The 230,686-nt window shown below is 63.1% G+C and carries 210 protein-coding genes, 1 tRNA gene and 3 pseudogenes (1 of these 214 cut by a window edge); 99 read left to right on the top strand and 115 right to left on the bottom strand.

Annotated elements, in window-relative coordinates:
* The 5 genes from P9217_RS13870 to P9217_RS13850 all read left to right on the top strand — a co-directional run.
* Positions 1-848, top strand: partial view of an ABC transporter permease gene (locus P9217_RS13870; RefSeq protein ID WP_278087075.1) — the 3' portion only. 103 nt of this gene lie to the left of the window's left edge; 848 of the gene's 951 nt are visible here — the last part of the coding sequence; its start codon lies off the left edge, out of view; its stop codon occupies positions 846-848.
* A gap of 170 nt (positions 849-1,018) precedes the next feature.
* Positions 1,019-1,903 carry an AraC family transcriptional regulator gene (locus tag P9217_RS13865; RefSeq protein WP_278087074.1) on the top strand — a complete coding sequence of 295 codons (885 nt, stop codon included), beginning with the start codon at positions 1,019-1,021 and terminating at the stop codon, positions 1,901-1,903.
* Positions 1,904-2,100: 197 nt separating this feature from the next.
* The gene (locus P9217_RS13860; RefSeq protein ID WP_278087073.1) at positions 2,101-3,708 is read left to right on the top strand and encodes an FGGY-family carbohydrate kinase; all 1,608 of its coding nucleotides are present in this window, start codon (positions 2,101-2,103) and stop codon (positions 3,706-3,708) included.
* Between the two features lie 111 nt (positions 3,709-3,819).
* On the top strand, positions 3,820-4,215 hold the full coding sequence (locus P9217_RS13855) for a hypothetical protein (RefSeq protein ID WP_127247019.1): 396 nt from the start codon (positions 3,820-3,822) through the stop codon (positions 4,213-4,215).
* Positions 4,216-4,285: 70 nt separating this feature from the next.
* The gene (locus tag P9217_RS13850) at positions 4,286-5,476 is read left to right on the top strand and encodes an NADH-quinone oxidoreductase subunit D (protein WP_278087072.1); all 1,191 of its coding nucleotides are present in this window, start codon (positions 4,286-4,288) and stop codon (positions 5,474-5,476) included.
* 225 nt (positions 5,477-5,701) lie between these two features.
* On the opposite strand, the gene P9217_RS13845 is transcribed toward P9217_RS13850, so the two are convergent.
* Together P9217_RS13845 and P9217_RS13840 are read right to left on the bottom strand one after the other, a co-directional pair.
* On the bottom strand, positions 5,702-6,136 hold the full coding sequence (locus tag P9217_RS13845; RefSeq protein WP_067003930.1) for a hypothetical protein: 435 nt from the start codon (positions 6,134-6,136) through the stop codon (positions 5,702-5,704).
* A gap of 627 nt (positions 6,137-6,763) precedes the next feature.
* Positions 6,764-7,948 carry a Gfo/Idh/MocA family oxidoreductase gene (locus tag P9217_RS13840; protein ID WP_278087071.1) on the bottom strand — a complete coding sequence of 395 codons (1,185 nt, stop codon included), beginning with the start codon at positions 7,946-7,948 and terminating at the stop codon, positions 6,764-6,766.
* Between the two features lie 305 nt (positions 7,949-8,253).
* Here P9217_RS13840 and P9217_RS13835 point away from each other — a divergent pair, with 305 nt between their 5' ends.
* The 8 genes from P9217_RS13835 (at position 8,254) to P9217_RS13800 (ending at position 17,231) form a co-directional block, all read left to right on the top strand.
* The gene (locus P9217_RS13835; protein ID WP_095830807.1) at positions 8,254-9,141 is read left to right on the top strand and encodes a MurR/RpiR family transcriptional regulator; all 888 of its coding nucleotides are present in this window, start codon (positions 8,254-8,256) and stop codon (positions 9,139-9,141) included.
* Positions 9,142-9,212: 71 nt separating this feature from the next.
* Complete coding sequence (locus P9217_RS13830) at positions 9,213-9,995, top strand: SDR family oxidoreductase (RefSeq protein WP_278087070.1); 783 nt, start codon at positions 9,213-9,215, stop codon at positions 9,993-9,995.
* Positions 9,992-11,527 carry a mannitol dehydrogenase family protein gene (locus P9217_RS13825; protein ID WP_278087069.1) on the top strand — a complete coding sequence of 512 codons (1,536 nt, stop codon included), beginning with the start codon at positions 9,992-9,994 and terminating at the stop codon, positions 11,525-11,527. The genes P9217_RS13830 and P9217_RS13825 overlap by 4 nt, the downstream gene beginning before the upstream one ends.
* 18 nt (positions 11,528-11,545) lie before the next feature.
* The gene (locus P9217_RS13820; RefSeq protein ID WP_095826764.1) at positions 11,546-12,460 is read left to right on the top strand and encodes a sugar phosphate isomerase/epimerase; all 915 of its coding nucleotides are present in this window, start codon (positions 11,546-11,548) and stop codon (positions 12,458-12,460) included.
* A gap of 69 nt (positions 12,461-12,529) precedes the next feature.
* A complete protein-coding gene (locus P9217_RS13815) occupies positions 12,530-13,564 on the top strand; it encodes an ABC transporter substrate-binding protein (RefSeq protein ID WP_067003942.1) in 1,035 nt (344 codons plus the stop codon).
* A gap of 153 nt (positions 13,565-13,717) precedes the next feature.
* Positions 13,718-15,265 carry a sugar ABC transporter ATP-binding protein gene (locus P9217_RS13810; protein WP_127239548.1) on the top strand — a complete coding sequence of 516 codons (1,548 nt, stop codon included), beginning with the start codon at positions 13,718-13,720 and terminating at the stop codon, positions 15,263-15,265.
* Positions 15,262-16,248: an ABC transporter permease gene (locus tag P9217_RS13805; protein ID WP_067003944.1), complete on the top strand. Its 987-nt coding sequence runs from the start codon at positions 15,262-15,264 to the stop codon at positions 16,246-16,248. Before P9217_RS13810 ends, P9217_RS13805 begins: the two co-directional genes overlap by 4 nt.
* Complete coding sequence (locus tag P9217_RS13800; protein WP_067003946.1) at positions 16,245-17,231, top strand: ABC transporter permease; 987 nt, start codon at positions 16,245-16,247, stop codon at positions 17,229-17,231. Before P9217_RS13805 ends, P9217_RS13800 begins: the two co-directional genes overlap by 4 nt.
* Before the next feature lie 9 nt (positions 17,232-17,240).
* Here the strand turns inward: P9217_RS13800 and P9217_RS13795 are convergent, their stop codons facing one another.
* The 3 genes and pseudogenes from P9217_RS13795 to P9217_RS13785 form a co-directional block, all read right to left on the bottom strand.
* Positions 17,241-19,310, bottom strand: a complete 2,070-nt coding sequence (locus P9217_RS13795; protein WP_278087068.1) for a response regulator — start codon at positions 19,308-19,310, stop codon at positions 17,241-17,243.
* A gap of 23 nt (positions 19,311-19,333) precedes the next feature.
* Positions 19,334-25,053 (bottom strand): annotated as a pseudogene (locus P9217_RS13790) (HAMP domain-containing protein).
* A gap of 140 nt (positions 25,054-25,193) precedes the next feature.
* On the bottom strand, positions 25,194-26,693 hold the full coding sequence (locus tag P9217_RS13785; protein WP_278087067.1) for an ATP-binding protein: 1,500 nt from the start codon (positions 26,691-26,693) through the stop codon (positions 25,194-25,196).
* 312 nt (positions 26,694-27,005) lie between these two features.
* Between P9217_RS13785 and P9217_RS13780 the strand changes: the two genes are divergently transcribed.
* The gene (locus P9217_RS13780) at positions 27,006-27,155 is read left to right on the top strand and encodes a hypothetical protein (RefSeq protein ID WP_278087066.1); all 150 of its coding nucleotides are present in this window, start codon (positions 27,006-27,008) and stop codon (positions 27,153-27,155) included.
* 96 nt (positions 27,156-27,251) lie between these two features.
* Here P9217_RS13780 and P9217_RS13775 read toward each other — a convergent pair whose 3' ends face one another.
* Positions 27,252-27,737, bottom strand: coding sequence for a hypothetical protein (locus tag P9217_RS13775; RefSeq protein ID WP_278087065.1), 486 nt, complete (start codon positions 27,735-27,737; stop codon positions 27,252-27,254).
* Positions 27,738-27,938: 201 nt separating this feature from the next.
* Here P9217_RS13775 and P9217_RS13770 point away from each other — a divergent pair, with 201 nt between their 5' ends.
* Entirely contained in the window at positions 27,939-28,304 is a 366-nt protein-coding gene (locus P9217_RS13770; RefSeq protein ID WP_067318812.1) for a RidA family protein, read from the top strand.
* A 29-nt stretch (positions 28,305-28,333) separates the two neighbouring features.
* The gene (locus tag P9217_RS13765) at positions 28,334-29,557 is read left to right on the top strand and encodes an amidohydrolase/deacetylase family metallohydrolase (protein ID WP_127239552.1); all 1,224 of its coding nucleotides are present in this window, start codon (positions 28,334-28,336) and stop codon (positions 29,555-29,557) included.
* Positions 29,558-29,562: 5 nt separating this feature from the next.
* Here P9217_RS13765 and P9217_RS13760 read toward each other — a convergent pair whose 3' ends face one another.
* Positions 29,563-31,353 carry an NAD(P)/FAD-dependent oxidoreductase gene (locus P9217_RS13760; protein ID WP_278087064.1) on the bottom strand — a complete coding sequence of 597 codons (1,791 nt, stop codon included), beginning with the start codon at positions 31,351-31,353 and terminating at the stop codon, positions 29,563-29,565.
* 50 nt (positions 31,354-31,403) lie between these two features.
* Complete coding sequence (locus tag P9217_RS13755) at positions 31,404-32,351, bottom strand: MurR/RpiR family transcriptional regulator (RefSeq protein WP_067318818.1); 948 nt, start codon at positions 32,349-32,351, stop codon at positions 31,404-31,406.
* A 271-nt stretch (positions 32,352-32,622) separates the two neighbouring features.
* On the opposite strand from P9217_RS13755, the gene P9217_RS13750 reads away from it, so the two are divergent.
* The 11 genes from P9217_RS13750 (at position 32,623) to P9217_RS13700 (ending at position 45,408) form a co-directional block, all read left to right on the top strand.
* A complete protein-coding gene (locus P9217_RS13750) occupies positions 32,623-33,456 on the top strand; it encodes an ABC transporter ATP-binding protein (RefSeq protein ID WP_067318820.1) in 834 nt (277 codons plus the stop codon).
* Positions 33,453-34,301 (top strand): ABC transporter permease, encoded by an 849-nt coding sequence (locus tag P9217_RS13745; protein WP_067318822.1) that lies wholly within the window; start codon positions 33,453-33,455, stop codon positions 34,299-34,301. Before P9217_RS13750 ends, P9217_RS13745 begins: the two co-directional genes overlap by 4 nt.
* 83 nt (positions 34,302-34,384) lie before the next feature.
* Positions 34,385-35,557 (top strand): ABC transporter substrate-binding protein, encoded by a 1,173-nt coding sequence (locus tag P9217_RS13740; protein WP_067318823.1) that lies wholly within the window; start codon positions 34,385-34,387, stop codon positions 35,555-35,557.
* A gap of 74 nt (positions 35,558-35,631) precedes the next feature.
* Complete coding sequence (locus tag P9217_RS13735) at positions 35,632-36,723, top strand: Gfo/Idh/MocA family oxidoreductase (RefSeq protein WP_127239554.1); 1,092 nt, start codon at positions 35,632-35,634, stop codon at positions 36,721-36,723.
* Positions 36,724-37,216: 493 nt separating this feature from the next.
* Positions 37,217-37,306 carry a K(+)-transporting ATPase subunit F gene (gene kdpF, locus P9217_RS13730; protein WP_067318826.1) on the top strand — a complete coding sequence of 30 codons (90 nt, stop codon included), beginning with the start codon at positions 37,217-37,219 and terminating at the stop codon, positions 37,304-37,306.
* Positions 37,307-37,328: 22 nt separating this feature from the next.
* On the top strand, positions 37,329-39,032 hold the full coding sequence (gene kdpA, locus P9217_RS13725) for a potassium-transporting ATPase subunit KdpA (RefSeq protein ID WP_127239555.1): 1,704 nt from the start codon (positions 37,329-37,331) through the stop codon (positions 39,030-39,032).
* A 1-nt stretch (position 39,033) separates the two neighbouring features.
* Entirely contained in the window at positions 39,034-39,270 is a 237-nt protein-coding gene (locus tag P9217_RS13720) for a hypothetical protein (protein WP_245307341.1), read from the top strand.
* On the top strand, positions 39,267-41,363 hold the full coding sequence (gene kdpB / locus P9217_RS13715; protein WP_278087063.1) for a potassium-transporting ATPase subunit KdpB: 2,097 nt from the start codon (positions 39,267-39,269) through the stop codon (positions 41,361-41,363). The genes P9217_RS13720 and kdpB overlap by 4 nt, the downstream gene beginning before the upstream one ends.
* A gap of 12 nt (positions 41,364-41,375) precedes the next feature.
* Complete coding sequence (gene kdpC / locus P9217_RS13710) at positions 41,376-41,939, top strand: potassium-transporting ATPase subunit KdpC (protein ID WP_095800548.1); 564 nt, start codon at positions 41,376-41,378, stop codon at positions 41,937-41,939.
* Positions 41,940-41,995: 56 nt separating this feature from the next.
* A complete protein-coding gene (locus tag P9217_RS13705; RefSeq protein WP_278053130.1) occupies positions 41,996-44,719 on the top strand; it encodes a sensor histidine kinase KdpD in 2,724 nt (907 codons plus the stop codon).
* Positions 44,716-45,408, top strand: a complete 693-nt coding sequence (locus tag P9217_RS13700) for a response regulator transcription factor (protein ID WP_127239711.1) — start codon at positions 44,716-44,718, stop codon at positions 45,406-45,408. The genes P9217_RS13705 and P9217_RS13700 overlap by 4 nt, the downstream gene beginning before the upstream one ends.
* Before the next feature lie 202 nt (positions 45,409-45,610).
* On the opposite strand, the gene P9217_RS13695 is transcribed toward P9217_RS13700, so the two are convergent.
* Positions 45,611-45,847, bottom strand: a complete 237-nt coding sequence (locus P9217_RS13695; RefSeq protein ID WP_164746662.1) for a hypothetical protein — start codon at positions 45,845-45,847, stop codon at positions 45,611-45,613.
* A 139-nt stretch (positions 45,848-45,986) separates the two neighbouring features.
* Here P9217_RS13695 and P9217_RS13690 point away from each other — a divergent pair, with 139 nt between their 5' ends.
* Positions 45,987-46,454 carry an NUDIX hydrolase gene (locus tag P9217_RS13690; protein WP_067318836.1) on the top strand — a complete coding sequence of 156 codons (468 nt, stop codon included), beginning with the start codon at positions 45,987-45,989 and terminating at the stop codon, positions 46,452-46,454.
* A 112-nt stretch (positions 46,455-46,566) separates the two neighbouring features.
* On the opposite strand, the gene P9217_RS13685 is transcribed toward P9217_RS13690, so the two are convergent.
* From P9217_RS13685 to P9217_RS13665, 5 genes are all read right to left on the bottom strand, one after another.
* The gene (locus P9217_RS13685; protein ID WP_095800552.1) at positions 46,567-47,406 is read right to left on the bottom strand and encodes a citryl-CoA lyase; all 840 of its coding nucleotides are present in this window, start codon (positions 47,404-47,406) and stop codon (positions 46,567-46,569) included.
* Entirely contained in the window at positions 47,403-48,587 is a 1,185-nt protein-coding gene (locus P9217_RS13680) for a CoA transferase (protein WP_067318839.1), read from the bottom strand. The genes P9217_RS13685 and P9217_RS13680 overlap by 4 nt, the downstream gene beginning before the upstream one ends.
* A 15-nt stretch (positions 48,588-48,602) precedes the next feature.
* On the bottom strand, positions 48,603-50,126 hold the full coding sequence (locus P9217_RS13675; protein WP_067318840.1) for a tripartite tricarboxylate transporter permease: 1,524 nt from the start codon (positions 50,124-50,126) through the stop codon (positions 48,603-48,605).
* 5 nt (positions 50,127-50,131) lie between these two features.
* Positions 50,132-50,668, bottom strand: a complete 537-nt coding sequence (locus P9217_RS13670; RefSeq protein ID WP_095826777.1) for a tripartite tricarboxylate transporter TctB family protein — start codon at positions 50,666-50,668, stop codon at positions 50,132-50,134.
* A gap of 120 nt (positions 50,669-50,788) precedes the next feature.
* On the bottom strand, positions 50,789-51,754 hold the full coding sequence (locus P9217_RS13665) for a tripartite tricarboxylate transporter substrate-binding protein (RefSeq protein WP_067318842.1): 966 nt from the start codon (positions 51,752-51,754) through the stop codon (positions 50,789-50,791).
* Positions 51,755-51,956: 202 nt separating this feature from the next.
* Here P9217_RS13665 and P9217_RS13660 point away from each other — a divergent pair, with 202 nt between their 5' ends.
* The 7 genes from P9217_RS13660 (at position 51,957) to P9217_RS13630 (ending at position 55,476) form a co-directional block, all read left to right on the top strand.
* On the top strand, positions 51,957-52,808 hold the full coding sequence (locus tag P9217_RS13660; protein WP_082980771.1) for an IclR family transcriptional regulator: 852 nt from the start codon (positions 51,957-51,959) through the stop codon (positions 52,806-52,808).
* 82 nt (positions 52,809-52,890) lie between these two features.
* Positions 52,891-53,361 carry a nucleoside deaminase gene (locus P9217_RS13655; protein WP_067318844.1) on the top strand — a complete coding sequence of 157 codons (471 nt, stop codon included), beginning with the start codon at positions 52,891-52,893 and terminating at the stop codon, positions 53,359-53,361.
* Positions 53,362-53,502: 141 nt separating this feature from the next.
* Positions 53,503-53,826: a metalloregulator ArsR/SmtB family transcription factor gene (locus P9217_RS13650; RefSeq protein ID WP_067003998.1), complete on the top strand. Its 324-nt coding sequence runs from the start codon at positions 53,503-53,505 to the stop codon at positions 53,824-53,826.
* Complete coding sequence (locus P9217_RS13645; protein WP_127247036.1) at positions 53,823-54,233, top strand: SRPBCC domain-containing protein; 411 nt, start codon at positions 53,823-53,825, stop codon at positions 54,231-54,233. Before P9217_RS13650 ends, P9217_RS13645 begins: the two co-directional genes overlap by 4 nt.
* An 83-nt stretch (positions 54,234-54,316) precedes the next feature.
* Entirely contained in the window at positions 54,317-54,550 is a 234-nt protein-coding gene (locus P9217_RS13640; protein ID WP_095800556.1) for a hypothetical protein, read from the top strand.
* Entirely contained in the window at positions 54,550-54,999 is a 450-nt protein-coding gene (locus P9217_RS13635) for a DUF1801 domain-containing protein (RefSeq protein ID WP_278087062.1), read from the top strand. Before P9217_RS13640 ends, P9217_RS13635 begins: the two co-directional genes overlap by 1 nt.
* 78 nt (positions 55,000-55,077) lie before the next feature.
* Positions 55,078-55,476 (top strand): DUF1801 domain-containing protein, encoded by a 399-nt coding sequence (locus tag P9217_RS13630; protein WP_127214050.1) that lies wholly within the window; start codon positions 55,078-55,080, stop codon positions 55,474-55,476.
* Between the two features lie 48 nt (positions 55,477-55,524).
* Here P9217_RS13630 and P9217_RS13625 read toward each other — a convergent pair whose 3' ends face one another.
* Entirely contained in the window at positions 55,525-56,079 is a 555-nt protein-coding gene (locus tag P9217_RS13625; RefSeq protein WP_278087061.1) for a GNAT family N-acetyltransferase, read from the bottom strand.
* Positions 56,080-56,293: 214 nt separating this feature from the next.
* Between P9217_RS13625 and P9217_RS13620 the strand changes: the two genes are divergently transcribed.
* The 4 genes from P9217_RS13620 (at position 56,294) to P9217_RS13605 (ending at position 60,062) form a co-directional block, all read left to right on the top strand.
* Positions 56,294-56,749 (top strand): DUF2214 family protein, encoded by a 456-nt coding sequence (locus tag P9217_RS13620; protein ID WP_067318854.1) that lies wholly within the window; start codon positions 56,294-56,296, stop codon positions 56,747-56,749.
* A 260-nt stretch (positions 56,750-57,009) separates the two neighbouring features.
* Positions 57,010-57,987 carry a tripartite tricarboxylate transporter substrate-binding protein gene (locus tag P9217_RS13615; RefSeq protein WP_127247040.1) on the top strand — a complete coding sequence of 326 codons (978 nt, stop codon included), beginning with the start codon at positions 57,010-57,012 and terminating at the stop codon, positions 57,985-57,987.
* Between the two features lie 94 nt (positions 57,988-58,081).
* Positions 58,082-58,543: a tripartite tricarboxylate transporter TctB family protein gene (locus P9217_RS13610; protein ID WP_278087060.1), complete on the top strand. Its 462-nt coding sequence runs from the start codon at positions 58,082-58,084 to the stop codon at positions 58,541-58,543.
* A 10-nt stretch (positions 58,544-58,553) separates the two neighbouring features.
* Complete coding sequence (locus P9217_RS13605) at positions 58,554-60,062, top strand: tripartite tricarboxylate transporter permease (protein ID WP_278087059.1); 1,509 nt, start codon at positions 58,554-58,556, stop codon at positions 60,060-60,062.
* 52 nt (positions 60,063-60,114) lie between these two features.
* On the opposite strand, the gene nth is transcribed toward P9217_RS13605, so the two are convergent.
* Positions 60,115-60,930: an endonuclease III gene (gene nth / locus P9217_RS13600; protein ID WP_127239703.1), complete on the bottom strand. Its 816-nt coding sequence runs from the start codon at positions 60,928-60,930 to the stop codon at positions 60,115-60,117.
* 22 nt (positions 60,931-60,952) lie between these two features.
* Between nth and P9217_RS13595 the strand changes: the two genes are divergently transcribed.
* The 8 genes from P9217_RS13595 to P9217_RS13560 all read left to right on the top strand — a co-directional run bounded on the left by P9217_RS13595 (position 60,953) and on the right by P9217_RS13560 (position 67,382).
* Positions 60,953-61,447: a DUF2244 domain-containing protein gene (locus tag P9217_RS13595; RefSeq protein ID WP_095800560.1), complete on the top strand. Its 495-nt coding sequence runs from the start codon at positions 60,953-60,955 to the stop codon at positions 61,445-61,447.
* Between the two features lie 213 nt (positions 61,448-61,660).
* On the top strand, positions 61,661-62,566 hold the full coding sequence (locus tag P9217_RS13590; RefSeq protein ID WP_164746661.1) for a methylated-DNA--[protein]-cysteine S-methyltransferase: 906 nt from the start codon (positions 61,661-61,663) through the stop codon (positions 62,564-62,566).
* A gap of 264 nt (positions 62,567-62,830) precedes the next feature.
* Complete coding sequence (locus P9217_RS13585; RefSeq protein WP_278087058.1) at positions 62,831-63,256, top strand: hypothetical protein; 426 nt, start codon at positions 62,831-62,833, stop codon at positions 63,254-63,256.
* On the top strand, positions 63,231-63,716 hold the full coding sequence (locus P9217_RS13580) for a hypothetical protein (protein WP_278087057.1): 486 nt from the start codon (positions 63,231-63,233) through the stop codon (positions 63,714-63,716). The genes P9217_RS13585 and P9217_RS13580 overlap by 26 nt, the downstream gene beginning before the upstream one ends.
* A gap of 149 nt (positions 63,717-63,865) precedes the next feature.
* The gene (locus P9217_RS13575; RefSeq protein ID WP_278087056.1) at positions 63,866-64,768 is read left to right on the top strand and encodes a ribokinase; all 903 of its coding nucleotides are present in this window, start codon (positions 63,866-63,868) and stop codon (positions 64,766-64,768) included.
* A 5-nt stretch (positions 64,769-64,773) separates the two neighbouring features.
* The gene (locus P9217_RS13570; RefSeq protein WP_278087055.1) at positions 64,774-66,225 is read left to right on the top strand and encodes an amidase; all 1,452 of its coding nucleotides are present in this window, start codon (positions 64,774-64,776) and stop codon (positions 66,223-66,225) included.
* A gap of 93 nt (positions 66,226-66,318) precedes the next feature.
* On the top strand, positions 66,319-66,933 hold the full coding sequence (locus P9217_RS13565) for a LysE family translocator (protein WP_278087054.1): 615 nt from the start codon (positions 66,319-66,321) through the stop codon (positions 66,931-66,933).
* Between the two features lie 170 nt (positions 66,934-67,103).
* Complete coding sequence (locus tag P9217_RS13560; RefSeq protein ID WP_278087053.1) at positions 67,104-67,382, top strand: hypothetical protein; 279 nt, start codon at positions 67,104-67,106, stop codon at positions 67,380-67,382.
* 30 nt (positions 67,383-67,412) lie between these two features.
* On the opposite strand, the gene P9217_RS13555 is transcribed toward P9217_RS13560, so the two are convergent.
* On the bottom strand, positions 67,413-68,357 hold the full coding sequence (locus P9217_RS13555) for a nucleoside hydrolase (protein WP_278087052.1): 945 nt from the start codon (positions 68,355-68,357) through the stop codon (positions 67,413-67,415).
* A 140-nt stretch (positions 68,358-68,497) separates the two neighbouring features.
* Between P9217_RS13555 and P9217_RS13550 the strand changes: the two genes are divergently transcribed.
* Positions 68,498-68,923, top strand: coding sequence for an Hsp20 family protein (locus P9217_RS13550; RefSeq protein ID WP_278087051.1), 426 nt, complete (start codon positions 68,498-68,500; stop codon positions 68,921-68,923).
* A 64-nt stretch (positions 68,924-68,987) separates the two neighbouring features.
* Complete coding sequence (locus P9217_RS13545; protein ID WP_067318876.1) at positions 68,988-69,245, top strand: DUF1150 family protein; 258 nt, start codon at positions 68,988-68,990, stop codon at positions 69,243-69,245.
* Positions 69,246-69,363: 118 nt separating this feature from the next.
* Here P9217_RS13545 and ptsN read toward each other — a convergent pair whose 3' ends face one another.
* The 6 genes from ptsN to lptC all read right to left on the bottom strand — a co-directional run bounded on the left by ptsN (position 69,364) and on the right by lptC (position 74,639).
* Positions 69,364-69,828 (bottom strand): PTS IIA-like nitrogen regulatory protein PtsN, encoded by a 465-nt coding sequence (ptsN, locus tag P9217_RS13540; RefSeq protein ID WP_067004043.1) that lies wholly within the window; start codon positions 69,826-69,828, stop codon positions 69,364-69,366.
* Positions 69,829-69,887: 59 nt separating this feature from the next.
* A complete protein-coding gene (raiA, locus tag P9217_RS13535) occupies positions 69,888-70,472 on the bottom strand; it encodes a ribosome-associated translation inhibitor RaiA (protein WP_067004045.1) in 585 nt (194 codons plus the stop codon).
* A 313-nt stretch (positions 70,473-70,785) separates the two neighbouring features.
* Complete coding sequence (gene rpoN, locus P9217_RS13530) at positions 70,786-72,315, bottom strand: RNA polymerase factor sigma-54 (RefSeq protein ID WP_127404360.1); 1,530 nt, start codon at positions 72,313-72,315, stop codon at positions 70,786-70,788.
* 188 nt (positions 72,316-72,503) lie between these two features.
* Entirely contained in the window at positions 72,504-73,322 is an 819-nt protein-coding gene (gene lptB / locus P9217_RS13525; RefSeq protein ID WP_067318880.1) for an LPS export ABC transporter ATP-binding protein, read from the bottom strand.
* Positions 73,322-73,939, bottom strand: a complete 618-nt coding sequence (locus P9217_RS13520; RefSeq protein ID WP_067318882.1) for an LptA/OstA family protein — start codon at positions 73,937-73,939, stop codon at positions 73,322-73,324. The genes lptB and P9217_RS13520 overlap by 1 nt, the downstream gene beginning before the upstream one ends.
* Positions 73,926-74,639, bottom strand: coding sequence for an LPS export ABC transporter periplasmic protein LptC (gene lptC, locus P9217_RS13515; protein ID WP_278087050.1), 714 nt, complete (start codon positions 74,637-74,639; stop codon positions 73,926-73,928). The genes P9217_RS13520 and lptC overlap by 14 nt, the downstream gene beginning before the upstream one ends.
* Before the next feature lie 306 nt (positions 74,640-74,945).
* On the opposite strand from lptC, the gene sppA reads away from it, so the two are divergent.
* From sppA to P9217_RS13495, 4 genes are all read left to right on the top strand, one after another.
* Positions 74,946-75,899: a signal peptide peptidase SppA gene (gene sppA, locus P9217_RS13510; protein ID WP_278087049.1), complete on the top strand. Its 954-nt coding sequence runs from the start codon at positions 74,946-74,948 to the stop codon at positions 75,897-75,899.
* Positions 75,900-75,974: 75 nt separating this feature from the next.
* Complete coding sequence (locus P9217_RS13505; protein WP_027165368.1) at positions 75,975-76,259, top strand: integration host factor subunit beta; 285 nt, start codon at positions 75,975-75,977, stop codon at positions 76,257-76,259.
* Between the two features lie 60 nt (positions 76,260-76,319).
* A complete protein-coding gene (locus P9217_RS13500) occupies positions 76,320-76,652 on the top strand; it encodes a DUF1049 domain-containing protein (protein WP_067004057.1) in 333 nt (110 codons plus the stop codon).
* A 22-nt stretch (positions 76,653-76,674) separates the two neighbouring features.
* On the top strand, positions 76,675-77,646 hold the full coding sequence (locus P9217_RS13495; protein ID WP_278087048.1) for an ornithine cyclodeaminase family protein: 972 nt from the start codon (positions 76,675-76,677) through the stop codon (positions 77,644-77,646).
* Positions 77,647-77,691: 45 nt separating this feature from the next.
* On the opposite strand, the pseudogene P9217_RS13490 reads toward P9217_RS13495, so the two are convergent.
* Positions 77,692-78,070, bottom strand: a pseudogene (locus tag P9217_RS13490) (VOC family protein).
* Between the two features lie 69 nt (positions 78,071-78,139).
* Entirely contained in the window at positions 78,140-78,850 is a 711-nt protein-coding gene (locus P9217_RS13485; RefSeq protein WP_278087047.1) for a YafY family protein, read from the bottom strand.
* A 124-nt stretch (positions 78,851-78,974) separates the two neighbouring features.
* On the opposite strand from P9217_RS13485, the gene P9217_RS13480 reads away from it, so the two are divergent.
* The 6 genes from P9217_RS13480 (at position 78,975) to P9217_RS13455 (ending at position 85,932) form a co-directional block, all read left to right on the top strand.
* Entirely contained in the window at positions 78,975-80,033 is a 1,059-nt protein-coding gene (locus tag P9217_RS13480) for a class I SAM-dependent rRNA methyltransferase (RefSeq protein ID WP_067318889.1), read from the top strand.
* The gene (locus P9217_RS13475; RefSeq protein WP_278087046.1) at positions 80,034-80,894 is read left to right on the top strand and encodes an RNA methyltransferase; all 861 of its coding nucleotides are present in this window, start codon (positions 80,034-80,036) and stop codon (positions 80,892-80,894) included.
* A gap of 13 nt (positions 80,895-80,907) precedes the next feature.
* On the top strand, positions 80,908-81,396 hold the full coding sequence (gene lspA / locus P9217_RS13470; protein ID WP_067318893.1) for a signal peptidase II: 489 nt from the start codon (positions 80,908-80,910) through the stop codon (positions 81,394-81,396).
* Between the two features lie 52 nt (positions 81,397-81,448).
* Entirely contained in the window at positions 81,449-82,438 is a 990-nt protein-coding gene (locus P9217_RS13465; protein ID WP_095823598.1) for an MDR family oxidoreductase, read from the top strand.
* A gap of 143 nt (positions 82,439-82,581) precedes the next feature.
* Positions 82,582-84,861 (top strand): PAS domain-containing hybrid sensor histidine kinase/response regulator, encoded by a 2,280-nt coding sequence (locus tag P9217_RS13460; RefSeq protein WP_278087045.1) that lies wholly within the window; start codon positions 82,582-82,584, stop codon positions 84,859-84,861.
* A 186-nt stretch (positions 84,862-85,047) separates the two neighbouring features.
* Positions 85,048-85,932, top strand: coding sequence for a GNAT family N-acetyltransferase (locus P9217_RS13455; protein WP_082953625.1), 885 nt, complete (start codon positions 85,048-85,050; stop codon positions 85,930-85,932).
* A 109-nt stretch (positions 85,933-86,041) separates the two neighbouring features.
* Here the strand turns inward: P9217_RS13455 and P9217_RS13450 are convergent, their stop codons facing one another.
* Positions 86,042-86,674, bottom strand: a complete 633-nt coding sequence (locus tag P9217_RS13450) for a trimeric intracellular cation channel family protein (protein WP_067318898.1) — start codon at positions 86,672-86,674, stop codon at positions 86,042-86,044.
* 111 nt (positions 86,675-86,785) lie between these two features.
* The gene (grpE, locus tag P9217_RS13445) at positions 86,786-87,436 is read right to left on the bottom strand and encodes a nucleotide exchange factor GrpE (RefSeq protein ID WP_278087044.1); all 651 of its coding nucleotides are present in this window, start codon (positions 87,434-87,436) and stop codon (positions 86,786-86,788) included.
* A gap of 217 nt (positions 87,437-87,653) precedes the next feature.
* On the opposite strand from grpE, the gene P9217_RS13440 reads away from it, so the two are divergent.
* Positions 87,654-87,854 (top strand): hypothetical protein, encoded by a 201-nt coding sequence (locus tag P9217_RS13440; RefSeq protein WP_067318902.1) that lies wholly within the window; start codon positions 87,654-87,656, stop codon positions 87,852-87,854.
* Positions 87,855-87,894: 40 nt separating this feature from the next.
* On the opposite strand, the gene P9217_RS13435 is transcribed toward P9217_RS13440, so the two are convergent.
* The 6 genes from P9217_RS13435 to cysG form a co-directional block, all read right to left on the bottom strand.
* Entirely contained in the window at positions 87,895-88,515 is a 621-nt protein-coding gene (locus tag P9217_RS13435) for a DJ-1/PfpI family protein (protein ID WP_067318906.1), read from the bottom strand.
* A 242-nt stretch (positions 88,516-88,757) separates the two neighbouring features.
* Positions 88,758-89,291, bottom strand: a complete 534-nt coding sequence (locus P9217_RS13430) for a DUF934 domain-containing protein (RefSeq protein WP_067318908.1) — start codon at positions 89,289-89,291, stop codon at positions 88,758-88,760.
* A 186-nt stretch (positions 89,292-89,477) separates the two neighbouring features.
* Complete coding sequence (locus P9217_RS13425; RefSeq protein WP_067004081.1) at positions 89,478-90,242, bottom strand: phosphoadenylyl-sulfate reductase; 765 nt, start codon at positions 90,240-90,242, stop codon at positions 89,478-89,480.
* A complete protein-coding gene (locus tag P9217_RS13420) occupies positions 90,217-91,887 on the bottom strand; it encodes a nitrite/sulfite reductase (RefSeq protein ID WP_127247052.1) in 1,671 nt (556 codons plus the stop codon). Before P9217_RS13420 ends, P9217_RS13425 begins: the two co-directional genes overlap by 26 nt.
* A gap of 40 nt (positions 91,888-91,927) precedes the next feature.
* The gene (locus P9217_RS13415) at positions 91,928-92,233 is read right to left on the bottom strand and encodes a DUF2849 domain-containing protein (protein ID WP_127242316.1); all 306 of its coding nucleotides are present in this window, start codon (positions 92,231-92,233) and stop codon (positions 91,928-91,930) included.
* Positions 92,230-93,678 carry a siroheme synthase CysG gene (cysG, locus tag P9217_RS13410; RefSeq protein ID WP_278087043.1) on the bottom strand — a complete coding sequence of 483 codons (1,449 nt, stop codon included), beginning with the start codon at positions 93,676-93,678 and terminating at the stop codon, positions 92,230-92,232. The genes P9217_RS13415 and cysG overlap by 4 nt, the downstream gene beginning before the upstream one ends.
* A gap of 419 nt (positions 93,679-94,097) precedes the next feature.
* On the opposite strand from cysG, the gene P9217_RS13405 reads away from it, so the two are divergent.
* Both P9217_RS13405 and ybaL read left to right on the top strand, forming a co-directional pair.
* Positions 94,098-94,538, top strand: coding sequence for a host attachment family protein (locus P9217_RS13405; RefSeq protein ID WP_164747059.1), 441 nt, complete (start codon positions 94,098-94,100; stop codon positions 94,536-94,538).
* A 213-nt stretch (positions 94,539-94,751) separates the two neighbouring features.
* Positions 94,752-96,554: a YbaL family putative K(+) efflux transporter gene (gene ybaL / locus P9217_RS13400; RefSeq protein ID WP_278087042.1), complete on the top strand. Its 1,803-nt coding sequence runs from the start codon at positions 94,752-94,754 to the stop codon at positions 96,552-96,554.
* Positions 96,555-96,620: 66 nt separating this feature from the next.
* Here the strand turns inward: ybaL and P9217_RS13395 are convergent, their stop codons facing one another.
* From P9217_RS13395 to P9217_RS13360, 8 genes are all read right to left on the bottom strand, one after another.
* Positions 96,621-97,370, bottom strand: coding sequence for an SDR family oxidoreductase (locus P9217_RS13395; protein WP_067004093.1), 750 nt, complete (start codon positions 97,368-97,370; stop codon positions 96,621-96,623).
* A 63-nt stretch (positions 97,371-97,433) separates the two neighbouring features.
* Complete coding sequence (locus P9217_RS13390; RefSeq protein WP_095800582.1) at positions 97,434-99,680, bottom strand: transglycosylase domain-containing protein; 2,247 nt, start codon at positions 99,678-99,680, stop codon at positions 97,434-97,436.
* Between the two features lie 198 nt (positions 99,681-99,878).
* Entirely contained in the window at positions 99,879-100,262 is a 384-nt protein-coding gene (locus P9217_RS13385) for a hypothetical protein (RefSeq protein WP_067004095.1), read from the bottom strand.
* A 189-nt stretch (positions 100,263-100,451) separates the two neighbouring features.
* Positions 100,452-101,432, bottom strand: a complete 981-nt coding sequence (locus tag P9217_RS13380; RefSeq protein WP_278053173.1) for a beta-propeller fold lactonase family protein — start codon at positions 101,430-101,432, stop codon at positions 100,452-100,454.
* A 117-nt stretch (positions 101,433-101,549) separates the two neighbouring features.
* Entirely contained in the window at positions 101,550-101,696 is a 147-nt protein-coding gene (locus P9217_RS13375; protein ID WP_082980768.1) for a hypothetical protein, read from the bottom strand.
* A 57-nt stretch (positions 101,697-101,753) separates the two neighbouring features.
* Entirely contained in the window at positions 101,754-101,960 is a 207-nt protein-coding gene (locus P9217_RS13370) for a hypothetical protein (protein ID WP_095778715.1), read from the bottom strand.
* A gap of 64 nt (positions 101,961-102,024) precedes the next feature.
* A complete protein-coding gene (locus P9217_RS13365; RefSeq protein WP_095783543.1) occupies positions 102,025-102,645 on the bottom strand; it encodes a ribonuclease D in 621 nt (206 codons plus the stop codon).
* 141 nt (positions 102,646-102,786) lie between these two features.
* Positions 102,787-104,172: a M20/M25/M40 family metallo-hydrolase gene (locus tag P9217_RS13360; protein WP_278087041.1), complete on the bottom strand. Its 1,386-nt coding sequence runs from the start codon at positions 104,170-104,172 to the stop codon at positions 102,787-102,789.
* Between the two features lie 435 nt (positions 104,173-104,607).
* On the opposite strand from P9217_RS13360, the gene polA reads away from it, so the two are divergent.
* Complete coding sequence (polA, locus tag P9217_RS13355) at positions 104,608-107,571, top strand: DNA polymerase I (protein WP_067318925.1); 2,964 nt, start codon at positions 104,608-104,610, stop codon at positions 107,569-107,571.
* Positions 107,572-107,618: 47 nt separating this feature from the next.
* On the opposite strand, the gene P9217_RS13350 is transcribed toward polA, so the two are convergent.
* The 8 genes from P9217_RS13350 to P9217_RS13315 all read right to left on the bottom strand — a co-directional run bounded on the left by P9217_RS13350 (position 107,619) and on the right by P9217_RS13315 (position 115,513).
* Positions 107,619-108,023 (bottom strand): Fur family transcriptional regulator, encoded by a 405-nt coding sequence (locus P9217_RS13350; RefSeq protein ID WP_059184736.1) that lies wholly within the window; start codon positions 108,021-108,023, stop codon positions 107,619-107,621.
* Positions 108,024-108,147: 124 nt separating this feature from the next.
* Positions 108,148-109,194: an L-glyceraldehyde 3-phosphate reductase gene (mgrA, locus tag P9217_RS13345; RefSeq protein ID WP_127216731.1), complete on the bottom strand. Its 1,047-nt coding sequence runs from the start codon at positions 109,192-109,194 to the stop codon at positions 108,148-108,150.
* Between the two features lie 106 nt (positions 109,195-109,300).
* Positions 109,301-110,443: a Gfo/Idh/MocA family oxidoreductase gene (locus P9217_RS13340; RefSeq protein ID WP_278087040.1), complete on the bottom strand. Its 1,143-nt coding sequence runs from the start codon at positions 110,441-110,443 to the stop codon at positions 109,301-109,303.
* Between the two features lie 11 nt (positions 110,444-110,454).
* Entirely contained in the window at positions 110,455-111,201 is a 747-nt protein-coding gene (locus P9217_RS13335; RefSeq protein ID WP_067318931.1) for a sugar phosphate isomerase/epimerase, read from the bottom strand.
* A 48-nt stretch (positions 111,202-111,249) separates the two neighbouring features.
* Positions 111,250-112,359: an ABC transporter ATP-binding protein gene (locus P9217_RS13330; RefSeq protein ID WP_278087391.1), complete on the bottom strand. Its 1,110-nt coding sequence runs from the start codon at positions 112,357-112,359 to the stop codon at positions 111,250-111,252.
* Complete coding sequence (locus P9217_RS13325; RefSeq protein ID WP_278087039.1) at positions 112,359-113,303, bottom strand: carbohydrate ABC transporter permease; 945 nt, start codon at positions 113,301-113,303, stop codon at positions 112,359-112,361. The genes P9217_RS13330 and P9217_RS13325 overlap by 1 nt, the downstream gene beginning before the upstream one ends.
* Positions 113,296-114,189: a sugar ABC transporter permease gene (locus P9217_RS13320; protein ID WP_278087038.1), complete on the bottom strand. Its 894-nt coding sequence runs from the start codon at positions 114,187-114,189 to the stop codon at positions 113,296-113,298. The genes P9217_RS13325 and P9217_RS13320 overlap by 8 nt, the downstream gene beginning before the upstream one ends.
* Before the next feature lie 85 nt (positions 114,190-114,274).
* Positions 114,275-115,513 carry an ABC transporter substrate-binding protein gene (locus P9217_RS13315; RefSeq protein WP_278087037.1) on the bottom strand — a complete coding sequence of 413 codons (1,239 nt, stop codon included), beginning with the start codon at positions 115,511-115,513 and terminating at the stop codon, positions 114,275-114,277.
* A gap of 384 nt (positions 115,514-115,897) precedes the next feature.
* Between P9217_RS13315 and P9217_RS13310 the strand changes: the two genes are divergently transcribed.
* Positions 115,898-116,941 carry a LacI family transcriptional regulator gene (locus tag P9217_RS13310; RefSeq protein WP_278087036.1) on the top strand — a complete coding sequence of 348 codons (1,044 nt, stop codon included), beginning with the start codon at positions 115,898-115,900 and terminating at the stop codon, positions 116,939-116,941.
* 116 nt (positions 116,942-117,057) lie between these two features.
* Here P9217_RS13310 and gndA read toward each other — a convergent pair whose 3' ends face one another.
* From gndA to P9217_RS13280, 6 genes are all read right to left on the bottom strand, one after another.
* On the bottom strand, positions 117,058-118,482 hold the full coding sequence (gndA, locus tag P9217_RS13305) for an NADP-dependent phosphogluconate dehydrogenase (protein ID WP_278087035.1): 1,425 nt from the start codon (positions 118,480-118,482) through the stop codon (positions 117,058-117,060).
* Between the two features lie 108 nt (positions 118,483-118,590).
* Positions 118,591-120,228: a copper resistance CopC/CopD family protein gene (locus P9217_RS13300; RefSeq protein WP_278087034.1), complete on the bottom strand. Its 1,638-nt coding sequence runs from the start codon at positions 120,226-120,228 to the stop codon at positions 118,591-118,593.
* A gap of 52 nt (positions 120,229-120,280) precedes the next feature.
* Positions 120,281-120,799 (bottom strand): YcnI family protein, encoded by a 519-nt coding sequence (locus P9217_RS13295; RefSeq protein ID WP_067318938.1) that lies wholly within the window; start codon positions 120,797-120,799, stop codon positions 120,281-120,283.
* A gap of 26 nt (positions 120,800-120,825) precedes the next feature.
* A complete protein-coding gene (locus P9217_RS13290) occupies positions 120,826-121,353 on the bottom strand; it encodes a copper chaperone PCu(A)C (RefSeq protein WP_127240079.1) in 528 nt (175 codons plus the stop codon).
* Between the two features lie 93 nt (positions 121,354-121,446).
* Entirely contained in the window at positions 121,447-121,794 is a 348-nt protein-coding gene (locus tag P9217_RS13285; RefSeq protein WP_127247064.1) for a DUF2946 family protein, read from the bottom strand.
* Positions 121,795-121,922: 128 nt separating this feature from the next.
* Positions 121,923-122,825, bottom strand: a complete 903-nt coding sequence (locus P9217_RS13280) for a GntR family transcriptional regulator (protein ID WP_278087033.1) — start codon at positions 122,823-122,825, stop codon at positions 121,923-121,925.
* A 247-nt stretch (positions 122,826-123,072) separates the two neighbouring features.
* On the opposite strand from P9217_RS13280, the gene P9217_RS13275 reads away from it, so the two are divergent.
* The 6 genes from P9217_RS13275 to P9217_RS13250 all read left to right on the top strand — a co-directional run bounded on the left by P9217_RS13275 (position 123,073) and on the right by P9217_RS13250 (position 130,562).
* A complete protein-coding gene (locus P9217_RS13275) occupies positions 123,073-124,578 on the top strand; it encodes an altronate dehydratase family protein (RefSeq protein ID WP_067004128.1) in 1,506 nt (501 codons plus the stop codon).
* A 43-nt stretch (positions 124,579-124,621) separates the two neighbouring features.
* The gene (locus P9217_RS13270) at positions 124,622-125,620 is read left to right on the top strand and encodes an aldo/keto reductase (protein ID WP_095800595.1); all 999 of its coding nucleotides are present in this window, start codon (positions 124,622-124,624) and stop codon (positions 125,618-125,620) included.
* 191 nt (positions 125,621-125,811) lie between these two features.
* On the top strand, positions 125,812-126,807 hold the full coding sequence (locus P9217_RS13265; RefSeq protein WP_067004132.1) for an ABC transporter substrate-binding protein: 996 nt from the start codon (positions 125,812-125,814) through the stop codon (positions 126,805-126,807).
* Between the two features lie 154 nt (positions 126,808-126,961).
* Positions 126,962-128,515 (top strand): sugar ABC transporter ATP-binding protein, encoded by a 1,554-nt coding sequence (locus P9217_RS13260; RefSeq protein ID WP_278087032.1) that lies wholly within the window; start codon positions 126,962-126,964, stop codon positions 128,513-128,515.
* Positions 128,512-129,477: an ABC transporter permease gene (locus tag P9217_RS13255; protein ID WP_127215389.1), complete on the top strand. Its 966-nt coding sequence runs from the start codon at positions 128,512-128,514 to the stop codon at positions 129,475-129,477. Before P9217_RS13260 ends, P9217_RS13255 begins: the two co-directional genes overlap by 4 nt.
* Positions 129,478-129,545: 68 nt before the next feature.
* A complete protein-coding gene (locus tag P9217_RS13250) occupies positions 129,546-130,562 on the top strand; it encodes a zinc-binding alcohol dehydrogenase family protein (protein ID WP_095823528.1) in 1,017 nt (338 codons plus the stop codon).
* Between the two features lie 471 nt (positions 130,563-131,033).
* On the opposite strand, the gene P9217_RS13245 is transcribed toward P9217_RS13250, so the two are convergent.
* From P9217_RS13245 to P9217_RS13235, 3 genes are all read right to left on the bottom strand, one after another.
* Positions 131,034-131,885: a sugar phosphate isomerase/epimerase gene (locus P9217_RS13245; RefSeq protein ID WP_278087031.1), complete on the bottom strand. Its 852-nt coding sequence runs from the start codon at positions 131,883-131,885 to the stop codon at positions 131,034-131,036.
* An 84-nt stretch (positions 131,886-131,969) separates the two neighbouring features.
* Entirely contained in the window at positions 131,970-133,157 is a 1,188-nt protein-coding gene (locus tag P9217_RS13240) for a Gfo/Idh/MocA family oxidoreductase (RefSeq protein ID WP_127215391.1), read from the bottom strand.
* A 152-nt stretch (positions 133,158-133,309) separates the two neighbouring features.
* The gene (locus tag P9217_RS13235; protein WP_127247067.1) at positions 133,310-134,365 is read right to left on the bottom strand and encodes a sugar phosphate isomerase/epimerase; all 1,056 of its coding nucleotides are present in this window, start codon (positions 134,363-134,365) and stop codon (positions 133,310-133,312) included.
* Between the two features lie 400 nt (positions 134,366-134,765).
* Here P9217_RS13235 and P9217_RS13230 point away from each other — a divergent pair, with 400 nt between their 5' ends.
* The 4 genes from P9217_RS13230 to P9217_RS13215 are packed head-to-tail and all read left to right on the top strand — an operon-like array spanning position 134,766 to position 138,584.
* Positions 134,766-135,653, top strand: a complete 888-nt coding sequence (locus P9217_RS13230; protein WP_278087030.1) for a sugar phosphate isomerase/epimerase — start codon at positions 134,766-134,768, stop codon at positions 135,651-135,653.
* Between the two features lie 59 nt (positions 135,654-135,712).
* Positions 135,713-136,882 carry a mandelate racemase/muconate lactonizing enzyme family protein gene (locus tag P9217_RS13225; RefSeq protein ID WP_095800600.1) on the top strand — a complete coding sequence of 390 codons (1,170 nt, stop codon included), beginning with the start codon at positions 135,713-135,715 and terminating at the stop codon, positions 136,880-136,882.
* 2 nt (positions 136,883-136,884) lie between these two features.
* Positions 136,885-137,601: a FadR/GntR family transcriptional regulator gene (locus tag P9217_RS13220; RefSeq protein WP_067318961.1), complete on the top strand. Its 717-nt coding sequence runs from the start codon at positions 136,885-136,887 to the stop codon at positions 137,599-137,601.
* Between the two features lie 5 nt (positions 137,602-137,606).
* Positions 137,607-138,584, top strand: coding sequence for a hydroxyacid dehydrogenase (locus P9217_RS13215; protein WP_278054021.1), 978 nt, complete (start codon positions 137,607-137,609; stop codon positions 138,582-138,584).
* Positions 138,585-138,602: 18 nt separating this feature from the next.
* Here the strand turns inward: P9217_RS13215 and P9217_RS13210 are convergent, their stop codons facing one another.
* The gene (locus tag P9217_RS13210; RefSeq protein WP_127247071.1) at positions 138,603-139,898 is read right to left on the bottom strand and encodes an amidase; all 1,296 of its coding nucleotides are present in this window, start codon (positions 139,896-139,898) and stop codon (positions 138,603-138,605) included.
* A gap of 112 nt (positions 139,899-140,010) precedes the next feature.
* Here P9217_RS13210 and P9217_RS13205 point away from each other — a divergent pair, with 112 nt between their 5' ends.
* On the top strand, positions 140,011-140,358 hold the full coding sequence (locus tag P9217_RS13205; protein ID WP_095823532.1) for a GFA family protein: 348 nt from the start codon (positions 140,011-140,013) through the stop codon (positions 140,356-140,358).
* A 61-nt stretch (positions 140,359-140,419) separates the two neighbouring features.
* Here the strand turns inward: P9217_RS13205 and P9217_RS13200 are convergent, their stop codons facing one another.
* Positions 140,420-141,634, bottom strand: coding sequence for an MFS transporter (locus P9217_RS13200; protein WP_095823533.1), 1,215 nt, complete (start codon positions 141,632-141,634; stop codon positions 140,420-140,422).
* Positions 141,635-141,771: 137 nt separating this feature from the next.
* Here P9217_RS13200 and P9217_RS13195 point away from each other — a divergent pair, with 137 nt between their 5' ends.
* Positions 141,772-142,737: an AraC family transcriptional regulator gene (locus P9217_RS13195; RefSeq protein WP_278087029.1), complete on the top strand. Its 966-nt coding sequence runs from the start codon at positions 141,772-141,774 to the stop codon at positions 142,735-142,737.
* 110 nt (positions 142,738-142,847) lie between these two features.
* Positions 142,848-143,279, top strand: a complete 432-nt coding sequence (locus P9217_RS13190) for a DUF4437 domain-containing protein (protein WP_067318979.1) — start codon at positions 142,848-142,850, stop codon at positions 143,277-143,279.
* 33 nt (positions 143,280-143,312) lie between these two features.
* Here P9217_RS13190 and P9217_RS13185 read toward each other — a convergent pair whose 3' ends face one another.
* The 7 genes from P9217_RS13185 to P9217_RS13155 all read right to left on the bottom strand — a co-directional run bounded on the left by P9217_RS13185 (position 143,313) and on the right by P9217_RS13155 (position 150,014).
* Positions 143,313-144,407, bottom strand: a complete 1,095-nt coding sequence (locus tag P9217_RS13185; protein ID WP_278087028.1) for an ABC transporter ATP-binding protein — start codon at positions 144,405-144,407, stop codon at positions 143,313-143,315.
* Complete coding sequence (locus P9217_RS13180) at positions 144,407-145,510, bottom strand: ABC transporter ATP-binding protein (protein WP_278087027.1); 1,104 nt, start codon at positions 145,508-145,510, stop codon at positions 144,407-144,409. The genes P9217_RS13185 and P9217_RS13180 overlap by 1 nt, the downstream gene beginning before the upstream one ends.
* A complete protein-coding gene (locus tag P9217_RS13175) occupies positions 145,507-145,728 on the bottom strand; it encodes a hypothetical protein (RefSeq protein WP_066989971.1) in 222 nt (73 codons plus the stop codon). Before P9217_RS13175 ends, P9217_RS13180 begins: the two co-directional genes overlap by 4 nt.
* On the bottom strand, positions 145,725-146,681 hold the full coding sequence (locus P9217_RS13170) for a carbohydrate ABC transporter permease (RefSeq protein WP_066989974.1): 957 nt from the start codon (positions 146,679-146,681) through the stop codon (positions 145,725-145,727). Before P9217_RS13170 ends, P9217_RS13175 begins: the two co-directional genes overlap by 4 nt.
* A 1-nt stretch (position 146,682) precedes the next feature.
* Positions 146,683-147,588 (bottom strand): sugar ABC transporter permease, encoded by a 906-nt coding sequence (locus P9217_RS13165; protein WP_095780122.1) that lies wholly within the window; start codon positions 147,586-147,588, stop codon positions 146,683-146,685.
* Positions 147,589-147,654: 66 nt separating this feature from the next.
* The gene (locus tag P9217_RS13160) at positions 147,655-148,971 is read right to left on the bottom strand and encodes an extracellular solute-binding protein (protein WP_066989980.1); all 1,317 of its coding nucleotides are present in this window, start codon (positions 148,969-148,971) and stop codon (positions 147,655-147,657) included.
* Positions 148,972-149,324: 353 nt separating this feature from the next.
* Positions 149,325-150,014, bottom strand: coding sequence for a TetR/AcrR family transcriptional regulator (locus P9217_RS13155; protein WP_067318987.1), 690 nt, complete (start codon positions 150,012-150,014; stop codon positions 149,325-149,327).
* 118 nt (positions 150,015-150,132) lie between these two features.
* Between P9217_RS13155 and P9217_RS13150 the strand changes: the two genes are divergently transcribed.
* From P9217_RS13150 to P9217_RS13140, 3 genes are read left to right on the top strand one after another with little or no spacing between them, the layout of a single operon-like run.
* Complete coding sequence (locus P9217_RS13150) at positions 150,133-151,329, top strand: Tm-1-like ATP-binding domain-containing protein (RefSeq protein ID WP_278087026.1); 1,197 nt, start codon at positions 150,133-150,135, stop codon at positions 151,327-151,329.
* Positions 151,330-151,341: 12 nt separating this feature from the next.
* The gene (locus P9217_RS13145; RefSeq protein ID WP_067318991.1) at positions 151,342-152,205 is read left to right on the top strand and encodes a phosphoenolpyruvate hydrolase family protein; all 864 of its coding nucleotides are present in this window, start codon (positions 151,342-151,344) and stop codon (positions 152,203-152,205) included.
* 4 nt (positions 152,206-152,209) lie between these two features.
* A complete protein-coding gene (locus P9217_RS13140; protein WP_067318993.1) occupies positions 152,210-152,632 on the top strand; it encodes a cupin domain-containing protein in 423 nt (140 codons plus the stop codon).
* Between the two features lie 142 nt (positions 152,633-152,774).
* On the opposite strand, the gene P9217_RS13135 is transcribed toward P9217_RS13140, so the two are convergent.
* On the bottom strand, positions 152,775-153,182 hold the full coding sequence (locus P9217_RS13135) for a nuclear transport factor 2 family protein (protein ID WP_278087025.1): 408 nt from the start codon (positions 153,180-153,182) through the stop codon (positions 152,775-152,777).
* Positions 153,183-153,365: 183 nt separating this feature from the next.
* Positions 153,366-154,556, bottom strand: coding sequence for a Xaa-Pro peptidase family protein (locus P9217_RS13130; protein WP_278087024.1), 1,191 nt, complete (start codon positions 154,554-154,556; stop codon positions 153,366-153,368).
* Positions 154,557-154,898: 342 nt separating this feature from the next.
* On the opposite strand from P9217_RS13130, the gene P9217_RS13125 reads away from it, so the two are divergent.
* The 6 genes from P9217_RS13125 to P9217_RS13100 all read left to right on the top strand — a co-directional run bounded on the left by P9217_RS13125 (position 154,899) and on the right by P9217_RS13100 (position 160,593).
* On the top strand, positions 154,899-156,509 hold the full coding sequence (locus P9217_RS13125) for an ABC transporter substrate-binding protein (RefSeq protein WP_278087023.1): 1,611 nt from the start codon (positions 154,899-154,901) through the stop codon (positions 156,507-156,509).
* Positions 156,510-156,625: 116 nt separating this feature from the next.
* Entirely contained in the window at positions 156,626-157,612 is a 987-nt protein-coding gene (locus P9217_RS13120) for an ABC transporter permease (protein ID WP_278087022.1), read from the top strand.
* A complete protein-coding gene (locus tag P9217_RS13115; RefSeq protein ID WP_278087021.1) occupies positions 157,609-158,439 on the top strand; it encodes an ABC transporter permease in 831 nt (276 codons plus the stop codon). Before P9217_RS13120 ends, P9217_RS13115 begins: the two co-directional genes overlap by 4 nt.
* Complete coding sequence (locus P9217_RS13110; RefSeq protein ID WP_127217526.1) at positions 158,436-159,314, top strand: ABC transporter ATP-binding protein; 879 nt, start codon at positions 158,436-158,438, stop codon at positions 159,312-159,314. The genes P9217_RS13115 and P9217_RS13110 overlap by 4 nt, the downstream gene beginning before the upstream one ends.
* A complete protein-coding gene (locus P9217_RS13105) occupies positions 159,311-160,090 on the top strand; it encodes an ATP-binding cassette domain-containing protein (RefSeq protein WP_278087020.1) in 780 nt (259 codons plus the stop codon). Before P9217_RS13110 ends, P9217_RS13105 begins: the two co-directional genes overlap by 4 nt.
* Positions 160,087-160,593, top strand: a complete 507-nt coding sequence (locus P9217_RS13100; RefSeq protein ID WP_127241440.1) for an L-2-amino-thiazoline-4-carboxylic acid hydrolase — start codon at positions 160,087-160,089, stop codon at positions 160,591-160,593. The genes P9217_RS13105 and P9217_RS13100 overlap by 4 nt, the downstream gene beginning before the upstream one ends.
* Positions 160,594-160,674: 81 nt before the next feature.
* Here P9217_RS13100 and P9217_RS13095 read toward each other — a convergent pair whose 3' ends face one another.
* A complete protein-coding gene (locus P9217_RS13095; protein ID WP_164746883.1) occupies positions 160,675-161,967 on the bottom strand; it encodes an FAD-binding oxidoreductase in 1,293 nt (430 codons plus the stop codon).
* A 2-nt stretch (positions 161,968-161,969) separates the two neighbouring features.
* The gene (locus P9217_RS13090) at positions 161,970-163,337 is read right to left on the bottom strand and encodes a glutamine synthetase family protein (RefSeq protein ID WP_278087019.1); all 1,368 of its coding nucleotides are present in this window, start codon (positions 163,335-163,337) and stop codon (positions 161,970-161,972) included.
* A gap of 499 nt (positions 163,338-163,836) precedes the next feature.
* Here P9217_RS13090 and P9217_RS13085 point away from each other — a divergent pair, with 499 nt between their 5' ends.
* A complete protein-coding gene (locus tag P9217_RS13085) occupies positions 163,837-164,277 on the top strand; it encodes a GFA family protein (protein WP_095780081.1) in 441 nt (146 codons plus the stop codon).
* 19 nt (positions 164,278-164,296) lie between these two features.
* Here the strand turns inward: P9217_RS13085 and P9217_RS13080 are convergent, their stop codons facing one another.
* From P9217_RS13080 to P9217_RS13060, 5 genes are all read right to left on the bottom strand, one after another.
* The gene (locus tag P9217_RS13080; protein ID WP_278087018.1) at positions 164,297-165,058 is read right to left on the bottom strand and encodes a glucose 1-dehydrogenase; all 762 of its coding nucleotides are present in this window, start codon (positions 165,056-165,058) and stop codon (positions 164,297-164,299) included.
* 11 nt (positions 165,059-165,069) lie between these two features.
* The gene (locus tag P9217_RS13075) at positions 165,070-165,882 is read right to left on the bottom strand and encodes an ABC transporter permease (protein ID WP_127335397.1); all 813 of its coding nucleotides are present in this window, start codon (positions 165,880-165,882) and stop codon (positions 165,070-165,072) included.
* Positions 165,882-166,745 (bottom strand): ABC transporter permease, encoded by an 864-nt coding sequence (locus P9217_RS13070; protein WP_095823603.1) that lies wholly within the window; start codon positions 166,743-166,745, stop codon positions 165,882-165,884. Before P9217_RS13070 ends, P9217_RS13075 begins: the two co-directional genes overlap by 1 nt.
* A 74-nt stretch (positions 166,746-166,819) precedes the next feature.
* The gene (locus P9217_RS13065; protein WP_095800622.1) at positions 166,820-167,983 is read right to left on the bottom strand and encodes a spermidine/putrescine ABC transporter substrate-binding protein; all 1,164 of its coding nucleotides are present in this window, start codon (positions 167,981-167,983) and stop codon (positions 166,820-166,822) included.
* A complete protein-coding gene (locus P9217_RS13060) occupies positions 167,964-169,100 on the bottom strand; it encodes an ABC transporter ATP-binding protein (protein WP_127240028.1) in 1,137 nt (378 codons plus the stop codon). The genes P9217_RS13065 and P9217_RS13060 overlap by 20 nt, the downstream gene beginning before the upstream one ends.
* 119 nt (positions 169,101-169,219) lie before the next feature.
* Here P9217_RS13060 and P9217_RS13055 point away from each other — a divergent pair, with 119 nt between their 5' ends.
* The 3 genes from P9217_RS13055 (at position 169,220) to P9217_RS13045 (ending at position 172,574) form a co-directional block, all read left to right on the top strand.
* The gene (locus P9217_RS13055) at positions 169,220-170,029 is read left to right on the top strand and encodes a helix-turn-helix transcriptional regulator (RefSeq protein WP_095783587.1); all 810 of its coding nucleotides are present in this window, start codon (positions 169,220-169,222) and stop codon (positions 170,027-170,029) included.
* A gap of 201 nt (positions 170,030-170,230) precedes the next feature.
* Positions 170,231-170,929 (top strand): GntR family transcriptional regulator, encoded by a 699-nt coding sequence (locus P9217_RS13050; protein ID WP_095823551.1) that lies wholly within the window; start codon positions 170,231-170,233, stop codon positions 170,927-170,929.
* A 289-nt stretch (positions 170,930-171,218) separates the two neighbouring features.
* Positions 171,219-172,574, top strand: coding sequence for a glutamine synthetase family protein (locus P9217_RS13045; RefSeq protein ID WP_067319031.1), 1,356 nt, complete (start codon positions 171,219-171,221; stop codon positions 172,572-172,574).
* A gap of 12 nt (positions 172,575-172,586) precedes the next feature.
* Here the strand turns inward: P9217_RS13045 and P9217_RS13040 are convergent, their stop codons facing one another.
* The 13 genes from P9217_RS13040 to P9217_RS12980 form a co-directional block, all read right to left on the bottom strand.
* Entirely contained in the window at positions 172,587-173,576 is a 990-nt protein-coding gene (locus tag P9217_RS13040) for an ABC transporter permease (protein WP_127217235.1), read from the bottom strand.
* Positions 173,573-175,093: a sugar ABC transporter ATP-binding protein gene (locus tag P9217_RS13035; RefSeq protein WP_127240026.1), complete on the bottom strand. Its 1,521-nt coding sequence runs from the start codon at positions 175,091-175,093 to the stop codon at positions 173,573-173,575. Before P9217_RS13035 ends, P9217_RS13040 begins: the two co-directional genes overlap by 4 nt.
* Before the next feature lie 64 nt (positions 175,094-175,157).
* Complete coding sequence (locus tag P9217_RS13030; RefSeq protein WP_082953661.1) at positions 175,158-176,150, bottom strand: substrate-binding domain-containing protein; 993 nt, start codon at positions 176,148-176,150, stop codon at positions 175,158-175,160.
* Positions 176,151-176,235: 85 nt separating this feature from the next.
* On the bottom strand, positions 176,236-177,012 hold the full coding sequence (locus P9217_RS13025; protein ID WP_278087017.1) for an SDR family oxidoreductase: 777 nt from the start codon (positions 177,010-177,012) through the stop codon (positions 176,236-176,238).
* Positions 177,013-177,014: 2 nt separating this feature from the next.
* Positions 177,015-178,178: a galactonate dehydratase gene (dgoD, locus tag P9217_RS13020; protein ID WP_245299514.1), complete on the bottom strand. Its 1,164-nt coding sequence runs from the start codon at positions 178,176-178,178 to the stop codon at positions 177,015-177,017.
* A 90-nt stretch (positions 178,179-178,268) separates the two neighbouring features.
* A complete protein-coding gene (locus tag P9217_RS13015) occupies positions 178,269-179,012 on the bottom strand; it encodes a FadR/GntR family transcriptional regulator (RefSeq protein WP_278087016.1) in 744 nt (247 codons plus the stop codon).
* A 169-nt stretch (positions 179,013-179,181) separates the two neighbouring features.
* A complete protein-coding gene (locus P9217_RS13010; protein ID WP_278088291.1) occupies positions 179,182-179,823 on the bottom strand; it encodes a ThuA domain-containing protein in 642 nt (213 codons plus the stop codon).
* Between the two features lie 202 nt (positions 179,824-180,025).
* The gene (locus P9217_RS13005; RefSeq protein WP_278087014.1) at positions 180,026-181,201 is read right to left on the bottom strand and encodes an acetate/propionate family kinase; all 1,176 of its coding nucleotides are present in this window, start codon (positions 181,199-181,201) and stop codon (positions 180,026-180,028) included.
* A gap of 59 nt (positions 181,202-181,260) precedes the next feature.
* Positions 181,261-183,642 carry a phosphoketolase family protein gene (locus P9217_RS13000; protein ID WP_278053235.1) on the bottom strand — a complete coding sequence of 794 codons (2,382 nt, stop codon included), beginning with the start codon at positions 183,640-183,642 and terminating at the stop codon, positions 181,261-181,263.
* A 900-nt stretch (positions 183,643-184,542) separates the two neighbouring features.
* A complete protein-coding gene (locus tag P9217_RS12995; RefSeq protein ID WP_278087013.1) occupies positions 184,543-185,871 on the bottom strand; it encodes a hypothetical protein in 1,329 nt (442 codons plus the stop codon).
* A 716-nt stretch (positions 185,872-186,587) separates the two neighbouring features.
* Positions 186,588-188,180 (bottom strand): relaxase, encoded by a 1,593-nt coding sequence (locus P9217_RS12990; protein WP_278087012.1) that lies wholly within the window; start codon positions 188,178-188,180, stop codon positions 186,588-186,590.
* Positions 188,177-188,530: a hypothetical protein gene (locus P9217_RS12985; protein WP_278087011.1), complete on the bottom strand. Its 354-nt coding sequence runs from the start codon at positions 188,528-188,530 to the stop codon at positions 188,177-188,179. The genes P9217_RS12990 and P9217_RS12985 overlap by 4 nt, the downstream gene beginning before the upstream one ends.
* A 524-nt stretch (positions 188,531-189,054) precedes the next feature.
* Positions 189,055-189,804, bottom strand: coding sequence for a hypothetical protein (locus tag P9217_RS12980; protein WP_278087010.1), 750 nt, complete (start codon positions 189,802-189,804; stop codon positions 189,055-189,057).
* A gap of 115 nt (positions 189,805-189,919) precedes the next feature.
* Between P9217_RS12980 and P9217_RS12975 the strand changes: the two genes are divergently transcribed.
* The 6 genes from P9217_RS12975 to P9217_RS12950 all read left to right on the top strand — a co-directional run bounded on the left by P9217_RS12975 (position 189,920) and on the right by P9217_RS12950 (position 193,656).
* A complete protein-coding gene (locus P9217_RS12975) occupies positions 189,920-191,518 on the top strand; it encodes a type IV secretory system conjugative DNA transfer family protein (RefSeq protein WP_278087009.1) in 1,599 nt (532 codons plus the stop codon).
* Between the two features lie 3 nt (positions 191,519-191,521).
* Positions 191,522-192,046, top strand: a complete 525-nt coding sequence (locus P9217_RS12970) for a hypothetical protein (protein ID WP_278087008.1) — start codon at positions 191,522-191,524, stop codon at positions 192,044-192,046.
* 97 nt (positions 192,047-192,143) lie between these two features.
* Complete coding sequence (locus tag P9217_RS12965) at positions 192,144-192,836, top strand: hypothetical protein (RefSeq protein ID WP_278087007.1); 693 nt, start codon at positions 192,144-192,146, stop codon at positions 192,834-192,836.
* 29 nt (positions 192,837-192,865) lie between these two features.
* Entirely contained in the window at positions 192,866-193,159 is a 294-nt protein-coding gene (locus P9217_RS12960) for a hypothetical protein (protein ID WP_278087006.1), read from the top strand.
* A 21-nt stretch (positions 193,160-193,180) separates the two neighbouring features.
* Complete coding sequence (locus P9217_RS12955; protein ID WP_278087005.1) at positions 193,181-193,420, top strand: hypothetical protein; 240 nt, start codon at positions 193,181-193,183, stop codon at positions 193,418-193,420.
* 11 nt (positions 193,421-193,431) lie between these two features.
* Positions 193,432-193,656 carry a hypothetical protein gene (locus P9217_RS12950; protein ID WP_278087004.1) on the top strand — a complete coding sequence of 75 codons (225 nt, stop codon included), beginning with the start codon at positions 193,432-193,434 and terminating at the stop codon, positions 193,654-193,656.
* 14 nt (positions 193,657-193,670) lie between these two features.
* Here P9217_RS12950 and P9217_RS12945 read toward each other — a convergent pair whose 3' ends face one another.
* The 4 genes from P9217_RS12945 to P9217_RS12930 all read right to left on the bottom strand — a co-directional run bounded on the left by P9217_RS12945 (position 193,671) and on the right by P9217_RS12930 (position 197,314).
* Positions 193,671-193,922 (bottom strand): hypothetical protein, encoded by a 252-nt coding sequence (locus P9217_RS12945; protein ID WP_278087003.1) that lies wholly within the window; start codon positions 193,920-193,922, stop codon positions 193,671-193,673.
* A 540-nt stretch (positions 193,923-194,462) separates the two neighbouring features.
* A complete protein-coding gene (locus P9217_RS12940; protein ID WP_278087002.1) occupies positions 194,463-195,623 on the bottom strand; it encodes an HNH endonuclease in 1,161 nt (386 codons plus the stop codon).
* A 165-nt stretch (positions 195,624-195,788) separates the two neighbouring features.
* On the bottom strand, positions 195,789-196,718 hold the full coding sequence (locus P9217_RS12935; RefSeq protein ID WP_278087001.1) for a hypothetical protein: 930 nt from the start codon (positions 196,716-196,718) through the stop codon (positions 195,789-195,791).
* Positions 196,715-197,314, bottom strand: coding sequence for a hypothetical protein (locus P9217_RS12930; RefSeq protein WP_278087000.1), 600 nt, complete (start codon positions 197,312-197,314; stop codon positions 196,715-196,717). The genes P9217_RS12935 and P9217_RS12930 overlap by 4 nt, the downstream gene beginning before the upstream one ends.
* A gap of 303 nt (positions 197,315-197,617) precedes the next feature.
* Between P9217_RS12930 and P9217_RS12925 the strand changes: the two genes are divergently transcribed.
* A complete protein-coding gene (locus tag P9217_RS12925; RefSeq protein ID WP_278086999.1) occupies positions 197,618-197,887 on the top strand; it encodes a hypothetical protein in 270 nt (89 codons plus the stop codon).
* 53 nt (positions 197,888-197,940) lie between these two features.
* On the opposite strand, the gene P9217_RS12920 is transcribed toward P9217_RS12925, so the two are convergent.
* The 20 genes from P9217_RS12920 to P9217_RS12825 all read right to left on the bottom strand — a co-directional run bounded on the left by P9217_RS12920 (position 197,941) and on the right by P9217_RS12825 (position 228,536).
* The gene (locus P9217_RS12920) at positions 197,941-198,570 is read right to left on the bottom strand and encodes a hypothetical protein (protein WP_278086998.1); all 630 of its coding nucleotides are present in this window, start codon (positions 198,568-198,570) and stop codon (positions 197,941-197,943) included.
* Positions 198,567-199,463 (bottom strand): zincin-like metallopeptidase domain-containing protein, encoded by an 897-nt coding sequence (locus P9217_RS12915; RefSeq protein WP_278086997.1) that lies wholly within the window; start codon positions 199,461-199,463, stop codon positions 198,567-198,569. The genes P9217_RS12920 and P9217_RS12915 overlap by 4 nt, the downstream gene beginning before the upstream one ends.
* A gap of 684 nt (positions 199,464-200,147) precedes the next feature.
* Complete coding sequence (locus P9217_RS12910) at positions 200,148-200,744, bottom strand: mobile mystery protein B (RefSeq protein WP_278086996.1); 597 nt, start codon at positions 200,742-200,744, stop codon at positions 200,148-200,150.
* Complete coding sequence (locus P9217_RS12905) at positions 200,741-201,202, bottom strand: mobile mystery protein A (RefSeq protein ID WP_278086995.1); 462 nt, start codon at positions 201,200-201,202, stop codon at positions 200,741-200,743. The genes P9217_RS12910 and P9217_RS12905 overlap by 4 nt, the downstream gene beginning before the upstream one ends.
* 214 nt (positions 201,203-201,416) lie before the next feature.
* Positions 201,417-202,922: a hypothetical protein gene (locus P9217_RS12900; protein ID WP_278086994.1), complete on the bottom strand. Its 1,506-nt coding sequence runs from the start codon at positions 202,920-202,922 to the stop codon at positions 201,417-201,419.
* Positions 202,915-207,900: an AAA domain-containing protein gene (locus P9217_RS12895; protein WP_278086993.1), complete on the bottom strand. Its 4,986-nt coding sequence runs from the start codon at positions 207,898-207,900 to the stop codon at positions 202,915-202,917. The genes P9217_RS12900 and P9217_RS12895 overlap by 8 nt, the downstream gene beginning before the upstream one ends.
* A gap of 227 nt (positions 207,901-208,127) precedes the next feature.
* Positions 208,128-209,699 (bottom strand): hypothetical protein, encoded by a 1,572-nt coding sequence (locus tag P9217_RS12890; protein WP_278086992.1) that lies wholly within the window; start codon positions 209,697-209,699, stop codon positions 208,128-208,130.
* The gene (locus tag P9217_RS12885; RefSeq protein WP_278086991.1) at positions 209,696-212,176 is read right to left on the bottom strand and encodes a hypothetical protein; all 2,481 of its coding nucleotides are present in this window, start codon (positions 212,174-212,176) and stop codon (positions 209,696-209,698) included. Before P9217_RS12885 ends, P9217_RS12890 begins: the two co-directional genes overlap by 4 nt.
* 88 nt (positions 212,177-212,264) lie before the next feature.
* A complete protein-coding gene (brxL, locus tag P9217_RS12880; protein WP_278086990.1) occupies positions 212,265-214,364 on the bottom strand; it encodes a BREX system Lon protease-like protein BrxL in 2,100 nt (699 codons plus the stop codon).
* On the bottom strand, positions 214,354-216,885 hold the full coding sequence (locus P9217_RS12875; protein WP_278086989.1) for a PglZ domain-containing protein: 2,532 nt from the start codon (positions 216,883-216,885) through the stop codon (positions 214,354-214,356). The genes brxL and P9217_RS12875 overlap by 11 nt, the downstream gene beginning before the upstream one ends.
* Positions 216,882-218,807 (bottom strand): hypothetical protein, encoded by a 1,926-nt coding sequence (locus tag P9217_RS12870; protein WP_278086988.1) that lies wholly within the window; start codon positions 218,805-218,807, stop codon positions 216,882-216,884. Before P9217_RS12870 ends, P9217_RS12875 begins: the two co-directional genes overlap by 4 nt.
* Entirely contained in the window at positions 218,804-220,705 is a 1,902-nt protein-coding gene (locus P9217_RS12865; protein ID WP_278086987.1) for a hypothetical protein, read from the bottom strand. The genes P9217_RS12870 and P9217_RS12865 overlap by 4 nt, the downstream gene beginning before the upstream one ends.
* 3 nt (positions 220,706-220,708) lie before the next feature.
* On the bottom strand, positions 220,709-224,350 hold the full coding sequence (gene brxC, locus P9217_RS12860) for a BREX system P-loop protein BrxC (protein ID WP_278086986.1): 3,642 nt from the start codon (positions 224,348-224,350) through the stop codon (positions 220,709-220,711).
* A 2-nt stretch (positions 224,351-224,352) separates the two neighbouring features.
* A complete protein-coding gene (locus P9217_RS12855; protein ID WP_278086985.1) occupies positions 224,353-224,928 on the bottom strand; it encodes a BREX protein BrxB domain-containing protein in 576 nt (191 codons plus the stop codon).
* Positions 224,909-225,694, bottom strand: coding sequence for a BrxA family protein (locus P9217_RS12850; RefSeq protein ID WP_278086984.1), 786 nt, complete (start codon positions 225,692-225,694; stop codon positions 224,909-224,911). Before P9217_RS12850 ends, P9217_RS12855 begins: the two co-directional genes overlap by 20 nt.
* On the bottom strand, positions 225,691-226,221 hold the full coding sequence (locus P9217_RS12845) for a BrxE family protein (protein ID WP_278086983.1): 531 nt from the start codon (positions 226,219-226,221) through the stop codon (positions 225,691-225,693). Before P9217_RS12845 ends, P9217_RS12850 begins: the two co-directional genes overlap by 4 nt.
* Entirely contained in the window at positions 226,202-226,414 is a 213-nt protein-coding gene (locus P9217_RS12840) for a helix-turn-helix domain-containing protein (RefSeq protein ID WP_278086982.1), read from the bottom strand. Before P9217_RS12840 ends, P9217_RS12845 begins: the two co-directional genes overlap by 20 nt.
* 334 nt (positions 226,415-226,748) lie before the next feature.
* Positions 226,749-227,849 carry a site-specific integrase gene (locus tag P9217_RS12835; RefSeq protein WP_278086981.1) on the bottom strand — a complete coding sequence of 367 codons (1,101 nt, stop codon included), beginning with the start codon at positions 227,847-227,849 and terminating at the stop codon, positions 226,749-226,751.
* Between the two features lie 150 nt (positions 227,850-227,999).
* On the bottom strand, positions 228,000-228,233 hold the full coding sequence (locus P9217_RS12830) for a hypothetical protein (RefSeq protein ID WP_278086980.1): 234 nt from the start codon (positions 228,231-228,233) through the stop codon (positions 228,000-228,002).
* Between the two features lie 9 nt (positions 228,234-228,242).
* On the bottom strand, positions 228,243-228,536 hold the full coding sequence (locus P9217_RS12825; protein ID WP_278086979.1) for a hypothetical protein: 294 nt from the start codon (positions 228,534-228,536) through the stop codon (positions 228,243-228,245).
* A gap of 306 nt (positions 228,537-228,842) precedes the next feature.
* On the opposite strand from P9217_RS12825, the gene P9217_RS12820 reads away from it, so the two are divergent.
* Both P9217_RS12820 and P9217_RS12815 read left to right on the top strand, forming a co-directional pair.
* A complete protein-coding gene (locus P9217_RS12820) occupies positions 228,843-229,031 on the top strand; it encodes a hypothetical protein (RefSeq protein ID WP_278086978.1) in 189 nt (62 codons plus the stop codon).
* A pseudogene (locus P9217_RS12815) lies at positions 229,028-230,089 on the top strand (recombinase family protein); the annotation flags it as partial. The gene P9217_RS12820 and the pseudogene P9217_RS12815, both read left to right, overlap by 4 nt.
* A 12-nt stretch (positions 230,090-230,101) precedes the next feature.
* Here P9217_RS12815 and P9217_RS12810 read toward each other — a convergent pair.
* Together P9217_RS12810 and P9217_RS12805 are read right to left on the bottom strand one after the other, a co-directional pair.
* The gene (locus tag P9217_RS12810) at positions 230,102-230,371 is read right to left on the bottom strand and encodes a hypothetical protein (protein WP_278086977.1); all 270 of its coding nucleotides are present in this window, start codon (positions 230,369-230,371) and stop codon (positions 230,102-230,104) included.
* A gap of 238 nt (positions 230,372-230,609) precedes the next feature.
* Positions 230,610-230,686: transfer RNA gene (locus P9217_RS12805), tRNA-Met, on the bottom strand.

The following is a 230,686-nucleotide window of genomic DNA, read 5'->3' as shown; positions in this document are numbered from 1 at the left end:
ATCTGCAGAACGTGCTGGTGCAGGCGACCACGCTGGGCGTGCTGGTGCTGGCGGTCTCCTTCACGCTTCTGATCGGCGAGATCGATCTCTCGGTGGTCGGCAATCTGGTCTTCTCGAGCATGGTCGGCGCCTATGCCATGCAGCAGTTCGGCGTCCACTGGACGCTGGCCGTGCTCATCACCATCGTTGCCGGGGTGCTCGTCGGTCTGCTCAACGGCTACTTCGTCGCCTATTTGCGCATGAATTCGCTGATCGCGACGCTGGCCATGGGGCTTTTTCTGCAAGGCGCGGTGCTCGGCGCCACCCAGGCCCGCACCATGGTGGTGACCGATGAAGGCTACAGCTACATAGGCAGCGCCACCATCGGCAGCTGGCCGGTAATGCCGATCGCCCTCTTCGTCGCCTATCTCCTGGCGCATGTCGTGCTTGCTTATTCGGCCTGGGGTCGCAACCTCTATGCCACCGGCGGCAACCGCCGGGCGGCGAATGCCGCAGGCATCGACGTCAAGCGCGCGAGGCTTGGCGCCTTCAGCGCTTCCGGCTTCCTCGCTGGAGTGGCCGGCTTCCTCTACACCTCCTATCTCGGCGGCGTCAGCGTGACCGTCGGCAGCACGACGCTGCTCTATGCCGTGGCAGCACCCGTCATCGGCGGCGTTTCGCTGTTCGGCGGCCGCGGCCGCGTCATCGGCATGCTCGGCGGCACGCTGCTCATCACCGTCATCCAGACCGGCCTGCAGCTCATCAACGTCTCGGCCTATTACATTCAGATGATCGGCGGCGCGATGATCCTGCTTGCGATCGCCGTCGATGCCTTCCGCATAAGGAGCGAGGAACGCGGCGTCGTTTGAGGCGCCGCTCAGCGGCGTGGAGGCTCAGAATAGTCAAAAAAGTACCAATGGAGTGACGCGAACATGGTGGCGAAGATCTTGTCGGCTCGATAGCTTGGCTGACATGAGGCCGAAACCGACGGCGCGTCGTAGAGGGGACGCGCCTTGGCTTCAATACGGGAGGAGCAGCGATGAAACCCGATCTTGAAGTTGTGCAGATCAGGCCGGGCGAGTCTTTCACTGCCTGGTCGCACGGTTACCCGTTCCGCACGGTGCGCTGGCATTTCCATCCGGAATACGAACTGCATCTCATCGTCGCCACCCGCGGCCGCTATTTCGTCGGCGACTTCATCGGCGAGTTCGAGCCGGGCAATCTGGTGCTGACCGGCCCCAACCTGCCGCACAACTGGGTGAGCGATGTGCCGAAGGACGCGACGGTGCCCCTGCGCTGCCGCATCATCCAGTTCAATGAAGGCTTTATCGACGGCGCCATCAACACCTTCCCCGAGCTCGCGGCGCTGACGCCGGTGCTCGAAGCCTCGCGCCGCGGCGTGCTGTTCAGCCGCCAGACCAGCAAGCAGCTTGGCCCGCTGATGGAAGAGATCATGAATTCGCAAGGCGTGCGCCGCATCGAGCTGTTCATGATGATAATGGGTCTGCTCAGCCGCGCCGAAGGCGCGCGCATGCTGGCCAGCGCGAGCTACCTGCCCGATCCGTCGGGGTATATGTCGGCCGGCATCAACAAGGCGCTTGCCTATCTGCGCGAGAACCTGACCCAGCCCTTCAGCGAGACGGACCTAGCCGCCATCGCCGGCCAGTCGCCCAGTGTGTTCTCCCGCTCCTTCCGCCAGCACACCGGTATGACGCTGGTTCAGTATGTGAAGCGGCTGCGCATCAACCTGGCCTGCCAGATGCTGATGAGCGACGAGCAGGCTTCGATCACCAGCATCTGCTTCGAGGTCGGCTACAACACCCTTTCCAACTTCAACCGGCAGTTTCTCGCCGAAAAGGGCATGACGCCCTCGCATTTCCGGCGGCTGACACTGCACAACATCAACCTGACGAAAGCGGCCTAGCCAGCCGGCACGACAAGCAGCGGCATCGAGTTGGCATGGCAAACGTGCCCGGCAAGGCAAAGCTTGGCTGCGCCACTGGCCGGAACGGCAACACCGACAAGGAAACGAAGGTGACATCACCATCCGCGACCCTTGTCATCCTGCCGCAAAGCAATGACCTATAGCAACCGAACGGATCGGGCGAAGGATCTGAAGTCATGAGCAGTCATTTCATCGGCATCGACATCGGAACCGGCAGTGCCCGCGCGGGCGTCTTCGACCAAGCGGGCGCCATGCTTGCGTCCGCCAAGGCCGACATCGCCACCTGGCATGCCGAAGGCCATATCGTCGAGCAATCGAGCAATGACATCTGGCGCGCCGTTTCTACGACCGTCCGCGAGGCGGTGTCGCTTGCCGGCATCCCGGCGCAGTCGGTGCATGGCGTCGGCTTCGACGCCACCTGCTCGCTTGTCGTTCTGGGGCCGGGTGGCGAGCCGCTGACGGTCAGCCCGTCAGGGGATCCCGAGCGCAACATCATCGTCTGGATGGACCACCGCGCCACCGAGCAGGCGCGCAGGATCAACGGCACCGGCGAGGACGTGCTGCGCTATGTCGGCGGCACAATCTCGCCCGAGATGGAAACCCCGAAGCTCTTATGGCTCGCCGAGAACATGCCGCGGACCTTCGCCGCGGCATGGCAGTTCATGGATCTCGCCGATTTCCTCACCTGGCGCGCCACCGGCAGCCTGGCGCGCTCGACCTGCACGGTGACTTGCAAATGGACCTATCTCGCGCACGAGGCACGCTGGGATGATGGCTATTTTCGCAAGGTCGGGCTCGGCGCGCTCGCGGATGAGGAATTTGCCCGGATCGGCACCGAGGTCGTGGCGCCGGGGAGCGCGCTGCCCAACGGCTTGAGGAGCAACGCGGCGGCCGAGCTTGGCCTTTTGCCCGGAACGCCGGTCGCCGCCGGCATGATCGATGCGCATGCCGGCGGCATCGGCTCGGTCGGCGCGCGCGGCGGCGCCGGCGATGTGACCACGCGCATGGCCTATGTCTTCGGCACTTCGGCCTGCACCATGACGACGACCGAGCAGGCGGCTTTCGTGCCGGGCGTGTGGGGGCCCTATTTCTCCGCGATGGTGCCGGGGCTGTGGCTGAACGAAGGCGGCCAGTCGGCCGCGGGCGCCGCCATCGATCGCCTGGTCGGCATGCACCCCGCCGCCGTCGAGCTGGCCGGGATCGCGGCGCGAGGCGGCCAGAACCTCAGCCAGTGGCTGGCGCAGGAGGCGGAGCGGCATGGCGGTGCGGCGAAGGCGGACAGACTGGTCGGCGGCTTGCATGTCGTTCCCGAATTTCTAGGCAATCGTGCCCCCTTGGCCAATCCCGACGCGCGCGGACTGGTCGCCGGCTTGGACATGGCGACCGGGGCCGACAGTCTCGTCGCGCTCTATGTCGCCGGCCTCTGCGGCCTCGGCTATGGCGCCCGCCAGATCCTGGCCGCCATGCATGGCCGCGGCATCAACATCGATACGATCGCCATCAGCGGCGGCGCAGGGCAGAGCCCGCTCGTGCGGCAGCTCATCGCCGACTCCACCGGCAAGGTGGTCTACGCGCCAACGTCCCCCGAGCCGGTGCTGCTCGGCTCAGCGATGCTCGGCGCGGTGGCCGCCGGGCGCCACTCCGACCTTCGCGCGGCCATGGCGGCGATGTCGGAGGTGGGCGAGGTCTATTCGCCGAACGACGCGCTCGCTGCCTGCCACGACAGGCGCTTTGCCGCGTTCGAACGCCTGCAGGCTGCTGCGCTGTCAGTTTTGGCTGTGTGAGATATCCAGCCGTCGCCCGCCAACATTCACCGTCACTTGCCCTCTTGGGCCGGAACCATCGCCGGGCGGAGGGGTTGTGTCGTCAGACTTCGATACATGGAAGGAAAGACGATGCGGACATTGACGATGATGCTCGCTCTTTCGACCCTTGCCCTGGCGCAGTCGGTCTCGGCTCAACACGCCGATCCGCAACCGCCCCAGGTTCTGCCCCCGGCTGAACAACCTCGGCTCGACCAGGTGCAACCCGATCCGCCAAGTTCCGGCCAGACCGTTACCAACGTCGTGGTGGTGGCGATGGAGGACCTGCCCGCGGAGATCAAGGTCCAGGCCGAAGCCGTGGTCACCAGGACAACCGCCACGGACCTGGCCAAGCTGCAGAAATCGATCGATGCCTCGCCCGAGGCGGTATCGGTGCTGCATGCGAACGGGCTGAATTCCTCGCAGGTCGTCGCGGCCAACATCGATGGCGACGGCACGCTGACGCTGATCATCCAGACCACGACATGATCAGCGGCGCCGCGGGCGGTTGACCCGACTGCAGCGGCCAAACAAAACGAGAGTCCGCGAAGAGGCCGCCATGGCCGAAACCGCAATTCGCAACTTCACGCTCAACTTCGGACCGCAGCACCCCTCGGCGCATGGTGTGCTCAGGCTGGTGCTGGAACTCGACGGCGAGATCGTCGACCGCGCCGATCCGCATATCGGCCTGCTCCACCGCGGCACCGAGAAGCTGATCGAATACAAGAACTATCTGCAGGCCCTGCCCTATTTCGACCGGCTCGACTATGTGGCGCCGATGAACCAGGAGCATGCCTTCTGCCTCGCCGCCGAGAAGCTGCTCGAAATATCGGTTCCCCGGCGCGGACAGCTTATCCGCGTCCTGTTTTGCGAGATCGGCCGGCTGTTGTCGCACCTGCTCAACGTCACCACGCAGGCGATGGATATTGGCGCGCTGACGCCGCCGCTCTGGGGCTTCGCCGAGCGGGAGAAGCTGATGGTCTTTTATGAGCGCGCGTCGGGCGCGCGCATGCATGCCAACTATTTCAGGGTCGGCGGCGTGCATCAGGATCTGCCGGGAGAGTTGCTCGACGACATCTGGAATTTCTGTGATCCGTTCCTGGGAACTTTGAGCAATCTCGATGAACTCCTGACCGAAAACCGTATCTTCAAGCAGCGCAATGTCGACGTCGGCGTGATCGGACAGGACGATGCTTGGGCATGGGGTTTCTCCGGCCCGATGGTGCGCGGCTCGGGCGCGGCCTGGGATTTGCGCAAGGCGCAACCCTATGAATGCTATCCCGAAATGAATTTCGACATTCCGGTCGGCAAGCACGGCGACTGCTACGACCGCTATCTCGTGCGCATGGAGGAGATGCGGCAGTCGGTTAGGATCATGAGGCAATGTCTGGAGAAGCTGCGCTTGCCCGACGGGCACGGCCCGGTCGCCGTACCGAACCAGAAGATCACGCCGCCGCCGCGCGCCACCATGAAGCGTTCCATGGAGGCGACGATCCACCATTTCAAGCTCTACACCGAAGGCCATCATGTGCCGCCGGGCGAGGTCTACGCCGCGGTGGAGGCGCCCAAAGGCGAATTCGGCGTCTATCTTGTCTCTGACGGCAGCAATGTTCCGTACCGCTGCAAGATACGTGCGCCGTCTTTCGCCCACCTTCAGGCGATGGACTTCCTGTCGCGCGGGCACATGATCGCCGATGTCGCGGCCATCATCGGATCGCTGGATATCGTGTTCGGAGAGATCGATCGCTGAGTGGAGGTGCGGCGCGGGCAGCCCTAAGAGCAAATTCCAGACATAGTCCCAAACTTCGCGCGGGGAATTGCATCAACAGCAGAATGAGCGAAAGCAAAAAGATAGAGCGGTTCGACGTTCTCGCAAAACGGTGAATCGCTCTAGCTACCGACGGCTGGGGACAACTCCCCTCCGTCTCCGATAAGGATTGAACTTGCCGCGGTTCTTCGAACCGCGGCAGTCGTCTTAGTGCATGAACACCGATCTCAGCCAGGCAAGAATTCCCGAGCCTGGAGAGATGGCCGCGCGAACGCGGGACGCCGCCCAGCGTGCCGGCAGATTGGCGCCGACATGGCAATGGCAGACGACCTCGTGCAGTTGCCAGTCGCTGAGTTCGAAGAAGCGCTTTGCTTCGCCGTAGGTGTCGTCCTTCAGGCCCTGAGCACGAAAGATCGGGTCTTCGAAGGCGACAGTAATCGGCGATCCGGTGGAACGCATCTTTTCGCGCACGTCGGGTGTGGCGTATTCGGTGCCCGCAAGCGCCATAAGGCGCCGGCCGGGATCCTGCTCCAGAAGTTGCGCCCAGCGTTCGAGGCGTTGGCCACGACTGGCGATGAGAACCGCTGCTTCAGCATGAACGTCGGCAACGGCATTGAGTTGGTCTACGGTTTGGTGCTTCAAGGCCGCCTCCTATGTCGGCAGATGATCACCCGCCCCGCAAACGGAACTAAGGCGCTGCATGGCGCCGGCAAGGGCGAAATGGGCGACGGGAAATCATTTGATCGTCATTCGTGTCCGACCCCGCCGAAGCGCGGCGGGATCGCTGTGGAACCATCCCCGGTCGAGGCCGTTCTGCCATGCGTCAGCCGCCGGTGATCAGGTGTCGATGAAGCGTCGGATGAGGCGGCTCTACCCATCATGTTCTGGTCGGGCAGATACCGGTTGCCCAAACCGCATCTCGCGGACTGCTCCGCCAGCGCAACGAGGGACCACCTTATGGCTATTCTCCCCACTCCCGACCCCACGCCAACGCCGGTCCCCACGCCGCCGCCGTTTCCCGACCCAAAACCGATGCGCGAACCGGATCCGGAGAGGCTGCCGGACGAGGAACCCGTTCCCAATCCGGATGAGAACGACGTGCCTCCCAAGCACTCGGGTGCGCTCGGTGCAGGGCCACGAGGCCATATCGGTGCGGGACATCATCGATGAGGCCGACCTCGGCCGCTCGGCTGATTGGCCACACGTCGGCCGGTCGCGCCGCCCCGCATTGTAAAGCGGATTGAACGATTCAAAGCACCAAGCCGGCGTCTATTCAAACCGCGCCGGCGTCCAGGCTCCTCCGGCCGCGTTCGACTCCACTGCCGCCGCCAGGAACTTCACACCACGAGCGCCGTCGACGACGTCCGGCACCTGCGCCGCGCGCGCAACATCGACCGCAGCGCCCGCTCGATGCGCGCGGATGATGTCGGCGGCATCGCGGTAGAAATTGGCGAAGGCCTCGATATAGCCCTCGGGATGCGCCGCCGGCATGCGCGAGACGCGCCGGGCTTCCGTCGTCGAGCCGTGGCCGCCGCGCACCAGCGTGCGTGCCTCCTCGCCATACGGCGCGAAGCGCAGTTCCTCCGGCCGCGTGCCCGACCATTCGAGCCCGGCCCGGTCGCCATAGATGCGCACCGAGAGATCGTTGTAGTGGCCGGGCGAAGTCTGGCTGGCGAGGATGGTGCCGCGCGCCCCGCCGGTCCAGCGCACCAGGACATGCGCGTTGTCGTCGAGGCGACGACCTGGCACGGCGGTGAAAAGGTCCGCCGATACGGCGTCAGCCTCGAAGCCGGAGATGAAGCTCGCCAGGTTGAAGGCGTGCACGCCGATGTCGGCAAGCACCGCCGATTGCCCGGCGCGCGCAGGGTCGGTGCGCCATTCGGCCTGCTTCTGGCCTTGCGCGTCGATCGGCTGCGTCAGCCAGTCCTGGATGTAGGCACCGTGCACGGACAGGATGCGGCCGAGTTCGCCCGCTGCCACCATTTCGCGCGCCTGCCGCGCCATGGCGTAACCGGTGTTGTTCAATGTGACGAGGAAGCGGCGCTTCTTCGCCTTGGTGAGCGCCACCAACGCCTCAGCTTCGGCAAGCGTCGTCGACAGCGGCTTGTCGCAGATGACGTCGATGCCGGCTTCCAGGAAAGCAGTGGCGATCGGCGCATGCAGATGGTTGGGCGTGACGATGACTACCGCCTCGATGCCGTCCGTCCGCGCCGCTTCGGCCTTTGCCATCGCATGGTAGTCGTCATAGCTGCGCTCCGGCGCGATGCCGATCTCAGCGGCGGATGCCGCAGCGTTCTCGGCATCCGAGGACAGCGCACCCGCCACCAGCAGGATCTGGTCGTCGAGCCGCATGGCCAACCGATGAACCGCGCCGATGAAGGCGTTGCGACCGCCGCCGACCATGCCGACCGTCAGGCGTTTGCGTAAGGTTCCGTCAGCGGTTGCGTAGACCATGGTTCGAGTCCTCCCGGATGCCGTCCAGCACAGGGACTATAGGAGGCGCCTCGCCAATTTCGAACAGCCTTTCCAAATTTTGTTTTGTAAAACGATCGTGCCGCACTAGCCTTGTGCGAGACCGGTGGAGGAGGGGTTCGAATGGTGAAGCGTCGCATGGCTACCCGCCGGCTTGTCGAGGCGATGGAACCAAGACAATCGCTTCAAGTTTTGAATTCTCCCCTTTTTCCAACCGTCGGCGACTGGCGATCTTCACCGCAAGTTCGGGTCGCCTCACGTACAACGGCTCAAATCCGGCCCATCTTATGAGCGGCGCACGAACCTCACCCGGCGAGAGCGTTCCCCGTAAACGCGGCCGTTCGCTGGCGGCACTTGGCTACACGAAACCACAAACCTATGAGGAGCTGCGCGCGGTGCTCTCTTCCGGCACCGTGCATTTCCCGAAAAGGATGCGCCAAGTCGCCATCTTCCTATGGCAGCATCCGAGCGACGTTGCGCTCGGCACCATCGCCCAGGTGGCGGCGCAGGCAGGCGTGCAGCCCTCGACGCTGGTACGCTTCGCGCAGATCTTCGGCTATGCCGGCTTTTCCGACTTCCAGGGCCTGTTCAAGGACCATTTGAAAGGCTCCTGGCCGGAAGGACGCACGCGCGACAACAAGGAACCGGCAGCAGCCGAACCCCACGCCGACTTGCATTTCCTCAACGGCATGGTCGGCGCCTCGCAGGCTTCTCTCAACCGCATCGGCAATGGTTTCGACACCGACAGCTTCGAGAAGATGGCCGACCTGCTGGCGGGAGCCGAGCTGATCTACGTGATCGGCAGCAAGCGCGCTTTCCCGGTCACCACCTATCTGTCGCTGACGCTGTCGCAGCAGGGCGTGCGCAACGTATTGGTCGACAATGTCGGCTCGACCGCGCTCGATCAGGTCGGCTGCATAAGCCAGTGCGACGCGGTGCTCGCCGTTTCCTTCAGCCCTTACAACTCGATCACCCCAGACCTGGTCGCCCTCGCCCATGATCGCGGAGCACGCATCGTCGCCATCACCGACAGCACCTTCTCACCGCTGGTGAAACTCTCCGACACCTGGCTGGAAGTGGTGGAACAGGACTTCGCAGGCTTCCGCTCGCTCGCCGCTTCGCTCGCCGTCGGCATGGCTTTGGTCCACGGCGTCGTCGCGCGGCGGACAGGTTGATCGGCGCAGTTGACTACAAGGAACTGTCGTTCCATATACGAGAAAATAGAAACTTTGTTCCGGGAGGAGGAATGGAGGTTCGGCTCGACGGCAAGGTCTTGTTGATCACCGGTTCGACGCAAGGCATCGGCCGCGCGATTGCCTGGACGGCCGCCCGTTCCGGCGCCGAAGCTTTGCTGATCACCGGCCGCAACCGGCAGCGCGGCGAAGCGGTCGCGGCGGAACTGTCGGCGATCGGGGCGCCGTCCGCTTTCCTGGCAGCCGACCTCGGCGACCCGAACACTCCGGCCCTGCTCGCCGCCGCATGCACCGAGCGCTTCGGCCGCATCGACGGGCTGGTCAATGCAGGGGCTCTGACCGACCGGGCCTCCTTCGTCGATGCCGGCCTCGACGACTGGACATCATTGTTCGCCGTCAATGCGCGTGCGCCGTTCTTCCTGATGCAGGCGGCGATCGCCGACATGAAAAAGCGCGGACAAGGCGGCGCCATCGTCAACATCCTGTCGATCAATGCGCATTGCGGCGCGCCGGACCTCGCCGTCTATTCCGCCACCAAGGGCGCTCTGGCGACGCTGACCAAGAATGCCGCCAACGCGCACCGCTTCGATCGCATCCGCGTCAACGGCATCAATGTCGGCTGGACCGACACGCCCGCCGAACGCGTCATGCAGGCCGAAACGCTCGGCCACGGCCCGGGCTGGCTAGACGCGGCCAATGCCGCGCAGCCCTTCGGCCGGCTACTCTCCGTTGCCGACGTAGCGAACCTCGCCGTCTTCCTGCTCTCCGACGCGGCCGGGCCGATGACCGGCGCGCTGATCGACCAGGAGCAATGGGTGATCGGAGCGAACCGGTGAGCATCTCACCCTCCGCCAATCTCGGCCCCGCCCTGCTCGGCGTTGTGCCGCCTGAAGTCCGCAGACCGGCTTACGCTCGCTCGGCGCTGCAGCCGGGCATTGCCCATATCGGCGTCGGCGCCTTTCACCGCTGCCACCAGGCTGAATACACCGATGACCTCCTGGCGGACGATTTCGACCGCTGGGGACTGGTCGGCATCAACATCCGGCCTCCCGTGCTCGCCGCGACGCTCGGCCGGCAGGACGGCCTCTATACGCGGCTCATCCGTCAGAACAACGAGATCGAGGCCCGCGTCATCGGCAGCATCGTCCGTGTGGTCGACAGCCAGCACAGCGCCGCGCCCGCACTCGAGGTGCTCGCCTCGCCCGATATCGAGATGGTCACGATGACGGTGACCGAAAAGGGCTATTGCCACATCCCGTCGAGCGGCGCGCTCGACCTAGACCATCCCGACATTGTCCACGACCTCGCCAACCCCGAGGCCCCGCGCAGCGTGCCCGGCATCCTGGCACGAGCGCTTGAGCTGCGCATGGGCTCGCATGGCCGCCCGGTGACGCTGCTTTCCTGCGACAACATCCCGGCCAACGGCACTATCCTCGGCAATGTCGTGCAGACATTCGCCGAGCGGCGCGGCAACGGCTTGGCGGACTGGATCGCCGCCAATATCGCCTTCCCCTCGGCCATGGTCGACCGCATCGCGCCGGCAACGACCGAGGCCGATATCGAGACGGTCGAGCAGCGCTTCGGCTATCGCGACAGCGCCGTCGTCGTCGGCGAGCGCTTTCGGCAATGGGTGATCGAGAACCGCTTCGCCGGCCGCGTGCCGCGCTGGGACCGCATCGGCGCCGCTTTCGTAGACGACGTCACGCCGTTCGAGCATCTCAAGATGCGGGTGCTGAACGGCGCCCAGACGGCACTCAGCTATCTTGGCGTTTTGGGCGGCTTCGAGCACACATCGGACGCCATGGCCGACCCATTGCTTGCCACCTTCGTCCGCCGCATGCTGACGGAAGAGACGCTGCCGACGCTGATGCCCGTGCCCGGCATCTCGCCGTCAGCCTATGTCGAGCAAAGCCTTTCGCGCCTCGCCAACACGGCGATCCGCCACCGCAATCACCAGATCGCTACCGACGGCTCGCAGAAGATCGTCCAACGCCTGCTCAACCCGGTCAGTGATCGCCTGGCTAAGGGCCAAAGCATCGCGCTGCTGTCGGTTCCGGTCGCGGGCTGGATAGCCTATCTGATCAAGGCATCGTCGCGGTTCGGCCGCGCCTGGCAGGTGTCCGATCCTTTTGCCGAAAAGATTGCGGCCATCGCCGATCGCGTTGGTTCGGACAGCAGGGCCCTTGCCAATGCAATCCTTGCCGTCGAAGCCATCTTCCATCCGTCACTTGCCGCCAGCGACATGTTCCACGCAAATGTCGTCACCAGCCTCGATGGTTTGCTGTCAGATGATCCGATGGCCTTTGTCAGACATGTGTGCGCTGATCCAACAGATGCACGGTTGAAGCGACCAGCACGATCTGCATAGTACGAAGCGGGAGGCATCATGAAGCTTGGACTGCTCACGGCACCATTTCCGGATATTTCCCTCGGCGATGTCGCCGACTGGGCGAACTCGGCCGGCTTCGAAGCGCTCGAGATCGCCTGCTGGCCGAAGACTTCGGGCGCCAGTCGTCGCTATGCCGGCACCAGCCATATCGACGCCGCCGGCACCTCCCCCGCGCAAGCCAAGGACATTGCCGCCGAGCTCGCCGGCAAGGGCCTGACGATCTCCGGTCTCGGTTTCTATCCCAATCCGTTGCATCCCGATCAGGCGCATCGCGATGCGGTGATCGATCACCTGAAGAAGGTGATCGTGCTGGCAAGCCGAATGGGTGTCTCGCCCGTCAACACCTTCTGCGGCGGCGACGCCTCGAAGACTGTCGACGACAATTGGCAGGCCGCGCAGAAAATCTGGCCCGCGATCATCGCCCACGCGCGCGAGCACGGCGTCAAGCTCGCCTTCGAGAACTGCCCGATGATCTTCAGCTATGACGAATGGCCGGGCGGACACAACATCGCCTATTCGCCCTATGTCTGGCGCCGGATTCTCGAGGCCTGGGGCGGCGACGTCGGCATGAATTTCGACCCCTCGCATCTCGTCTGGCAGATGATCGACAAGGAACGCTTCATCCGCGAGTTCGGCCCGCACATGCTGCATGTGCATGCCAAGGACCTGATGATCGATCATGATGGTTTGTATGAGCGCGGGATCCTTTCCGCAGGCATAGGCTGGCAGGTGCCACGCATGCCGGGGCTTGGCGACATCAACTGGAGCAGCATCTTTTCGGGCCTTTACCGGGCCGGATATGACGGGCCGGTGGTCATCGAGCATGAGGACCGCCGGTTCGAGGGAAGCGACGAGAAGGTCAAGCGCGGTTTTCTGCTGGCTCGCGACGTGCTGCGCCCCTTCGTCAAATGAGGGGACAAACGGCTAGGCTTCGATCGCTTCGCAGCCCAGGAACTGAAATCAATGTGGAGGAGTACTGAAATGAAGAAATACCTGACCATGGCCCCGCTGCTTGCCGGCGCCGCCTTGCTTGCCTCGGTGGGCGTGTCGTCCGCCGAAGGCAAATACACGATCGGCATCTCCAACACCGTGCAGGGCAATGGCTGGCGTGAGGAAATGATCTGCGCCATGAAGGCCCAGGCGCTCGCCTCCGGCGAAGTGGCGAAGCTCAACATCGCCCACCGCAACACCGACGCCGCCGGCCAGCTCGAGGACATCCGCAATCTGATCAGCGCCAAGGTAAACGCCATCGTCGTCAACCCGGCCGATCCGGCCGGCATCAAGGCCGGTCTGGAGGAAGCCACCAAGGCCGGTATCGTCGTCGTCGCTGTCGACCAGGCGGTGACCGAGCCGTCCGCATACATCATCTCCAACAACCAGGAACAGTATGCCTATCTCGGCGCCAAGTGGCTGTTCCAGCAGATGGGCGGCAAGGGCGAGGTGCTGTACATGCGCGGCGCCGCCGGTGCTTCCGCCGACAGCGACCGCGACAAGGGCTTCAAGAAGGCGCTGGCCGAATTCCCCGACGTGAAGGTCGCGCAGGAAGTCTTCACCGGCTGGCAGCAGGACCAGGCCAAGCAGCAGATCCTGTCCTTCCTCGCCACCGGAACGCCGATCAACGGCATTTGGACCTCCGGCATCGACAACGTCATCGTCGACGCTCTGGTCGAGCAGCAGGCGCCGATGGTGCCGGTTGTCGGCGCCGACAATGCCGGCTTCGTCGGTCAGTTGAACACGGTCAAGGGTCTGGTCGGCGCTGCCGTCACCAATCCCGGCTCGATCGGCGGCGCCGGCGTTACGCTCGCACTGCAGATCCTCGACGGCAAGAAGCCGGCGCAGCAAACCGTTCTGGTCGAGCCGCAGCTCTGGGAAAATGTCACGGAGGAAGGCAAGGCCAAGCTGAAGGCGGCCGCCGACCCGTCGCTCAGCCCCGAATGGCCGGTCTCGATCTCGATTCCGGACTGGACCACCTACACCAAGGAGCAGATCGTCGCCTGCAAGGGTCCGGGCGAATAATCGCCCGACCGACTTCAACTTCGCAGATTTCGCAAAAGCATCCTACGGTTTTTGCGATAAGGAACTGCGGCAGATAAGGTCGCTGGGACGGCAGGTGCGAACCTGCCGTCCTCGGTGCTTGATGCGAGAACGCTGGTTTTGACGACGAACGAATTGCCGAACAATACATTGCTGGACGCCACCGGCGTGGCGAAGAATTACGGCGCGGTTTCGGCGCTGCGTGACGCATCGTTGTCGGTGCTGCCGGGCGAAGTGCATGCGCTGATGGGCGCCAACGGCGCCGGCAAGTCGACCCTTGTTAAGATCCTGACCGGTGCGATCCCGGCGGATGCCGGCCGCATCCTGATCCGCGGCGAAGCTCGCGATGTCCGCTCTCCGGCCGCCGCGCGTCGCGCCGGCCTGCTGCCGGTCTACCAGGAACCGGCGCTGATCCCCGACCTCGATGTGCTTTCCAATCTCAGGCTCACCGGCACGCCGGTCGAGCCGTTCCGCGCCTGGGTGCGCGAGCTCGGCATTCCGAACCTCGACATACGCGAGACCGCGCGCGACATTCCGCTGGCCGTCCTGCGTGTGCTCGACCTGGCGCGCGCGCTCGCCGCCGAGCCCGACGTTCTGCTGCTCGACGAGATGACGGCCGCGCTGCCCGCCAACCTTGCCGAAAAAGTGCTGGAAGTCGTGCGCCGCCAGGGCGACAGCGGCCGCTCGGTCATCTTCATCTCGCACCGTTTCGTCGAGATCTCGGCGCTGTGCGACCGAGCCACAGTGCTGCGCGACGGCGCAACCGTCGGCGTCATCGACATCGAGCCCGGCGTCGAGGAAAAGATCGTCGAGATGATGCTTGGCGCCCGTATCGAGAAGACCAGCGTCGCCGCGGCGCGCACGGCAAGCGAAGCGCCGGTCGTGAAGGACAGCCACCCTCGGCTTTCGGTCCGCAACCTGCAGCTCGGCACGAAGCTGCATGACGTCTCTTTCGATCTCGCCAATGGCGAGGTGGCCGGCGTCGTCGCGCTCGAGGGCCAGGGCCAGGACGAGCTCTTCGCCGCCCTTGCCGGCTCGATCCGCCCGGCCGGCGGCACGATCGCCGTCGATGGCGCGCCGGTGAAGTTCTTCCATCCGAGCGATGCCATCCAGGCCGGCCTCGCCTACGTGCCGGGTGACCGCACGGAGGCTTTAGCCATGCAGCGTTCGGTGCGCGAGAACGTCGCGCTGCCTTTCAGCGCTGCGCTGCGCAAATGGGGACCGATCAAGGTGCGCCGGGAGCATATGGTGGTTTCAAGCGCCATCGCCCGGCTGCAGATCGACACCCGCGCGCAGGGCGAGGTCCAGCGCCTTTCCGGCGGCAACCAGCAGAAGGTGACGATTGCCCGCTGGATCGCGGCAGATGCCCGCACCATCCTCTGCTTCGACCCGACGCGCGGCATCGATGTCGGCACCAAGCAGGAAATCTACAAATTGCTGCGCGAGCTCGCCGGCCTCGGCAAATCGGTCCTCTTCTACACATCCGAGCTGGAGGAAGTGCAGCGTGTCTGCGACCGCGTCATCGTCATCTTCGGCGGCCGTGTCGTCGACACCTTCCCGGTCGAGCTCGCCGACGAGCCGGCTCTGATGCGGGCCGCCTACGGCCTGCCGCGCGGCGCCAGGGCGGATGTCGGCATCCTTGCCGATGTCAGGCCAACGTCCGACGCGGAGACCGCGCCATGATGCGCTTCCTGCGCCGCCAGGGCTGGGTCGCCGGCCTGCTCGCCCTGCTCGTATTCCTGTTCGTCGTCACCAAGCTGATCCAGCCGGGCTACGGCAGCGGCGACTTCGGCTCGCTGGCGCGGGCGGTTCTGCCCTACGCCTTCGCCGTCGCGGCGCAGACTGTGGTGGTCATCGCCGGCGGCATCGACCTCTCGGTTGCCGCCATGATGGCGCTGACCAGCGTCACCGCCGCCTCGATGATGAACGGCGCCAGCGAGGAATATGCGTACTTCGTCGTGCCCTTCGTGCTGGCCATGGGCCTTGTGCTCGGCGCGCTGAACGGCCTCCTGATCGTGGTGACCCGAGTGCCGGATATCGTGGTTACTTTAGCCACGCTCTTCGTTCTGCAAGGCGCGGCGCTTCTGGTGCTTGACGCGCCCGGCGGCGCAGCCGCCGAGTGGCTGAAGGCCACCGTCGTCGGCACCATGCCGATCCCCGGCCTGCCGGATTGGGCCGATGCCTGGGTCCCGAAGGCGCTGGTGCTGCTGCTTGTCTGCCTCTTCGTCATCTGGATCCCGCTCAGGCGCTCGCGGCTTGGCCTCTCCATCTACGCCATCGGCAGCAACGAGCTCGCCGCCTTCCGCAGCGGTGTGCCGGTGGCCCGCACCAGGATCGTCGCTTACGCGCTCTCCGGCCTGTTCGCAGCACTTGGCGGGCTGTCGCTCACCATCAGCACCGGCATCGGCGCGCCGATCCCCGGTCCCTATCTGCTGGCCAGCGTCGCGGCGGTGGTGCTGGGCGGCGTCGCGCTCGGTGGCGGCAAGGGTGGGCTGCTCGGGCCGATCATCGCCGTCTTCGTGCTCAGGCTGGTGCGCACCGACCTGACGCTTCTGGCCATCGATCCCAACGTCACGGCCATCATCGAGGGCGCGATCATGGTCGCCGTGGTGATGTTCGGCGCCTTCATCACCATCCGGGGCCGCCCGGCAGGAGCAACACCATGACGAACAGCGCGACCATGCCCCAGCCGGTCTCGCTCGGCCGCCGCCTGAAGCGCTTCATGGCGGACCGGCCGCTCATTCCCCTGATCATCCTGCTCGTCATACTGGTGCTGATCCTGCAGGTTCTTCGCCCCGGGATCGTCAACGAGCGCTGGATCGCCAACACCGCCAAGTTCGCCATTCCGCTGGCAATCCTCGCCGGTTGTCAGACCATGACGATGCTCACCGGCGGCATCGACCTCTCGGTCGGCACGGTGGCGACGATGAGCGCCTTCATCATGGCGACGCAAATCGTCAACCAGGATCCGACGGTGGCTTTCATCCTCGCCATGCTGCCGGCGGTGCTGATCGGCCTCGTCAACGGCGTCGGCGTCGGCGTCTTCCGCGTCCATCCGCTGATCATGACGCTCGGCACCAGCCTGATCGGCACCGGCTTCCTGCAGGTCTACCAGCGCACCGTGATCGCCTCCGGCGCCAAGATTCCGGATTTCCTCAACTGGCTCGGCACCGGTCTCACCTACGGCTTCCCCAACGCGCTCTTCCTGTTCGTGCCGGTGGCGGTGCTGATCGTCTTCACCTTGAACCGTACAGGCTTCGGCCGCCTGCTCTACGCCGTCGGCGACAATGAGCGCGCTGCACGGCTTTCGGGCGTCCGCTACTGGCAGGTGATCACGGCGCTCTATGTCATCTCCAGCCTGCTCGCCGGCATCACCGGCCTGCTCTATATCGGCCTGATCAAGGCGCCCTCGCTGTCGCTCGCCGAGCCGCTGGTGCTACCTTCGGTGGCTGCCGCCGTCATCGGCGGCACCTCGATCTTCGGCGGCCGCGGCGGCTATATGGGAACCATTGTCGGCGCGCTGATCCTGACCGTGCTGACGACGCTGCTCACCATCCTGCATATGCCCGAAGGCGGCCGCCGCATCCTCTTCGGTTTCATCGTGCTGTTCGTGACCGCGGCCTATTTGAGGATCATCGAGGACAGGTAACAGGGGAAGCTATGCCGAGGCGTTGATTAGCTTGCCGCGCGCTGCGGCATGTATGGCCACAACAAGGTCCTTTTCGTCGAACGGCTTGCCGACAAGCGCGACATCGAGGGGGCGCTCCACGATTTTCTCCGCATCCGCATAGCCGGTGATCATGACCGCCGGCCAGCCGGCACGCAGATTGCGGGCAAACCGGATCACGTCTATGCCCGAGATAAGGGGCATGGCAAAGTCGGTGACGATCACGTCGAATCGATCCGGCTCTCTCTCAATGGCGGCAAGCGCTTCGGCTCCGCCGGAGGCTCCTACGACCTCGAAGCCGGACTGCCTGAGCGACATGGCCGTCATTTCTCTCAAGGAGTGGCTGTCATCGATGAGCAGAACGGTCAGTGATCGTTCGCCAACCGCCGTGGCGCGCTCCGCGTCGGCAGCCTCGACAGCCTCTGCCCCGGCAACAGCGATAGCCTCGGTGACATCCTGCGGCTGATTGGATCGGGGCAGCCACAGTTCTATGATGGTGCCGCGGTCCACCTCGCTCTCTATCCTGAGCGTGCCGCCCGACTGCTTGGCGAAACCATAGACGGTGCTGAGACCCAGCCCCGTGCCCTTCCCGACCGGCTTCGTTGTAAAGAACGGCTCGACCACCTTGCTTATCATGTCGCCGGCAATTCCGGTCCCGGTGTCCTCGACAGCGACCACCACATAGTCGCCGGCCGGCAGTTCGTCGCCCGCGTGGCCGACGCTGCGGTTGCTCGTCCGGACGAGAACCGTGCCTCCCGAAGGCATTGCGTCTCGCGCATTGAAGATGAGGTTCATCAAGGCGAGCTCGAGCTGCGCCGCATCCACATACACGGGCCATGTGTCGTCACTCACCAGCCACTTGAAGCGCACGAGGCCTCCAAGGACCGGGGCAACCAACCCGTTCATCGTATCCCCAAGGCTCGACAAGGGTACTGCCACGGGCTTCAGGTCCTGGCGCCGCGAAAAAGCGAGCATGCGCTGGACGAGATCCCTGCCTTGCCCGGCGGAGCGGCGTGTCATGTCGAGGATCTTGGTAGCGTTGCCGTCCAGCGTCAGCTGTCGCTCGAGCAGGCTTAGGCCGGAAAGGATCGCCGCGAGGAGGTTGTTGAAGTCATGGGCGAGTCCGCCGGTCAGTTTGCCGATCGCATCGAGCCGCTGCGACTGCAGCAGCTGGCTCTCCAGGCGGCGTTGCTCTGTTATGTCTTGCATGGTGCCAAGCAACTCGAGCCCAGCGTCATCTTTGGAAACCACGCCCCGATCGAAGAAGATGCGATATTCATCATTGGCGCACCGCCAGCGAAATTCGCAGCCATAGGACCCCGTCTCGCATGCCGCCGAAAGCGACCTGGTTACCTCCTCGCGATCGTCGGGGTGAACCCGGCTGAGCCCGAAATCCGGATGCGACAGGAAACGGCTCGGCGGGAACCCTGTCAGCCGCTCGACGCCTTTCGAGACGTAGCTTGGGGCGAAAGGCGCCTCAGCCGAGCGGGCATGAAAACAAATTGGAAGCGAGGCAAGAATAGCCTCCTGCCTTGCTTCCGAATGGCGCAGCGCCCGCTCGGCATCGAGTTTGTCCGACTTGGCCTTCAGCGCCTGTTCGAGCAGCCGCTGCTCCCGCGCCGCGTTTCGCTCGATCTCGCGCGTCTTCTCATGAAGATCGACGAAGACCATAACCTTGGAGCGAAGCATCACCGGGTCGAACGGCTTGAACAGGTAGTCGACAGCGCCGACGTCATAGCCGCGCAGCATATGCGCCTCTTCCTTGCTGATCGCGGTAAGGAAGATGATCGGCGTGTTTTTCGATCGTTCACGCCGGCGGATCAGCGTGGCCGTCTCGTAGCCGTCGAGGTTCGGCATGAGCACGTCGAGCAGGATGACGGCGAAATCTTCCTTGAGCAGGAAGCGCAGCGCTTCCTCACCCGACTGGGCGCAGACGACCTCGCCGACTTCGCCAAGCACCTCCGCGATGGCAAGCAGATTGCGTTCGTCGTCATCGACCGCGAGAACGCGTGCCCGCAATCCTTCGACCGGTTCGCTTCTTTCTGCCTCGATCGCGGCCATTCCTTTTACCTGCCGGAGCGCTTTCAGATGGCGGTCATCAATGCCGGCGCGAAGGGCTCAGCCCGCGCTCGCGCGCGACCGATCCAAACCCGCAGCAACGCAAGCAGCAGATCGAGGTCGACCGGTTTGGCGATGTAGTCGGATGCGCCGGCGTCCAGGCATTTCTGACGGTCGCCTTTCATCGCCTTGGCGGTAACCGCGATCAATGGGATGTGGGCTATCGCCGGCATGGCCCGAATCCGACGCATGGTCTCGTAGCCGTCCATTTCCGGCATCATGATGTCGATCAAGGCGACGTCGACGTCGGGTGTTTCTTCGAGCAACGCGATGCCGTCCCGGCCCCGTTCGGCATGCTGCACATCAATGTCGTAAGTCTCCAGCACGCTGGTCAACGAGTAGATGTTGCGAATGTCGTCGTCGACGATCAGAACCTTGGCGCCGGCGAGATCGGCATTGTCGACCTGCTCGGTGGCCAAGATCTGTTCGCTCTGCGTGTCGCTTGGCAGTGCCGCCGAGATCAGGAGCCCGAGTTGGCCGAAGTTGTCGGCACGTGGGACATCGCCGAGTGCCGGATGCAGCGCGACCTGCTGCAGAAACGCGTCCGGGTGCGGCGTGAAGAACAGCAGGCGCGGTAGAGCGTCGCTGAACTGAGACACGATTTCGTCGAGCATCTGGGCGTTGTCCTTGGCCGAACGCCCAAACCCGAAAACAATCGCGTCATAAGCGGCGGCGCCCGGCTCGTCCGCGTTGGCGGCGACACGACCGACCGCGGTGACCGAGGTGATGCCATCTCGAATGGCTTCCACCAGGGCCAGGCGGCGCTCGGGATCGGGATCGGCGATCAGCACGTTGCGCTGCACCCTCAGGTTTCGCGAATGGATTTCCTCGAAAACGCGGGCGAGCTCACCAGCCGAAACCGGCTTGCTCGAAACGCTTGCAGCGCCCCTGCGCGTCAGCACTTCGAGATCCTCGGCGCCGGAGATGACATGGATCGGAATGTTCCTGGTCTTCTGGTCATGCCGCAGAAGGTCGAAAAGCACCCAGCCGTCGATGTCTGAAAGGCCGAGATCGAGCGTGATCGCATCGGGCATCAGCTTGCGGGTCAGTGCCAGCGTGCCGGAACCGGCCGTTGAAAGCACCCCCTTCAGTCCGGCGGATCGAGCAAGACCGAGCAGCAGCCCTCCAAAAGTCGGGTCGTCCTCGACAATAAGCACCACCCTGTCCGAGGGGTTGATTGTGTCACGATCGTCCGCAAGTTCTGGGGTACCCGAAGTGTCTGCTGGCTGGACGCCCGCCGCGATGACGTCGGCAGGCGAAAGCTCGATCGGCGCCGCCAGGCTGCTGCTGCGCGGGCCATCGAAGGGGATGACCAGGGTGAAGGTCGATCCCTTGCCTGGCTCGCTTTCGACGCGCAGCTCACCGCCGAGCAACCGGGCGATTTCCCGGCTGATGGAAAGGCCGAGGCCAGTGCCGCCGTATTTGCGGCTGGTCGTGCCGTCGGCCTGCTGAAACGCCTCGAAGATGAGCTTTTGCTTGTCTTCCGGAATGCCGATCCCGGTATCGGTAACGGCGATCGCCAGCGCCCGGGGCGGCGCCGCATCGTTTTTGCGGCCGGTTCTCTCGGCATGGATGTTCAGGATCACCTCGCCATTGGAAGTGAATTTGAAGGCATTTGACAGCAGATTGAGCACGATCTGCTGCAGCCGCTTTTCGTCCGTGCGGATCGTCTCAGGCAGGGCTTGCTCGATCTTGATGGTGAAGCCGAGCCCCTTGTCAGCCGCAAGCTGTCTGAAAGTCCGCTCCATATGCTGGCGCAGGTGTGCGAGCGGCATGTCGTTGATTTCGATCGACACCGTGCCGGACTCGATCTTGGAAAGATCCAGTATGTCGTTGATGAGGCTGAGCAGGTCGGTACCTGCCGAGTTGATCGTACGCGCGAAATCGATCTGCTTGTCGTTCAGATTCCCCTGCTGGTTTGTCGCAAGCAGATTGGACAGGATCAAAAGCGAATTTAGCGGCGTCCTCAGCTCGTGACTCATGTTCGCCAGGAATTCGGATTTGTATTTGGAGGTCAGCGCCAGCTGCTCGGCCTTCTCCTCCAGAGCCCGCCTGGCCATCTCGATCTCGAGATTCTTGTTTTCCACCTGCTTCTTCTCATTCTCGAGCAGTTGCGCCTTTTCCTGCAGCTCCTCATTAGTGGCGTGAAGCTCTTCCTGCTTCTTGGTGAGCTCGGTCTGACGCGACTGCAGTTCGGACGTCAAAAGCTGCGATTGCTTGAGAAGCCCTTCCGTGCGCATGGTCGCGGCGATCGTGTTGAGCACGATACCGACCGATTCCATGAGCTGCTCCAGGAAAAGGCGGTGCGTATCGCTGAACCGGCTGAACGAAGCGAGTTCGATGACCGCCTTGACCTCGTCCTCGAACAATGCCGGCAGGACGATGGCGCTCGCCGGCGGGGCCTCGCCCAGGCCGGAGGTGATGCGCAGGAAGCTCGATGGGACGTCATCGAGCATGATTGCCCGTTTGTCGGCGGCGCACTGCCCGATCAGGCCTTCGCGGAAGTCGACCCGTTGGCGGACGGTGGCCTTGCCTTCGGCGGCGTAGGACGCGGCCAGTTCCAGATAGGATTCTTCCTCGTCGCGATTGGTGACGTAGAACAGGCCATATTGCGCGTTCACCAGCGGCGCGAGCTCGGAAATGATCATCCGCGAAACCGTGGCAAGGTCCCGCTCGCCCTGCAGCATGCGCGAGAAACGGGCGAGATTGGTCTTCAGCCAATCCTGCTCGGCATTCTTCAAGGTCTGGTCCTTGAGGTTGCGGATCATCTCGTTGATGTTGTCCTTCAGCGCCGCGACCTCGCCGGAGGCCTGCACGCTGATCGAGCGGGTGAGGTCGCCCTTGGTCACCGCGGTCGACACTTCGGCGATGGCCCGGACCTGGGTCGTCAGGTTCGCCGCCAGCTGATTGACGTTGTCGGTCAGGTCGCGCCATAGGCCGGCGGCGCCCGGCACCCTGGCCTGACCGCCGAGCTTGCCCTCGATGCCGACCTCGCGAGCCACGTTGGTCACCTGATCCGCGAAAGTCGCCAGCGTCTCGATCATGCCGTTGATCGTGTCCGCCAGCGAAGCGATCTCGCCCTTGGCATCGACCGCAAGCTTGCGCTTCAGGTTGCCCTGGGCAACGGCGGTCACGACGTCCGCAATGCCGCGCACCTGGTTGGTTAGATTGGTCGCCATCAGATTGACGTTGTCGGTCAAGTCCTTCCAGGTGCCCGCCACACCCTCCACCCGAGCCTGACCGCCGAGCTTGCCTTCGGTGCCGACCTCGCGCGCCACGCGCGTCACCTCGCCGGCGAACGAGTTGAGCTGGTCGACCATGGTGTTGATGGTCGACTTCAGCTCCAGGATCTCGCCCTTGACATCGACGGTGATCTTCTTGGACAGGTCGCCTCGCGCCACCGCTGTGGTAACTTCGGCGATGTTGCGAACCTGACCGGTGAGGTTCTCGGCCATCGAGTTGACATTGTCGGTCAGGTCCTTCCAGGTGCCGGCGACGCCGCGCACCTGTGCCTGACCGCCGAGCTTGCCTTCGGTGCCGACCTCGCGCGCCACGCGCGTCACTTCCGAGGCAAAGGAGTTCAATTGGTCCACCATCGTGTTGATGGTGTCCTTGAGCTCCAGGATTTCACCGCGCACATCGACCGTGATCTTTTTCGACAGATCGCCGAGTGCGACGGCGGTCGTCACCTCCGCAATGTTGCGCACTTGGCCCGTGAGATTGGCGGCCATGGCGTTGACGTTGTCGGTGAGGTCCTTCCAGGTGCCTGCGACGCCGCGCACCTGCGCCTGTCCGCCGAGCTTGCCGTCGGAACCCACTTCGCGGGCGACGCGCGTCACCTCCGAGGCGAAGGAGTTCAACTGATCCACCATCGTATTGATGACGTCCTTGATCTGCAGGATTTCGCCCAAGGCGTCGACGGTGATCTTCTGGGTCAGGTCGCCGGTGGCGATTGCGGTCGCGACCTTGGAGACGTCGCGCAACCGGTCAAATTGCCGGCCATCGCGTTGACATTGTCGGTCAGATCCTTCCAGGTGCCGCCGACGCCCTCGACATGCGCCTGACCTCCCAGTTTGCCTTCCGAGCCCACTTCGCGCGCCACGCGCGTGACCTCCGAGGCGAAGGAATTGAGCTGGTCCACCATGGTGTTGACGGTGTTCTTCAGTTCGAGGATTTCGCCCTTCACATCGACGGTGATCTTTTTCGAAAGGTCGCCCCTGGCAACGGCCGTGGTCACATCGGCGATATTGCGCACCTGCCCGGTCAAATTGGCGGCCATCAGGTTGACGTTGTCCGTCAGGTCCTTCCACGTGCCGCCGACTCCGCGGACTTCAGCTTGGCCGCCCAGCTTTCCCTCGGTGCCGACCTCGCGTGCCACGCGGGTGACTTCCGAGGCGAAGGAGTTCAGCTGGTCCACCATCGTGTTGATGGTGTTCTTCAGCTCCAGGATCTCGCCCTTCACATCGACGGTGATCTTCTTCGAGAGGTCACCCAGTGCCACCGCGGTAGTCACTTCGGCGATGTTGCGCACCTGACCGGTAAGATTCGCCGCCATGGAATTGACGTTGTCGGTCAGGTCCTTCCAGGTGCCGGCGACACCGCGCACCTGTGCTTGGCCGCCGAGCTTGCCTTCCGTGCCGACCTCGCGCGCCACGCGCGTCACCTCGCCGGCAAATGAGTTGAGCTGATCGACCATGGTGTTGATGGTCGATTTCAGTTCCAGGATTTCGCCTTTCACGTCGACGGTAATCTTCTTGGAGAGGTCGCCCAAAGCCACCGCCGTCGTCACATCGGCGATGTTGCGGACCTGGCCGGTCAGGTTGGCGGCCATCAGGTTGACGCTGTCGGTGAGGTCCTTCCAAGTACCGCCAACGCCCTCGACACGGGCCTGGCCTCCGAGTTTGCCCTCGGTGCCGACCTCACGCGCGACGCGGGTCACCTCCGAGGCGAAGGAGTTGAGCTGGTCCACCATCGTGTTGATGGTGTTCTTCAGTTCGAGGATCTCGCCCTTCACGTCGACGGTGATCTTCTTCGACAAGTCGCCAGACGCGACAGCCGTAGTCACCTCCGCAATGTTGCGCACCTGGCTGGTCAGGTTGGTCGCCATCGCGTTGACATTGTCGGTCAGGTCCTTCCAAGTGCCGGCCGCCCCCCTGACGCGTGCCTGACCGCCCAGCTTGCCTTCGGTGCCGACCTCGCGCGCCACACGCGTCACCTCCGACGTGAAGGAGGCGAGTTGCTCAACCATGGTGTTGACGATTTTACCGATGCGCAGGAATTCGCCACGAAGCGGCCTGCCGTCAATTTCCACCATCATGGATTGGGACAGATCGCCCTTGGCGACCGCGCCGATGACGCGGGCAACTTCCGCGGTGGGCTGCACCATGTCCTCGATCAGGTCGTTGACCGAACGGACGCTCGATTCCCAGCTGCCTTTGGCGTTCCTCACATGGCCGCGTTCCCCGATGCGGCCGTCCTTGCCGACGACCCTGCTCAGCCGCGCAAATTCTCGCGCCATCTGGTCGTTCAACTCGACGATCTGATTGAATGTGTCGGCGATCTCGCCGTTCAACCCTTCATAAGAATTCTCGATGCGGACGGAGAATTCACCGTTTCGAAAGGCTTTGAGGGCGTTGAGAATCTGACGGGAATCGAATTGTTCCTTTGACGAACGAGAAACGCCCACACTCCCCTCCGCGCCTGCCCCGACAGCTATATTAAGCCGAGGGCCAGAACGCATCGCGGCCTGTTTGGTTCCGTGCCTGTTTGAACAGGTGGTTAATCAGATGTGGCGAAGCTTGCCGTAGAGACACTCAGGCCGGATTCTTATGCAGCCGAACTGCCCGGCTCTTCTTCTCCGGCATTCGGATCGCCCGGGGCCGTTGCCCAGGCGAGCTCGACCAGCGTCACCGTGCGGCGGCCAACACCGTCGATCTGGCACACGATCAGCCCCTGCTCCTCGATGTAATCGAGCAGCCGCCGGGCGCGACGCAGCGAATGCGAGCCATACGCGCGGGCGATCGCCGCGTCGCTCGGGCAGGGCCAGCCTTCCTTCGCCGCCCTCGCGATCATCATGAACACGCCCTGCATGTCCTCCGGCAGAAGCGATGCGCGCACGGAGATGTCGCGCCACGCGTCGTCCTCGGCGATGTCCGAGCCGACGCCGGCGCGGGCGCGCGTCAGCATGCGTCGGAATTCCGAAAGGTCGGGCACCACCGAAGCGAGTCCTTCGATCCGGCAGCGGACCACGAACTCCTGATAGAGCACGCCGATGACGCGGAATCCGGCATCGGGCTCAGCCAGGATGGCGCGCAGGATACGGTCCATCCGTCCGCGCCGCTCGGCGAGGTCCTCGGCGCTCGGCTGCGTCTCGGCCGGCTCGGGGCGGATGTCGAGCGGCGCGGCCTTGGCCGCCATCAACTGATCGAGCAGGTCGGGCGACGGCCGGCGCTGCGGCCGGATCGCCTCCGGCGGCGGTGCCGCGAGGATGATGGCGCGCGCATCTTCGAGCGTCGCTTCGGGCAGCGGCATCAGCCGCGGCGTGCCGTTGCGCGGGCTCGTCTCGGTCGATCCGATCCGCACGCTGAGCGGGCGGCGCGACAGCGCCGGACCGAGCGCCATGAAATGCCCGCGCTCGAGGTCGCGGAAGGCTTCCGCCTGCCGCCGCTCCATGCCGAGCAGGTCGGCGGCGCGCGCCATGTCGATGTCCAGAAAGGTGCGGCCCATCAGGAAGTTGGAGGCCTCCGCCGCGACGTTCTTGGCGAGCTTCGCCAGCCGCTGCGTGGCGATGATGCCGGCGAGCCCGCGCTTGCGGCCGCGGCACATCAGATTGGTCATGGCGCCGAGCGAAAGCTTGCGCGCCTCATCCGAGACCTCGCCTGCAGCAGCCGGCGCGAAGAGCTGCGCCTCGTCCACCACCACCAGCATCGGATACCAATGGTCGCGCGCGACCTCGAACAGCCCGCCAAGGAAGGCTGCGGCGCGCCGCATCTGGTTCTCGGCATCGAGCCCTTCGAGGTTTAGCACCGTCGAGACGCGGTGGATGCGCGCTCGCTCGCCGGCCGCCTGCAGGCCGCGCTCGGTATGATCCTCGGCGTCGATCACCAGATGGCCGTAGCGCTCACCCAGCGAGACGAAGTCGCCTTCGGGATCGATGATGGTCTGCTGCACCCAGGGCGCGCTCTGCTCCAGCAGCCGGCGCAGCAGATGCGACTTGCCCGAGCCCGAATTGCCCTGCACCAGCAGGCGGGTCGCCAGCAGCTCCTCAAGGTCGAGGGCCGCCGGCGCGCCTGCCGACGTCTGCCCCATCTCGATCGCAACCGTCATATTATCGACTCGGATAGTCTCCCTGCGCGGGAGGGACTTAGCAACCGGCGCGCGGTGCGTCGAGCATGGGGCCAAGGGCTCGGCGCGATGTTCCACACTTAACGGCAGGCCATCGCCAGCTGAACTGGTCCGACCACCATTTCGCTGGCGCAATCCCCTGATCGGCGTATCATCCCTTGAGGGAGGGGTTCATGGCAGGAGGAGGCTTATGAACGTCGCTGCGGAAGTGCCCGTCATAGACCTGACAGTGCAGACATTGTTTCTTCTGCTCTTTCGAAATTTCGCGCCGGCGACACTGTTTCGACCCGGGCAATGCTCGATGCCATCCGCCAATCGGACCCCGCCTGCGGGGACAGCGACGACCATCTGGTGGAACTGATCGTCATGGCCGCTGTTGGTAAGACCATGGGAGTCGTCTTCGATCACCGCTCGCCCGACGAGCGGTTGCCGCGCCTGTCCTAAACCTCGTTGCGCTGAAAAGGATTAGGCGAGGCGCTGTAAATCTTTGTTTGGGGCATGTCGGTGTCCCAGAACGCGCGCACGTCCGGGCGACATGCATTAGCTTCCGAGCGGATGCGGCATATAACCGACGAAGCCGGTGATCTTCCAGCGCCCGCCGACCTTGCGGCAGAAGTAGAGCGTCTGCCATTTCAGGCGGTCGACGCTGCCGTCGGCCTTGGCGATCGAGCCGTCGAACTTCTTGTGCAGCACAGCACGATCGCCGTCGACGTCGATGTCGCGCAGATTGGTGACGCGGAAAATCGCCTCGCGCAGCGGCTCGGCGAATTCCGTCGCGGCTGTCTCCTTGGCCTGCCGCAGCCATTCGTCGCGATAGACTTCCAGCCTGGGAAACTGCAGCCGCCAGGCATCGGCATTGGGCAGGAAATGCGCATGCATGCCGAAAAAGCTCTCGGCGATGAAGTCGTCCTCGACCATCGACCAGTCCTGGCCAAGGAAGGCGTCGATGTCGCGCCGCACCAGCATTTCCCACAGCGCATGGCGATCGGCATCGCCTTCCGGAAACGGATTCTTGTCAAAGGTCATGCTGGCTCTTCCCCTTGCGTTCGATCAGCAACCCACCGGTCGCATCTCAGGATTCGGGGTGCAGGATGCTCAGGATTTGTAATAAAGCAACATGAATCTCCGAAAAAATGTTGCTTTCCGACATTGCCTCTTGGAGGATCACCTCTACAAGCGTAGACGGCTTGCAAGAACGGTCCTTGCGCTCGACAACAGGAGATTCATTTGCCCAAGCAGTGCTTCGGAAAGTCGCATGTCCCGCTCTCGCCTGCCGTCCGCGCCGGCGATTTCGTCTATGTCTCCGGCCAGGTGCCGGTGGGCAGCGACGGCCTGGTAGTCAAGGGCGGCATAACTGACCAAGCCGAGCAGGTGCTGCAAAACGTCAAGGCTGCGCTGGCGCTGGCCGGATGCACCATGGACGACGTGGTGAAGACCACTGTCTGGCTCGAGGACGCCCGCGATTTCGGCGCCTTCAATACGGTTTATGCCAGGCACTTCCCGAACGACCCACCGGCGCGCACCACCGTCGAGTCGCGCCTGATGATCGACATCAAGATCGAGATCGAGGCCGTCGCCTACCGGCCGGTGTGATCGCGGCCAGACAGCAACGGAGGCGCGGAATGCAGTTCGATCTGTTGATCAAGGGCGGCCGTGTGATCGACCCGGCTTCCGGGTTGGATGCGCCGCGCGACATCGCCGTCGCCGATGGCCGAATCGCCGCGATCGAAGCGGCCATCGATAGCGAGACCGCCGGTGAGGTCGTCGACGCCAGCGGCTGCATCGTCACCCCCGGCCTCGTCGATCTGCACAGCCACGTCTACTGGGGCGGCACCTCGCTCGGTGTCGACGCTGACCGGCTCGCCGCCAAGAGCGGCACCACCACCTTCATCGATGCCGGCAGCGCCGGCGCCGGCAATTTCCTGGGGTTTCGCCGCCATGTCATCGAGCGTTCGAAGGTCCGCATCCTTGCCTACGTCAACATCTCGTTTGCCGGCATATTCGGCTTCGCCGAGACGGTATCCGTCGGCGAATGCAGCGATCTCAGGCTCTGCGAGCCGCGCGAGACGGTGGCCGCGGTGCGCGAGCATGCCGCTGTCGTCGTCGGCGTAAAAGTCCGTTCCGGGAAGCACGCCGGCGGCACCAGCGGCATCGCGCCGGTCGACCTCGCGCTCGAAGCCGCAGACCGAGCCGGCCTGCCGCTGATGGCGCACATCGACGAGCCGCCGCCCGGCCGCTCGGAAGTGCTGCCCAGGCTCCGCCGCGGCGACATCCTCACTCACTGCTTCCGGCCGTTCCCCAACGCGCCGGTCTTCGCTTCGGGCGCGGTGCGGCCGGATATGCGGCAGGCGCGCGAGCGCGGCGTCATCTTCGACATCGGCCACGGCATGGGCTCCTTCGACTTCGAGGTGGCGAAGGCGATGCTGGCGGAGGGGCTGGCGCCGGACGTCATCTCGAGCGATGTGCATCTCTACTGCGTCGACGGCCCTGCCTTCGATATTCTCGTCTGCATGTCGAAGCTCATGGCGCTCGGCATGCCGCTGGTCGAGGTCGTGCGCGCGGCAACGCAGCGCCCGGCCGATGCGATCGCCAGGCCCGAGCTCGGGGCGCTTAAAGTCGGCGGCATCGGCGATGTCGCGGTGCTGAGGCTGCAGCCCGGCCGCTTCACCTTTGTCGACGCGGTCGGTGCGTCACTTATTGCGGACCAGCGGCTGGTCTCGAATGGCATCGTCATCGGCGGCAAATGGTGGCGGAACGAGACGCCCGACCACAATGAGACCGAGCGCTTCGAGGCCCATGCGCACCACACGCATGTCGAGGTTGCGGCCAGGCACTTCGGGCGCTGATTGGCTCACCGTCGCGAATTGCTCGGCTCGCCATAGACCGGCGTCGCAATCCCCTCCATCCGCGCCTTGAGCTGCAGCGCCACGAACTTCGAATAGAAGCGCGACAGCGCGAGATTGCCGCCGTGGAACCATAGCGCCTCCTGGGCGGTCGGCTTCCACATGTTGCGCAACTCGCCCTGCCACGGGCCGGGATCGCCCTTGACGCCGGAGCCGAGGCCCCAGCACGGCCCGACCTTGTCGGCGACCTCCCGGGAAACGATCCCTGCCACGGTCTCGTTCATCGACTGGTAGCCGGTGCAGGAGACGATCGCGTCGACCGCCAGCTCGCTGCCGTCCTCAAACAGGATGCCGGTCGGCGTCAGCGATTTGATGCCGACGCCGCTCTTCACCGCGATCTCGCCGTTCAGGATCAGCTCGCAGGCGCCGACATCGATGTAGTAGCCGGAGCCGGTGCGATAGGCTTTCATAAGCAGTCCGGTCTCGTCCTCGCCGAAGTCGATGGCAAAGCCGCTGTCGCTGAGGCGCTTGTAGAAATCCGCGTCGCGCTCGCGGATGACGTCATAGAGCGCCCGCTGGCCTTTTGGGACCAGCGCGAAGGGTGTCGAAGCCACGATCATGTCGGCCTTGTCGGTGGTGATGCCCCGCGCCAGCGCCTTTTCCGAAAAGATCTCGAAGCCGACCTCCATCAGCGTGTCCGACTTCACCACCGTCGTCGGCGAGCGCTGCACCATGGTGACCTTGGCGCCGGCTTCCCAGAGGTCGACGCTGACATCGTGGCCGGAGCTCGCCGCGCCGATCACCGCGACGCGCTTGCCGCGGAATTTCTCGCCGGTCGAGTACTGGCTGGAATGCAAGAGCTCGCCTTTGAAGCTGTCCGCGCCAGGCAGATCGATCTGCCGCGGCGGCCCGTAGGCGCCGGTGGCGAAGACGATGTGCTTCGGCTTCAGCGTGATGCGCTGGCCGACGCGGTCGACCACCACCGTCCAGACCTTTTCGGCCTCGTCATAGGCCGCGCTGATGCATTTGGTGGCGACCCAGTAGTTCAGCTCCATGACGCGGGCATACATTTCCAGCCAATCGCCCATCTTGTCCTTGGGCGTGAACACCGGCCAGTTTTCCGGGAACGCAATGTAAGGCAGATGGTCGTACCAGACCGGGTCGTGCAGCACGAGCGAGCGGTAGCGGTTGCGCCAGGAATCGCCGGCGCGCGCGTTCTTCTCGACGATGAGGGTGGGAACACCGAGCTGCCGCAGACGGGCGCCAAGCATGATGCCGCCCTGGCCGCCGCCGATCACCAGGCAATAGGGCTGCTCGTGCACGCCGAGCTCACGCGCCTCGCGCGCTCTTGCTTCCGCCCAGGTCTCGCGTTCGGGATCGGCCTTGTGGCGGATGCCGAGCGGCCGGGCAGGCCCCTTCTGCTCCTCGAAACCCTTGAGCTCGCTCATCGCCGTGAACAGCGTCCGGCAGCGGCCATCCTTGAGCCGCAGGATGCCCTCGCCTCGCGCCACGGCCGTCTCGAAGCTGAACCAGGCCTCGATGACGCCGTCGGCGACGCTTGACTCCCCGGACAGGCGCCAGTGCGATGGTTGCGTCGAGGAAAGCGTCGCCTTGAGCATCTCGCGGACCGCCGGTTGGCCGTCCACGGTCTTGATGTTCCATGTGAAGGTCAGCAGATCGCGCCAGTAGCAATCGTCCACGAAAAGGTTCGTCGCCGCCTCGATGTCACCCGCCTCGAGCGCGCGGCCGAATGTGCCGAGCCAGGTTGCCGCCTGTTGCGATGGTGCGATGTCGAGCATTGATGTTCGTTCCCCTGAATACGCAGATCATAGCCGCGTTGCGGCTGTTCTCAGTCGCCGAGCGGCTCCATCTCCTTCCCCGTCCGATGGATCTGGGCGTTATATTTGATGCGGCGCACCGTCTCGCGCGCCGGGCCGTCGAGCTTGTAGGCGGACGCGACCGCGAGCAGGTCGATGGCCGCAAGGAAGGCGTAGCGCGAAGCTGTCGGCTTCAGCGTGTCGGGATATTCGGGAACCGCCATCGTCAGCTGGACATCGCAGACGCGTGTCAGCTCCGTGTCCGGCGCGGTCACGCAGATCGCGTCGGCGCGATAGTGCTTGGCAAGCTCCACCGCCTCGATCACCTCTCGGGTACGGCCGGTCGCCGATATCGCGATCACCACATCGCCCGGCTTCAGCGTCGAAGCCGTCATGCGCATCAGATACGGATCGCATTGCGCGCTGATGGTGATGCCATAGCGAAACAGGCGATACTGCGTCTCTTGCGCCAGCGCCGATGAGCTGCCGCCAAGTCCGAATACCGTCACTTGCCTGGCCTTGGCGATCAGCTCCGCCGCTTTCTGCAACTGCCCTGGATCGATCTGCCGTTCGGCCTCCTGCAGCGCGCGGCGCGCTTCGCCGAAGACGGCGTTCCAGAACGGCATGCCGCTGTCGCCGTTCGTGGGTTGCGGCTTGGTGCTAAGATAGAGCGCGCCGACGACGAGGCTCTGCGCCAGCTTCAGCTTGAAGTCGCGCACGCCGTCGCATCCGATGGCGCGGCAGAAACGGGTGACCGTCGGCTCGCTGACCTGGGCGCGCTGCGCCAGCGCGGCATTCGATGCATCGACGGCATATTTGACGTCGTCGAGCACGACGTCGGCGACGCGACGCTCCGCCGGCCGCAAGTCCGTGTAGCTGTCCTTCACCTGCGAAATGATGTCGGGGAAGCGCCTGACATGATCATGCCGGCCGTCATCCCCGTCGGAAATCCGCAGCGCCTGGCTGTCAGCTTCGGTCATTGGCCGTCCTTCTCTGCCGTTTCTGGACCACCATATTTGCGATTATCCGCCGGCTGGCCATGGGCAATCAGCCGAAGTGAGTATGTAGGAAAGTAACACACACTGCAAGCGCGTCTAAACACAGGCGAAATCAGACACTTAGATAAGCTTTAGTTGAATCTGATGGCGCCAGATCTTTGCCACCGCTTGACAGTAAAGTAGGATAGTTACAGACTGATTTCGCGGACAGAGGGGGCTCCGGCAACCCAATCACGCAGTCTCCGAGGGGAGCATGAATACCGGCAGCGCAAGAACGCCGAAGCTCGGCGTGCAGGCAGCGAGCAAGGTTTATACCACGGCCTCCGGCGATCTTCTCGCCCTAGACCGCTGCAGCCTCGACGTGCACGCCAACGAGATCGTCTCCATCGTCGGCCCCTCCGGCTGCGGCAAGACCACGCTGTTGTGGTCGATGTCGGGTCTGCATCGTCTGACCAGCGGCGCGATATTGCTTGACGGCAAGGAGGTCACCGGCCCGCGTCCCGAGATCGGTATCGTCTTCCAGGAAGCGAACCTTCTGCCCTGGCGCAATCTCGACGCCAACATAAACTTCCCGTTCGAGATCAAAGGCGAGAAGCCCGATCGCGCCTGGATCGCGCATCTGCTTCATCGCGTCGGGCTCGACGGCTTCGGCGGCAAGTTCCCGCGCGAGCTTTCCGGCGGCATGCAGCAGCGCGCGGCGATCGTCCGCGCGCTGGCGCTGAAGCCTTCCGTGCTCTTGATGGATGAGCCCTTCGGTGCGTTGGACAGCTTCACCCGCGAGGAGATGAACCGCCTCGTCGAGGAGATCTGGCTCGATACCAAGACGACCATCGTTTTCATTACCCACAGCATCGAGGAAGCGATCTTCCTCTCCGACCGGGTCGTGGTGCTGACCGCGCGGCCGGGACGCGTCGCCAAGGTCTACGACGTGCCGTTCCCGCGCCCGCGCTCGCTGGAGATCATGGCCACCAAGGAGGTCTTCGACCTCACCAACCGCATCAAGATGGACATCGTCGGCGAGCGCCGGCCGAAGGCGCAGGAGCAGCTGCAACACAAGAGCGCTGAAATCGTGAGGATCAGACCGTGAGCGGGGGCGACGCCATTCCGGAATTCTCCAAAGCCAAGTCCGGTGACGGCCAGGATGTCAGCCTCACCAACCTCTCCGCCTTCGCCGGCGGCCCAGGCATCAAGTCCGGCGCCGAGGTGGCCGCGATTCTCGTCGTCGCGGTGGTGATCATCGGCGGCATCGAGCTGGCGCTGCGCATCTTCCACGTGCCGCAATACATCATGCCGCCGCCGAGTGCGATCGTTTACGCTTTATTCGACGAGTTCCCGCTGATCGCGCCGCATCTCGGCTACACGTTGGTCGAGCTCTTCTCCGGCTTTGCCATCGGCGCCGTCGTCGGGCTGGTGATGGCGGCGGTGATCACGCAGTTTCCCTTCGCCGAGAAGATCGTCGCGCCTTACATCTTGATCCTCGTCACCACGCCGATGCTGGCGCTGGTGCCGCTTCTCATCCTGCGCTTCGGCTTCGGCTACACGCCGCGCATTATCGCGGTAGCTTTAGCCGCCGGACCGATGGTGATGATCAATGCCGCGACCGGGTTCCGGCGCGTGGACAGCGCCAAGATCGCGCTCGCTCGCTCCTATGGCGCGAGCACCTTGCAGATCTTTTGGAAGATCCGCGCGCCGATGGCGCTGCCGATGATCCTGGTCGGGCTGATGATCGGCGCGATCTTCGGGCTCCTCACTGCGGTAGGTGCCGAGATGGTCGGCGGCGGCTTCGGCCTCGGCAACCGGCTTACCTCGTATTCGTCGATGATCCAGATGCCGCAATTCTTCGCGGTGGTGCTGATCCTGTCGACGCTCGGCATCCTGATCTACGTGCTCTTCTTCCTGATCGGCAAGAAATGGGCGAGCTGGGAGGCATGAGCGCGGACGGATGAGATCGCCCGGGAGACGGGCGAAGGCAAGGGCAAGCGATCGATAAGGGCAATCAACAAAAGGGGAATGCCATGACCAACGAAAGCTTATTCAGTACGGCGACAAGAGCGGGCATCAGCCGCCGCTACTTCCTGCAAGTGACGGCCGCCGGCGTCGTGACCGCCACCGCGCTCGGCGCATCGGGTCTGAAAGCCAGCGCGGCGGCTTATGAAAAATTCACCTGGATTTCGCCGCGCGGCACGCTCGAAGTGCTGGACGACTATCCCTACTGGTCGGCCAAGAAGGCCGGCTATTTCGGCGACCTCGCCACCGACATGCAGCCGGGTCCGTCTGACGGCACCGCGACGGTCAAGTTCGTCGATGTCGGCCAGGCCGACATGGGCTTCCCCTCGCCCGGCGTCTTCTCCTTCGCCATCCAGAACGGCATGAAGCTGAAGTCGGTGTTCCACATGGGCGCGCGCGACACCTTCAGCATCGCCTTCCGCAAGGGCCAGGGCACCAAGAACCTGAAGGACCTCGAAGGCAAGACGATCCTGCTCGGCTCCGCCGCTTGGCAGGCGATCGTCGATCCGCTGCTTGCCGCGCAGGGTGTCGACATCAAGAAGGTGAAATATGTCGAGGCCGGGTGGCCGACCTGGGGCACCGCGCTCGCCGGCGGCCAAGGCGATGCCGCACTCTCCTGGGAAGGTCTGCGCGCCGAATGGATCGCCAAGGACCTCGACTTCGAATATTGGCTCGGCGTCCAGAATTCCAAGCTTCCGGCCAACACCTTCGTCGTGCGCGCCGCCGATCTCGAGGATCCCGACAAGAAGGCCTTCCTCGAAAAATATCTGCGCGGCTGGGCGATGGGCCTCGAATTCGGCTACCAGAACCCGCGCGCGGCCGTCGAAGCCGTGTTCGAGCAATTCCCGACCTTGGCCAAGAACCTTGGCCCTGAGCTCGGCACCACCTCGATCCTGCAGCAGATCAACGTCTTCCGCGGTGACATGGACAAGCGCAGTGGCTGGGGCTCGCACGACATGGCGAGCTGGCAGGGCTTTTTCGACGAGATCCTGAAGATCGGCCAGATCACCGCGCCGGTGAAGGCCGAAGACGTCTGCACCAACGACCTGATTCCGACCGCCAACGACTTCGACAAGGCGAAGGTCAAGGCCGATGCCGACGGCGTGAAACTGTCGGAAGGCTTTGCCGCGCTCGACGTCGAGAAGATCAAGGCGCACCTGTTCGATTCCGCCGTCAAGTAAGGCGGGCGCATTGACCATCGGGCGGCGCCTGATGCCGCCCGAGCTACTGTTCAAAGAGCATTGGGGAGGCTGACATGGCCGACAAAGTAAAAATCCTGGTGGTTGGTCTGGGCAATATGGGCGCTTCGCATGCGAGCGCCTATCACCGCTCCGACGGCTTCGAGATCGTCGGCATCATGAGCCGCACCATCAAGAGCAACAAGAAGATCCCGAAGGAGCTCGCCGGCTATCCGCTCTATGAGGATTTCGACTTGGCGCTGAAGGAGACCAAGCCGGACGCGGTCTCGATCAACAGTTGGCCGAACACGCATGCCGAATACGCGCTGAAGGCGATCGCCGCCAACTGCCATGTGTTCATGGAAAAGCCCCTCGCCACCAACATCGCCGACGCCGAGAAGGTGGTGGCCGCCGCGCGGGCCAAGAACCGGAAGCTGGTTCTGGGCTACATCCTGCGCGTCCACCCGTCCTGGATCAAATTCATCGAGGTCGGCAAGACGCTCGGCAAGCCCCTGGTGATGCGCCTCAACCTCAACCAGCAGAGCAGCGGCAGCGCCTGGCACTGGCACAAGAACCTGATCGACTCGCTGATCCCGATCGTCGACTGTGGCGTGCACTATGTCGACGTCATGTGCCAGCTGACCGGCGCCAAGCCGGTGCGCGTGCACGGCATCGGCGCCAAACTCTGGGCCGAGGCCGACAAGCAGAACTATGGCCATCTGCACGTCACTTTCGATGATGGCTCGGTCGGCTGGTATGAAGCCGGCTGGGGCCCGATGATGAGCGAGACCGCCTATTTCGTGAAGGATGTGGTCGGCCCGAAAGGCGCCGTTTCGATCGTCGCCGGCCAGTCCGCAAGCAGCGCCAAGGAAGCCGAGGAGGTATCGGATTCCGCCGACATCGACCGCCACACCAAGACCGACGCGCTGAAGATCCACTACGCGCAGGTCGATGGCGACAAGAACTTCTCGAAGCCCGACGAGATCGTCAGCATGGAGGACGAGCCCGGCCATCAGGAGCTTTGCGACCGCGAGCAGGCCTTCTTCCTGCGCGCCATCCGTGAGGACCTCGATCTGACCGAGCAAATGGCTGCCGCCGTCAACAGCCTGCGCATCGTTTTAGCCGCCGAGCAGAGCATCGCGGAGAAGCGGACCGTCGAGCTGACCTGAAGCTTCCGGTCAGCCTGCCTCGCAACCCCACATCTAGCCGCTTCGCGGCTGGGCAGTCCGCCGGCGGCGTGCCGATCGGCATGCAGCCAGTCGGGCCGCTATGTAGCGCTCTCCACGCAGTTGGAAGAGGAGATGCCGTGCAGGGACCGGCGGCCGGCCAACCAGCTTCCGGATCTTTGGAACAGCACGTTGCCGCCGCCTTCATCCCGTGGCGTCAATTTCCTATAAGATTCCTATTTCTTTGCTCCCCGCCTCGTCTCGAACCTTTATGGCGGTCGGGTCCATATTCCCCTCGAAAAACACTTTCATCGCCATCGCCGCCAAGGTGACGGGCGGTCCTGTGCAATTTTGAACTCGACCGTGTCGGGGTGCAAAAACAAGCCGAAACAAGGAATGCCTGCAATGGACCTCGTTGTTCTCGGGATGGGGATTTTGTTCTTCGTCCTGTCATTAGCGTACGTCAAAGCCTGCGACAGAATCTGAGGGTCTTACAATGCTTTTCGACTACGTCCTCGGCGGCGCGGTGACCTTGTTCCTGCTTGCCTACCTCATCTACGCCCTCATCCGCCCAGAGCGCTTCTGATCGGCATACGGAAAGTCAGTTCATGACACTCAACGGCTGGATACAGATCCTCGTCTATTGCGGGATCCTGCTTTTGCTCGTGAAGCCGCTCGGCGGCTACATGCACCGCGTCTTCAAAGGCGATCGTACGTTGCTGTCGCCCGTGCTTGTCCCGATCGAGCGCGGCCTCTATCGCCTCGCCGGGACAAGCGACAAGGAAGAACAGCACTGGGCCGCCTACGCCACCGGCATGCTGTTTTTCAACCTCGTCGGTTTCCTCGTGCTTTATGCCCTGCAGCGGCTGCAGGGCGCGCTGCCCTACAATCCCGTCGGGATGGCGGCGGTCGAGCCGGGGCTCGCCTTCAACACCGCGGCGAGTTTCGTCACCAATACTGACTGGCAGAACTACGGCGGCGAAAGCACGATGTCCTACCTCGTGCAGATGGCTGGCCTCACCGTCCAGAACTTTGTTTCGGCCGTCACCGGCATTGCCATTGCGATCGCGCTGATCCGCGGCTTTGCCCGTGCCTCGGGCAAATCGATCGGCAGTTTCTGGGTCGACCTGACCCGCTGCACGCTTTACGTGCTCCTGCCGGCCTGCATCGTGCTGACGCTCGTCTATGTGTGGCTCGGCATCCCGCAGACGCTTGGACCCTATGTCGACGCCACCACGCTGGAAGGCGCCAAGCAGACGATCGCGCTCGGCCCAGTCGCCTCTCAGGTCGCCATCAAGATGCTTGGCACCAATGGCGGCGGCTTCTTCAACGCCAATGCCGCGCATCCTTTTGAGAATCCGGACGCCATCTCGAACCTGATCCAGATGCTGTCGATCTTCGCGCTCGGCGCCGGTCTCACCAACGTCTTTGGGCGGATGGTCGGCAGTGAGCGCCAGGGTTGGGCCATCCTTGCCTCGATGGGCGTGCTGTTTCTCGTCGGCGTCATCGTCTGCTACTGGGCCGAGGCCGCCGGCAGTCCGCTGGTGCATGCGCTCGGCATCGACGGCGGCAACATGGAAGGCAAGGAGACGCGCTTCGGAATTGCGTTGTCGGCGCTGTTCGCGGTCATCACCACGGCCGCCTCGTGCGGCGCCGTGAATGCCATGCACGATTCGTTCACCGCGCTTGGCGGCATGATCCCGCTGATCAACATGCAGCTTGGCGAGGTCATCGTCGGCGGCGTCGGCGCCGGCTTCTACGGCATCCTGATGTTTGTCGTCATCGCCGTCTTCGTCGCCGGCCTGATGGTCGGCCGCACACCGGAATATCTCGGCAAGAAGATCGAGGCCAAGGAGGTCAAGATGGCGATGCTTGCCATCCTCTGCCTGCCGCTGGCGATGCTGATCTTCACGGCTATCGCCGTGGTCCTGCCGAGCGCGGTGGCCTCGATGGCCAATGGCGGCCCGCACGGCTTCACCGAGGTGCTCTATGCCTATACGTCGGCGGCCGCGAACAACGGCTCGGCCTTTGGCGGACTGACCGGCAACACGCCCTGGTACAACATCACCATCGCGATCGGCATGCTGATGGGCCGCTTCCTGGTCATCATCCCGGCTTTGGCCATCGCCGGCTCGCTGGCCGCAAAGAAGACCGTGCCTGCTTCCGCCGGCACCTTCCCGACCGACGGCATGCTGTTCGTCGGCCTCCTGGTCGGCGTGATCGTCATCGTCGGCGGCCTCACCTTCTTCCCGTCGCTCGCCGTCGGTCCGATCGTCGAGCATCTGGCGATGATCCGCGGACAGACTTTCTGAGATGACCATGCCTTGGTTCAACAATATACCTCGGCACGATCGTCACCAATCCGGTGACGGAACGCCCGATGACGGAGGGGACGAGAAACCTCGTCCTTTCCCGACGCTCTCCACCTTCCTCGGCATGGCGGCCGTGCTGTTCGTGCTGTGGCTGCTGGCCTCGGGCCTTCCGCATCTGTTGCCGAAGACCGAACACCCGGCGCCATCCAACATCACCGATACTGGAGCCTTAAAATGAGCCAGTCCAAATCTGCGAGCATTCTGGATGCCAGCATCCTGATGCCCGCCATTGGCGGCGCTTTCCGCAAGCTCGATCCGCGCACGCTGATCAAGAACCCGGTGATGTTCGTCGTTGCCATGGTCTCAGCACTCACCACCGTGCTGTTCGTCAAGGATGTCATCACCGGCGGCGGCGATCTCGGCTTCACCTTGCAGATCATCATCTGGCTGTGGTTCACCGTGCTGTTCGCCAACTTTGCCGAGGCCGTGGCCGAGGGGCGCGGCAAGGCGCAGGCGGACTCGCTGCGCATGGCGCGCACCGAGACCCAGGCCAAGCTGCTCGTCAACGCCGAGGATCGCGGCAAGTTCAAGTTGGTGCCTGGCACCAGCCTGAAGGTCGGCGACATCGTGCTGGTCGAAGCCGGCGACATCATCCCTTCCGACGGCGAGGTGATCGAAGGCGTGGCTTCCGTCAACGAGGCGGCAATCACCGGCGAATCCGCGCCTGTCATCCGCGAATCCGGCGGCGACCGCTCGGCCGTCACCGGCGGCACGCAGGTGCTGTCCGATTGGATCCGCGTGCGCATTTCCGCCGCCTCCGGCCAGACCTTCCTCGACCGCATGATCTCGCTGGTCGAAGGTGCGGAGCGCCAGAAGACCCCGAACGAGATCGCGCTTAACATCTTGCTTGTAGGCATGACGCTGATCTTTGTCCTGGCCACCGCGACCATCCCGAGCTTCGCCTCTTATTCCGGCGGCTATATCCCGGTAACGATCCTCGTCGCTTTGTTCGTGACACTGATCCCGACCACGATCGGCGCGCTGCTTTCGGCCATCGGCATTGCCGGCATGGATCGCCTGGTGCGTTTCAACGTGCTTGCCATGTCCGGCCGCGCCGTCGAGGCTGCCGGCGACGTGGACACCTTGCTCCTCGACAAGACCGGCACCATTACGCTCGGCAATCGCCAGGCGACCGAGTTCCATCCGGTGAAGGGGGTGACCGAACAGGAGCTGGCCGATGCTGCTCAATTGGCCTCGCTGGCTGACGAGACGCCGGAAGGCCGCTCGATCGTGGTGCTGGCGAAGGAAAAATACGGCATCCGCGCCCGCGATATGGCGACCTTGCATGCCACTTTCGTGCCCTTCACCGCGCAGACCCGGATGAGCGGCGTCGACATCGACGGCTCGTCGGTGCGCAAAGGCGCGGTCGATGCCGTGCTAGCCCATGTCAATCAAGCAACGGTGGCAAGCCATGGCACGCGTCCGACAAGCGACACCATGCGCGACCTGCAGGCCAGGGCCGACGAGATCGCCAAGGCCGGCGGCACGCCGCTGGCGGTCGAGCGCGACGGGCGCCTGCTCGGCGTCGTCCACCTCAAGGACATCGTCAAGGGCGGCATTCGCGAGCGTTTCGCCGAGCTTCGCAAGATGGGCATCCGCACGGTGATGATCACCGGCGACAATCCGCTGACCGCAGCGGCCATCGCGGCCGAAGCCGGCGTCGACGACTTCCTCGCCCAGGCGGCGCCTGAAAACAAGCTGTCGCTGATCCGCGAGGAACAGGCCAAGGGCAAGCTTGTCGCGATGTGCGGCGACGGCACCAACGATGCGCCGGCGCTCGCCCAGGCCGATGTCGGCGTCGCCATGAACACCGGCACGGTCGCCGCGCGCGAGGCCGGCAACATGGTCGACCTCGACAGCGATCCGACCAAGCTGATCGAGATCGTCGAGATCGGCAAGGCGCTGCTGATGACGCGCGGTTCGCTGACCACCTTCTCGATCGCCAACGACGTCGCCAAGTATTTCGCCATCATCCCGGCCATGTTCGCCGTGTTCTACGTCGCGCCCGGCCAGTCGGCAGGCCCGCTGCAGGCGCTCAACATTATGCATTTGGCGACGCCGCAGAGCGCCATTCTGTCGGCGATCATCTTCAACGCGCTGATCATCGTCGCGCTGATCCCGCTGTCGCTGAAGGGGGTGAAATACCGCGCCATCGGCGCCGGCGCGCTGCTCACCCGCAATCTTCTCCTCTACGGCCTTGGCGGCATCATCGTGCCGTTCGCCGGCATCAAGGCGATCGACCTGATCGTCACGGCTCTTGGCCTGGCATAGGGACCCATTCCGATGTTCAAGCAACTCAGACCCGCGATCGTCATGATCGTGTTCTTCACGGTGCTGACCGGCCTTATCTATCCGATCGGCATGACCGGCATCGCGCAGGCGCTGTTTCCCAGGCAGGCCAATGGCAGCCTGATCGAAAAGGATGGTAAGGTTATCGGCTCCGAACTGATCGGCCAGGCCTTCGCCAGCGACCGCTATTTCCACGGGCGGCCCTCGGCAGCCGGCGACGGCTACAACGCCGCCTCCTCCGGCGGCTCGAATCTCGGGCCGACCAATGCGAAGCTGATCGAACGTATCAAGGCCGACGCCGACAGGCTGAAGGCTGAGAACCCGAACGCACCGGTTCCGATGGATCTCGTCACCACGTCTGGCAGCGGCCTCGATCCCGACATCAGCCCGGAGGCGGCCTATTTCCAGGTGCCGCGGATTGCCAAGGCCAGGGGCATCGATGAAGCCAAGGTGAAATCGCTTGTCGACGGCCATGTCGAGGATCGCGAGCTGGGCTTCATGGGTGAGCCGGTGGTCAATGTGCTGGCCCTCAACATGGGGCTCGACGATCTCAAATAATCAGCACTCGCAGCGGGGATCGACACGATCCCCGGTGCAATCCATGATTGGACTTGATGCCGGACGACAGGACCAACTTCGAGAACAGACCTTCTCCCGACGCGCTGCTCGAGCACGCGGAGCGGGAGGGCCGCGGCCGTCTGCGCATCTTCCTTGGCGCGGCGCCCGGCGTCGGCAAGACCTACGAGATGCTGTTGGCAGGCCGCGCCCGGCGCGCCGACGGCATCGACGTCGCGATCGGCGTCGTTGAAACGCATGGCCGCAAGGAAACCCAGGCGCTGGTCGAAGGCTATGAGGTGATCCCGCGCCGCGAGGTCGAATACAGGGGCCGGGTCCTTGACGAGATGGACATCGACGCCATCCTGAAACGGCGGCCGGAGCTGGTTCTGATCGACGAGCTCGCGCACACCAACGGGCCCGGCAGCCGTCATCCCAAGCGCTATCTCGATGTTCAGGAAATCCTGTCGCAGGGCATCGACGTCTACACCACGCTCAACATCCAGCATGTCGAAAGCCTGAATGACGTCGTGGCGCAGATCACCCGCGTCAGGGTGCGTGAAACCGTTCCGGATTCCATCATCGACGAGGCCGACGACATCGAGGTCATCGACCTCACCCCGGACGACCTGATCAAGCGGCTGCATGAAGGCAAGGTCTATTTCCCGCAAACCGCTCAGCGCGCGATCGAGAACTATTTTTCGCCTGGCAATCTGACGGCGCTTCGCGAGTTGGCGCTGCGACGCACCGCGCAGCGCGTCGATGAACAGCTCCTCAGCCATATGCAGTCCCACGCCATTCCGGGACCGTGGGCGGCCGGCGAGCGGGTCCTTGTCTGCGTCGACTCGCGTCCGGACGGGAGCGCTCGTATCCGCTACGCGCGCCGGCTCGCCGATCGCCTGCGGGCGCCATGGACGGCGCTGCATGTCGACACGCCTCGCCTGGCCGGCATGTCCGAAGAGGACAAGGACCGGCTGGCGACAAACCTGCGCCTTGCCGAACAGCTCGGCGCCGAGGTCGCGACCATCCCGGGCCAGAACGTCGCCCAGGACATCGTGCGCCATGCGACGGCGAACAACTTCACCCATATCGTCATCGGCAGGCCGACCCGCTCGCGCTGGCGGGAACTGATCGAGGGCTCGCTCACCTATGACCTGATCCGCAATGCCGGCGACATCAGCGTCCATGTCATTTCGGGCAAGGAGCGCGATGCCGACATGCCGTCGGCACGTGTGAAGGCCGCGTCCGAGCAGAAGCCCTTCCAGATCTGGCCCTATCTGTTCTCGACGGCCTATGTCGCCGGCGCGGTGGCCGTCAGCTCGATTCTCGATCAGTTCCTCGATGTCCGCAATCTGGCCAGCGTCCTGCTGCTGGCGGTGCTGACTTCTGCGGTGACGTTCGGACTCTGGCCGGCGCTCTACGCTTGTTTCCTGAGCGCGCTTGCCTTCAACTATTTCTTTCTCGAGCCGCGCTATACGTTCACGATCAGGGATCCGGAGAGCATCGTTGCCTTCGTGGTCTTTCTCGTTGTCGCAGTCATCGCCAGCAATCTGACGGCGCGCGTCCAGCGCCAGGCGGTCGCCGCCCGCTCACGCGCGCGAGCCACGCAGGACATCTACTCGTTCTCGAAGAAGCTCGCCGGCGCCGGCACGCTTGACGACGTGCTGTGGGCCACCGCCTTCCAGATCGCCTCGATGCTGAAAGTGCGCGTGGTGCTGCTTCTGCCCGAGAATGGAACGATCACCGTCAAGGCCGGCTATCCGCCGGACGATACGCTCGCCGAGGCCGACATCGCGGCGGCCCGCTGGGCCTGGGAACATGATCGCCCCGCCGGCCGCGGCGCCGATACGCTGCCCGGCGCCAAGCGCCTCTATCTGCCCTTGCGAACAGGCCGGACAGCGGTCGGCGTCGTCGGCCTCGACAACGACAAGCAGGGCCCGTTGCTGACGCCCGAGCAGCAGCGCCTTCTCGACGCGCTTGCCGATCAGGCGGCAGTCGCCATCGAACGCATCCAACTTGTCGCCGATGTCGACCGCGCCAGGCTGGCAGCGGAAGCGGACCGGCTGCGCACCGCGCTGCTTACCTCGATCTCGCATGACCTGAAGACGCCGCTGGCCGCCATCATGGGTGCCGCCGGCACGCTGCGGGAATACGCGGCCGCCCTTCCCGAAGAGGACCGCGCGGAACTCCTGTCGACGGTGATCGACGAATCGGAGCGGCTCAACCGCTTCATCGCCAATCTGCTCGACATGACCAAGATCGAGTCCGGCGCCATGGAGCCGAACTACGCCCTCCATTATGTCGGCGATATCGTCGGCTCGGCGCTCGATCGCGCTCGCAAGATCACCGGCGAGCACCGCATCGACACCGACACTCCGCCGGACTTGCCGATGCTGCGCCTCGACCCGGTGCTGTTCGAGCAGGCGCTGTTCAACCTCCTCGACAATGCCGCCAAATATTCCGCGCCCGGCTCAACCATCCGCCTCAAAGGCTGGGTCGACAACGGCTCCGTCATCCTGCAGGTCATGGACGAGGGACCAGGCATCCCGCCGAACGACCTCGAACGGATCTTCGACACCTTCTATCGGGTGCGCAAGCGCGACCAGGTCCGCGCCGGCACGGGTCTCGGCCTGTCGATCAGCCGCGGTTTCGTCGAGGCCATGGGCGGCACGATCTCGGCGACGAACCGCACCGACCGGCCCGGCGCGATCTTCACCATCCGCATGCCGGTGCCGCAGGAAATTCCGGAACTTGCCGTGGCCAAAACGGATGACGCCGCATGACCGGTCAGAACGTCAGCATCCTGGTCGTCGACGACGAGCCGCCGATCCGCAAGCTGCTTCGGGTCGGCCTCGGCAGCCAGGGCTATGCCGTATCGGAGGCACCGAACGCCAAGGCAGCGATCGAGCTCATGCAGGCGCAGCGGCCCGACCTGATCCTGCTCGATCTCGGCCTCCCGGGGATGACGGGCCTCGAACTGCTCGGCAAATGGCGTGACGACGGCCTCGACATTCCGGTCGTCATCCTGTCGAGCCGCACCGACGAGGCCGGCATCGTCCAGGCGCTCGAGATCGGCGCCGACGACTATGTGGCGAAACCCTTCGGCATGAACGAGCTCGTCGCCCGCGTCCGCGTGGCGCTGCGCCACAAGCTCCAGCAGCAGGGCGAGAAGCCGGTGTTCCAGGCCGGCGACCTCTCGGTCGACCTGGTGAAGCGCATCGTCAAGGTCGAGGGCAAGGAAGTAAAACTGTCGCCGAAGGAATACGATATCCTGCGCATGCTCGTGCAGTATGCCGGCAAGGTTCTGACCCATCAGTTCCTGCTGAAGCAGATATGGAACGAGTCGACGGACGTGCAATATCTCAGGGTCTATGTCCGCCAATTGAGGCAGAAGATCGAGAAGACACCGGACCAGCCGCGCTACATCATCACCGAGACCGGCGTCGGCTACCGTTTGCGCGAGGTCGATTGAAGGATCCGAGCGGCGGGCATCATCCAACCCATCGAGGCTGTGCCGCGAGATCGGTCGCTTGAACCATGGTAGATCCGCACAAACACCCTATATTACGGCAAGGTTTCTGTTTTCGTTCGGGAAGGAAGCGATGTCGCGTCCTCGGCTATCGGCGGCTTTGATTGCCGCGGCTTTGTCGACTGCCGCCCTTTTGGGCGCGCCTTCACATGCCTCCGCGCAGGTCGTCATCCCCACAGACCGCAACGCCCTGATCCAACATAACGAGCTGCAGGCGCTCCGGAACCAGCTGCAGCGACGACAGTTCCAGCAACAGCAGCAGCTTTACCGCGAGCAGGACCGGCAGATCGTTCCGAAGGCTCGCCCTGAAGTGCCGATCGTCAAGCAGAATTGCCAGTCTCAGGTGATCGGCACCACGATTTCGCGCGTCTGCCGCTGACATTTTTCTTTTTCCGGTTTACTTAGCCGACTTACTGTCGGCGGCGTCCGGCTTGCGTGGGCGGCGGTTTTGGGATTTGCAGGAGCGAGGTTTTGCCGTGCGGATAGCGTACGGCAGGAATGCGCTTTGATCGGATTTTGGGATGGCAGCAGCCAAGAAGAAAGCAGTACGCAGGGCAAAGAAGGGAGAGCGGATCCGCCAGGTGGCGGCCATCCCCTTTCGCCTACGCGGCGACGGCCAGCTTGAAGTCTTGCTGGTCACCTCGCGCACGACCAAACGTTTCATTGTGCCCAAGGGCTGGCCGATGAAGGGCAAGAGCGGGCGCAAGGCGGCCGCGATCGAGGCCCAGGAAGAGGCGGGCGTGCTGGGCAAGGCGCTGAAGCAGCCTGCCGGCGGCTACTCCTATTGGAAGCGCATGGCCAGCCGTTTCGTCCGTGTCGACGTGGTCGTCTACCTGCTCGAGGTCAGCGAGGAGATGGCCGACTGGCGGGAGGCCGTGAACCGTCAGCGGGCCTGGCTGCCGGCGGCCGATGCGGCCCTGCTGATCGACGAGCCGGAGCTTTCCACGCTGCTGAGGGATTTGACGGCCTTGGCGACCGATCCGGCGTAAGACGATGGCCTGGCGCAATTCCACGAAAGCGTGACACGGCTGTCCGTCAGGAATTCCGTCACAACAAAATGGATGGAATGGTTCGCCGTTTTCCGTGGAACGGTGAAACGCTCTAATCGGAGTCGCCAGGAAACGGCCGTGCCGGGGTGCCGCTATAAGCCCACAGCCATTCTTTGGGCAGAGGTCCCTTGTTGCGGTCGCTCTCCTGTGATTGCTCCCAGGCATGCGCCAGTATGCCTACCGAGCGCGACAGCACGAAGAGGCCGCGCGTCAGTGGCGGCGGGAAGCCAAGCTCGCCATAGATGACGGCCGTGGCGCCATCGATGTTGAGCGGGATCGTCTTGCCCTTGCGTGTCGCCACCTCCGCCTCGATCGCCTCGGCAATGTCGGCAAAGCGCCCGCTGACGACGCCGCGACCGGCGAAGTCGCGCGTCAGTTCGATGAGGCGTGGCGCCCGCGGATCGATCGGGTGGAAGCGATGCCCGAGGCCGGGCACGTAGCCCTTTTCCTCGGCGAAGAACCGGTCGAGCCGCGCACTCACCGCTTCGGCGAGGCTCGCGCCACCATCGATTGCGGCGGCGATGTTGCCATAGAAGGAAAGCGCCTGCTCGCCGGCCCCGCCATGCACGTCCCCCAGCACATTGATGGCGGAGGCCATGGCGTTGTTGATGCCGACGCCGCAGGTCGCCGCCATGCGCGCGATCGCGATCGACGGCGCCTGCGGGCCGTGGTCGACGGCGGCCCCGAGCGCGATGCCGAGCAGCGCCGCCTGATCGTCGCCCGGCAATTCGCCGCGCAGCATAAGCCAGATCATCGCCGGAAAGCTGACCCGGCCGATCAGATCCTGGATCTGGTAGCCGCGCAGCCGGATCACGCCGGGCTGCATCTCGATGATGCCGGTCCGCCACCACTCCTCGCCGCGGTCGCGGCCGGTCTTTTTGTCCGCGCTCATGCCCGCGCCCTCCCCTTGCCGCGCGCCGGCAAGCTGGCGAACACGTCGTCCATATGCGCGCCAAGACGTGGCGGAGGGCCGGCTGGCACGGGAGCCGCACCGTCGACCATAAAGCCGCCGCGCACCACCGTGAGCGGGTTGTCCATTCCCGGTATCTCCTGGAAGCGCGTCGTCATGCGGCGCTCGATGACCTGGCGTTCCTGCAGCACTTGCGGGATCGTCAGCACCCGCCCGGCCGGCACGCCGGCGCGGTTGAGCTTTTCTTCCCAGACCGCCGCAGGAGCGCCGGCAAGCGCGTCCTCGATGAGCGGCTTCAGCGCTGCCCGGTTCCCTTTGCGCGTCTCGCGTTCGGCGAAGCGCGGATCCGAAGCCAAGTCTGGGCGGCCGATCAAGCCGCAAAGGATCACGAACTGCTCCTGCTTGTTGGCGGCGATGTTGAGCAGGCCCTCGCCGGTGCGGAACGCGCCGGAGGGCGCGGCCGTCATGTTCTCGTTGCCCATGGCTTGAGGCTGGACGCCCGCCGTCAGATAGTTCGACACCGGCCATCCCAAGGCCGACAGCGTGCATTCGAGCATCGACACGTCGAGGAAGGCGCCTTCGCCGCTGGTCTTCTGCCGCACCAGCGCCGCAGCGATGGCGAAGGCCCCGACCAGTCCGCCCAGCGTGTCGGCGACCGGATAGCCGACGCGCAGGGGCGCCGTTTCCGGCGTGCCGGTGATGCTCATGATCCCGGACAGCCCCTGGATGATCTGATCATAGGCTGGGTTGCCACGCATCGGGCCGGTCTGGCCGAAACCCGATATCGCGCAATAGACGAGGCTTGGCCTAACCTCCTTCAGCTTCTCGTGGCCGAGGCCGAGCCGATCCATCACGCCCGGCCGGAAATTCTCGACCAATGCGTCCGCCGTTGCGACCAGGTCGAGGAAGCGCTCGCGGTCGGCCTCCTGCTTCAGGTCGAGCACCACCGATCGTTTGCCGGCGTTCTGCGCCAGGAAGGATGCACCCATGCCGGCTTTGTTGAGCTCCGGCGAGGCGCCAAGCTGGCGCGCGAGATCGCCGCCCGGCGGCGCCTCGACCTTGATCACGTCGGCGCCGAGCAGCGCCAGCTGGTAGGCGCAGTAAGGACCTGCCAGCACATTGGTGAGGTCGAGGACGCGTATGCCTGAAAGCAGGTCTGTCATAATGCTCCAGATCGGTCAGGCATCGCCCGGCACATGCTCTGGTCCGCGCGTGCGCCGGCGTTCGATCCAGGCCCAGATATGCGGGCCGACCAGACCGATGAAGGCGAGCGTTAAAAGCGTCAGCGAGAGCGGGTGCCGGTAGAACACCGTCCAGTCGCCATTGGCGATCGTCATCGCCCGGCGGAACTGCGTCTCGGCGAGCGGCCCGAGGATCATGCCGATGATGACCGGCGCCGTCGGAAAATCGAAGCGGCGCATCAGGAAGCCCGCCGCGCCCAGCAGATAGAGGATGATGAGATCGATCGGCGACTGCGAGATGCCGTAGGTGCCGACGGTGGCGAACACCAGAATGCCGGCATAGAGCTGCGGCGCCGGGATCTTGAGCAATCGTACCCACAGGCCGATCAGCGGCAGGTTGAGGATGACGAGGATGACGTTGGCGATGAAGAGACTGGCGATGAGGCCCCAGACGAGATTGGCCTGCGTCGTCAACAGCAGCGGTCCGGGATTGATGCCGTAGCTCTGGAAGGCCGACAGCATGATCGCCGCCGTTGCCGAGGTCGGGAGGCCAAGCGTCAGCATCGGCACCAGCACGCCGGCAGCCGACGCGTTGTTGGCAGCCTCCGGCCCGGCGACGCCTTCGATGGCGCCGACCGTGCCGAACTCCTCCTTGTGCTTGGAAAGCTTCTTTTCGATGGCATAGGACAGGAAGGTCGGGATCTCGGCCCCGCCGGCGGGCAGGGCGCCGATCGGGAAGCCGATTGCCGCGCCCCTGAGCCACGGCTTCCACGAGCGCGCCCATTCGGAAGCAGTCATGTAGAGCGAGCCCCTCAGCGGCACGATCTCGTCCTTCCCGGCATAGCGGCGCGAGGCCACGTAGAGAGTCTCGCCGACCGCAAAGAGGCCGACCGCGACGATGATGACGTCGACGCCGTCGAGCAACTCGCCCATGCCGAAGGTGAAGCGCGGCTGCCCGGTCTGCAGGTCGACGCCGATCATGCCGATGACGAAGCCGACGAACAGGCTGGTAAGCCCACGCACAGAGGACGAGCCGAGCACCGCCGAAACGGTGATGAAGGCGAGCACCATCAGCGAGAAATATTCCGCCGGCCCGAAAGCCAGCGCCAGCTTGACCACGATCGGCGCCAGGAAGGCGACGCCCAGCGTGCCGAGGGTCCCGGCGACGAACGAGCCGATCGCGGAAGTCGCGAGCGCCGCGCCGCCGCGGCCCGAACGCGCCATCCGGTTGCCCTCGAGCGCGGTGACGATGGTGGCGCTTTCGCCCGGTGTATTGAGCAGGATCGACGTCGTCGAGCCGCCATACATGGCCCCGTAATAGATGCCGGCAAACAGGATGAAGGAAGCTTCCGGCGCCACCTGGTAGGTGATCGGCAAAAGCAGCGCGATGGTCAGCGCCGGCCCGAGCCCGGGCAGCACGCCGATCGCGGTTCCGAGCGTCGTGCCGAGCAGGCACCACAAGAGATTGGTCGGCGTGAAGGCGACCGCAAATCCGTGCGCGAGATAACCGAGCGTGTCCATCGTCCTCAGCCCCTTCCCATGCCGACGAAGGCGCTGATCAACGCGTTGAGCTGGTTCTCGATCAGGCCGGCCCCGATGTTGACGCCGAGCGCTCTGGCGAATCCGAAATAGGCCGCCAGCGCCAACATCAGGCCGAGCAGCGCATCGCGCAGCGGATGCCGGCTGCCGAAGCCGAAGCAGACCAGCACGAACATGATCACCGAGGCGGCTGTGAAGCCGAGCGGCTGGATCAGCACGAGATTGGCAACGAGCCCCGCGACTACGAAACCCATCGCCTTCCAGTCGGTCGGCGTCTCCTTTTCCTCGTCCGGCTGCCAGCCGCCACGCAGGGCGGCGACGATGAGCAGCAGTGACAGGATCACCATGCCGGCCATGGTCATGTAGGGGAAGACCTTCGGGCCGACCTTGGAATAGAGCGGCGAAACCGGGATCGCCAGGGTCTGCCAGGCAACGGCCCCGGCGCAGGCAAGAAGCCCGACGCCGATCAGCAATTCGGGTATGGCAAGGCGCGGCGGTGACGCCTGCTGGTCGCTGGTGCTCATAATCTCCTCCCCGGAAGCCGGCCTTCCACTGCCGGCTTCGCCGCAGTTTCATTGAACCGTCGCATGTCCGCTGTCTCGAAGAAGGCGATGCAGCCTCCTTCGAGATCAGGCAGGAGGCGATCAGGCGAGGCCGAGATCCTTGAGGATCGCGCCGATGCGTGTCGTGTCCTCGGCGACGAACTTGGCATAATCGTCGCCGGTCAGCAGAATCGGCGTCCAGTTGCGGTTCTTGCACTCGGTCGCCCAGGCCTCGCTCTTCGCCATGGTCTCGACCATCTTGATCATCGCCGCCTTGTCTTCGTCGGAAACGCCGGGGGGTGCAAAGACGCCGCGCCAGTTGAACAATTCGACGTCGATGCCGGCCTCTTTCAATGTCGGCGCGTCGATTCCTTCCTGGCGCTTGTCCGACGAGATCGCCAGCAGCCGGAGCGCGCCCGCCTTGACCTGCTCGGAGAATTCGCCGTAGCCGGAAATGCCGGCCGCGACCTGGTTGCCGAGCAGCGCCGACAGCGCCTCGCCGCCGCCGGCGAACGGCACATAGGACAGGTTGGCGGCAGGCACGCCGGCCGTCTTGGCGATCAGGCCGAAAAGGATGTGGTCGGAACCGCCGGCCGAACCGCCGGCCACCGGAACCTTCGTCGGATCCGCCTTCAGCGCCGCGACGAAATCATTGGCCGTCTTGAACGGCGAGGCTGCCGGCACCACCAGCGCCTCGAACTCGCCGGTGAGGCGCGCGATCGGCGTCACTTCGGTGAGATTGTTGGCGGCCTTGTTGGCGATGATGGCGCCAACCATGACCATGCCGGCAACCATCAGCGCGTTGCCCTTGCCCTTCCACTGGTTGACGAATTGCGGCAGGCCGACCGTGCCGCCGGCGCCGCCGACATTGGTGATCTGCGAGCCGGAGATCAGCTTTTCGGAGCGCAGCACCTGATCGATCGTGCGCGCGGTCTGGTCCCAGCCGCCGCCGGGGGCCGCCGGCACGAAGATTTGGATTTGCGGGGCGTCCTGCGCAAAGGCGGGTCCGAAATGCAAAGCCGCGAAGCCGGCGGCGGTGGTCGACAAGAATCTGCGTCTGTTCAGCATGGGATTCCTCCAAATCACGACACCTCCTCCGGTGCCTGCCAAGACGTGGCCTGAATTAAGACCCGCATTCGAGTTCAAGCATTTGTTACCGCGTTCTGTCAACGGGAATGCCATTCTGCTGGACAGAACGCATAGGATCGGACTAAATCCGCATGTCCAGGGTCATTCCCGGATGGGCGACCACGATGAAATCGTCACCGCAATGACAGACCTCCCTCCAAGCCAGGCTCCGGCCGACGGCGTTGCCGCGCTCGACCGGGCAATCGCCATCCTCGACGCGTTCACCATTGCCGACCGGTCGCTCGGCCTCGCCGAAATCGCGGCCCGAACCGGTCTCTACAAGAGCACGATCCTCAGATTGGCCAACTCGCTGATGCGCGGGCAATTGCTGGAGCGCCTGGAGGACGGACGCTATCGCATCGGACCGGCGACCTTCAGGCTTGGCGCGCTTTACCAGCGCTCGCTCGTGGCGATGGATATCCTGTTGCCGATCATGCGCGATCTCTCCGAGCGGAGCTGGGAAAGCGTCGCCTTCTATGTCCGCTCGGGCGACGTGCGCACCTGTCTCTACCGAGTCGAGTCCAAGCACCCGATCCGTTACACGATACGGGAAGGTGACGTGCTGCCCTTGCTGGTTGGTTCCGGCGGCCGGGTGCTGGCCGCTTTCTCGGGAGAGCAGGGCGAGCCTTACGAGACGATCCGGAAAACCTATAGTTACATTTCAATCGGTGACCGCGATCCGCAGACTGCCGGCATCTCCGCCCCTGTCTTCGGGCCGGGACGGACACTGCTCGGCGTGCTCACGCTCGCCGGTCCGAACACGCGGGTCGACGCGGCCTTCCTCACCCGCATGAAGCGGCCGCTGCTCGAAGCTGCCGCCCGCGCCACCCGCGCTTTTGGCGAAGATGCATCCATGCTGGATGCGGCAAGCCTCGACACGCCGCCGGAGCCCACAACGGATCCGGGTTTTGGCGAGCATCAAATTCGAGTTTCCGGCACGCAGCAGGCCAATGTCGCCGAGCTTCGGGCAGGTGGACGCTCAAGCGACGGTTAGCTCTTGCCAATCGCGTCCCTTGGCACCAATCTCGGCTCGAAGGGCCGCTCATCGGGTGGATGGCGGCGCGATAAGTTTTGCCATGACTCGCGATCAGATGCTCGCCCATCTCCGATCCGCCGACGCCGCGGCGCGCGAGGCGGCGGCGCACGGTCATCATCCATTCGGTGCGGTGCTGGTCGGCCCCGACGACGCCATCCTCATGCGCCAAGGCAATATCGACACCGTCCATCACGCCGAAACCGAACTTGCGCGACGCGCGGCGACTGCCTATTCGCCGGAGTTTCTCTGGACCTGCACGCTCGTCTCAACCGGCGAGCCCTGCGCGATGTGCACCGGAACGCTCTACTGGGCCAATATCGGCCGGCTGGTTTACGGCTTCGAGGAGACCCAGCTTCTGGCGCTCACCGGCGATCACGCGGAGAATCCGACGATGAGCCTTTCTTCGCGCGCCGTGCTCGACTCCGGGCAGAAAAAGATCGAGGTGTTTGGCCCCTTCCCCGAAGTCGCGGACGAGCTGCTCGCACCACACCGCGAGTTCTGGAAGCGCTGACGCGGAAGCGGATGTTGGGGACGGGTCCGCAAGGATAGGGTGACCCAGTCCGCCCTAAGCTTCCGCCCTCTAGGCTCTGCTTGACTCACACATATCTCACTGGTTATACGTCAATCAATAGCCATTGAGTTATCGATCCAGATGACGAACGCACACGATATGCTGTTCCGGACGCTTGCCGATCCGACAAGGCGCGCCATCTTCGAGCGTCTGTGCCGGCAAGGCGAGCAGACGGTCGGCGCGCTGACGGCTGAGGCCGGTGTCTCGCAGCCGGCGGTGTCGAAACATCTCGGCCTGCTCAAGCAAGCCGGACTGGTGCGCGACCGCCACGAGGGTCGCCAGACCCATTACAGCGCACAGCTTGGCGCGCTGGCGCCGCTAATGGATTGGACTCGCGATATGGCCGGGTTCTGGGAGAGCCGGTTCGACGATCTTGAGGATCTGCTGCAGAGGATGGATCAATGAACGATATGCCGGCCGGAACGCGCTCCGTTGTCGTCGAGCGCGAGATTCCCTATCCGCCGGAAAAGATCTGGCGGGCACTGACCCAGCCGCATCTCATCGAGGAGTGGCTGATGAAGAACAACTTCAAGCCGGTCGTAGACCACCGTTTCGAACTGAGCGCGGACTGGGGCGGTGTCGAGTGCCAGGTCCAGACAGTCGAGCCAAACAAGACGCTTTGCTACACATGGGACACCAAGGATCTAGAGAGCGTCGTCACATGGACGCTGACCCGGACCGGCGCCGGCACTCGCCTGCGCATGGAGCAGACGGGCTTCCGAACTGACCAGGAGCCGTATTTCCGGGGCGCCACCGTTGGCTGGCCGAGGTTCTTTGCGGCCTTGGAGCAGGTGCTTTCGCGGATCGAGTGAGGACCTGCGGCAACCTCATCCAGATGACGCAGCTGGCACGCTGGTAGGCCCAGCGTTCATTGGTTCTTTCAGAGGAGGAAGCATTGGACTGGAGCAAGTGGATCAGGCAGTTGCATCGCTGGCTGTCGATCATCTTTACCGTGACCGTCATCGCCAACTTCGTCGCCATGGCATTGGGCGAGGCGCCGGCCTGGGTGGTCTATTCGCCGCTCCTGCCGCTTTTCCTGCTGTTGTTCAGCGGCCTCTACATGTTCGTGCTGCCCTATGCCGCAAGGTGGCGCGGTGGGCCGGCGCGCGAGCGCGCCGGACCGGCCTGATGGCAAAAGCGAAATCGGCAAAGGTTGCAGCCAGGCCGTCGGGGGAAAAACCCGTCCTGCTTTCGGGCGGCAACCCGCAGATCGCCAAGGGGTATGGTGACGCTCCCGTGCAGGCCTATATCGCGGCGATGCTGGGCTGGAAGAGCGAGGTAGGCCGCCGGCTCGACCAACTTATCATGCAGGCCGTCCCCGACGTGCAGAAGGCCGTCAAATGGAACTCGCCGTTTTACGGCATGGACGGCGAAGGCTGGTTTCTCGGCATTCACTGTTTCACCAGATACGTCAAAGTGGCCTTCTTTCGCGGCATGTCGCTGAAGCCGGTGCCGCCCGGCGAATCCAAGAGCAAGGACACGCGCTATTTTCACATCCATGAGGACGACCAGCTCGACGAAGCGCAATTCGTCTCCTGGGTGAAACAGGCAAGTCAATTGCCTGGCGAACGAATGTAAGCGCATTATCGGTCACTCACGGTCCGCCCGACGAGGCATCATGGCGATCCGTCTAGCGGGTGTTGAAGGAGGACACATATGGAGAAAATCGGCGTGCAGGAAAGCAAGTCTCCTTCCGAGCTGATCGATGGCCGTATCGCGGAATTGGGCGATTGGCGGGGCGAGATGCTCGGCCGGCTGCGCGCCCTGATTAGGGATGCCGATCCGGACGTCACCGAGGAATGGAAGTGGCGCGGCGTGCCGGTCTGGGAGGACGCCGGAATGATCTGCACCGGCGAGACCTACAAGGCCGTCGTCAAGCTGACCTTCGCCAAGGGCGCGGCGCTGCCGGATCCCTCACGTCTCTTCAACTCCAGCCTCGAAGGCAACACAAGGCGCGCCATCGATTTTCGCGAAGGCGAGGAGATCGACCAGGAAGCGTTCAAGGCTCTCGTGCGAGCAGCGGTGGCCCTGAACAGGTCCAAGGCCAAACGCTGATCCCAGAAGCGCGTCAGCACCGGAGGCGGACGAACCCGGCATTGCCCTCTAGGCTGTTGCCCCTCCGGCCCACCGCTCCAGCAGGATCGTCGGCTTGTCGTGATAGGTGGTCCGCAGGATTTCGCGATAGCCGTTCTTATCTGCGACCTTGAGCGAGGCGCCATTTTCGGGATCGATGATGCAGACGGTCCTGGCTCGCCCGAACGCCTCGTCACCCCAGGCGACGATGCGCCCGACGACTTCGCTTGCAAGCCCCTGGCCATGCGCACCCGAAGCTAAAGCCCAGCCGGCTTCCGGCACGCCTTCGATCGAGGGCTCGATCTCGCGCTTCAGATCATGGAAGCCGGCCTCGCCGAGGAAGCGGCCAGTCGCCTTGTCCTCGATCGCCCAGAACCCATAGCCAAGCAGCGACCACAGCCCGGCATGGCGCAGGAAACGCATCCAGCTTTCCTCGCGGGTGCGCGGCTTGCCGCCGATGAAGCGGGTGACCCCCGGGTCCGCCCACATCGCGACATAGGTCTCGAAATCGTCGAGCCGGTGCGGCCGCAGGACGGTCCGCGCCGTCTCGAGGATCGGCACCCCGGCTTCCCTTGCAACGCTCATCGCAGTCCTCTCCTTTGAGCGGCAGCGCTTAGCAAACCTGCACGTTCGAACAAGGGCCAGGATCGCCCGGGGCATCCTCCAGCGACGCAAGTAGATGAGCGCGGTCATTGACCGGCTGACATTTCGGCGTGTGGGATTCTCGACAGGCGATGCTAGTCTTGGGACGAAGCTGATTCAGCGATATCGCGGCGCCGTCTGAAAACGAGGAAAGATAATGGACACCACCGACCTTCTGCTGGCGATCGCCCATCATCTTCTGGTGTTCTCGCTGGCCGGCATCATTGGCGCCGAGTTCGTGCTGGTGCGCGGCGAGTTGGGGGCGACGACGCTCAAGCGCGTTGTCGGCATCGACCGCCACTACGGCATCATCGCCGCGCTGATCGTCATCATCGGCATCTGCCGGGTGTTCTTCGGCCTGAAAGGCTGGGAGTTCTACGTCTTCAACTGGGTGTTCTGGGCAAAGATGATGGCCTTCATCATCGTCGGCCTGCTGTCGATCATCCCGACCGTGCGCTTCATCTCCTGGAGCAGGCAGGCGAGCGGCAATCCATCCTTCTCGGTTCCGGCGGCGGAGCTCGCCTCGGTGAAGAACTATGTCCGCGCCGAGGGCTTCATCTTCCTGCTCATCCCGGTCTTTGCGGCGGCGATGGCGCGCGGCTACGGTTATTAGAATAGAACCGAGGAAGAGCAGGGATCGGGCAGCAACCGGCATCCGCCAACGTACCGTCGTCAGATGTCGACATCCCGCGATCCATCATCCGACCCAGATCTTTTCCATCCATCTTGCGGGTGATTTGTAGATAATTGCGGTTTGCCGTTTGAGTCCGATTGCAATCTGCTAGCCTGCACTAGTTGCTATTGCATCCACAGCCGTCGCCGAGAGGAATTTCGCGCGGTGGCTGGAGATTCATACTCTGGGAGGAAGTCACAATGAGAAAATTTGTTGCCGCTCTGGCTGCCGCAGCGGCCATCACGCTTTATCCGTTCGCCGCGGGCGCGCAGACCTATCCGGAACGCACCATCACCGTGGTGGTGCCGTTTGCGGCCGGCGGCCCGACCGACACGGTCACACGCCTCATCGCCGAAGCCATGTCGAAGGATCTCGGCCAGCAGGTCATCGTCGAGAATGTCGGCGGTGCCGGCGGCACGCTGGGCGCGGGCCGCGTCGCGAAGGCTGACCCGGACGGTTATACGCTGCTCCTCCACCACATCGGCATGGCGACCAGCGCGACGCTGTACAGAAAGCTCGCATACGACACGCTCAACGCCTTCGAATATGTCGGCCTCGTCACCGAGGTGCCAATGACCGTCGTCGGCCGCAAGGACCTTGAGCCGACCGATCTGAAGGGACTGGTCGAGTACGCCAAGGCCAACAAGGACACTGTCACCGTCGCCAATGCCGGGATCGGTGCGGCCTCGCATTTGTGCGGCATGCTGTTCATGAGCGCCATCGGTACGCCGCTGGTCACCGTGCCCTACAAGGGCACCGGCCCGGCCATGACCGATCTTCTTGGCGGCCAGGTCGACATGATGTGCGACCAGACGACCAACACCACCAAGCAGATCCAGGGCGGCACGATCAAGGCCTATGCCGTCACCTCGCCGGAACGCCTCGATGTGCTGCCGGACGTCCCGACGACGACGGAAGGCGGCCTTCCCGAGGTGCAGGTCAGCATCTGGCACGGCCTCTACGCACCAAAGGGTACGCCAGCCGAGATCACCGGACGCCTGTCGAAATCGCTGCAGGTCGCGCTGAAGGATCAGAACGTCGCCGCCCGCTTCGCCGAACTCGGCACCAAGCCGTCGCCCGAAGCCGACGCGACACCGGCGGCGCTGAAGGCCAAGCTTGAAAGCGAGATCGGGCGCTGGAAGCCGATCATCGAAGCCGCCGGCCAGTACGCCGACTGAGGTTTTGGACGGGGCGCGATCGGCGCTCCGTTTTTGCTTCGGCCCCGTTTTGCGTTGCACGGCGCGCCCGGGGTGCGCACCTGAGAGGAACGTGATGAAGCCCTTCGCAATCGACACGACCAACGGCATATGCGCCGCGCTGTTCATCGCCTTCGGCGCATTTTTCGCGCTGCAGTCGCTCGGCCTCGAAATCGGCACCGCCTTCCGCATGGGACCGGGCTATTTCCCGCTGGTCCTGGCGATCGTGCTGCTCCTGCTTGGCGTTATCATCCTCGTCCAGGCAGTGCGCTTCGAGAGCGAGGCGATCGGCCACATTGCGTGGCGCGGCATGCTGCTCATCCTCCCCGCTCCGATCTTCTTCGGCCTGACGGTGCGCGGTCTCGGCTTCATCCCGTCGATCTTCCTGACGGCGCTGATCGCATCCTTTGCCAGCGCCCGCATGAAACCGCTGACCGCGCTCCTGTTGTCGGCCGGCCTGACGCTGTTTGCATCACTCGTCTTCAGCTACGCACTCGGCCTGCCGTTCCGACGCTTTGGCCCGTGGCTGCCATTGTGAGGAGACGACCATGGAACTCCTCGCCAACTTGGTGCTCGGCTTTTCGACGGCGACATCGCTGGCCAATCTCGGTTTCTGTCTGATCGGCGTCCTTCTCGGCACGCTGATCGGCGTCCTGCCCGGCATCGGCGCCACCGCAACCATCGCCATGCTCTTGCCGATTACGTTCCAGATAGGCGACCCGGTTTCCTCTCTCATCATGCTCGCCGGCATCTATTACGGCGCGCAATATGGCGGCTCCACCACCGCCATTCTCATCAATATGCCCGGCGAATCCTCGTCAGCCGTCACCGCAATCGACGGCTACCAGATGGCAAAGAACGGCCGCGCCGGGGCGGCACTCGCGATTGCTGCGATAGGCTCGTTCTTTGCCGGCACGGTGTCGACCTTCCTGGTCGCCATCTTTGCTCCGCCGCTGACGGCGATGGCGCTGGAATTCGGCGCGGCCGAGTATTTTTCGCTGATGGTCGTCGGCCTCGTCTCGTCCGTCGCGCTCGCCCACGGCTCGATAGTCAAGGCGCTAGCCATGGTTGTGCTCGGCCTGCTGCTCGGCATTGTCGGAACCGACATCTATACCGGCACGCCGCGCTTCACGCTCGGCATCACGCAATATGCCGACGGGCTGAATTTCGTCGCGGTAGCGGTCGGCGTCTTCGGCGTCGCCGAGATCCTGCGCAACCTCGAGAACGAGCATGAGCGCTCCGTGCTGATCCGAAGAGTCTCCGGCCTCATGCCCACCGGCGAGGATTTTCGGCGCATGGCCGCGCCTATCATGCGCGGAACGATCATTGGTTCGGCGCTCGGCATCCTGCCGGGAGGCGGCGCGATCCTTGCAGCCTTTGCCTCCTACACGGTCGAAAAGCGCGTATCGAAAAACCCGGGGGAGTTCGGCAAGGGCGCCATCGAAGGGGTCGCCGGGCCGGAATCGGCCAACAATGCCGGCGCGCAGACCTCCTTCATTCCCATGCTGACGCTTGGCATTCCGGCCAATCCGGTAATGGCGCTGATGATCGGCGCGATGATCATCCAGGGCATCGTGCCCGGCCCCAATGTCGCGACCGAACAGCCGGAGCTGTTTTGGGGCATCATCGCCTCAATGTGGATCGGCAACCTGATGCTGATCATCCTCAACCTGCCGCTGATAGGGCTTTGGGTGAAGCTCCTTACGATCCCCTATTACGTGCTGTTTCCGATCATCATGGCGTTCTGCTCGATCGGCGTCTACAGCGTCAACACCAATGTTTACGACCTCTACGCCGTCGCCTTCTTTGGATTGCTCGGCTACCTCCTGACCAAGCTGCGCTGCGAACCCGCGCCACTGCTGCTCGGCTTCGTGCTCGGCCCGTTGCTTGAGGAAAACTTGCGTCGCGCCATGATTCTGTCGCGCGGCGACCCGAGCACCTTCGTGACGAGACCGATCAGCGCCAGCCTGCTCTTCATCGCGCTCGCCGTGCTCGTCATCGTCTTCCTGCCCGCGGTCAAGAAGAAGCGTGAAGAGGTGTTTGTGGAGGAGAACTAATTCGGCGTTTGGGCCGAGGCGCCGTCGGCTGGCGCTATCCGCTACACTCTGCCTAGCTGACACCAATAGCTCGGTCCTCAGTTTCGTCGAGCGGCGCGAGCTCGATCAGCGGCGCCGGCAGGTCGGTGGTCTTTTCCTTTGACTTGCAGATATCGGCGATGACACAGACCGGGCAGTCGGGCTTGCGCGCCTTGCAGACATAGCGGCCATGCAGGATCAGCCAGTGATGGGCGTGCCGCATGTATTCGGCGGGGATGACTTTTAAGAGCCCCTGCTCAACCTGTTCGGGCGTTTTGCCGGGCGCCAATCCAATACGATTGCCGATGCGAAAGATATGCGTGTCCACCGCCATCGTGTGCTGGCCGAAGGCGACGTTGAGCACGACATTGGCGGTCTTGCGTCCCACGCCCGGCAGCTTGACCAGCTCGTCCCGATCTTCGGGCACGTTGCCGGCATAGTCGTCGATCAGTGCCTTCGAGAGCGCGACCACGTTCTTTGCCTTGTTGCGCCACAGGCCTATGGTGCGGATGTAGTCGCCGACCTTGGCCTCACCGAGCGCCAGCATCTTCTGCGGTGTATCGGCGACCGAAAACAGCGGCTTCGTTGCCTTGTTGACGCCGGCATCGGTCGCCTGCGCCGACAGCACCACCGCGATCAGCAGCGTGAAGGGATTGACATAGTCGAGCTCGCCCTTCGGCTCGGGCCGCTGCACGGAAAAACGCCGGAAGATCTCATGCACCTCGGCGGGCGTGTAAAGCGAGCGCAGCCCGCCCTTCCGGGAGGGCGTCTTTGCTTTTGCACTGCCGCCTGAGGCGGAGGCCGACGGCTTTTTGACGGGGAAGGATTTTTTGGACTTGGGCGGCGCCATTCCCTTCCTATAATATTTCCCTATGAGCGACACAAACGCCTCGTTCGAAGCCGACAAGCCATTCTTCCAGGCCCTGCTGACGCCGCATCGCTCCCTCGGTCGGACCGGCTTTCTGATATTGATGGGCGCGCTGATGTTCGGCTGGGCGATCACCGGCGCGATCTTCCTGGCACATGGCGCATGGCCGGTCTTCGGCTTCTTGGGGCTGGACGTGGTCGCCGTCTACATCGCCTTTCGCGTCAATTACCGGGCGGCCCGCGCCCGTGAGGAAATATCGGTCTCGCGCACCAGGCTTGACATCCGCAAAACGGCGCCGTCGGGCCGCTTCGAGGATCATCGCTTCAACCCGTTCTGGGCCCGCTTTTCGATCGCCCGCCATGCCGAGATCGGCATCACCAACATGGCCGTCGAGGCGCAAGGCGAAAGCGTTTCGATCGGGTCTTTCCTGGATCCCGGTTCCCGCGAAAGCTTTGCTGCTGCCTTTTCGCGCGCACTGGCGACCGCCAGGGCGCGTTGAACTGGCACGGCGCTCCGGCGCCTCGCCGTAGAGCGTCATCAGCAAGGTCTGCCTTACCCCGGTCAAATCTATCTTTTCGCCGGCCGTCATCGCCCTTCGGCTCGAAGCCTGCTCGATCTGGGTAGGGGCCGGAGGAAGGCAAGTTTCGGGTGGTGGCAATGCGCGGGAAGACCGATATTCGCGGCCGAGCAGATAGCCATGGGAGATATTGCCATGAACGCCCAGATGACCATGAATACCCGGATGGAACCGTCAGCGATCCTGCAGAACGACATCACGCCCGTGGGCAGCGACTACGAAATCGTGCGCCGCGCCATCGAGAAGATCAGCCTCGACTATCGCGACCAGCCCTCGCTGGAGGTTCTGGCCGAGGCGGTCGGCGAGACGCCGACGGGCCTGCAGAAACTGTTCACGCGCTGGGCCGGCCTGTCGCCCAAGGCCTTTCTGCAGGCGGTGACGCTCGACCATGCGCGCAGGCTGCTTGATTCCGGCATGCCGCTGCTCGAAACCTCGTTCGAGCTCGGCATGTCGGGCCCCGGCCGGCTGCACGATCTCTTCGTCACGCACGAAGCGATGTCACCCGGCGACTACAAGACCCGTGGCGCCGGCCTGACCATCCGCTACGGCTATCATATCTCGCCCTTCGGCATTGCGTTGATCATGGTCACCGATCGCGGGCTGGCCGGCCTGGCCTTCTGCGACGCCGGCGGCGAGCGGGCTGCCTTCGCCGATATGTCCGGCCGCTGGCCGAACGCAGCTTACGTCGAGGACATGTCGGCCACCCAGCCCTATGCCGCGCGCGTCTTCGATCCGACCAAATGGCGTGCGGACCAGCCTCTGCGCGTGGTGATGATCGGTACCGACTTCCAGCTGCGCGTCTGGGAGGCGCTGCTGCGCATTCCGATGGGCAGGGCCTGCACCTATTCCTCGATCGCGGCAAGCATCGGCGCGCCGAGCGCCAGCCGGGCCGTGGGTGCCGCGGTGGGCGCCAACCCCATGTCCTTCGTGGTGCCCTGCCATCGCGCGCTGGGCAAGTCCGGCGCGCTCACCGGCTATCACTGGGGCCTGACACGCAAGCGCGCCATCCTCGGCTGGGAGGCGGGACAAATGGCGTCCTGAAACCTCGTTTTTTCCGCGCGCCATTGCGAAAAACCGTGGATCTGAATATAGGTAAGTATAATCGAAACAATACATCCGAAATATCGGGAAATGCAACCGGAGGAAACCTCAGGTTTCGCCGGTTGTATTTTTGAATTGTTTGCAGTCGTTATCTTGTTTAACGCTAAATTAACCACGATAAACGGATGATACCTCTGTATTGAGCCGCATTTGCTAAGGGCACAGATATGCGGAAAGTTCTTCGGGCATCGCAGGTTCTGACGCTTGCAGACGGGCTTCACCTTGCCCGGCGTCACCCTGCCCCAGGGCCAGGACGAGGTTCATGCTTCCGACGGCACGACCTGCCGCTCGGCCGTTTCCGGCAGCGGCGCCTATCTGGACGTCGGCGTCATCCGCGGCAACAGCAACAGCCAGTCGAACAGCGACCTCGCCACTTACGGCCGCGTGGTGGTCCCGATCGGGCGGACGCCGAAGCGCGTGGATTGCAGCCGCCTCTACGAACTCGAGGTCGAGCGCCTGCAGCTCGAATTGAAGCTGCTCAAGATGGGTCTCGGCGCCGACGGCCAGACGGGAAGCGTGGCTGCTCCCAATCCCGCGACCGCCTCCGCTGCCGCATCGACTGGATGGGCTAACGAGGGCTGGAGCATCAGAGGCACAACCGGCAATGACAAGAAAAAGAAAAAGAAATAGCCGCGCGCTGATCGCCGCGGTGGCTGCGCTTGCAAGCTACTCGCTCCCGGCTTCGGCGGCGATCATCGGCACTTGCACCATCATGATCAGCGCCTCGGGAACGATGAAATCGAACCCCGCCATCAATATCTTCGGCTCCAGGCAGGCGGGCGGGTCGAGCGCCGGCGCCACCATCACCGCGAATGCGACGCTATGCACGATCCTCAACCTGCTCGACTGCTATTCCGTCTCGGCACCGGCGCCGATTGTCTTCACGTCCGCGCCGAGCGGCGGCGACACCGACGTCACCTTCGCCACCGTCTTCCGCCTCGATGGCTCAGGCGCGGACATCCCGGGCAGTTCGCCGCAGCGGGTGACCAACGGCACTCACACCATGCAGGTCGATCTCACGGCCACGAAATCGCCGGGCATCTTCCCGGCCGGCAACTACCAGGGCACGGTGACGGTGCGCTGCGAATGATGCTGTGGGCCGGTGCGGCGCACAACCGGCTTGATCTGGCAATAGACGGTCTTTGCGGCTAGCCTCCCGCGCAAGCAACTGCGTAAATGCAAGGACTTGCGGCATCGGCCTTCGATCGAAGGCTCGCCCGCTCGTGCAGGAGGCCTTTCTTGATCATCATCGTCGGCTCGATCAACCTCGACCTGATCGCCAATGTCGACCGTTTGCCTGGACCCGGCGAGACGGTCCGCGGCTCCGGCTTTGCCACCGCTCCCGGCGGCAAAGGCGCCAACCAGGCGCTGGCCGCGGCCCGCGCAGGCGCTGAGGTGCGCATGGTCGGCGCCGTCGGCAAGGACAGCTTTGCCGCCGAAGCGCTGGCGCTGCTGAAGGCCGGCGGTGTCGATCTTTCCGGCGTCGGCGAGAGCTTCGCCTCCACCGGCACAGCGCTCATCCTGGTCGGCGCCGACGGCGAGAATGTGATCGCCGTCGTGCCGGGCGCTAACGATTCTGTACTGCCCGGCGACATCGCCAAGGCGTATCTGAAGAAGGGCGATGTCGTGCTTTTGCAGCACGAGATCCCGCTGCCCACCGTCGAAGCGGCGCTTGATGCAACCCGCGCGGCGGGTGCCGTCAGCGTGCTCAACACCGCGCCTTTCCGCCCCGAGGCGGCCAGCTTTCTCGGCAAGGCCGACTACGCCGTCGCCAACGAGACCGAGTTCGACCTCTATGGCGAGGCGCTGGTGCTCACCGGCCGCGACCGGGAGGCGCGGATGCGCGACTATGCCGAAAAGACAGGCCGCGCCATCGTCGTGACGCTCGGCGGCGACGGCGTGCTGGCTGCCACTCCCGACCATTTCATCACCGTCCCGGCACTGAAGATAACTCCGGTCGACACGGTCGGCGCGGGCGACACCTTTTGCGGCTATTTGGGCGCCGGCCTGTCGTCCGGCCTCTCGCTCGAACAGGCGCTCACGCGCGCCGCGGCGGCAGGCTCGCTCGCATGCTTGAAGCCGGGTGCGCAGCCGGCGATTCCGCTGGCGAAGGATGTCGACGCGGCCTTGGCCGCGCGGTGACGGCGATGCGCCCGTCGACGAAACACGCCGTGCCGCCGGCAAGCGACATCTGTCGCTTGTCCGCCGTAGAACTTACCGACACGATCAGGCAGCGCCGTCTGTCGGCGCGCGAGGTCGTCAGCGCCTTTCTCGACCGCATCGATGCTGTGAACCCGCTGGTCAACGCCATCGTGTCGCTGCGCGAGCGCGCCGATATCCTGGCGGAGGCCGACGGGGCGGACGCCCATGTGGCACGGGGCGCCGCGGCCGGATCGCTGTTCGGCCTGCCGATCGCCATCAAGGACCTGGCCCTGACCAAGGGCTTAAGAACAACCTTCGGCTCGCCGATCTTCGCCGATTTCGTCCCGCAAGAGGACGATTTCTTCGTCGAGCGCCTGCGCAAGGCCGGCGCCATCATCATCGGCAAGACCAATGTTCCGGAATTCGGGCTGGGCTCCAACACCTACAATCCGGTCTTCGGTCCGACGCTCAATGCCTTCGATCCGACGCTCACCGCCGGCGGTTCAAGCGGCGGCGCTGCGGTGGCGCTGGCGCTCGACATGGTGCCGGTCGCCGACGGCAGCGATTTCGGCGGCTCGCTGCGCAATCCGGCGGCCTACAACAACGTCTATGGCTTCCGCCCCTCGCAAGGGCTGGTGCCGGCCGGCCCCGACATCGATGTCTTCCACGCCCAGATGGGCGTCGAAGGGCCGATGGGCCGGAATGTGCGCGACATCGCGCTGCTGCTCGATGAGCAGGCCGGCTATCATCCGCGGGCGCCATTGTCGCATGACAAGCAGGGCTCGTTTCTCGAAGGCCTTCGGGAGAAAGCCACCGGCGGCCGCATCGCCTGGCTCGGCGATTTCGGCGGCCATCTGCCGATGGAGTCAGGCATTCTCGACCTGTGCGAGGCCGCCCTTGCCCGCTTCGCGGACGCCGCGTTCCACAGCGAAACGCTGGTGCCGGATGTCGATTTCGAGGCGCTCTGGCAGGCTTTTGTCACCTTGCGCCAGGCGAGCAGCGGCTGCGGACTGAAGGCGCATTATGACGATCCGGAAAAGCGCAGGCTGCTGAAGCCGGAGGCCATTTGGGAAGTTGAGCAGGCGATGCGCCTTACCGCGCCCCAGGTCCATGCCGCCTCGGTCCGGCGCACCTCATGGCACCGCACGCTGCTGTCGCTGTTCGAGCGCTTCGACCTCATCGTGCTGCCGACCGCCCAGGTCTTCCCCTTCGAGGTCTCGACGCATTGGCCGCGCGAGATCGTCGGACGGCCGATGGACAGCTATCACCGCTGGATGCAGGTCTCCGCCTTTGCCACGCTCGGCGGTTGTCCGGCGCTCAACGTGCCGGTCGGCTTCGACGGCAAGGGCCGGCCGATGGGAATGCAGTTGATCGGCCAGCCGCGCGGCGACCTGGCGGTCCTCCAGGCCGGCGCCGCCTATGAGGCGACGCTGCCCTGGCCGGCGGGGGCTGCCTGACGGGCTCAACCGGCTGGCGCGCTTGCGCCCGCGTCAACTCCGTGCATTGATCGCGCTCCGCGCCTGTCGGCGCGATCCTGTTCGAGGGAAAACATGTCGCTGGAACTCTACGCCGCCTATGTCGTCGCCTGCATCGTCATCGTCCTGGTACCCGGGCCGACGGTCACGCTGATCATCGCCAACAGCATCCGCCATGGCTCGCGCGCCGGGCTTGCCAATGTCGCCGGCACCCAGGCCGGGCTCGCCATCATGATCGCCATCGTCGGCATCGGCCTCAACACGCTGATCGCCGGCATGGGTCACTGGTTCGAATGGGTGCGGCTGATCGGTGCGGCTTACCTCATCTGGATGGGTGTGCAGATGCTCCGCGCCAAGGGAGCCCTGAACCCCGATGGATCGGCCAAGAAACCGCGCGGCGGCTTCTTCCTGCAGGGTTTCCTGGTGGCGATTTCCAATCCGAAGACGCTTGTCTTCTTCGGCGCCTTCTTCCCGCAGTTCATCGCGCCACAGGGCAATTACACGCTGCAGATCGTGGTCATGGGCCTGACCGCGATGGTCTTCGCCGCCATCTCGGATTCGACCTACGCGCTTGCCGCCGTCCGCGCCGGGCGCATGCTCTCGGCCAGCCGCGTTAAGCTGATGTCGCGGATCAGCGGCAGCTTCCTGGTCGGCGGCGGGCTCTGGCTGGCGTTCTCCAAGGCGAAATGAGAGCGAATACTCTGGTCGCAATTATTTTTGACGCGTATTGAATTATTGTGCTTGGCAGCACACTTCAGGATGAACAAGTCAAACGTTTCCTTCCGGAATCGCTTGCTTATTTGGCAATATGAGTACAGCGACGCCGTGATCGGCGTCGCTTTCTCTGCGCATTTGCGGCTATGAAATCCATCGCCATCGTTGAGCTTCAGGCCAATCCGGTCATCGCCACTCAACGCGTGATGGGCGTGGTCGAATACGTCAGGGTGAAGCCCATCAATCCGTACGGCACGATCGGCCACAATCTATACTACACCTACGATCTGCGCCTTGATGCCGACAACACACGGATATCTGTCGACGACGATGTGAGGCGACCCCATCTTGTCGGCTCCGTCCTTCCCATCGAGCGACAGCACCACAAGCACGGCGCCGACATCTATCGGTTGCTCAACGGATGACGACGTGTGCTTGGTTGGCCGCTTTGACGGTCAGTTGAGCCGCCCCAGCCGCTCCACCAGCAGCGCGAAGAACGCATCGTGGTCGATCTCGCGCATCACCACGGCGTTCTTCTCGCGCTTGGTGACGCCCCACCAGTCGATGACCGTCATGCCCATGGTCAGCTCGGAGCTGGTCTCCACGCTGACATTGCAGCGGCGACCCTTGAACAGCTCCGGCTTGATGAGATAGGCGATCACGCACGGATCGTGCAGCGGCCCGCCGTCGGTGCCGTATTTCTCCTCGTCGAAGCGCTCGAAGAACTCCAGCATCTCGGCGGTTGCGGTGCCGACCTTGGTGCCGAGCTGGCGGAAGGCCTGGATGCGCTTGGCCGAGGTCAGTGCCTTGTGGGTGACGTCGAGCGGCATCATCACGATCGGAACGCCCGACCTGAACACCAACTCCGCCGCCTGCGGGTCGACGTAGATGTTGAATTCGGCGGCAGGCGTGACGTTGCCGCCCTCGAAAAAGCCGCCGCCCATCAGCACGATCTCCTTGATGCGCGGCGCGATCCGCGGCTCGCGGATCAGCGCCAGCGCGATATTGGTGAGCGGCCCGAGTGGGCACAACGTGATCGTGCCCACTTCCTCGCGCATCAGCGTCTCGACAATGAAATCGACCGCGTATTGCTCCTGCAGCGGCATGGTCGGCTCGGACAGCTGGGGTCCATTGAGGCCGGTCTTGCCATGCACGTCCTCGGCGGTGACGAGCTCGCGCGCCAGCGGGCGGATGGCGCCGGCATAGACCTTGACGTCGGGCCGGCCGCCGAGCTCGCAGATCTTGCGCGCATTCTTCTCGGTCAGCTTCAGGGGCACGTTGCCGGCAACGGCGGTGATGCCGACGACCTCCAGCTCGGCGCTGCCGAGCGCCAGCAATATCGCGACGGCATCGTCCTGGCCGGGATCCGTGTCGATGATGATCTTTCGTGACTGGGGCATTTCAATTCCTTTGGGGAGTCTTTTTGGGCGGGGTTTTGACGGCTTGAACTTGATCGCGCGGCGGACCATATCAAGACCATCGGGAAAAATGCCATCCGGGTTTTTCCGGTTTGTGTCGCTCTTAAGAGGACAGTGTAACAATGAGTCGAATGACGCCCTTCTCCAGCCCGCTTCTTCTGGGCTTCGACGCGATGGAAAAGACGCTCGAACGTCTGGCGAAGTCGGGCGACAGCTACCCTCCGTATAACATCGAGCGTCTGGGCGCCTCGGACGGCAAGGCCGAAAGGCTGCGCATCACACTTGCCGTGGCGGGTTTCGCAGAGAACGACCTCGATGTCACCACCGAGGAAAACCAGTTGATCGTGCGCGGCGGTCAGACCGACGACACCGAGCGCGAGTTCCTCCACCGCGGCATCGCCGCTCGCCAGTTCCAGCGCTGCTTCGTGCTGGCCGACGGCATGCGGGTAGTCGGCGCGGAATTGAAGAACGGCCTTTTGTCGATCGATCTCGACCGTCCGGAGGCCGAGCGGCTGGTACGGAAAATAAACATATCGGTGAAAGACTGATCTTTGCCGATGGCTCTAATGCGGGACGGCCGGAAGTGGCGTCCTTGCGCCAAGGAGGCTTGTAATGACCAGAATTGACGAAACCCTGACCATGACCAGCGGCGAATTCGCCCATCTCGGCGAAGGTTCGGTCGCATATCTGAGGAAAATATCGAGCGACGATTTGCGCGGCCGCTTCCCCGGCCTCGGCGAAATCGCGCCCGGGCTGGAACTGTGGGCGCTGTTTGCCGCCAACGGTCAGCCGATCCTGCTTTCCGATGCCCGTGACCGGGCCCTGGCGGGTGCGCTGGAGAACGACCTGACCACGGTCGCCATCCATTGACCCCAATCACTATTTGAATTTGGGGTCGTTGCCTGAATTGGAAAGGGCCGCTCCCGGCGGCCCCTCAAGGTTATATCCCAAAAACCGGGTTTATCCAAAGACCAGCTTCACCCAAACTTCAGGCCGCGTGCGAGGCTTGAGTGTCCGACAGCAGCGCGTGGATCGCCACTGCGTCGCGCGTCCCCCTGATCTTGGCCACCGTATCGCCATCGCGCAGCACGCGCGCGATACGCGACAGCGCCTTAAGATGGTCGGCGCCGGCGCCTTCGGGCGCAAGCAGCAGAAACACCAGGTCGACCGGCTGGTCGTCGAGCGCCTCGAAATCGACCGGCGCCTCCAGCCGGGCGAACACGCCTGCGATCCGCTTGACCCCTGCGAGCTTGCCATGCGGAATGGCGATGCCGTTGCCGACGCCGGTGGAGCCCAGCCGCTCGCGTTGCAGGATGGTGTCGAACACTTCCCGCTCCGGAATGCCTGAAATCGCCGCCGCCCTCTCCGACAGCAATTGCAGAAGCTGTTTTTTGGAATTCGCCTTCAACGCCGGCATGATAGCCGGGACGCTGATGAGATCGCTGAGATCCATGCTTGAAAAATCCCTTGCTCGCCACCGCGCCGGTCGTCCCCCTCGCGCGGCCGGCTTTCTTATCCCTGCGCAACTTTGGTGGTCGACGGATCAATCCAGCCGATGTTTCCATCCGGCCGGCGGTAGACGATATTGACATGGTCGTTTCCGGCGTTGCGGAAGACGAAAACCGGGCTATCCTTGGTATCGAGCTCGATGACGGCAGACGCAACCGACATGGTGCGAAGCGTCACGGTCGATTCGGCGACGATGGCCGGAGCGAAGTTCTCCGGGATTTCCTCTTCGTCGTCGGCGAGCGGCTCCATCACGGCGTAGGCGATGTCGGTGGATTCGCCGTTGCCGTTGCTGGAATTGTGCGACTTCAGCCGGCGCTTGTAGCGCCTGAGCCGCGTTTCGAGGCGATCGGCGGCCGCCTCGAAGGCAAGCGTGGGATCCTGGGCGTCCCCGGTCGCCTGCAGCGAGGCGCCGGAATCGAGGCGGATCATGCAATCGGCCGAGAAGCGCGACCCTGCTTTGATGACCGTTACATGTCCTGAAAAACCCCGATCGAAATATTTTTCAATCGCTTCGTTGACACGATCGTTGATGCGCGTACGGAACGCATCGCCGATGTCCATGTGTTTTCCCGAAATGCGCAGATTCATCTGAAAACTGACCTTCCCTGCTCAGGCTTCAAACTGTCCCAAGTTTATACCCGTGGTGCGCGCGCACAAGCTTTGCGGCGGCACGCGCGCCGATTTTAGACCCGAACTTTCCGGTTGATCACAAGTCGCCTTCTGGCCGTCCGAGGCCTTCGCTTTGACGGAGCCATTCGCGAGGCGGGCATCACGGCCCGGCTCATGCGGGCGGGCTTCTAGACACTTCATTGCAGCTTGTCAATGAAACACGAAAACTGTGAAAAATCGCCATTCCTCAGCTCGGACCAAACTAGGTCAGGCCCGATGAATATCAACTGCCCTATCGCCCGGCGTTGGCCAGCGCCCGCTTCTCCCGGCGCCGCTGCACCGATGAAGGAATGTTCATGCCTTCCCGGTATTTGGCGACCGTGCGGCGGGCGATGTCGACGCCGCTTTCCCGCAGCATGTCGACGATAGCGTCGTCGGAAAGCACATCGGCGGGCTTTTCCTCGTCGATCAGCTGCTTGATGCGGTCACGCACGGCTTCCGACGAATGCGCTTCGCCGCCTTCCGCCGAGGCGATCGAAGCGGTGAAGAAATAGCGCAGCTCGAACACGCCGCGAGGCGTCAGCATGTATTTGTTGGCAGTGACGCGGCTCACCGTCGATTCATGCATGCCGATCGCGTCGGCCACCGTGCGCAGGTTGAGCGGCTTGAGATGCCGCACGCCATGGACGAGGAACGCGTCCTGCTGGCGCACGATTTCCGAAGCCACTTTCAGGATCGTCTTCGCCCGCTGGTCGAGGCTGCGCGTCAGCCAGTTGGCGTTCTGCAGGCATTCGGCCAGAAACTCCTTTTCCGCCTGGTCCTTGGCATGGCCGGAAACCCGGGCGAAATAGACATGATCGACCAAAACTCGCGGCAGCGTGTCGGCGTTGAGCTCCACCGCCCAGCTGCCGTCGGCAGCGGCCCGCACCTCGACGTCGGCAACGATGGCGTCGCTCGCGCCGCCCGAAAACGCGGTGCCGGGACGCGGATCGAGCGCCCGGATCTCGGCCAGCATGTCGAGAAGGTCTTCCTCGTCGACGCCGCAGATGCGTTTCAGCGTCTGGAAATCCCGCCGCGCCAGGAGTTCGAGATTAGCCACCAGGGCCTTCATCGCCGGATCGAGCCGGTCGCGTGCGGCAAGCTGCAGCGACAGGCATTCGGCGAGGTCGCGGGCAAACAGGCCGGCCGGCTCGAAGGTCTGGCAGACCGCGAGCGCTCGCGCGACCGCTCCCATGTCCGCCCCCAGCCGCGCGGCAATCTCTTCCAGATCGGCGCGCAGATAGCCCGCTTCGTCGAGGCTGTCGGCAAGCTCGCCGGCAATCAGGCGCTCGGCGGGTTTGGCGAAGGCAAGCGCGATCTGTTCGCCGACATGCTCGCGCAGCGTCACGATGGTCGCGGCCATCTCGCCGACGTCGAAGCCTTCCGACGAAGCGCTGCCGGCGCTGCCGGCGGATGCCGACTTCCACTGCGCGGTGAGATCCGGTCCGAGCTTTTCGCTGGTGCCTGGGTCGTCGGGAAACAGGTTCTCCAGCGAAGAGTCGAGCTTTTCCGAGATCGCCTCGGCGCTCCATTCCGTCTCGCTTTCGAACCAGTCGTCCCCGGCGGCGGGTTCCGGAGCGGTCTCGCTCTTCTGCGGCTGGTCGCCGCCCGCATCGTCCTGCGGCTCGGCCCGCTCCAAGAGCGGATTGCGCTCGATTTCCTCGTCGATGAAGCGCTCGAGCTCGACATGGGTGAGCTGCAGCAGCCGGATCGACTGCATCAGCTGGGGCGTCATCACCAGCGACTGGGACTGTCTGAGCTGCAGTTTGGCCGCCAGCGCCATGGTTGGATTCAAACGCCTCGTCTACGCATCGAGCTGCCGTTTTTCGGTCGGGCATAGAAACTGGCCCGGCTTTTGCTTGTCAAGGCAAACGCTAGCAGAGACGGCTTACCGGAGCGTTATTCGCGGGCAGAGCAGGCGTAAAGCCGGAAAATTCAGCGAGAAATTGCCGCGGAACCGGAATCTCGCGTTTAGAGCGTAAAACCCTCGCCGAGATAGAGCCGCCGCACATCGGCGTTGGCGACGATCTCGTCGGCGCGGCCATGCGTCAGCACCTGGCCGGCATGGATGATATAGGCGCGGTCGATCAGGCCGAGCGTCTCGCGCACATTGTGGTCGGTGATCAGCACGCCGATGCCGCGCGCGGTCAGATGGCGGACGAGCTGCTGGATGTCGGCGACCGCGATCGGATCGATACCGGCGAAGGGCTCGTCGAGCAGCATATAGGCCGGCCGTGTGGCCAGCGCCCGCGCGATCTCGAGGCGGCGTCTTTCGCCGCCGGACAGCGACATCGACGGCGCCTTGCGCAGATGGCTGATGTGGAATTCCTCGAGCAGCTCGTCGAGCGTGCGCTCGCGTTCCTTGCGGCTCTTTTCCACCACTTCCAGAACGGCGCGAATGTTCTGCTCGACGTTGAGGCCCCGGAAGATCGACGCTTCCTGCGGCAGATAGCCGATGCCGAGGCGGGCGCGCCGGTACATCGGCATCGAGGTGACGTCGAAGCCGTCGATCTCGATCGTGCCTTCGTCCACCGGCACGAGACCGGTGACCATGTAGAAACAGGTGGTCTTGCCGGCGCCGTTGGGCCCAAGCAGTCCGACGGCCTCGCCGGCCCGCACGCCGAGCGTCACGCCGCTCACCACCTTGCGGCCCTTATAGCTCTTGGTCAGGCCCTTGGCGATCAGGGTGCCCTTGAACTTTGCCTTGTCGGCGCCGATCGTCGCCGGCGCAGACGCTTTTGCGGCCGTCCGCCCCGGGAGGCGGGCCAGCAGCGACGATACGCCGACCATTAGTTGCTCGACGCTCCCTGCTGGGCCGTGCCCTTTTGGGGCGAGCCCTGCTTCTGCGGCGTAATCGACATAATGACCCGACCGCCGGTGCCGCAGCCGTCGACATTGGCAAGGCCGCTTTTCATCTGAACGGTGAGCTTGCAGCCCTTGAGCACGTTGTCGCCCTGCGAGAGCACGACTTCGCTGCCGGAAAGAACGAGCACCTGGGTCTTCATGTCGAACGTGCCCTTGTCGCCGGTGGCGATTTGGTCGTTCGATTTAATATAGACTTTGTTCTCGACCACGAGGTGGTCGATATTGGCTGCCCCGGTCATCGCCGATGCGCCCGCCGCCGCGCCCTTGGGAGCGTTTGGATCCTTGACGTAATAGACCGTCATCTTGCCGGCCTTGAGCAGCGTCGGCCCCTGATTGACGGTGACGTTGCCGCTGAAGATAGCCGCGCTGTCGGCCTGGCGGACCTCGAGCTTGTCGCTTTCGATCTGGATCGGCTGGTCGCCTGACAATTTCAGGCCGGACATCTGGCTGGTGCCGCCGGATTGGGCAAGCGCCGGCGCCGCCCCGAGCAACATGAAGAGAGAGGCCGCCGCTGCAAGCCTTGCCGAACTACTGCGACGCATTCTGCTCTCCGCCCTTTGCCTCTGCCGCCTTCAGACTTGCCGCGTCGATGTTGACGCGCACCCGGTTCTCGAAGACCACGACCTTGCCGTTTTCTTCCACCGACATCGAGTCGGCGGTGATGCGCGATCCGCCGCGGCTCACATCGACCGGATTGTCGGTCTTCATAGAGCCTTTGCCCATGTCTAGGAAGACCGATTTGAACTTGGCTTCCATGCCGTCGCTCGTCGTCACCAGGACATCGCTTGTGAGGTCCATCGTGTTGGCGTCGCGGTCATAGATGCCATGCGCGGCGTTGACCGCCACCACATTGTCGCTAGCGACGGGCAGCTTGGCGTTGATGCCTTCGAGGTCGATGATACCCTGCTTGCCGACATCCTGGGTCGCCCTGGTCGCCGTCAGCGAATAAGGCAGTTTCTGCTTGGTGAAGCCGTTGAGCTTGGGATTGGCCATCACCAGCTTGCCGTCCGAAAAGGCCGTGCCGTCGGCCTGTACCGAGATCGACACCGGCGCGGCGAGATAAGAATAGACCGGAAAGGCGATCGCAATTGCCGCCGCCAGCAGCGGCACGGCGAATTTCAACACGCGCACGCGGCGCGAATGCCGCTGCGCACGATCGAACGCATCGCCGCGCGTGCCGCTTTGGCCAGCGGCAGCCGATACCGTTTCGGCATCGCTCGTTTCGTCAGATCGCGCCAACATGACTGTTTTCTAATGAGCCCTTGCCCCGCCAAACACCGCCTATAGGTGGTATGCCGGTCCCCGCAAGCAAGCACAAGCGGAGGAAAACTGCAAAAATGTGACGGCTACCACCGTACGACTAGGACGAATCCGGCTGCACTGCCAGCTCTTCATAGCAGATAGGAACGGGCTGCGTTAATTTTTCGTGAGGTCGTCGTGATCGCCGCGTTGCGCCAAGACCTGCCAGGGCCAGGGCGTCAGGAAACGGTAGCCCCGCGCGGATGGTTGCTTTAAAAGCGTCCTTTCCCACCGAATGTGAGGCTGACCATGGCAATGAGAGCCGACGACCTGATCGACCGCCGCCGCATGCGCCGCAAGCTGACGTTCTGGCGCGTGACCGCGTTTGTGATTGTGGCGGCAGCGCTGATCGCGTTTTCGGCATGGATCTATGGTGACGATTTCACCGGTCAGGCGATCGACCACATCGCGAAGGTCAAGATTGAAGGCACCGTCACCGAGGACGAGGAGTTGATCAAAAGACTGGAGACGATCCGCAAATCCGCAACGGTGAAGGGCGTCATCCTGTCGATCGATTCGCCCGGAGGCACCACGGTCGGCGGCGAGTCGATCTATGAGGAAGTGCGCAAGCTCGCCGCCGACAAGCCGGTGGTGGCCGAGGTCGGCACGCTGGCCGCGTCCGCCGGCTATATGATCGCAAGCGCGGCCGACCACATCGTCGCCCGCAAGACGTCGATCGTCGGATCGATCGGCGTGCTGATCCAGTATCCCGACGTGAGCGGCCTGATGGACAAGCTCGGCATCAAGCTCGAGGAAGTGAAGTCCTCGCCGCTCAAGGCTGCGCCCTCGCCGTTCAAGCCGACCAATGACGACGAGCGCGCCATGGTGCGCAAGCTCATCCTCGACAGCTATGACTGGTTCGTCGGCATTGTCGCCGAACGGCGCAAGATGACCCGCGAGCAGGCGCAGGCGCTGGCCGACGGTTCGATCTTCACCGGCCGCCAGGCGCTCGCCAATCACTTGGTTGATGCCGTTGGCGGCGAACCCGAGGCGATCAACTGGCTGGCGACCAAAGGCATCGACAGCAAGCTCAAGGTCGTCGAATGGAAGGATACGGAGGGGCACGGCCTCCTGTTTTCGAGAAGCATGACCAAAGCCGTCGCCAGCGCGCTCGGCCTGCCGGATGCCGGCGGCGACATCATTCACGAGCTTGGCGCCGACCGCTTGTTCCTTGACGGTCTCGTTTCGGTCTGGCACCCTTGACAACCATTGGGACGAGCCAAATAAAGCAATAAAATCATCCTGATATTTGACCGCAGTGGTTTACGGGGAACGTTCATGATCAAGTCCGAGCTTGTGCAGATCATTGCCGCGCGCAACCCCCATCTTTTCCTCCGCGACGTTGAAAACATCGTCGGCGCGATCTTTGACGAGATCACCGACGCGCTCGCCGAAGGCAACAGGGTCGAGTTGCGCGGTTTCGGTGCCTTTTCGGTGAAAAACCGTCCTGCCCGCACCGGCCGCAACCCCCGCACCGGCGAATCCGTCGAGGTCGAGGAGAAGTGGGTGCCGTTCTTCAAGACCGGCAAGGAGTTGCGCGAAAGGCTGAACGGCGGCAAATAGGCGCCGCGCCGGCAGGTCGGAAACGACGTTTCGGCGTTTAAGCCACCTCCAGGAGATTTGATGTTCAATCGCGTCATGCTCGTCGTGGTCTTCGTGCCGCTGGCCGTCATCCTGATCGCGCTTGCCGTCGCCAATCGCGGCCTCGTCGCCTTCACGCTCGACCCGTTCCACCCTGGCAATCCGGCGCTGACGCTGAATTTGCCGCTCTTCATCTTGCTGTTCCTGGCTTTGGCCATCGGCATGATCGTCGGTAGCATGGCGACCTGGGTGAAGCAGGGCCGCTACCGCAAGCTCGCGCGCCAGCGCGGGCTGGAGGCCGAGAACTTGCGCCAGGCAGTGAGCCGCGCACCCGCTGCGCCGAAAGGACCGGCGCTGCCCAAGCCGACGAACTAAACAGCGCCTTACGGAGCTTTCCATGCTGACTATTTCGGCCGCCGAGGTCCACCGCGCGCTGACCTTTTCAGGTCTGGTCGAGACACTGCGCACCGCCTTCCGCGAAGGCGCCGTGCAGCCGGTGCGCCACCATCACGCGATCGAGCGGCCGGACGGCGCCGCCTCGACGCTTTTGTTGATGCCGGCCTGGACCGACTTCGACGCCGCCGGCACCTCGGCCGGCGGCCATATCGGCGTCAAGATCGTCACCGTCTCGCCGGACAACAACGCGATCGGCAAGCCGGCGGTGATGGGCCTCTATCTGCTGCTCGACGGCGTGACCGGCGAACCCCAGGCTCTGATCGACGGCCAGCGGCTGACGCAATGGCGGACCGCCTGCGCCTCGGCGCTCGCCGCATCCTATCTCGCCCGCGAGGACGCCTCGCGGCTCTTGGTGATCGGCGCCGGCGCGCTGTCACCCTTCCTCGCCAAGGCGCATTCGGCGGTGAGGCCCGTTAAGTCGATCCGCATCTGGAACCGCACGCCGGCCAATGCCGAAAAGGTCGCGGCGGCGCTGCATGCCGAAGGCTTTCCAGCAAGCGTGGCAGGCGACCTCGAAACCGAGCTTGGCGAGGCCGACATCGTCTCGTCGGCGACGATCACGACCGCGCCGCTGATCAAGGGCGCGCTGTTGAAGCCGGGCGCCCATGTCGACCTGGTCGGCGGCTTCACGCCGCAGATGCGCGAGAGCGACGACGATGCCATTTCCCGCGCCCGCGTCTATGTCGATACCCGCGCCGGCGCCACCAAGGAGGCCGGCGACATCGTGCAGCCATTGGCTTCCGGTGTCCTGAAGCCGGAAGCGGTCATCGCCGACCTGCACGAACTGGCGCGTGGCGAGAAACAGGGCCGGCAAAGCGAGAGCGAGATCACGCTGTTCAAGTCCGTCGGCGCAGCGCTTGAAGATCTCGCCGCCGGCATCGCCGTCTACAAGGCGCTCAGCACAAGCAAATAAGAGGATAGGGTAGTGAGAAGCTCACACCCCTACCGCCATACCGCCCTACTGCCCTGCTGCCTCGTTCGGCCAATAGACACGCAGCCGATGACCGTCGGGATCGAGCGCGACGAACGTGCGTCCGAAATCCATGTCGGTCGGTGCCTGTAGCATTCTCAGCCCCCGTTCCGCCCAGTCCGCATGCGTGGCGTCGACCGCGGCCGCATTCTCCATCGCAAGCACGAGCTCGCCCCCCGCCCGCGGCGGCGGCCGCCGGTTCAACCGTGTGACGCGACCACAAGCCGAGCTTGAAGCCGTTGTCGAGGACGAACATGGCGAAGGTGGGCGAGGCCTCTACCGGCTGGCGCCCGAGCAGCGAGGCGTAGAACGCGCCGCTCTTCTCGGGGCTGTCGACATAGAGGATGACGAAATTGGGCGTGGTCATGTCGGTCTCCAAGGTGTTTGAACCTTGGCCAAGCTAGATCATCCCACTGTCAGATTCTGGCAGCAGCGATCAGCCAGTAGGCTCCTGCGCCGTTTTCAGGGCCGATTCATCGAGCGTCGCTCGCCATTCCTTGAGCATCGCCTGGCGGCGGCGCGGATAGCGGATCTCGGTGGCTGTGAGATCGGCCATGCGGTCGGCGCGGAAATGCCGGAAATCCTGGCGCAGCTCGCACCACGCCACCATCACCCGCACCTTGTCGAAGAAGCCGAGCGCGAACGGCCAGACCATGCGCTCAGAGGCCGCGCCGCCGGCGTCGCGGTAGAGGAAGCCGAGCTTGCGCTCGCTGCGGATCGCCTGCCTGACGATGCCGAGATCGATCGCCTCGCCGCTCGCTGAATTCGGCCCGACCAGCAGCGTCGTGGCGTCGAGATCGTCACGCAGATCGTCCGGCAAGGCCGCCGCGATCTTGGACAACGCATCCGCCGCCGCCGCGGCCAGCCGCTTGTCCGGCTGTTTCGCCACCCAGCGCGAGCCGAGCACGATCGCCTCGACCTCCTCGTCGGTGAACATCAGCGGCGGCAGCATGAAGCCGGGCTTCAGCACATAGCCCAGCCCCGCCTCGCCTTCGATCGGCGCGCCCTGCCCCTGCAGCGTCGCGATGTCGCGATAGAGCGTGCGGATCGACACGCCCATTTCCTCCGCAAGCGTGCGGCCGCTGACCGGCCGGCGGTGGCGGCGCAGAATCTGGATCAGGTCGAGCAGGCGTTCGGAACGGGACATGACCGGAGACTTGCCCGTTTCTTCGGGCGAGGTCCATCGCATCGCGACAGAACAGCGCCGGACCATGCGGTTGCGAAGGTCAAGGGCCTATGCCAAAAGCGGCGTGCCGTTCCGGAGATTGTTCTTGAAGTCCTTTCGCGACCGAAACCGCGACAACCGTCCGCGCCAGCCGGCGAATCCCCCCAGCCAGTCGCGGCTGCGGGAGGCGGCTTCGGCGGAGAGGTCAGAGCCGCATCATCGTCAGGAAGCAAAACCAGCGCAGCGCCCTCTTGCACGCCGCGAAGGCCCGTTGCCCGCCGAGCGCCTGCCGCTGATCCTCGAGGTTGCGCCCAACGCCGACTATGCTCTGCTGGACAGCGGCGCCGGCGAAAAACTGGAGCAGTATGGGCCCTACCGCATCGTGCGCCCCGAAGGCCAGGCTATCTGGCAGCGGGCGCTTCCCGCCAAGGAATGGCGGCGCGCCGACGCCATCTTCACCGGCGACACCGACGAGGAAGGCATCGGCCGCTGGCGTTTTCCAAAAACGCCGCTCGGCGAGACCTGGCCGATGAAGCATGACGGCATCGACTATCTCGGCCGCTTCACCTCATTCCGCCATGTCGGCGTCTTTCCCGAACAAGCCTCGCATTGGGACCACATGGCCGGCCTGATCGCCGCTGCAGGGCGACCGGTCAAGGTGCTGAACCTCTTCGGTTATACCGGCCTTGCCTCGCTGGTGGCGGCGCGCGCCGGCGCAGAGGTTACTCATGTCGACGCCTCGAAGAAGGCGATCGGATGGGCGCGCGAGAACCAGGAGAGAGCCGGCCTCTCCGACAAGCCGATCCGCTGGATCGTCGAGGACGCGGTTAAGTTCGCCGAGCGTGAGGAGCGCCGTGGCAGCCACTATGACATCGTGCTCTTCGACCCGCCCGCGTATGGCCGCGGTCCCAAGGGCGAGGTCTGGCAATTGTTCGAGGATCTGCCGGGCCTCACCGATCTCTGCCGCTCGATCCTGACGCCGAAGCCGATCGCCGTGGTGCTGACCGCCTATTCGATCCGCGCCTCCTTCTTCGCCATCCATGCCTTGATGCGGGAAGCCTTCGCCGGCATGGGCGGCACGGTCGAATCCGGCGAGCTGATCATCCGCGAGAAATCCGCCGGCCGCGCGCTGTCGACCTCGCTGTTCTCGCGCTGGGTGGCTTGAATGGTCCCGCATGATCGAGCCCGGCCCGTCGGGCAGGTCAAGGAAGTCACCAGCCTCGCCAATCCGCTGGTCAAGGACATCAAGGCGCTGGCGCTGAAGAAGTTTCGCGACCAGCAGAACGCCTTCATGGCGGAAGGCCTGAAGCTGGTCATCGACGCACTCGACCTCGGCTGGTCGATCAGGACGCTCGTCTTCGCCAAGGCCGGGCGCGGCAACGCGGCGATAGAAAAGGTCGCGGCGCGCACTGTCGCCGCCGGCGGCACTGTGCTCGAAGTCTCGGAAAAGGTGCTGGCGGCAATCACCCGCCGGGAAAATCCGCAAATGGTCGTCGGCGTCTTCGTCCAGCAGACGCTGCCGCTGAAGGATATCCGTGCCACGGACGGCGACGTCTGGGTCGCGCTCGACCGCGTTCGCGATCCCGGCAATCTCGGCACCGTCATCCGCACCGTCGACGCCGTCGGCGCCAGGGGCGTCATCCTGGTCGGCGACACCACCGATCCGTTTTCGCTTGAAACCGTGCGCGCCACCATGGGCTCGATCTTTGCCGTGCCGGTCGCGAAGGCGACGGAGCAGGCTTTTCTGGCCTGGCGACGCGACTTTCCGGGCCTCGTCGCCGGAACGCATCTGAAGGGCGCGGTCGACTACCGTTCGGTCGACTTTTCGAGAGGCCCGGTGCTGCTGTTGATGGGCAACGAGCAGCAGGGCCTGCCCGACAGCCTTGCGGATAGTTGCGACCGGCTGCTCAGGATCCCGCAGGCCGGACGCGCCGATTCTCTCAATCTGGCGGTTGCCACCGGCGTCATGCTGTTCGAAATCCGGCGTGGCGCGTTGAAGCTCGCCCCCACTGCCGACTCGCGATGAGGGCTGCGAAAACGTGAAATCCTGGTCCCCTTACGCCCTGCTGGTCGTGCTCGCTATCGCACTCGACCAGTGGATAAAACAGCTGGTGGAAAACGGCCTCGCCTTCCAGGAAAAGGTCGATCTTCTGCCTTTCCTGGCGCTGTTTCGCACCTACAACACCGGCATCGCCTTCTCGATGTTCTCGTCCTTCGGCGACACCGGCCTGGTGGCCATCGCCGCGCTTGTCGTCGCCTTCGTGCTGTATCTGGCGGTGCGCACGCCCGCCGGCCACGTCCTTGCCCGGATCGGCTTCGCCCTGATCGTCGGCGGCGCGCTCGGCAATCTGATCGACCGCGCGGTCTACGGCCACGTGATCGACTATATTCTTTTCCACACGCCGGTCTGGTCCTTCGCGGTGTTCAACTTTGCCGACGCCTTCATTTCGGTCGGCGCCGCGCTGGTCGTGTTCGACGAGCTGATCGGCTGGCGGCGGGAAACCAGGTCCCAGGATCCAGGCAATTGACCAAGCGCGGCCACCGCCGCAAATTTGTTTCAAACAAAACGAGGAGACCAAAGTGTCCGATACCTTCAAAGCCATCCTCGTTTCGCGCGACGCCGAGAAGAAGCAGTCGGTCGAGATCGTCGACCTCACCGAAGCTGACCTGATGGAAGGCGATGTCACCGTCGCCGTCGAGGCGACGACGGTGAATTACAAGGATGGGCTGGCCATCACCGGCAAGGCCCCGGTCGTGCGCCGCTGGCCGCTGGTGCCCGGCATCGATTTCGCCGGCACTGTCATCGAATCTTCGCACCCCGACTGGCGCAAGGGCGACAAGGTCATCCTCAATGGCTGGGGCGTCGGCGAGACGCATTACGGCGCCTTTGCCGCCCGCGCCCGCGTCAAGGGCGACTGGCTGGTGCCGCTGCCCGACGGGATGAGCCCGCATGATGCGATGGCAGTCGGCACCGCCGGCTATACGGCAATGCTCGCCGTCATGGCGCTGGAGCGGCATGGCATCGTGCCGGATCGCGGACCGGTGGTGGTGACGGGGGCCGCCGGCGGCGTCGGCTCGGTCGCCATCTCGATCCTTTCCACCCTCGGCTACCATGTGATCGCCTCGACCGGGCGCAATGCTGAAAGCCCCTATCTGATCGACCTCGGCGCGGCTGAGGTGATCTCACGGGACGACCTCAGCCAGCCGGCCAAGCCGCTGGCCAAGGAACGCTGGGCCGGCGGCGTCGACTCGGTCGGCACCCATACACTGGCCAACGTGCTGTCGATGACGTCCTATGGCGGCGCGATCGCCGCGTGCGGCCTGGCCGGCGGCATGGACCTTCCGACGAGCGTCGCCCCCTTCATCCTGCGCGGCGTATCGCTGCTCGGCATCGATTCCGTCATGGCGCCGAAAGCGGTCCGCCTCGAGGCGTGGCGCCGCATCGGCGCCGACCTCGACCTCCAGAAACTGTCGACCCTGTCGCGCTCGATCGGCTTCGACGGCATCATCGGCGCTGCGCGCGATATCGTGGAGGGCAGGATCAGAGGCCGCGTGGTCGTCGATCTGTAGGGCGATCCCAGGAATAGCGTTCGGCGATTTCCCGTCCGAACTGCCCAAAATCAGGCAAAAACTGCCGGTTATCGGCACGGACGACTAAAATTCGAACGATCCGCCGCAATCTTCCATAATCTCTGTCTGGCAAGGTTTTCCGCATGCTCGCGGACTCCGACTTCAGACAGGACAGCAAAGCCGCAGGCGACGACGGACTGGGTCCTGACGCGCCGAAGCGGCAGGTGCTTGTCGCGCCGCCGCTGGTCCCCGCATTGCAAGCGGACAGTCATGAAGGCCTGCCGTTCCTGACGATCGTCGCCATAGTCGTCCTGGCCGGGCTGGCGCATCTCACCGGAGCGCCGATCTTCATCACCATAGGCCTCCTGGCGACGGGTCTGGGCGGCCTGATGATGCATCTGCGCAACCAGCGCGCCGAGCGGCGCACCGCCGCACTTCTCGACGAGACGGCCGCCCGTAGCCGCGCCGAGATCGAGACCCTCGCCGATCGCATGTGGGAGATGCAGGAGAGCGAAGAGCGTTTTCGCGGTCTGATCGATGCGCTCGGCGACCTCGTTGTCCATCGCGACCGCGACGGCCACATCGTCTACGCCAACAAGGTGTTCGCCTCGCTCGTCGAGATCGATCAGCGCGACCTCGCAGGCAAGACGCTTTCCGAGCTCGGCATCGACGTCGGCGTCGTGCCCGAGGCCGCCTTTTCGGATCATGAATGCCTGAGCTCCACCGATGTCGCCATCCGCACGCCGAACGGGCCGCGCTGGTTCTCCTGGATCGAGCTCTCGGTGCGGGACAGGGACACCGGTGCTGTTTCGCACCGGGCGATCGCCCGTGACATCACCGCCCGCAAGCGCGCCGAATCGTCGCTGATCACCGCCCGCGAGCGGGCCGAATACGCCAGCCAGGCCAAGTCGCGCTTCCTTGCCACCGTCAGCCACGAGATCCGCACGCCGATGAATGGCATCATGGGCATGGCGAAGCTGCTTGCCGACACCGACCTGTCGCCCGAGCAGCGTACCTATGTCGGCGCCGTCTCGACTTCCGCAAGCTCGCTGCTGGCGCTGATCGAGGATCTGCTCGACTACTCCAAGATCGAGGCCGGCCGCTTCGATCCCGAGCCGCAGCCGACATCACTGCGTGAGATCGCCGACAACATCATCGAGCTGCTGGCCGCGAAGGCCTTCTCCAAGACCATCGGCCTCGGCTGTCACGTCGAACCCGACGTGCCGCAGATGATCACCGCCGACCCCGGTCGCGTGCGCCAGGTGCTGCTCAACCTCATCGGCAATGCCGTCAAGTTCACCGACACAGGCGGCGTGCTGCTTACCGTCGCGCGCGCCAGCACCGAGAGCACCGACCGCATCCGCTTCACCATCGCCGACACCGGTCCGGGGCTGCGCGAAGAGGATATGGAGCGCATCTTCGAGGAATTCGAGCAATCCGACGGTACTTCGACCAGGGTGCACGGCGGCGCCGGTCTCGGCCTCGCCATCTCCAAGCGCCTGGTGATCGCCATGGGCGGCACGATCTCGGTTTCGAGCCGGCTAGGCGAGGGATCCGAATTCGTCTTCGACATTCCGGCGACCGCGGCAACCCAACCGCCACAGTATCGCCGAGACATCCTCTCGGGCCGACGCGCGGTGATCGTGTCCAAGAATGCCGTCGAGGCCGATGCCATCGCTCGCACCATCCGCGCACATGGCGGTGCCGTCGAGATCGCGGCCACGCCGGACCAGGCCATTGCCTTCGCCGCCGGCTGCAACGTGCTTCTGGTCGACGCCGCGCTCGAGAACAGCGACGGCCGCCTGCTCAAGCGGCTGCGTCAGAGCGGTTTTGTCGACTGCCAGGCCATCACCCTGATCGCACCCGCCGATCGCGGCATGCTCGGCGAATTCCGCGCCAACGGCTACGCGACGTTCCTCGCCCGGCCGGTGCGCGGCGAAACGCTGCTGCGCGTGCTGTTGACCAGTCATGTGCCGGCACCCGCCGAGCCGCGGTCGGAACCGCGCGGCGCCGCGTCCGTCCGCCGCCGCGACAAGGGCTTGTCCGTGCTGATCGCGGAGGACAATGACATCAACGCGATGCTTGCCCGCGCCACGCTGCTCAAGGCCGGACATCGCGTCAAGATCGTCGGCAACGGCAAGGCCGCGGTCGAAGCCGTCACCGACGCCGGCCTCAAGCATCGTTTCGATGTCGTGCTGATGGATCTCCACATGCCGGTGATGGACGGGCTGGACGCGATCGCCGCCATCCGCCGCCATGAGGAAGCGCTTGCCGTCCCGCCGATCCCGATCATGGTGCTTTCGGCCGACAGCCAGGAAAAGACGCGCCACACGGTTTTGGCCCACGGCGCCAGCGGCTTCGTCACCAAGCCTCTCGACCCCGATGCGCTCGTCCAGGCCGTCGAGAGCCAGGCCGCGGCGTAACGAATATTTTAGACTTTCCCGAACGCCTTGGATTGCTTGGCTTTCGCAGCCATAAGATAGCCGGTTGAGGGTATTGCCCAGCCGACGAAGTATTGCCGGGATCGCCGTATCACGGTACTGTCACAATCCTGTTGCACCTACACCGTATCCCCGTGCCAAGAGGGATGGCTCGAAGGAGAATCACTCGTGCATACAGTCATGCCTGAATGCGATACTCGGCCGAACGCCAGCGCCCTTCTCGGCGCGCGTGCCGCCGACGCTTTCGCAAGCGGCGCACCGCTGGGCCGCATCGGCAACCTGGAAGTGCGGCTCGCCCGCAACGGGGCCGAGATCGCCGCCGCCCAGGAAGTGCGTTATCGGGTATTCTATGACGAGCTCGGCGCGAGGAAGGATTTGTTCCAGGCGCAGGATCGGCGCGATGCCGACCGCTTCGACCCGCTCTGCGATCATCTCCTGGTTTTCGACACCTCGCTTCCCGGCCCAGAGCACCGCCGTATCGTCGGCACCTATCGCCTGCTGCGGCAGGAGATCGCCACCGCGGCGGGCGGCTTCTACTCCGAGGGCGAGTTCGAGCTGACCAAGCTGGTGGCGCGCCATCCGGGCCAACGCTTCCTGGAACTCGGGCGCTCCTGCGTGCTGCCGGAATACCGCTCCAAGCGCACCATCGAGGCGCTCTGGCAAGGCATCTGGGCCTATATCAACCACTATGGCATCGGCGTGATGACCGGCTGCGCCTCCTTCCACGGCACCGTGCCGGCGGCGCATGCGGAGGCGCTTACCTATCTCGCCCATCACTGCCGCACCGACCAGGCCTGGGATGTCCGGGCGGTGGCCGGCCGCTACTGCTCGATGGACTTGATGCCGATCGAGGCGGTCAATGCCAAGGCCGCGATCGCCGCCATGCCGCCGCTCGTCAAAGGCTATCTGCGTGTCGGCGCCCGCATCGGCGACGGCTGCGTCATCGACCACGAATTCTCGACCGTCGACATTTTCGTCGTCATGCCGGTCAAGGAGATCGGCGCCCGCTACGTCAACTACTATGGCGGCGAAGGCCAGCGTTTCGCGGCGTGAGTCTGGCGAATAGCGAATAGCGAATAGCGAATAGCGAAGGAACTAACGATAGTAGGCTGACTACAACAGCCCTATTCGCTACTCGCTATTCGCTATTCGCTGTTTGCTATCACGGAATATCCTCCGGCCTTCGCCCGGGCCGGCTCTTATAGGCCGGGAACGACCAGCCGAATTTGAGCGCCCCGCCCCGCACCAGGAAGGCCGCCGCAAAGCCGAGCAGGCTGGATGGCAGGGCCGACATGCCAACGAGATCGCCAACCGTGAAGAGCGCTGCACCCGCAAGCGCCGCGGTGACATAGATTTCGGGCCTGAGCAGCACGGAAGGCTCGCCTGCGATCAGGTCGCGCAATATGCCGCCGAAGGTCGCGGTGAGCACCCCGGTGATGACCGAAACGACCGGGGAGCCGGTGATCGCCAGGCCCTTTGCAGCCCCCATCACCGCAAAGGCGGCAAGTCCGATCGCATCGAGCCAGAGCAGCAGCTTGTAGCGGGATTCCACACGATGGGCGCTGAAGAAGACAAGCACTGCCATCACGGCGCAGATCAGCACATAGCCGCTGTTGGCGACCCAGAACACCGGCAGGTTGAGAATGACGTCGCGCAGCGTTCCGCCACCAATGCCGGTGATGCTGGCCAGAAACAGGAAGCCGATGATATCGAGCTCTTTGCGTGACGCGGCAAGCGCGCCGGTCGCCGCGAAGACGGCGACGCCGGCATAGTCGAGCAGCTCGATGGGATTCATGGGCGAGCGAATAGTGATTGGCGAATAGTCAGTGCACAGTGAATATCACGAAGCGGTGCGGTTGGTACCGTCCTTCCCTATTCGCTATTCCCTATTCGCTATTGGCTCCCTTCACGCATCCTTCTCGGCCTGCTCGTTCACCGGACCCGGCTCGACCGGCGCTTCGGCGGCGGCGGCCTTTGGGCCGCCCTTGGAGACGCCGACCATCGCCGGCCTCAACACGCGCTCGCCGATCGAATAGCCGGGTTGCACGACCTGGACCACGGTCCCGGCCGGAAGGTCGGGGTTGGGCACTTCGAACATCGCCTGATGGAAGTTCGGGTCGAACTTCTCGCCTTCGGGCGCAAGCTTCTTCACCCCGTGCCGCTCCAGCGCCGCCAGCATGGCGCGCTCGGTGAGGTCGACGCCCTCGATCAGCGCCTTGAAGCCGGCATCGCCGGAGGCCTTGGCCTCGGTCGGAATGGCGTCCAGCGCGCGGCGCAAATTGTCCGACACCGACAGCATGTCGCGCGCGAAATTGGCCACAGCGTAGGTGCGTGCGTCATGTACATCACGCGCGGTACGGCGCCGCAGATTCTCCATTTCGGCAGCTACGCGAAGCGCCCGATCCTTCAGTTCCTCGTTTTCCTTCAGCAACCGCACAAGCGCCTCATAGTCGCCGTCGACGCCGCCTTCCGCACGTTCGCCGGAAGCCCGGGCCTCGGAAGCCTGGCTGGCTTCGATTTCCTCGGGCGCGCGTTCGTCTTTTGCCTGGTCGCTCATCGCCGTTTCCCGTCATTCGGATTGGTTTGGATTTGCGCCCGATATCGAGGTTTAGGGGCCAAAAATCAAGGGGCAAGCACCGATGACGGCCCTTCCGCGATCGTTCCAAATTAATTCAAATTTTACCGTACCGGACGGCTTTGCTTGCCGCTAAGGGCCTATGCGGAACCATTGCCGGGCTGCGAGAGTTTCGAAGCCGACACAGGATTTTGGGACCATGAAGGGCAACATCGGCGAAAGGCGCGCCAAGCTCGCCGACGATATCAGGCGACAGGTTGGCACCGAAGCGACCAAGCGCCTTCTGCGCACGCTTCCGGCATTTCGCCTGGAAAAAGAAGTGCCCAAGCAGTTCACGGATCTGCTCGACCGCCTGGACGGCGCCGAGACGGACAAGGCGGACGGCCAGCGGCAGCACTAGACCGCCCTTCCCCAGTTCCACAGCGTAAGGCGCTGAGGAGCTATGCGGCTCTGCGCTCGTCGCGCATCAGAGCCTCGCCATGACGGATCTCGGTGCCAAGCACCTTGAGGCACTCCCGCATGAACGACGCAAGGCCGGGCCATCCCTTTGCCGAAACCAGATTGCCGTCGACATGCGCGCCGGTCGGCGACACGTCGATATAGGTGCCCCCGGCAAGCGTCACTTCGGGCTCGCAATACTGCAGCGCCGCCACCTCCCTGCCGCGCACCACGCCGTCGACCGCGATCAGGATTTGCACACCGTGGCAGATGGTGAAGATCGGCTTGCCGGTCTCGTGGAAATGCCTGACCAGCGCCTGCACGCGCTTGTCGATGCGAATATATTCCGGCCCGCGTCCGCCCGCAGCGTAGACCGCGTCGTAATCGGCGGGATTCACCTCGGCGAATGTCTTGTTGAGGATATAGTCGTGGCCGAGCTTTTCCGTATAGGTCTGATGGCCCTCGAAGTCGTGCAGCGAGGTCTTGAGCACGTCGCCGGCCTTCTTGTCCGGGCAGACGACATGGACTGTGTGGCCGACCGCATGCATCGCCTGCTCAAAAACGAAAATCTCGTATTCTTCGCTGAACTCGCCAACGAGCATCAGTATCTTCTTGCCTACCATGCCGTTTCCTCCTTTGCCGGCTGTTTATTTCGGAGCGCGAAATAATCACCGTATCCTAAGGGCAAGACGGCAAAAGAGAAAGTGAAATTCGCAGAAGTGGTCTGACCAGATTGTTGGAAAGAGGCGCGTAGAACTGAATCGACTGCGCCAAGGCGTCAAAAGCAAGGTGCTTGGTCAGACCAAAGCTGCAGGCTCGCTTGGTTTACCGGATGGCTGCCTTCGGCGGTCAGCGCGGGGACGGCTCAGCCCGGGCGTTTGCGCCGCCAGGAATATTTCGGGCCCTTGGCTTCCGGCTCTACCGCCGGCTGGTAATAGACTGGCAAGCCTCCTGTGCGCCCTTCCTCCAGCCGCTTCAACAGCACCGGATTGGAGACCTCGAACTCGTCGAAGCCGAGCCGCAGCATATGCGGCAATTGATCGACCAGGACCTGGCCCGTGGCGCGCACCGCGCCTTTGAAGTTATGCCGGGTGCGCAGCAATTCGCCCTTGGAGAAGGAGCGGCCGTCGTTGAAGGCCGGGAAGGCAAGCGCCACCAGCGACAGCTGGTCGAGCAGGCCGACGATCTTGTCGAGCTCGTCGCCGGGGAGCAGGAGCACGCCGAGGCGCTCCTTGGCCGACCTGCGGATATCGTCATCGAGCCCGAGAAAGGCCTGCAACGGGAGGATGAAGCGGCCATTGCCGGCAAGCGCTTCGGCGCTCTCGGCATGGGTCCATTCGTCCTCGCGGAAACCGTTCGGGGTCCACAGGCGGGTTTCCGATTTGGTCGGCTCAGTCATCAAAATTCCTAATGCCCTAAGATCCTAATGCCCTAAGAATGAAAGGATATGTCGCTGTTCAGGTCGGCCCGGAGTCGAAAATGGTGGCTTTCGAGAACGGGAGCGGAGCGTACTTCAACTACGCGAGCTCCGAAAGCGCAGGAACCCGCCATTTGCAGGCCGGCCTCACCTGAGTAGCGGCTGTCCTTAAAGTGATGCGTCGGTCAGCGACTTCTCCAGCCCCGACAGATGGATGCCGCACTCGGTCTTGGCGTGCCCCGCCCAGCGGCCGCTGCGCGCATCCTCGCCTGGCTGTACCGGCTGCGTGCAGGGGAAGCAGCCGATTGACAGATAGCCATAGGCGACCAGCGGGTTTTCGCGCAGCGCATGCGCGCGCATGTAGTCGGCCTGGTCGGATGTCGTCCAATGCGCAAGCGGATTGATGCGGATGCGCGAGCCGACGGCCTCGAAGACCGGGAGTGCCGCGCGCGTCGAAGCCTGGAAGCGCTTGCGACCGGTGAACCAGGCGCGGAACGGCTCGACGCCACGCGCCAGCGGCTCGACCTTGCGCAGGTTGCAGCACGCGTCGGTAGCGGTCTCATGCAGCCGGCCGGTCGGATCGACGCGTTCGAGCGCCGCTTCGTTCGGCTTAATCACTCTGACATCGGTCAGCCCGAAATCGGCGACCAGCGCGTCGCGGTAGCCCAGCGTCTCCTCGAAATGCTTGCCGGTGTCGAGAAAGATCACCGGCAGCGAGCGGTCGATCTCGGCAATCATGTGCAGGAGGACTGCCGAATCGGCGCCGAAGGACGACACGGCGGCAACCTCGCCGCGGAAGAATTCACGCGCCGAGCGCTCGATGATCTCGATCGGCTTCAGATGGCCGAGCAGCGCGTCGAGCCCCGCCGCTTCCGCGGCAACGCCGGCCTCGACGCCGCCGATCCGGTCAAGCGGCCTTGGTTTCGCCAGCATAGAGCGCCTCCTTGAACGGCGCGGGACCGACACGGCGGTAGGCGTCGATAAAACGTTCACTGGGATTGAGCCGAAGGCCGAGATAGGTGTCGACGATCTGCTCGATGGCATCGGTGATTTCTTCCGAAGAGAAACCGCGGCCGATGATCTCGCCGACCGACGTGTTCTCGTCGGCCGAGCCGCCAAGCGTGACCTGGTAGAGCTCGGAGCCCTTCTTCTCCACGCCGAGAATGCCGATATGGCCGACATGGTGGTGGCCGCAGGCGTTGATGCAGCCGGAAATCTTCAGCTTCAGCTCACCGATCTCGCGTTGCCGCTCCAGCGAGGCGAAGCGGCGCGAGATTTCCTGCGCGACCGGAATCGAACGCGCCGTGGCAAGCGCGCAATAATCGAGGCCGGGGCAGGAGATGATATCGCTGATCAGGTTGGAATTGGCGGTCGCCAAGCCGATCTCGACCAGCGCGTCATAGACGGCCTTGAGGTCGGCGCGCGCCACATGCGGCAGGATCAGGTTCTGCTCGTGGCTGACGCGCAGCTCGTCGAAAGCGTATTTCTCGGCGATGTCGGCAACCGCCTCCATCTGGCTGTCGGAGGCGTCGCCGGGCACCTCGCCGATGCCCTTGAGCGAGATCGTCACCGCCGCATAGTCGGGGTGGCGATGCGTTACGACATTCTGGTCGAGCCACTCCGAAAAACTCTTGGAATCGAGCCGCGTCTGCTTCACCTGCGCGTCGCCTTCCGGCCGGTCAGGCAATGCCGGCGGCGCGAAATAGGCATTGATCGCCTGGATGTCGGCGTCCGGCAGCTTCAGCTCCGCGTCCTTCAACTCCTGCCATTCGGCCTCGATCTGGCGGGTGATCTCCTCGACCCCGGTCTCGTGGACGAGGATCTTGATACGCGCCTTGTACTTGTTATCGCGGCGGCCATAGAGGTTGTAAACGCGCAGGATCGCCGTGCAGTAGGACAACAGCTCGGCTTCCGGCAGGAAGTCGCGGATCTTCTTGGCGACCATCGGCGTGCGGCCCTGGCCGCCACCGACATAGACGGCAAAGCCCAGCTCGCCGGCCGCGTTCTTCTTCAGATGCAGCCCGATGTCGTGCGTCTGGATGGCGGCGCGATCACGCTCGGCGCCGGTCACCGCGATCTTGAACTTGCGCGGCAGGTACGAGAACTCCGGATGCACCGACGACCACTGGCGCAGGATCTCCGCATAGGGACGCGGATCGGCAACCTCGTCGGCGGCCGCGCCGGCGAAATGATCCGCGGTGACGTTGCGGATGCAGTTGCCGCTGGTCTGGATGGCATGCATTTCGACACTCGCCAGATCAGCAAGGATCGCCGGGATGTCGGACAGCGCCGGCCAGTTGAACTGGATGTTCTGGCGCGTGGTGAAGTGGCCGTAGCCCTTGTCGTATTTGCGGGCGATGTGGCCGAGCATGCGCAATTGCCTGCTGTTCAGCGTGCCATAGGGCACGGCGATACGCAGCATATAGGCGTGCAGCTGCAAATAGACGCCGTTCATCAGCCGGAGCGGCCGGAACTGGTCCTCGGTGATATCGCCGGCAAGCCGGCGCTGCACCTGGTCGCTGAACTCGGCGACGCGGGCCTTTACGAAATCGTGGTCGAACTCGTCGTAACGGTACATGCTTCGTCTTTCAGGGCCCGTCCGCCCGCTTTCTTGTGTTCTATGCCGCCCGTGCCGGAGCCGGGCTGGCCTGCTTGCCGAGGTCGGTGCGGATGGTGGGGCCCGCGGCGCGGATCTTCTCGCGCAGCCGCACCGGCTCGACCGCGCCGTTGATCACGGTCACATCGATCAGGTTGACGTCGACGACTTCGTTGCTGGCAGCGGCCGCGGCGCCGATGGCCTCGAGCCGATCCTCGGCCGCCTTGTCATGGGCGATGTCGGCACGAGTGACGGTCTCCGCCCAGCCGCCATCGGCGTACCAGACGGCGATACCGTCCGAGAGCCTGTTCGCGGTCAGAACCTTCATTGCTCAACTCCTTCGGCCGCTACGGCGGCCGTATCTTCACGCGTGTGCGCCGCAAGCGGCTCGGATTGTTCGAAATTGGCGCCGGCGACCGCGTCGCCGATGATGGTCATGACCGGACCGGTAAGATCGGCGCGCGCTTCCAGCGACGGCAGGTCGGCGAGCGTGCCGTGGAAGCGGCGGCGATTGCCAAGGCTGGCATTCTCCACCACGGCGACGGCGGTATCGGGCGACAGCCCGGCTTCGATCAGCCGGCCGGCGACTTCGGCTGCAACCGAGCGGCCCATATAGACGGCGACGGTGGCGCCGGAAATGGCAAGCTTTGCCCAATCGGGCAGTGAGTTGCCCTTGAGGTCATGTCCGGTGGTGAACACCATCGAGGACGTCACGCCGCGCAGCGTCAGCGGCAATTCGAAATCGGCGGCCGCGGCGAAGGCGGCGGTCACGCCCGGAACCACCTCATAGGCGATGCCGGCCTCGCGAAGTGCTGCCATTTCCTCGCCCGCCCGCCCGAACACAAGCGGATCGCCTGATTTCAGCCGCACCACGCGCTTGCCGGCGCGGCCAAGCTCGATGAGCAGAGCGTTGATTTCTTCCTGGCTCTTGGAATGGCAGCCCTTGCGCTTGCCGACAGGCAAGCGCTCGGCATCGCGGCGCCCCATGGCGACGATCGCTTCCGGCACCAGCGCGTCATAGACGATCGCGTCGGCCTCCATCAGCAGGCGGTGGGCGCGCAGCGTCAAAAGATCCTCCGCGCCCGGGCCGGCGCCGACCAGAGCGATGTGACCTGCGGTCGGCGCGTCCGAAGTCAGAAGTTCGAGCGCAGCACTATGCGCCCTGGCGAACTCTCCGGCTTCAACCGCCTTGGCCGGGAGGCCGGCGAAGAAATCGCTCCAGAACCGGCGGCGGCGATTGCCCTTCGGCAGCCGCTCGGCAGCAGTGCGAAACGACGACGCCAAGGCTGCCAGCCGGCCAAGCGACGGCGACAGCATGCGATCGATGCGCACCCGCAGCAGCTGCGCCAGCACAGGGCCGGCGCCCTCGGTGCCGATGGCGATGGCGACCGGCGCGCGGTTGACCAGCGCCGGTGTGAAGAAATCGCAGAGCTCAGGCCGGTCGACGGCGTTGACCGGAATGCCCAGCCGGCGGGCGTCTTCGACCACGCGGCGGTCGAGCGCCTCGTCGCCGCTGGCGGCAAACACCATGGCCGCGTCCTCGAGGTGCGCGGCATCGTAGGCGACATCGACGTGGACAGCGCCGGCGGTTGCAATGAAATTCAGAAGCTCGGGATCGGCATTGTCCGCAATGATGCGCAGCGTCGCGTTTGACTGAGCAAGCAGCCTGGCCTTGGCCAGTGCCTCCTCGCCGTTGCCGACGATGGCCACGGCTTCGCCGTCGACCCGCAGGAAGACGGGGAAGGCGTTGAGCTTGGCATTGGCTGGCGACATGGCGATAAACAGTACGAGAACAGTCTGGCAGTTTTATGCGGGCCTGGGAAAAACCAGAAGGCAAGCACTCGCGCATCCCTTGATGGCAGGCAATCGCTTTTTCGCAGCCGCGAAAGGCAGGAGAAAAAAATTCTACGTCGGAGCTTGAGGTGGTCGGGCACCTCTCCGAGAGCTACTGATCCGGCAGAGTTTTTAGCGCCGTGCAGCCGACACGGCAAAACGGTTTTTTCTAAATTCTACCAATTAAGTAGATTAAGACGCGTCTTGCTGGTGGGTGAGATCGCTGCCGCTTGCAGCACATCCTGCAGTCGTTAGTTGATCCGGAACTATCATGCTCGGCGGCACGTTTCGCTAACGATCCATCCCGTCGGTCGAGCCGCTCTCGCGGGGCTCGATTTGTGCTCAAGGCAAGGAGGAAAATCATGAACATCAAGCTTAAACGCGGTCTCTGGGTGGTCGTGGCCGACGGCGAGAAGGCGCTTTTCCTCCGCAATGAAGGCGACAGCAAGTTTCCGAACCTCGAGGTGGTTCAGGAGATGGAGCAGGAAAATCCCGCCACCAGGGAGCAAGGCACCGATAAACCGGGCCGGTATGCCGAAGGGCCACGCAGCGCGATCGAAGAAACCGACTGGCATCGCCTCGGCAAGGAACGTTTCGCAAGCGATATTGCCGATCGGCTCTACAAGCTTGCACATCGGGGTGAGTTCGACCAGCTCGTGCTGATCGCGCCGCCGCAGGTGCTCGGCGAGATGCGTCAGAAGCTGCACAAGGAAGTCAGTGAAAAAGTGCAGGCCGAAATCCCCAAGACGCTGACCAATCATACCGTCTTCGACATCGAGAATCTGCTCAAAGCGGCCTGAGCGGCACGCAGGAACGCACAGTGCAGGGGATTGATGCCGTGGCCCCCTCATGGCGGCTCGCTCTGATTTCTCATCCGGCGCCCGATCGCGGCGCCGATTTCCGTGTAGCGGTGGTTGCGTCACCGCCCCTCCCCCGACCATATTGCGAAGGGGCGGCGGCCCTCGGGCGGCGCTTATCGACATCGTGAATTCTCGAAAGGCGCTCCATAGACAATGCCGCATGACACGCCCCTGATCGCCACCATCGTCGCCGGTTTGGGGCTTGCCTTCGTTTTCGGAGCATTGGCCAACCGATTCCGCATCCCGCCGCTGGTCGGCTATCTCGTGGCTGGCGTGCTGGTCGGGCCGAACACGCCGGGCTTCGTCGCCGACGCCAGCCTTGCCAACGAGCTCGCCGAGATTGGCGTCATCCTGCTGATGTTCGGCGTCGGCCTGCATTTCTCGCTGAAGGATCTTTTGTCGGTCCGCGCAATCGCCGTGCCCGGCGCCGTCGTGCAGATCGGCTTTGCCACGCTGCTCGGCGTCGGCCTCGCCTGGCTGCTTGGCTGGTCGCTCGGCGCCGGCCTTGTCTTCGGCCTCGCGCTCTCCGTCGCCTCGACCGTCGTCCTGCTGCGCGCCATGCAGGAGCGGCGGCTGATCGAGACCGAGCGCGGCCGCATCGCCGTCGGCTGGCTGATCGTCGAGGATTTGGCCATGGTGCTGGCGCTGGTGCTTTTGCCGGCGCTCGCCGGCGTGCTTGGCGGCCAGCCGCAGGCCGACGACCATGCGAGCCTGCTTTCGCTGCCCGCCAGCCACGGCATATGGGGCGTGGTCGGCATAACGCTGGCCAAGGTCGTCGCCTTCGTCGTCGTCATGCTGGTCGTAGGCCGCAGGGTCATCCCCTGGATCCTGCACTATGTCGCCCATACCGGCTCACGCGAGCTGTTCCGGCTCTCGGTGCTTGCCATCGCGCTCGGCGTCGCCTTCGGCGCGGCGAAGCTGTTCGGCGTCTCGCTGGCGCTCGGCGCCTTCTTCGCCGGCATGGTCATGAGCGAGTCCGAGCTCAGCCACCGGGCGGCGGAAGAATCGCTGCCGCTGCGCGACGCTTTTTCCGTGCTGTTCTTCGTTTCCGTCGGCATGCTGTTCGATCCGTTCAGCCTGGTCAGCAACGGCCTGCCGATCCTGGCGACCTTAGCCATCATCCTCATCGGCAAAACGCTCGCCGCTTTCGTCATCGTGATCGCCTTCCGCTATCCGGTCGCGACCGCGCTGATGATCTCGGCCAGCCTTGCCCAGATCGGCGAATTCTCCTTCATCCTGGCCGAGCTCGGCGTCGGGTTGAAGCTACTGCCCGAACAGGGCCGCGACCTCATTCTGGCCGGCGCCATCCTGTCGATCCTGCTCAACCCGCTGATGTTCCTGATCGTCGACAGGATGAAGCCGTGGCTGGAAAAGCGCGCCGGCAAAACGGCAGAGCCCGAGGAATCAAGGCCGATCGGCCCGGCGACCGAGCCCGGCCAGGTGGCCTCGGCGGCGGCAGTGTCTGAAAGCGAGAATGGTCTGCCGCCGCGAACGGGACTCACCGACCATTCCATCCTGATCGGCTATGGACGTGTCGGCAGCCTCGTGGGTGCCGCGCTGAAACAAGCCGCCCTGCCCTTCCTGGTTGTCGAGGATGCCGACAAGACGCTGTCGAAGCTGAGGGCCGAGGGCGTCGAAACGGTGGCCGGCAACGCCGCCAATGCGGACGTCTTCGCGGCCGCCAATCCGGAAGGCGCCAAACGGCTGATCCTCGCCATCCCCAACGCCTTCGAGGCGGGACAGGTGGTGCTGCGGGCGCGCGCGGCCAATCCCGGCATCAGCGTCATTGCGCGCGCCCATTCCGATGCCGAGGTCGAGCATCTCAAGGCTCTCGGCGCCGACACCGTGATCATGGGCGAGCGCGAAATAGCACGCGGCATTGTCGAGGCGGTTACCGGCATGTCACCCGCTCGGCTGGACGACGCCGCTGTCGAGATCAGGCCGCGGCCTGCCTGACGCTCGTCTGCACAAACCAAGCGGATCAGGAAACGAATAACGGAAGCGATGTCGCTGAGATGGAAGTCACACGTGCTGGCCGCCATTGATGTGGATTTCCGAGCCGGTCACGTAGGACGCCTGGCCCGAACACAGGAAAAAGATGATGTCGGCCACTTCCGACGTGGCGCCCAGCCTTCTCAGCGGGATCGTCTCGACGATCTTGTCGGTGCCGGGCGACAGGATCGCCGTGTCGATCTCGCCCGGCGCGATCGCATTGACGCGGATGCCGTGCGGCCCGAAGTCATGCGCCATCTCGCGCGTCAGAGAACCCAGCGCCGCCTTCGACGTCGCATAGGCCGTGCCGGCAAATGGATGCACGCGCGTGCCGGCGATCGAGGTCACGTTGACGATTGAGCCCTTGGCGGCGGCGAGTTCCTTGAACAGCCCTCTCGCCAGCATGATCGGCGCGAAGAAATTGACCTGGAACACGTCGCGCCAGACATGCATCGGCGTCTCGATCGAGTTCATCCGGCCGCCGTCCTTGAGCTTCGGCGAGATGCCAGCATTGTTGACCAGCGCGTGCAACTGCCCGCCATGCGCCTCCAGCCGGTGGCGGATTTCCGAGACGGCAATGCCGACATCCTCCTGGTCGGCAAGGTCGACCTTGATGTGGTCTTCGGGACCGGCCGGCCATGGACAGTCCTCGGCAAAGGCCTGTCGCGAGCAGGTGATGACGCGCCAGCCCTCGCGTGAAAAGCGTTTCACCGTCGCATGGCCGATGCCGCGGCTGGCGCCGGTGAGCACGATGGTTTTTCTGCTGTCGATTTCGGCCATGGCTTTATCTCCGGCCGGACATGTAGCCGAAGGCGCCAGCCATTGCGAGAGGCGAGTTGCCGCTCAACCGCCGCTGAGGATGTCGAGAATCGACGTCTGCCGCCTTTTCTTCGGGCCGCCGACATCGCCGGGCGGCACCGGATGCCCGACCGAGGCGGTGGTACCGCCGTCGCTCGGCATATCGAAGCCATCGGCATCGACCGTCTGGGCTGGACGCGCCTGCCGTGCGGGCGCCTGGGCGACAGGGCTCGACTGGCCGACGGGCGCCGGCGGCGCCGGCTGCGAGTTGTCCGCCGAGGGTATCTCGTCCGGCACAACCGTATCGGGCGGCGTCGATTTCCAGGTGCCGGGCAACGGCCTGACCGGCAAGCCTTCATGCGCGGCGACCATGAATTCGTGCCAGGCCTGCGCCGGCAAGGCGCCGCCGGTCACCTTCTTCATCGGGCTGCCGTCGTCATTGCCGAACCACACACCCGTCGTGAGGTTGGCGGTATAGCCGACGAACCAGGCGTCGCGTGAATTCTGGCTGGTGCCGGTCTTGCCGGCCGAGGGCCAGTTGAAGGCCGCCTTCTTGGCGGTGCCGACTTCGACCGTGCCCGTCATCATAGAGTTCATCATGCCGACGATGTCGGCCTTGAGGACGCGCGGCGCGCTGCCGCCATTGTTTTCGTAGAGCACCTTGCCGCTAGCCGTGGTGACGCGCTGGATGAAACGGATATCCGGCTTGTAGCCGCCATTGGCGAAAGGCACATAGGCGGCGGTCAGTTCCAGCGGCGTCACTTCCGAGGTGCCGAGCGCGATCGAGGTGTTCGACTGCAGGTCGGATTGGATGCCCATGCGGTGCGCGGCCTCAACCACGGCGTCGGGGCCGACCTCCATGGTGAGTTGCGCCGCCACCGAGTTCAGGGACTTCGCCAGTGCGGTGGCCAGCGTCACCTTGCCATAATATTTGCCGCCATAGTTCTCCGGCGTCCATTTGCCTATTCTGATCGGGGCGTCGTTGCGCACGCTGTCCGGTGTGCGGCCTGCTTCCAGCGCCGCCATGTAGACGAAAGGCTTGAAGGCCGATCCCGGCTGGCGCCGCGCTTCCGAGGCGCGATCGAACTGGCTGGTCGAATAGTCGTAACCGCCGACCATGGCGCGAACGGCGCCGGAATCATCGATCGACACCAACGCGCCCTGGGTGACGTTGAGCTTTCTGCCGCTCTCGTCGATCAGCCGGCGGATCGACTGCTCGGCGAGCTTCTGCAGCGTCAGATCCACGGTGGTGTCGATGACGATGTCGCCGCGCACGTCGCCGATCAGGTCGGGAAGTTCCTCCATGACCGTGTCGGCGACATAATTCTCCGAGCCGGTCCAGTAGGAGGGCGAGCGCGTCGCCGGCGCGCTCAGCGCCATTTTGTATTCCTTGTCGCCGATCTTGCCTTCCTCGCGCATGGCGGCGAGCACGAGCTGTGCGCGTTCTTCCGCCGCCTTGGGATCGCGCGCCGGCGAAAGCCGCGACGGCGCCTTGAGCAGACCGGCCAGAAGCGCTGCCTCGGAAAGCGTGACATCGCGCGCGCTCTTGCCGAAATACCGCCGCGAGGCGGCCTCCACGCCATAGGCGCCGGACCCGAAATAGACCCGGTTGAGATACATTTCGAGGATCTGGTCCTTGCTGTGCTTGTGCTCCAGCCACAGCGCCAGCAGCACTTCCTGCACCTTGCGCTCCAGCGTGCGATCCGGCGTCAGGAACAGGTTCTTGGCCAGCTGCTGCGTCAGCGTCGAGCCGCCCTGCGAGAAATGACCGCCAAGGACGTTGGTGACCATGGCGCGCGCCAGGCCGATCGGGTCGATGCCGAAATGCGAATAGAACCGCCGATCCTCGATGGCGACGACAGCCTCGGGAATATATGGCGACATTTCATTGAGGCCGACGGCCTCGCCGCCGCTCATGCCGCGATTTGCGATGAGTTGCCCGTCGACCGAGACGATCTTGATGTTGGGCGCGCGGTCGGGGATCGACCATGTGGTCGCCGCCGGCATCTTGGCGCCGTAATAGACGACGACGCCGGCCACCGCGATGCCGCCCCAGATGCAGAAAACGAAGCACCAGTAGAGCAGGCGGCCGAAGATGGAAAACAGCCCGCGCTGGCTGCGATCGCGCCCCCGGCCGCGCGATTTCGCCTTGGCGGATTTGCGTTTCGCTGCGGATTTACGATTTGCCGGCACGACGCGATCCTCCTCGCTGACCGAAAAGCCGTCGGAGGATTTCGCCCGCGGCGAGCCCTCGAAGCTCGGTTCGATGCGACTGTCTCTGCGGTTCGCCATTGCGCTGTGCTTGCTGTCCCCGATGCCGATGGCGCTCGGGTTGCAGAGTAGATGCGGCGGTTTAAAGGCGCGTTAAGTGGGGAAAAATCGAAGTGATTGAAAAGCAAATGTTTGGTAAGTGGCCACCTGACGGAGCGCGATCGGCGTGGCATTCCGGCCGCGCTCCAGCGTTTGCATAGGCGGGCGAGTCGGCTCGGACTAGTCGAGCACGGCACGGACCGAGAGCGCAGCTCTCGATGCCCGCATGACATCGCCGACATGGCAGTAGCAGACGATCTCGTGCAGCTGATAGTCGGTCAGCTCGAAGAAGCGTTTTGCTTCGCCGTAGGTGTCGTTCTTCAAACCCTCGTCGTGCAGAACGGGGTCTTCCAGGGCGACGGATATGGGCGAGCCGGCGCCCCGCATGACATTGCGTTCCCGCGGGGCACGATATTCGGTGCCGATCAGCGCGGTCAGGAGCCGGTTTGGCTCACGTTCGAGAAGCTCCGCCCAACGTGCGAGGCGCTGGGTTCGGCTCATGACGGGTTTGGCAGTGCGGACCTCGGCAACGGCGTGCAACTGGTCCAGTGTTTGGTGCTTCATGGCAACCTCCTAGAGGCTAGGTTGGTCGGCCCCAAAACTCCCTATGCGCAGCATGATATCGCCGAACCGCGCGGACGTCATCCGTTTGCCGTCCACCCCCGCAAGATTTGATGGGGGCTGCGCGCGGCCCCCGCCAGTCTTCATGCCGTTCGCCAGAATGGAGACGAAATCAGACGCTTATCCTGGACGTCAAGGAACGCTGAACTCGGGCTCCGCCGCCCTTCGACCGACGATCGACGACAGGCCGTAGAAAGCCAGCGGCTGTTCCTGACAAGTCACCGCCACGACCCTGTTCGACCTGTCTATGTCGAGGCCCTTCGGCCCACCTTCCTCGACGCTGGCCCTGCCGCGCAGAAAGCTTTCGTCGTCGAGCACGGCGACCGAACGCGACGGCGTGCGGCGCCCCTTCCAGCCTTCCTCGCTTGCATAGACGTGAACCATCGGGCTGCCGGCGTCGGCGACGAGGATGTGGCTGCCGTCCTGCGTGAAGCGCAGGCCGTGCGGGTAGTTGGCATTTTCCAGGACACCGGCGGGCCGGGTCTCACCGCCAAGCGGTGCCGACATGTCGTAGATCTTCACGTCGTTGGTGCCGTGGCTGCTGACGGCGACCCACCGCCCGTCATGGCTGAGCGCGATGCCGTCCGGGATGTCGAGGCCCTGCTCCAGGAGAACCTGATTCCACAGGGCGCGGTATCCCCATCGCCCGTGAATCACATGGCGGGTCACCCGATGCGTGTAGTTGTTACAGACCAGCAGGCTGAGCCGGCCATGCGACTCACGCCTGACGGCGACCGAGCCGGGCGTTCTCAATCTGCAAAATCGGCTGCCTTTGATCACGCGAAGTGGCGAGATTTCGTGCCCTTGTCCGGCCGGATCGCCTTGCGGCAGGGCGAAGACGGCAACCAGCCCATCGCGATTGGCGACCACAAAAGTCCTGTTGTCGATGAAATCGAGGCCATGCACCTCGCCCATGCTGTCCGATCTGAGCTCCACGAAATCGCGGATAACGATCCTCGCTGCACCGGCCGTCGGCTCTATGTCGATGCGCAGCATCAGGCATCGCCTGCGTCCATATCCGGCGACGGCAAGCAAGCGGTTGTCGGGCGAAAAGCGCAGGTCCTCGGTCCGCCCGATCGCGGCGAGCGCATCGTTCACGGCACCGGTGGCCACGAAATCGATCCGGGGAATCATATCAAAAACCACCCCCGCCCCAGCAAGCGGACCCGGATGCAATAGGCGCTATCCGGAGCCGACCGGTCAAGTCCGCGAGATGCGGACGTAGTGAGATCAATTCTGCTGGATCGAAATGCCCTTGTCGTCGATCTTGAGCTCCACGCCCTTCGGCCTGGTCTGCTCGCGGTAGATGTAGATGCCAAGCGCGATGACCACGACGACCAACGCGCCGATGATGAGGTAGAGCATGTTCTGTCTCATCTCGCCCCCTTCTTGCTGCCGAGTCTCGCGCCTGCTTCGAGGCCCTGCGGCGGTCGCTCACTGGTCGCTGTCATCATTGGCCGATGCAGGCCGCCAACTGGTCGGCTCGACTTTTTTCTGTGTGTTGCTGTCGGTGTAGACCCACCAGCCGCCGTCGCGGTATTGCCCGACGGATTCGTTGACCACGCCGTGCTCGTCGTTCCACAGGATCGTGACCTGCGAGCCGTCCTTCGGCGCGCTCGCTATCGGTTTGCGCTCTGCCATTCAATCCCTCCTCATCTCACGCCGACAATGGACCGGCAGGAACGTCGCTCGACGCGCCGGGTCGTCAGCTATGCGCGAAGATATCCTCTTCCGCCCAGCCCATCAGATCGAGCTTGGCGCGCGTCGGCAGGAAGCGGAAGCAGGCTTCGGCCTCCTTGGTGCGACCCTCGCGCGCAAGCCGCGCGGCCAGCACCTCGCGCAGCCGGTGCAGGTAAAGCACGTCGGAGGCGGCATATTCGAGCTGCTCGGGCGACAGTGTTTCCGCCGCCCAGTCCGACGATTGCTGCGCCTTGGAGAGGCCGATACCGAGCAGTTCGTTGCATATATCCTTCAGCCCGTGGCGGTCGGTGTAGGTACGGGTCAGCCGCGAGGCGATCTTTGTGCAGAAAACCGGTTCGGCCATGACGCCGAAAGCGTGATAAAGGACGGCAATGTCGAAACGGCCGTAGTGAAACAGCTTCACCACGGCGTCGTTCCTGAGAAGGCTGACGAGGTTGGGCGCCTCCTTCTGGCCCGGCGCGATCTGGATGACGTCGGCGCTGCCGTCGCCGGGCGAGATCTGAACCACGCAGAGCCGGTCACGATGCGGGTTCAAGCCCAGCGTTTCCGTGTCGATGGCGACCGCACCGACATTGTAGCGGGAAAGGTCCGGCAGATCGTTCTTGTGGAAACGGATGTCGGTCATTCTCTTCTCCGGATCGCAGCCAGCGGCGCACCCGTCTTTGGACGCGAAGGCGCCGCGCATTGCGCTATCACGCCCGTCCTTGCCGCGATCCGGAAAAAAATCAACAGAAAGTTGATTTTCGCGGTCCGCCGCGGGTTCACCTCAGCGTGTCAGAGCATCGAGAATGCGCGCCCAGGAACGCTGCCCCTTGTGGAAGGAGGTGAGTTCGTACTTCTCGTTGGGCGAATGGATGCGGTCGTCATCGAGGCCGAAGCCGACCAGCAGCGATTCCATGCCGAGATAGGTCTTAAAATCGCCGACCACGGGGATGGAGCCGCCGCCGCCGGTGGTGACGGCCTGCTTTTCCCATTCGTCGGAGAGCGCATCCTTGGCCTTGGCCAGGAACGGCGAGTCGTAGGAAAGCTGGATCGCCGGCGAGCCGCCATGCGGATGGAATTCGACGGAGCAGTCGCCGGGAATCCGATCGCGCACGAAAGCCTGGAAGGCGGCGCGGATTTTTCTCGGATCCTGCTTGTGGACGAGCCGGAACGACACTTTCGCCGATGCTTCCGCCGCGATCACCGTCTTGAAGCCCTTGCCGGTATAGCCGCCGATGATGCCGTTGAACTCGGCCGTCGGCCGTGCCCAGGTGAGTTCGAGCACGGAGCGGCCCTTTTCGCCGGCGGGAATGGAAAGCCCGACCGGTCCGAGGAAGGTCTCGGCGGTCTCGCCGAGCCCCTCCCAGGATTTCAGCACCTGCGAGGGCGTCTCTTCGACGCCGTCATAGAAGCCCGGGATAGTGATGCGGCCGTCTTGATCATGAATGTCGGCGAGAATTTTGGTCAGGATCCGGATCGGATTGGCGGCCGGGCCGCCATAGAGGCCTGAATGCAGGTCGCGGCTGGCTGCCTTGACGGTGACTTCCTCGCCGACCATGCCGCGTAGCGACACGCAGATCGACGGCGTCTCGCGGTTCCACATGCTGGTGTCGCAGACCAGCGCGAAATCCGCTTTCAGCTCGGCGGCGTTGGCCTCGAGAAAAGGCTTGAGCGACGGCGAGCCGGACTCTTCCTCGCCCTCGAACAGGATCGTGACGCGGCACGGCAGATTGCCGTGCACCTGCTTCCAGGCGCGGCAGGCCTCGACGAAGGTCATCAGCTGACCCTTGTCGTCCGCCGAGCCGCGCCCGGCGATCACCTTGCGTCCGGGCTGGACCTCCTTGATCGCCGGCGCGAACGGGTCCGTTTCCCACAGCTCGATCGGATCGACCGGCTGCACGTCGTAATGGCCGTAGAACAGCACATGCGGCGCCCCGGCCGGTCCTGGGTGATGCGCCACCACCATCGGGTGGCCGGGCGTGTCGCGCACCCTGGCGTCGAAGCCGATCAGCTTGAGCTCGGCCGCCAGCCATTCGGCGCCCTTGCGGCAATCGGCGGCAAAGGCCGGGTCGGTGGAGATCGACTTGATACCAAGCAAGCCGAAAAGCCGCTCCAGGCTCTGGTCGAGGTTCTGGTCGAGACGGTCAAGGACGGGGGAGAGTCTGGACATTTCTTCAGCCTTTCGATTCTGGCCCGACCCTAAAGGGGCGAGCAGAAAACGCAAAGCCGCGATCGTTGGGCCACGCGTTCCGGCGTCGGTAACACGCGGGCTGGGAGACAAAAAAGAACCGCCGTGGTGGAGGGGGAACCACGGCGGTCTTTACTCGAAACGTTGCGGCAGCCCGGAGAGGGGGGATAGGCTGCCGCAGTTGCCCGGGATAGGCGGGGGACGGGCCTTACTCCGGACTTCGGCGAAAATTGCCGATGACAGCTATTTGGGTCTGTGAAAATGGCGATTCAAGGGCACGAAGATTACACTTTTGTAACATGCCCGTGAGCGGCTGAATTTTGTCCGAGACCTGTCTGTCAGGGGTGTTGCCGGAACCGGCCGTTTGCGCAGCCTTTGGCATGGACCGCGAAGCTTGGCCGCGCTATCCCTGCCGGCATGAAAAAAGGCGATCATCTCTTTCTTGTCGACGGCTCCGGCTACATTTTCCGCGCCTACCACGCGCTGCCGCCGCTCAACCGCAAATCCGACGGCCTGCCCACCAGCGCCGTGCTCGGCTTCTGCAACATGGTATGGAAGCTGATGCAGGACGCCCGCAACACGAACGTGGGCATCGTGCCGACCCATTTTGCCGTCATCTTCGACTATTCGGCGAAGACCTTCCGCAGCGATCTTTATCCCGAATACAAGGCCAACCGCTCGGCGCCGCCGGAAGACCTGATCCCGCAATTCGGCCTGATCCGCCAGGCGACCGTGGCCTTCAACCTGCCCTGCATCGAGATGGAAGGCTTCGAGGCTGACGACATCATCGCCACCTATTGCCGCCTAGCCTGCGAGGTCGGCGCCGACACCACCATCATCTCCTCCGACAAGGACCTGATGCAATTGGTCGGCCCGACGGTCGGCATGTACGACCCGATGAAGGATCGCCAGATCGGCATTCCCGAGGTAATCGAGAAATGGGGCGTGCCACCGGAAAAGATGATCGACCTGCAGGCGCTGACCGGCGACTCCGTCGACAACGTGCCCGGCGTGCCCGGCATCGGCCCGAAGACCGCGGCGCAACTTCTGGAGCAGTTCGGAGACCTTGACGGCCTGCTGGCGCGCGCCGGCGAGATCAAGCAGGAAAAGCGGCGCGAATCGATCATCGCCAATGCCGACAAGGCGCGCATCTCGCGCGAGCTGGTGACGTTGAAGAACGACGTGCCGCTCAAGGAGGGGCTGGACGACCTTGTGCTGCATGCCCCGGACGGGCCGAAGCTGATCGGCTTCCTGAAGACGATGGAGTTCACCACGCTGACACGCCGCGTCGCGGAAGCGACTGCAACCGAGATCGGCGACGTCCAGGCTTCCAGTGTCACCATCGAGCGCGCCGACACCGCACATGGTCCCGATGTCGGCGCCGGCACGCCGACTGCCTCAAGACCGGCGGCGACGCCGAACGGCGCCGCGAAGCCTGCAGCACCGGTCAGGCCCCAGGATGCCCCACCGCAGGGCGATACGCCTTCCCTGCTCTCCGCGCTGCGGCTGGAGCAGGCGACGGCGCGCAAGATCGATCCCGCGGCCTATGTCGCCATTCGCGATACGGCCGCGCTGAAGGCCTGGATCGCCGAAGCGAGGGAAGCCGGCATCCTTGCCTTCGACGCCGAGACCTCTTCGTCCGATCCGATGCAGGCCGACTTGATCGGCCTGTCCATGGCGATCGCGCCGGGCCGCGCCGCCTACGTGCCGCTCGCCCACACGAGCGGCAATGGCGACCTGCTTGGCGGCGGCATGCTGGCGGACCAGGTCCCGGTCCGCGACGCGCTGGCTCTGCTCAAGCCCCTGCTCGAGGACGGGTCGGTCCTCAAGATCGTCCAGGACATGAAATACGACATTGTCGTGATGAGCCGGCATGGTATCGAGGTCGGCCCGTTCGACGACACGATGCTGATCTCCTACGTGCTCGACGCCGGCACATCCGGCGGGCATGACCTCGCCTCGCTGTCGGAGAAGTGGCTCGGCCATGCGCCAGGCACGAAGAAGGAGCTTGCCGGCTCGGGCAAGGGCGCGGTCGGCTTCGACCAGGTCGACATCGAGCGGGCGACCGCCTATGCCGGCGAGCAGGCCGATCTGGCGCTGCGGCTGTGGCAATTGCTGAAGCCGCGGCTCGCCGCCAAGGGTCTCGTCTCCGTCTATGAAAGGCTGGAGCGGCCGCTTGTGCCCGTGCTCGCCCGCATGGAGCAGCGCGGCATTTCGGTCGATCGCCAGATTCTCTCCAGACTGTCGGGTGAGCTGGCGCAAGGCGCCGCCCGCGCCGAGGAAGAGATCTATGGCATCGTCGGCGAGCGCATCAACATCGGCTCGCCGAAGCAGCTCGGCGACATATTGTTCGGCAAGATGGGGCTGCCGGGCGGCTCCAAGACCAAGACCGGCCAGTGGTCGACCTCGGCGCAGCTGCTGGAAGACCTCGCCGCCGAAGGCCACGAGCTGCCGCGCAAGATCGTCGACTGGCGCCAGCTCACCAAGCTGAAATCGACCTATACCGACGCCTTGCCCGGCTTCATCAATGCCGGCACCAACCGCGTCCACACTTCCTATGCGCTGGCCGCAACGACGACCGGTCGTCTGTCATCCTCCGATCCCAACCTGCAGAACATCCCGGTGCGCACCGCCGAAGGCCGCAAGATCAGGACCGCCTTCATCGCCGAAAAGGGCCACAAGCTGGTCTCGGCCGACTACAGCCAGATTGAATTGCGCGTGCTGGCCCATGTCGCCGAAATCCCGCAGCTCAAGCAGGCTTTTGCGGACGGCGCCGATATCCACGCCATCACCGCGTCCGAAATGTTCAACGTGCCGGTCGCAGGCATGCCTTCGGAAGTGCGGCGGCGTGCCAAGGCGATCAATTTCGGCATCATCTACGGCATCTCGGCCTTCGGTCTGGCGAACCAGCTGTCGATCCCGCGCGAGGAGGCGAGCGCCTACATCAAGCGCTATTTCGAGCGCTTCCCGGGCATCCGCGACTATATCGAGGAAACCAAGGCCTATGCGCGCGAATACGGCTTCGTCGAAACGATCTTCGGCCGCCGCATCCACTATCCGGAGATAAGGTCCTCCAACCCGTCGGTTCGCGCCTTCAACGAGCGCGCTTCGATCAATGCGAGGCTCCAGGGCACTGCGGCCGACATCATCCGCCGCGCCATGGTGCACATGGAAGAGGCGCTGGAGAAGGCGAAGCTGTCGGCCCGCATGCTCTTGCAGGTGCATGACGAGCTTATCTTCGAGACGGTGGAAGCGGAAGTCGAAGCGACAATTCCGGTGGTGCGCCGCGTGATGGAGAACGCGCCGATGCCGGCGGTCTCGATGTCGGTGCCGCTGCATGTCGATGCGCGGGCCGCCGACAACTGGGACGAGGCGCACTGATACCTTCGTCATCCTCGGGCTTGACCCGAGGATGACGACTCGAGGGGCTAAGCCGCCTCAGCTCTACACTTCGCGCAAACCCCGCGAAACTCGATCACCGCCTTCTTGGCGGCGAAGCCGGTCGAGCGCACCCATTCGTCCAGCCGGTGGTCGACATCATGGTCGGACATTTCGGTTACCTGGCCGCAGCTGTCGCAGATGGCGAATGCGGTCATCGAATGACTGTGGTCGTGCGGCTCGGCGCAGGCGACGAAGGAGTTCAAGCTTTCGAGCCGGTGCACGAAGCCCGACTTCACCAGCGTGTCCAGCGCGCGGTAGACCTGCAGCGGCGCCCGGAAGCCGCGCTCGCGCAGTTGATCGAGCAGCATATAGGCGCTCAGCGGCCCGCTGGCGGCTTCGAGCTTCTCAAGCACGCACAGCTGGTTCTTGGTAAGCGCATCCCTTGCCGTCATCTTGTCCGTCCGGTCGTCGCGTCGTTTCGCGTGCCGACTGCGCACGCGAACCGCCTTTGGTCCATGAGATAGCGACGAACGCGCATCTTTGCCACTGTTTCCGCAGCTGGCGGCCCGGCGCGGGCTACTTGCGCGGCGGTCCCTTGCGCTCGGCGGATGCCGCCCAAAGATTGATGTCGGCCTCGCGCGCATAGGTGTCGATCTCGGCAAGCTCGGCGTCGCTGAAGTCGAGCGCCTTGAGAGCGCCGACGCAATCCTCGACCTGTTCCGGCCGGCTGGCGCCGATCAGCGCCGTCGTCACGCGTCCCTTGCGCAGCACCCAGGCCAGCGCCATCTGCGCCAGCGTCTGGCCGCGCCGGCCGGCGATGGCATTCAATGCCTTGATGTTGGTGACCGACTTATCGTTGATGAAAGTCGGACGCAGCGACTTGCCCTGGGATGCGCGGCTGCCTTCCGGGATGCCGCCGAGATATTTATCGGTCAGCATGCCCTGCGCCAGCGGCGAGAACACGATCGAGCCGATGCCGAGCCCTTCCAGCGTATCGAGCAGCCCGTCTTCCTCCACCCAGCGGTTGAGCATGGAATAGCTCGGCTGATGGATCAGGCAGGGCGTGCCGAGCCGCCGCAGGATGTCGGCCGCCTCGCGGGTGCGCTGCGAATTGTAGGAGGAGATGCCGGCATAGAGCGCCTTGCCCGAGCGCACCGCATGGTCGAGCGCGCTCATCGTTTCTTCCAGCGGCGTCTCGGGATCGAAACGGTGGGAATAGAAAATATCGACATAATCGAGCCCCATCCGCTTGAGGCTCTGGTCGAGGCTCGCGAGCACATATTTGCGGCTGCCCCATTCGCCGTAGGGGCCGGCCCACATCTCATAGCCGGCCTTGGTCGAGATGATCAGCTCGTCACGATAGGCGGCGAAATCGGTGCGCAGGATCTCGCCAAAGGCGGTCTCGGCCGAGCCGGGCGGTGGGCCGTAATTGTTGGCGAGATCGAAATGCGTGATGCCGAGGTCGAAGGCTCTGCGCACGATCGCCTGCTTGGTCTTGTGCGGCGTGTCATTGCCGAAATTGTGCCACAGCCCGAGCGAGATGGCCGGCAGCTTGAGGCCGGACCGTCCGCACCGGTTGTAGATCATCTTCTCGTAGCGATTCTCGGCGGCGACATAGGGCATAGGGAATCCTTGGGAAGGCGGCCGGGATCGCCGCTAAGTGACTTGAATCGATGCTCGCCCCGCACCTTTACCCTCTCCCCGCCGAAACGGGGAGAGGGGTTGCCACCTACTTTTTCTTCGCCAGCAGCGCCTTCGCTTCCTTGATGCCGAGCGCCGCCGGCCGCTCGCAGGTCGTCTGCATGGCGACGAACTTGCCGCTTTCGCCGGAGCGCAGGACGCCGGTCATGACATCGACGGCATGCAGCGCCAGCTCCATCGAGCAGCGGTGCGGCCGCCCTTCGCCGATCGCGATCGCCATGTCGGCAAGACCTGCCGTGCGGTAGTTGGCCATCATGCCTTGGCTGTGCATCTCATTGGGCACGCCGAACGGATGATCCCACTTGGGAAGCTTCTTCACCGGCTTGGTCGCATCGGTGAAGCGGACTTCGCCGCCGAAGAAATTCGGGTCCGGCACAAAGACGGTGCCCGCCTCGCCGTAGAGCTCCATCGGCGCATGGCCGTGGTTCCACACGTCCCACGAGGTGTTGAGTGTCACCACCGCGCCATTCGCGAATTCCAGCAGCGCATGGATGGTGGTCGGCGTGTTGACCGGGATTTTTTCGCCCGCGCGCGGTTTGGAGCTGATGGTGCGCTCCTTGGCCGGCGTCGCCGCGAAAGCCGCGACCTGCTTCACCGGCCCGATCAGCTGGATCAGGTTGGTGACATAGTACGGGCCGATGTCGAGCACCGGACCGGCGCCCGGCTGGAAGAAGAAGTCGGGATTGGGGTGCCAGTGTTCCATGCCATGGCCCATCACATGGCAGGTGCCGCTGGTGATCTTGCCAAGCTTGCCGCTGTCGATCAGATCGCGGGCCAGCTGATGCGCGCCGCCGAAAAACGTGTCGGGAGCCGAGCCGATGCGAAGCCCCTTCTTCTCCGCCCGCTTCTTGAGATCCAGTCCTTCCTTGACCGACAGCACGAAGGGCTTTTCCGAATAGACGTGCTTGCCAGCGTCGAGCACCGCCTTCGACACGTCATAGTGCACGGCCGGAATGGTGAGATTAACGACGATATCGATGTCGTCATCTTTGAGAAGGTCGTTGACCGTTTCGGCGCGGAGCTTGAACTCCTTCGCCCGCATCTTCGCCGCGTCCATGTTGATGTCCGCGCAGGCGCGCATCTCGATGCCGCGGAAGAGCGGCGCCAGCGAGAAATACGCCTTCGAGATGTTGCCGCAGCCGATGACGCCTACGCCAAGTTTGTTTGCCATGATGGTATGTCCTAGTAATTCTTGACGGATTCGATCGAGCGACGGGCGAAGCGCTCGATGTCGTTGGGGTTGTCCTGCTCCATGACGAAGTACTTCGTCGCGCTTTTCGCGCGCAGCGCCTTGATCAGGCCCGCCCAGTCGATGGTGCCGTGACCGACATCCGACCAGCCGTCCTCGTCCAGCCCCTCCCCCGGCTTCGCCATGTCTTTGACGTGGACGGCACTGATGCGCTTGCCGTGCCTTTCGATCCAGGGCAGCGGATCGGCGCCGCCGCGCACCACCCAGGCAACGTCCATCTCCCAGCCGATGTCGGGCGCAGCCGACAGGATGTGGTCCTGCGGCAGCGAGCCGTCGGCGAGCGGCTTGAACTCGAAATCATGGTTGTGCCAGGCAAAGCCGTAGCCGGCCTTCTTCGCGGTGTCGCCCACCTTGGCGAGTCGCTCGCCGAAGCCGCGCCAGCCGGCGGCATCGCCCGGCCGCGCATCGGGCATGAGGTAGGGGCAGATGAGCAGCGAGATGCCGAGCGCATCGGCAATTCTGCGCACGCCGTCGAAATCCTTCTCCAGCGCATCGATCGAGAAATGCCCGGTCGGCATGGCGAGCCCGTTCTTATCGAGCTCGGCACGGAAAGCCTTCGGATCGTCATAGACGCCGCCGAAACCTTCGACTTCTTTGTAGCCCAGTTCGCCGAGCATTTTCAGCACGCCGTCCCATGGCTGGAAGTTGCGGGCACTGTAAAGTTGGAATGACCAGTTCATCTGTCTGTCCGTTCTGTTGATGGTTCCGGGAGGTTGTGGTCTGGGAGGTTAGAGCCTGCTGTCGGTCTCGGCGTCGAACAGCGAGGCGCGCGCCGGATCGAAGCCGATGCGTATCGCATCGCCGTTGCGCAGCGTCTTGTCGGCTTCGACGCGGAAGGAGAGGATCTGGCCGCCGAGCTTCGTCCACACCAGCGTGTCGGAGCCCATCGGATCGACAATCTCGACAGTGGACTCGGCGGTGAACGGCATGGCCCTCGCCGCTTCGCCAAAAGCGATATGCTCCGGCCGGATGCCGAACACGCAGGGCCTGGCGGCGCGCCCGCCTTCGTTTTCGAATTGATAGCGGCCCAGCGGCACCGAAACACCGTCGGCCTTGAACACCGGCGCCTCGCTTGCTTCCAGGTGCCCCTTGATAAAATTCATCGCCGGCGAGCCGAGGAAGCCGGCGACGAAGCGGTTGACCGGGCGATTGTAGATCGTCTGGGGCGCATCGAGCTGCTGGACGACGCCGCCCTTCATCACCGCGATACGGTCGGCCAGCGTCATCGCCTCGATCTGGTCGTGGGTTACGTAGATCATCGTGTTCTGCAGCCTGCGGTGCAAAAGTTTGATCTCGACGCGCAATTCCGACCGCAGCTTGGCGTCGAGGTTGGAGAGCGGCTCGTCGAACAGGAAGACATCGACGTCGCGCACCAGTGCCCGCCCGATCGCCACGCGCTGCCGCTGGCCTCCGGAAAGCGCCGACGGCTTCCTCTGCAACAGCGGCTCGATCTGCAGGATCTCCGCCGCGCGCGCGATGCGTTTGGCGATCTCGTCCTTGGGCACGCCGGCGACCCGCAGGCCGAAGGAAAGGTTCTTTTCCACCGTCATCTGCGGGTAGAGGGCGTAGGACTGGAACACCATGCCGATGCCGCGATCCTTCGGCTCCTCCCAGGTGACATTCTTGCCCTTGATGAAGATGCGGCCCTCGGAGATGTCGAGCAGGCCGGCGATGCAGTTGAGCAAGGTCGACTTGCCGCAGCCGGATGGTCCGAGCAGCACGATGAACTCGCCCTCGGCGACGTCGAGATTGAGCGTCTTCAGCACCGACATGACGCCGAAATTCAGCGACAGGTCCTGGATCGAAACGCTGGGATTGGCGATCGCTGCTGCCATCATCATCCTTTCACCGCGCCGGCGGCGATGCCGCGCACGAAGAGCTTGCCGGAAACGAAGTAGACGATGAGCGGCACAAGGCCGGTCAGGATGGTCGCGGCCATGTTGACGTTGTACTCCTTCACGCCCTGTACCGAGTTGACGATGTTGTTGAGCTGCACCGTCATCGGATAGGTGTCGGGGCGGGTGTAGACGACGCCGAACAGGAAGTCGTTCCAGATGCCGGTCACCTGCAGGATGATGGCGACGACGAAGATCGGCAGCGACATCGGCAGCATGATGCGCAGGTAGATGCCCCAGAAACCGGCGCCGTCGACGCGCGCCGCGCGGAACAGTTCCTCCGGCATGGACGTGAAATAGTTGCGGAACAGGAGCGTCAGGATCGGCATGCCGAAGATCGAATGCACGATCACGAGGCCGGTCAGCGTGCCGTAGATGCCGATCTCGCGCAGGATGATGACGATCGGGTAGATCATCACCTGATAGGGAATGAAGGCGCCGACGATCAGGATGATGAAGAAGGTGTCGGCGCCCTTGAAGCGCCAGTTGGCCAAGGCATAGCCGTTGACCGAAGCGATCGCGATCGACAGCAGCACCGACGGCACGGTGATGCGCACCGAGTTCCAGAAGCCGCGCGACAGCCCGTCGCAATTGAGCCCGGTGCAGGCCTGCGACCACGCCTTGACCCAAGGCTCGAAGGTGATCTCCAGCGGCGGCGAGAAGATGTTGCCGAGGCGGATTTCCGGCATGCCCTTCAGCGATGTGACGATCATCACGTAGAGCGGCAGCAGGTAATAGAGCGCCACGACGATCAGCGTGCCGTAGAGGAAGATGTTGCGGCGCGAGAGCACGTGCCGCGGCTTCGTTCCGCTCGGCCCCGATGCATCGCGCGACAGGGCTTCGCGCCGAAGAGCGTCACCGGAGATGGAGGCAGCAGCTTCAGCCATGCTTTTTGCCTCCGAATTCGAGATAGGCCCAAGGCACGATGACGATTACCACCGAGAGCAGCATCATGGTCGAGGCGGCAAAGCCCTGGCCGAGATTCTGGGCAAAGAACATGTAGTCGTAGACGTATTTCGCCGGCACTTCGGAAGCGATACCCGGACCGCCGCTGGTCTGCGCCACCACAAGGTCATAGACCTTGACGATGCCGGCGGCGATGATCACCAAGGTGGTGACAAAGACCGGCCGCATCATCGGTATGATGATGAAGACATAAGTCTTCCACATCGGTATGCCGTCAACCCGTGCGGCCTTCCAGATGTCCTCGTCGATGCCGCGCAGGCCGGCGAGCATCAGGCACATGATCAGTCCCGTGCCTTGCCAGAGGGCCGCGATCGAAATGCCGTAGATGACGATGCTGGAATTGTAGAGCGGATCGAAGCTGAAGCTCGTCCAGCCGAGGTCTCGCACGACGCGCTGGATGCCGAAATCGGGATTGAGCAGCCACTGCCAGACCAGCCCGGTGACGATGAAAGAAAGGGCGAAAGGGTAGAGAAAGATCGTGCGGAACGTGTCCTCGAAGCGGATCTTCTGATCGAGCAATGCCGCGAGGATGAAGCCGATCACCAGCGAGAACACCAGCGAGATCACGCCGTAGATCAAAAGGTTCTCGATCGACACCAGCCAGCGCGGCGTCGCCCATAGCCGGTAATATTGGTCGAGGCCGACGAAATTCAGCCGCGGCAAGAGCTTCGAATTGGTGAAGGAATAGAGCACCGTCCAGGCCGTGTCGCCGACGAAGACGACCAGCGCGGTCAGGATCATCGGGATCGATGCGACCTTGGCGTTGAGGTTGCGTAAAAGCTGGTTGGGGCGTTCGCTGTTGCTCATCTCGGCAGCCGGGCTGGGACAATGAGGGCATCACGCTCCCGACCCCGGATAGGCGGGGGCCGGGAGCTGGCGGGGGCGCCGTTGATCAGTCTGCCGACGCGATGATGTCGGCGAAGCGCTTCTGCGCCTCTTCGAGCGTCATGTCGGGCTTGGCGAAGAATTCGGAGAACAGATCCTCCTTCTGCTTTTGGCTGTCCTGCGACAAGAGCTGGTCGGTCCACGGGATCACCGCGCCTTTCGCGAGGATGGCGAGGCCCTTCTTCATGCAGTCGTTCGCCGTGTTGAGGTCGACGTCGCCGCGCACCGGAAGCGAGCCCTTCTTGAGATTGAAGGCCACCTGGGTCTTCGGGTCGAGCAGCGTCTCGGCCAGAACTTCCTGAGCCTTGGCCTTGTCGGCATCCTTAATCAGCGGGAAGTAGAACGCGTCGCCGCCCGTGGCGATGACCTCGTTCAGGCCGAGACCGGGCAGGCAGGTGTAGTCTTTGCCGGCGGTCTTGCCGGCGACCTGGAACTCGCCCTGCGCCCAGTCGCCCATGATCTGGCCGCCGGCCTTGCCGGTGATGACCAGATTGGTCGCCTGGTTCCAGTCCTGCACATTGGTGTTCTTGGCCATCTTACGGGCGTCGTCGGCGGCCTTGAACACCTTGGCGATTTCGGGACCGCCTGCGAATTTGGCGTCCTTGTCCCTGTAGACCTTGAGGAAGGCGTCGGTGCCGCCGACGGCGGCAAGCAGCACGTCGAAGGCGCCGGACGCCTGCCAGGGCTGCCCGCCGACGGCGAGCGGGATGATGCCGGCTTTTTCCAGCGCCGGCGCAGCCGCCACGAATTCATTCCAGTCCTTCGGCATCGGCACGCCGGCCTTCTGGAAGGCTTCGTTCGACAGCCATAGCCACTGCCAGGAATGGATGTTGACCGGCACGCAATAGATCTTGCCGCCGATGGTGCACGAGTCGAGCAGGCTCTTCGGCCGCACGATTTCCGTCCACTTTTCCTTGGTTGCGAGATCGGTGAGGTCGCGCATCAGCCCGGCCTGGACGAGCTCCTCCGCCTGCCGGCCGTGGTTGAACTGGGTGGCGCCCATCGGATCGCCGCCGGTGATGCGGCTGATCATGATCGGCCGCGCTGTGCCGCCGGAACCGGCGATGGCGCCGTCGACCCAGTGATTGCCGGTCGCGTCGAACGCCTTGGCAAGTTCGGCCACTGCCGCCGCCTCGCCGCCCGAAGTCCACCAATGCGTGACTTCGAGATCGGTCGCGGCCGCCGGTCCGGCGAAGTTCAGCGCGGCCGTCGCGGCGAACGCGGCGGTCAGGAATTTGTATCGCATTTCGGTTCCTCCCAGAATCTGAAACGTTACAGATTTTCGATACGGCAAATGGCCCTTATAGGCAACCCCTCGAATGGAAACGGCATGAGATTTCTTCGGGGCACGAACAAAATCCTCTCCAAAGGGCCTGTCGGAGAGTCGCTGGTGCGGCCAATTGATGCAAAAAGCGGAGGTAAATCGAGATTTCCTTATGATTCCAGCAGCTTTTCAGCCCACCCCTGTGGCGCTGACCACAACGAGTGCGACCTGCCCGATGATCACGGGCGTTGGCAATCTGTAACGTTTCAGTATATTGCACCGTGTCATGGACTGAAAGCCGCGCAAATGGATGGGCGCGATTGCCGGCCGGCTTCGCGGCTGCTATGCGCCTGATGGGCGGGACGAATGGACAGACGAGCAACCGAGAAGGACGACGACACGTCGGCTAAGGGACGGCCGACGCTGAAGACGCTTGCCTTCATGACCGGGCTCGGCGTCACCACCGTCTCGCGCGCGCTGAAGGACGCGCCGGAGATCGGCGCCGAGACCAGGCGGCGCGTGCAGCTCGTCGCCAAGCAGATCGGCTATCGCCCGAACCGCGCCGGCGTGAGGCTGAGGACGGGCAAGACCAACGTCATCAGCCTGGTGCTCAACACCGAGCACGAGCTGATGAGCTTCGTCTCGGACATCATCTACGGCGTCACCGAGGTGATCGCCGACACGCCCTATCACCTGATCGTCACGCCCTATTCGCGCTCGCAGGACCCGCTGGATCCGGTGCGCTATCTGGTGGAGACGGGCTCCGCCGACGGCGTCATCATTTCACGCACGCAGCCCAACGACCCGCGCGCCCGCTATATGCTGGAACGCGGCATCCCATTTGCCACGCATGGCCGCACCGACATGGGGCTGGTGCATCCCTATCACGACTTCGACAACTATGCTTTCGCCGGCGAGGCGGTGCGCCATCTCGGCGGCATGGGCCGGCGCCGGCTGGCTCTGGTGACGCCGCCGGTCGGCCTCACCTATTACGACCACACGGTGAACGGTTTTGCCGATGCGCTGAGCGAAGTCGGCGCCAGCGAGGTGCCGTTCAACACCGTCTCCATCGACCACACGATCGAGCAGATCAGGATGCGAACTGCGCAGCTCATGCGCCGCGAGAGCCGTCCGGACGGCATCGTCAGCAGCGCCGCCGCCGCCACGCTCGCCGTTGTTGCAGGCATCGAGGACGCCGGCCTGAAACTCGGCCGCGATGTCGACGTGGTGTCGAAACAGTCCTCGGAACTGCTGCATTTGTTCCGGCGCGAACTGCTGGTCGTGAACGAGAATTTCCGGCTCGCCGGCTCCGAGCTTGCCCGCGCTGTGCTCGGCTGGATCGGCGGCAAGGAACCTGGCTCACTGCAATCGCTGAGCAAACCGAGCGAGGTCCTGCCCTATCGGGGTTGACTGGCGCGACTTGAGAGTCAGGTCAGGCCGAGTCGGCGGCTTCCGAGAACCGGAAGCGCGCTTGAGTAGCACCGGGAGCGCAGGAAGCCGCCTTTGCACCCTGGCATAATCTGACTCTAGGCGGCGCCGCTTCCCCACGGCCCATGGAACGCCCCCTGCTCGCCGATGCGCTCGAAACCGTGCGCGCCGAAGAAATCGCGCTGCGCCTGGATCAGGTTCGACGTGCCGCGGCCCTGGCGATAGCTGTCGAAATAGGCGAGCGCCGAGGACAGCGCCGGCACCGGTGAGCCGGCCTCGGAGGCTCGCGCCACGATGCGCCTGAGCGACGGATGCGCCTCCTTCATCATGGCGATGAAGGCCGGCGCCATCAGGAGATTGGTCGAGGCGCCGCCTGAGCCGAAGGCCTCCGCCATTGTGTCCAGCATCTGCGAGCGGATGATGCAGCCGGCACGCCATATGTTGGAGATGGTCGGCATCGGCAGGCTCCAGTTGAATTCCTTTGAGGCGCCGCTCATCACAGCAAAACCTTGCGCGTAAGCCGCGATCTTGCCGGCGAACAGCGCCAGCTCGAGATCCTTCAGCAGCGCCGCCTTGTCGCCGGAAATCTTCTCGACGCCGATATTGCCGTAGGCCTTTTCCGCCGCCTGCCGTTCGTCCTTGATCGACGACAGCACGCGCGCCGCGACGGCAGCCTCGATGGCCGTCGCCGGAATGCCGAGCTGCTGCGCTTCGATGATCGACCATTTGCCGGTGCCCTTCTGGCCGGCGCGATCGAGGATGATGTCGACCACCGGCCTGCCGGTCTTGGGATCGTCGGCTGCGAGAACCTTGGCGGTGATCTCGATCAGGTAGGAGTTGAGCCTGCCCTTGTTCCAGCCGTCGAAGACCCTGCCGATCTCCTTCGGCTCCATGCCGAGACCGTCGCGCAGTATGCCGTAGATCTCGGCGATCATCTGCATGTCGGCATATTCGATGCCGTTGTGGATGGTCTTGACGAAATGGCCGGCGCCGTCGGTGCCGAGCCAGGCGGCGCAAGGCTCGTCCTTGAACTTGGCGGAAATCGCCGTCAGCACCCTCTCGACGCGCTTCCAGGAGTCTTCCGTGCCCCCGACCATGATTGACGGCCCGTGGCGCGCGCCCTCCTCGCCGCCCGAGACGCCCATGCCGATGAAGGTCAGGCCGGAGCCCGACAGCTCGGAGAAGCGCCGCATCGTGTCGCGGAAATTGGCATTGCCGGCATCGATGACGATGTCGTTGTCGGAGAGCACGCCGCGCAGCGCCGCGATCTGCTCGTCGACCGGCTTGCCGGCCAGCACCATGATGATGATCGGCCGAGGCGGCCGGATCGCTGCGGCGAGTTCCTCCAGGCTGTAGCAGGGCACAACCATGTCCCTGAGCGCGCCTGCGCTCTCGACGAAGGCGTCGGTGCGCGAACCGGTGCGGTTGAACACGGCGATGCGGTGCCCATGCTCGGCGATGTTGAGCGCCAGGTTGGAGCCCATCGTGCCAAGGCCGATCAGGCCGATTTCGGCTTTTTCCATCGTTTCTTCCCTGCTTTCGAACTTTTGTTGAAGCCGCGCTTTGGACGGATGATTGACGGGCCTTCGCGACGGCGTCAACCGCCTCGCCGAATTGTGTCGCGGCCCAGGTCAGTCGGCTCTGATATCAATTGGCGCTTCAATCTTCACCATCTCGAAATCGGAAACCAGGATGTCGAGCCGAGCGTTCCAGCGGCCGGGCAGCGGGATGACGAGATCGTCGACGCGCCAGGTGCCGTCGCCGCGTTTCGTCCCCGGCCGCTTGATCGGCTCGATGCCGGAATCCGGCTTCGACAGCACCAAGGTCACCTGCTTGGCATCCATCGGGCCGAAATCGCCGGTCATGATCACCATCGAGGCGGCAACCTGGCCGGCATGGCCGGGCGTGATGCTGAGATCGGCCATCGCCTGCAGGGTGTGGATGTGGATCGAGGCCGGCCGCGCTGCGGCGATCGCCAGCGCGCGTGGCGGCGGCGTGAAGCGCCAGCCGGCGGCGACGCCGAAGATGGCAAGCACGATCAGCGTCTCGATGCCGATCGAACGCACCAGCCGCCGCTGCACTTCCGTGTCGCCCGTTTCGGCCGGCGCGGTCAGCGTCCATCGGTTGACGGAGGCAAGGGTGAACAGGAACAAAAGCAGGGCCAGTTTCAGCAGCAGCAGGCGGCCATAGGCGGTGTTGATGAGCGCTGCCGGTTCGCGCACTTGGATGATCGCCAGCACGATGCCGCTTATCGCAAGCACGGCAACCACGGGCAGGATCGCGCGCGAAAACCGGCGCAAGAAGATTTTGGCCTCCGCCGGCTGATAGCGCAACGCAAGGCCGAGCGGCGCGAGCGCGCCGCTCCAGAAGGCGATGGCTGTGCCATGCAGGAAAACCAGCGGCCGCGTCAGCCATTGCGGCTCGGCGGCGCTGGCGTGGCCGCTTGCCGCAAGCGCCGCGCCCACACCGACGAGCCCGGCGAGCGCAAGCAGCTTGCCAAGAGCGCGCGGTCCGGCGAGGGACAGCAAGGCAAGGCCGAGTGCAATCAGGGCGGCAAGCACCGTGCAGCCGAAGCTGGTGGCAAGCGCGGTCTCCCACACGATGGGCGCCGCAAACCGGGCGAGCGGCGCGCCGAGCGCGTCCAACCCCTGAAATCCGAGCGAGAACGGGGCGGCGGCCAGTCCGCACAGAAGAGCGCCGATAACGAAACCCTGGCCGCAGCGACAGTCTCCAGCGAGCCAGGCGAGCGCGAAGGCGCCGCCGGCGCCGAGGAACAGCCCGGCATAGAGAAGGAGCTTACCCATCCAGATTGCCGTGCGCAGCGACAAATCGACGGCTTCGCCCGCTACCGGCGCAGCACTTGGCGCGCCGACGGAAAACAGCGCCGAGCCGCCGACCGGATGGCCGTCGACCGAAATCACCCGCCAGCTCAGCACATGCGTGCCGGATTTGAGCCTTTCCGGATTATCGATCTCGACGGTCTGATCGTTGAGCCGGAAGGAGGTCAGCGAAAGTTGCGTGCCGTCCGGCCGCACCAGAGTGAGCACCAGGGGCGAAACCGGCTCGCTGAAGGTCAGCGAGAATCGCGCGGGACTCTGCGACAGCACCGCGCCATCGGGCGGATCGGTCGCGACCAAGGCCGCATGCGCGAGGGCGCGGCCGGGTAGCACCAGCAGCAGCACGAGTACGAAAGCCGCGAACAGGCCGCTGGCGACTGGCCCGATGCGCATGCCCGTCAGGCGGATTGGGAAAGTTGCTGCTGCGTTCATGCGGTCTTTCGAGAAGGGACGGCGCGCCCGAATGGGACGCGCCATCGAGAGATCATTTCTTCGGCAGCAATTTGATGCCGGGCGCCGGATTTTCCAGTGCATCCTCATCCTGTCCCGCCGCCGGAATCTCGATCCAGCGATCGGCGGCATCGCCGCATTCCTGGACCACCGGGAAATAGAGCATCTGGCCGGCCGGAAGATCGGCGGCGAGCGAAGCACGGAAAATGAACTCGTCATAGAATTCGTCCGGCAGGTTGCCGCCGCTCCAGTCGACTTCCTTGACGCCGGTGGTCAGCGTCTCGCCATAGAGCTGGTAGGATTTCTCGTATCGGCCTTTCTTGGTCTGCAGCGTCCAGCCGGGCTTTGGCATCGGCTTGACCGAAATGACGCCTTCCGGAATCTGCACGCGCACCGCGGTCGTCGCCTTGCCCTCACAGCCATGCGGCACGCGCAGGACGGCCTTATAGGTCGAGCCGACGGCCGCTTCCTGGGTTTCGAGCGTGATGTGCGCAAGCGTGGCGTTTGTCCCGAGCGCCAGAACCGCGCCCACCGCCAAAAGATACTTCTTCATGAATTGTCCCTCTAATTTCGAAATGATCACTCGGCGTGATCGTCCATGCTGCCCATCTCGCCCATGCCCTCGACGGCGAACTCGACTTTGACGCTGCCGGCCTTCTCGAAGGTCAGCGTGGCAGGGAATTTCTCGCCCTGCTTGGGCTGTCGCTTCAGGCCGATGAACATCAGGTGATAGCCACCCGGCTTCAGTGCGACCTTGCCGCCGGCCGGGATCACGAGCCCGCCGCTCACCGGCCGCATAGTCATGACGCCGTCCTTGACACTCATCTCATGCAATTCGGCCTTGTCGGAGATGTCGGAGGAAATCGACAGCAGCCGGTCGGGCGAGCCGCCCTTGTTGGTGACGGTGAAATAGCCGCCGGCCACCTTGGCGCCGGGCGGCGTTGCGCGGGACCACGGGTGCCCGACTTCCAGGTCACCGGCCTTGAATTCATGCGCCTGGGCGCCGGGAACGCATGCGAACAGAAGAAGAGCGAACACGGCAAGGCCGAGCCGTTCGAAACCGCGCGGACGAGCTTGCGCTCGCGCGGCGGGAAGAAGATTGGACATGGTTGCTCCATGAGTATGAGATCGCGCCGTGATCCGGCCGCGAGCAGTCTGATCTTGGATGAATGCGCCTGCGAAAGGTTTCGCGGGTTTTTGTCAGACTGCGGCCGGCGGCGCGCGCGGATTGGCCGGAGAGCGGTCGCGGGCAAAATCGAGATGCCGAAAGGCGAAAGGCGGGAAAGCGACCGCGTCGAACACCAGCACCCTGACGGGCGCACGGGTATCCGGCGGCGGCAGATGCGCCGGCGAAACCAGGCTGCAGCCAGCCAAGCAGCAAGCCGGCATATGCTGCCGGTGCGGATCGCCGCCCGGAAGCTTGACCGCCCCGTCATGGGTGCAGATGACGTTGCCGAAGGCATCAAGCTGCGAAGGAGCGCCAAAGGCGAAGGCGCCAAGCGCCGACTGAAGCAACAGCAGCAGCGCCGCGACGAACGCGGCCGGCATGCTCCATCGTCTCAGCCGGATATCCAAATGACCTGCCTCTTTCCAGCAATTCCACCGAGCCTAGCATGGGGGCGGCGGCCGGAAAATCGTCAAAACCGGGCTGCGGCAACGCGGCGCGACGCGCCTGATCAGGCGGGCTGCACCTGCCGCCCTTCCGGAATTGAGCTCAACAGCGTCTGGCGCGCCGACTTCAGGTGCTTGCGGCAGGCGGCGTCCACCTTGGCGGGATCGCGCGATTTCAGCGCCGCGATATAGGCCAGATGCTCCTGGACTGCGACCTCGTTGCGCTCGCGTTCCTGCGCCTTGTTCCATTGGTAGTGGTAGTGGAAGATCATCGCGATCACATCGTAGAAATCGACGATGAAGCGGTTGTGCGAGGCGCGGTGGATCAGCCGGTGGAAGCGCTCATCGAGCTCGGAGAATTCGTTGAAGCGCGTCGCGATCTCGTTCGCCAGTTGGCGATGTTCGATCTCCAGCCGGTCGAGATCGGCCCAGACCGCGCTATCCTGCGGCAGCGCGACGAAGGCAGCCGCCGAACGCAGCTCGAACATCTCGCGGATCTCGGTCAGCTCAAGCGCGAAAGCGCGGGTGAAGCCCTTGAGCACCCAATGGCTGTTGCGCCGCTTCTCGATCAGGCCGAAGCGCGAGAAGCGGATCAGGAATTCGCGCACGCTGGTGGTGCCGACGCCGATCTCGCGCGCCAGCTCGAGCTCGTTGATCTGCATGCCCGCTTCCGCGCCGCCGGCGAGCAGCCGGCGCATGAAGGAGCGCTCGATGATCTCGGCCAGCGAGTCGGTCTCTTCCTCGGGGAAGAAATCTTCCGCCTTCGGCGCCCGCAGCACCGTTTTGTTGCGCTTGTTCCAGGCGATCAGCCCGGTTTCTTCCATGCGCGAAAGAATGCTGCGCACCGTGGTGCGGCTGACGCCGAGCAGCATTCCGAGCTCGGGCTCGGACGGCAGGCTCCTGGTTTCGTCGAGCAGCCGCAGTCCGCGGTTGAAGGCGTCCTTGTAGACGTTGTTGCTCTTCGACATGCCCGTATCCCCAACGCTTGCGGCAGCCGGCCGGAAGCGCAATATGATCGGTGTTCCTAGCGCAAGCCTCCGAAATGCGGAACGAATTTCGCCGGCTTTATCTAACGGGCGGCCACGCACCCAAGGGCGCGGCGCGCGATGAAAAAACAATTGACGCAAAAATGTTTTTTCACGATAAAAGACATTATCCTCAAACGGGCGCATGTCAATCCGCCCACACTCCCAGGTTTACCCAGGACAGCCGCCCGTGAACGCCGCAAGCACCATTCTTCTTTCCCCCGCCGACAATGTCGCGGTCGCCAATGGCCGCATCGAGATCGGTGCGGCGCTGCCCGGCGGCGCGGTTGCGGTGGCGGCGATCGACCCTGGGCACAAGGTGGCGATCAAGCCGATCGCGGCGGGCGAAGCGGTGGTGAAATATGCGCAGGCGATCGGCCGCGCCACTCAAGCCATCGCGCCGGGCGAGCACGTCCACTCGCACAATCTGGTGTTCGAGAGTGGCCGCCTGCCGGTGGTGCCGCCGAGCGAGGCCGAGCACGCCACCGAAGCGGACCGCAAGCGCACCTTCATGGGCTATCGCCGCGCCGATGGTCGCGCCGGAACGCGCAACTTCATCGGCATCATCGCCAGCGTCAATTGCTCGTCCACCGTCTGCCATGCGATCGCCGACGAGGCCAATCGCACGCTTTTGCCGAAATATCCCGGCATCGACGGTTTCGTGCCCATCGTCCACGGCCAGGGCTGCGGCATGAGCGCCACCGGCGACGGCATGATGGTGCTGCACCGCACGCTGGCCGGCTATGCTCGCCACCCGAATTTCGGCGGCGTGCTGATGGTCGGTCTGGGCTGCGAGGTTAACCAGCTCACCCTTTATGGCCAAAAGGGCGTCGCGGCGGGAAAGCGGCACTTCAACATCCAGGAGGCCGGCGGCTCGCGCAAATCCGTCGAGCGGGCGATGGGCGTGCTGGCCGAGATCGCCGAGGAGGTCGGCCAGTTGCAGCGCGAACCGATCCCGGTCAGCGAGATCGTCGTCGGCCTGCAATGCGGCGGCTCGGACGGCATGTCCGGCATCACCGCCAATCCGGCGCTGGGGGCGGCGGTCGATATTCTGGCCGGCTGCGGCGGCATCGGCATCCTGTCCGAGACGACCGAGATCTACGGCGCCGAGCATCTGCTTGCCTATCGCGCCGCCTCGCCCGAGATCGCAGCCAAGCTCGACGGCTTTGTGAAATGGTGGGAGGACCATACAGCCAAGCACGGCGCCTCGATCGACAACAATCCCTCGCCGGGCAACAAGCGCGGCGGCCTGACCACCATCCTGGAGAAGTCGCTGGGTGCTGTTGCCAAGGGCGGTCAGACGCCGCTCAACGGCGTCTTCGGTTACGCCGAGAAGGTCAGCGGCAGCGGCTTGGTGTTCATGGACACGCCCGGCTACGATCCGGTCTCGGCCACCGGCCAGGTGGCCGGCGGCGCCAATGTCATCGTCTTCACCACCGGCCGCGGCTCCTGCTTCGGCTGCCGTCCGACGCCGTCGATCAAGGTCGCCACGAACTCGACCATGTACCACCAGATGGAAGAGGACATGGACGTCAATTGCGGTGTCATCGCTTCCGGCGAGAAGACGATCGCCGGCATGGGCCGCGAGATCTTCGAGCTAATCATCGAGACGGCGTCCGGACGCAAGACCAAGAGCGAGGCGTTCGGCTACGGCGACAACGAGTTCGTGCCCTGGCATCTCGGCGCGACGCTCTAAATAGTCGAAACGACCGCCGGTCGAACGGCAAAGGGAGGCTTTGATGAACAAACGCCGGATCGGCGCGACCGCGCTCGAAGTCACCGAGGTCAGCTTCGGCGGCGCCGCCATCGGCGGCCTTTATCGCGCCTGTCCGCGCGAGCCCGCAATGGAAACGCTGCAAGCGGCCTGGGACGGCGGGCTGCGTTACTTCGACACCGCGCCCTTCTACGGCTTCGGCCTGTCGGAGCGGCGCACAGGCGATTTCCTGCGTGAGAAGCCGCGCTCCTCCTATGTGCTCTCGACCAAGGTCGGCCGCCTGTTCCGGCCGGTGCCGGAGGACCAGGTTCCCGATCACTCCTATGTCGACCCGCTGCCCTTCGCGCTCGATTACGACTATTCCTATGACGGCATCATGCGCTCGGTGGATTTTTCCTACGCGCGGCTCGGCCTCAACAAGATCGACATCCTGTTCGTCCACGACATCGGCGTCTACACGCATGGCGTCGAGAAGACGAAGCTGCATTTCCGTCAGCTGATGGACGGCGGGCTGAAGGCGCTGGAGGAGCTGAAATCGTCCGGCACGATTTCCGCCTACGGTCTTGGCGTCAACGAGGTCCAGATCTGCCTTGACGTGCTTCGCCGCGCGCCGCTCGACTGCATCCTGCTCGCCAGCCGCTATTCGCTGCTTGATCGCAGCGCCGAGGCCGACCTGCTGCCGCTTTGCCGCGAGCGGCGGACTTCGCTGATCATCGGCGGCGTCTTCAACTCGGGCATATTGGCGACGGGACCGGTGCATGGCGCGCATTTCGACTATCTGCCGGCGAGCAAGGATATTCTCGACCGCGTCAGCGCAATGGAGCGCATCGCCATCGGAGGTGGCTATCCGCTGGCCGCTGCCGCGTTCCAATTCCCTCTGCACGAGCCTGTCGTTGCCTCGGTGCTGACCGGCACCGCCAAGCCCGCTAATCTGACGCGCAATCTCGAACTGCTGGATGTCAAGGTAGCGGCGGCGGAATTTGCCAAATACGATCCTTATACGATCGTCCAGCAGCTTGGCTGAGATGCGGAGATCCAGCAGACCGATCAGCTGCCACGCCATCACGCAAACGGCATGAGACACCGCTTGCATCGATCAGGGCAATGCACTATCAAAATCGAGCAAATGTTTTTTATTGATAAAGTTCTGTTTGGCTTGCGCCTATCCAGATGGAGCTTCCGAACCTTCACCGGGCGATTTTAGGGAGGAACCTAATGAAATTCGTAACCAGCCTTCTCAACCGCCGCGCCTTCGTGGCTTTAGCCGCCGCCTCAATGCTCGCCGGTGCGATGCATTCGGCACCCGCCTCGGCGGCCGACGTGACCATCCCAATCATCGTCAAGGACACGACTTCGTTCTACTGGCAAATCGTGCTGGCCGGCGCCCGCAAGGCCGGCAAGGATCTCGGCATCAACGTGCCGGAGCTCGGCGCCCAGGCCGAAACCGACGTCAACGGTCAGATCTCGATCCTCGAGAACGCCGTCGCCGGCAATCCGGCCGCGATCGTGATCGCGCCGACCGAGGCCAAGGCGCTCGGCAAGCCGATCGACGAGGCGGCGACCAAGGTCAAGGTCATCGGCATCGACTCCAGCGCCGAATCCAAGGCCTTCACCTCCTTCCTCACCACCGACAACGTCCAGGGCGGCCGTGTCGCGGCTGACGGTCTCGCTGCCGCGATCGGCGCCGCCAATGGCGGCAAAGTCGAGGGCAAGGTTGCGCTGATCACCGCGCTGCCCGGCGCCGGCTCGCTCGAGCAGCGCGCGCAAGGGTTCAAGGAACAGCTCAAGGCGAAATATCCCGGCCTCGAACTGGTCGCCGACAAATATGCCGACGGTCAGGCCACCACCGGCCTCAACATCGCGACCGACCTGATCACCGCCAATCCGGACCTCAAGGGCATCTTCGCCTCGAACCTGATCATGGCGCAGGGCGTTGGCCAGGCGATCGCCGAGAACAACCTCGCCGGCAAGGTGGCGCTGATCGGTTTCGACAGCGACGAGAAGCTGATCAAGTTCCTCAACGACGGCGTCATCTCCGGCCTCGTCGTCCAGGATCCATACCGGATGGGCTACGACGGCATCAAGACCGCCTTAGCCGCCTCGAAGGGCGAGAAGGTCGAGGCCAATGTCGACACCGGCGCCAATCTCGTGACCAAGGACAACATGAAGGATCCGAAGATCGACGCGCTGCTCAACCCGAAGCTCAACTGATCTTCGCGACATTCGTTTCCGGGGCTTCGCCGCCCCGGAAACATCGCCGCGGACAGTTTGGAAATCCGCCGGCTTACTTTAGGCTCTGCCTTCTAGATGCGCGCCAGACGCATCGCTGCGTATCCAACGGTTGGATCAATCTGGGAGGATTGTTATGACGTCGACGGCGCAGGAACTGCACCCGCCCCCCACGCTGAAACCGGGCAGGACCATCCTCGAGTTGAAAGGCCTGGAAAAGCGCTATCCCGGCACGCATGCGCTGAAGCCGGTGGACCTTGCCTTCAAGTCGGGCGAGATCCACGCCATCGTCGGCGAGAACGGCGCCGGCAAATCGACGCTGATAAAGCTTTTAACCGGCGTCATGCCGCGCACCTCCGGCGAAGTCGTCTGGGAAGGTAAACCCGAGGCGCTGTCCACGCCGCACGAGGCGATGGCGCTCGGCATCAATGCCGTCCACCAGGAGGTCGTGCTTTGCCGCCACCTCACCGTCGCCGCCAACATGTTCCTCGGCGAGGAGAATTCCCGCTTCGGTCTGTTGCAGCAGCGCGCCATGGTGAAGGAAGCGCAGAAGATCATCGATGGGCTCGGCTTCGACCTGCCCGCGCATGTTATGCTCGGCGACCTCACCATCGGCCAGCAGCAGCTGATCGCCGCCGCCCGCGCCACGGTACGCGGGACAAAGTTCCTCATCTTCGACGAGCCGACCGCCTACTTGACCCGCAAGGAGGCCGACCAGCTGTTCAAGCTGATCCGCCGGCTAAAGGGCGAAGGCGTCACCATCATCTATATCAGCCACCGCATGGAGGAGGTGTTCGAGCTTGCCGATCGTGTTTCGGTGCTGCGCGACGGCACGCTCGTCGGCACCCGCAACATAGCCGAGACCAGCGAGCCGGAACTGGTCAAGCTGATGATCAATCGCTCGATCGAGCAGATCTACCACAAGGAGCATTTCACGCCGGGCGCGACGATCGTCGAGACGCGGAATCTCTCCGGCAAGGGTTTCGAGAACGTCTCGGTGAGTGTCCGCGCGGGCGAGATCGTCGGACTTTACGGCTTGATCGGAGCCGGCCGCAGCGAGTTCGTCACCACGCTTTACGGCCGCCACAGGAAGTCGGCCGGTCAGATCCTGTGGCAAGGCAAGGAGGTGCAAGTCAACTCCGAGCATGACGCGATAAGGCTCGGCATGGCCCTCGCCCCCGAAAGCCGCCGCGACCAAGGCCTCTGCCTCAACCTGCCGGTCGGCACGAATCTGAACCTGCCGATCTACAAGCGCATCTCGAGCAATCTTCTGATCTCAGGCTCGCGCGAGAAGGCCGAGGCCGATCGCCAGATAGCCGATCTCAGGATCAAGACGCCGACCCGCCACGCGCTGGCCTCCAGCCTGTCGGGCGGCAACCAGCAGAAGATCGTCATCGGCAAATGGCTGGCGCATGGCGCCAAGCTGTTCATCTTCGACGAGCCGACGGTCGGCGTCGATGTCGGCACCAAGGCCGAGATTTACCGGCTGTTCTCGACGCTTCTGTCCAAGGGCGCCGGCATCATCCTGATCTCGTCCTACCTGCCGGAAGTCTACGAGCTCGCCGACACGCTGCATGTGTTCCGCCGCGGCAAGCTGGTCGCCACGCATGGCTTCCGCACCGCCAGCCATGAGGACATTTTGGGCCAAGCGCTGGCCGAGAAACAAGAAAAGACGGGAGGACAAAAATGAGCACCGAGGCGATCCCCGCCGAAAAGCCGAAGCGCAATTACAACGCCCTGTTCGGGCTGACGCTGCTCGGCTTGTTGCTTTTGATGTGGATCGTGCTGGCGGTCGCCACACCCTCCTTCGCCACGACGCTCAACATCACCAATCTTTTGCGTCAGGGTTCGCTGATCGCCATCCTCGCGGTCGGCCAGACCTTCGTCATCATCACCGGCGGCATCGACCTCTCGGTCGGTGCCGTGGTCGGCTTCACCACCGTCATTGTAGCGCTTCTGATCAATGCCGGCTGGCCGATCTGGGCGGCTGTGCTCATTACCTTGCTCGCCGGCGTCGCCATCGGCCTGTTCCACGGCTTCGGCATCGTCAAGATGGGCCTGCCGCCCTTCATCATCACCCTGGCCACGATGACGTCGCTGCGCGGCATCGGCCTCTTGATGACCAACGGCAATTCGATCTCGATCAACAGCGACCCTTTCCAGGCCTTCTCGCGCGGCTCGGTTCTCGGCATCCCCTATCTGTTCTGGATGGTGATCCTGGTCGCCATACCGTCCTACGTGTTCCTGCACCACACGCGCTGGGGCCGCTATTTATTCTCGGTCGGCTCCAATGCGGAGGCCGCGCGCCTTTCCGGCGTGAACGTGCCGCGCACCATCTTCATGGCCTATATCCTGTCCGGCCTGCTCGCGGCTTTCGTGGGTGTGCTGCTTGCCTCGCGCATCGGCATCGGCAACCCGACCCAGGGCGACACCTATGAGCTGCAGGCTATCGCCTCGTCGGTGATCGGCGGCACCTCGCTGTTCGGCGCCATCGGCTCGGTGCATGGACCGCTGATCGGCTCCTTCATTCTTTCGACGATCAACAACGGCGCCAACCTGCTCAACGTCAACACCTTCTGGCAGCGCGTCATCACCGGCCTGCTGATCATCGTCATCGTCTACTTCGACGGCCTGCGCCGTCGCGGCAAGTAATCGTTCCTGAAATGACGCGCCGGCCCCGATCGAGCGGGGCCGACGCCCCTTAAACACTGGATCAGCGCATGAAAGCCGTCGTCTGCCGCTCGCCTGGCGACCTTGTTCTCGAAGACCGCGCCGAACCCGGCGCGCCGCCGCCCGGCTGGGCGCGCATCGCAGTCAGCCATGTCGGCATCTGCGGCACCGACTATCACATCTTCGAAGGCAAGCACCCGTTCCTCGCCTATCCGCGCATCATGGGCCACGAGGTCTCGGGCACGGTCGTCGAGCGAGGTGAAGGCGTCGAGCTTGCCATCGGCGAGCCGGTGATCATCAACCCCTATCTCGCCTGCGGCAAATGCGTTGCCTGCCGGCACGGCAAGCCGAACTGCTGCGTGCAGATCGAGGTGCTTGGCGTCCATCGCGACGGCGCCATGTGCGACGAGATCCTGGTGCCGGCGCAAAACCTTTATCCAGCAAATGGCCTATCGCTGGCCGATGCCGCCGCCGTCGAATTCCTGGCCATCGGCGCACACGCCGTGCGGCGCTCGCTGAGTGCGCCCGGCCAGCGCACGCTGGTCATCGGCGCCGGTCCGATCGGCCTTGGCACGGCACTGTTCGCCCGCATCGCCGGCCTCGATGTCAGCCTGCTCGACATGAGCACCGAACGGCTCGATTTCGCCGAAAGCGAGCTCGGCTTTGCCGCACTCGACGGCTCGAAAGCGCCGGCTGCCGATCTGGTGCGGCAGGCGTCCGACGGCGAAGGCTTCGACCTTGTGTTCGACGCCACCGGCAACACGCAGTCGGTGCAGTCCGCCTTCACCCATGTCGCGCATGGCGGAGCGCTGGTGCTGGTCAGCGTCGTCAAGGACGACATCACCTTCTCCGATCCCGAGTTTCACAAGCGCGAGATGACGCTGGTCGGCAGCCGCAATGCGCTCAGAGCAGACTTCGACCATGTCGCCGCCTCGATCCGCAACGGCGCCGTGCCGCTGGAGAAACTCGTCACCCACCGCACGACCCTTGCCGATACGCCGCGCGATCTAGCGCGCTGGGCGCACGAAAAATCCGGGTTGATCAAAGCGGTTATCGAGGTCGGATAGGGAGGCCCGACCCGCCCGTGGATGACGACTCAGTGGTTGTCGCCCTTGATGACGGATGTCGAAGGCTAGTCGGAGGCGACTGGCGTCCATGAGCGGTTGTTGCGCCATGCGCTGGCCAAGTCCGGCGTGCCGTTCTCGCCGCACAACCCGGCACACACCCACCACTATGCGAAGTCGACAAGACGGCGCGCCAAGACCGATCGTCTCGATGCCGCACAAACCTCGCAGCCCGCTCAGGGTCCAAGAACTGGCCATCATCGCCGTTGCAAGGAAGCTCCTGGTCGTCCTCAATGCCATCATTCGAGACAAAACAGCCTTCGCATGAACACAGTAATGCCGTTCCCTAAGCCGTAGAATGCAGCCGGTGCAGAATTGCATCGTGGCGGAGCGTCGACGTCACGGAATGGATCCTCGGGTCTCGGCGTCCGCTTCGCTCCCGCTCCGCCCGTGGATGACGAATGGAGAGGGCGTTTAAGCGGCAGCCTTCCACCCATCTCTGATATGCCGATACCCTTCGCGATAAACTGCCTCCGGGCTCTCTGCGAAATCCCGCCACACCTTGGTCGCAGCCGCCAGATCCTTCAGTGATCGGCCGAACGACTCGATCGTAAGCCAATCGTCATAGCCGCTCTTGCGGATCGCCGCGAAAGTTTCCTTCCAGGGGATGTTGCCGCGCCCCGGCACGCCGCGGTCGTTTTCCGAGATGTGGATGTGGACGACGTTCCGGCGATTGCGCGTATAGGCGCCGATCGGATCGGCCTCCTCGATATTGGCGTGAAAAGTGTCGTACATCGCCTTGATGTGCGGCCGGTCGATCGCGTCGACATGCTCGGACAGGTCGTCCATCGTGTTGACCAGATAGCACTCGAAGCGGTTCAGCGCCTCAAGCCCGATGGTGACGTCCCTCTTGCCGGCATGATCGCCAATGGCCCGCTGCGAGGCGACCGAGCGCTTCTTCTCGGCCGCTGTCGGCCCGCTGCCGGAAAAGGCGCCCAGCGTGGAATGCAGCGGCCCGCTCAGCCTGTCCGCGCCGAGCGCCGCGCTGCAGTCGATCGCCCATTTCATGTAATCGATGCCGGCCTTGCGCGTCGCGGCATCCGCAGAGATCAGGTTCATCGCCGGATCTCCCATCGCCGAGACCGCGGTGCGCTCCAGTCCGATGCGATCGAGCATCTCGCCGAGCTTCTTGTAGTCATCCGGTTCGCCCGCGAAGACCGGTATCTCGACGCCGTCGAAGCCGGTTGCCTTGATGTCCTTCAGCAGCGCCTCGTGCTTTTTCGAGACGCTCGTCGTCCACAAGAACATGCACATGCCGATTTTCATCGACACCCCTCCTCTGCGGCCAACCACTTGCGCTAGCGGGTCACACTCCCCCTCATCCGGCCCGTGCCGTCGCCGAGCCCGCCTTTATAGCCTCGTCCACGCCCCGTTCTTCCTCGACGACTTCACGCACGCCTCGATGAAGGCCATGCCTTCGACGCCGTCCGCGATCGTCGGGAAGGCGACATCCTTGGCAAGCTTGCCGCCCTTTTTGCGCGCCGCGCGGATGGCGCGGGCCGCTTCCTGGTAGATATTGGCGAAGCCTTCGAGATAGCCCTCCGGATGGCCGGAGGGCACGCGGCTGACGCGCGCCGCTACCGGCATCGCGCCGGCGCCCGCCCGGGTCAGCAACTGCTTCGGCTGGCCGAAGGGCGTGTACCAAAGATAGTTCGGGTCGGCCTGGACCCATTCGAGCCCGCCCTTCGAGCCGTAGATGCGCAGCTTCAGCCCGTTCTCGTGGCCGGGCGCCACCTGGCTCGCCCAGATCATGCCCTTGGCCGGATGCTTGTTGCCGACCGGCTTGAAGCGCAACAGCACATTGACGTTGTCGTCGAGCTGGCGTCCCGGCACGAAGGCGTCGAGGTCGGCCGAAAGGGAATCCAGCTCGAGCCCCGAGACGAAGCGGGCGAGGTTGTAGGCGTGCGTGCCAATGTCGCCGAGCGCGCCGCCGGCGCCGGCCTGCTTGGGGTCGGAGCGCCATGAGGCCTGCTTCTGACCGGTCGCGGCGAGGTCTTCGGTCAGCCAGTCCTGCGGATATTCCGACTGCACGATGCGGATGTCGCCGAGCATGCCCTTGGCCACCATCTCGCGCGCCTGCCGCACCATCGGATAGGCTGTGTAGTTGTGGGTGAGCACGAACACCTTTCCAGCCTTCTCGACCAGTGCGGCAAGCTTCTTCGCCTCGGCGAGCGAGGTCGCGAGCGGCTTGTCGCAGATGACGTGGATACCCGCCTCCAGGAAGGCTTTGGCCGCCGGCACATGCACATTGTTGGGCGTGACGATCGCCACTGCCTCGATGCCGTCCGGGCGTTTGGCTTCGGCCTTGGCCATCTCGGCATAGGAGCCGTAGCTGCGTGACGGATCGAGCCCGAGTTCTTCGGCCGAGGCCTTCGCGCGCGCCGGGTCCGACGACAGCGCGCCGGCCACCAGCACGAAGTCGTTGTCCATGCGCGCCGCAATCCGGTGCACCGCGCCGATGAAAGCGCCCTGCCCGCCGCCGACCATGCCGTAGCGGATCGGGCCGCCTCCCGTTTCCGATTTCGATGCGCCGACCATGCTTTCGTTCTCCCTCATGTTGGTTAGCTCCCCCTTGAGGGGAGGTCGATCCGCACAGCGGATCGGGTGGGGTCGCCGGGCGTGGATCTCGGCATAAACCGACCCAGCCCGGCCCTTTGGGCCACTCTCCCCTCGAGGGGAGGATAAAGGTGCTAAATCCCCATCATCGCGCGCAGCAGCTTCTTGTCGCTGGTGCCGCCGGCGAAATCATCAAAGGCCCTTTCGGTGACCCGGATGATATGATGCTGGATGAAGGGTGCGCCTTCGGCCGCGCCGTCCTCGGGATGCTTGAGGCAGCATTCCCATTCGAGCACCGCCCAGGAATCGTAGTTGTACTGGGTGAGCTTGGAGAAGATGCCGCTGAAATCGACCTGCCCGTCGCCGAGGGAACGGAAACGCCCGGCCCGGTTCACCCAGCCCTGATAGCCCGAATAGACGCCTTGCCGCCCCGTCGGGTTGAACTCGGCATCCTTGACGTGGAAGGCCTTGATCCGCTCGTGGTAGATGTCGATGAACTCGAGATAGTCGAGCTGCTGCAACAGGAAGTGCGACGGGTCGTAATTGATGTTGCAACGCTTGTGGCCGCCGACCGCGTCGAGGAACATCTCGAAGGTCGCGCCGTCGAACACGTCCTCGCCTGGATGGATTTCGTAGCCGATATCGACGCCGTTCTCATCATAGACGTCGAGGATCGGCTCCCAGCGCTTGCCAAGCTCGGCAAACGCTTCCTCGATCAGCCCAGGCGGCCGCTGTGGCCACGGATAGAGGTACGGGAAGGCGAGCGCGCCGCTGAAGCTTACCGACGCCTGGAGGCCGAGATTCTTCGATGCTTTGGCGCCGAATTCCATCTGCTCGACCGCCCATTTCTGCCGGGCCTTCGGATTGTTGTGCACCTCGGGTGGCGCAAACCCGTCGAACTGCGCGTCGTAAGCCGGATGCACCGCCACCAACTGCCCCTGCAGGTGCGTCGACAGTTCGGTAATCTCGACGCCGGCTTCAGTGCAGATGCCCTTGACCTCGTCGCAATAGGTTTTCGATGACGCCGCCTTTTTCAGATCGAACAGGCGTCCGTCCCAGGTCGGGATCTGTACGCCCTTGTAGCCGAGCCCGGCCGCCCATTTGGTGATCGAAGCCAGCGAATTGAACGGCGCGGCGTCGCCCGCGAACTGCGCCAGAAACAGGCCGGGACCCTTCATCGTCGTCGGCATCGGCATCCTCCCTCTCTCGTTTTCATGGACCAAGCATAGCGCCGATTGAAGCGAGGGCTAGCCTCTTCGACCGTTCGTCTCGGCGCCGACAAGCAGCGGCATTCTGGTATTACCAAATACGGCTGTTTGGTCAAGCGGCCAGAAACAGCTGGAATGCGATCCGCACGATTGCCGAAAGGTATCTTAATCTATTCAAATCAAAGCATTGACTGATGAGTTGAGCCCAATAGGTGGTCTCCTTGCCGTTACTGTGAATTTGCTGTAGAGGTTCTGTCAGGCCCAATTGGTCGAACCAGTTTCGAGAAAAAACACTGGAACGCCGTGGGGAGGAGATCATGCGACGGGCTCGGTGGAGAACGTCGCGAAAAACGTGACAGGCGAATTCTGGGAAGGACAGACCATGCATCTTTCGACGCACAACTGGATGCGGGCGGAGCCGCTGGAGGTGACGCTGAAGCGCATCAAGAAGTTCGGCTACGAGTCGATCGAGATTTCCGGTGAGCCCGAGCAGTACAAAACCAAGGAAACGCGCGCGCTCCTGAAGGAGCACGGCATACGTTGCTGGGGTTCGGTGACGCTGATGCTGGGCGAACGCAACCTTGCCGCCAAGAACCAGGGCCAGCGCGAGCGATCGGTACAATATGTCAAAGACGTGCTGACCATGGTGAGCGAGCTTGACGGCGAGATCATCACGCTGGTTCCCGCCACCGTCGGCAAGGTGGTGCCCGACGGCACGGAGGCGGAAGAGTGGGGCTGGGTGGTGGACGCCACGCGCGAATGCTTCGCGCATGCCAAGAAGGTCGGCGTCAAGATCGCCGTCGAGCCGCTCAACCGCTTCGAGACCTACCTCTTCAATCGTGGTGCCCAGGCGCTCGCGCTCGCGGATGCGGTGAGCCCGGAATGCGGCGTCTGCCTCGACGCCTACCACATCCATATGGAGGAATTTAACGTCTATGACGCCATCCGCCAGGTCGGCAAGCGCCTCTACGACTTCCATGTCGCCGACAACAACCGCTTCGCCGCGGGTCTCGGCCAGATCGACTGGCCGAAGATCGTCGGCACGCTGAAGGAGATCGGCTATGACGGCGCGCTGACCAACGAGTTCGTCGCGCCGGTCGACCGCACGCCGGCCGCCCCCTATCCGGAGATGGTGGAGCGCAGCCCGGTCGACATCTCGCCCGAGCAGCTCAAATTCATCCAGGATCACGGCTCCAGCGTGCTCACCGAGAAGTTCTACACCGATCAGATGCGCATCACCGCCGAAACGCTGCTGCCGCTGATCAAGTAGACGGTCCGATTTGGAGCTTAGCCCTACCGTCCTGGCCGGGCGGCGGGCCGGGGATCAAGATGCGTATAAAAAGCGTCCAGGCCTGGTGGGTTCGTATACCGATCGAAGTCGCAAAGCAGCATCGCAGCGACTTCGGTCAGGTGACGACGTTCGACGCCGCCATCCTGCGCGTCGAGACCGACGACGGCCTGGTCGGCTGGGGCGAGGGCAAGAACGCCGCCGGCAGCGCCGGCAGCTATGGCGCGCTGGTCCACATGCTGAACCACGAAATTGCGCCGCAGCTCATCGGCCGTGATCCGGCCGATATCGGCATCATCTGGGAGATGCTCTACAACGGCGTGCGACACCACACGGCGGCCCATGCCGGCCATGCCATGCCCCAGCTGGCGCGGCGCGGCATGAGCGTGGCGGCGATCAGCGCGGTCGACATCGCGCTTTGGGACATCCTCGGCAAGTCGCTGGGGCAGCCGGTCTGGCGGCTGCTCGGCGGCCGCAAGGTCGAGCGCATGCAGGCCTATGCCTCGGGCGGCTGGGCGCCAGCCGATACCATCGGCGACCAGCTCAAATCCTATATCGCCAAAGGCGGTTTCAAGGCGCTGAAGATGCGCATCGGCGCCATGGACGGCGCCCCGCATATCTCGGCCGCGCGCGTCCGCGCCGCCAGGGAAGCGATCGGTCCTGACGTCGAACTGATGGTGGACGCGCACGGCACCTACACCGTCGCCGAGGCCAAGCGCTTCATCAGCCTCACCGCCGATCTCGATCTGGCTTGGTTCGAGGAGCCGGTGATCGCCGACGACAAGCACGGTATGGCCGAGGTGCGCGCGTCCGGTTCGACCCCGATCGCCACCGGCGAGAGCGAGGCGACCCGCTATGCCTTTCGCGATCTGGCCGTGCTGAAATCGGCCGACATCTTCCAGCCTGATCCCGCCTTCTGCGGCGGCATCAGCGAGGCGATGAAGATCGGCACCATCGCCAGCGCCTTCAACCTGCGCTTCGCGCCGCATCTGTGGGCCGGCGCGCCCTGCTTCTTCGCCGGACTGCATGTCTGCGCGGCTTCCCCCGCGACCTTCATCGTCGAGTATTCGCTGGGCGCCAATCCGATGATCCACGATCTCGTCGAGGAGACTGTCGAAGCAAAGGACGGTATGATAGCGATCCCTGAAAAGCCCGGATTGGGTTTCACCGTTTCGGAGCGATTCCTGGAGGCGCACGCGCTACGCATTTGACGATGAAAGAAAAGAACCTTCTTGCGGAACTCGCCGCCTATCTGTTCTCCAACTCGGACAAGGAGTCGGGCCGCACGCCGTCGGAGCGCGAGCTGGCGGAGCATTTCGCCGTCAGCCGCGGCCAGATCCGCGAGGCGCTTGCCATCCTCGAAGCGATGCGCATCGTCGAGCGCCGCGCCAAGTCCGGCATCTATATCGATACCAAGCAGGCGAGCGTGGAAGCGTTAGCGCTTTTCGCCCGCGCGGGCCTGCCGCTGGATCCGGTGCAGATCTACGAGACCGTCGAGCTGCGCAAGATCCACGAGATCAAGGCGGCCGAGCTTGCCTGCTCACGCGCCACCGAGGAGAATTTCGAGCGGCTGCGCGAGATCCTGAAGGCTTCCGAGGAGCGCATCGCCGCCGGCGAAGGCCTCGCCAAGGAAGACCGCGAGTTCCACCTCGAGATCGTGCGAGCGACCAAGAACGGCGTCTTTCACAACATCTGCAGCGTCTACTACCTGATGGGCGAGCAGCGCCTGCCGATCTATTTCAACGATCTGGAGCGCAGCATGCGCTCGCATGCCGAACACATCCAGATCTACGAGGCGCTGTTGCGCCGCGACGGCAACCTCGCCCAGGCGCTGATGAGTGCGCACCTGCAAGGGGCCGAGAGCTACTGGAAGGGGATCATCGAAGGTCGCTGGACCGAGCCGAAAAGCGCGGCGCTCGAAAGGGCCTGAGCTTCATGCGCAAGATCCTGTCGACGCACCCGCTACATCCGCGCGCGACAAGCATGCTGGCGGGAGCCGGCCGGCTGGTCGTCGCCTCCGCGCTCGATGCAAAAACGCTGGCTGCCGAGGCGAAAGACGCCGACATCGTCATCGTCCGAGCGCCGCTGCCGCCGGAGCTGTTCGCAGGCGCGTCCCTGTTGCGCGCCGCGATCCGCCATGGCGCGGGACTGGACATGATCCCGGTCGAGGCGGCCACCGCCGCCGGCGTGCTGGTGGCGAACGTGCCGGCCGTCAATGCCCGCTCGGTGGCCGAACATGTGGTGTTCACGGCGCTGGCGCTGCTCAGGCGCTTCCGCATCATGGATCGCGACCTGCGCGCCAAGGGCTGGCTCGCCGGGCGCGAGCACGCCAATTCAACCAGCGAGCTCGCCGGCAAGACGATCGGCATTGTCGGCCTCGGCGCCGTCGGCCAGGCCGTCGGCCACATCGCCGCGCACGGCTTCGACCTCAAGGTCGTGGCGACGACGCGCAGCCTGCGCCCGGCGCCCGAGCGCGTCGGTTTCCTGTCGATAGACGCGCTGGTCGAGCAGAGCGACATCATCGTGCTCTGCTGCCCGCTGACCGAGGAGACGCGCGGCCTGATCAGCCGCGAGCGCATCGCCCGCATGAAGCCCAATGCGCTGTTGATCAATGTCTCGCGCGGGCCGGTGGTCGATGACGAGGCGCTGATTGAAGCGCTGCGAAAAGGCCGTATCGGCGGTGCGGCGCTCGACGTCTTTGCGACCCAGCCGCTGCCGCCGAGCCATCCCTATTTCAGCTTCGACAACGTCATCATCACTCCGCATATGGCCGGCATCACCGAGGAATCGATGATGCGCATGGGCGTCGGCGCTGCGAACGAGGCCTTGCTGGTGCTTGCCGACAAGCTGCCGGTCAACCTGCGGAATCCGGAAGTGATCGAGCGCTACCGTCGGCGCTTTCCGGCCGACTGATTGCGCCGCTGCACCACCTCAACCGCTCAGCAAAGCCTCCACCGCGGCAGCAATTCCGAGCAGACGTCGGTCGTGCCCATGCCTCGCCACCAGCATCAGCCCGGCCGGCAGCTTGGTGCCCGGCATCGGCAGCGAGATTGCACAGAGATCGAACTGGTTGGCGACCTGCGTGTTGCGCAGGAGCAAGCCTTCCGTCCTGTCGCGTAGCGCTTCGTCGCCGGCCATCGCCACGATCGACGGCGCGACCATCGGCACGGTCGGCAGAGCAAGCGCGTCGACCGCTTGCAGCCGTTCCGTCATGGCCGCGACCAGTTCCGCCCGGCGACGGATTGTCCTGATATAGGCGGAAGCGGGAACCGTCCGCGCGCGCGACAAAGGCCCGCTGACATGTGGGTCGACGGGCACCGAGGCCCCGGTCGCCAGCCAGTCGGCATGCACCTCCGCACCCTCCATCGACGCGATCGAGGCGCGCATGGTCGCCGCGCGCATCCCGCCAATGAGGTCATCGATCGATAGATCGGCAACGCGCGCCCCTGCCCGCTCCATCTGGCTGGTGCACGCCTCAAAGGCCGCGGCGACGTCGGCTTGCGTGTCATCAAAGAGCCGGCCGCGCGGAACACCGATGCGCAGACCGGCGAGCGGGATCGGTTGAAGCGCCATCGGCTCCTCCCCCGCCATGATCGCGTCGGCAACCGCGCAATCACCGACGCTGCGGGCGAGCGGCCCGATCGAATCCAGTGTCGCCGACAACGGAAAGGCGCCGTCCAAAGGCACGCGCCGGGCCGTCGGCTTGAAGCCGACGACGCCGTTGAGCGAGGCCGGGATGCGAACCGAGCCGCCCGTGTCCGAGCCGATCGAGATCTGGCTGCTGCCTTCGCCCACCGCAACGCCGGCGCCCGATGAAGAACCGCCCGGGATCAGGCTGGCATCCGCCGCATTGCCCGGTGTGCCGTAGTGCAGGTTGTCGCCGATCGCGGTGAAGGCGAATTCGGTCATGTTGGTCTTGCCGAGGATCACTGCGCCCGCCTGGCGCAGCCGGCGCACGATCGCCGCGTCCTGCGCGGCGGGCTGAGCACCGGCGAGCATCGCCGAGCCTGCCCGGGTCGGCTCGCCGGCGACATCGAACAGATCCTTGATCGACACGACCACGCCATCGAGCGGCCCGAGGCAGACCCCGGCTCTTTGCCGCGCGTCGGCTGCATCCGCTGCGGCGAGCGCCGCCTGCGCATACTGCTTGACGTAGACCTTTTCGTCAGCCGCGCGATTGGCAAGACGTGACAGGATGATTTCGAGACGGTCGCGCACGGATTGCATGTCGATGTCGGACTCCGCAAGGATGCAACGTCTTTTAAGGCAGCCAATTTGGCTAGCGGATGGATAACCCGGCAAGGGTGCCTTTGCACCTGCCAGCGATAGGAAGAGACTGATGCTGTACAAAGGCAGTTGCCACTGCGGCAAGGTGGCTTTCGAGGTCGCAGGCGAGCTCGGCGGCGCGGTGCGCTGCAACTGCTCGATCTGCGCGCGCAAGGGGGCGCTGCTCTGGGCCGTGCCACACGCCAGCATGCGCCTGGTTGCCTGGGGCGACGACCTCGGCAAATACACCTTCGGCAAGGGCTCGATCGCGCATCGCTTCTGCCGGACCTGCGGCATCCATCCCTTCGCCGAGGATGTCAGTCAAGGCAGCGAGCGCAGCGCCTACATCAACATCAATTGCCTCGACGGCATCGATCTCGCCGCTATCGAGGTTTTCGAGTTCGACGGCCGCTCGGCTTAGCCCAGACTGCATCGCCCTGCCGACAAGCCGGCCGTACCGGCTGGCTTGTCGGCGTCCAAGGTTATTCAGCCTGTTTCGGCCCGACGGCGAAAGTCACCAGCGCTGCGAGCAGCGTTGCCATGGCACCGTAGCCGAATGCGCTGGCGACGCCGGCATGGTCGACCAGCAGGCCGCCGAAGACTGCGCCCAGCGCGATCGCCACCTGGAACGTCGCGACCATCAGGCCGCCGGCGCTCTCGGCCTGGTCGGGAGCGGCGCGCACCAGCCAAGTCTGCAGCCCGACCGGCACCGCGCCGAAGGCAAAGCCCCATGCCGCAACTGCGATTGCCGCAATCACCGGTGAAGCGCCGATGGTGAGCATGGCAAGCGCCGACAGCGCGATCAGCAGCGGCGCCAGTCCGACCGCAAGCTTCAGATTGCGCTCGGCCAGGAAAGCGCCGGCGAAATTGCCGAAGAAGCCGCCGATGCCATAGGCGAGCAGAACCAGCGAGATGGTCTCGATCGGCATGACCGGCACCGTCTCCAGGAATGGCCGCACATAGGTGAAGCCGGCAAACTGTCCCGAGGCGACGAGCAGCACGACCAGCAGGGCGATGCGGATCGTCCGCCGCTTCAGTACCTCGATCAGCGTGCGAAAGCTCGCCACGGCCGTCGGCGGCAGGCTGGGGATGGTGGCAAGCTGTACGAGCAGCGTCAGCGCGCCGACGACCGCCGCGATCATGAAGGCCGTACGCCAGCCCCAGATGTCGCCGACATAGGCGCCGACCGGCGCCGCGGTGACGGTCGCCACCGATACGCCGGTCAGGATGATCGACATTGCGCGCGGCATCAGCCGCATCGGCACCAGTCGCATCGCCATGGCGGCCGACATCGACCAGAAGCCGCCGAGCGCGACGCCCAGCACCACGCGGGCCAGAAGCAGCATTGTGAGCGAGGAGGCGAAGGCGGCAAGCAGGTTGGAGACGATCAGAAGCAAGGTGAGCAGCCACATGACCAGCCTGCGGTCCAGCCGCTTGGTGACGATGGCCATCGTGGGTGCTGCGATCGCGCCGACGACGGCCGTCGCCGTCACGGCCTGGCCGGCGGCGCCTTCGCTGACGCCGAGATCCTGCGCCAGCCGCGTCAGCAGGCTAGCGGGCAGAAATTCGGCGGTCACCAAGCCAAACACGCCGAGCGCCAGCGAGACCACCGCGCCCCATACAGGCTCGCTTCGCTCCTCGGCTTCGGTTCTATCGAGAACAGCGGCATCGATGACGCCTGTGGCGGGTTCGGTCATGGGAAATCTCCGATCTGTTTTGCGGCGCCATTTGGAAGACCGCCAGTTCGGGATCCACCCGTTACAGGCCTGGCGCGCGACGCTGCAGTGCAACATAGGGAGTGACCGGCTGGAGTTTCCATGCTAGAAACGCCGGAATGAATTACAATTCGTCCAAAACCACATTCCCGGCGTCCGGCGATCCGCTGACCGACATGCTGCGCGGATTGCGGCTCGACGGCGTCGACTATGGCCGCTGCGTGCTGGGCGAACCGTGGGCCGTTTCCTTCCCCGCGCAGAAGGCGGCGCGGTTCCATTTCATCGGCCAACAGGGCTGCTGGCTGTTCTCACCGGCCAAGGAATGGATCGAGCTCTCTGTCGGCGACGCGCTCTTGATCCCGCGTGGCGATGAGCATGTGCTGGCGAGCGCGCCGGGCGTTCCGCCCGTGCCGATCGGCCGCTATACGATCGAGCCGGTCTGCGAGAACATCTATGACGTCTCCAACGGCTGCGACGGCTGCAAGACCTTGCTGTTTTGCGGCAGCGTGCATTTCAATCTCGACGGCTCGCATCCGCTGCTCGACATGATGCCCGACCTGATGCAGGCGCATAAGCTGATGGCGAACGCGCCGGGCATCCAGCATCTGCTCGATGCGATGGCTGGCGAGGTGACGATGGACCGGGTCGGCTCGGGCGGCATTCTCGCCCGCCTGGCTGACGTGCTCGCCGCCACAATCATCCGCTCCTGGGTAGAGAACGGCTGCGGCGACGCGACCGGATGGATCGCCGCGGTGCGCAATCCTGACGTCGGCAAGGTGCTCGCCGCTATTCATCTGCAGCCCGACCGGGATTGGACGGTCGGGGCCCTGGCCCGATTGATGGGCGCGTCTCGCTCCGCCTTCGCGCAGCGCTTCGCCACCGTGGTCGGCGAGACGCCGGCCAAATATGTGCTGCGCGTGCGCATGCATCAGGCGCGGCAATGGCTCGCCCGCGACGGCATGCGGGTGTCTGTCGTGGCGGCGAAACTGGGCTACGATTCGGAAGCTTCCTTCAGCCGCGCCTTCAAGCGGGTGATGGGTGTCGCGCCGAGCCATCTGCGCAATGGCGGCGGCGAGCAATCCTGACAGCCGGCGTTCAGGACGCTACCACGCTGGAGGAATTGCCAAGTCTTTTGGACGACGCGTCATTCTTCACCGACAGGGATTGCCTAAGCTGAGCCGAGGAGGAACCGCTCATGGCTAATCAACTCGCAGCGCTTGCGCTCGCCGCGCTCACCATCTCTCCGGGGCAGGCATTCGGCCTTGAAGACAGCTATCTGACGGCCGACAAGATCCCTTATGTCGTCGAAGCGCCGGACCAGCCGCAGCGCCTCGGCCCGCTATGGGGCTCGCGGACCGAGGGCGCGGCCGGCACGCTGCTCAAAGTTCCCGGCAACTGGCGCGCGCCGGTCCACGCGCACACCGCCGACTATCGCGCCGTGGTCATCAAGGGGCTCTGGGCGCATTGGCAGATCCAAGGCGGCGAGGCGACCAAGGTCGAGCTGCCGCCGGGCTCCTACTGGACCCAGAAAGCCAACGAGATGCATGACGATGCCTGCCTGTCCGACACCGAATGCGTGATCCTGCTGATCAACGACACGCCCTACGAAACCTATCTGCCGAAGTAAGTGCAGGCCGATAGCAATCGGCCGGTCCGCCCGCTATCCGGCGTGCCGCAGGCTGACCCCGCTGCCCTTATCGAACAGCACCACCTTGTCCGCGTTCCAGGCAAAGCGGACCGGCTGCTCGATCTCGACCGCGGTTCTCGCCGGCACGGTGGCTCTCAGCATCGTGTCGCCGACCCTCAGCGTCACGATCTTCTCGACGCCGTGGTTCTCGACATCGTGGACCTTAGCCTCGACCGGCGCGCCGCCTTCCAGATAGACGTCCTCCGGACGGATGCCGAAGACGAGCGGGCGACCGTCGCTCGCGCCGTCCGTCTTTAGCCCCCTGGCCCCCCCGCCAACCGGCAATTCGAAACTCATCGGCGCCATCACCGCGCGGTCGTCGACCAGCGTGCCGTCGATGAGGTTCATCGGCGGCGAGCCGACGAAGCTTGCGACATAGGTATCGCGGGGATTGTTGTAGATCTCCTGCGGCGTGCCGGTCTGCACGATGCGGCCATGGTTCAGCACGCCGACCTTGTCGCCCATCGACATCGCTTCGATCTGGTCGTGGGTGACGAACAGGAAGGTGGCACCGAGCTGCATCTGCAGGTTCTTCAACTCCGTGCGCAGCGCCTCGCGTAGCTTGGCGTCGAGCGCCGACAGCGGCTCGTCCATCAGGAACACGCGTGGTTTGCGCACGATCGCGCGGCCGATCGAGACGCGCTGCATCTCGCCACCGGAGAGCCGGTCGGTCTTGCGGTCGAGCAGATGCTCGATGCGCAGCGTGCGGGCGGCGCGCGCGACGCGGTCCTTGATCTCGGCATCCGGCAGCCGGCGAATCTTTGGCCTCAGCGGAAACTCGAGATTCTGCCGCACCGTGTAGCGCGGATAGAGCGAATATTGCTGCAGCACCAAGGCCACGTCGCGCTCGGCCGCGCTCCAGTCGGCGACGTCGACGCCGTCGATGAAGACCTGGCCCTCGGTCGGTTTCTCGAGGCCGGCGATCATCCGGAGCGTCGTCGTCTTGCCGGCGCCGGTTTCGCCCAAAAGCACGAAGAACTCGCCATCGGCGATATTGAGGTTGAGACCCGTCAGCGCGGTATGGCCGCCGAACTTCTTGGTGATGTTCTTCAGTTCGATATGGGCCATTACAGCCTTACTCCCAGCGACTTGCCGCTTGCCGTGTCGAAGAAATGCGCCTGTTCCGGGTCGATGCGGGCATGAACCTTCTCGCCCGGACCCGACACGTAGCCGGCCTTGGTGCGGGCGCGCAGCATCTTGGAGCCGACCTTGAGGTCGACAATGTCGAAGGAGCCGAGCGGCTCGATGATCTGCGCTTCGACCGGCACGTAGCCAGGAGCGGCATCATGCCGGACGAGCACGCCTTCCGGACGGATGCCGAGCGTCAAGCCACCATTGGAATGCCCGTTCAGCCTGGACAGGAGCTCGCGCGGGAACTCGAAACCCGCCGGCGCACCGCCGACGGTGACGGAGGCGGCGCCGGCCTGATCGGCGACGCTCGCCTCGGCGATGTTCATCACCGGGCTGCCGACGAATTGCGCCACGAACAGGTTTGCCGGGTGCGAGTAGACCTCGTCCGGCGTGCCGACCTGCTGGATGAAGCCCTCATGCATGATGACGATGCGGTCGGCCAGACTCATCGCCTCGATCTGGTCGTGGGTGACATAGATCGTGGTCGATCCCTGCTTGATGTGCAGCCGCTTGATCTCGGCCCGCATTTCCTCGCGCAGCTTGGCGTCCAGCGCGCCGATCGGCTCATCCATCAGCATCGCCTTCGGCCGCCGCACCAGCGCGCGGCCGATCGCCACGCGTTGCATGTCGCCGCCCGAAAGCGCAGACGGTCGCTTGTCCAGCAGGTCGGTGATCCGCAACACCCTTGCGATCTCGCGCACCGAGGTGTCGACTTCACTGCTGCTCATCCGCGTGGCCCGCAACGGAAAGGCGATGTTCTCGAACACCGTCATATGCGGATAGAGCGAAAAGGACTGGAACACCATGGCGATGTCCCGGTCTGCAGCTTTCAGATGCTGCACCGCCTTGCCGTCGATCAGGATGTCGCCCTGATCGATCGTCTCGAGCCCGGCAATCGCGCGCAGCGTCGTCGTCTTGCCGCAGCCCGACTGTCCAAGCAGCACGATGAACTCGTTGTCGGCGATGGCGAGGTTCAGATTATGGATGACCTGGACCGCACCGAAGAATTTCTCGATGCCGCGAAGTTCGATCTGCGTCACTGCCCGGCCCCCTCATGCGTCACGGCGCCGGTTTCCTCTCTCTGCTCCGGTGCGATTTTCGACGTGATGTTGAAGCCGATCAGCCCGATCAGGATGATCGTCACCCCATAGGAATGCAGGCTGAGGCTCCATGGCTGGCAGAGCGCGACGATGCCGAGCACCATGAGGATCTGCGATGCCGGCAAAAGGTACTTCTCGTTGACGGCGCGAAAACTCATTTGCGGATCGCTCCGAAAGTCACGCCGCGAAGCAGGTGGTTGCGCAGCAGGAAGGTGAAGATTGCAACCGGCAGCAGGAACAGGAACGTGCCCGCCGCGATCGTGGTCCAGTCCGGCAGGCCGGAGCCGATCTGCGACGGGATGAAGGGCGGCGCCGTCTGGGCGCGCCGGTTGGTCATGATCAGCGCGAAAGCGTACTCGTTCCAGGCGGTGATGAAGCAGAACACGGCGGTGGCGGCGATGCCGGTTGCGGCCTCGGGCAGAACGATCTTGAAGAAGGCCTGCATGCGCGTATAGCCGTCGACAAGTGCTGCCTCCTCATACTCTTTCGGGATCTCATCCATGAAGCCCTTCATCAGCCAGACCGAGAAGGACAGGTTGAAGGCGACGTAGAGGATGATCAGGCCGATATGGGAGTCGTTGAGGCCAACTGCCCGGTACATCAGGAACATCGGGATGGCGACGACCACCGGCGGCAGCATGCGCGTCGAGAGGATGAAGAACAGAAGGTCCGCCTCGCCGGCAATCTTGAAACGCGAGAAGCCGTAGGCGGTGAAGGTTCCCATGCCGACGGCGAGAACGGTGCTGACCACCGCCACGATCAGGCTGTTCATGAACCGGTCGGGATATTGCGAAAGCTGCACATCCTTGCCGACCTTCAGCACCCGCTCGCCGCCGTCGTAGATGCGCTTTTCCCACCAGGGCGCGGCTTCGTAGACTTGCGGGTCGACGGTCTTCTGCATCTGCACGCGCTTGGTGAAGAGCCGCACGAACGGCGTCACCTCGGGCTCGAACAGCACGGTTGGCGGCACGCTGACGGCGAGCTCCTTCGGCTTGAATGCCGTCGAGGCGATCCAATAGATCGGTGCGAGGAAGACCAGCGTGGCGATCAGCACCGCGGCGATGGCGACACGGTTGAGCGCGACCTCGGAAGAAGTGCGGACGGCGGCCATCTCAGCGCTCCTTCACCTTGTTGAGATACTTCACGTAGAGGTTGGTGATGGCCAGCACCATGATCAGCACGATGTAGGCGAGCGCGCAGGATTTGCCGGTGTCCCACTGCTGGAAGGCCTGCTTGTAGAGCCGGATCGCGATCAGCTCGGCGGTCGGCTGAGTCGTCATCGTGTAGGCGATGTCGAAGGTCTTGAAGGCTTCCATGGTGCGGAAGATCAGCGCGATCAAAAGGATCGGCGAGACCAGCGGCAACGTGATGCGGGTGAAGGTGTACCACCAGCTGGCGCGGTCGATCGCGGCGGCTTCGTAGAGGTGCTGCGGCACCGCCGACAGGCCGGCGAGCGACAGCAGCATGACGAAGGGCGACCACATCCAGATGTCGGTGATCGCGACGGCGTAGAGCGCGCTGTCGGGATTGGAGAGCCAGGCGAAGTCGCCGAGGCCGAAGACGTAGTTGATCGGTCCCCAGGACGGGCTGTAGAGCAGCTGCCAGAACAGGCCGACGACCGCCGCCGACATCATCATCGGCAGCAACAGCAAGGTCGTGATCAGGCCCTTCATCGGAAAGCTGCGGTTGAGCAGAAGCGCGAGGCCGAAGCCTACGATCATCTGCCCGGCCACCGACACGATCACATATTTCGCGGTGATGACGAAGTTCGACCAGATGTGATCGTCGCTGAGCAGCTCGCGGTAATTCTGCAGGCCGACGAACTGCCAGGGCTCGCTGCGGTTCGCGGCGAAGTTGGTGAAGGAATAGCCGAGCGAATAGATCAGCGGAAAAATGTTGAAGACGATCAGGAAAACCAGCGTCGGGATGATGAACATGTTGCGGATGGTCAGATCCGACCAGCCTCGCGCGGCGGCCCTGGATGCTGGATCAAGATTGGTAAGGGCTACCGAAGCCAACGGTCGTTCTCCCTGAAACAGGAATGCCGGAGGGGAAACCCTCCTCCGGCATTCTGACTGTGACGCCTACTTGTAGCGGTTGTATTTGGTGAACGTCGCCTTCCAGTCGGCGGCGGTCTTGTCGAGCGCTTCCTGGGCGGTGCCCTTGCCGCCGACCACGAACGGATAGATATTCTGGTTCAGCTGATCGAGCACTTCGGCATATTCAGGCGTTGCCCAGAAGTCCTTGACCATGAACATCGTGTCGTAGAAGGCCTTGTTATACGGCGTAGCGTTCTGGAAGGCCTCCGACTTCAGCACGGCCTGGCTGCAGGTATAGCCGCCGAGCTCGGCCCACTTCTTCTGGGTCTCGTCCTTGATGAACCACTCAAGGAATTTCATCGCCTCGTCCTTGTTCTTCGAGTACGAGACGACGGAGATGCCCTGGCCGCCGAGAGCGGCGAAGCGCTTGCCGTCCGGACCGGCCGGGTTGGCGAAGAAGCCGGTCACGTCGGCATAGGGATTGGTGGCTTTGTTCACCAGCGGCGGGAAGAAGGCGAAGAAGTTCATGCTCATCGCGGCGAGCCCGCCAGTGATGGCTTGGTTGTCCTCCACGAAGAACGTCTTGCCCCAGCCGGGAGGCGTGAACTTGTAGAGTTCCTTGTACATTTCGAGGCCGGCGACGGCCTCCTTGGAATTGGTGATGCCGTCGACCTTGTAGGTCGCGTAGTCGCCGAGATCGCCGCCATAGCTGAAGATCGCGCTTTCGACGCCCATCGCCATCGCGTCATACGAGTTGTCGGTGTAGATCGCGACGCCGTAGCGCTTCTGGTCCGGACGATGGAAGAACTCGGCGATGTCGCGCAGCTGCGCATAGGTCTTCGGAACATCGAGGTCGTAGCCGTACTTCGCCTTGAAGGCTTCCTTCTCCTTCGGGTCCTCGAACCAGTCCTTGCGGTAAGACCAGCCGATCGCATCGCCTTCCAGCGGGATCGCCCAGTACTTGCCGGAACCGCCCGGGTACTCGGCATAATATTTGATGGTCGCGGGCGCCATCACATCGCCAAGCTTATGCTTGTTGAAGAAGTCGGTCAGATCCACATAGTGGCCCTGCGTCGAGCCGGCGCCCAGCCATTGCGAGTCGCCGACCACCATGTCGTAGGCGTCGCCATGCGCGTTGAACTCGGTGAAGGCCTTGGTCTGGAAATCAGGCCACGGCGTGGTCTGCACCGTGACTTTCACGCCCGTCTCGGCCGTGTAGTCGTTGACGAGTTCCTGCAGATAGTTCGCCGGATCCCATTCCGCCCAAAAGATGGTGAGTTCCTTGTCTTGCGCGCGGACGGATGTCCCGCAGGCAAGCGCCAGCCCGATACCAGCGATCACGCTGGTCACTATCTTGCGCATAGTTTTCCTCCCTTGTGCGCCTTCTACCTTGTCATGCGGGCCGGCATAGCGGGTCGGCCCTGGCAGTTCCTCCCGTGACGGCATTTCCGGTTTCGGGCCTCCTCGCCCGACCAGAAAAATCGATCGCAACCTCCACCTTCGCTCCGCTTTACGCGTCCTGATCTGGTATTACCAATTCAAGAGGGACGTCAAGTTCTTTCTTGTGCAGTCCAAAACGGTTCCACAAGCCGCTCAAAGCGATATCCCTCTGTTTTCTATAATTTTTCGTACTCCTTGATATGCGGAGACCTTGTCTCCAGCGGTGTATTGCACTCATTGTTGTTGACATCCTCTCCAATCTGGTCGAACCAGATTCAGGACATGTCTATTTCAGCTGATGCCGAACCTCCAGTCGCCTTCGCTCCTGATTCCGCCACCGCCGCGCGCACCAGCGCGCCCGCCGCCCACTCGGCGACCGCCATCATGTCACGGCTGTCCAGCCCCCACATATCCTTCAGCACGATCAGCACCTCGACACCGAACATCATCGACAGCGCCTGGGCAAGACGCTTGAACTGGCGCGGCTTGAGCTGACCCTTGAGCGGAGCGATCGCGTCCTTCAGGAGGTCGATCCGATGGCCGCGCTTGAAAGCCGGTTCGGCGCCTAGCGTTCCAGCCTGCCGTCTCGCCCACTGGTCGAGCGAAAGCTTGAGCGCCGCCTTGAACGTCGCCTCGAAAGCCTCGATGCGCGGCATGGCGGAGGCGAAGAGTTCGGCAACCCGCTGTTCCGGATCTTTCGAATTCGATTTCCAGGTCAGGATCGGTCCGAGCCCCTCGTCGACGACCGCCTGCACCAGCGCGGCCTGGCTCGGAAAGTAGCGATAGGCGGTCGCGCGCGACACTTCCGCAGCCTCTGCAACCTCGCTGACCGAAGGCGTCACGCCGGACTGCATCAGCCGCGTCGCCGTTTCCAGCATCAGCCGCCTGGTACGGGCGCGGGCACCCTTCCCGGCTCTCAGCTGCTCGGCGTCATCGGAAGCGGCTTGTTGACGTGAGACATCCATATCAATACGATACGCGCGTCTCAAAAAATTGCAATGGCCGGACCAAGCGCCAGGCCCGAAGCGGCAGGCCGCACCGCCGAGCAGGCCGGCTAACCGAGGAGACGACGGGGAAAGGCGAATGAAGCGTATCTATGTGGTCGGCACCGCCGACACCAAGGGTGAGGAGCTTGCCTTCCTGGCCGACGCCGTCGCCGTCGGCGGCGGCTCGGTCGTCCGCGTCGATATCGGCACACGCGGCGCGACCGTCCCGGTGGATGTCGCGGCAAGCGAGGTCGCCGCGCATCATCCCGATGGAGCCGGCGCCGTGCTCGGCACTGACGACCGCGGACTCGCCGTTGCCGGCATGGGTGTCGCCTTTATCCGCTTCATCCAATCGCGCGACGACGTCGCCGGCGTGATCGGCATTGGCGGCGGCGGCGGCACATCGATTGTCACCGCCGGCATGCGCGCCCTACCGCTCGGTCTACCGAAGATCATGGTCTCGACGCTGGCCTCCGGCGATACCGCGCCTTACGTCGATGTCTCCGACATCGTCATGATGCCGTCGGTAACCGACATGGCCGGCCTCAATCGTCTGTCGCGCGTCGTCCTGCACAACGCCGCCCAGGCGATCGCCGGCATGGCGGCGAGGCCGGCCCCGTCAACTGCTGGCAAGCCGGCGCTCGGCTTGACCATGTTTGGCGTCACCACGCCCTGTGTCACGGCAATCGTCGAGCGCTTGCGCGCCGACTATGACTGCATGGTCTTCCATGCGACCGGCACAGGTGGCCGCTCGATGGAGAAGCTTGCCGATAGCGGCCTGCTCGCCGGCGTCCTTGATATCACCACAACCGAGGTCTGCGATTTGCTGTTCGACGGCGTGCTGCCGGCGACGGAGGATCGCTTCGGCGCCATTGCTCGCACGAAACTGCCCTATGTCGGCTCGGTCGGCGCGCTCGACATGGTGAACTTCTGGGCGCCGCCGACTATCCCCGACAAATATCGCGGGCGGCTGTTCTATGAGCATAATCCGAATGTCACGCTGATGCGCACTACCGCCGAGGAGAGCCGCCGGATCGGCGAATGGATCGGCGGCCGCCTCGCCCGTTGCGACGGCCCGGTGCGCTTCCTGATCCCGGAAAAAGGCGTGTCGGCGCTCGATGTCGAAGGCGGCGCCTTCTTCGATCCGCAAGCCGATGCGGCGCTGTTCGAAGCCATCGAGCACACCATCAAGCCGACCGCGAACCGTATCGTGACGCGCCTGCCGCTGCACATCAACGATCCTGCATTCGCCAAGGCCGCGGCCGAGGCTTTCCTCGACATCGCCAAGAAGTGAGATCCGACAAACATGGCCGCCATCCCGCGCAAAACCATACTGGAAAGGTTCCGCAAGATGATCGCCGATGGCGTTCCGATCGTCGGCGGCGGTGCCGGTACCGGCCTGTCGGCCAAGGCCGAGGAAGCCGGCGGCATCGATCTCATCATCATCTACAATTCCGGCCGTTACCGCATGGCCGGGCGCGGCTCGGCCGCCGGCCTGCTCGCCTATGGCAATGCCAACGAGATCGTCAAGGAAATGGCCTATGAGGTGCTGCCGGTGGTAAAGAAGACGCCGGTGCTGGCCGGCGTCAACGGAACCGACCCCTTCGTCATCATGCCGCTGTTTCTCGCCGAACTGAAGACGATGGGCTTTTCCGGCGTGCAGAATTTTCCGACCATCGGCCTCTTCGACGGCACCATGCGGCAGAGTTTCGAGGAGACCGGCATGGGTTTTAGCCTCGAGGTCGACATGATCGCCGAGGCGCACAAGCTCGACCTGCTCACCACGCCTTACGTCTTCAACCCCGACGAGGCGCGCGCCATGACCAAGGCGGGCGCCGACGTAGTCGTAGCCCATATGGGCGTGACCACAGGCGGCTCGATCGGCGCGACCTCGGCGAAGTCGCTGGATGCCTGCGTCGAGGAGATCGATGCGATTGCCGACGCCGCGCGCTCGGTGCGCAAGGACGTCATCCTGCTTTGCCATGGCGGGCCGATCTCCATGCCCCATGATGCGCGCTACATCCTCGAGCGCTGCGAAGGACTGCACGGCTTCTACGGCGCAAGCTCGATGGAACGGCTGCCGGCCGAGGCGGCGATCGCCAGGCAGACGGCGGATTTCAAGGCAGCGGCAATCGGCAAAGCGAAAATGCCAGCAACTAGCAAGGGATGAGGCAATGGCCGACAAGAGCAAGGTGTTCGTTTATCCGAAGGAGGTCAGCGCCTTCGGCTTCGACTGGGGCAAGCTGGCCCTCACGGTCGCGCCGGAAGTGAACGGCGCGGAGCGCTTCTCCGGCGGCGTCGTCGACCTGCCGCCCGGCAAGGGGCACACCCGCCACAACCACCCAGGCGCGGAGGAGATCATCTTCGTGATTTCCGGCCATGGCGAACAGATGGTCGAGGACGAGAAGGGCAATCCGGTGGTCGCCAAGGTCGGTCCCGGCTGCACCGTCTATGTGCCGGAAAGCCGCTTCCACTCGACGCTCAACACGGGCGATCAGCCGATGCAGCTTTTCGTCGTCTATTCGCCGGCCGGCCCGGAGCTGGCGCTGCGTGACCTGCCGGATTTCAAGCTGCTGCCGCGAGAGGCAAGCAATTGATGGCAAATCGCTTGCGGGCGTTATTCGCCCACCGGTTTGCTTCGCAATCACCTCTCCAGGTATGTATGGGGGCTACAGCAAACAGGTGTGCGGAGACATCGCGCACAGTCTCGTGCGAGTTGCCGCGAACAGCACCTCCAGGCTAAGCCCAGAATGCATCCCAGGCGTAGAGGTCGTAGAAGTGTTCCCGGCCATCGACTACCTTGCCGGCCCTGATGTCGAAGACGATGCAACAGAGCACATCAAGCTGTTTGCCGTTGCGTTCCCCGGTATTGCGATGGACGCCGACTACACGTCCGTCCTCACTTTCCATGACATGCAGAAGATTCGCCCTGAAGGTGCCAAGGGTTTGCCCGCCATAACGGCCCAACTGGGCAAAAGTCGCCTCACGGCCTTTGTAGTCCCCGGCGATCGGATTCCTTCCCGGGCTGTGCCACGTGCATTTCTCGTCGATGATTTGCGCAAGCGTGTCCATGTCTCCGGAGTTGAAGGCGGCGTAACCCCGCCGAATGAGCTCGGAGTTCTGATTTCTTGATGTTACGTCTGCCATAACTTCCTCCTGCTACCGGCCCGACGTAATCGGTCTGGTAGGAGGCGCCGGGCCACAACTCAAGTCAGCAAGATACACCCAGGACGGCGGGCGCGCACGACGAAGCTTGTTTCCCATCAATCCGCAGAAGCCGCCCGAGGTTTGAACTCGGTCATTCGGAGTGATTGGTTTCCCGAACGCGCTCTAGGCGACCCCGCCCCTGTTCCAGCCACGCCCGCGATCGCCGAACATCGCATAGCCTGTGTCGGTCACCTCCACGGTATCCTCGAGCTTGATGAAGCCGCGCGTCGGGTGGAGCATGGTGGTCTCGACCGAAAGCACCATGTTCTTTTCCAGCGGCTTGGCCGCATAGGTGCCTTCATAGGTGACCGGATGGTTGGTCATCAAAAACGGCGCTTCATGCGTGATCAGCCCCATGCCGTGAGCGAAGAAATCCGTGAAGGCCGCGACCTTGGAAGCCTTCAGCACGCTCTCGGCATGCGCGATCATGTCGCCGCCGAGCGTGCCGGCTTTGACCTTGGAGAACGCGGCCTGCTGCACCGACTCGACTTCGGACAGCAGATCCTCGAGCTCGGCATCCGGTTCGCCAAGAATACCCATGCGGCAGAGGTCGCCGATATAGCCGTGATAGTTGCCGCCGGAATCGATCGACAGCACCTCGCCCTGCTTCCACGTCTGGCTCGAGGCGGCACGGTTGTGGCTGGCACCCAGTGTCAGCAGACAATATTCGAAATGCGCGCCGCGATTGGTCTCCTCGCGCCGTAACTGCTCGATGATGTCGGTCTTGGTCGTGCCCTCGCGCGCCCAGGCGATCGTCGCCAGCATCGAATCGGTGATCAGTTCGGAGGCGATGCGCAGCTTCTCCAGTTCGGCCTCGGTCTTGACGGCGCGCATGCGCTCCAGCATGCCGGTGGCATCGATCAGCTTTGCATCCGGCAAGGCCTTGCGGATCAGCGAGTAAGCGTCCGAGGGCAGGAAAGCAGGCTCGATGCCGATGCGGGCAGCACCCTTGCCGATCTTCTGCAGATGCTCGACGGCAAGGTTGGCGGCGTCGAGCGTGCCCCAGCAGGCCGCATGCAATGTCGGTGTCCAGAACGGATGGTTCTCGTGCTCGCCGCCTTCCATCTTGTTGCCGATATAGGCCGCATGCTCCGGCCCGCCTTTTTCATAGAGGACGATCGGCAGGTAGCGGCTATGGCCGATGGCGTCCATCGCCGCGAAAAAGATGAACTTGTAGCCGCCGAGCAGATATTGCGTGTTGTGCTTGGAGGTGGCGAAAAGCACATCGATGCCGGCCTCCTCCATCAGCCGGTCCACCCGAGCCTGGTCGAACGGGATGCCGCTGGCCTCGGTTTTGCCCGGAGCGATGTTCATCTTTCCCTCCCTGATTTCCTCGGCCGCTCAAGCAGTCAAACATGATGAAACTGCCGTTTGCGACCAAATCTGCACCATCTTGACCGTTCTGGTCCAGCCAGCGTTGACAGCATCCCCCTGATCCCGCCCTCTCCTACTTGGCTTGAGGCCGCGTACGGCTTATTCTGGTCCTACCAGATAGTCGCGACCGCAGACCGAATATAACTGGTCCAGCGGACGAAAATTTCAGAGCCAAGCCAGCATGCGCCAAATCCGTCTCTGGCGAAACCTTTGCCAAGGGCCATAATCCCGCTGATTTTGAGGTTGCCCGCGCCGGTCGCGGGTGAAGAGGGGAGCTTGAGGATGTCCGGATTGCCGATTTCACGCCGCGGCCTGCTGGCTGGCTCGGCACTGCTTCTGGCCTCGACCGCGTTGCCGGCCATCGGCCGGGCGCAGACGCCGAAGAAGGGCGGCAGGTTGATCGTGGCCGCCGACTCCGAGCCGCGCAACCTCAATCCGGCTATTGTCGCTTCCAACGGCGTCTTCTTCATCTCCAGCAAGGTGGTCGAGACGCTGGCCGAGGCCTCCTTCGACGGCAAGGACGGGCTTCAGCCGCGCCTTGCGCTTTCCTGGGAAGGCTCGGCCGACGGCCGGTCGGTGACCTTCAAGTTGCGCGACGGCGTCAGATGGCATGACGGCAAGCCCTTCACCTCCGCCGACGTCGCCTTCTCCGCGCTGCAGGTCTGGAAGCCTCTGCAGAATCTCGGCCGCACGGTGTTCAAGGACCTTGAAGCCGTCGACACGCCCGACAAGCTTACGGCCGTGTTCAAATTCGCCAAGCCGACGCCGTTCCAGCTGATCCGCAACGCGCTGCCGGCATTGAGCAGCGTCGTGCCGAAGCACGTCTATGAGGTGGGCAAGATCGAGGACAACCCGGCCAACAACGCTCCGGTCGGCACCGGCCCGTTCAAATTCGCCGAATACAAGGCCGGCCAGTACTATCGGCTTGCGCGGAACGATGCCTATTGGGACAAGGACGAGCCCTATCTCGACGAGATCGTCTACCAGGTGCTGCCCGACCGAACCTCTGCGGCTGCGGCGCTCGAGGCGGAAGAAATCCAGCTCGCCGCCTTCTCCGCCGTGCCGCTCGCCGACCTCGACCGCATCTCAAAGGTGCCGGGCCTGAAGGTCATCACCAAGGGCTATGAGGGGCTGACCTACCAGCTCGTCGTCGAGATCAACCATCGCCGCAAGGAACTGGCGGACCTGAAAGTGCGGCAGGCGATCGCGCATGCCATCGACAAGGATTTCGTCGTCAAGACAATTTTCCTCGGTTACGCCGCGACCGCAACCGGTCCGGTGCCGAAGAACGATCCGCAATTCTACACTGCTGACGTCCCGATCTACCCCTTCGACGTCGCCAAGGCCAACGAGCTGCTCGACGAGGCCGGCTACAAACGGGCCGACGACGGCAAGCGCTTTGCACTGAAGCTGCTGCCGGCGCCGTATTTCAATGAGACCAAGCAGTTCGGCGATTACCTGCGCCAGGCGCTGGCCCTAATCGGCATCGACGCCCAAATCGTCAACAACGACTCGGCCGCCCATATGAAAGCGGTCTATACCGACCACGCCTTCGACCTCGCCGTCGGCCCGCCGGTGTTCCGCGGCGACCCGGCGATCTCGACCACCATCCTGGTGCAGAGCGGCATCCCTGACGGCGTGCCCTTCTCCAACCAGGGCGGCTACAAGAACGCCGACCTGGATGCGCTGATCGCCAAAGCGTCAGAGACGCTCGACACATCCGCCCGCACCGAGCTCTACAAGGAATTCCAGAAAATGGTGGCGGCCGACCTGCCGCTGATCAACGTCGCCGAGTGGAGCTTCATTTCCGTCGCCCGCGACACTGTCGGCAACATCGCCAACAACCCGCGCTGGGCGGTATCGAACTGGGCGGACACCTTTTTGGCGGGTTGATCCGCACTTGCGGATTGCCTGCCTGGGTGCTGAGCTTTGAGAATGAGAGTTCCGTCGCGCCCCCCTCTGTCCTGCCGGACGCGGCATCCAAGGGTTGGCCCTGATATGGCGTCGCCATGACCCGAGCCCTCACCCTCCTGCGCCGCCGTCTCGTCGGCAGCGTCTTCGTGCTGCTGATCGTCGTCATCGGCAGCTTCCTGCTGCTCGAAGCTGCCCCCGGCGACGCGGTCGACGCCTATATCGTCTCGACCGGCGGCGATGCCGGCATGATCGAATTGCTGCGCCACCGCTGGGGCCTCGACCAGTCGGAACTGACCCGGCTCGCCAACTATCTCTGGGCGCTCTTGCACCTCGACCTTGGCCAGTCCGTCACGTTCTCGCGGCCGATCCGCGACGTCATCCTCGAACGCCTGCCGACCACGCTCATCCTGATGGGCAGCGCAACCGCGCTCTCCTTCGGCCTCGGCTCGGCGCTCGGCATCTATGCCGGCGCCCGTCCCGGAAGCTTTCGCGACCGCTTCCTGTCGATCGGCTCGCTGGCGCTCTACGCCGTGCCGGGGTTCTGGCTCGGCTTTGTGCTGATCGTCGTCTTTGCCGTCGACCTGCGCTGGCTGCCGATCGGCGGCATCGAGACCATCGCATCGGCCAAGACCGGGGTGGCGCGGGCCGGCGACATCGCCACCCATCTTGTGCTGCCGGTCTCGGCGCTCGGCTTCATCTATCTCGCGCTCTATCTGCGCATGATGCGCGCCGGCATGGCGGAAGCCTGGCGGCAGGATTTCGTGCTTGCCGCCCGTGCCAGGGGCTTGCCGCGCCGGCGCATCGTGCTTGCGCATGTCGCCCGTAACGCGCTGCTGCCGCTGGTCACCATGCTCGGCTTGCAATCGGCGCAGATGCTGGGCGGCAGCGTTGTCATCGAAAGCGTCTTTGCCGTCCCCGGCCTCGGCCGGCTGGCGCAGGAAGCCGTCGCCGGACGCGACACGCCGCTGCTGCTCGGCATCATTTTGGTGAGCGCCGTGCTCGTTATCGTCATCAACCTCCTGGTCGATCTCGCCTACGCCTTCCTCGATCCGCGCGTCGGTGCCGGCGAGGCGGTCGCATGAAGAGGCTGCATCGATTTTTCCAGACGCCGGAAGCGATCGCCGGCGCACTCATCCTCGCCTTGCTCGTCGCGATCGCGCTGGCAGCGCCGCTGCTCTTTCCGGGCGACCCGCAAGCGATCGCCGGCTCGGCCTTGCTGCCGCCGTTGCAAAATTGGTCGCTGCCGCTCGGCACCGACCGGCTCGGCCGCGACGTGCTGGCCGAACTTTTCCACGGCGCGCGCACCTCGCTGGCGGTTGGACTAGCGGCGGCCGCAGCTGCGCTTCTGGTCGGCGCGGTGGTGGGCACGCTGGCCGGTTTCGCCGGCGGCTTGATCGACGAGGTGCTGATGCGCATCACCGACGCCTTCCAGACCGTGCCTAGTTTTTTGCTGGCGCTGGCCTTCGTCAGCATCGTCGGCCCCTCGCTTGGTGTGGTGATCGCGGCCATCGCGCTCGGCGCCTGGACCGGGCCGGCGCGGGTGGCGCGCGCGGAAGTCCTGTCGATCCGCGAGCGCGACTATGTCGCCGGCGCTCGCGTCATCGGCATGCATCCGCTCGAGATTGCCTTTCGCGAGGTGCTCCCCAATGCGCTGCCGCCGGTGCTGGCGCTTTCCTCGGTGATCGTCGCGGCCGCCATCCTCACCGAAGCAGCGCTTTCCTTCCTCGGCCTCGGTGATCCCAACCGCGTCACCTGGGGCGGCATGATCGCCGAAGGCCGCACTGTCTTGCGCACCGCGCCTTTCCTGTCGATCGTTCCCGGTATCGCGCTGGTGCTGACCGTTCTCGGCATTTACCTCGCCGGCGAGGGCGTGGTGGAAAGCACCGCGGTACGCAGGAGCCTGTCGTGACTGCGCTGCTTTCGATCCGCGATCTGACCGTGCGGTATCGGCGAGACGGCGTCGAGGTAACGGCGCTGAAGGGCATCAGCCTTGATGTGGAAGCCGGGGAACGCCTTGCGATCATTGGTGAGAGCGGCTCGGGCAAGAGCACGCTGGCGCTGGCGGTTGCGGGATTGTTGGCGGAAGCGGCCGAGGTTGGAGGTTCGATCGAGTGGCAGAAACCTCGATCGTCTCATTCCCTCACACCCCCCTCCGTCCAGTCGTCCGGCGGGATAGAGGGGGGTGCGCAGGATCGCCAGCCTCCGCATTTTCAGCCCATTGGTGGCCGCGACATCGGCTTCGTCTTCCAGGACCCCTCCTTCAGCCTCGACCCGGTGATGCCGGTCGGCAAGCAAATCGCCGAGGTCGCACGCACGCATCTCAACCTCAACTGGCGCGAGGCCTATGCCAAAGCCAAAACCCTGCTCGAGCGCGTCCGCCTGCCCGACTCCGAAGCCGTCTTGCGCGCCTATCCGCACCAGCTGTCCGGCGGCCAGAAGCAGCGCGTTGCAATCGCAGCGGCCATCGCCGCCGCCCCTAAACTGCTGATTGCCGACGAGGCGACCAGCGCGCTCGACACCATCGTCCAGGCCGAGATCGTTTCCCTGATCCGCGGGTTGGTCAACGAGGACGGCCTGACGCTCGCCTTCATCAGCCACGACATCGCGCTCGCCGCCACGCTCGCCGAACGCATCGCGGTGCTGCGTCATGGCGAGTTGGTCGAATTGGGCGACACGGACCAGATCCTTAACGCGCCGCGCCATGCCTATACGCGCACGCTGCTCGATGCCCATCTCGGTCTCGACGCCAGGCCGCTTCTTGACCGGCAAGGCGCCCCGGCATGACCGTGCTCGCCGTCTCCAATCTCTCCAAGCGCTATCGCCGCGGCGGCAAACCCTTTGCGGCCGTCGACGATGTCTCGTTTGAGATCGGCCCGGCTGAAACGCTGGCCCTCGCCGGTCCGTCCGGCAGTGGCAAGTCGACCGTTGCGCGGCTGGTGCTGCGCCTGCTCGAGCCCGACACCGGGCGCATCCAATTCGAGGGCACAGACTTCCTTAACTTGTCGGGCGCCGCGTTGCGCGACCGCCGTGCCCGCCTCCAGATGGTCTTCCAGGATCCGCTCGCCGCCTTTAACCCGCGCTCCACCGTGGCGCGTGCGCTGGACGACCCGTTGCGCATCCACGGCATCGCCTCGCGCTCGGAGCGCCCGCGCCGCATCGCAGCCCTCCTGGAGCGGGTCGGCCTCGATGCCGGCCTTGCCGCGCGCGCGATCCACGAGATTTCCGGCGGCCAGCGCCAGCGGGTAGCGATCGCCCGCGCCATCGCCACCCGACCGTCGCTGATCGTCCTCGACGAGGCGGTCTCGGCGCTCGACGTTTCGGTGCGCGGACAGATCCTGGACTTGCTGCTCGACCTGCAAAGACAGGAACGGATCGCCTATCTCTTCATTTCGCATGATCTCGGCGTAATCCGCGCCCTCGCGCATCGCATCGTTCTCCTCGATGCCGGCCGGGTCGCCGAGAGCGGCGACGCCCGCACCGTCATCGCCAGCCCGCAATCGGCGGTCGGCAAGGCGCTGGTGGCGGCAACCCCGAGGCTGAATAGGATCAAAACACCATGACCGACTCCGACGCAGCCATTGCCGAAAAACTGTCGCGCGAGCTCGACTCCGCCTTTCGCTACCGGGGCGATCTCTATCGCCTCTTCCTCGATGAGTTGACCGCCGAGCTTGGCGCCGAGAAGGCCGAAGCATTAATGATCCGCACCATCGAAAAGCGCGGCCGGGAAGTTGCAGCGGCCGCTTTCGCCGGTTTCGGCCCCAATGATGCGCTGGCGATCGGCGAGGCGTTCCTTTCCGTCAGCCCGGATGGCGGGCGCATGTATCCGACCGACGTCGAGCGCAGGCCGGACCGCATCGCTTTCAAGGTGAAGCGCTGCCCGCTGAAGGATGCCTGGATCGAGGCCGGCGTCGGCGAGGAAAAGCTTGCCACGCTCTGCCGCATCGCCGGCGCCTTCGACCGCGGACTGTTCGAAGCAACCGGCGTGCGCTTCGCCAACGTGACCTGGACGCCGGGCCACGGCTCCGGCTGCTGCCACATCGCGCTGACCAACCGCGACACCTAGCGAGCCGACGATTTGACTTTCGGCCGAAGACGTGCAGTTCCGCGCCGGATTCGTCGCTGGCACCGACGGGAAAGTCGGCGCTCAACGCCTGAGTCGATCGCGCATCGCATACCACAGCATGCCGAGCACATAGAGCGGCCCGCGCAGCGCCGTGCCGCCGGGGAACGGCAGCGGCGTCAGCGTCGAGAACAGGTCGAGCCGCGAGGCGTCGCCGGTGATCGCTTCCGCGAGCAGCTTGCCCGACAGCGTCGACAGGATGACGCCCTTGCCGGAATAGCCATGCGCGAAATAGACCTCGCCATAATGCCCGACATGCGGCAGGCGCGACGTCGTCACAGACACGAGCCCGCCCCAGGCATGGTCGATCCGGCACCCCCTAAGCTGTGGGAAGGTCTTTTCCATATGCGGCCGCACGAAGCCGCCAATGTCGGCGGGGGGCGAGGGCGTATAGCGCTCGCCGCCGCCGAACAGCAGGCGGCCATCCGCGGACATGCGGTAGTAATTGACCACGAAAAGCGTGTCCGAAACCGCGGCGTTGGACGGGATGACGTTGCGCGCGCCCAACGGCTCGGTGGCGACGATGTAGTTGCCGATCGGCATGATGCGGCTGTTGACGCGCGGCTCGAGCCCGTTGAGCAGCGCATCGCCGGCCAGCACCACATGCCTGGCACGGACCGAGCCCTTGTCGGTGAACACCCGGATAAAGGGTTCGCGCTCCAGCCGGACGGCGACCGAGTTCTCGTGGATGGTGACGCCAGCGGCAGAAGCGGCCCCAGCGAGCCCCAGCGTGTAGTTCAGCGGATGCATGTGTCCGCCGAGCGTCTCGAAGGATGCACCGAGATAAGGCGTATCGACCATGCGCCGCGCCTCCGCCGCCGACAGGATCTCGACATGCGGGAAGTCCATCACCTTGGCGAGGCACTCGGCCTCTTCCTCGAATTCGCGCATGTCGGAGCCGTTGACCGCGCCGACCAGATGGCCGGTCAGCCGCAAGTCGCACTCGATGCCGTGGCGCTCGATAATGTCGAGCACCAAGCCTCGCGCCTCGAAGGCGAGGTCGAACAGCGCCTTCGCCCGCTCCGGCCCGAACGCTCTGACCAGCTCCTTGGCGCCCTTGCGCAGACCGGGGATTATCTGGCCGCCATTGCGCCCAGAGGCACCCCAGCCGATCTTGCCGCCTTCGAGCAGCACCACTTTAAGGCCGCGTTCGGCCGCATGGAGCGCCGCCGAAAGCCCGGTGCAGCCGCCACCGACGACCACCAGGTCGGCTTCTGCATCGCCGGTAAGCGCCGGATGGTCCGGCGCCGGATTGGCAGTCGCCACATAATAGGATTTGCCGATATCAAGACCGGAATTGAAACCCGTCGAAGCCATGGTCACACCTTGAGCAGCAGATGGTCGCGTTCCCACGACGTCACCACGGTCTGGAACAGGTCGAGCTCTACGCTTTTCACGCGCAGATAGGTTTGGAAGAAATCCTCCCCGAGCAGCACCCGCACCGGCTCGCAGGCGGCGAAACGGTCGAGCGCTTCCTCCATGGTCTTGGGCAGCGTGCTCTGGCTGCGATAGGCGTTGCCGAAGGCCTCCGGCGAGCGGGCCAGCTTCTCCTCGACGCCGAGATATCCGGCGATGAGCGAGCCGGCCATGGCGAGGTAGGGATTGGCGTCGGCGCCGGGCAGCCGGTTCTCCACCCGCCGCGCGGCGCGCCCGCCCATTGGCACCCGCAAGCCGCAGGAGCGGTTGTCATGCGACCACTCGATATTGGCCGGCGCGCTGTGGCCCGGCCGGATGCGGCGATACGAGTTCACGTTCGGTGCAAACAGCGGCATGATTTCAGGCACGTATTTCTGCAGGCCCCCGATGAAGTGCGCGAACATTTCTGTGTCCTCGCCGTCTTTGCCGGCAAACAGGGGCTCGCCGCGCTCGTCGACGATGGACATGTGAAGATGCATCGAGCTGCCGGCCTGCGTCGCGATCGGCTTCGCCATGAAGGTGGCGTGCATACCGCTCGCCTGCGCCGCCTGCCTGGCCATGCGCTTGAACAACAGCACCTTGTCGGCCAGCGCCAGCGGGTCGCCATGGAGGAAGTTGATCTCGAGCTGCGCCGTGCCGGATTCGTGGATCAGCGTGTCGAGGGGCAGGCCGGCGGCCGCGGCGTGGTCATAAAGGTGACGCGTCACCGCTTCGAACTCCTCCAGCGCCTGCATGTCGTAGGGATGCTGCACGCTTTCGGGCCGTCCGTTGCGCCCGACTGGCGCGGTCAGCGGCCGATCCGGATCGGGATTTGGCGCCGTGAGGTAGAATTCGAGCTCCGGCGCCATCACGGCGTGCCAGCCGCGCCGGCGGTAAAGATCGAGCACGGCCCTCAGCACATGGCGCGGCGAAGCCATCCACGGCCGTCCGTCCATGTGAAACGTATCGGCAAAGACATAGGCCTTGCCGGCCCCGGGCGCGGGGCTCAGCGTCGACAGGTCGGGCACCATGCGCATGTCGGGGTCCTGGTAGGCGAACCCTTCATCGATGGAGCCGGAATAGCGGCCGTCGATCGCGACCAGGAAAGCGCTGCTCGGCAGGTAGAGCGCACGGTCCTCGAGCGACTTCAGGAACTTGGCCGCCGGCAAGGCCTTGCCGCGTAGCACACCGTTGACATCGGGCACCAGGCACTCGACCTCGCCTATTCCATGCGTGGTCAGCCAGCTTTGCGGATCGGCGCTGGGAAATGAGGAATTCAGTTTGTCAGGCATCGGTCATGTCCGTACGAAGGAGAAATCGCTTCGGCGGGCACGTCCGTTTCGGTTTGAGCGCTGAGTAAGCTACGTGATCTGAACGACGGACGCCCGCCTGATGGCCGGCCAACAGGCCGGATCGAGCACTCCGCATACCCCCTCGGTCCAGCCGTCACGAACGACATGCGAACCGACCTTGGTCTCCTCCGCGCGTTGCAGATTCTCGTGCCGGCAACAGCGCATGACTAGTGATGCCCCGCTGAAAGACGATTTCTTGCGGCCGAAATTGAAAACAGCCGAGAGCCGGAGCGGCTTTTTTCCATTTGCACGGCAAACCTCTTCAAGGAACCTGGCCTACGGTTTGACCGATCGTTGCTTCCGGCGCAAGCCCACCCGCTGGGACCACTCCGCGCGTTGCCCGCCCGAAGGAACTCGCTGCCGGTTTTGATGTTCCCACTGAGCACGCCACCGGCGCACAGCGCGGCCGACGGAATTCAGCACGATCAGGAGCGATGGGATGGAAAGCACGATCGAAACGGGGGCATGTTTTTGCGGGGCGATCGCGGCCGAGATGCAGGGCGATCCGTTCTGGATCTGCTTCGACCATGATGACGACTGCCGCCGGGCGATCGGAAGCCCGCTGACCATCTGGATCGGTTACCGGCCGGACCAGTTTCGCTTGACCCGCGGCCAGCCCAGGGAATTCTCGAAAACCCGGGGCATCGTCCGCAGCTTCTGCGAGAAATGCGGCACCTCGATCGCCTATCGCGACGAGGGACTGAACGACGAGCTTTATGTCACCATCGGCTTCTTCGACCATCCGGAGCGGTTTCGGCCACAAGCCCACGCCTATTGGCGGCTGCGTCTGCCCTGGCTGGAATTTTCCGACGATCTGCCGCGTATCGACACCTACTCGCGACGCCGCGATCCGGCATTTGGAAATCCCGTCGACCGGTAGATCGCTCGCCAAGCGCGCCTCAGCCGATGCTTTCGCCGCCGTCGACGACCAGCGCCTGGCCGGTCATGAAGGACGAGCGGTCGGAGACCAGGAACAGGATTGCTTCGGCGATCTCCTCCTCGCTCGCCCAGCGCCCCATCGGGATCTTGGTCCGGACATAGTTTTCGATCGCGTTGCGTCCGCCCATCTGGGTGATGAACGGCTCGTTGAACGGCGTGTCGACCCAGCCCGGACAGAGCGCGTTGATGCGCACATTGTGCTTAGCGTAGTCGAGCGACATCTGCCTGGTCATCGCCACCACCGCATGCTTGGACGTGGCATAGGCGATCATCTCGCGATCGTAGAAGACGCCGGAATTGGACGCAGTGTTGAGGATGACGCCGCCGCCCTGCGCGATCATCGCCGGCATGACGGTCTTCGCCGCGAGGAACTGCGCCCGCACATTGATCCGCCACGACGCGTCCATGCCGTCGGTGCTGACTTCCGTCAGCGTGCCGCCGACCTGGATGCCGGCATGGCTGTGCAGGATATCGATCCGGCCGTGCTTGCCGAGCGTTCCCGCTATGAGGTCCTCGACCGCCGTGTCGTTGGCGACATCAGTCGCAACCGCTTCGGCCCGGCCGCGGGCTGCGCGGATAGCGGCCGCCGTGGCCTCGCCTGCCGCCGGATCCCGGTCGGCGATCACCACGACAGCCCCTTCCCGCGCCATGATCATGGCGCCGGCGCGCCCGATGCCCGACCCGGCGCCCGTCACCACGGCGATGCGATCTTTCAAAATCATGGATCTGTCTTTCACGGCAATGGTTTTCGTCGGCCGAGCTGCCATTGCGCGAGCAGGACGAGCAGCACCGAGGCGGCGAGCACGATCGTCGCGATGGCGTTGATCTCCGGCGTCACGCCGCGTCGGATCGAGGCAAAGACATAGATCGGCAAGGTCGTCTGCGCGCCGGCGACGAAGAAGGCGATGATGAAGTCGTCGAAGGAGAAGGTGAAGGCGAGCAGGAAGCCGGCGATCACCGCCGGCATGATCTGCGGCAGCACGATCGAGCGGAACGTCGTCAGCGGTGTTGCATAGAGATCGCTCGAGGCCTCGACCAGGTTGCGGTCGAGGCTGCTGAGCCGCGTGCCGACGATCATCGTCACCAGCGCCATCGAGAACAGGCCGTGCGCGGCGATGATCGAGCCGTAGCCGAGCGCCAGGCGCGGCGGCTGGTCGGTCGGCCAAACCGAAGCGAGGAACGGATTGACGACGGCGAAGAGCTGCACCAGGGCCACCAGCGTCGAAATGCCAATGACGACGCCCGGCACAACGATCGCGGCACCCAGCAACGCGTCGAACACGCCCCTTGTCCGCGCGCCGACACGCTGCAGCCCGAGCGCCGCGGCCGTGCCGCAGAAAGCCGCGAGCAGCGCGCTGGTGGTGGCGATGAACAGGCTGTTCTTCAGCGCCTCGACCAGGAACGGGTTCGACAGCGCTTTGCCGTACCATTGCTCGGAGAAGCCGGTGAACTCGCTGGCGTGATGGCCGGCATTGAACGAGAACAGCACGACCAGCGCGATCGGCAGATAAAGGAAGGCAAAGACGGCAACGACGAAGGCGCGCATCAGATTAGGTCCACGCGGCGGGCGCCCGAAAGCCGGGTCGAGAGGCGGTTGGCGATGATCAGCACCACGACCGAGACCAGCACCAGCGTGATGGCAATCGCCGATCCGAACGGCCAGTTGCGTGACTGCAAGAAGAGGTCGACCAAGGCGTTGCCGATGAAGAACACCTTGCCGCCGCCAAGCAGCGTCGGGATCAGATACTCGCCGAGCAGCAGGATCATCACCAGCGAGAAGCCGGTCATCACGCCCGGCAGCGACAGCCGGAGCGTGACGCCGAGGAAGGTCGATAGCGGCGTAGCACCCAGATCGGCGGACGCCTCGAGCAGCCGCCGGTCGAGCCGTTCGAGGCTGACATAAATCGGCAGGATCATCAGCGGAAGATAGCCATAGACGATGCCGAGCAGCACGGCGCCAGGCGTGTTGATCAGCCTGAGATCCTCGATGCCTATATAGGCGAGCAGGGCGGGAATGCCGCGCCCGCCAAGGATGTACATCCAGGCATAGGTGCGCATCAGAAGGCTGGTCCAGAACGGGATGACGATCAGCGCGAGCAGGATCAACCGCCAGCGCTGCGGCGCGCGCAGCGCCAGGTAATAGGCGACGGGATAGGCAACGAGGAGGCAGGCCAGCGCGCCGACCGGCGCCAGCACCATCGTGTTCCAGAAGGCGGTCGCCCGTGCCGGCAGGTTGGCATATTGAGCGAAGGTGAACGCTGCCTGGTAGCCGCCCTCGGGTGCCCGCTCACCGACGCTGAAGACGGCGATGGCGACGAACGGCAAGACCAGGAACACGACGAGCCACAGCGTCGCCGGAGCGAGCAGTAGGGCGGTCAGGAGATTTTTGCGAAGGAGACTGCCGCGCATTGAAAAAGCCGCTTCGGCGCCGGCGGGCCTCTGCCCGCCGGCGGTAAGAACTTGACCGGAGTTGATGCCCTGATTCACGCGGCCTTGAAGCGCGCCATCAGCTCGGCGCGGCCCGGATCGGTGAGCGTCGCGGCGGCGCCGAACTCGAGCGGCTTCAGAAGCTCGGCGGCCGGATAGAGGATCGGGTTCTCGAGCACCTCCTTCGGCAGCAGCGCATTGACCCGCGCGTCGGTCGAAGGCGCGCCATTGGCCAGATGCTCCTTGACGGCGACCTTCGGGTTCATCAGGTAGTTGAGCAGCGCATAGCCGGCCGGCTTGTTCGGCGCGTCCTTCGGGATGGCGTAGAAGTCGGTCCAGATCTCGCCGCCCTCCTTGCCGAGCACATAGGCGATCTCAGGAATATCGCGATGAAGCTGCGCGCCGTCATTGGTCCAGCACATCGTCATCCAGGCGTCGCCCGAGCGCATCGACGGCTGATAGTCGCTCGACACCGCGAAGAGATGCGGCTTGACTTTGAGCAGCAGTTCCTCGGCCTTGGCGAGCTCGTCCTGCTTCAGCGAGTTGAACGAGTAGCCGTGATATTTCAGCGCATTGCCGATCGTGGTCAGCTGGTAGTCATGCACCATGGTGCGGCCGTCGCCTTCCGCCATGGCAGTATCCCAGAATTCCTTCCAGCTCGACATCGGCTTGGCGAGCTTCTTGGTGTTGACGGCAAAGCCGGTCGTGCCCCAGTTCTTCGGCACGGCGTAGATCGTGCCGTCGATCGTGCCTTCCGCGGTGAAGCGGGCATCTTCCTTGCTGCCGTCGAAATTGCCGAGCTTGGCCATGTCCAGCGGCTCGATGATGCCGAGCTTCTTATAGGTCGAGATGGTGTAGTTGGTCGGCACGAACAGGCTCCAGCCCGAGCCGCCGGCCTGCAGCTTGGCCAGCATCTCTTCGTTCGAACCGAAGACGTTGACCTCGACGGCCACGCCCGTCTCGGCCTTGAAGTTCTCGAAGGTCTGCGGGTCGTGATAGTTCGGCCAGGTGGCGATAGACATGCGGTCGCCGAGGTTCTCGGCAGCAAAGGCCGGTGTCGGCCTGATGCCGAGCTCGCGCGCCATCACCGCGGTCGCGACACCGAGGCCGGTGAGGCCGAGGAAGTCGCGCCGGCTGATCGAGCCGCGCTTCAGGCGCATCAATTGGTCGACGAATTTTTCGGGGCTTATCGGCAGTCCGTCACGATAGGATTTTGACATGTTGGTCTTCCCTCTGGTTGGTCCCGTTGTTCTTAGGTTGCGGAAACGCCAGCGGCGCTCCGGCGGCGAAGCCGATGGCGACGGGTTCGCCCGGCTTGAAAAGGTTGCCCCGGCCAGTCACGTGATCGGCCTTGGTAAGCAATGATCCAATGCCCTGCACTTCGATCGCGTATTCCGCGGTCGAGCCAAGAAAGATGCGGTTACGGACAATGCCCTTGAGACCGCCGCCTCCGGGCGCCGAGAGGCTGAGCGATTCCGGCCGAAGGCTGACGGATACGGCCTCGCCCCGGCTGAGCGGTACCCGCTTGCGCGCCGAAATCACCGTGCCGTCGGCGAGCGCCACATCGACGAGGTCGCCGGAGAGCCCGGCCACCTTGCCGCTGAGCAGATTCGTCTTGCCGACGAAATCGGCAACGAACAGATCGGCCGGCTCGTCATAGATCTCGCTCGGCTGGCCGAGTTGCACCACGCGGCCGCCATTCATGACGCACACGAAGTCGCTCATCGACAGCGCCTCCTCCTGGTCGTGGGTGACCAGAACGAAGGTGATGCCGATTTCGCGCTGCAGGTTCTGCAGCTCGATCTGCATGTCTGTGCGCAGCTTCTTGTCGAGCGCCGCCAGGGGCTCGTCGAGCAGCAGCACCGCAGGCTTGTTGACCAGCGCCCGGGCGAGCGCGACGCGCTGCTGCTGGCCGCCGGAAAGCTCGTGAATCTTGCGGCGTCCGTAGCCCGCAAGCTGCACCATGGCCAACGCCTCACCTGCCTTCAGGCTGATCTCGCGCGACGACAGACGCGGCCTTGCCTGGCGCAGTCCGTAGGAGATGTTCTCCTCGACATCGAGATGCGGAAACAGCGCGTACTGCTGGAACACCATGTTGACCGGACGCCGGTAAGGCGGCGTTCCGGCCATGTCGCGGCCGCGGATCAGCACCTGGCCCTCGCTCGGCTGCTCGAAGCCGCCGATCATGCGCAGGCATGTCGTCTTGCCGCAGCCGGATGGTCCGAGCAGGGCGACGAAGGCCGCGGGCGGGATGGCAAGGTCGATGCCGCTGACCGCCGTGACGGCGCCGTAGCGCTTGGTGACCGCGCGAAACTCGATATCGGGCACTGCAGTCAAGCCACGGGCTCCAGCGACAGCGTGAGGCAATCTTTGCAAAGCTAGCAGAGCCAATGGCGCCTAGTATATACCTCGCGGGTGGTATATTTAATTGATTTTAGCATTTCGAGGGGTATGAATTGAGCGCCTCCCGCAGCGACGACTACAACGCGCTCGGCGCCGTGATTGCCGCGGCGCGCGAGACCGGCGATCATTTCGGCAAGGCGATCGTCGGCTGGCTGCGCGGGCATGTCCGCTTCGATCACTGCGTCGTCTTCGGCTATCGGGGTGCTGCGCGGCCGCCGCTTCTGTTCGAGACCTTCTCGCCGGCCGAAAGCCACATCTTCGTCGCGCTCTATCAGGAAGGGCCCTATCTGCTCGACCCCTTCCATCACGCCGCGGTCGAGCGCAGGGAAGGCTTCTGGCGCATGCGCGAGTTGGCGCCGGACCGCTTCTATGCCAGCGAGTACTACCGCTCGTACTACAGCCAGACCCGGCTCGCCGAGGAGGTCGGCTTCTTCGTTCCGCTGGCCGGCAAGGATGCGCTGGTGCTGTCGCTGATGCGGCTGCGCGCCTCGGGGCCGTTCGGAACAGCCGACGCTAGGCTGTTGCGCGACATGGCTCCCGCGGTGGTCGGCTTCTGCCGACAGCGCTGGCCAGCCTTGCCTGCCGAAGAGACCACGGTTGCGCCGCCGGGCGAAGCCGCGGCGGTGACCAATGAGCTGGATCGCGCCCACATCTGGAAGAGCCTGTCGCTGACCTCGCGCGAGAAACAGGTCGTCGACCTGGTGCTCCAGGGTCACTCGACGGAATCGATCGCCAGGGCGCTCAGGATCGTCCCAGGGACCGTGAAGGTCCATCGCCGCAACATCTATCGCAAGCTCAAGATCAGGTCGCAGGCCGGCCTCTTCGCGCGCTTCGTCGAGATCATCGACGCGCGCATCGGATAGCGCGTCTCCAGCCAAATGGAACCGCTCCACGGCACGCATGCCGAGGGCGCCGTTCGGGCCAGTCAGGAGGCCGCCCCTGCCTCACTTGCGGCGCCGCGCCTTAACCGTCTATCGTGCGGATCGAGGGCCGCCGGCCAAGTCTCCGGTTGCGGACAGAGCGGCTAAACAGATTTCAGGGACGGACGAAGTAGCGCATAGCCAATGGCCGACAAAACACAATTCGGACTGACTGCCCTCGACACAGTACCGCTGCATGAGAAAGTCTATCTGGAACTGGTGCGGGCGCTGATGTCGGGTCAGCTCCAGCCCGGCCAGAAGCTGACCTCGCGGAAGCTCGCCAAGGAGCTCGGCACCAGCGACATGCCGGTGCGCAGCGCCTTCATGCGGCTGCAGGCGCTCAGGGCGCTGAGCCCGATGCCGAACGGAAGCGTCGAGGTGCCGATGATTTCGGCCGACCGTTTCCAGCAGCTCACCGACGTGCGCATGGTCCTGGAAGGCACGGCCACTGAGCTCGCCACCGGCCTCATCAATGGCAACAATCTGCGCGCCATCCGCCGACATTGCACAGAGCTCACCCAGGCCGCCCGCAGCGGCGACATCGACGATTACCTGCGCAAGAATCACGACTTCAAATTCTCGATCTACCGCCACTGCGGCAACGAGCAGATGATCTTCCTGATCGAGACCGTGTGGATGCAGGTGGGCCCCTTCCTCCGCAACCTGCGCATCGGCTTCGAGGACGACCTCGCCGGCATTCTCGGCATCGACTATCATGAAGAGGTCGTGGCGGCGATCGAGGTCCAGGACGGCGAACGAGCCCGCGCGGCCATCGTGCGCGACATCGACGAGGGCGCGACGCACATTCTCAAACAGATCAAGTTTCCTGAATTGCGGCACTAGTGCCTCAGCGTAGATCGAGGGATTGCCCTCGGCCATCACGATACTGGCAGCCAGATCACCGTTGACCGCGCAAATGCCCCCTTGGCTTTCCCCTAGCGGCCAGCTATGTTGCGATCGCAGATCGCAGCTATGGACCCAAAATGCCGCCCGATATCCCAGCTAGTGAATTGAAAAAATGAAGGAACATCGCCTGGAACCATCCGTGGCGACCTTCATAAACTCACAAGCTGTAGAATGGATATCGTAGCCGGAACGGCTGCAGCACCTCCGAAAGAACAGGGGCTGGAAATTGGGCGATGCAATTGCGGACGTTTTGAACTGGCTTGAAAGCAGAAGCGACATCCAGAGCCTGCGGGCCGCGGTGTGCGACCTGAACGGCATCATGCGCGGCAAGCGCATCCCGGTCGAGCAGGCGCGCAAGGCGCTCGAAGGCAAGCTGCGCATGCCTTATTCGCTGATCGGGCTCGACATCTGGGGAGAGGACATCGAAGGCAACGCCCAGGTTTTCTCGACCGGTGACGCCGACGGGCTTTGCCATTGGACCGGACGCGGCATCCTGCCCGTCAACTGGACGGCGCATCCGACGGCGCTTTTGCCCCTGTGGCTCGCCGACGAGGCCGGCGCACCCTATCTCGGCGATCCGCGCCGCGCGCTCGCCCGCATCCTCGACCGCTACGCAGCGCTTGGTCTGACGCCGGTTACCGCGACCGAGCTTGAATTCTATCTCGTCGATCCGACATCGCAGCGTCCGGTCGGTCCTGTCTCGCCGGTCACCGGCCGGCGTCTCGATTCCGATGCGGCGCTTTCGATCGACGAAATCGACGATTTCGAAGGCTTCATCCACGACATCTACGAAGCCTGCCGCATGCAGGGCATTCCGGTCGATACGGCGATCGCCGAGAACGGCGTCGGCCAGTTCGAGATCAACCTCAACCACGTTCCGGATGCCTTGCGCGCCGCGGACGACGCCGTGCTTTTCAAGCGCACGGTCAAGGGCATCGCGCGCAAGCACGGCTTTGCCGCCTGCTTCATGGCCAAGCCCTATGGCGAGCGCGCCGGCAACGGTTTCCATGTTCATTTCAGCGTGCTCGACAAGGACGGCCGCAACATCTTCGACGACGGCAGCGACCAGGGCTCCGACACCATGCGCCACGCCGTCGGCGGCCTGCTCGCGGCCATGGCCGAAAGCACGCTGGTGTTCGCGCCGCATTTCAATTCTTATCGCCGGCTGCGGCCACGGTCCTATGCGCCGACGGCTGTCGCCTGGGGCTACGAAAACCGCATGGTGGCGATCCGCATTCCAGGCGGCCCGTCTGCCGCGCGCCGCATCGAGCATCGCGTTTCCGGGGCCGACGCCAATCCCTATCTGGTGCTGGCGGCGATCCTGGGTGCCGCGCTAATGGGCATCGAGCGGCAGCTGTCGCCCGGCGAGCCGACCGGCGGCGAGGGACAGGGCCTGACGCTTGCCAAGCTGCCGCCTGACTGGGCCTCGGCGATCGCCGCCTTCGAGACCGGCAAGCGCGTCGCCGAAATCTTCCCGGCCGTGCTGCGCGACGCTTTCATCGCCTGCAAGCGCCAGGAGCTGAACACCTTCGCGCTCAATGTCAGCGACTTCGAGATCGAGACCTATCTCGAAAGCGTCTAACCCCGCGCGGGGCTATTCTCCCGACCGGGCCCGCTGGCGCTCTTGCACGATGACCGCCAGGATCAAAAGCGCGCCCTTGGCGAGCAGCTGGTAGAAGGTCGGCACGGAGGTCAGGATCATGCCGTTGTTGAGGACGCCGATGATCAGCACCCCTAACATGGCGCCGATGATCGTGCCCTTGCCGCCCTGCAGCGCGCAGCCGCCGAGGATCGCGGCGGTGATAGCCTCGAGCTCCAGCCCCTGGCTGCCGGAGGCGGGCTGTCCGGACATGGTGCGGCTGGCGAGCACCAGACCCGCCACCGCCGCGGCGAAGCCGCTCATCGCATAGATCGAGATCTGGTAGCGGCGGATCGGGATGCCGGCGAGCCGCGCCACCGTCGGATTGCCGCCGAGCGCGTAGATGTTGCGGCCGACGACCGTCTCACGGGTGAAAACGATGAAAGCCGCCATCGCCGCGATCAGCAGCCAGATGGCGAAGGGCAGCCCGGACAGCGTGCCGATGCCCAGCGCGCGCAGGCTGTCGCCGGTGATCGGTATGGAATTGCCGTTGTTCATCAGATAGGCGAGGCCGCGGAAGGCCGACATCGTGCCAAGCGTCGCGATCACCGCATTGACCGGCCCGTAGACGATGATCAGCCCGTTGACTGCGCCTGCCAGCAATCCGGCGAGCAGGCCGGCGAGGATGCCGGCGGGGATCGAGCCGGTTTCCTGGGCGGCGACGGCCAGCACCATCGTGCTCAGGCCGACGATCGACCCGACCGATATGTCGAGCCCGCCCGATACGATGACGACGGTCTGCGCCATTGCCAGGATGCCGAGAATGGTGACCGCGAGGCCTATGTTGATCAGGTTGCGCGGCGTGAAGAAGACGTCCGGCCTCAACACGCCAAAGATCGCCAGCAGCACGACCAGAGCGATCAGCAGGCTGATGTTTTGCGCGCCGATGCGGCCAAACAGGCTGGCCGGCGCGCGCTCGCGTCCGGCGGTCGCGGTATCGGTCACGACACCCTCCTTTCGATTGCTTTCTTGTCCGAGCGCATGGCCAGTGCCAGCACCGCCTCCTCGCTCGCCTCTTGCCACGGCAGCTCGCCGCTGATGCTGCCGCTCTGCATGACCAGGATGCGGTCGGCAAGGCCGAGCAGCTCCGGCATCTCCGAGGAGATGAGCAGGATGGCGAGGCCCTGGTCGGCCAGGCTTTCGATGAGCCTGTAGATCTCCGCCTTGGCGCCGACATCGATGCCGCGCGTCGGCTCGTCGAGGATCAGGACCGCCGGCCCCCGTGCCTGCCAGCGCGCGAAGACGACTTTCTGCTGGTTGCCGCCGGACAATTTCCCGACGGCCTGCTCGATCGACGGCGTCTTGACCCGGAGCTCGGCGACATGGCGGGCGACCAGCGCGCGCTCGCGCCTGCGGCTGAAGAAGCCGTAGCGCGACACCTTGTCGGGTACCACGAGGCTGACATTGTCGCGCACCGCCTGCATCAAAAGCAAGGCCTCCTGCTTGCGGTCCTCCGGCACCAGCCCGATTCCGGCGGCAACCGCATCCGCCGGCTCGCGCGGCCTGTAAGGCCGGCCGCCGACGGCCATCCGCCCGGAGAGCAGTGGATCGAGGCCGACGACGGCGCGCGCGACTTCCGTCCGTCCCGCGCCGACCAATCCGCCCAGGCCGACGATCTCGCCTGCCCTGACCTCGAAGCTGATCCCGTCGACGCGGCGTGTCGTGACGCCTTCGAGCGCCAGCCGGACCGGCCCGAGCGCGCGCACTTTTCGGTTGAACAGGTCGCTTACCGGCCTGCCGACCATCAGCCGCACCATGCGCTGCTCGTCGAGCGCCGCGATTGGTTCGTCGGCGACGCGGCTGCCGTCGCGCATCACCACGCACCGATCGGCAAGCTCGATGATCTCGCGCAGCCGGTGCGAGATGTAGATCACCGCGACGCCGTCGGCCTTCAGGCGCCGGATGACGCGGAACAGCCGTTGCGCCTCGTCCTCCGTCAAAGACGAGGTCGGCTCGTCGAAGGCAAGCAGCCGCGCGCCCGGCCGCAGCGCGCGCATGATTTCGATCAGCTGCCTGAGCGCCGGGCTCAGGCCATGGCAGCGCTGCCCGGGCGAAAGCACGTCGACCACGCCAAAGGTGCGCAACAGGTCGAGACTGCGTCTTTCGAGATCAGCGCGGTCGAGAAAAATTGCGCCCCGCGCCTTGATGTCGCCGATGAAGATGTTTTCCGCCACCGTAAGCTCCGGGATGATCTCCGGCTCCTGGTGGATGACGCGGATGCCCGAGCCGTGTGCGGCGCGCGGCGAGCTGAGCTGCACCGGCTGCCCGTCGACCAGGACCCGGCCACTATCCGGCCGATGCTCGCCCTCCAGCACGCGCATCAGCGTCGACTTGCCGGCGCCGTTCTCGCCGATCAGCGCGGTGATCTCGCCGACGTTGAAAGCGACCGACACGTCGCGCAGCGCCTGCACGGCGCCGAAGCGCTTGCTGACGCCTTCGACGGCAACGACGGGCACGGTCATGGGCGGGAGACTCCCTTTGAAGCCGCCCGCCCAAAGGCCATCCGCCCCGAGCCCGAAAGGGAGCCTAGGACTTGCAACCGAGAGTGTCCTTGAACTTGGCGAAGTTCTCGCCGCTGATCAGCGTGGCGTCCTGGAAATAGTCCTTCTGCATCTCCTTGCCGGTAGCTTGGTCGTAGAGCGCCTGGATAGCGGCGGCGCCGTGCTTGGCGCTGTCCAGCCACATCGTGCCGCGGAAGCCCGTCGGCTTGCCGGAACCGAAGGCCTCGCAGGAGCGGGAACCGTCGATGCCGATGCCGATGACGTTCTCCGGCTTCATGCCGGCATTCTCCGTGGCGCGCACGCCGCCAAGCACGCCGTCGTCATTGCAGGAGTAGAAGATCCACTTCTCGGCGTCCGGATTGGCTGTCAGCGTCGTCGACACGACATCGATCGAGTTAACCATCGTGTTGTCATAGGGAATCGAGACGATGCGCGACTTGATCTCCGGGATCGCTGCGACCAGCGCTTCCTCCGCGCCCTTGTTGCGGCGCATGCAGGTGTCGGCCTTCTGGTCCTCGATCGAGCCCACGCGCACCTTGGAGAGGTCCTTGTCCCAGCCTTCGGCCTTGACGATGCGGGCAATCTCGCCGCCGACCTGCTTGCCGATGTTGAGCGCGTTCATGCCGACATAGGCGACCGGCGTGCCGTCGGCGAAGGCGATGTCGTCGTCGACAGCAATCAGGCCGATCTTGGCGGCCTTTGCTTTGTCGGCGACGACCGGGCCGAGCGAGCGGTCCGGCACCACCACGGCGATGCCCTTGACGCCGTCGCCGACATAGGTGTCGAAGGTGGTGACGGCGAGGTTGGCGTCGAACTGAACGTCCTGGACAAGCAGGTCGACGCCGAGCTCGGCGGCCTTGTCCTTGGCACCCTTCACCTCGCGGACGAACCAGGGATGGTCGCCCATCTTGTTGATATAGCCGAACTTCATCTTGTCCTGCGCGCCGGCGCCATGGACCGTCAGCGCGACGGCTGCGGTCGCGGCCACAGCAAGCCACGTCCTGATCATGCGTTTCATGGTTTCCTCCTCAATATCGATCCCGGCCGGCGGGAGTCCTTTTTGCTTGAAGACGTTTCCGGCGACCGGCCGCCGGTGCGAAACCTCATTCGTGGTAGAGAACCGAGCGCCCGCCATCGATGACGATGCAGGCCGCGTTGATGAACGGGGCCTCGTCGGAGCCGAGGAAGACGGCAGTCATCGCCACCTCCTCCGGCCGCCCGATGCGGCGCGGCGGGTGCAGGTCGTAGGTGCGCTGGCGCTCCGCCTGCGGATCAGGAAAGGTGTTCCAGTAGTCGACCGCGATCTGCGTCTCGATGTAGCCGGGTGCGATCGCGTTCACGCGAACACCTTCGGCCGCGTATTGAACGCCGAGCGATCGTACCAGGCCGAGCAGTCCGTGCTTGGCAACCGGATAGGGAAAGGTCGAGGGGATGATCGCGAAAGAATGGCACGAAGCGATCGCCACGATCGAACCCTGCGTCTGAGCCCGCATCGCCGGCAGCACGGGGCGCGCCGAATACCACACCCCGTCGAGATCGACGGCAAAGCAGCGCCGCCATTCCTCTTCCGTGGTTTCCAGCGGCTCGTGGAAAACGTTGATGCCGGCATTGGCGACCAGCACGTCGATGCGGCCGAAGGTGGCAAGCGCTTGCTCGGCCATCGCTTTGCAGGATGCGATATCGGCGACGTCGGTCTCCACGAACAGCGCCCGAGCGCCGGCTTCGACCAGCGACGCGGCAACGCTCTTTCCGCTGAGCGCATCCTTTTCGGCCACGACGATGGCCGCACCCTCGGCGGCCATCGCGCGCGCCGTCGCCTCGCCGATGCCGCGCCCGGCGCCGGTGACAATCACCACCTTGTCCTTCAGTCGCCCGGCCATGGTCACCAGTCCACGATGGTGCCGTCGGCAAGGACGGCATTGGTGGTGTGCATGACCTCCGGCCTGTAGGGATGCCGGTCGGCGACCGCTTCGTCGACCTCGACGCCGAGCCCGGGCGCATCCGGCACCTGCCAGCAGCCGTCGATCATGCGGATCGGCCCCTTCACCACCTCGAAATACCAGGGCACGGCACCGACCATCTCTTCCTGGATCAGGTGATTGGGCGTGGAGACCGCGAAATGCAGCGCCGCCGCGCCGGCGATCGGACCGAGCGGATTGTGCGGCGCCACACCGACCGAGACCGCCTCGGCCATGGCGGCGATTTTCTTCGCCTCGAGCAGGCCGCCGCAGTGGCAGATGTCCGGCTGCACGATGTCGACCGCCCTTGCCCGGAAAAGGTCGTCGAATTCGGGACGATCGATCAGCCGCTCGCCGGTGGCGATCGGCACGCGCGATTTGGCGACGAGCTGCGCCAGCGCGCCGGTCTCGCCCGGCGGCAGCGGCTCTTCGACGAACATCGGTCGGTAGGGCGCAAGCGCGTCGATATAGGCGAGCGCGGTGGAGGCCGAGGCGGGACGGCCGTGGAAATCGACCATGATCTCGACTTCGGGACCGACTGTCTTGCGCAGCGCCTCCATTAGGCGGCCGACCTTGTCGACCTCGACGAGCGGCGCATGATAGTGGCTGTAGGGGATGAAGACGGCCTTCAGCGCGCGATAGCCCGTGGCAACCACTTCGGAGGCGCGCCGCACCAACGGCTCGGTCTCCAACGTTTCGTAGACGGCGCGCATGTCGCCGAGGCCGAGATGCGTGTAGACCTTGACCCGGTCGCGCACCTTGCCGCCGAGCAAGCGCCAGACCGGCTGATCGAGCCATTTGCCAAAAATGTCCCAGAGCGCCAGCTCGATGCCGGAAACCGCCGACATGCCGATGACGCCGAGCCGCCAGAACGAGTGCTTTTTGAGGATGCGCACCGCCTGCTCGATGTCGCGCGGGTCGCGGCCGACCAGAAGCGGCGCGAGGTCATTGACGGCGCCGACGACGGCCTGGGTCTTCCATTCCAGCGTCGCCTCGCCCCAACCGTAGAGGCCCGGCTGGTCGGTCTCGACACGCACGAACACCCAGTTGCGCATATCCGCGTTCACGACGCGCGTGGTGATGGCCACGATCCTCAAGCGCAACACCTCCCATGACGCTAATTAGATCATATGAAATTGCAATATCATATGATAAAAAATGGCGTCAAGCCGGAAACGTCACCCTCTGGCGTGAAGATCGTCGGCGGCGATGTCAAGCAGCCTGTCCATGGCGCCGCGGGCGCCGGCGGTATCGCGGACGCGGATCGCCTCCAGCACCGCGACATGCGCCGACAGCGCGCGCGATTGCGCCTCCATCAACGGATTGGTGACCAGGAAAGTGGCGCGCAGGGCAGCTTCCAGCATGCCAACCAGCCCCTTGAGCACGACATTATGGCTGGCGGCGATGACGCCCTTGTGGAAGGCAAGGTCCGCCTGGCAGACCGCGTTGAGGTCGCCCGGGATATTGTCGCGCATGCCGACGACCGCGCGTTCGATTTCGGCGAGATCGGCGGCGCTGGCGCGCCTTGCCGCAAGCTCGGCCGCCGCCGGCTCAAAGATGCGGCGCGCCTCGAGCAGGCCGGAAACCAGCTCCTCGTCATCCTGGATGGAAGGGTGCCAGCCGAGCACCACCGGGTCGAGCAGGCGCCAGCTGTCGCGCGGCAGCACGCGCACGCCCGCCCGCCGCCTGGCCTCGACAAGACCTTTCGCCGACAGCACCTTGACCGCTTCCCGAACCGAGGTGCGGCTGACGCCCAGCATGGCGCAGAGCTCCTCCTCGCGCGGCAAGGCTGCACCGGGAGCATAGTCGCCGCCCAGGATGCGGCTGCCCAGCACGCTGACGACGGCGTTGTGCACGCTTGCGCCGCCCTGGTCGACCGAAGGCATCCACCCGGTTGCGTCCGAAGGAACGATATTTTCCACGCAATCCTCTCCCGATAGAGCAAGTTGCTGCCGGCAGTTGTATGAAAGCTTACGTCTTATGTAAATCACTCATTCATACGATCTGTCATGATCATAGGAGCGGGTCGGTGATGCTTTCGGTTCGGGAAATCCGGCCGCCACCGGCGTCAGCCCGCACCGACGGGCGCGCTCAGCGCGCCGCCCACACAAGTCCGCGGCGCAGGATGGTGCGCATCTGCGGCACCTCGAATTCCTTGGCCGCGTGGCCGAGCGACGAATAGAACACCCGCCCTTTGCCGTGCCTGCGCCTCCAAACCACGGGCATGACAACGCCGGCGATCCACGGCGCGTGCTCGCCCGAGAAGGTGGTGGTCGCCAGCACGTCGTTCGATGGATCGACATGCATGTAACATTGCTCGGAGCGGTATTGGAAATCGTCGATGCCTGCCACGATCGGGTCGTCGCGCCGCACGATATTCACACGATAGTCGATGATGTTGCCGGGATGGGCAACCCACTGGCCGCCGCACATGAACTGGTAGTCCGTCGATTCGCGAAACGCGTCGCCCATGCCGCCGTGATAGCCGCCGAGGCCGACGCCGTTTTCGACCGCTTTGGTGAGGTTCGCCTCTTCGGCCTTGGCGAGCTTGGACATGGTGTAGATCGGCACGATCAGGCTGAGGTCGGCGATCGCCGGGTCGGCGAACACCGCGGTCGTATTTTCCAAGCGCACGGCAAAGCCTTCCTCGTCAAGCATCGCTTTGAGGAGGCGCGCCCCGGCTTCGGGTTCATGCCCTTCCCAGCCGCCCCATACGATCAGTGCCTGCCGCATCTTCCGCTCCTTATGCATTTGGCCGCGCGGCCGGATATAGGGCAGCGAGGCGCCGGGCTGACCATCGCCGAGTCGAGCTTGAAGGGAAAGTGACGCGAACGAAAACGGCCCGCGCGACGCCCGATCGCCCGACGCTCGTCCTGGTTCAGCGGAAGCTCTGCGCCAGTTACCGAGCTGATCCCTGCGATCCTGCCGCGGGAGATCAGACCGTGTCGAAGTCGAGGAGCTGCGTGGCCACGGCACGTTCCTCGTCGGCCGGAATGACAAGAACATCGACGCTGGACTCTCGCGCGCTGACCAGCGCTTCGCCGCTGCGATTTAAACCATGGTCGACCACGACACCAAGCCAGGCAGCAGCCTCGCAGATCTCTTGCCGGATCTGCCATGCATTTTCGCCGATGCCGGCGGTGAACACGAGCGTGTCGAGGCCTCCAAGCGCGGCCGCGAGCGATCCGATCTCACGTCCGGCGCGATAGACGAAGAGCGCGACGGCACGCGCCGCCGCCGGGTCTTTCGACCCAAGCAGCGCCTGCATGTCTCCGGAAATGCCGGATACGCCCAGCAGGCCGGACTGCTCGTAGAGCAATTCGGTCACTCGGTCGGCCGACAGCTTGCGCTCCTGCAAAAGGTGCAGGATCACGCCAGGATCGATGGCGCCGCAACGGGTGCTCATGACGAGGCCATCAAGCGTCGAAAAACCCATGGTCGTGGCGAGGCTTACTCCTGCCTTCATCGCACACAGGCTCGCGCCGCTGCCGAGATGGGCGGCAATCGTTCGGCCACCGGCAGCGTCGCCGTAGCGCTCGCGGAGCTTCGCTACGATGTGCCTGTAGGAGAGCCCGTGGAAGCCGTAGGAGACGATGCCCTGTTCCGACATCTCTCGCGGCAAGCCATAGAGCCTGGCAAGCTCCGGCCGCGCCGTGTGAAAGGCCGTATCGAAGCAGCCGACCTGCTTGGCTTCGGGCAAAAGCCGACCGGCCAGTTGGACGATCTCCAGGTTGATCGCCTGATGGATCGGTGCGAGCGGCTCAAGCCTATGCAGCGCGTCGAGCGTGCGCTCGTCGAGCAAGGTCGCTTGGGTAAGTTCTTGCCCGCCATGGACGATGCGGTGCCCGACCGTGCCGATCCGGCGCAAAAGAGCGTGATCCTCGAGATAGGAAACTATGGCCTCGAACGCCTTTGCTATCCCGATCGGTTCGTCCCCCAGGCTCCTGTCGATTTCGCGTGACAATTCTGAGGGCGCGACATGCAATCGTGGATGATGTCCGATCGACGACACGCTGCCGCGCACCAGCAGGTGAAGCTCGTCTTGCTGCTGAAACACGGCGAACTTCAGGCTTGAGGAGCCGCCGTTGAGGACGAGAATGGCATCGGTCATGGTCGGCCGGTCCCGGCCAATCGTGCGCTCGTCCATTTGGCCTGGCGCTTCGGCATCGACTACTGCTCCCATTTCCAGCCGAGGACCTCGGGCATGTCCTGCCCATGCTCGCGGATATAGGCCCGGTGCTCGATCAGCTTGCCTTCCATCGCCTGCTTCAGCCGGATATGCGCGCCGGCCGGGTCGGGAATGCGGTCGAGCACGCCCAAGACGAGATGATAGCGGTCGAGGCCATTGAGGACGGTCATGTCGAAGGGCGTCGTCGTCGTCCCTTCCTCATTGTAGCCGCGCACGTGGATGTTGTCGTGGTTGGTCCGCCGGTAAGTCAGGCGATGGATGGTCCATGGATAGCCGTGATACGCGAAGATGACTGGCTTATCGGCCGTGAAAAACGCGTCGAATTCACGATCCGACAGGCCGTGCGGGTGGTGTTCCTTGGGCTGCAAAGTCATCAGGTCGACTATGTTGACCACCCGCACCTTGAGGCCGGGAACGTGGCGTTTCAGAATTTGGACCGCGGCCAGCGTCTCGAGCGTCGGCACGTCGCCGGCGCAGGCCATCACCACATCCGGCTCTGCCCCGCCGTCGGTCGACGCCCACTCCCATATGCCGATACCGGCCTTGCAGTGGACTTTCGCCTCGGTGATCGACAGCCACTGCCACGAATTGGCTTTGCCGGCGACGATCACGTTGATGCGGTTCCATGTCCGAAGCACATGATCCGTCACGCAAAGCAGGCTGTTGGCATCCGCCGGCAGATAGACGCGCACGATGTCCGCCTTCTTGTTCAAGGCGACATCGATGAAGCCCGGATCCTGATGGCTGAAGCCATTGTGCTCCTGCTGCCAGACATGGCTCGACAACAAATAGTTCAAGGACGCAATCGGCCGCCGCCACGGCAGCTTGCCGCAGGCATCCAGCCATTTCGCATGCTGGTTAAACATGGAATCGACAATGTGCGTGAAGGCCTCGTAGCAGGAGAACAGGCCGTGCCGGCCGGTAAGCAGATAGCCTTCCAGCCAGCCCTGACAGGTATGCTCGGACAGGATTTCCAGAACCCTGCCTTCGCGGCCGAGATGCACATCTTCGGGCAGAATCTTTTCCATCCAGGCGCGCTCGGTCACCTCGAAGACGTCCTGCAGCCGGTTCGAAGCCGTCTCGTCGGGACCGACAATGCGGAAGTTTTTGGCGCTTTGGTTCAATGCCATGACGTCGCGCAGGAAACCGCCCATCACACGGGTCGACTCTGCTTTCACGCCGCCGGGCTGCTGGACAGATACGGCATGCTCTTGCAGGCTTGGCAGTTGGAGGGAGCGGCGCAGCAGGCCGCCATTGGCATGCGGATTGGCGCTCATGCGTCTGCCGCCTTGCGGGGCAGTGGCGCGGATCATGGCCACTGGCGCGCCCTCGGCATCGAAAAGCTCTTCGGGCCGATAACTTCTCAGCCACTCCTCGAGCATCTTCAGATGCGCAGGGTTTTCGGCGAGACCGGAGAGCGGAACCTGATGCGCGCGCCAGAATCCTTCGGTCTTCAGCCCGTCGACCTCCTTGGGGCCTGTCCAGCCCTTCGGGCTTCTAAGGATGATCATCGGCCATTTCGGCCGGCCGTCGGCAGTCTCTCCGCCGCTGCGCGCCGCCTGCTGAATTGCCTGGATGCGGTCCAGCGCATCGTCGAGTACGACGGCCATCCGCTCATGCATCAGGGGCGGATCGTCACCCTCGACGAACAGCGGTTCGTAGCCATAGCCGACGAATAGCGCCCGCAATTCTTCGTCAGAGATGCGGGCGAGAATGGTGGGACTGGCGATCTTATAGCCGTTGAGATGGAGGATCGGCAGCACCGCGCCGTCCTGCGCCGGGTTGAGGAACTTGTTACAGTGCCAGGATGTGGCGAGCGGGCCGGTTTCCGCCTCGCCGTCGCCGACGACGCACGCGACGATAAGATCCGGGTTGTCGAAGGCCGCGCCAAAGGCATGCGAAAGCGCGTAGCCGAGCTCGCCGCCTTCATGGATCGACCCGGGCACATCGGGAGCGGCATGGCTCGGGATGCCTCCCGGAAAGGAAAACTGCCGGAAGAGCGTCCTCATTCCGGCCTCTTCGAGGGAAATATCCGGATTGATCTCGCTATAGGTGCCTTCGAGATAGCTGTTTGCAACCATGGCCGGTCCGCCATGGCCGGGGCCGCAGATGTAAATGACGTTGACATCGCGAAGTCTGATCGCGCGGTTGAGATGCGCGTATATGAAGCTGAGGCCCGGCGAGGTTCCCCAATGCCCAAGCAGCCTGGGCTTGACGTGCGCCAGCCGAAGCGGCTCGCGAAGCAGCGGATTGTCGAGCAGATAGATCTGCCCGACGGTCAGGTAGTTGGCGGCACGCCAGTAGGCATCGATGTCGTGCAGCTCCTGTGCGGACAAGCGATTGGTGCTGGGATGCGTGGTCATTTCCGACTCCTTCGCTGTTCCAAACTCACCCGGCTGAGACACAACGCATGGACGTCGCCGCCGGTTCATGACCGGTCGGCGCCGCGAGCGGGCCCCATTGCGACACGCGGCCCACTGCCAGCACATGAACTGGTAGCGTCGATGCGCGAAACGCGTCCGGCAATGCCGCGTTATAGCCGCCAAGGCCAGCGCCGTTTCGACCGCTTTGGTGAGGTTGGCCTCTTCAGCTTTGCAAGCTTTGCACCATCAGGCCGACTTCGGCACCGCCGGCTCCACGAAGGCCCCGGTGGTGCTTTCCACGCGCACGGCGAAGCTCTCCTCCTCGAGCATCGTTCCGACGACGCACGCCCGGGCGACCATCGCAGCAAAAAGTCGAGTCGAGCTTGAGGGCAATGTAGGGCCGCAAACGCAAACGGCCTGCGTTGGCGGGCCGTGGATTGGTGTGGGGGACAGGATTTGGCTTGTCTGCCGGCGCGGCGTCGGTTCGCTGCTTGCGGGCCTGATGACCGCTCACATCAGCCGGCCAGTATGGCCAGATACAAAAACGCCCGCACGAGGCGGGCGTTTTTGGATTGGTTGCGGGGATGCGCAACCACCTTGCCCTTACGGGCAAAGAAAAAGGCCGCCCGGAAAACCGGACGGCCGACCTGATTAAGCAGGTTAAGCTGGTTGCGGGGGCTCGCAACCGTCTTGCCCTGCTATTCAATGCGCCGGGGCTTAGTTGAGAATGTTGCCCAGGGGCGGGCCGCTTCAAGTGAGTGATGTCAGGCACTTACACGCAGGCTGGGACACTCTGAATTCCCATGATCTTGTGAGGTATTCAGCCCTACTGTCCCACCGGGTTCGATGCCAAATCTTGGAATCGAATTAGGACTATCCCGCTCCGGTCGATGCCGAAGGCTAAGTCGGAGGACGCGTAATGCGCACCCCCGTGGCATACCAGCATCCACCCGCTTTCTCATCCCACCTAGGCCAATCTACCGCTTCCCACGGCGTCTTTTCGCAGATCGCGGGCTGGTCCTGCCGAAGCGGCAACGCGCAGCAGGTGTAAAACGGACAAGGTCCCGTCCGAGCTTCTCGGGTGGGGAGCAAACCGTCAGTACGCCGGTGACGATTGATGTAATCGAATATGCTGTGAATTACCCGTAGGCCACTTTCGGGATCGGCAGTGGCTGTCTCCGCATTCGGGCGGAAGGACAGCAGAAAATCGCGGCCAACTTGGTCCGGGTGTCCATTGTTTCGCTGCAGGACTGCGCAAGGCATTTCGCTTAGCAGGGCGTCGATGGATAGACTGCGGTCGCCCAGCTTTCGGATGATTTCCAGTTCGAAGAACGGGTCAGCGCGCCTCTTGGAGAATCCCAGTCTCGCAGTGTCAATGATCTGCCGGACAGTTACGGCCATTATGCCATTACCGCTGAACTCTTTTTCCAAGGCACCAAACGCTGAGCGCAGCTGTTGTTCGTTTTCCTTGATCACGACCTGAGCACGAGCACGCAGAGTTAGAACCGGGTCTTGCCCTTTCTGAACGGCTTGCCGCGCAATCGCCAACGTCTCTTGAAATGCCGCAGGAGCATCGGAGCTTTGTAGTGATGCAAGGATGCAGGCAAGAACTCCGTCCTCACTGAGGCCTGGTGCCGCATACTCAGCAACTGCCTGAGCAACGTGATACGGAAAGATTGGCGGTGGGCTTGCGATCTCTTGCGGGTTCACCGCACTGACCGTGCGCTTTTCAAGGAGCCAGGCTGCGCCTTCCAGTAATTCGAGGGTACCTAGATGGATTGATAGGGTCTCCGCCTGCCCGCCCCGGTCGGCAACTTTTGCATCACAAACGAGCGTCGTAAGCAAGTTTTCACCCGCACCACCAACTTCGGTCTCTGCTCTCACGGTTGAGACAACCAAAGATTGGGGCGAATAAATTTCAGAAAGTGTCGGCGTGTGGTTTCGGCGTGCAGCGATCAAGTAGGCCATCAATCTGCGTAGATGATCCTGATGCTCATGACCAAGTTGAGCTGAACCTTCGCCATGCCCCGCAGCCCCAACGGTGGAGCGGAAGCAGCGCCATAGCTCGATCGTGTTGATGAAGGCCGCGATCCCGCTCACAGTGGAAATGTTGTGCAGGTAATGGGCAAACTCATGGAAAAAGTAGCTGAACGCCGCCGCTGTCGGAAATGGCTGCCGATTTCCCTGACCGTCGACTATTCTAAGATCGGGTCCGATGCCAATCAGCATCGATTCTGGTAGATATGTTGCTATCGTCGCTGGTGCCATATCCGAGGTCCCATGGGTCCATGAATTGTAAATCGACAGGTTGACGGACACGCCATAATCGACTCGGGGGATCTCGACCCCATTGATGGGATTTGCGTCCCACAGGCTGCACAGCGTTACGGAAGAGCTGCCGCCAGGTGAAATAACTGCCTATGAATCCACAGAATGCGTAGAGGACGAATAGTCCCCAGGCCCACTCAACGATTGCGACATTCACCAACGCGGCGACGCTCGTGCCTGCTGCAAGCCACACCCCTAACAGAGTGATGTTTCGGCGGTAAAGCGCAAGGGTAACAAGATAGCCCAAAACATACGCTGGCAATGCAAAGTACAGAGCTAGCACCGTGCCATACAGCCCAAAACTGATTGCTGCGATCAGCACATACATCGGATCGTGAGATGTTTTGGGTTCGTCACCTACGAGAACCATTCCTATCCACCAAACCAAGCACCCCCAGAACGCGGCGCTCCAGAATGCGACAGAGAAATGTCCCAAGATCGATAACGCAGAGTGAGATTTAATATTTTTTGAATTGTTCACTTATTCCGTCGATACTTAAAGTTTAATGAAAGCTTTTGGAAGAATTATTCATCAATCCGAATTTAAATCACAGATAGGAAATGAAAATTGTTTCATGTAGCGTATATGATTATCGGAGCCGCAGTATTTTCCGTATCTAAGGATCGTCGTCTCGCTTGTAGCTATGGCCGCGCTCCCGCTTGAATTTAGGCCCGTCATCATCGCCATCGTCGTCGGCATCGTCAGCCCAATCCGGTGCGTAGCTTTCGCCATCATCATCCGAGAAGCTGTCCGCGTTCTTCAGGCTCGCCGCATCATTGAAGCTGTCACTCAGCTCGCCGTCCTCGAATTCCCTACGTTTCCACAGCCCGTCATCGCGCGCCGCGTCGTGGAAATCCTGCTTCGCCTTATTCTCAACAGTATGCGCCTGCTCCGCCGTACGTTCCCTTTCCAGGCGCGTATCCTGCGCCAGCTGCTTCTCGCGCCGCAGCGCCCTTTCACGCGATAATGTTTCCCGCTTTTCGATGCGGGCCTGAAAGCGTTCCCTGCGTTCGAATTCCAATTTTTCTCGCTCATGGCGGCGAGCGAGTGCATCATTTTCCAGCCGGTGCCGCTCCGCCGGATCGAGGCTGGTCATCCGCTGGATGTGGCTGAGAACAGACCGCAGCCCCGGCGTCCGCCCGATCAGATCGGCAACGGCGCGCCGTACCCGGAATAGCAGTCCGTCTGCCTCCGCCTTCTGCGCGGCATGGAGGGCAAGCCGTTCCGCCTGCTGCCGTGTCAGCATCTCCTGTTTGGCCTGCTGGATTTCCAGGCGGCGGGCTGCCAGCTTTTCCGCATGCGCCCTTTCCTTCTCAAGGCGCTCTTCGGCCCGCTGATCGCGCTGCTCCGCCTGCTGCTCCCGCTGCGTGTCGTCATACGCCTGTGTGCGCTGACGCATTATTTCCCTGGCCTGATCGACCGAGGGCAATTCCTCGGGGCGGAGAGACGCGAGCTTCTTTTTCACCTCGCTCGCCTTGAAACCTTTCAGGTAGCGAGTGAGGCTGTGCGGGTTGCCGAATTTGTCGACGACGACCAGGCCGCGCTTGTCGCCTTTTGCGAGCACATAGCCCTTCTGCTCAAGCGCGGCGCGGAAGGCCTCGGGCGTATCCGAAGCCTCGTAGGCGGCGGTGATTTTTGCACGGCGCTGCTCGGGGCTGATGCCGGTTTCCTCGGCCTGCGCCTTCTCGGCGAGCGTGGCCTCTAACTTTTCCTTTTCGAATTGCTGCTTCGCCTCCCAGGCAAGCAATCCAGGCGCCAATTCGAGGCCGAATTTCCGGCCAAGCTCGCAAGCCAAATCCATGAGCCGGCTGCGATCATGCGACATATGGATCGCCCGCATATTCTCGATGTCGATGCGCGACCAGACCACGTGGCAATGCTCGCGCGCTCTGCCATAGCCGTCCTGCTTCACATGGAAGACGACGGCGCGCGGCTGGCCCTGCAATCCGAGCCTGTGCTCGATTGTGGAAATCGCTTCGAAATACTGCTCGCGCGTAAGCGGCGAAGGCGGGCTGATGGACAGGCTGTAGAGATATTCCTTCGCTTTCGTGCCGCGCGACACGGCTTCGAATTCCGCGAAGGCCCCGTACAGATCGCCCGCGACCGTTCCATACACCTCCGCGACCTCGATGGACTCGTTATCGTACGAGTTCATAAGGTGGATGGCGAGGTCGGCCCCGTTCGCGCGCTGGCTGCCTTTCAGGATCATGGCTCTCGACCAAGGGCCTGAAACAGCACGTTGCGCATCTCGGCAATATCGCGATGGGCGGCTTCGATCCGGGGATCGATTTCATCCGGATCGGCGGCGTTTGCGCATGCGCGCAGGACGCTCGCAAGCTGCCCCATTTTGCCGAGAAGCTGCGCGGCGATTTTCTCGTTGATGGCGGGCTGGCGGCTGGCCCGAAGCGGCGGCGTGCCAAACACAGCGTAGCGGATCAGTTCGGCATCGCTGACGCCGGCCCGCTGCGCCTGTTCGTCAAAGAGCGCGGCCTCTTCGTCCGTAAAGCGGGCCTTGCGTACATGCCGCCGCCGCCTCTTTTCACTGCCGCTGCCGGCCATCTCCTTTCACCTATACGCATCCAAGGACGCCTCCTTGGTCGTGATCCAACGGCGAATGCGTTGGTCGCCGTCCAGCGCGACAAACGCTGGTCGATGGGTTCCACAGGGAGAGCCGAAGTCTCCCTTGGTCGAAGCCGGTGCCGAAAACACCGGTCGTGGTTCAGGACGCGAAAGTCCTGATCTGAAATCCAAAGGGCGCGAAGGCTCTTTGGTCGTAGTGCAGCGGCGAAACTCTGCGATTGGCTGACAACGGCTCGATGCCGTTCTCCGGCGATCCGGTCACAACCGGATCGCGTCAGCCAATGGCCGGGGGGATGCAACGGGGACGCGCAAGCGAGTCCCCTTGCCAAGATGGCGCGGGGCCACCGCGCACATCTTGTATCCGACACTAACGACCTATCTATTCATTTTACGGCTTCAAGATTTACGGGGGAATTAACGACCCGCATACAGCCGCATTCGAGGCAGGAAACACTGAATATACTAGAGCTTAGTCCCGCTAGTCAAAGACTGGTCACGTAAGCTTATTCTTTTTCATTCTGCGCATTCACCGCTGTCATCACGAATTCCCTCACGGGCTCTTTCTTAGGCACACCAGGCATTTCGACGGCGAGAGGAAACATGCCGTCCGCATGTACCGCATGACCGTGCAGTGTCATTGGCGCGTCGAGCACTTTTCGCAGTGTGCAGAGTCGCACTTCCAGGAAGCTCCTCACGATCATGAGGTACCGGTCGTTCCCGAGCGGGGCGAATACGCCGGTGTTTCCAAGCCATGGTGCGTCCGCCGGTGTTCCATCCTGCTCCTCGCGGTCGATCACGAATTCCGTCGCACGCAGGAATTCCGCGTCTGTCACCTGCTCCAGCCGCACCGTCGAACACCCCGCCGCGAATTTCGCCGGCTCTCCGTGCTGTGTCTTGCCGGTGTGGAAAAAGGTGTGGTACTCGCCGGGGAAAGCGGCCTTCCATCCTTCGTCTACCGATACCGGTAAAATGAACTTCGCGAGCGCCGCACCGAACTCGTCGGAGGCCGGCGGCGGCGCGACCGACGCGAGAAAGCGCCCATAGCGCCGAACCATGACATCGTCAGTCCGGTATTTCCCGAGGATGAAGCGTTGAAGCGTCGATAGCGGCACGGCCGACTGATCCACGCCCAGCACATGAATGATCCGGTCGCAAAGGATCGTATCGCCAATTCCGTGCAGCTTCTTGTAACTCACCAGGCCCTGCCTGACGCGTTCGCGCTGCTGCTTGTCGACTGCCGCCAGTTTCGCCATGTGCTCAGACTCTGACCAGGCCTTTCGCTTTAAATAATTCCGCCCGCTTCCTTCATTTGGCTGGGGCGCCGAATGCGCCCGATCATAGCAAGGGAGCGTGCAGATGCTATGGATTTTGGCCGGGATTGGCGGCTTCTTCCTTATCGTGCTGCTGGGCTGGCGATTTGATGGAAAGAAGAGCGACGCCTACGGCTCGGCGCAATGGTCGAGCGTGTGGAAGCCCTTCAGAAAAAGAATGTTCGACAAACGTGGCCTCCGGGTCGGGGAATGGACGGGGCGCCTCGGCGTCTACTACGACGCGACGCACGCCATAACCTTCGGCCATTCGGGCTCGGGCAAGGGCGTATCAGCCATCCTGCCGAACCTCCTTTCCTACCCCTGGTTCTTTTTGATCGATCCCGGCGGGGAAAACACCGCGATCGCCGTCAAGCACTGGCGCAAGCGCAAGATGCGTTTTGCCTGCATCAACATCTTCGGCATGTTTCCGGAAGAGCCTTGGACGCTTCCCGCGCACGGTTTCAATCCGCTTGATTTTCTCGATGTGAGCAGTGCAGGCTTCGCGGCTGACGCGCTCATCTTCTCCGAGATGCTGACGCCCCGCACCGGCACGGAAGGCGGCTCCAACACCTACTTTAAGGACGCGTCGCAATCCGCAAAGCAGGCCTTCATTATCCACATCAAGACGACCGAACCCAAGGCGCGGCAGAACCTTGCGACCCTGTACGAGTATGTGAACAGCGACGCGAAGGGTTGGAAAGCGCTTCTCACTGCCATGAAGGCCAATCCGGCATGCAGCGGCCTCGTCGGCCAAATGGCGATCAGGCTCGCCCGGATCGCCAATGAATCCCCGCCTGAATTCTCCGCCATCCTGTCCACGATCCAACAGGATTTGAGCTTCCTCGCCGATCCGCTGGTTCGCGAAAAACTGAGCTGTTCCGATGTCGATTTCTCGATCCTCAAGGGTCTGGAGCATGGCCAGACCGGGGGCATCGTCAGCGTCGTGCTGCCGCTTGAGTACATGGAAAGCCATGCTGCGATTCCGCGCCTGGCGCTCGCCTGCGGGGTGCTGGCAATGCAGCGTAAGCCGCTGGCCAGGAATAAGGTCGTCTTCCTGATCGACGAAGCCGCAACGCTAGGCAGGGTGCTGCGCTTTCCGAACTGGCTTGCGACGCTGCGGAAGTACCGCGTCGTGATCTGGACCATTTGGCAGAATATCGGCCAGCTCTCCGACCTTTACGGGCGCGGCTGGCAAACGCTGGTCGCCAACTGCGGCCTTGTTCAAATTCTCGGTGTCGGCGACACCGAGACTGCAAAGCATACCGAGGAGCTTCTCGGCAAATGCACGATCAAGGTCGTTAGCACAAACGGGCGCGGCGAGCGGTCGACTTCGGAAACTTCGCGCCCTCTTCGGATGGCGGACGAACTGCGTCGGCTCGAAGAAGACGAGCAGATCGACTTTATCGGCAATCTCTTGCCGATGAAGCTCAAGAAGGTGCTGGTGTGGCAGCGTCCCGACCTGGCCGGGCGTTTCAACCGCAATCCCTACTTTGACGATGACGCGCCGGGCGTTTCCGCAGCGGACGAGATGGCGGCGGCATGGGGCCGCATTTACTACGCGCTCGTGTGGTTGATGGCGCCTCATCCTGTCGCCGCCTGCCTTATCTTGGTGGCGATCTTCCTGTTTGCGTTGTCAATGTGCTCGGGCGGGAGATGAGCGATGGTCCTCGCCCTGATGGTGGGCTGGATCGTCTTCAGCTACGCCTTCGCAGAATTCGCGCCGATCATTCTTCTGGGCCTTTGCCACCTGATCGGCTTCCTGTTTCTGTGTTTGTGGGAAGTCCTCAAGCTCGCGGCGCGGATCATCGGATGGATTCTGCGGCAAGTCGTTCATTGCATTACCCGGATGCTGCGCAGGGTCGCGAACGCCGTCTATCTTGGCTGTGCGCTGCTCTACTTCATGGCGGACGAATGGTGGCGCGGTCCGCCTGAGCAGGCGCAGAGCGAAGATGCCGAACGCGATGTATCAGGGGATCAGCCTCTACGGGAAACGGAAAACAACGACTATGAGAAGGCGCTCTCACTGCTTGGCCTGACGCCCGGCTTCACGAAGGAGGCGCTCAAGCGCGCTTACCGGACGACGATGCGCGCGGCCCATCCCGACGGCGGCGGCAGCGCGCAGGCGGCGCAGGCAGTCAACGGCGCTTACGATTTTGTCCTGCAAGTCCACGGTTGGTCGCGCTAACGGCGTGGCCAATCCGTGACCAGCTGCGACGCTGGAAGTCCCGCCGCGAATTCTCACATTCCAGATAGAGGCGCAGTAGCCGCAATAGGAGATCGCAATGCTTCCGGCAAAACGGCACAAGACCGAAAGTGAAAGCGGGAGCGTTCTCGCTCGCGCGCTGGATCGTTTGCAGGCGCATCGGCGCGAGCGCCGGCGCAATACGCGCCTGGGCTTTCTGATCGACGCCACGGGAAGCCGCAATGAAACATGGGAGCAGGCGCAGGGAATCCACGCCTCCATGTTCCGCGCAGTAGCGGGCCTCGGAAACTTTCAAGTCCGGCTTGTGCATTTCGGCGGCGGGAAATTGAGCGATCACGGCTGGATGGCCGGTTCTCGCGAAGTGGCCGCCGCCTTTGCCGGTGTGCGCTGCATATCCGGCTGCACCCAGATTCTTTCAGGGCTTGCTGCCTTTCTCGAAGCGAAGGAAGGCGAACGCCCTTCCGCAATAATCCTCATCGGCGATTGCTTCGAGGAAGACGCGGGCGAAGCAAGCCGCATCGCCCTTGACCTCAATGAGGCGGGCATTCGCGTCTACTGCTTTCTCGAAGGTGAGGACACGACCGCCGAGGGCGTATTCCGCGAGATCGCCGAAACGACCGGCGGGCGGATGGTGAAATTCGGAAGCGAACTGCCTCTCGCCGATCTGTGTGCGGGCGTCGCGCTGCTGACCGCCGGCGGCGAGAAGGCGGCTCACCTGATCGAAAACGAAAAGGCGCGCCGGCTTCTGCTGACCGGCCCGAAGCAAAAGTAAGTTTAACCGCCAGCAAGAGGATCAAGGTCATGTCCGGCAATATCTACTCCCCTCATAGCGTGATCGGCACCCATCTCAGGGAGCTTGAGCGCCAGGCCGAACAGCAACGCGCAGTGATGAAATCCTCCGTGGAAATCCTCGGAAGAACGCAGCCTCACGTGGCCACTCAAGCGCCCGTGTCCGACGGTTGGCAGCCGGGCAGTGCGGTCTTCACGACTGACTTCGGCCAGTTAAAAGAAACTGCCAAATCCATTAAATCCACCAAATCCAAGAAAGCCAGGCCCGGCTTCTGGGCAAGGCTCTTTGGCATGCGGGCGCGATAGCGTCCGCCAGGGAGTAGCGCGATGAAACGGGTCACGCTGAAGATCGACGATAAATTCTACAGCTTCGCCGAATGGGCGGCGCGTGAGTGGGGATATTTTGGAGCCGAAGACTATCTTCGCGCCGCTCTGTTCCGCGCGGTTCTGGAAGACATGGAAAATCCCCTCGTGCTTCCGGGCGGCGAACCGGAAAAGCTGCTCGTCGAAGATGACGGCGGCGGCATGCGGCTCGTCGACGACATCGATGATGACATTCCGTTCTGATGGGGATTGCTATGGACGACGCACGCGGTAAGGCCACGATATTGGAGAGCGCCCGCGAGCTGACAGACGAAGCGCTTCGGGAGGTCATCGCGGCCTTGGAAGAAGACCTCGCGGGAAGAGTCAACAGGCGCAAGAACGAAGCACTGATGGAGATCAGGCGTCTGATTAAGAATAACGAACTCGACTACCGCGTCACACGCAAGCGCGGCAGGCCGCGTAAAATCTCCGGCGCATGAAAGAAGAAGGGCGCTTACGCGCCCTTCCCGTTTCTCTCCTGCCCTTCGTCTTCCGAGGGCTCCCGCAGGACGATCCTGCCGCCATTCGCGGGAACCAGGTCGAGCGCAAGCGTGAGCCCCTTGCCGTCCTCGTGATCCCAGGCCGCGCCGATGCGCGTCCAGAAGCTCTTTTCTCCGCGCTCGGCGACGTGGTAGGCGATCAGCGCCGGGCCTTGGGTTTCACGGGTCTTTTCCTTGCGGTCGTAGTTGCGGTTACGTGTCGTCATAGTCTTTCTCCTTGTTAGGGTTTTTCGATACGCCCACCGGTCGATCCGGGCGGAAAAGCCGCCGATGCACCGCAGGGAAACGGGCAACACGGGAGCGCATGCGAACGGATCGGGCAGCCCGTTGCAGCGAAGGCGCGCTCGGTCAGGTTGGCGTGATTGTCGAAAGGCCCTTCTGCAAAGGAAGAGACGCTGTGACGCCGCGAAACACCCCCGCAACAACCCCCAGGAAACTGTGAAACCATGCTCCCGCTGTCTCGCGCCTCATCCGGCAGCTACGCGGTGATGCAACCAAACGGGATTGGAAGTCCTGCCTGATCACGAGGACGGCAAGGCGATGCGGCCAATGCTCTCCGTCCCCATCAAACGGCTGCGGGTCGAGTGCAATGCCTGATCGGAAAAACGAAGGCAGAGAAACGGCGGCATCACATGCCCCTTCTTTCTGCGCAAGGGATCATCACTCGGATGGGGCCAGGACGCAGAGCGGTTCGGGGCTGTTACCCTAGACCCCGGTCCGCAGGGTGCGCGCCGGGCTGCTGCTATCTAGCAGTAGTCGTCGATTGATTCCGGATACGCATCAGTTGGCGCCCCGATCGCGATGCAATGAGCCTTCATGGCGCCCACTTGTTCGAAGAAGGTGCCCCCGGCTTCATGGCAGTAGAAATCCCCTTCGACATAAACCTTCGCGTGCGACCAGGGTTTGACACCGGACGTCATACTGCAGACGATGGACAACACGCCATCGTCGTTCATTGCGGCCTCCACGACGGTACTTTCGCCATAGCGGTTGCGGCCAAACACGGCGCCTGCAACCAGACGCTCAAGGTAGCTTTGCAAACCTTCGGAAGACACGCTTTCGGGACACTGCGGAAACTCCGTCGGAGTCCGCCAGTTGCGCTGAAAGACACCTGGCGTGAGCGACGAACCTTCCGGCTCGGGGATGAAAGCCGGTGTTGGTGGCGGGTTGGGAACCCACTCCAATGTGCCGTTTTCCTTCAGTTCGAGGATTTGGCTTGGCCTGGGCCTCGGCTTAGTCACCCAGTCCCTCGGAGCGCTGTCTTTGCGCTTCGGTTCAGGGAAGGAAGCGGACGCAGGCCTCGGCTGAAACAACCAGTCGCCTGGAGCACCGCCCTGCTTGCCTGCCTGTCCCTTTTCCACCCACTCAAGCCAGCGCTTGCGGCTTTCCTGTGCCTCCTCTTTTGTGACGGTTCGCATCCAGTCCCAGTTGGAAACAAGCTCGGCACCGGGGTTCTCGAAGAAGGCCTCAAGCGAACCAAACGCCAGTTCGATCTTCCTGCGCGTGATCGGATTGAGAAGGATGTTCTCCAGCCGCGTAACCCAACGCAGATTGTCAGGGCGGTTGTTCAGCCGGTTAGTATCAATGTGATCGACTACATGACCCGCCGATGGCGCGGGGCCGTGAAACGCTAGCGCGACGATGCGATGGACAACGTGGCCGTTGATTTCGAAGTAGCCCGAATGCCTGTTGAGGGTTCCGAATGTCCAGACCTCGTCGAGTTTTCGGCGTCGTAAGCCGGGACGCAAGCGCCTCAGGACAGCGCCATTGTCACGAACAAGGTAGACCTCCTCCTTGAACCCGACCTCGCATTCCTTCTCGAAGATCAGGAGCGTTTCTTCAGGCGACGGCTGCTCAGCAATCGAATCCAGTGCTGGCATCCGCGCAAACGAATCTGTGTCGTGCATGGCACGCCTCCATAGATTGTTTCCGGGATTTTCATCAGCGTTGCCAGCTTGCGCTGGTGCTGGATTCTCTTGTTGGCGGCAGTATTCGGGGTGCCAGGCGCCACCTTATGCTCACATGCACGCTGGAATTTTGCCTTGGCCCCCGTTGGGTGTCAACAACTACAATCAGAAGGCTCGGACGTTAAGGCCGAGTCCGTATGAGCTTTGCCAGTCCGTCGCGAGTGTACCATCACGCAGCGCCGTCAAAGCCTCGCCCTGCGTGGCAGGGCTACGGCGCAGCCCGCCCGGCTCGGCTTCCGGCGTGATCAGCAAGGCATCCTGGATGCCGGCGTCCTGCCAGCGCACCCGCTGCAAGACCCCGACATAAGGCCCGGTCGCCGAAACCACGGCCCTTACCGCTGCAATTCCGTGGTGCTGCGCATAGGCAAGGAGCACGCGCTGAAGGATTCGCTGCGGCCACCATGAGGGGGTAAGCCTCGCATCGTAGTCGCCGATCGGCTCAGTCGCCAGCAAGGCGCCATACCCGCCGCTCAGAATAACGACGTGCGCGCCTGCCTGCATCAGGTCTCCGATTGCCTGCCGTCCGGCCTGATAGAGCGCGCCGTCGTAGCGCTGCCAAGCCGGTAGCAAAACAGTTTCATCGAAGGGCGCAAGCTGCCTGACCGACGCCCGCGCGTCCAGAAACTCGGCAGTGAGTTCGGGCGGCAGACTTTCGGCGATTGCCGGCCCCGGCGGCGCATCTTCGCCTCGGTCGCGCTTTACACCCGAACACGGAAGGATCAGCAGGGTCTTGGCAAGGTCGGACGGCATGATCGACACGGGCAGACCGGGCTTGGCCGTGTTTCTGTCCGATGCTTGCGCACGCGAGGCGGCGGGCGGGCGACTGGCCGCGCTTCCATTGCCAGGCACATTGACGATCTTGCCGCCAGCTCCGCGCTCGCGTCGCAACGAGCCCCTTGCCGCAAGCCGCCGGCAAATCTGATTGACGGTCTGGCGCGGCTCGATGCCGAGGGTGCGGGCGATTTCGTCATCGTCCAGCCCCGGCCTTTGCAGAAGCAATTCCATGATGCGCTGCGCGTGCGTGCCGTCCGTCATACGGCCCCTTCTGCCTCTATCAGCGCTTCGAGCGTGTCCAGGAATGCCGGATCATGGCGTTCATTGACATGCCGCCAGTTCCAAAGGCCGGAAGCGCACACCCGCGAACGGTCGCAATGATGGCCTAGCCACCCTTTTGATGCGCGATCGAGCGGCTCACGCTCATAGTTGCTTAGAAGCGCGATCGCATTGCGTTCGATGGCGCCGCGCAGACTTTCCGCGCCCGGTTCGTCATCGATGCCGAGCCACAGGAACGGCATCGCCCGGATGACCTCGCTGACTCTGGATTCAAGCGCATGTTCGCCGTCGCGCGTAGCGCGGTCCGCCGTGTTCCCGACGTCCCAGGTGGACACCGCAAGCTGCGGCTCCTGACTTACCAGTGCCGTACCGACGATCAGCCGGAAGATCGAGCCGCGATGATTGCCGCCTCCCGAACCGCCGCCGCGATGCTGACTCAGGCGGCCCCACAGTTTCGATTTCGACTCCGGCTTAAGGGCGTGTGTGCCGACACGGACGACACGCGGGCCGGTGCCGCTGTCAGATCGACGCTCGCCGTCCTCGAAGAAAAAGTAGACGCCGCGGCGCGGCCAGTTCATGCGGCCCGAACATTCGGCCAGCCGGCGCGCTCCGCCGCCCCTCTCGTGAAGCCGGTCTATGAGCGAATAGAACCTTATGAGATCAGAGCGTCTATCCATGCTTAGTTTTACATGGGCGGGCGCCAATTTTTCAACAAAATCCGCATTGTTGCTCTGCCACCATCCCCTCGCAGACATCTTCCCAGGCCTTATCGCACGACCGAATTCGACTATCCGCATCCTCCTTGGATCAAGGTCAAGCCATCGGTCATCCGGTCTTTCAGTCCACGAATCTGGCGGACAGTCCGCTGGGCGGACGCAAGCGTGAAGCTCCTCCTCGTTGTTTCGGCCCTGCGGGTGTCGTCCCGCGTCCTGCCCGCTCCTTCGCGGCGCATGAAAGCCCGGATTGGCCGGGCCTTCCAGCCCAAGGAGGAAAACATGCAGATCAGCATCACATTCAATCGCCCGGCGGCCGACGACGGCCCCGGCGTCAGCGTCTTCTGGCTGATGGTGTTCGCCATCGCCATTCTGGACGACGGCGACCGCCGCGAGGAAAAGCGCCGCAAGCGCAAGCATGCGGAGCCGCAGCCGTAACGGCTGCACGCCGCGCCCCCCCCCCCGCGGGCGCGGCGGTTTTCGCAACCCCGTTATGCCGCGTCCCGGCGGTAGCGCGGCCCGATCGCGACAAGCCTACCCTTGAGTTCGCGCCGTATGTGAGCGGCGATGACCTTCTCCGCGAAAGCATCCGGCGTCAGTCCCGGCGCGGGATCGGCATGGATGCCGAGAAAGCTGCGATAGCCGGTTTCACTGATGAAGGGGCGGTCAAGGTCGACCGCATGCGCGGCGAATCCCGGCCAGAACATGAACCCGCTGCCGATGCCGAATATGCCGTCCAGCTCGATGCGGACGCGCGTTCCGTCCACGATGATCGCGAACTCGCCCTCCTGTCCCCACAGCGGAGCCGCGCCGCTTGCGGCGGCGGTTTCCCGCGCAAGGACGCGGCCGGGCGCAACCTCACCCGCGAGAATTCCCGGCTCGCCGCCATTGAGCCGCACCGCAAGAAGCTCCGCTTTCTTGCGAAGGCTCATCGCGGTCTGCACATCGGCGGCCAGCATCGCGGCATGGTGCTGCCGGATCAGGAGGCGATAGAACGGGATCGCCTCCTCCAGCGTAGAGGGAAGGTGGGCGGTTTCCCGCTCCACCTCGCGCTTGCGATTGTCTTCGGCGGCGGCGAGAAGCAAGCCGTCAAAGCCAAGCTGTGCCTGATCGTTTCTCATGCGGCCAGCGCCTCCAGCGAAGCTTGCAGCCCGTTCAGATAGTCTGCGGCGCGCTGCGCATGCGATGCGGCAGTGAAGATAGCCCGCTTATCGTTTTTCAAGACTTTCAGCCATGAAGCGATATATGCCGCATGGTCTGCGCGAGGCTCCGGCGTCAGGTCGAGGTCGGCGGACAGGAAGGCCGCGCCAAGTTCGGCGACAAGCTCCTCCATGGCATAGCCTTCATCGCCCCAACGCTTGCGCCCGAATTCGCGGTCAAGGCGTTTGCCATGCTTCGTCCAGTGCACACATTCATGCGCGAGCGTCGCATAGTAGGACTCGGCATCGCGGAACACATCGATGCACGGCATATGCACGAGGTCGGTGCGCTGGACGTAACAGGCCTCGCCGCCGCCATGCACGATCTGTGCGCCTGTCGCGGCAAAGAACGCATCGGCCCGCTCAATACGCGGCACGGGATCAAGCCGGGGCTCGGCCACGCCGTAAAAATGCGCGGGCAATCCTTCGATCTGCTCGACATTGAAAACCGTATAGCCTTTGAGAAACGGAATTTCGCGCTCGGCCTCTTCGCCGGTCGCCTCGTCCGTTTCCTTCCTGCGAATGCGGTCGGCATAGACGACAAGGCTGCCGTGCTCGCCCTTGCGGACATTCGCGCCAAGTTCGAGCGCCTGTTTGAAGGTCATCCAGATCGGCGCGGCATAGCCTTTGGCGACGGCCTCGCCCCACAGCATCAGGACGTTGATTCCCTGATAGGGCAGCCCGTTAAAGCGCAGGGGCCGGGTGATGCGCCCTGCGGCATGTTCTGCGTTCCAAGGCTTGAGCCAAGGCCTGACTCCCTGCTCCAGTTCGGCGACGATGCGATTGGTGATACGTTCATAAACATCGGTTTTCATTGGTCTTTCCTTCCTAGTCATGCGGTTGCGCATGCAACCGACTAGGCCCGCGCCAATGAGCGGGGGAATGACGTCAAGACCGGAAAACGGCGGGTTGGTGCGGGCTGGAGCGCAGCGACGACACGGCCGCCGTTTTCCGCCCGCAGCATCGCGGAGGGCTTGGCCTTGACGGCATGGGACCGCAGGTCCCGAACTTCAAACAAAGGAAGTCGGCCGACTTATCCTCCATAGTCCAAAGGGCGACGGAGGAAGGCCGACAGTGTTATCTTGCGCGAGGGATCGTTACCGGACGGCCAAGACCCGATGGGGCTTGGGGAGCGCAGCGAGTAGAGCCCGGTCCTGGTCGCCGCAGGCGGCAAGACGCGCCGAGTGAGTCATGTCTAAAGGGATGAAGACGATGCCAAAAAGAAGATACGGAGATGATTCACACGATGAAGGCCTGGAAGAAAGGTGCCCGACAATCATCGAGTGCCTTGAAGATATCAGGCTCCTTTCAATCACGAAGACGGAGATCGGTTACAGGATCGTCGAGCTATGCGACGAATACAATGGCGTTACGCTAACTCAAAACCAGTTTGAGCGATTAATCGACGAGCTCCGTGAGATGGCGAAGCAAGCTGGCGAGTAGCCCGGTCCTGCGTAGCTTGCGCAGTAGGATGCACCATCGAACGAAATGGAATGAAACTACGACCTTGCAAAAGCCAGCAACGGCCCGATGTCGTGATTGTCCGCTGCCCGCAGCGCCTCGACGTAACGGGTGCGCAGCTCGCCGGTATCCGCGAGCCCGCCGCCGCCCCAGCTAAACGGCTCGCCGCCGAGCCGCTCGATCAGCAAATCGGCCATCAGGCGTGCATGACGCCCGTTGCCGTTCGGAAACGGATGAATGGCGACCAGCCGGTGATGCAGCCGCACGGCGATTTCATCCGGAGGGTACGTCTTATTCGCCACCCAATAGCGCACATCGTCGAAGAGCGCCGCCATGTCGGTCTGGATGCGGTACGCATCGACCCCGATATTCCGCGCCGTCGTGCGGCAAGTCCCCGCCCACTTCCACACCTCGCCGAACATGCGCTTGTGCAACGTGAGGGCAAAGTCGATGCCGAGAATGTCTTCCGGCTTGCGCCCGCGCCGCCCGCGCGCCCACGCCGCCCCTGCCAGGATATTCTCCTGCTCGGCGATGTTGAGGTCGCCGCGATGCGTGACCCAGCTTTGCAGGAGTCCTTCGCGCTCTTCCGGCTCCAGCGGCGTCGCGTCTTCCGGCTCTGCAAAGGGGTCGCTCACGGCTCCTCCCACAGATCGCGGGCTTTGATCCGGTCGCGGATATAAGCCTCGATGCGCGCTTCCATCCCGGCATCGCCGGTTTCCTGCGCCTCCAGCTTCATCGTATGGGCAACACGCGCCAGCGCGCGCGTCGCAATCTTCCGCGCCCGCGCATTGACGGCCTCTTCCAGAGAACTGTTCGGTACGAGCGCATAAACCAGCGTACAGTCCAGCGCCTCCGCCGCCCGCCGCAGCGTAGCAAGCTGGATCGAACCGGAAGCTTCGGATTTCTCAAGGGCTTCGACGCTCTGCGGACGAACGCCCAGCCGCCCTGCAAGCTGCACCCCTGTCATGCCCAACGCTTCCCGGATCGCGCGTATCCACCCCTTGGGCGGCGCACGAAACCGGTCTACGGGCTTCAAGCCCGCAAGCCGTTCATCCAGGCGCTCCCGCGCCCTCTTTCTCACATCTGTTTTCATATTATAGCCTGATTCCTATCTCTAGAAATCAGTCTACACTATGATTTATGTTCATGCAAGATCATATTATAGTCTGATTTTACCCAACTCAAATCAGTTTAAAACCTGATTCACGTCTACTGCCAAATCATCAAGGTGCAGGCGGCGGGAGACCAGGGATCGAATGAGCAGGCAAACTCGTCGTGTGACGCGGCCAGCGACGACGGTGCGAAACCTACTGCTGACGTGCAAGTGATCCTTGAAGCTCTAAAAAAAGGTCTTCAGGCAAATCAAAGCCCGCAAGCCGATCCCCAATGAGGGCTTCGGCCCTATTGATCACAGATCCCTCAAAGGATGCGAAGCCCAAGGCAACCGGATAGCCGGTAGCGGCGCCGATCGGGGCATGCACTATCGCAGCCATCATTGTTTTCGGCACGAGAAGCAATTCCAACGCCGCGGGGAACTCTGGCCTTTCTGATTTCCCCATTCGGTCGTAAGTCTTTTCGACGTATTTCTCAGGCTTGCCGGCTGCCAGGCAGACCGCCTTGAGGTCGGACCCGTCCTCTTCTGAGGTCGCCATTTTCTTGCGCATGAGATTCAGCAAGTCCCTGACGAGGGTAGTACCGCCCCAGTAGGGAATGTGAGGCGCTACCGAAATCACATGACGTGGCTTTACCAAATGCTCCCCAAGTCCATACTCCAGGACGGCGGATAGCCGTGCGATGTTCTTCTCCAGGCTTAGCGGCCCAATGAGTGCGATCGTTTTCCTATCCTTGCGCGGTTCGCCTGCCCGTCTTACGGCTTCATTCCAATAGCGTCTGACGGATAGTCCATCCCGTACGACGAACTCCTTCAGAAAATCCGGAGCAAGATCGATCAGGATTTGATAAGCCTCGCCTGCACGCAGCGCATTTAGCGAAGTCTTGGTATTCTCGAACAACATCGAAGCGGATTGCTCGATTTCGCTCCTATCCGCTACCTCATGTTCTGGCCGCCATGAGCCAAGATCAATCTTTTCGATGAGATGAGGATTTGAAGCATGGACAAATGCACGTATGCGCACCGGCGTCTGGAACCTGTCGCGCGGCACTATGCCATCGATCGAGTAAAGGCCCCGTCTCTGCGTTTGCTCGCGATCTGCGCGGTCTGAAAGCTCGTGGAAGAAGCGGCTGAACTGATCGCTAAGTTTGTCGGCTACATTTCCGGTTGCCACCTGGCTCGGTATAGGGAGCTCCGGCAGCATAAATTCCACGGAGTCCAGACCTCGTGAGGGCTGAGGAGCAACGGACAGAAGATCGAACCCGTGGGAACGGCGACGGCTCTCCACAGAATAGATCAGCGGTTCTTGTTCGTTCTCCTTGAATAACTGCTCGCCAGCTAACGCCAGCCACAGCCGCCCGTCCTTCCGCTGCACATAGCCGGGTGTGATGGCCTCGTTTATAACATAGGCCATTTCAGTGGGCGTATATCCAAAAAAGGCGGCAGCGCTATCTTCTTCGATGCCGGGAGCAGTCTTGATGAGACGAAGCAGGAACTCCAAGCTCGGGCTGACGCTATCCAAAACCGCAATTTTATAGGAGATATCAAATCTGCGGCATGGCAGCAACGCATCGACGACACCGACTTCAACCAAGGGATCTTGGTTGGCATCAATCATCCGATCTTGCCTTTTGGTCACGTTGTCAGGGACTACAGTTACACGCCCTTTAAGCCTGATAATGGGACGATCCTTGTTAGGCATTCGTCCCTCCGTCCGCGACTTGTTGAGTCAGCGCCCTCTTCTTTTGCGCCGGCTTTTTGTCCATCGCCATGAGAACCGAAGCAGCATCAATTGCCATTGCTTCTCCGTCTTCAAGCAAACGATCAAAACCGATACATAGCTTTCCTAGCGGACTATCCATTCGCCATCGCTTGCGCGCACCGACAATCACAAGCCGATCCATTGCCCGGCTGGCTGCGACGTTGATCCGGTTCGGAGCTGCTAGAAAACCTTCCCTGATCCGCTTCATACCAAGTTCAGAAATTCCCGAGTCATTGTTCCGAACCAGGGACAGTATGATGATAGGATTTTCTTTGCCCTGATAGCTATCGACCGTTCCAACTTTGATTTTGCTGTCGAGCAGGTGCCCCATCGAGGACTGGCGGAGCTTGCGGCGTATAAGTTCCCGCTGCGCGGCATACATACAAATGATTCCGATGCCGGCTGGGTATGCCTCCTGAGTAAGAAGCCAATCCTGAAACGGCTCGTGCTCCAGCCACCTTCCGAGTTCGGCGAGGATTGCGTCTGCCTCGGCCCTATTGGTTCGGCTGTGCGAGCCTGCATCCTTTTGCTCGAACCCGGCCTCACCGAGTCCATCGGTCTCAACCCAAACGAGCGGACGGCTCAGGCTTTTTGGGAGCGCTTGATCGTTGATAACGGGCGTATTTCTACCGGCCTTCAGCTTGATGTCGGAGTAAAACGCTTCCGAAACGAGCCTATTGATTGGGGGCAGCATCCGGTACTGGGTTTTCAGATGCGATCCAGCTTTTGCTCCAAATCCCGTCGTGAATACCCTCTCGAAATCGCTTCGCTGGATTTCGTGTTTGTGAATTCCCGTTCGCTCCGCGACGAGTGAAACTACCTCAGCCTTATGCTGCGGTTTGAGCTGCGCGTGGTCCCCCACCAGCACCGCCCACCGTGCGGCCTGCAATGGCACAAGCAGCTCGCTGGCAGTACAGCGTGCCGCCTCATCCACAATGACAAGATCGAATGGTGTGGCTGTGAGTCCGAGTGATGTGCGTCCCAATCCGACGCATGTACCTACGACGATCTGACGCGTTCCCGCGAGGAAGGCTTCGAAACTGCGCTGAGATCGGGACGTGCTTGCCATAAAATCTCGGCCGATGCCGGCTGCAATCCGAAGGCGCTCGATCCGGTCGGCGTCGACACCGTCTGCGAGGCGATGTTTTGAGTTTACTTCCCGCGCGATGTATCCGGGCATTGCATCCCATTCACTCTCGTCCGGGTGCAACTCAAACTCCTCAACATCGAGCCGTCCGAGGTGTTTGCGCAGCGTGTCGATAAGGGAATTTATCCTCGCCGAATCGCGGTTATCCTCCTTCACCAGATGCGCGATGTTCTGGCAGATCGGCCTGACAACAGTTTCGATGATCACCACATCATCCACAACGCTGTGCGGCAATCCAAGCGAGTCCCCAATGACAGCAAGCCTCTCTTTGAAAGAGGCCCTGAACCGGTCCTTCATTGCCTGCTCTACCCTCTGCGTGTAGTGCGGGCGCAGATCGGATGACACGAGGTCCTCGCTCATCGCCACCCGTAAAAGGCTTGGCTGCACTCCAGCACCACGGAAATGCTTCAAAACCGAATCCGCTGCGGTGTTAACGGCCTCATGGGACTGGCTCGTCAGGAGAACATTTCTCGCGAGCTTCTTTGTGATGGCATAGTGCGCCAGAGCCGCAATGAACCTGGTCTTCCCCGTACCCGGCGGGCCCTGAAGCAAACCAACGGGCCGCTGCCGAACAATGTGCTCAAACGCTTTGCTCTGATCGTCGTTTAGCTCGTAACTTCGCAGCAGGTCTCTGTCGAGTTCGTGCTGGAATAGAGAAGGCTCGGCCATCGACCTGGGATCGAATACCGAGAGCAGATCGGTCAGCCGTCCGGTACCATCAAGGATGCGCTCCACTGCGCTGGTACGTCGGCGCAGGCTTTGGACTTCAAGATGACTGACAAAACGGAGCCGCTCCCCGGTGTCGATCCAGCCATTCTGGTTTGGGCCGAAGCCGTTCGTGCTGATTGCGGCCATGTCGGAGCGGGACGACTGCACATCCAGCTCGCCGATGCGCCGCCATTCGCCTTTCCCGTCTTGGCGCTCTACACCGACCGTGTCATGGCGGGCGTAGTCGAATGTGCTGCTGCTGTCGAGCACGATTGGAACGCGATGGAGTTTGTTCTGCCTGTCGTAAAAACTTTCTCCTCTGGCGACCGCTTCAGTTTTTAGTTCGTTTTCGATGTCGATCAGCGCGCGCCAAAGAAGAGGAACATCGACGTTCGACGCGGCGCCCTCGCCATATCCGATCTCCTCGACAAGCAAATCCTCCGCGTCATCCTCGGTTGGTGAGGATACGCTTTCCTGATCCTGCGGTTCTGCCGAGGGTTCTCCGCGAAGCTGGGCTTCGATTCTCGACTTTACAACTGGATCATCGAGGAGCTGCTGGAACTCTCCCAGGTTAGAAATATCCGACGCGACTACCGTGATGGGCACGTCGACCCTGTGAAACTCATCGCGGGCATTCCGCGCGATCCACCGCTGCTCCAGCGGGCTCCGCCGGGCCGAAGCGATGTTTCCGTTATTTCCTAGCTTGAGGGCGATCTCTTCGCGCGCGCCGCGTATGTGCAGCACAAGGGCATTTGAAAAATCTCGCCGTAGGCGTAGAAACAGATAGCCTTCATCGGGCTCCAGCAGCCCGGTCGCGGCTCCTATGATGGAAGCTTGAATTTGTTTTGCCGCGGTGGGGTCTGCCTCCGGCGCGGTAAGCCGTGCAGTTACGGCGGCTACGGCATCGGAAAGAGGCTCCAGAGTAGCGAGTTGCGGTTCCTTCTCCCTGCAAGTGCGTACTGCAGTTTCGAGCCTTACGGCGTCTTGGGTGTCAAACTGACACAACGCAAAGAGTTCCTGCGCAATTTTCGTCAGCGCATACCTATCTCGTTCCAGCTTGTTACCGCTCGCGGGAGCATATGCGGAGGAGATGATTTCGCCATCCACACTGGGGGAAAAATCGAGCAAATCGATCAGAACAGGGTCCGCCTCTGGCGTAATGACGATGTTCTCGGGTTTTAAATCACCGTGACTGTAGCCCTGATCATGCAGCCCTTCGACGACTGTGATCAGCTTGGCGACCAGTTCTAGGACCGAGAGAGGTGTCCTATTTTCATCCGGTGGCGCTGCTATGAACTCGGCTAAGGTAGGTCCTTCGATCCAGGCCTGGACGAGGGAAAACGAGTCACCCCGCCACATCACGTTCTTGACTATCGGCACTCCGTGCGGACGGTCGGCTCTCAATGCAGCTGCATGTTGAAGGAATGATAAGATTGTGCCGCCCTCGCGGCGTGTGTCACCCCACGCGGCCTGCTTCCATAGCTTTACGACAACGCTCTCTCCGTCAAGTTCGCTCCGCCAGACTTCGACGCTGTCGGTTTCCTTGATAGGATCGCCTACGCATGGATAGGCACTTAGGAACTGGCGTAGAGTGCGCAGATCGCTTCGGAAACTCTCAAGCCCCGCGATGACTTCATCTGGAGTGGGGCGGGCGGCAGTTGCTCGCACGAAGGCTTCGTGCGCTTCCACCGCGCTTGGGAACCTGCTCCCCGGATCGATGTCCAGTGCTCGGCTGAACCAGCCGTGCAGTTGCACATAGTCCTGCTTTTCATCAATCTCCGGCTTCCATTCCGGAGGTTTTCCCTCAGGGCGCCGCCCAAAAAGCAGAAGGTGGACTGCCACGCCTAGGAGGAATACGTCGCGCGTTTTTGGTCCGCCATCCTCGTCAAGGTAGTCCTCTGGCACTTTAGCCGATGAGAGGAACTGGTACCGGTTCTTCCCAAGAGAGCGGACCTCGGGGAACTTCGCGGTCAGCAGGTGTGAGATCTTTACCGTTGTCGGAGATTCAAGCCAGATGCTGTGAGCGTCGAGGTCGAGGTGCGCAGCATCCTGGCGATGCAGTCCGGCTACCGCCGACAGCAGTTGACGAGCCAGTTCAATTTTTTCGGCCGGGAGCAGACGCTTGGCTTCGGTCGCAGCAAAGGTCCCGAGCCGCTGCATTCGCTTGCGCCGATCATAAATTTCCCAGTAGTTCACCCCGCGTTCGGGATCGTCGATCTTAGGAGTGAGAAGGGTGCGTTCGACCTCTTCGCCTCGATCGCGCAGCCAGCTGAAAACTTCCTGCTCACGGCCTGCGATTTCAAGCCTGCCTTCTTCGGACTGGAACCTTGCATCCGGGCACTTGGAAAAGTCCCATAGCCTCAATGTTCCCAGGTTATTGGGGCTTCCCTCGTCTTGAACATCGTATTCACGGTAGATGGAATGAGGCGGCTCGAAGGTAGGCGCTTCTTCCGCGACGAAAGATTGGAAACGGCGCTTGCCGGGTTTGAAGCTGGTTCCCGTAAAGAATTGTCCCAGCTTTTCCTTCCAGAATGTGCCTGTAAGCGGCCGCTCAAAAAACTCCTTCGCTACATATCCGAAGGCATCCTGTTCGGCACGATCGGTACTGACCTTATTCATAAACTCGTTGATGGTCAGGACATTTGCCACCTCGGTAGGTGCTATTCCAGAACGATCTGCGTTGCCTGTGAGAACAACGAGTCCTGTTACGGTTGGCACCGAAAGAGACTTCGTCTCGCGCCGTGCCGCCAAAGTATTCTTTAATTGTATTGATAATTCACGAGCGATTCCGGAAATCTTCCGGACCGGAGACTGCCCGCGATCTATTCCATTCTGTGTCCAATTATTATCAACGGTTTCAATTCGCCCCGACCAGTCCTTTATGTCGATCAGGTAAATCCGGCGTTTGGATACAATTATCAGATCGATCTCACGGGGCCGCCCGAGGCCAATCACCAGATCGAGGTTGGTGTATCCGAACCACTCGTTGGGCAGTTCGCGAAAGCGGTCAATCCCCTTGACCTCGCGGATGTGAACACCGCGGCCATAATTGCTGATCTTCATACAAATGCCCCCAGATTCGGAAGCCTAGCATACGAGTCCAAACGAGTTCCAGTTCGGACATTACTGGCTTTCTGCGGCTGGCATTGCGAACTTGCGCTTCGCGCGTCTCTTTAGCGATATGGGGCGGACGCAGCCGATCGACGGCAAACCCGCAAGCGGCTCATCCCAGGCGCTCCTGAGCCATTCGCACAGCATTTTTCATATCGCGGCCTGATCTTCTCGAGGAATCAGATAGAAAAACCGCCATCCGCCCGGTCGATCAGGCCGCAATCGCCTGCCAGCTCCAGTATGGTGGGTAGCCGATCTTCCGTTACGGTCGGCTCCCAAGGCTTTTTCGCAAGCGGGATCAGGCCCCCCTCTTCGATTGAAAGCCGCAGCCTCTGGTTTTGGCCGTCGAACCGGTTAACCGCCGTGGCGAAATGTTGGCTCAACACCATGGACTCCAAAACGAACTGAATTGCCTGTTTCAGGGAAACGTCACCGAGCGCGACCAGCCGCTTGCGCAAGTGAAAGAGCGAGAGCCGCGATGCGCCGCCAACTGAAATTGCCGCTCTTTCGTTATCGGCTAAGCACCCCGCGAACGAAGCGCACAGCAACAGTGCATAGAAGCTCACGGCGGCAAACCGCTCGTCCTTGGCTTTGAAAGCCTTCTGTATCTCGTCCATGAGAGCGAACGGCGAGAAGAGCGCATCCGAGCGGCCCCGTGCCACGAAGCCGTCGACAGATTGAATCTGCGCGTCGAGCTGACCGATCATTGTCGCGAGAGTGCTGTCCGGGTCGACCCCGAAGGACTCTGCCCGAAACAGCCGCTCGGCCTCTGCCGTCAACCCGGCGGTATCTTGCAGCCCGCCGATCACACGCTTTTCGCACCAGGACAAAAGGCTCTCCAGTGCGAGGCGCTGGAGCTGGCGCACCTGAAGCACTATCCATTGCCGCAACGCCGGTTGGAGCTCCGCCGGAACTTCGTAGGCATTGCCGTCGGGCCGTCCGGAAAAGAACATGCCCCGGCGCACGTCGTCGGCTGCGAGGGCCTCCGCGCAATGCGAAAGATGAAGCCGGGCAAGCGCGATCGTGCTGCTCCGCTGTCCGAGCAGGGACGAATAATCACCGACGCTGCCCTCCTCGAAAACCGCCCCGCGAAACGCCTGCCGTTCCGCATCGCTAGGAGAATTCGCACCCCATAGTGCCCATAGCGCCCGCGCATCGTCTTCCGTGGCGGTGACGGGGGCGAGCGTATCGAGCAATCGGGCATAGAGATCGGCGTTCGTCCGCAAGACGCCATCGAGGGCCTCGGCAAGAGCGACGCCCTTGCCGGTGGCCCGGAAAAATCCGCCGCGGAACGGTTCGAGGAATCCGAGTCCGGTGGCTGTCTTTGAGGCGGGGCCATACCAGAGCGCGGCGATGAGGCTGGTACTGCTTTGAACCCGGCCCCACGCCTCGAATGTCAGAGGTACGGAACCCCCGCCCTCCGGTGGTTCGGCCTGCTTCCCCGGAATGCCCGGCGTGTCCTCGATCCGCGCGCCCCAGGTGAAGAGCACTTCTATGCGCTCCCTGAAGGCATGCACGTCTTCGCTCTTCGGCTGGTCAATTCCTGCCTTCTCGCACAGGCCATGAAACTTCCAGAATATCCAGGCGAGCAGCGAAAACGGACGGATATAGGAGGTGACGTTGTTTGTTCCGGGGATCAGCGCGGCCATCATATCGAGATTGGCCTGACGCAAGCCGAGAAAATCCACGCCGTTGTTTTCGGACGAAGGCGGCGGCAGGAAAAATGCGGACTGGGGCAGCGGAGCGTTCATGGGTCTGCGTTCACCGTAAATCGCTTGCAGTGGATACAGCGGGCGATGCGCAGCCGGGAATAGGCCGCCGCATCGGATTTCGAGAGCGAATAGTAGTCGAAGGCACAGGCCGTCATGTCTCGGCGGCCCGCCTTCACCTTCTTCCGCCAATCGGGGCCGGATAGCGCCTTGTGCAATTCGGCGCCGACGGGCGAGCCGAAGACTTCCCATTCTGCCGGAACGGGTTCTCCCTTGGTAGCGAGAGCCAGGGCATCAGCGAGCTGCTGCCTGGTGGTTCGTTGTGACAAGATTTCCAATAGAGAATCCGAGAGAGAAGCTTCATCTGCCACTCCCGACAACAGCGCGGCGAAGCCCGCGTTGACATCGGGAATGAGCGAGCGCAGCGCCTCATCCATGTCTACCGCCCCGTTAAAATATCGCTCCAGGCTATCGTGAAGCTCGGCCGCGATTTGTCGCAAATGTCCGGCCCCGGCGGCCAGCCGGAACAGGATGGAAGCCGCCGTGACGACATGTTGTTGAAGCGAGGTCAGGCGTCCCTGCTCGGGCTTGGCAAGGCGGCAGGCCTTGTGAAACCAGGAATGGAGGAAGTCGTGAGCCCCGTCGAGATCGCCGAGGCGGTGGATACGCATCCACATGATGACCTCAAGCTCCATGGCAAGCAGGCCCCGGAGTAGACCGGGCTTGTCCGCTGCATCCTTGATCAGTCGCGCCATTTCACGCTCGAAGTCCGCAAGTCCCAGCTTGCGCGCGCCACTCTCCATCGTCTGTCCGTCGCTGCCGCCCTCTTCCGGGTCTTGTTCTTCAGCCAGCACTAACTCGCCGGAATGCCGCGAAGCCATTGTCTTTGCGCGGCCATGCCCGAGCAGCATCCGCCGCAACCTGGTCATCGCAACGTCAAACTGGTCGGGAGTGGACGATCCGCCCGGCGACGAAGCCGCGCCGGGAGACCCTTCCATGCCGGGCGCGAGGTCGGCCAAGTCTACCGTAATCGACTTTTCGGCACCGTCGCGGCCTTCACCCTCTTCCGAGTTCTTCTGCACCGGACGGTCGAAGAGGCGCAGGTGCTGTTCCGCCTGTACGCTCAGGTAGTCGAGTAGCGCCTCTATATCGTCATCCGTCCCATTGCCCCGCATCAGCCGGCTCAGCGATCCTGCGGTCAACCGCCGCCGGCCCGACAGCGTCAGGAACATTTCATTGTGAACCCATCCGCGCGCCTCGCGCTCGCCCTTCGTCATTACGACTTGCAGCGCTGGCATTTCGGAGAAGGCTTCAAGCGCGGAAGACCGGACGGCGAAGCTGCCGTCGGCCTTCACCGCAACATCGAAGGAGGTGGCATCGCCATCCGCCTGGATCAGGCGTCCCGCCCAAAAACCTTCCGTGGATTGGAGCGAGATAATCCGGCCAGCCAACAGCGCCGCGTCATGACGATCGAAGCTCGCATAGACGATCTCGTTCTCTTTCAGGCCTGACGGCATCCGCTCCTGCGGTTCGAAGGCGGGACGTCCGACGGCCTCCCAGCTGAGCGGCGCACTGTCGGCGGGAAGGCAGCGCAGGACGCCCAGCTCCACATTGTCGCTGGTGGTCAGCGCCTTACGCGTCGCGTTGATGCTGCCTGTAAGAAGAAGCCTGCTCGTGTCCGTCTGAAACTCGTACCACTTGGCATGAACGAAGCGTTTGTCCTTGCGAGAAGGCTTCACCGGCGACACCGGACACGGCCACGCATCGGTTTGCTTGAATGGAAATGGACTCGCGCCGGCTTTGGTGACCGCCACGCTAATGCCGGGTATGTTCAACGTCTCCATCAACTTACGGAGCGCAAGCCCGTCACGGTCATGATACGGCGACATGACGACCGCCTCGGTGCAGGCTCCGTGCGGAGCGAGCAGGCCCGGCAATTGGTCGATTACGGGATCATCCACGGGATGAACGAGGCGCACCGGCGGCACGCCGTCCCGGTCGGCACCGCGATCCGCAGCAAGGCGGGCACGCACCGCAAAGTCATCAACCCATTCCGACCGTGCGATCGTGATGTCCGGACGCGATCCGATGGCCTCCAGAAAATCGGCAAAATCCCGAAAGGCGCTCGCTGCTGAGTCCGCAGACAGCGCCTCGAAGACTTCCGAGTTTTTCCCGTGGCCGCCGAAGGTGACGTTGCCGCTGCCTACGAGCAGGAGGTCGCCTTCATCACCCTCGAGATAAATGCACTTCGCGTGAAAGACCCCGTCCGGCAACGCCACGGGGATCAACCGGTACTCCTGCCCCACGCGCATGGAGCGGCGTTCCAGAAGCGAGGAACGGTAACCTTCCGCGTCGGCAATCAGCCAGATGTCGGAGCAGCCGCCGCGCAGTAGCGACCTCAGGATTTCCGACTCGAAATAGCTAAGACTCAGCGTGTAGGTCGTGAGCAGCGCATGCTTCCATGCGCGCATCTGCATGAAGTCGGCGATAGACGGATCGGCATCGTCCTTCTCATTCATGCTCTGCAGCGCTTGCCCAACTTATATTGCAATCGCTGGTCGGTGCGGGAAGGCTGGCGGGTTAAGCGATCGGCACTCACCATACACATCACGCGGACTTCGCTGACCGCCCTGCGGCGCTTCTAAAGATATCAACCTTGGTCTCCAGGCATCGCCTCAAGGAAAAGTCGTTGGCTCCAATCGCAAACCATCCATCGGGCTTCTGATAGAAATCGAGTCCGCGCCCTATCTTGATCGTCCATCCATTGTCGATCCGAATCTCTCGATCATGGAGCTTCTCATTCAACTCCACGGTCAGTAGGACATCGATCTCTAGGAGGCTTTGCCTGAGCTCATCCATCTTCTCATTGAGGAATGCCATGTCCGTCTTTTCGTCGTAGCTTGTGACAAGATGGATTTTTCTTACCGTGGGGCTCTTAACCACAGTCTCGCAGAAGCGGACGAAGTTAGCGATCTGGTGCTGCGCTCGTATGTAGGGGTCTTCAACCAGAACCTCTTTCGCTCCCTGCAGATACGCGCCGACTATTGAGTCGTAGCTGTGACCCGTATCGCCATAGGCGATCGAGTAGTGCCGTTCCTCAAGTTCCTTGCTGGGCTCTTCGGGCACGATTGAAGGGGCATTCTCAGACGCGGGCTTCGTCGGGAGGTGTATAACGCTTTCCGTCTCGTCGCGGCTGTCCACCTGAAGCCGTCGTCGACTGGGTTCTAATGTTGCCGCAATGCCCTTTGTTTCAGGGCAGTGCACTACGATTTCCCGACCGGACGCATCCAAGTACGAAAGGTTGATCAGCGCGAACTCGTCGTCCGGTTTGCGCTTGTTCATCTGTTCTTTTACGCGCCTGCGGCATTCAATAGCGTAGGACACATACTCGAAAAACTCTTCGTCGCTCGGCGGGCCGTCCGGATGAAGAATCTTCAAGAGAGCGCAGAGCGTCTTTTTGATCCCCTTCTCATCGCGCCCCTCTACAGAGCTTCCCAGCTTCAGGCGCTTGCTGACTTCCTCATAACGGTTGTTGTGCTTTAGCTGGTAATGGAAGGCCTCGGCGAGATAATCCGTGATCAGACCGAAGCGGCCTGTCAGGTAAGCGCTGCTTGTTTTGGGCATTTCCCAGCCCGGAAGGTAGCAGGCAAAACGATCCATCACTGCCAGGTCAAACTGAGGGGGAAGCGGGAGGAACAAGTCATGCTCGCTCGACCTGACGATTTGCTCGACCGACTGGTCGATATTTCCGACGAACGCCATGCTGGCATTGGCAATGATCTCAACGCCGCGAGAAAAGCGGCCGTTCGCCATGAAGTCTTTCATGATCTGTATGGTGTCGGGGTCCTTGATCTTGATCCCCCCAACCTCATCGAAAGCTACTGTGTCCCAGAAGCCAACCAGCCCGATCTTCCCGCGGGCGTTGTTGTAGAACAGCGTAGCCTTGGTTGCTTGGCCGCCGCTTATTAGCGTCGAGTAAGGAGAAAATTCGCTAAAGAAGTAGGACTTACCAGTACCGCGTGGGCCGAGCTCGACGAAGTTGAAGTTTGCCTCGGCGAGCGGCGCAAGGCGCGCGATAAAGTGCAGCTTCACACGCGGTGACAGCTTCGAAGGCTCAAGTCCGACCGAGCGGAGGACGACGTTAAGCCACTCATCACGAGAGAACTTTGCGCGTCCCTCGCAGTAGGCATCGAAGTTGAAACGGCTTAACTGAATAGGCCGCAAATCTTCCACGTAAAACGCGTACTTATCCTCATCAATGTCGTTGTGCGCGATGACGACTTCAGCCCATATTCCCCCTTCTAAAAGGCGATCAGTGTCCCGGTAGAACTTTTCTGCGATCGCAACCTTCTGCGAGGCGAAGTTCTCAAGCGCAGCCCAGTGCCTTTTGTCCTTCTCGACATACCGTACGTGCACTTTATCGATAAACTTGTGTTTGCCCTTCGTCGCGACGCGCGATTGCGCTGCATTGGCTTCATCGGGACGAACGTAGTTTTCATCGAGAGTGGCTAGAACGGCTTCCATCCCAGCTTGTATTTCGGCAGGCTCATTGCTCGCGCAATATCGCGCGAGCAGAAACTCCAAGACGAAGGTTGGCACATTCGTGCCTTTTTTGATCCGATGCAAAAGGTCCTTACGAACGACTTTTCCGTCGAAGGCATCGTTCAGCTTTTTGTCGAGCTCATCCATCTCCATTTCAAACTGCATAATCGGTCTCCAAATCGATGCTGGCGTAGGCCGTCATCGTGACAGGGTTGAAGGCTTTGAGAGTGAACTTACCTTCGAACTCCATATCCATCCTGATGGTGACCTGCTTTTGTTGTCCGGGCTTGAGCGTCAGCGTTCCGGTAGCCGGATCGACTGGATCGCCTTTCCTGGCTTCACCGACGACTTTCCCACTACGATCGTGCGCCTCCAGGAGTATCTCCAGGTCGGCCCCTTGCGAGAACATATCGGCGCTCTCGACAGCGAGATCGACGACGGGCAGACGTGTAGTGATGCGTTTCGCTCCACTCTTGTACGAGAGCAGAACGCTCGCCACCACCGGCTCTCGGGTGGCTTGATCTTGAAGAGTAACGGTGATCACCGGAACGACGGCTTCCTGCAAAGAGGCGCCGCCATGGAAGAACCGAAGTCCGCGACGATAGGGCGCCATGCTGCGCGGTCCGCCGAAGCATTCGAAATCGCCGCGTATTCCTACCTTTTCGGTTTGCATGATGAAGCTCTGAGTGTCCGCGCTGCCATTCCCCAGAAGGGCGCGGTCATGCACGGTGATCCAGTCACCAACTGAGGGTTTGGCGCAGATATCACCGGCATCGGCATGTCCGTTGAGGAAGAACCCGTGATCGGTCGCTATCACGACATTCGTAAATCCCGCTTGCTTGAGTCGGTGGATGGCTACTCGGATGCCCTTGAGTGTCTGGTGCACTAGACCAAGGGTCGTATCAGGGTTGTTCTCCAGGTGACTATCAATCTCCGTGCTGCGGATAACGAGCAAGTTTACGGCATCAGAGACTTTGACCTTCTTGCCGCTGTTGAACTCGGACAAGGTCATCTGCGCAAAGCGATCCCCGTACAGCTGCTCAAACACCTTCATGCGATTGGCGACCGAGGTGAGACGCTGGTCGTCGAATGCGGCCACGAGGTCTTTGCCTTCGCGCAGGATCGCTAGCTTTTTTCCTGCACCTGGGAGCAGACTTGCCATGCCAATCGGCGTAACCGTGGGCAACTGCGCGCTAGCGGCCTGTATCGTCGCCGTGCCTGTGTCGATTAGCTGCCTCTGAAGCTCCAGGCCGAGTTCATAGCGAAGTGCGTCCACGACGAAATATGCGACGCGCTTGTCCCGCTCTGCGAGCAGAGGCGCAACCAACTTGTCGAACAGATCAGAGTTTGCAAGCCGGCCTTGCGGCGGCCAGCCTTCCTTCTCCAGGTGCTTGACGAAGATCGCCTGCACCTTCTCCGCAATGCGCGCATAGCGCTTGCGAGCGTATTCGGCAACATCGTCGACGATCGGCTCCATGGAAATGTACTCGCCGAGCGCCTGCTCAAATTCACGCTGGAGTCGGTCGATCTCCCGCAGGCTATTCGTGTAGTGCTCCACGAGCGCATCAAGGCTTCCGGTGTGGCCGGCTAAGTTGCGGTCAGCATCCTCGCAGGCAGCGACCAGTTGGAGAGCGGCGGCAACGAGCCCCCACTGTGCTTGGCTCTCGCCTTTGCCGAGCCACACCGAGTGCTTGTGTCTACCCACGACAGCACGAACGTCGTCGAGACGATCTTCCTTGAGCGCCTTGACCGCGGAATGCAGAAAAGTGCGCTCTTCGAAAGGGAACGTATCCAGCGTCCCAAGGTCGCTAATCTCAGCACATGCCATGGGAAGGCCGATCTCGCGTTCGATCTGCTCGGCACGGTCGATGTAGGTTTGCCGCGTTCGATTATCGTTTCGCAGGGTCTCGCAAAGGTCGGCCACTAACGCATACGCGCCCGCATCTGCGTGTGGCACGTTCGTCAGCGACGATGGCAGCTCGCCAGGAAGATCAAGAACGAACTCGCTGAATAGCATGAAGCGCCAAAGCTCATCAGCGACTGCCGACCAGCTCTTGCCCTTGGTTGCGAGTTTAAGCCCTAGAGCGGCTTGAAATAGGCTCTTTGCCTCGCTGACCCAGGACTCATTGCCCTTCAGGCTCTCTTTCTGCTGCTCCGAGGGAGCGAGCATAGCCACCAGGATGTTTCGCGCAGAGTCCACCTTGAGGAGCGTGCGCAACATGGGATAACCCACGCCGCCGCCTATATTGTCGACGAGCTCAAAAGAAGGCCGAGGATTGTCCTGAAACAGCCTTCGGATTTCGCTAGCGTGATCCGGCTTCGCCTTCAGACAGAGGCTCAGATACTCATCGCCATCGCCGTCAGGGAACACGCTGCCGCAAGCTGTGTAAACGGCGTATGGATCAAGAACACGGTCATGATCGGATTTCGGGAAGCTAGCGGGGACGTAGATGACAAGCTCCCTAGGTCCGCTACCACCCGGACGAGCCAGACCGACGAAGCTGTTAATCGCCTGTTCGCGACTCTCGATCCCATGTTGGCTGGCATCAACAACCGCAGTCTGCTCGTCGGCGAGCTCGGATACAATATCGCGATAGAGCCTTGCCGGATCATAGACCACCAGGCAGCCTGCCTTCTTCAGGCGAGGCCGCAGCACCGAGTCACGAATGAAGGCGGCTAGGCTCATCCAGCGCCTCCGGCCTTCTTGCGGCCTCGGGCTACGCCGGAATTCTCAGCTGGTTCCTCGTATAGATGTTCAAGGTCGTGAGCGATCGCGAGTGACTTATCCGCCTTGCATTTCTCCCGGACACGCTCGGGCCAATACGCCATCGCAAGGTGCGCCCAATCGTAGTCACCCTTCTCTAGCTTGGCCCAGGCTTCTTTCAGTACCTTCTGCCAGGGCTTGTGGCGGAAAAGTTGCCAGAGCGGCGCAGCCGTGATCTGGACGCCGTCGTCGCGGGTCGGACGATAGGCTGAGGCGATCTGCAGCAGGGTGTCCCGCAGCTCGATCAGTTCGAGTTCGAGGGTCTGGAGCGCCTCGAAAGCCTTTTCGTCCTCGCGTGAGCGGGCGCTACCCTTGTCGCGCAGGGCGGCGGTATCGCGGCTGACTTGCTTAAGCTTCGGCTCGATGAAGTCGTTGACTGCGGTGTAGAGCGTCTGGCTGGTCAGGCTGGGGTAGTAGAGCCAGAGGGTGTAACTGCCTGAAGAGGTCGAGAGCGGCCAATAGATCGGGGCCTTGCGGCGGCTCTTGCTGTACTGCTTTAGGTGCAGGGTCAAGAAATCGCGCTGCAACCAGCGGCGCACGTCGCCGGGCACCTCGGTCTCGACGCGGGCGAGGATTTCTTCGATCAGTCGGGCCAAATCATGTGGGTGGCCCGGGTCATCCACCAGAACGCCGGAATGGGCGTGAAACGGTTCTGCGCCGTCGGGTAGCATGCCGGGGCTTTTACCCGGGAGACGATCGAATGGGTCGGGCTCGGGGGGGGCTTCGCGTTCGCCAGTGGCCAGGCGCCAGTCGAAACGACCGAAGGCGACGCCTACGGCCCAGCTGAGCAGCCCGTCTGATTGGTCGATTTGTGTGGCTTTGTCTTCGTCCTCGGTGTCTTCCGCTGCCTCGGCCCCATCGCTTGAGTCCATGTCAGCCGAGCCTGATGAAGTTAGCGATGCGGCGCGGTCCGTGTCGCTAAAGTCGTAAAGATCAAAGGCGATCGCGTCGATCTTTGCTTGGATATCTGCCAGCTCGGTATCAATGGACGGCGGGTTCCAATCTCGCAATCGAGCGCGCAACGCAGCCGGCAAGTGGTAGGCGTGAGAGGTTTCCACCGTGGTATCGAGGGAACGCTTCAACGACCACGCACGGCGAGCCAGCGCCGCGAGTGCGGCTTGTTGCTCGGGGCTGAGATCGGGCACCGGCGTTTTCTGAACTATGCCTACTTCGTAGGAACGTGCCGCCGCATCGGCAGCGGCCAACTGCAACGAGATAAGCGTCTCAAACGCCACGCTTTTTGCCAGAGCCAATAGGGCTAGCAAGGCTTCGGGCGCATCGTTAGATGTGAATGCTGCGGGTCCCTTATCAGCAAAGATGCAACCCTTGGGCATGACCCTCATGCTAAGTCCGCTGGATGTGCGTCGTGGCCACGTAAGGCCGGGTCGTGCATAAAATTCCGTGCTTTTAAGTATACGCGACCATCCTGAGTTCCCATAAAGAGGGTCGGCCCAAGCCTTCATTACCTTACCGGCGTTGGCCCAATTTGCGACCAAGAAAACGTCAGAGTAAAAAGGTGAAAATGCACCGCCTTTGGCAAAACCCCACCAATCGCTACTTTGATTGCACTCCCACCATAAACGGACAAAACGAAAGTCATCTGCAGTGGCAAGCCCTTGCCTCGCAGATCGCGCAAAGGATTCAAAGGGGTGGTAGTTCTTAAATACGCAACGAACTTCCTCGCTCACCCAGTAGGCAAAAGGCGCTCCCGGTACAGAACGAAAAGACTCGGGGGAAACTTCAAAAGCGCGAGCATCCTCGATACCTGAACGAAGCGATGAGCAAATGGCGCGCAAGCATGAAGCCTTATCGTCGTCCGACAACAATCGCAAAAATATGGTCATGCCTGCTTCTCCAGCACATATCCAGCAGCTTCCACCATTGCGTCATCCATTACACCGTGGCCGAGATCCGCCATTGCCTCCGGTCGTGCCATGTTAAGTACGATCTCCTCACGCCACTGTTGAAAGCTCGACAGGAAAAAGCATGTTCTTGATGTGATAGCGCCCATTCGCGCGCCCGCGCGCATCAACTCCAAGCCCCGCTCCACGAAAATAGCGAGCAAATCGTTCTTGCTGCTTGGAAATGCTTTTGCCAGCTGAACTTTTGTCTCTGCCACCAGTGCGCCAAAAGGTGGGTTCATCACGACTACATCGAACACCTCGCGACAGTGATCTATCATCCTCAACCCTTGCAGCGCATCCTCAGCAAAGAGCCGGCCTTGATAGGTTGACCGCGCGGTGCGGGCATAGTCCATCAGTGCCTCGCGCAACCGCGCCTCGGCCTCCTGCCACTGCGCCATGTCCTCTTCGCGAAAGAGATCACCATGCTCGCCAAAAACTTTGCGAATTAAAGCTGGCAACTCCGTTTCGACCTGCAACAGTACCCCAAGCTCTGGCAGCCCTTTCAGCAGGAACAGCGTCTGCTCGAACAGCTCGGCATCCAGGGGATCGAGCTGTTCCATGAATTGCGTGCGCAGGCCCACTTCGGCAGGCGGCGCCACGGCCGCTACCACGTGGCCGCGCCCTATCTGCGGCCGATCCTTGGCCTTTACTCCCGCCTCGTGCCATGCCCGCTGTGCTCTAAGCCACAGTGCCAGGGAGGCGATCTGGGCGGCTCGCGGGTCGATATCCACCCCATAGATATTGCGCTCGATGATGAGACGCGGCACGTCGTACAGGAATGATGCCTTGTCTTTGTAGGTCTCGCTCAGTGGCATCAGTTCGGGGCTGCCACCGGTTGCGGTGTCCAGGGAGCCGGGGCCGTGGGTCTGCTCCCAGTCCCAGGCCTCGCTATAGATATCGACGAACAGATCGAAAGCGTAGAGGCCGAAATGCATCGAGCCACAGGCCGGATCGAGCAACTTGATTGTGCGGGGGTCGCGTAGCCCTTCGGCTGGGTCAGGTTGTTCGTCTGGCTTTACCAGAAGGTATTGGCATCGGTCGCGCAGCCCCGTCTGTCCACCCGTCCAGTTGAACCACAGCCGCCCGAGGGTGTTGTCAACGAGGAACTCAACGACGTAGCGCGGTGTGAAGAACTGATTGCGCACGGCAAGCTCGCGGCTATTGCGCGGGGCTTGGCTAGCCTCACGCATCGCTTTGCGCTCTTCCTTCGAGTTGAAGTACTGGTAGATCCAGCCGACAGTCTCGTCCTCAGCCCAGAGCGGCTCAATCTCGCTGTCGTTAATGAGCTCGAGCGCCTTCGTGAGGGTTGTCTCCCTCGGGAAGAGACGGCTGTTCGGACCGAAGCGGTCGAAAAGGGCTGGCAGGTCGGCGGTGAAGAGATCGAATAGGCTATGCAGGAAGTGTCTGTAGGTTTCGCCTGTGTCGCCGAGGGAGCCGTTGGCGACGCGTTGGTAGAGTTGAAAGGCCTGTGATTGCGTTGCCTTGCCGATCGATTCCAGAAGGATGCCGCGCGCTTCCATCATGCGCAGGGCAGCGAGGCGATTAAGGATCGTGAATGCTTGCTCGCGAGCTATGCGTTCGAGCACGGCGATCCTGGTAGGCTTATCCTTCTTAGCTTCGGTCGACAGGTAGTGATCCATGATCTCGCGCAGGATTTGCGCGGTTTCCAGCCGCTCATCATCGAGGTGCCTTAGACCCTCTATGGGCGCAACTTCACCGCTGGCCGGGTCCATGCCGTAGGTCTGCTGTAGTTGCCGGGTGAAATCCTCGGTCAGCAGAGTACGGATGTCCGTGACAAACCGCTGGAGCTTCCCTCTTGTTTCATTGTCGAACGCCATCGATCAAGCCTCACCGATCTCGACATCGAACTCGTAATAGTGCGCGTCGCTGCGCAGCTCTTGGAGCAGTCTGATGAGCTGGTCGAGGTCATCGGTCGTTGCGATCCTCGCCGGTATTTTCAGCGCGCGGCGGGGCCTCTGTTCTGGTTTTTCACCTGGCTTCGGTTCGGGTGGCTTCCGACGCTCTCTGCCTTCTTCAACGATGCGCCGCTTGATCTCTTGGATCGTGGTGCTCATATCGAATTGCGAGGATAGAAGCGCCTTAAGCCCTGCGATGTCCTCGCTGACTTTCACAGAAAGCTCCTGGAGCTCCGCCAGAACCGTCTGGTGCTCTTCAGCAGTGAACTCGTTCCATTCCGGAATGCGCGCAAGATCGGCTGCTGCATCGGCGACGTGACTTGCTTGGGCGGCAGCCATGGTTCGCACCGTCTGTGCGACGCGGTGTTCTACGCTCGCGCACTTCGTCGAAACGTCTGCCGAATGCTCGAAGAAGCTTTGCTGCGAGAGCCGATCGTTGAGGGCCTCAACGTCGTCTTCTACGGCTTTGACGAGTTCGCCAGGAGCGCCGGTCTTCGGCAGCGATGCGAGTTCATGCTGTAGGTCGCGGACGCGCCGGACAGTGCGATCGAGCTTCTGATCGAACGCGAGCTTTACCTTTTGGGCCCACTTGAGCTCATCATAGAGCGTGGAACTCTCAGCGCCGAAGACCTTCGGTGAATCCGAGCAATCTGTTAGCAGGAGATCGGCGATCTGCCTGTTCAGAGAATCCATCGTATCAACGCCGGGCAGGCCCAGCGTTGTGAGCTTCTCGCCGAGCGAGGCATAGCGGTGCTGAAGGTCCGGCAGCAGTCGCTGCGCCGCCTTGCTAATATTCTCTTCCAGCGGAACAACGTCGTCGCCTGAGAGCTCGGTCAAGCGCGCTGCGGCCTTGGCGAGAACGTCCATAGACGGACGGTCTTGCCGCAGCGAGACGCCAACCGATTTGAAGCTGTTGTTGGTTTTTAGGGCCTCGATGGCCTGCTGGCCATTCACCGAGACTTCGCGGCCGCCGACCTTCAGCTTGATTTCCCCGCCGACCAGCAGCGCGCCAAGCAGGTATCGTGTGGTATCTTGCGACCAGCCGAACGGCGCATCGGAAAAAGAGTCGAGCAGCCGCTTGCCTTCTACAAGGCCGTTCCGCTCGATGTAGTCCCGGATGCTCACCAAGGCTTTGTGGTCTGTCTGTATGGACGGTTTGCCGCCGGAGATTTGCACCAAACCCATAGGGTCGATCTGCGATGTGATCGATTTCAGGTTCGCGTCTGCGGCACGAAGAAATTTCTCAGGCAGGCCGGTATCTACACGCTCAGGCGCTTCGGTGTAACGATCGTAGACTTGCTCAGCGACCTCGCCGAGAAACTTCTTACAGGCCGACTGCAGGTTCTGGTCAACGCTCTCGACCGCACTGATCGCACCGCGGAAAACGAATGAGCCTCGCGCCAGATCGCGCGTAATCATATGAACGAGCTCATTGGATAGGCGGGCAGCGCGATCCGTTTGACTAGCGCAGTATTCCTTCACCTCCTGGTCTGGATCGTTGCGGTAAATTTCCACGATCCGGTTGCAGCGGTAAATTTCACCGGCAAGATTCATTGCCTCTTGCGGCGAGCGGCCAAGCAGGAAGATGGTGCTCTCTGCGCTGCGCTGCCGTGACTCATCAAGGAGCTTGTTGCGCTCAGTGTCGTATTCAGCCGCATCGGCCAAAACGAGCGCCGTCTGGATTGCTTCCCGCTCACCATCCAAAGAGACGCTGCGGCCGCCAGAGATGCTCTTCAGCCCAGATGTCACCGCCCTACTGCCGTGAAGCCGCGCAGCAGGAAGGGGAGTTAATGTTGCCCGCAACGAGTTGCTGAAAATGCGCTGCACCTCGGAGCTTCGAAGCGCCAGCTGCGCGCGCTCATGCTCAACATCGTTGAGCTTCTCACTGAAGAAGCGAAGGCTCCCCTCCTTCTCGCCGAGAGGCACGAAGGCGTTGTTCAGCATCTTTTCGATAGAGGCTTTGATGCCTTCTTTGATCGATGCCGATGTGATCGAAGGGTGCATCAAGGCCGCGACGTTGTCGACCGTGACCGGCATGTTGGCCAGAACCTGGAGGACAGCAATCGTCTTCGCAACGTTCTGCGTCTGCACATCATCAGGAAACTGAACAACGACCTTGTCGACAGCAGCGTGGAGCGATGGAAAGGCCCGGCGAATATCCTTGTTCAGTGAGTCATAAAGTGTGACGGTCGTCGCAAGCCAGCCCAGCTCCTGATCTGCGACGGGAGGATGTTCACCAGCGCCTTCGACAAGTATGTCCTGGAGGACCTTGATCGCCGACCGCAGACCGACGCCGCCGGTCGACTTTGCTAACGCGCCGAGTAGGCGAAGCAGAATTTCGAAGTGTGCGGGCAAGAAAGGATATAGGTTTGTGAAACTGACCTTATCGAACCCGTCATCGTAGTACTTCGCGCCTGTCAGCTTCGTGTTCGCGCGCAGCGCTTGTCCACTCGCCTCAAAGAGTTTGCCAAGCAGGGCCTCGCCTTCAGCGGACTTGCCCAGGAGCCTGCGAAAGCAAATCTCTTTAATGTCGCTGGACTCCAGCTCGACGGAGATCGGAAACCTGTCTTTGAGTTTGAATAGCTCCGGCGAATTTATCGCCGTATGTGGATCGTCCTCGGTGAGCGTTTGCTGCGCTGTTCCGAGAATCCAAACCTTGCCCTGACCAATATTTTTGATGTTCTCGGCGAGTCCCTGCAGGTCAAGAATCTTCGACTGTTGGCTACCGACATACTGACCGATTTCGTCGATGACAAAGACGATGTTCTCTTTGCCGGTCTCATTTCGGACGACCTCGATCATCTCTCTGACGCGGTCATCCATCAGATAGATCATCTCACTGGTTGAAGCCGAGAACGCCTGATCGCTCTTGAAAAGAGCTGGATACATTTTGTGGGCCAGGCTCGGGAGCAGGCTATCTACCACCAGTTCGTCGTTCTGATATTCTTCCCACGCCTCTCCTGTTTCCGCTTTGAAGAGGGCGACAAATTCTTTGTAACGCCCATCTTTCTTGAGCTTTCGCTCAAGGGCGGCAACCTTCATGTTCCTGGAATAGCCAAGCTGCTGCAGGACTTTGTAATAGAGGACGGTCGACACTTCGGCGAGCGTTGCGCCCGCAATCTGCTGGCTCGCTAGGTCCAGCATGATGACCGCAGCCGAGAGGCGCTTGTTGACCGCGTCCAGCAGGGCCTTTGTCTGAGGCCGCCTTAACCGGTCGCTCAGGTGTCGGACGAAGGGCCGGCCATCAACCTTCACGCTGTCGTCCAGCGCCAGACCCAGATACTTAGTAAACGAGCTTTTGCCAGAGCCGTAAAAGCCAGACACCCAGACGCCGACTTCGTGACCACCGCCACTTTCAAGGGCAGCCTGTATATCCCCCAACAGCGTTTCGAGCTGCTCATCGATGCTGTCAGTGACAATATACTCACTGATTTCGGACTTAAGCCGATCTTCCTGTGACGCCTGATAAGAAATAACCTTCTCGATGGAGCGCTGCAGCCCCCTCTGCGGGTCGAACAAAGTACGTATCTGCGTCATCGTCGTGTTTTCTTTCTGCTGGCTCTGCATCGTTACCCGCCGACATGCACGGAGCGATAATTGCCATCCTCAGGATAGAAGCCCAGGAAGCGCAGGCGCGTCTTCCCAGTCCTTACGCCGGGATAGAAGAATATCGTCGGTATGTGGAATTTACCTTGTAGCTGCGCCTCAATCGCACCAATTCGCAAATAGGGGTGAAGCGCCTCAAGATCGGTTACTAAGACAATAGCGTTGGGATCATCTTTGAGAGCAGAGATGGTATCTTCCAAGCGCTTCTGGAGTTGGTCTCGCCCGGTGAGGGCGTTTGCAAGGCTCTTATTGGTCTTTTCCCAGTCAAGCGGGGCTTTCGCGTCTGCTGTTAGCCATACCTTGCGCATTGGTGATGTTTGAAGGATGTCCCTGACATGTTCGGCTACGGAAAAGGTTTCGACGCGCCAGCCGGCATTCTTCAGACGAGCGATCCAGGCGGGCATTTGCCGCTTGACCTCAAGCATGTCGCGGGGATGAAAGACTAGGTAATAGATTGGCTCGAAGCTGGCATGAGAGAACTCCCGCCCGCCCTGGACTCGCCTCATCAGTTCGTCGAAGTCAGCTGTGAGCGACGGCATAAGCCAACTCCTCCATATTCTTGTGTTTCCAGGATATCTGAACGAGTCCGGCGGCCGATTGCACGATGACCTCGCCGCGCAACGCGATCTGCTTTAGCTCCGCGAGCGCATCCTCAGGGCCTAAGCCCAGCAAAAGCCAATCCTCATGATGAAGTACGGCGCTATCGCCAAGACCGCGGAAGTGCAGGTCGTGAGCCAAGAAGGTGGTGACAAAGCTGGTGGGACGGAAGGCTTCGATCTTCCGAGCTCCTCCCTCCATGCCGCTGAGTAGACCGAAATCCGCGCAGGCTCCCAGCAGATAGCTGGAAACCCGTGTCCTAGTGGACTTGGACCAGGGCGTCGTGGTCTTGCTTTCCGCTACGGCCTCTTCGACGAAGGAAAGTGCATCGACCTTACTGATGGAGGCGGCTCCTGCGCTGTACTGAGGCCAGTAAATCCCGCGAATGAAGTCGGCCAAGATGAGATTGGCGCGGCAGGTGAAGAGCAAGTAGAGCTGCCTGCGATCCAGTTCAGTGAGAACATCCCGCATTGATTTCAGAGCTGATGCCGGCTCTTCGTCCTTGACTAGATATCGCGCCGCAAAGCCTTCCAAAACAATATTCCTCAAGCGGCGCGCGGTCATGCTGGGAAATTCGCCCGAAATTAACGCTCGGTTCAGGAGAGCGTGCGCGTCCATGCCTGGCTCCCAAAGGCTTAAGAGCTTTTCTGTCTCGGGAATAAGGCCCAATCCAGCTTGCAGCTTTGTCGTATAGGCCCGATCCGTCACAGAGCCTCCGCGAAGTAAGGGAAGGTCTGCTGTGAGCTCCTGAAAGCTGCAAGATAGTGCCCTGCCACTGTTTTGAGCCAAGCGTGGCCTTCTAGGTCACCGGCGCTGCCGACACGTATAGGACCCGCACTCGCCTCGACCTTGTTTCCGATCTCGGTCAATAAAGCTTCGGCGTCTTCCTTTGTCTGGATGGAAGCGGCGTTACCTATCATGCCCTGCGCGGTGACGGCGTTGTGAAGGCGCCGCTCCCACGCCTCGGGGAGGCGAAAGAGATGAAATACCCTCCCAACACCGATCCGGCTGTCGTGAACGCGGCGAGCAGCCTCAATGAGGCCGTGGTAGCGGGCAATGTCTGTCCGCTCTCCATAGATGGGGGTTAGGAACGAAGTAGCATTTGAGGTGGACCAAAGCGAGGGCCACCAGTTTGCGTGGTCCTTCTCGCCAAGAAGGCCAATGGCCAGCCTCAGTTGGATGATCTCGTTAAGTTCGTCTTTGACACCCACGCTTTTATTTCTTGCTTCGCTCATTTGCCCCCTCGTCGTTGCGGCTATTCCGGCTTTGTGCGCTTATCCAGCCCTCAAGGTCCTGCTGGCGAAATCGCCAGGAGCCACCTACCTTGAACCCCGGAATTTTGCCGTCAGCGGCTAGCCGATACGCGGTCTTCTCTTTGATCTTGAGATAGGCCGCCACCTCCTTGACCGTCATAATCTCGCTGTCCATCAAGGCTCCGCTGACCGGCCAAAATGAGAAAATACGAGAATATTGGGGAAAGCACAACCTTTCGTGTAGGCACGCCGATGCGCTCGTGAGGGCACTCGACGTTCATCAAATTCGCCACAAACTTGCCACAGGCCAAAACGGGACGAGACGGACAATGGCGGATTTCTGCGGGTTTCCGAGGACGGGGCGGTTGTGGCAAAAAATGGCCCGGGGGGGGCCGTTTCTTTCCGTAAGCCTAAGCTAACTTATTGATTTGATTGTGGTCGGAGCGGAGGGATTCGAACCCCCGGCCCTCTGCTCCCAAAGCAGTTACAGTCTAAATGAAAACAGTGGCTTAGATGGCGTCAGCCACAGACTCGCCACAGGATTCCTTGGGGATGTAGTGAAGGATGCCGCCGTCCTGATGCAGCTCATCGGTTTCCTTCCTTCTAATGATGTGGCCGTACACGTTCAGTGTCATCGTGATGTTCTCGTGGCCCATCACGGTCTGGATGTATTTCAATCCCTTGTTCTTCTCGATCAGCATCGATGCAAAAAAGTGGCGCAACGAATACGGGGTATAGTGCTTTACGAGCTTCGTCTTCCCCTTCTCCTTGACCTCTGTCACCAATCCTGCCTCTTCCATCAGTTTGTGGAATCCGCGACGTACGAACACGTTGTACCGCTGGTAGCTGCCTTCCCTGCGCGTCGGAAAAACCAGCCCGCCCGTACCGTGTTTGGCGGAATAGTGCTTCGCCATATCTAGTGACTCTGAACTGACCGGAATGTAGCGGCGCCCGGCCTTCGTCTTCGGGGGGCCGAGCCGGTTGCTGCGATCGAGCGCCTGAAGGACATTGACCCCTTTGTCCTGTAGCCCCTCGATAGGCAGCACCAGATATTCCTGCGGCCGCATGCCGCTGTCGGCTGCGAGATAGATCATCGGCCTGTACCGCTCCCAGGCGCTTGCTATTTCGTTGTTCTTCGAGTTCGCCAAGCGGTCGGCGGCACGCAATATCTCCTGGAATTCCGCAATGGATGGTATCTGGACGGGCTCCTTGAGACGGGGGTCGCTCCGCAGCGCTACATTCTGAGCCGGGTCGTCGCTGATCACGCCGCGCCTTTGCATTTCAATCAGGACGGAATGGAAAGAGGACAGCACCTTCTGCGCCTGATCGGGCGAGCAGCCACGTTTTAGCCACGACCTGAATGCGATCACGTCGGCCTCCTGGAGGTCGCGCAACTCACATTGCCACGCAAAGGCTTTCATAGTCCGCGAGCGCCATCTGTAATTTTCCAGCGTGGAGGGAGAAACGGGCTCCCGTTCGTCGCGGCCCTCGTCTTCACAGACTTCAAGCCACTTATCGATGGCCTGCTCCACCGTCTGAATCTCACTGTGGCGCGAACCGTTGCCCTTCCGGGCTTTGCCGCTTTCGACGAACTCGCGCGCCGCCTTCAATGTGTCGAAGGTGGCATAGGCGTAACCTGTTTTCGAAGTTTTGTCCGGGTACCGTACTTGGTAAGTCGTGCCTTTCCTGCCTACCCTTTTTCGTATATCTGACATTACATTCTATAGATTCATGCTGGTTTGATAAAATCAAGTATAAATTTAGTATTTAGCACGGTTCTCCGCCTCGGCCTGTGCATCCATGTAGATTTTGACCAACGTCCCCTTTTCAATCCTGAGCCTGCCGTCGACGGGATCGATGAAGAAGGGGAGTTTTCGTGAGCCGCTTGCATCCATTTCAGCGGCACGTTTCATCTGCCGCTCGTTCAGGGCGACACCCATTTCCGCAAGCACCTGACGAGCCTGGGCCAGGTCGATGTAGCAAGGCTGTTTCACCGCCAACTCCTACAGCTCATAGTCCTTGCAGGCCGGTCGGTGATGATAGGTGTGCATCATGTGCATGTGAGCGCCGTTGGCGCGCTTCACGGGTATCGGCTGCCCATACTGGTCTGTCACAGGCAGCTTGAGTTTGGCTCCCGTAACGAATTCGACCTTGTGGATGTCTTTGAGGGATTCAATATCGGCCTTGATCGCGTGGAACAGCTCATCGATGGGGATGGTGCCGAGCACCTTGTAGTCGATGGTCAATGCTGAAAACTGCTTCTTGTTGTCTGATGATAAAAAATGATTGTTGTTCATATATTCTCTTTCGAATTCACAATTATATTTCCATAATACAACTTACGATACTAAAAGAATATTAACAATATTGTTATGGTCTATATTCGGAAACCCTTGATACCTGCCGGTTACAGAAGACAGAGGTTCGCGTGTACCGGCGGCGCTTGAAACTGCATACGCCTGCATGATGCAACCGCTCCGTGTCTTCGCATGCCTGACCAGCGCCTGACCAACGCCAGCGATTTAATGACTGCCCCGCAATGCCAACATTGAGGACAGCGCAGCCGCATAAGCCCTGCGCTCATCCGAGGCGCAGCGCGGGAAATGCAGTCCACCAAGACGAAGGTGACGAGGAACAAGGCAGAGGGTGCAGAAAATGCGCCCGACGCCCGTCTGGCCGCCCTCGTCCGCCTGCTCGCCCGCGATCTGGCGCGGCGTCATCTCGAAAACCCATTGAGCGCGAGTCCGGAGGATGCTTATCTACCGGATTCAGCGCCGAAGGATGCGCCATGACAAAGGTTGCGATCTACGCCCGGTATTCATCGGACAAGCAGCGGGAAGCCTCGATAGAGGATCAGATCAGGCTGTGCGAGGAGCGCGCCGCCCGCGAAGGCTGGAACGTCACTCGCCGCTACAAGGATCAGGCGATCTCTGGCGCTAGCCTGATGCGCCCCGGCATCCAGGCTCTCATGCAGGACGCGCAGGATCGCAGGTTCGATCTCGTGCTCACGGAATCGCTGGATCGCGTTTCACGCGACCAGGAAGACATCGCCGGTGTTTACAAGCGCCTGCGGTTTGCCGGCGTATCCATGCTTACGCTCTCAGAAGGCCCGATCAGCGAATTGCACATAGGCTTCAAAGGCACGATGGGCGCGCTCTACCTGAAAGACCTCGCCGACAAGACGCGGCGCGGCCAGCGGGGCCGCATCGAGGCCGGAAAGTCCGGCGGTGGCAACTCCTACGGCTATGACGTGGTGGTGCAGTTCACCGAAGCCGGTGAACCCATACGTGGCGATCGCCGCATCAACGACACGGAAGCCGCGATCGTCCGCCAAATTTTCAACGACTACGCAAGTGGAAAATCTCCTAAGGCAATCGCGCATGCGCTCAACAGGCGCGGCGTCCCCGGCCCGTCCGGCAAGGACTGGGGACCGTCGACGATCAACGGCAACTGGCGGCGCGGAACCGGCATCCTCAACAACGAGCTTTATATCGGCAAGCTCGTGTGGAACCGCCTCGCCTACATCAAAAACCCCGACACCGGAAACCGCGTGTCGCGCCTCAACGATCAATCCGAGTGGGTCGTAAAGGACGTGCCCGAGCTGCGGATCGTCGATCAGGAATTATGGGGCAGGGTCAAGGCCCGGCAGGAGGCGCTGCGGCATCAGCCGTCATTTCATGAGCGCCAGCGCCCGCGCATGCTGCTCTCCTATCTGCTCAAATGCGGCTGCTGCGGCGGTGGCATGAGCAAGGTTTCGCAGAACCATTACGGCTGCTCCACCGCCCGCGACAAAGGCACATGCGAGAACCGCGTCACTATCCGGCAGGATGAATTGGAAGGCATGGTGATCGCAGCGCTGCAATCACGCCTGATGGAGCCTGCGCTGCTTGAAGAATTTTGCGCTGAATACACGCGCCATATGAACAAGCTGCGCAACGAGAAGAACGCTTCCCTCGGCGCGGCCAAAACTGAACTCGCAAAGCTCGCGAAGGCTCGCGACAACATCATTCAGGCAATCAAGGACGGCGTACCCGCGTCCGAAGTCAAGGACGACCTCGCCCGGATTACGGCGCGACGCGAAGAGCTGGAAGCCCTTCTTGCAGGAACGAAGGAAGAGCCCGTCCTGCTCCATCCCGGCATGGCCGCCCGTTACCGCGATCAGGTCGCCAACCTCGCGCTGGCGCTGAACCGCGAAGAGAACAGGGCCGAGGCAGCTGACCTCCTGCGCTCGCTGGTCGAGCGGATTACCCTGACTCCGAACGATCAGCGCCGGCTGGAAGTCGACCTCTATGGCGATCTCGCCGGAATCCTTACCCTCGCCGCAAACGCAAAAGGGCCGCTCGATGAGAGCGGCCCCTTGCAGGATAAGCTGGTTGCGGGGACAGGATTTGAACCTGTGACCTTCAGGTTATGAGCCTGACGAGCTACCGGGCTGCTCCACCCCGCG

The sequence above is a fragment of the Mesorhizobium sp. WSM4989 genome, from assembly GCF_029625795.1.
GTDB lineage: Bacteria > Pseudomonadota > Alphaproteobacteria > Rhizobiales > Rhizobiaceae > Mesorhizobium.
This window is presented reverse-complemented; position numbering and strand designations above follow the sequence as displayed.

Bases quoted from the DNA above. Each gene is read 5' to 3' on its own strand.
- P9217_RS12845 (WP_278086983.1), bottom strand. From the start codon at position 226,221: ATGAGCGAAGCAAGAAATAAAAGCGTGGGTGTCAAAGACGAACTTAAC.
- P9217_RS12905 (WP_278086995.1), bottom strand. From the start codon at position 201,202: ATGAAAACAGATGTGAGAAAGAGGGCGCGGGAGCGCCTGGATGAACGG.
- P9217_RS12955 (WP_278087005.1), top strand. From the start codon at position 193,181: ATGAAACGGGTCACGCTGAAGATCGACGATAAATTCTACAGCTTCGCC.
- P9217_RS12895 (WP_278086993.1), bottom strand. From the start codon at position 207,900: ATGAAGATCAGCAATTATGGCCGCGGTGTTCACATCCGCGAGGTCAAG.
- ybaL (WP_278087042.1), top strand. From the start codon at position 94,752: ATGCCGCATGACACGCCCCTGATCGCCACCATCGTCGCCGGTTTGGGG.
- P9217_RS13750 (WP_067318820.1), top strand. From the start codon at position 32,623: ATGAATACCGGCAGCGCAAGAACGCCGAAGCTCGGCGTGCAGGCAGCG.
- P9217_RS12810 (WP_278086977.1), bottom strand. From the start codon at position 230,371: ATGGAGCAGGACGGGCTCTTCCTTCGTTCCTGCAAGAAGGGCTTCCAG.
- P9217_RS13360 (WP_278087041.1), bottom strand. From the start codon at position 104,172: ATGTCCAGACTCTCCCCCGTCCTTGACCGTCTCGACCAGAACCTCGAC.
- P9217_RS13155 (WP_067318987.1), bottom strand. From the start codon at position 150,014: ATGGATGTCTCACGTCAACAAGCCGCTTCCGATGACGCCGAGCAGCTG.
- P9217_RS13125 (WP_278087023.1), top strand. From the start codon at position 154,899: ATGTCCGGATTGCCGATTTCACGCCGCGGCCTGCTGGCTGGCTCGGCA.
- polA (WP_067318925.1), top strand. From the start codon at position 104,608: ATGAAAAAAGGCGATCATCTCTTTCTTGTCGACGGCTCCGGCTACATT.
- P9217_RS13375 (WP_082980768.1), bottom strand. From the start codon at position 101,696: ATGAGACAGAACATGCTCTACCTCATCATCGGCGCGTTGGTCGTCGTG.
- P9217_RS12875 (WP_278086989.1), bottom strand. From the start codon at position 216,885: ATGAGCCTAGCCGCCTTCATTCGTGACTCGGTGCTGCGGCCTCGCCTG.
- P9217_RS13000 (WP_278053235.1), bottom strand. From the start codon at position 183,642: ATGACCACGCATCCCAGCACCAATCGCTTGTCCGCACAGGAGCTGCAC.
- P9217_RS13385 (WP_067004095.1), bottom strand. From the start codon at position 100,262: ATGAAGCACCAAACACTGGACCAGTTGCACGCCGTTGCCGAGGTCCGC.
- P9217_RS12900 (WP_278086994.1), bottom strand. From the start codon at position 202,922: ATGCCTAACAAGGATCGTCCCATTATCAGGCTTAAAGGGCGTGTAACT.
- P9217_RS13700 (WP_127239711.1), top strand. From the start codon at position 44,716: ATGACCGGTCAGAACGTCAGCATCCTGGTCGTCGACGACGAGCCGCCG.
- P9217_RS13630 (WP_127214050.1), top strand. From the start codon at position 55,078: ATGGAGAAAATCGGCGTGCAGGAAAGCAAGTCTCCTTCCGAGCTGATC.
- P9217_RS13245 (WP_278087031.1), bottom strand. From the start codon at position 131,885: ATGAAAATCGGCATGTGCATGTTCTTGTGGACGACGAGCGTCTCGAAA.
- P9217_RS12965 (WP_278087007.1), top strand. From the start codon at position 192,144: ATGCTTCCGGCAAAACGGCACAAGACCGAAAGTGAAAGCGGGAGCGTT.
- cysG (WP_278087043.1), bottom strand. From the start codon at position 93,678: ATGTCGCCAGCCAATGCCAAGCTCAACGCCTTCCCCGTCTTCCTGCGG.
- P9217_RS13620 (WP_067318854.1), top strand. From the start codon at position 56,294: ATGGACACCACCGACCTTCTGCTGGCGATCGCCCATCATCTTCTGGTG.
- P9217_RS13580 (WP_278087057.1), top strand. From the start codon at position 63,231: ATGACAAGAAAAAGAAAAAGAAATAGCCGCGCGCTGATCGCCGCGGTG.
- P9217_RS13820 (WP_095826764.1), top strand. From the start codon at position 11,546: ATGAAGCTTGGACTGCTCACGGCACCATTTCCGGATATTTCCCTCGGC.
- P9217_RS13815 (WP_067003942.1), top strand. From the start codon at position 12,530: ATGAAGAAATACCTGACCATGGCCCCGCTGCTTGCCGGCGCCGCCTTG.
- P9217_RS12935 (WP_278087001.1), bottom strand. From the start codon at position 196,718: ATGACGGACGGCACGCACGCGCAGCGCATCATGGAATTGCTTCTGCAA.
- P9217_RS13265 (WP_067004132.1), top strand. From the start codon at position 125,812: ATGAAATTCGTAACCAGCCTTCTCAACCGCCGCGCCTTCGTGGCTTTA.
- P9217_RS13625 (WP_278087061.1), bottom strand. From the start codon at position 56,079: ATGAGCGTTGCAAGGGAAGCCGGGGTGCCGATCCTCGAGACGGCGCGG.
- P9217_RS13590 (WP_164746661.1), top strand. From the start codon at position 61,661: ATGAACGCCCAGATGACCATGAATACCCGGATGGAACCGTCAGCGATC.
- P9217_RS13660 (WP_082980771.1), top strand. From the start codon at position 51,957: ATGACAGACCTCCCTCCAAGCCAGGCTCCGGCCGACGGCGTTGCCGCG.
- P9217_RS13150 (WP_278087026.1), top strand. From the start codon at position 150,133: ATGAAGCGTATCTATGTGGTCGGCACCGCCGACACCAAGGGTGAGGAG.
- P9217_RS13065 (WP_095800622.1), bottom strand. From the start codon at position 167,983: ATGTCAAAATCCTATCGTGACGGACTGCCGATAAGCCCCGAAAAATTC.
- ptsN (WP_067004043.1), bottom strand. From the start codon at position 69,828: ATGGATCTCAGCGATCTCATCAGCGTCCCGGCTATCATGCCGGCGTTG.
- P9217_RS13840 (WP_278087071.1), bottom strand. From the start codon at position 7,948: ATGGTCTACGCAACCGCTGACGGAACCTTACGCAAACGCCTGACGGTC.
- P9217_RS13440 (WP_067318902.1), top strand. From the start codon at position 87,654: ATGAAGGGCAACATCGGCGAAAGGCGCGCCAAGCTCGCCGACGATATC.
- P9217_RS13805 (WP_067003944.1), top strand. From the start codon at position 15,262: ATGATGCGCTTCCTGCGCCGCCAGGGCTGGGTCGCCGGCCTGCTCGCC.
- P9217_RS13185 (WP_278087028.1), bottom strand. From the start codon at position 144,407: ATGGCCCATATCGAACTGAAGAACATCACCAAGAAGTTCGGCGGCCAT.
- P9217_RS13765 (WP_127239552.1), top strand. From the start codon at position 28,334: ATGCAGTTCGATCTGTTGATCAAGGGCGGCCGTGTGATCGACCCGGCT.
- P9217_RS13260 (WP_278087032.1), top strand. From the start codon at position 126,962: ATGACGTCGACGGCGCAGGAACTGCACCCGCCCCCCACGCTGAAACCG.
- sppA (WP_278087049.1), top strand. From the start codon at position 74,946: ATGGCAATGAGAGCCGACGACCTGATCGACCGCCGCCGCATGCGCCGC.
- P9217_RS13460 (WP_278087045.1), top strand. From the start codon at position 82,582: ATGCTCGCGGACTCCGACTTCAGACAGGACAGCAAAGCCGCAGGCGAC.
- P9217_RS13760 (WP_278087064.1), bottom strand. From the start codon at position 31,353: ATGCTCGACATCGCACCATCGCAACAGGCGGCAACCTGGCTCGGCACA.
- P9217_RS13070 (WP_095823603.1), bottom strand. From the start codon at position 166,745: ATGCGCGGCAGTCTCCTTCGCAAAAATCTCCTGACCGCCCTACTGCTC.
- P9217_RS13050 (WP_095823551.1), top strand. From the start codon at position 170,231: ATGGCCGACAAAACACAATTCGGACTGACTGCCCTCGACACAGTACCG.
- P9217_RS12915 (WP_278086997.1), bottom strand. From the start codon at position 199,463: ATGAAAACCGATGTTTATGAACGTATCACCAATCGCATCGTCGCCGAA.
- P9217_RS13755 (WP_067318818.1), bottom strand. From the start codon at position 32,351: ATGACCGAAGCTGACAGCCAGGCGCTGCGGATTTCCGACGGGGATGAC.
- P9217_RS12920 (WP_278086998.1), bottom strand. From the start codon at position 198,570: ATGAGAAACGATCAGGCACAGCTTGGCTTTGACGGCTTGCTTCTCGCC.
- mgrA (WP_127216731.1), bottom strand. From the start codon at position 109,194: ATGCCCTATGTCGCCGCCGAGAATCGCTACGAGAAGATGATCTACAAC.
- P9217_RS13550 (WP_278087051.1), top strand. From the start codon at position 68,498: ATGAGTCGAATGACGCCCTTCTCCAGCCCGCTTCTTCTGGGCTTCGAC.
- P9217_RS13350 (WP_059184736.1), bottom strand. From the start codon at position 108,023: ATGACGGCAAGGGATGCGCTTACCAAGAACCAGCTGTGCGTGCTTGAG.
- rpoN (WP_127404360.1), bottom strand. From the start codon at position 72,315: ATGGCGCTGGCGGCCAAACTGCAGCTCAGACAGTCCCAGTCGCTGGTG.
- P9217_RS13560 (WP_278087053.1), top strand. From the start codon at position 67,104: ATGAAATCCATCGCCATCGTTGAGCTTCAGGCCAATCCGGTCATCGCC.
- P9217_RS12945 (WP_278087003.1), bottom strand. From the start codon at position 193,922: ATGACGACACGTAACCGCAACTACGACCGCAAGGAAAAGACCCGTGAA.
- P9217_RS13330 (WP_278087391.1), bottom strand. From the start codon at position 112,359: ATGATGGCAGCAGCGATCGCCAATCCCAGCGTTTCGATCCAGGACCTG.
- brxL (WP_278086990.1), bottom strand. From the start codon at position 214,364: ATGCAGTTTGAAATGGAGATGGATGAGCTCGACAAAAAGCTGAACGAT.
- P9217_RS13290 (WP_127240079.1), bottom strand. From the start codon at position 121,353: ATGTCCAATCTTCTTCCCGCCGCGCGAGCGCAAGCTCGTCCGCGCGGT.
- P9217_RS12885 (WP_278086991.1), bottom strand. From the start codon at position 212,176: ATGAATGAGAAGGACGATGCCGATCCGTCTATCGCCGACTTCATGCAG.
- P9217_RS13415 (WP_127242316.1), bottom strand. From the start codon at position 92,233: ATGAAGGTTCTGACCGCGAACAGGCTCTCGGACGGTATCGCCGTCTGG.
- lptB (WP_067318880.1), bottom strand. From the start codon at position 73,322: ATGGTCGGCGTATCGTCGCTGCTGGCCCGCCTCCCGGGGCGGACGGCC.
- P9217_RS13475 (WP_278087046.1), top strand. From the start codon at position 80,034: ATGGTCCCGCATGATCGAGCCCGGCCCGTCGGGCAGGTCAAGGAAGTC.
- P9217_RS13090 (WP_278087019.1), bottom strand. From the start codon at position 163,337: ATGCCTGACAAACTGAATTCCTCATTTCCCAGCGCCGATCCGCAAAGC.
- P9217_RS13740 (WP_067318823.1), top strand. From the start codon at position 34,385: ATGACCAACGAAAGCTTATTCAGTACGGCGACAAGAGCGGGCATCAGC.
- P9217_RS13655 (WP_067318844.1), top strand. From the start codon at position 52,891: ATGACTCGCGATCAGATGCTCGCCCATCTCCGATCCGCCGACGCCGCG.
- P9217_RS13680 (WP_067318839.1), bottom strand. From the start codon at position 48,587: ATGACAGACCTGCTTTCAGGCATACGCGTCCTCGACCTCACCAATGTG.
- P9217_RS13025 (WP_278087017.1), bottom strand. From the start codon at position 177,012: ATGGCCGGGCGACTGAAGGACAAGGTGGTGATTGTCACCGGCGCCGGG.
- P9217_RS13835 (WP_095830807.1), top strand. From the start codon at position 8,254: ATGAGCGGCGCACGAACCTCACCCGGCGAGAGCGTTCCCCGTAAACGC.
- P9217_RS13235 (WP_127247067.1), bottom strand. From the start codon at position 134,365: ATGCCGACGACGATGAAGGGTCCCGGCCTGTTTCTGGCGCAGTTCGCG.
- P9217_RS13690 (WP_067318836.1), top strand. From the start codon at position 45,987: ATGGCAGCAGCCAAGAAGAAAGCAGTACGCAGGGCAAAGAAGGGAGAG.
- P9217_RS12820 (WP_278086978.1), top strand. From the start codon at position 228,843: ATGCAGTCCACCAAGACGAAGGTGACGAGGAACAAGGCAGAGGGTGCA.
- P9217_RS13320 (WP_278087038.1), bottom strand. From the start codon at position 114,189: ATGAGCAACAGCGAACGCCCCAACCAGCTTTTACGCAACCTCAACGCC.
- P9217_RS13010 (WP_278088291.1), bottom strand. From the start codon at position 179,823: ATGCGGCAGGCACTGATCGTATGGGGCGGCTGGGAAGGGCATGAACCC.
- P9217_RS13420 (WP_127247052.1), bottom strand. From the start codon at position 91,887: ATGTACCGTTACGACGAGTTCGACCACGATTTCGTAAAGGCCCGCGTC.
- P9217_RS13615 (WP_127247040.1), top strand. From the start codon at position 57,010: ATGAGAAAATTTGTTGCCGCTCTGGCTGCCGCAGCGGCCATCACGCTT.
- P9217_RS12840 (WP_278086982.1), bottom strand. From the start codon at position 226,414: ATGGACAGCGAGATTATGACGGTCAAGGAGGTGGCGGCCTATCTCAAG.
- P9217_RS13210 (WP_127247071.1), bottom strand. From the start codon at position 139,898: ATGCAATCCGTGCGCGACCGTCTCGAAATCATCCTGTCACGTCTTGCC.
- P9217_RS13325 (WP_278087039.1), bottom strand. From the start codon at position 113,303: ATGGCTGAAGCTGCTGCCTCCATCTCCGGTGACGCTCTTCGGCGCGAA.
- P9217_RS12985 (WP_278087011.1), bottom strand. From the start codon at position 188,530: ATGGCCGGCAGCGGCAGTGAAAAGAGGCGGCGGCGGCATGTACGCAAG.
- P9217_RS13230 (WP_278087030.1), top strand. From the start codon at position 134,766: ATGCATCTTTCGACGCACAACTGGATGCGGGCGGAGCCGCTGGAGGTG.
- P9217_RS13605 (WP_278087059.1), top strand. From the start codon at position 58,554: ATGGAACTCCTCGCCAACTTGGTGCTCGGCTTTTCGACGGCGACATCG.
- P9217_RS13435 (WP_067318906.1), bottom strand. From the start codon at position 88,515: ATGGTAGGCAAGAAGATACTGATGCTCGTTGGCGAGTTCAGCGAAGAA.
- P9217_RS13675 (WP_067318840.1), bottom strand. From the start codon at position 50,126: ATGGACACGCTCGGTTATCTCGCGCACGGATTTGCGGTCGCCTTCACG.
- P9217_RS13520 (WP_067318882.1), bottom strand. From the start codon at position 73,939: ATGCGTCGCAGTAGTTCGGCAAGGCTTGCAGCGGCGGCCTCTCTCTTC.
- P9217_RS13695 (WP_164746662.1), bottom strand. From the start codon at position 45,847: ATGTCAGCGGCAGACGCGCGAAATCGTGGTGCCGATCACCTGAGACTG.
- P9217_RS13145 (WP_067318991.1), top strand. From the start codon at position 151,342: ATGGCCGCCATCCCGCGCAAAACCATACTGGAAAGGTTCCGCAAGATG.
- grpE (WP_278087044.1), bottom strand. From the start codon at position 87,436: ATGAGCGACCAGGCAAAAGACGAACGCGCGCCCGAGGAAATCGAAGCC.
- kdpB (WP_278087063.1), top strand. From the start codon at position 39,267: ATGAGCCAGTCCAAATCTGCGAGCATTCTGGATGCCAGCATCCTGATG.
- P9217_RS13030 (WP_082953661.1), bottom strand. From the start codon at position 176,150: ATGAAACGCATGATCAGGACGTGGCTTGCTGTGGCCGCGACCGCAGCC.
- P9217_RS13860 (WP_278087073.1), top strand. From the start codon at position 2,101: ATGAGCAGTCATTTCATCGGCATCGACATCGGAACCGGCAGTGCCCGC.
- P9217_RS12940 (WP_278087002.1), bottom strand. From the start codon at position 195,623: ATGCACGACACAGATTCGTTTGCGCGGATGCCAGCACTGGATTCGATT.
- P9217_RS13140 (WP_067318993.1), top strand. From the start codon at position 152,210: ATGGCCGACAAGAGCAAGGTGTTCGTTTATCCGAAGGAGGTCAGCGCC.
- P9217_RS13220 (WP_067318961.1), top strand. From the start codon at position 136,885: ATGAAAGAAAAGAACCTTCTTGCGGAACTCGCCGCCTATCTGTTCTCC.
- P9217_RS13280 (WP_278087033.1), bottom strand. From the start codon at position 122,825: ATGTCGAAGAGCAACAACGTCTACAAGGACGCCTTCAACCGCGGACTG.
- P9217_RS13095 (WP_164746883.1), bottom strand. From the start codon at position 161,967: ATGGCTTCGACGGGTTTCAATTCCGGTCTTGATATCGGCAAATCCTAT.
- P9217_RS13085 (WP_095780081.1), top strand. From the start codon at position 163,837: ATGGAAAGCACGATCGAAACGGGGGCATGTTTTTGCGGGGCGATCGCG.
- P9217_RS12930 (WP_278087000.1), bottom strand. From the start codon at position 197,314: ATGAACTGGCCGCGCCGCGGCGTCTACTTTTTCTTCGAGGACGGCGAG.
- P9217_RS13340 (WP_278087040.1), bottom strand. From the start codon at position 110,443: ATGGCAAACAAACTTGGCGTAGGCGTCATCGGCTGCGGCAACATCTCG.
- P9217_RS12825 (WP_278086979.1), bottom strand. From the start codon at position 228,536: ATGAACAACAATCATTTTTTATCATCAGACAACAAGAAGCAGTTTTCA.
- P9217_RS13785 (WP_278087067.1), bottom strand. From the start codon at position 26,693: ATGACGGTTGCGATCGAGATGGGGCAGACGTCGGCAGGCGCGCCGGCG.
- P9217_RS13225 (WP_095800600.1), top strand. From the start codon at position 135,713: ATGCGTATAAAAAGCGTCCAGGCCTGGTGGGTTCGTATACCGATCGAA.
- P9217_RS13075 (WP_127335397.1), bottom strand. From the start codon at position 165,882: ATGCGCGCCTTCGTCGTTGCCGTCTTTGCCTTCCTTTATCTGCCGATC.
- P9217_RS12990 (WP_278087012.1), bottom strand. From the start codon at position 188,180: ATGATCCTGAAAGGCAGCCAGCGCGCGAACGGGGCCGACCTCGCCATC.
- P9217_RS13775 (WP_278087065.1), bottom strand. From the start codon at position 27,737: ATGACCTTTGACAAGAATCCGTTTCCGGAAGGCGATGCCGATCGCCAT.
- P9217_RS13035 (WP_127240026.1), bottom strand. From the start codon at position 175,093: ATGACCGTGCCCGTCGTTGCCGTCGAAGGCGTCAGCAAGCGCTTCGGC.
- P9217_RS13720 (WP_245307341.1), top strand. From the start codon at position 39,034: ATGACCATGCCTTGGTTCAACAATATACCTCGGCACGATCGTCACCAA.
- P9217_RS12995 (WP_278087013.1), bottom strand. From the start codon at position 185,871: ATGCTGATTGGCATCGGACCCGATCTTAGAATAGTCGACGGTCAGGGA.
- P9217_RS13865 (WP_278087074.1), top strand. From the start codon at position 1,019: ATGAAACCCGATCTTGAAGTTGTGCAGATCAGGCCGGGCGAGTCTTTC.
- nth (WP_127239703.1), bottom strand. From the start codon at position 60,930: ATGGCGCCGCCCAAGTCCAAAAAATCCTTCCCCGTCAAAAAGCCGTCG.
- P9217_RS13170 (WP_066989974.1), bottom strand. From the start codon at position 146,681: ATGGCCGCCGTCCGCACTTCTTCCGAGGTCGCGCTCAACCGTGTCGCC.
- P9217_RS12890 (WP_278086992.1), bottom strand. From the start codon at position 209,699: ATGAACGCTCCGCTGCCCCAGTCCGCATTTTTCCTGCCGCCGCCTTCG.
- kdpF (WP_067318826.1), top strand. From the start codon at position 37,217: ATGCTTTTCGACTACGTCCTCGGCGGCGCGGTGACCTTGTTCCTGCTT.
- P9217_RS12950 (WP_278087004.1), top strand. From the start codon at position 193,432: ATGGACGACGCACGCGGTAAGGCCACGATATTGGAGAGCGCCCGCGAG.
- P9217_RS13850 (WP_278087072.1), top strand. From the start codon at position 4,286: ATGGCCGAAACCGCAATTCGCAACTTCACGCTCAACTTCGGACCGCAG.
- P9217_RS13565 (WP_278087054.1), top strand. From the start codon at position 66,319: ATGTCGCTGGAACTCTACGCCGCCTATGTCGTCGCCTGCATCGTCATC.
- P9217_RS13635 (WP_278087062.1), top strand. From the start codon at position 54,550: ATGGCAAAAGCGAAATCGGCAAAGGTTGCAGCCAGGCCGTCGGGGGAA.
- kdpA (WP_127239555.1), top strand. From the start codon at position 37,329: ATGACACTCAACGGCTGGATACAGATCCTCGTCTATTGCGGGATCCTG.
- P9217_RS13300 (WP_278087034.1), bottom strand. From the start codon at position 120,228: ATGAACGCAGCAGCAACTTTCCCAATCCGCCTGACGGGCATGCGCATC.
- P9217_RS13780 (WP_278087066.1), top strand. From the start codon at position 27,006: ATGCTCGATGCCATCCGCCAATCGGACCCCGCCTGCGGGGACAGCGAC.
- P9217_RS13250 (WP_095823528.1), top strand. From the start codon at position 129,546: ATGAAAGCCGTCGTCTGCCGCTCGCCTGGCGACCTTGTTCTCGAAGAC.
- P9217_RS12870 (WP_278086988.1), bottom strand. From the start codon at position 218,807: ATGACCATATTTTTGCGATTGTTGTCGGACGACGATAAGGCTTCATGC.
- P9217_RS13160 (WP_066989980.1), bottom strand. From the start codon at position 148,971: ATGCGCAAGATAGTGACCAGCGTGATCGCTGGTATCGGGCTGGCGCTT.
- P9217_RS13500 (WP_067004057.1), top strand. From the start codon at position 76,320: ATGTTCAATCGCGTCATGCTCGTCGTGGTCTTCGTGCCGCTGGCCGTC.
- P9217_RS13005 (WP_278087014.1), bottom strand. From the start codon at position 181,201: ATGACCGATGCCATTCTCGTCCTCAACGGCGGCTCCTCAAGCCTGAAG.
- gndA (WP_278087035.1), bottom strand. From the start codon at position 118,482: ATGGAAAAAGCCGAAATCGGCCTGATCGGCCTTGGCACGATGGGCTCC.
- P9217_RS13100 (WP_127241440.1), top strand. From the start codon at position 160,087: ATGACCGACTCCGACGCAGCCATTGCCGAAAAACTGTCGCGCGAGCTC.
- P9217_RS13335 (WP_067318931.1), bottom strand. From the start codon at position 111,201: ATGAACTGGTCATTCCAACTTTACAGTGCCCGCAACTTCCAGCCATGG.
- P9217_RS13610 (WP_278087060.1), top strand. From the start codon at position 58,082: ATGAAGCCCTTCGCAATCGACACGACCAACGGCATATGCGCCGCGCTG.
- P9217_RS13685 (WP_095800552.1), bottom strand. From the start codon at position 47,406: ATGAGCGCGGACAAAAAGACCGGCCGCGACCGCGGCGAGGAGTGGTGG.
- P9217_RS13255 (WP_127215389.1), top strand. From the start codon at position 128,512: ATGAGCACCGAGGCGATCCCCGCCGAAAAGCCGAAGCGCAATTACAAC.
- P9217_RS13135 (WP_278087025.1), bottom strand. From the start codon at position 153,182: ATGGCAGACGTAACATCAAGAAATCAGAACTCCGAGCTCATTCGGCGG.
- P9217_RS13650 (WP_067003998.1), top strand. From the start codon at position 53,503: ATGACGAACGCACACGATATGCTGTTCCGGACGCTTGCCGATCCGACA.
- P9217_RS13105 (WP_278087020.1), top strand. From the start codon at position 159,311: ATGACCGTGCTCGCCGTCTCCAATCTCTCCAAGCGCTATCGCCGCGGC.
- P9217_RS13310 (WP_278087036.1), top strand. From the start codon at position 115,898: ATGGACAGACGAGCAACCGAGAAGGACGACGACACGTCGGCTAAGGGA.
- P9217_RS13855 (WP_127247019.1), top strand. From the start codon at position 3,820: ATGCGGACATTGACGATGATGCTCGCTCTTTCGACCCTTGCCCTGGCG.
- lptC (WP_278087050.1), bottom strand. From the start codon at position 74,639: ATGTTGGCGCGATCTGACGAAACGAGCGATGCCGAAACGGTATCGGCT.
- P9217_RS13800 (WP_067003946.1), top strand. From the start codon at position 16,245: ATGACGAACAGCGCGACCATGCCCCAGCCGGTCTCGCTCGGCCGCCGC.
- P9217_RS12970 (WP_278087008.1), top strand. From the start codon at position 191,522: ATGGTCCTCGCCCTGATGGTGGGCTGGATCGTCTTCAGCTACGCCTTC.
- P9217_RS13795 (WP_278087068.1), bottom strand. From the start codon at position 19,310: ATGGCCGCGATCGAGGCAGAAAGAAGCGAACCGGTCGAAGGATTGCGG.
- P9217_RS13425 (WP_067004081.1), bottom strand. From the start codon at position 90,242: ATGCTGGCGAAACCAAGGCCGCTTGACCGGATCGGCGGCGTCGAGGCC.
- P9217_RS13295 (WP_067318938.1), bottom strand. From the start codon at position 120,799: ATGAAGAAGTATCTTTTGGCGGTGGGCGCGGTTCTGGCGCTCGGGACA.
- P9217_RS13285 (WP_127247064.1), bottom strand. From the start codon at position 121,794: ATGCCGGCCGCGTTCGTCGCGGCGCTGCTGCTGTTGCTTCAGTCGGCG.
- P9217_RS13570 (WP_278087055.1), top strand. From the start codon at position 64,774: ATGCGCCCGTCGACGAAACACGCCGTGCCGCCGGCAAGCGACATCTGT.
- P9217_RS13645 (WP_127247036.1), top strand. From the start codon at position 53,823: ATGAACGATATGCCGGCCGGAACGCGCTCCGTTGTCGTCGAGCGCGAG.
- P9217_RS13205 (WP_095823532.1), top strand. From the start codon at position 140,011: ATGCTGTACAAAGGCAGTTGCCACTGCGGCAAGGTGGCTTTCGAGGTC.
- raiA (WP_067004045.1), bottom strand. From the start codon at position 70,472: ATGAATCTGCGCATTTCGGGAAAACACATGGACATCGGCGATGCGTTC.
- P9217_RS12960 (WP_278087006.1), top strand. From the start codon at position 192,866: ATGTCCGGCAATATCTACTCCCCTCATAGCGTGATCGGCACCCATCTC.
- P9217_RS13485 (WP_278087047.1), bottom strand. From the start codon at position 78,850: ATGTCCCGTTCCGAACGCCTGCTCGACCTGATCCAGATTCTGCGCCGC.
- P9217_RS13240 (WP_127215391.1), bottom strand. From the start codon at position 133,157: ATGGTCGGCGCATCGAAATCGGAAACGGGAGGCGGCCCGATCCGCTAC.
- P9217_RS13130 (WP_278087024.1), bottom strand. From the start codon at position 154,556: ATGAACATCGCTCCGGGCAAAACCGAGGCCAGCGGCATCCCGTTCGAC.
- P9217_RS13495 (WP_278087048.1), top strand. From the start codon at position 76,675: ATGCTGACTATTTCGGCCGCCGAGGTCCACCGCGCGCTGACCTTTTCA.
- P9217_RS13080 (WP_278087018.1), bottom strand. From the start codon at position 165,058: ATGATTTTGAAAGATCGCATCGCCGTGGTGACGGGCGCCGGGTCGGGC.
- P9217_RS13365 (WP_095783543.1), bottom strand. From the start codon at position 102,645: ATGACCGACATCCGTTTCCACAAGAACGATCTGCCGGACCTTTCCCGC.
- P9217_RS13670 (WP_095826777.1), bottom strand. From the start codon at position 50,668: ATGAGCACCAGCGACCAGCAGGCGTCACCGCCGCGCCTTGCCATACCC.
- P9217_RS13545 (WP_067318876.1), top strand. From the start codon at position 68,988: ATGACCAGAATTGACGAAACCCTGACCATGACCAGCGGCGAATTCGCC.
- P9217_RS13705 (WP_278053130.1), top strand. From the start codon at position 41,996: ATGCCGGACGACAGGACCAACTTCGAGAACAGACCTTCTCCCGACGCG.
- P9217_RS13505 (WP_027165368.1), top strand. From the start codon at position 75,975: ATGATCAAGTCCGAGCTTGTGCAGATCATTGCCGCGCGCAACCCCCAT.
- P9217_RS13735 (WP_127239554.1), top strand. From the start codon at position 35,632: ATGGCCGACAAAGTAAAAATCCTGGTGGTTGGTCTGGGCAATATGGGC.
- P9217_RS13315 (WP_278087037.1), bottom strand. From the start codon at position 115,513: ATGCGATACAAATTCCTGACCGCCGCGTTCGCCGCGACGGCCGCGCTG.
- P9217_RS12855 (WP_278086985.1), bottom strand. From the start codon at position 224,928: ATGCCGTCGCTCACAGCTGACTTCGACGAACTGATGAGGCGAGTCCAG.
- P9217_RS13390 (WP_095800582.1), bottom strand. From the start codon at position 99,680: ATGGCGAACCGCAGAGACAGTCGCATCGAACCGAGCTTCGAGGGCTCG.
- P9217_RS13830 (WP_278087070.1), top strand. From the start codon at position 9,213: ATGGAGGTTCGGCTCGACGGCAAGGTCTTGTTGATCACCGGTTCGACG.
- P9217_RS13430 (WP_067318908.1), bottom strand. From the start codon at position 89,291: ATGACTGAGCCGACCAAATCGGAAACCCGCCTGTGGACCCCGAACGGT.
- P9217_RS13215 (WP_278054021.1), top strand. From the start codon at position 137,607: ATGCGCAAGATCCTGTCGACGCACCCGCTACATCCGCGCGCGACAAGC.
- P9217_RS13175 (WP_066989971.1), bottom strand. From the start codon at position 145,728: ATGAGTTTTCGCGCCGTCAACGAGAAGTACCTTTTGCCGGCATCGCAG.
- P9217_RS12980 (WP_278087010.1), bottom strand. From the start codon at position 189,804: ATGGCGAAACTGGCGGCAGTCGACAAGCAGCAGCGCGAACGCGTCAGG.
- P9217_RS13190 (WP_067318979.1), top strand. From the start codon at position 142,848: ATGGCTAATCAACTCGCAGCGCTTGCGCTCGCCGCGCTCACCATCTCT.
- P9217_RS13120 (WP_278087022.1), top strand. From the start codon at position 156,626: ATGACCCGAGCCCTCACCCTCCTGCGCCGCCGTCTCGTCGGCAGCGTC.
- kdpC (WP_095800548.1), top strand. From the start codon at position 41,376: ATGTTCAAGCAACTCAGACCCGCGATCGTCATGATCGTGTTCTTCACG.
- P9217_RS13395 (WP_067004093.1), bottom strand. From the start codon at position 97,370: ATGGCCGAAATCGACAGCAGAAAAACCATCGTGCTCACCGGCGCCAGC.
- P9217_RS13555 (WP_278087052.1), bottom strand. From the start codon at position 68,357: ATGCCCCAGTCACGAAAGATCATCATCGACACGGATCCCGGCCAGGAC.
- brxC (WP_278086986.1), bottom strand. From the start codon at position 224,350: ATGCAGAGCCAGCAGAAAGAAAACACGACGATGACGCAGATACGTACT.
- P9217_RS13595 (WP_095800560.1), top strand. From the start codon at position 60,953: ATGAGCGACACAAACGCCTCGTTCGAAGCCGACAAGCCATTCTTCCAG.
- P9217_RS12865 (WP_278086987.1), bottom strand. From the start codon at position 220,705: ATGGCGTTCGACAATGAAACAAGAGGGAAGCTCCAGCGGTTTGTCACG.
- P9217_RS13665 (WP_067318842.1), bottom strand. From the start codon at position 51,754: ATGCTGAACAGACGCAGATTCTTGTCGACCACCGCCGCCGGCTTCGCG.
- P9217_RS13450 (WP_067318898.1), bottom strand. From the start codon at position 86,674: ATGAATCCCATCGAGCTGCTCGACTATGCCGGCGTCGCCGTCTTCGCG.
- P9217_RS13270 (WP_095800595.1), top strand. From the start codon at position 124,622: ATGAACAAACGCCGGATCGGCGCGACCGCGCTCGAAGTCACCGAGGTC.
- P9217_RS13200 (WP_095823533.1), bottom strand. From the start codon at position 141,634: ATGACCGAACCCGCCACAGGCGTCATCGATGCCGCTGTTCTCGATAGA.
- P9217_RS13195 (WP_278087029.1), top strand. From the start codon at position 141,772: ATGAATTACAATTCGTCCAAAACCACATTCCCGGCGTCCGGCGATCCG.
- P9217_RS13115 (WP_278087021.1), top strand. From the start codon at position 157,609: ATGAAGAGGCTGCATCGATTTTTCCAGACGCCGGAAGCGATCGCCGGC.
- P9217_RS13370 (WP_095778715.1), bottom strand. From the start codon at position 101,960: ATGGCAGAGCGCAAACCGATAGCGAGCGCGCCGAAGGACGGCTCGCAG.